This window comes from Comamonas brasiliensis (genome assembly GCF_018292285.1).
GTDB lineage: Bacteria > Pseudomonadota > Gammaproteobacteria > Burkholderiales > Burkholderiaceae_C > Comamonas > Comamonas brasiliensis.
Genome location: NZ_JAANES010000003.1, coordinates 232,805 through 460,759 on the forward strand (window position 1 = coordinate 232,805; position 227,955 = coordinate 460,759).

General features: G+C 63.1%; 202 protein-coding genes, 5 tRNA genes and 1 riboswitch (2 of these 208 only partly in view). Of the genes, 91 read left to right on the forward strand and 116 right to left on the reverse strand.

Going from position 1 to position 227,955, the window contains the following annotated elements; translation table 11 throughout:
* From DJFAAGMI_RS13735 to DJFAAGMI_RS13745, 3 genes are all read left to right on the forward strand, one after another.
* Positions 1–28: the 3' end of a hypothetical protein gene (locus tag DJFAAGMI_RS13735; protein WP_211457566.1), read on the forward strand. The gene continues 1,001 nt to the left of window position 1, outside the view; 28 of the gene's 1,029 nt are visible here — the last part of the coding sequence; the start codon falls outside the window, past its left edge; the stop codon is at positions 26–28.
* Between the two features lie 113 nt (positions 29–141).
* The gene (locus DJFAAGMI_RS13740) at positions 142–1,200 is read left to right on the forward strand and encodes a GGDEF domain-containing response regulator (RefSeq protein WP_211457567.1); all 1,059 of its coding nucleotides are present in this window, start codon (positions 142–144) and stop codon (positions 1,198–1,200) included.
* Positions 1,201–1,356: 156 nt separating this feature from the next.
* Entirely contained in the window at positions 1,357–2,013 is a 657-nt protein-coding gene (locus tag DJFAAGMI_RS13745) for a mechanosensitive ion channel family protein (protein ID WP_211457568.1), read from the forward strand.
* A 70-nt stretch (positions 2,014–2,083) separates the two neighbouring features.
* Here DJFAAGMI_RS13745 and purT read toward each other — a convergent pair whose 3' ends face one another.
* The 26 genes from purT to DJFAAGMI_RS13875 all read right to left on the reverse strand — a co-directional run bounded on the left by purT (position 2,084) and on the right by DJFAAGMI_RS13875 (position 26,797).
* On the reverse strand, positions 2,084–3,301 hold the full coding sequence (gene purT, locus DJFAAGMI_RS13750; RefSeq protein ID WP_211457569.1) for a formate-dependent phosphoribosylglycinamide formyltransferase: 1,218 nt from the start codon (positions 3,299–3,301) through the stop codon (positions 2,084–2,086).
* Positions 3,302–3,434: 133 nt separating this feature from the next.
* Positions 3,435–3,788, reverse strand: coding sequence for a hypothetical protein (locus tag DJFAAGMI_RS13755; protein WP_211457570.1), 354 nt, complete (start codon positions 3,786–3,788; stop codon positions 3,435–3,437).
* Between the two features lie 115 nt (positions 3,789–3,903).
* A complete protein-coding gene (locus tag DJFAAGMI_RS13760) occupies positions 3,904–4,374 on the reverse strand; it encodes a hypothetical protein (RefSeq protein WP_003057958.1) in 471 nt (156 codons plus the stop codon).
* Positions 4,375–4,428: 54 nt separating this feature from the next.
* On the reverse strand, positions 4,429–5,484 hold the full coding sequence (locus tag DJFAAGMI_RS13765; RefSeq protein ID WP_059439919.1) for a 6-phosphofructokinase: 1,056 nt from the start codon (positions 5,482–5,484) through the stop codon (positions 4,429–4,431).
* Between the two features lie 112 nt (positions 5,485–5,596).
* Positions 5,597–7,378: an ABC transporter ATP-binding protein/permease gene (locus DJFAAGMI_RS13770; RefSeq protein WP_211457571.1), complete on the reverse strand. Its 1,782-nt coding sequence runs from the start codon at positions 7,376–7,378 to the stop codon at positions 5,597–5,599.
* A 193-nt stretch (positions 7,379–7,571) separates the two neighbouring features.
* A complete protein-coding gene (gene nagZ / locus DJFAAGMI_RS13775; RefSeq protein ID WP_211457572.1) occupies positions 7,572–8,675 on the reverse strand; it encodes a beta-N-acetylhexosaminidase in 1,104 nt (367 codons plus the stop codon).
* A 58-nt stretch (positions 8,676–8,733) separates the two neighbouring features.
* Entirely contained in the window at positions 8,734–9,129 is a 396-nt protein-coding gene (gene acpS / locus DJFAAGMI_RS13780) for a holo-ACP synthase (RefSeq protein ID WP_211457573.1), read from the reverse strand.
* 64 nt (positions 9,130–9,193) lie between these two features.
* Positions 9,194–9,967: a pyridoxine 5'-phosphate synthase gene (locus tag DJFAAGMI_RS13785; protein ID WP_211457574.1), complete on the reverse strand. Its 774-nt coding sequence runs from the start codon at positions 9,965–9,967 to the stop codon at positions 9,194–9,196.
* A complete protein-coding gene (gene recO / locus DJFAAGMI_RS13790; protein WP_211457575.1) occupies positions 9,964–10,743 on the reverse strand; it encodes a DNA repair protein RecO in 780 nt (259 codons plus the stop codon). Before recO ends, DJFAAGMI_RS13785 begins: the two co-directional genes overlap by 4 nt.
* Positions 10,744–10,888: 145 nt before the next feature.
* Positions 10,889–11,992, reverse strand: coding sequence for a GTPase Era (gene era / locus DJFAAGMI_RS13795; protein ID WP_003057966.1), 1,104 nt, complete (start codon positions 11,990–11,992; stop codon positions 10,889–10,891).
* Positions 11,989–12,672 carry a ribonuclease III gene (gene rnc, locus DJFAAGMI_RS13800; protein ID WP_003057967.1) on the reverse strand — a complete coding sequence of 228 codons (684 nt, stop codon included), beginning with the start codon at positions 12,670–12,672 and terminating at the stop codon, positions 11,989–11,991. Before rnc ends, era begins: the two co-directional genes overlap by 4 nt.
* Before the next feature lie 9 nt (positions 12,673–12,681).
* On the reverse strand, positions 12,682–13,032 hold the full coding sequence (locus DJFAAGMI_RS13805) for a DUF4845 domain-containing protein (protein ID WP_167005760.1): 351 nt from the start codon (positions 13,030–13,032) through the stop codon (positions 12,682–12,684).
* Positions 13,033–13,104: 72 nt separating this feature from the next.
* The gene (lepB, locus tag DJFAAGMI_RS13810; protein ID WP_003057970.1) at positions 13,105–14,082 is read right to left on the reverse strand and encodes a signal peptidase I; all 978 of its coding nucleotides are present in this window, start codon (positions 14,080–14,082) and stop codon (positions 13,105–13,107) included.
* Positions 14,082–15,890, reverse strand: coding sequence for a translation elongation factor 4 (gene lepA, locus DJFAAGMI_RS13815; RefSeq protein WP_043007709.1), 1,809 nt, complete (start codon positions 15,888–15,890; stop codon positions 14,082–14,084). Before lepA ends, lepB begins: the two co-directional genes overlap by 1 nt.
* 428 nt (positions 15,891–16,318) lie before the next feature.
* Complete coding sequence (locus DJFAAGMI_RS13820) at positions 16,319–17,821, reverse strand: DegQ family serine endoprotease (protein ID WP_211457576.1); 1,503 nt, start codon at positions 17,819–17,821, stop codon at positions 16,319–16,321.
* 260 nt (positions 17,822–18,081) lie between these two features.
* On the reverse strand, positions 18,082–18,870 hold the full coding sequence (locus DJFAAGMI_RS13825; RefSeq protein ID WP_211457577.1) for a sigma-E factor negative regulatory protein: 789 nt from the start codon (positions 18,868–18,870) through the stop codon (positions 18,082–18,084).
* 27 nt (positions 18,871–18,897) lie between these two features.
* Positions 18,898–19,527 carry an RNA polymerase sigma factor RpoE gene (gene rpoE / locus DJFAAGMI_RS13830; protein ID WP_003064186.1) on the reverse strand — a complete coding sequence of 210 codons (630 nt, stop codon included), beginning with the start codon at positions 19,525–19,527 and terminating at the stop codon, positions 18,898–18,900.
* 38 nt (positions 19,528–19,565) lie between these two features.
* Positions 19,566–20,048, reverse strand: a complete 483-nt coding sequence (locus tag DJFAAGMI_RS13835; RefSeq protein WP_211457578.1) for a hypothetical protein — start codon at positions 20,046–20,048, stop codon at positions 19,566–19,568.
* A gap of 124 nt (positions 20,049–20,172) precedes the next feature.
* Positions 20,173–21,420, reverse strand: coding sequence for a beta-ketoacyl-ACP synthase II (fabF, locus tag DJFAAGMI_RS13840; protein ID WP_003057981.1), 1,248 nt, complete (start codon positions 21,418–21,420; stop codon positions 20,173–20,175).
* A gap of 36 nt (positions 21,421–21,456) precedes the next feature.
* Entirely contained in the window at positions 21,457–21,696 is a 240-nt protein-coding gene (gene acpP / locus DJFAAGMI_RS13845; protein ID WP_003058049.1) for an acyl carrier protein, read from the reverse strand.
* Between the two features lie 159 nt (positions 21,697–21,855).
* The gene (gene fabG / locus DJFAAGMI_RS13850; protein ID WP_211457579.1) at positions 21,856–22,599 is read right to left on the reverse strand and encodes a 3-oxoacyl-ACP reductase FabG; all 744 of its coding nucleotides are present in this window, start codon (positions 22,597–22,599) and stop codon (positions 21,856–21,858) included.
* On the reverse strand, positions 22,596–23,540 hold the full coding sequence (gene fabD, locus DJFAAGMI_RS13855; protein ID WP_211457580.1) for an ACP S-malonyltransferase: 945 nt from the start codon (positions 23,538–23,540) through the stop codon (positions 22,596–22,598). The genes fabG and fabD overlap by 4 nt, the downstream gene beginning before the upstream one ends.
* A gap of 51 nt (positions 23,541–23,591) precedes the next feature.
* Positions 23,592–24,572: a beta-ketoacyl-ACP synthase III gene (locus DJFAAGMI_RS13860; protein ID WP_043007685.1), complete on the reverse strand. Its 981-nt coding sequence runs from the start codon at positions 24,570–24,572 to the stop codon at positions 23,592–23,594.
* Positions 24,573–24,580: 8 nt separating this feature from the next.
* Complete coding sequence (gene plsX / locus DJFAAGMI_RS13865) at positions 24,581–25,621, reverse strand: phosphate acyltransferase PlsX (protein WP_050872210.1); 1,041 nt, start codon at positions 25,619–25,621, stop codon at positions 24,581–24,583.
* Between the two features lie 197 nt (positions 25,622–25,818).
* Entirely contained in the window at positions 25,819–26,001 is a 183-nt protein-coding gene (gene rpmF, locus DJFAAGMI_RS13870) for a 50S ribosomal protein L32 (RefSeq protein WP_003058062.1), read from the reverse strand.
* A 241-nt stretch (positions 26,002–26,242) separates the two neighbouring features.
* On the reverse strand, positions 26,243–26,797 hold the full coding sequence (locus DJFAAGMI_RS13875) for a YceD family protein (protein WP_114862969.1): 555 nt from the start codon (positions 26,795–26,797) through the stop codon (positions 26,243–26,245).
* Positions 26,798–26,822: 25 nt separating this feature from the next.
* On the opposite strand from DJFAAGMI_RS13875, the gene DJFAAGMI_RS13880 reads away from it, so the two are divergent.
* Together DJFAAGMI_RS13880 and DJFAAGMI_RS13885 are read left to right on the forward strand one after the other, a co-directional pair.
* Entirely contained in the window at positions 26,823–27,431 is a 609-nt protein-coding gene (locus tag DJFAAGMI_RS13880) for a Maf family nucleotide pyrophosphatase (protein ID WP_211457581.1), read from the forward strand.
* Positions 27,428–28,216 carry an SAM-dependent methyltransferase gene (locus DJFAAGMI_RS13885; RefSeq protein ID WP_211457582.1) on the forward strand — a complete coding sequence of 263 codons (789 nt, stop codon included), beginning with the start codon at positions 27,428–27,430 and terminating at the stop codon, positions 28,214–28,216. The genes DJFAAGMI_RS13880 and DJFAAGMI_RS13885 overlap by 4 nt, the downstream gene beginning before the upstream one ends.
* A gap of 97 nt (positions 28,217–28,313) precedes the next feature.
* Here DJFAAGMI_RS13885 and DJFAAGMI_RS13890 read toward each other — a convergent pair whose 3' ends face one another.
* From DJFAAGMI_RS13890 to DJFAAGMI_RS13905, 4 genes are read right to left on the reverse strand one after another with little or no spacing between them, the layout of a single operon-like run.
* Positions 28,314–29,360, reverse strand: coding sequence for a S49 family peptidase (locus tag DJFAAGMI_RS13890; RefSeq protein ID WP_043007675.1), 1,047 nt, complete (start codon positions 29,358–29,360; stop codon positions 28,314–28,316).
* Between the two features lies 1 nt (position 29,361).
* Positions 29,362–29,727, reverse strand: coding sequence for a Rieske (2Fe-2S) protein (locus DJFAAGMI_RS13895; RefSeq protein ID WP_211457583.1), 366 nt, complete (start codon positions 29,725–29,727; stop codon positions 29,362–29,364).
* Positions 29,728–29,735: 8 nt separating this feature from the next.
* Positions 29,736–30,419 (reverse strand): HAD family hydrolase, encoded by a 684-nt coding sequence (locus tag DJFAAGMI_RS13900; RefSeq protein WP_003058077.1) that lies wholly within the window; start codon positions 30,417–30,419, stop codon positions 29,736–29,738.
* Between the two features lie 9 nt (positions 30,420–30,428).
* Positions 30,429–31,433, reverse strand: coding sequence for an RluA family pseudouridine synthase (locus tag DJFAAGMI_RS13905; protein ID WP_349305230.1), 1,005 nt, complete (start codon positions 31,431–31,433; stop codon positions 30,429–30,431).
* Positions 31,434–32,018: 585 nt separating this feature from the next.
* Here DJFAAGMI_RS13905 and DJFAAGMI_RS13910 point away from each other — a divergent pair.
* From DJFAAGMI_RS13910 to queF, 4 genes are all read left to right on the forward strand, one after another.
* Positions 32,019–34,970 carry an Rne/Rng family ribonuclease gene (locus DJFAAGMI_RS13910; RefSeq protein WP_211457585.1) on the forward strand — a complete coding sequence of 984 codons (2,952 nt, stop codon included), beginning with the start codon at positions 32,019–32,021 and terminating at the stop codon, positions 34,968–34,970.
* A 107-nt stretch (positions 34,971–35,077) separates the two neighbouring features.
* Positions 35,078–35,857 (forward strand): peroxide stress protein YaaA, encoded by a 780-nt coding sequence (gene yaaA / locus DJFAAGMI_RS13915; RefSeq protein WP_211457586.1) that lies wholly within the window; start codon positions 35,078–35,080, stop codon positions 35,855–35,857.
* Positions 35,858–35,902: 45 nt separating this feature from the next.
* Positions 35,903–36,802, forward strand: a complete 900-nt coding sequence (locus tag DJFAAGMI_RS13920) for a 2OG-Fe(II) oxygenase (RefSeq protein ID WP_211457587.1) — start codon at positions 35,903–35,905, stop codon at positions 36,800–36,802.
* A gap of 74 nt (positions 36,803–36,876) precedes the next feature.
* Positions 36,877–37,722 (forward strand): NADPH-dependent 7-cyano-7-deazaguanine reductase QueF, encoded by an 846-nt coding sequence (gene queF, locus DJFAAGMI_RS13925; protein WP_043007657.1) that lies wholly within the window; start codon positions 36,877–36,879, stop codon positions 37,720–37,722.
* Positions 37,723–37,820: 98 nt separating this feature from the next.
* Here queF and DJFAAGMI_RS13930 read toward each other — a convergent pair whose 3' ends face one another.
* The 4 genes from DJFAAGMI_RS13930 to DJFAAGMI_RS13945 form a co-directional block, all read right to left on the reverse strand.
* Complete coding sequence (locus DJFAAGMI_RS13930) at positions 37,821–40,181, reverse strand: hypothetical protein (protein ID WP_211457588.1); 2,361 nt, start codon at positions 40,179–40,181, stop codon at positions 37,821–37,823.
* Between the two features lie 74 nt (positions 40,182–40,255).
* A complete protein-coding gene (locus DJFAAGMI_RS13935) occupies positions 40,256–41,812 on the reverse strand; it encodes a methyl-accepting chemotaxis protein (RefSeq protein WP_211457589.1) in 1,557 nt (518 codons plus the stop codon).
* A gap of 137 nt (positions 41,813–41,949) precedes the next feature.
* Positions 41,950–43,167, reverse strand: coding sequence for a DNA polymerase IV (gene dinB / locus DJFAAGMI_RS13940; RefSeq protein WP_249334395.1), 1,218 nt, complete (start codon positions 43,165–43,167; stop codon positions 41,950–41,952).
* 193 nt (positions 43,168–43,360) lie between these two features.
* A complete protein-coding gene (locus tag DJFAAGMI_RS13945; protein WP_249334313.1) occupies positions 43,361–44,881 on the reverse strand; it encodes an amino acid permease in 1,521 nt (506 codons plus the stop codon).
* 531 nt (positions 44,882–45,412) lie between these two features.
* A riboswitch (glycine riboswitch) is annotated at positions 45,413–45,512 on the forward strand.
* Positions 45,513–45,683: 171 nt separating this feature from the next.
* On the opposite strand from DJFAAGMI_RS13945, the gene DJFAAGMI_RS13950 reads away from it, so the two are divergent.
* Together DJFAAGMI_RS13950 and DJFAAGMI_RS13955 are read left to right on the forward strand one after the other, a co-directional pair.
* Complete coding sequence (locus DJFAAGMI_RS13950; protein WP_211457591.1) at positions 45,684–46,952, forward strand: D-amino acid dehydrogenase; 1,269 nt, start codon at positions 45,684–45,686, stop codon at positions 46,950–46,952.
* Between the two features lie 100 nt (positions 46,953–47,052).
* Positions 47,053–48,483: an amino acid permease gene (locus DJFAAGMI_RS13955; protein WP_211457592.1), complete on the forward strand. Its 1,431-nt coding sequence runs from the start codon at positions 47,053–47,055 to the stop codon at positions 48,481–48,483.
* A 144-nt stretch (positions 48,484–48,627) separates the two neighbouring features.
* Here DJFAAGMI_RS13955 and DJFAAGMI_RS13960 read toward each other — a convergent pair whose 3' ends face one another.
* On the reverse strand, positions 48,628–49,560 hold the full coding sequence (locus tag DJFAAGMI_RS13960) for a DMT family transporter (RefSeq protein WP_211457593.1): 933 nt from the start codon (positions 49,558–49,560) through the stop codon (positions 48,628–48,630).
* A 351-nt stretch (positions 49,561–49,911) separates the two neighbouring features.
* On the opposite strand from DJFAAGMI_RS13960, the gene nhaA reads away from it, so the two are divergent.
* From nhaA to DJFAAGMI_RS13975, 3 genes are all read left to right on the forward strand, one after another.
* Positions 49,912–51,300 carry a Na+/H+ antiporter NhaA gene (gene nhaA, locus DJFAAGMI_RS13965; RefSeq protein ID WP_211457594.1) on the forward strand — a complete coding sequence of 463 codons (1,389 nt, stop codon included), beginning with the start codon at positions 49,912–49,914 and terminating at the stop codon, positions 51,298–51,300.
* A 467-nt stretch (positions 51,301–51,767) separates the two neighbouring features.
* Positions 51,768–52,571: a tetratricopeptide repeat protein gene (locus DJFAAGMI_RS13970; RefSeq protein ID WP_211457595.1), complete on the forward strand. Its 804-nt coding sequence runs from the start codon at positions 51,768–51,770 to the stop codon at positions 52,569–52,571.
* Positions 52,572–52,671: 100 nt separating this feature from the next.
* Positions 52,672–53,373: a tetratricopeptide repeat protein gene (locus DJFAAGMI_RS13975; RefSeq protein WP_249334315.1), complete on the forward strand. Its 702-nt coding sequence runs from the start codon at positions 52,672–52,674 to the stop codon at positions 53,371–53,373.
* Positions 53,374–53,428: 55 nt separating this feature from the next.
* Here the strand turns inward: DJFAAGMI_RS13975 and DJFAAGMI_RS13980 are convergent, their stop codons facing one another.
* The gene (locus DJFAAGMI_RS13980) at positions 53,429–54,607 is read right to left on the reverse strand and encodes an alpha-hydroxy acid oxidase (RefSeq protein ID WP_211457597.1); all 1,179 of its coding nucleotides are present in this window, start codon (positions 54,605–54,607) and stop codon (positions 53,429–53,431) included.
* 198 nt (positions 54,608–54,805) lie between these two features.
* Here DJFAAGMI_RS13980 and DJFAAGMI_RS13985 point away from each other — a divergent pair, with 198 nt between their 5' ends.
* The 4 genes from DJFAAGMI_RS13985 (at position 54,806) to lldD (ending at position 60,512) form a co-directional block, all read left to right on the forward strand.
* Positions 54,806–56,464, forward strand: a complete 1,659-nt coding sequence (locus tag DJFAAGMI_RS13985) for an L-lactate permease (protein ID WP_043006410.1) — start codon at positions 54,806–54,808, stop codon at positions 56,462–56,464.
* 462 nt (positions 56,465–56,926) lie between these two features.
* On the forward strand, positions 56,927–58,591 hold the full coding sequence (lldP, locus tag DJFAAGMI_RS13990; RefSeq protein ID WP_211457598.1) for an L-lactate permease: 1,665 nt from the start codon (positions 56,927–56,929) through the stop codon (positions 58,589–58,591).
* 17 nt (positions 58,592–58,608) lie between these two features.
* Positions 58,609–59,379, forward strand: coding sequence for a transcriptional regulator LldR (gene lldR / locus DJFAAGMI_RS13995; RefSeq protein WP_003058121.1), 771 nt, complete (start codon positions 58,609–58,611; stop codon positions 59,377–59,379).
* Positions 59,376–60,512 carry an FMN-dependent L-lactate dehydrogenase LldD gene (gene lldD / locus DJFAAGMI_RS14000; RefSeq protein ID WP_211457599.1) on the forward strand — a complete coding sequence of 379 codons (1,137 nt, stop codon included), beginning with the start codon at positions 59,376–59,378 and terminating at the stop codon, positions 60,510–60,512. Before lldR ends, lldD begins: the two co-directional genes overlap by 4 nt.
* Before the next feature lie 40 nt (positions 60,513–60,552).
* Here the strand turns inward: lldD and DJFAAGMI_RS14005 are convergent, their stop codons facing one another.
* Together DJFAAGMI_RS14005 and DJFAAGMI_RS14010 are read right to left on the reverse strand one after the other, a co-directional pair.
* The gene (locus DJFAAGMI_RS14005; RefSeq protein WP_211457600.1) at positions 60,553–61,434 is read right to left on the reverse strand and encodes an EamA family transporter; all 882 of its coding nucleotides are present in this window, start codon (positions 61,432–61,434) and stop codon (positions 60,553–60,555) included.
* The gene (locus DJFAAGMI_RS14010; protein ID WP_211457601.1) at positions 61,431–62,051 is read right to left on the reverse strand and encodes a nitroreductase family protein; all 621 of its coding nucleotides are present in this window, start codon (positions 62,049–62,051) and stop codon (positions 61,431–61,433) included. Before DJFAAGMI_RS14010 ends, DJFAAGMI_RS14005 begins: the two co-directional genes overlap by 4 nt.
* A gap of 80 nt (positions 62,052–62,131) precedes the next feature.
* Between DJFAAGMI_RS14010 and DJFAAGMI_RS14015 the strand changes: the two genes are divergently transcribed.
* Positions 62,132–63,025 carry a LysR family transcriptional regulator gene (locus DJFAAGMI_RS14015; RefSeq protein WP_043006415.1) on the forward strand — a complete coding sequence of 298 codons (894 nt, stop codon included), beginning with the start codon at positions 62,132–62,134 and terminating at the stop codon, positions 63,023–63,025.
* 27 nt (positions 63,026–63,052) lie between these two features.
* On the opposite strand, the gene pbpC is transcribed toward DJFAAGMI_RS14015, so the two are convergent.
* The 11 genes from pbpC to argH all read right to left on the reverse strand — a co-directional run bounded on the left by pbpC (position 63,053) and on the right by argH (position 80,829).
* The gene (pbpC, locus tag DJFAAGMI_RS14020; protein WP_249334317.1) at positions 63,053–65,428 is read right to left on the reverse strand and encodes a penicillin-binding protein 1C; all 2,376 of its coding nucleotides are present in this window, start codon (positions 65,426–65,428) and stop codon (positions 63,053–63,055) included.
* A gap of 183 nt (positions 65,429–65,611) precedes the next feature.
* Positions 65,612–66,169 carry an HdeD family acid-resistance protein gene (locus DJFAAGMI_RS14025; RefSeq protein ID WP_211457602.1) on the reverse strand — a complete coding sequence of 186 codons (558 nt, stop codon included), beginning with the start codon at positions 66,167–66,169 and terminating at the stop codon, positions 65,612–65,614.
* Positions 66,170–66,256: 87 nt separating this feature from the next.
* A complete protein-coding gene (locus DJFAAGMI_RS14030; protein WP_211457603.1) occupies positions 66,257–67,132 on the reverse strand; it encodes an endonuclease/exonuclease/phosphatase family protein in 876 nt (291 codons plus the stop codon).
* Positions 67,133–67,213: 81 nt separating this feature from the next.
* Positions 67,214–67,600, reverse strand: a complete 387-nt coding sequence (locus DJFAAGMI_RS14035) for a VOC family protein (protein ID WP_211457604.1) — start codon at positions 67,598–67,600, stop codon at positions 67,214–67,216.
* A 34-nt stretch (positions 67,601–67,634) separates the two neighbouring features.
* Positions 67,635–68,501 (reverse strand): carbohydrate ABC transporter permease, encoded by an 867-nt coding sequence (locus DJFAAGMI_RS14040; RefSeq protein ID WP_211457605.1) that lies wholly within the window; start codon positions 68,499–68,501, stop codon positions 67,635–67,637.
* Positions 68,498–69,454 (reverse strand): carbohydrate ABC transporter permease, encoded by a 957-nt coding sequence (locus tag DJFAAGMI_RS14045; protein WP_249334319.1) that lies wholly within the window; start codon positions 69,452–69,454, stop codon positions 68,498–68,500. Before DJFAAGMI_RS14045 ends, DJFAAGMI_RS14040 begins: the two co-directional genes overlap by 4 nt.
* The gene (locus DJFAAGMI_RS14050; protein WP_211457606.1) at positions 69,454–70,743 is read right to left on the reverse strand and encodes an ABC transporter substrate-binding protein; all 1,290 of its coding nucleotides are present in this window, start codon (positions 70,741–70,743) and stop codon (positions 69,454–69,456) included. The genes DJFAAGMI_RS14045 and DJFAAGMI_RS14050 overlap by 1 nt, the downstream gene beginning before the upstream one ends.
* Positions 70,744–70,789: 46 nt before the next feature.
* Positions 70,790–71,911: an ABC transporter ATP-binding protein gene (locus DJFAAGMI_RS14055; protein ID WP_211457607.1), complete on the reverse strand. Its 1,122-nt coding sequence runs from the start codon at positions 71,909–71,911 to the stop codon at positions 70,790–70,792.
* A gap of 225 nt (positions 71,912–72,136) precedes the next feature.
* Positions 72,137–78,148: an alpha-2-macroglobulin family protein gene (locus tag DJFAAGMI_RS14060; RefSeq protein ID WP_211457608.1), complete on the reverse strand. Its 6,012-nt coding sequence runs from the start codon at positions 78,146–78,148 to the stop codon at positions 72,137–72,139.
* A gap of 154 nt (positions 78,149–78,302) precedes the next feature.
* A complete protein-coding gene (locus DJFAAGMI_RS14065; RefSeq protein WP_211457609.1) occupies positions 78,303–79,283 on the reverse strand; it encodes a Bug family tripartite tricarboxylate transporter substrate binding protein in 981 nt (326 codons plus the stop codon).
* A gap of 97 nt (positions 79,284–79,380) precedes the next feature.
* Positions 79,381–80,829: an argininosuccinate lyase gene (gene argH, locus DJFAAGMI_RS14070; protein ID WP_211457610.1), complete on the reverse strand. Its 1,449-nt coding sequence runs from the start codon at positions 80,827–80,829 to the stop codon at positions 79,381–79,383.
* Between the two features lie 340 nt (positions 80,830–81,169).
* On the opposite strand from argH, the gene DJFAAGMI_RS14075 reads away from it, so the two are divergent.
* The 3 genes from DJFAAGMI_RS14075 (at position 81,170) to DJFAAGMI_RS14085 (ending at position 84,116) form a co-directional block, all read left to right on the forward strand.
* Positions 81,170–82,135: a DMT family transporter gene (locus DJFAAGMI_RS14075; protein WP_211457947.1), complete on the forward strand. Its 966-nt coding sequence runs from the start codon at positions 81,170–81,172 to the stop codon at positions 82,133–82,135.
* A 192-nt stretch (positions 82,136–82,327) separates the two neighbouring features.
* Complete coding sequence (locus tag DJFAAGMI_RS14080) at positions 82,328–83,398, forward strand: sensor histidine kinase (protein WP_211457611.1); 1,071 nt, start codon at positions 82,328–82,330, stop codon at positions 83,396–83,398.
* Positions 83,379–84,116 carry a LytR/AlgR family response regulator transcription factor gene (locus DJFAAGMI_RS14085; RefSeq protein ID WP_211457612.1) on the forward strand — a complete coding sequence of 246 codons (738 nt, stop codon included), beginning with the start codon at positions 83,379–83,381 and terminating at the stop codon, positions 84,114–84,116. The genes DJFAAGMI_RS14080 and DJFAAGMI_RS14085 overlap by 20 nt, the downstream gene beginning before the upstream one ends.
* 47 nt (positions 84,117–84,163) lie before the next feature.
* Here the strand turns inward: DJFAAGMI_RS14085 and DJFAAGMI_RS14090 are convergent, their stop codons facing one another.
* From DJFAAGMI_RS14090 to polA, 5 genes are all read right to left on the reverse strand, one after another.
* A complete protein-coding gene (locus tag DJFAAGMI_RS14090; RefSeq protein WP_211457613.1) occupies positions 84,164–85,123 on the reverse strand; it encodes a ZIP family metal transporter in 960 nt (319 codons plus the stop codon).
* A 200-nt stretch (positions 85,124–85,323) separates the two neighbouring features.
* Positions 85,324–86,229: a dienelactone hydrolase family protein gene (locus DJFAAGMI_RS14095; protein WP_211457614.1), complete on the reverse strand. Its 906-nt coding sequence runs from the start codon at positions 86,227–86,229 to the stop codon at positions 85,324–85,326.
* Positions 86,230–86,321: 92 nt separating this feature from the next.
* Positions 86,322–86,633: an AzlD domain-containing protein gene (locus DJFAAGMI_RS14100; protein ID WP_211457615.1), complete on the reverse strand. Its 312-nt coding sequence runs from the start codon at positions 86,631–86,633 to the stop codon at positions 86,322–86,324.
* Complete coding sequence (locus tag DJFAAGMI_RS14105) at positions 86,630–87,292, reverse strand: AzlC family ABC transporter permease (protein ID WP_249334322.1); 663 nt, start codon at positions 87,290–87,292, stop codon at positions 86,630–86,632. Before DJFAAGMI_RS14105 ends, DJFAAGMI_RS14100 begins: the two co-directional genes overlap by 4 nt.
* A gap of 183 nt (positions 87,293–87,475) precedes the next feature.
* Positions 87,476–90,289: a DNA polymerase I gene (polA, locus tag DJFAAGMI_RS14110; RefSeq protein WP_211457617.1), complete on the reverse strand. Its 2,814-nt coding sequence runs from the start codon at positions 90,287–90,289 to the stop codon at positions 87,476–87,478.
* A gap of 98 nt (positions 90,290–90,387) precedes the next feature.
* Here polA and DJFAAGMI_RS14115 point away from each other — a divergent pair, with 98 nt between their 5' ends.
* The 4 genes from DJFAAGMI_RS14115 (at position 90,388) to DJFAAGMI_RS14130 (ending at position 95,019) form a co-directional block, all read left to right on the forward strand.
* On the forward strand, positions 90,388–90,750 hold the full coding sequence (locus DJFAAGMI_RS14115; RefSeq protein WP_043006431.1) for a hypothetical protein: 363 nt from the start codon (positions 90,388–90,390) through the stop codon (positions 90,748–90,750).
* Between the two features lie 118 nt (positions 90,751–90,868).
* On the forward strand, positions 90,869–91,825 hold the full coding sequence (locus DJFAAGMI_RS14120; protein ID WP_211457618.1) for a homoserine kinase: 957 nt from the start codon (positions 90,869–90,871) through the stop codon (positions 91,823–91,825).
* Positions 91,826–91,946: 121 nt separating this feature from the next.
* The gene (locus DJFAAGMI_RS14125) at positions 91,947–92,765 is read left to right on the forward strand and encodes a BPSS1780 family membrane protein (RefSeq protein WP_043006433.1); all 819 of its coding nucleotides are present in this window, start codon (positions 91,947–91,949) and stop codon (positions 92,763–92,765) included.
* 247 nt (positions 92,766–93,012) lie between these two features.
* Positions 93,013–95,019 carry a PhoX family protein gene (locus DJFAAGMI_RS14130; protein WP_003058179.1) on the forward strand — a complete coding sequence of 669 codons (2,007 nt, stop codon included), beginning with the start codon at positions 93,013–93,015 and terminating at the stop codon, positions 95,017–95,019.
* Between the two features lie 82 nt (positions 95,020–95,101).
* Here DJFAAGMI_RS14130 and DJFAAGMI_RS14135 read toward each other — a convergent pair whose 3' ends face one another.
* The 4 genes from DJFAAGMI_RS14135 to DJFAAGMI_RS14150 form a co-directional block, all read right to left on the reverse strand.
* Complete coding sequence (locus DJFAAGMI_RS14135; RefSeq protein ID WP_211457619.1) at positions 95,102–97,585, reverse strand: UvrD-helicase domain-containing protein; 2,484 nt, start codon at positions 97,583–97,585, stop codon at positions 95,102–95,104.
* A 181-nt stretch (positions 97,586–97,766) separates the two neighbouring features.
* A complete protein-coding gene (locus DJFAAGMI_RS14140) occupies positions 97,767–99,347 on the reverse strand; it encodes a DHA2 family efflux MFS transporter permease subunit (protein WP_283245771.1) in 1,581 nt (526 codons plus the stop codon).
* Positions 99,348–99,354: 7 nt separating this feature from the next.
* The gene (locus tag DJFAAGMI_RS14145) at positions 99,355–100,527 is read right to left on the reverse strand and encodes an HlyD family secretion protein (RefSeq protein WP_211457620.1); all 1,173 of its coding nucleotides are present in this window, start codon (positions 100,525–100,527) and stop codon (positions 99,355–99,357) included.
* Positions 100,528–100,651: 124 nt separating this feature from the next.
* Positions 100,652–102,148 (reverse strand): efflux transporter outer membrane subunit, encoded by a 1,497-nt coding sequence (locus DJFAAGMI_RS14150; protein WP_211457621.1) that lies wholly within the window; start codon positions 102,146–102,148, stop codon positions 100,652–100,654.
* 106 nt (positions 102,149–102,254) lie between these two features.
* On the opposite strand from DJFAAGMI_RS14150, the gene DJFAAGMI_RS14155 reads away from it, so the two are divergent.
* The 6 genes from DJFAAGMI_RS14155 (at position 102,255) to DJFAAGMI_RS14180 (ending at position 106,845) form a co-directional block, all read left to right on the forward strand.
* Entirely contained in the window at positions 102,255–102,887 is a 633-nt protein-coding gene (locus DJFAAGMI_RS14155; protein WP_211457622.1) for a TetR/AcrR family transcriptional regulator, read from the forward strand.
* A gap of 213 nt (positions 102,888–103,100) precedes the next feature.
* Entirely contained in the window at positions 103,101–104,078 is a 978-nt protein-coding gene (locus DJFAAGMI_RS14160) for a GMP reductase (RefSeq protein ID WP_043006439.1), read from the forward strand.
* 217 nt (positions 104,079–104,295) lie between these two features.
* A complete protein-coding gene (locus DJFAAGMI_RS14165) occupies positions 104,296–105,174 on the forward strand; it encodes an NAD(P)-dependent oxidoreductase (RefSeq protein WP_211457623.1) in 879 nt (292 codons plus the stop codon).
* A 79-nt stretch (positions 105,175–105,253) separates the two neighbouring features.
* Positions 105,254–105,329, forward strand: a tRNA-Lys gene (locus tag DJFAAGMI_RS14170).
* 49 nt (positions 105,330–105,378) lie between these two features.
* Positions 105,379–105,454 (forward strand) — tRNA-Lys (locus DJFAAGMI_RS14175).
* A 158-nt stretch (positions 105,455–105,612) separates the two neighbouring features.
* A complete protein-coding gene (locus DJFAAGMI_RS14180; RefSeq protein ID WP_211457624.1) occupies positions 105,613–106,845 on the forward strand; it encodes a multidrug effflux MFS transporter in 1,233 nt (410 codons plus the stop codon).
* Between the two features lie 180 nt (positions 106,846–107,025).
* Here DJFAAGMI_RS14180 and DJFAAGMI_RS14185 read toward each other — a convergent pair whose 3' ends face one another.
* Entirely contained in the window at positions 107,026–109,155 is a 2,130-nt protein-coding gene (locus tag DJFAAGMI_RS14185; RefSeq protein ID WP_211457625.1) for a DEAD/DEAH box helicase, read from the reverse strand.
* 282 nt (positions 109,156–109,437) lie between these two features.
* Positions 109,438–110,046 carry an oligoribonuclease gene (gene orn / locus DJFAAGMI_RS14190; protein WP_003067823.1) on the reverse strand — a complete coding sequence of 203 codons (609 nt, stop codon included), beginning with the start codon at positions 110,044–110,046 and terminating at the stop codon, positions 109,438–109,440.
* A gap of 30 nt (positions 110,047–110,076) precedes the next feature.
* Between orn and DJFAAGMI_RS14195 the strand changes: the two genes are divergently transcribed.
* The 4 genes from DJFAAGMI_RS14195 (at position 110,077) to DJFAAGMI_RS14210 (ending at position 113,731) form a co-directional block, all read left to right on the forward strand.
* Positions 110,077–111,378, forward strand: a complete 1,302-nt coding sequence (locus DJFAAGMI_RS14195; RefSeq protein WP_211457626.1) for a M48 family metallopeptidase — start codon at positions 110,077–110,079, stop codon at positions 111,376–111,378.
* A gap of 19 nt (positions 111,379–111,397) precedes the next feature.
* Positions 111,398–111,736: a 4a-hydroxytetrahydrobiopterin dehydratase gene (locus tag DJFAAGMI_RS14200; protein WP_167005935.1), complete on the forward strand. Its 339-nt coding sequence runs from the start codon at positions 111,398–111,400 to the stop codon at positions 111,734–111,736.
* A 5-nt stretch (positions 111,737–111,741) separates the two neighbouring features.
* Positions 111,742–112,728, forward strand: coding sequence for a ribosome small subunit-dependent GTPase A (rsgA, locus tag DJFAAGMI_RS14205; RefSeq protein WP_211457627.1), 987 nt, complete (start codon positions 111,742–111,744; stop codon positions 112,726–112,728).
* A gap of 112 nt (positions 112,729–112,840) precedes the next feature.
* Complete coding sequence (locus tag DJFAAGMI_RS14210) at positions 112,841–113,731, forward strand: lytic transglycosylase domain-containing protein (protein WP_211457628.1); 891 nt, start codon at positions 112,841–112,843, stop codon at positions 113,729–113,731.
* Between the two features lie 69 nt (positions 113,732–113,800).
* Here the strand turns inward: DJFAAGMI_RS14210 and DJFAAGMI_RS14215 are convergent, their stop codons facing one another.
* The 6 genes from DJFAAGMI_RS14215 to rpsP form a co-directional block, all read right to left on the reverse strand.
* Positions 113,801–114,787, reverse strand: coding sequence for a CobD/CbiB family protein (locus DJFAAGMI_RS14215; RefSeq protein WP_167005944.1), 987 nt, complete (start codon positions 114,785–114,787; stop codon positions 113,801–113,803).
* 47 nt (positions 114,788–114,834) lie between these two features.
* Complete coding sequence (locus DJFAAGMI_RS14220) at positions 114,835–115,533, reverse strand: CoA pyrophosphatase (RefSeq protein WP_003058204.1); 699 nt, start codon at positions 115,531–115,533, stop codon at positions 114,835–114,837.
* Positions 115,534–115,644: 111 nt separating this feature from the next.
* Complete coding sequence (rplS, locus tag DJFAAGMI_RS14225) at positions 115,645–116,031, reverse strand: 50S ribosomal protein L19 (RefSeq protein ID WP_003058206.1); 387 nt, start codon at positions 116,029–116,031, stop codon at positions 115,645–115,647.
* 137 nt (positions 116,032–116,168) lie between these two features.
* A complete protein-coding gene (gene trmD, locus DJFAAGMI_RS14230) occupies positions 116,169–116,948 on the reverse strand; it encodes a tRNA (guanosine(37)-N1)-methyltransferase TrmD (RefSeq protein ID WP_211457629.1) in 780 nt (259 codons plus the stop codon).
* 51 nt (positions 116,949–116,999) lie between these two features.
* Positions 117,000–117,569 carry a ribosome maturation factor RimM gene (gene rimM, locus DJFAAGMI_RS14235; protein ID WP_043003395.1) on the reverse strand — a complete coding sequence of 190 codons (570 nt, stop codon included), beginning with the start codon at positions 117,567–117,569 and terminating at the stop codon, positions 117,000–117,002.
* Between the two features lie 103 nt (positions 117,570–117,672).
* A complete protein-coding gene (rpsP, locus tag DJFAAGMI_RS14240) occupies positions 117,673–117,927 on the reverse strand; it encodes a 30S ribosomal protein S16 (protein ID WP_003058210.1) in 255 nt (84 codons plus the stop codon).
* A 281-nt stretch (positions 117,928–118,208) separates the two neighbouring features.
* On the opposite strand from rpsP, the gene DJFAAGMI_RS14245 reads away from it, so the two are divergent.
* Entirely contained in the window at positions 118,209–118,694 is a 486-nt protein-coding gene (locus tag DJFAAGMI_RS14245) for an NINE protein (RefSeq protein WP_211457630.1), read from the forward strand.
* 203 nt (positions 118,695–118,897) lie between these two features.
* The gene (locus DJFAAGMI_RS14250) at positions 118,898–120,679 is read left to right on the forward strand and encodes a putative bifunctional diguanylate cyclase/phosphodiesterase (protein WP_211457631.1); all 1,782 of its coding nucleotides are present in this window, start codon (positions 118,898–118,900) and stop codon (positions 120,677–120,679) included.
* A gap of 106 nt (positions 120,680–120,785) precedes the next feature.
* Here the strand turns inward: DJFAAGMI_RS14250 and DJFAAGMI_RS14255 are convergent, their stop codons facing one another.
* The 7 genes from DJFAAGMI_RS14255 to DJFAAGMI_RS14285 form a co-directional block, all read right to left on the reverse strand.
* Complete coding sequence (locus DJFAAGMI_RS14255; RefSeq protein WP_034364723.1) at positions 120,786–121,796, reverse strand: inorganic phosphate transporter; 1,011 nt, start codon at positions 121,794–121,796, stop codon at positions 120,786–120,788.
* Between the two features lie 19 nt (positions 121,797–121,815).
* Positions 121,816–122,463 carry a DUF47 domain-containing protein gene (locus DJFAAGMI_RS14260; RefSeq protein ID WP_211457632.1) on the reverse strand — a complete coding sequence of 216 codons (648 nt, stop codon included), beginning with the start codon at positions 122,461–122,463 and terminating at the stop codon, positions 121,816–121,818.
* A gap of 498 nt (positions 122,464–122,961) precedes the next feature.
* Positions 122,962–123,720 carry an ABC transporter ATP-binding protein gene (locus DJFAAGMI_RS14265; protein WP_034362735.1) on the reverse strand — a complete coding sequence of 253 codons (759 nt, stop codon included), beginning with the start codon at positions 123,718–123,720 and terminating at the stop codon, positions 122,962–122,964.
* A 2-nt stretch (positions 123,721–123,722) separates the two neighbouring features.
* Positions 123,723–124,505, reverse strand: a complete 783-nt coding sequence (locus DJFAAGMI_RS14270) for an ABC transporter ATP-binding protein (RefSeq protein ID WP_003058217.1) — start codon at positions 124,503–124,505, stop codon at positions 123,723–123,725.
* A gap of 30 nt (positions 124,506–124,535) precedes the next feature.
* Entirely contained in the window at positions 124,536–125,615 is a 1,080-nt protein-coding gene (locus tag DJFAAGMI_RS14275) for an ABC transporter permease subunit (protein WP_211457633.1), read from the reverse strand.
* Between the two features lie 10 nt (positions 125,616–125,625).
* Entirely contained in the window at positions 125,626–126,555 is a 930-nt protein-coding gene (locus tag DJFAAGMI_RS14280; RefSeq protein WP_043003398.1) for a branched-chain amino acid ABC transporter permease, read from the reverse strand.
* 350 nt (positions 126,556–126,905) lie between these two features.
* Positions 126,906–128,246: a replication-associated recombination protein A gene (locus tag DJFAAGMI_RS14285; protein ID WP_003058221.1), complete on the reverse strand. Its 1,341-nt coding sequence runs from the start codon at positions 128,244–128,246 to the stop codon at positions 126,906–126,908.
* A gap of 403 nt (positions 128,247–128,649) precedes the next feature.
* Here DJFAAGMI_RS14285 and brnQ point away from each other — a divergent pair, with 403 nt between their 5' ends.
* Positions 128,650–129,978 (forward strand): branched-chain amino acid transport system II carrier protein, encoded by a 1,329-nt coding sequence (gene brnQ / locus DJFAAGMI_RS14290; protein WP_211457634.1) that lies wholly within the window; start codon positions 128,650–128,652, stop codon positions 129,976–129,978.
* A 131-nt stretch (positions 129,979–130,109) separates the two neighbouring features.
* Here the strand turns inward: brnQ and lolA are convergent, their stop codons facing one another.
* Positions 130,110–130,745 carry an outer membrane lipoprotein periplasmic chaperone LolA gene (lolA, locus tag DJFAAGMI_RS14295; RefSeq protein WP_012837199.1) on the reverse strand — a complete coding sequence of 212 codons (636 nt, stop codon included), beginning with the start codon at positions 130,743–130,745 and terminating at the stop codon, positions 130,110–130,112.
* Positions 130,746–130,767: 22 nt separating this feature from the next.
* Positions 130,768–133,128: a DNA translocase FtsK gene (locus DJFAAGMI_RS14300; RefSeq protein WP_211457635.1), complete on the reverse strand. Its 2,361-nt coding sequence runs from the start codon at positions 133,126–133,128 to the stop codon at positions 130,768–130,770.
* 258 nt (positions 133,129–133,386) lie between these two features.
* Between DJFAAGMI_RS14300 and trxB the strand changes: the two genes are divergently transcribed.
* The 4 genes from trxB (at position 133,387) to DJFAAGMI_RS14320 (ending at position 135,943) form a co-directional block, all read left to right on the forward strand.
* The gene (gene trxB / locus DJFAAGMI_RS14305; protein WP_003058226.1) at positions 133,387–134,340 is read left to right on the forward strand and encodes a thioredoxin-disulfide reductase; all 954 of its coding nucleotides are present in this window, start codon (positions 133,387–133,389) and stop codon (positions 134,338–134,340) included.
* Between the two features lie 277 nt (positions 134,341–134,617).
* Complete coding sequence (gene rpmB, locus DJFAAGMI_RS14310; protein ID WP_003058229.1) at positions 134,618–134,851, forward strand: 50S ribosomal protein L28; 234 nt, start codon at positions 134,618–134,620, stop codon at positions 134,849–134,851.
* A 20-nt stretch (positions 134,852–134,871) separates the two neighbouring features.
* Entirely contained in the window at positions 134,872–135,042 is a 171-nt protein-coding gene (rpmG, locus tag DJFAAGMI_RS14315; protein ID WP_003058233.1) for a 50S ribosomal protein L33, read from the forward strand.
* Between the two features lie 139 nt (positions 135,043–135,181).
* The gene (locus DJFAAGMI_RS14320; RefSeq protein ID WP_249334325.1) at positions 135,182–135,943 is read left to right on the forward strand and encodes a hypothetical protein; all 762 of its coding nucleotides are present in this window, start codon (positions 135,182–135,184) and stop codon (positions 135,941–135,943) included.
* 15 nt (positions 135,944–135,958) lie between these two features.
* Here DJFAAGMI_RS14320 and DJFAAGMI_RS14325 read toward each other — a convergent pair whose 3' ends face one another.
* Positions 135,959–137,485: an aminotransferase-like domain-containing protein gene (locus DJFAAGMI_RS14325; RefSeq protein ID WP_249334327.1), complete on the reverse strand. Its 1,527-nt coding sequence runs from the start codon at positions 137,483–137,485 to the stop codon at positions 135,959–135,961.
* Positions 137,486–137,683: 198 nt separating this feature from the next.
* Between DJFAAGMI_RS14325 and DJFAAGMI_RS14330 the strand changes: the two genes are divergently transcribed.
* A complete protein-coding gene (locus DJFAAGMI_RS14330) occupies positions 137,684–138,079 on the forward strand; it encodes a hypothetical protein (protein WP_211457637.1) in 396 nt (131 codons plus the stop codon).
* Here DJFAAGMI_RS14330 and DJFAAGMI_RS14335 read toward each other — a convergent pair.
* Together DJFAAGMI_RS14335 and DJFAAGMI_RS14340 are read right to left on the reverse strand one after the other, a co-directional pair.
* Entirely contained in the window at positions 138,054–139,274 is a 1,221-nt protein-coding gene (locus tag DJFAAGMI_RS14335) for a DesA family fatty acid desaturase (RefSeq protein ID WP_211457638.1), read from the reverse strand. The two genes, DJFAAGMI_RS14330 and DJFAAGMI_RS14335, sit on opposite strands and share 26 nt — an antisense overlap.
* 123 nt (positions 139,275–139,397) lie before the next feature.
* Complete coding sequence (locus tag DJFAAGMI_RS14340; RefSeq protein ID WP_043003404.1) at positions 139,398–140,729, reverse strand: RsmB/NOP family class I SAM-dependent RNA methyltransferase; 1,332 nt, start codon at positions 140,727–140,729, stop codon at positions 139,398–139,400.
* Between the two features lie 140 nt (positions 140,730–140,869).
* Between DJFAAGMI_RS14340 and DJFAAGMI_RS14345 the strand changes: the two genes are divergently transcribed.
* The gene (locus DJFAAGMI_RS14345) at positions 140,870–141,127 is read left to right on the forward strand and encodes a DUF1653 domain-containing protein (RefSeq protein ID WP_211457639.1); all 258 of its coding nucleotides are present in this window, start codon (positions 140,870–140,872) and stop codon (positions 141,125–141,127) included.
* A 51-nt stretch (positions 141,128–141,178) separates the two neighbouring features.
* On the opposite strand, the gene purN is transcribed toward DJFAAGMI_RS14345, so the two are convergent.
* Positions 141,179–141,757, reverse strand: a complete 579-nt coding sequence (gene purN / locus DJFAAGMI_RS14350) for a phosphoribosylglycinamide formyltransferase (protein WP_043003406.1) — start codon at positions 141,755–141,757, stop codon at positions 141,179–141,181.
* An 86-nt stretch (positions 141,758–141,843) separates the two neighbouring features.
* On the opposite strand from purN, the gene DJFAAGMI_RS14355 reads away from it, so the two are divergent.
* From DJFAAGMI_RS14355 to DJFAAGMI_RS14370, 4 genes are all read left to right on the forward strand, one after another.
* On the forward strand, positions 141,844–142,530 hold the full coding sequence (locus tag DJFAAGMI_RS14355) for a YceH family protein (protein ID WP_211457640.1): 687 nt from the start codon (positions 141,844–141,846) through the stop codon (positions 142,528–142,530).
* A gap of 233 nt (positions 142,531–142,763) precedes the next feature.
* Positions 142,764–143,945 (forward strand): acyl-CoA dehydrogenase family protein, encoded by a 1,182-nt coding sequence (locus DJFAAGMI_RS14360; RefSeq protein WP_211457641.1) that lies wholly within the window; start codon positions 142,764–142,766, stop codon positions 143,943–143,945.
* 144 nt (positions 143,946–144,089) lie between these two features.
* Positions 144,090–145,205 carry an acyl-CoA dehydrogenase family protein gene (locus DJFAAGMI_RS14365; RefSeq protein WP_211457642.1) on the forward strand — a complete coding sequence of 372 codons (1,116 nt, stop codon included), beginning with the start codon at positions 144,090–144,092 and terminating at the stop codon, positions 145,203–145,205.
* Between the two features lie 163 nt (positions 145,206–145,368).
* Positions 145,369–145,863 carry a nucleoside deaminase gene (locus DJFAAGMI_RS14370; RefSeq protein WP_211457643.1) on the forward strand — a complete coding sequence of 165 codons (495 nt, stop codon included), beginning with the start codon at positions 145,369–145,371 and terminating at the stop codon, positions 145,861–145,863.
* Positions 145,864–145,938: 75 nt separating this feature from the next.
* Here DJFAAGMI_RS14370 and DJFAAGMI_RS14375 read toward each other — a convergent pair whose 3' ends face one another.
* The 3 genes from DJFAAGMI_RS14375 to DJFAAGMI_RS14385 form a co-directional block, all read right to left on the reverse strand.
* Positions 145,939–146,886, reverse strand: a complete 948-nt coding sequence (locus tag DJFAAGMI_RS14375) for a bestrophin family protein (protein WP_211457644.1) — start codon at positions 146,884–146,886, stop codon at positions 145,939–145,941.
* A gap of 221 nt (positions 146,887–147,107) precedes the next feature.
* The gene (gene uraD, locus DJFAAGMI_RS14380; RefSeq protein WP_211457645.1) at positions 147,108–147,662 is read right to left on the reverse strand and encodes a 2-oxo-4-hydroxy-4-carboxy-5-ureidoimidazoline decarboxylase; all 555 of its coding nucleotides are present in this window, start codon (positions 147,660–147,662) and stop codon (positions 147,108–147,110) included.
* A gap of 68 nt (positions 147,663–147,730) precedes the next feature.
* Positions 147,731–148,663 carry a LysR family transcriptional regulator gene (locus DJFAAGMI_RS14385; protein WP_211457646.1) on the reverse strand — a complete coding sequence of 311 codons (933 nt, stop codon included), beginning with the start codon at positions 148,661–148,663 and terminating at the stop codon, positions 147,731–147,733.
* A gap of 130 nt (positions 148,664–148,793) precedes the next feature.
* Here DJFAAGMI_RS14385 and DJFAAGMI_RS14390 point away from each other — a divergent pair, with 130 nt between their 5' ends.
* From DJFAAGMI_RS14390 to DJFAAGMI_RS14405, 4 genes are read left to right on the forward strand one after another with little or no spacing between them, the layout of a single operon-like run.
* Entirely contained in the window at positions 148,794–150,131 is a 1,338-nt protein-coding gene (locus DJFAAGMI_RS14390) for an MFS transporter (RefSeq protein WP_043003411.1), read from the forward strand.
* 14 nt (positions 150,132–150,145) lie between these two features.
* Positions 150,146–150,661, forward strand: a complete 516-nt coding sequence (locus DJFAAGMI_RS14395) for a hydroxyisourate hydrolase (RefSeq protein ID WP_211457647.1) — start codon at positions 150,146–150,148, stop codon at positions 150,659–150,661.
* A 43-nt stretch (positions 150,662–150,704) separates the two neighbouring features.
* Positions 150,705–151,040, forward strand: a complete 336-nt coding sequence (uraH, locus tag DJFAAGMI_RS14400) for a hydroxyisourate hydrolase (RefSeq protein WP_211457648.1) — start codon at positions 150,705–150,707, stop codon at positions 151,038–151,040.
* 23 nt (positions 151,041–151,063) lie between these two features.
* Entirely contained in the window at positions 151,064–151,552 is a 489-nt protein-coding gene (locus DJFAAGMI_RS14405; RefSeq protein WP_211457649.1) for a nucleoside deaminase, read from the forward strand.
* A 65-nt stretch (positions 151,553–151,617) separates the two neighbouring features.
* On the opposite strand, the gene DJFAAGMI_RS14410 is transcribed toward DJFAAGMI_RS14405, so the two are convergent.
* Positions 151,618–152,175: an HNH endonuclease gene (locus DJFAAGMI_RS14410; protein WP_167006034.1), complete on the reverse strand. Its 558-nt coding sequence runs from the start codon at positions 152,173–152,175 to the stop codon at positions 151,618–151,620.
* Between the two features lie 182 nt (positions 152,176–152,357).
* On the opposite strand from DJFAAGMI_RS14410, the gene DJFAAGMI_RS14415 reads away from it, so the two are divergent.
* The 3 genes from DJFAAGMI_RS14415 to lspA all read left to right on the forward strand — a co-directional run bounded on the left by DJFAAGMI_RS14415 (position 152,358) and on the right by lspA (position 157,012).
* Entirely contained in the window at positions 152,358–153,419 is a 1,062-nt protein-coding gene (locus tag DJFAAGMI_RS14415) for a bifunctional riboflavin kinase/FAD synthetase (protein ID WP_211457650.1), read from the forward strand.
* 105 nt (positions 153,420–153,524) lie between these two features.
* On the forward strand, positions 153,525–156,380 hold the full coding sequence (ileS, locus tag DJFAAGMI_RS14420) for an isoleucine--tRNA ligase (protein ID WP_211457651.1): 2,856 nt from the start codon (positions 153,525–153,527) through the stop codon (positions 156,378–156,380).
* A gap of 116 nt (positions 156,381–156,496) precedes the next feature.
* Positions 156,497–157,012 carry a signal peptidase II gene (gene lspA, locus DJFAAGMI_RS14425; protein WP_211457652.1) on the forward strand — a complete coding sequence of 172 codons (516 nt, stop codon included), beginning with the start codon at positions 156,497–156,499 and terminating at the stop codon, positions 157,010–157,012.
* A 58-nt stretch (positions 157,013–157,070) separates the two neighbouring features.
* Here lspA and DJFAAGMI_RS14430 read toward each other — a convergent pair whose 3' ends face one another.
* On the reverse strand, positions 157,071–157,820 hold the full coding sequence (locus DJFAAGMI_RS14430) for a hypothetical protein (protein ID WP_211457653.1): 750 nt from the start codon (positions 157,818–157,820) through the stop codon (positions 157,071–157,073).
* Between the two features lie 212 nt (positions 157,821–158,032).
* Here DJFAAGMI_RS14430 and DJFAAGMI_RS14435 point away from each other — a divergent pair, with 212 nt between their 5' ends.
* Positions 158,033–159,697 carry a Na/Pi cotransporter family protein gene (locus DJFAAGMI_RS14435; RefSeq protein WP_211457654.1) on the forward strand — a complete coding sequence of 555 codons (1,665 nt, stop codon included), beginning with the start codon at positions 158,033–158,035 and terminating at the stop codon, positions 159,695–159,697.
* 13 nt (positions 159,698–159,710) lie between these two features.
* Here the strand turns inward: DJFAAGMI_RS14435 and DJFAAGMI_RS14440 are convergent, their stop codons facing one another.
* Complete coding sequence (locus DJFAAGMI_RS14440) at positions 159,711–160,526, reverse strand: NUDIX hydrolase (protein WP_211457655.1); 816 nt, start codon at positions 160,524–160,526, stop codon at positions 159,711–159,713.
* A gap of 135 nt (positions 160,527–160,661) precedes the next feature.
* Between DJFAAGMI_RS14440 and DJFAAGMI_RS14445 the strand changes: the two genes are divergently transcribed.
* Complete coding sequence (locus DJFAAGMI_RS14445) at positions 160,662–161,561, forward strand: DMT family transporter (RefSeq protein WP_003058271.1); 900 nt, start codon at positions 160,662–160,664, stop codon at positions 161,559–161,561.
* Positions 161,562–161,624: 63 nt separating this feature from the next.
* On the opposite strand, the gene DJFAAGMI_RS14450 is transcribed toward DJFAAGMI_RS14445, so the two are convergent.
* From DJFAAGMI_RS14450 to DJFAAGMI_RS14490, 9 genes are all read right to left on the reverse strand, one after another.
* Complete coding sequence (locus DJFAAGMI_RS14450) at positions 161,625–162,422, reverse strand: SDR family oxidoreductase (protein WP_167006058.1); 798 nt, start codon at positions 162,420–162,422, stop codon at positions 161,625–161,627.
* Between the two features lie 106 nt (positions 162,423–162,528).
* The gene (locus tag DJFAAGMI_RS14455; protein WP_003058273.1) at positions 162,529–163,836 is read right to left on the reverse strand and encodes a DUF3422 family protein; all 1,308 of its coding nucleotides are present in this window, start codon (positions 163,834–163,836) and stop codon (positions 162,529–162,531) included.
* Positions 163,837–163,964: 128 nt separating this feature from the next.
* A complete protein-coding gene (locus DJFAAGMI_RS14460) occupies positions 163,965–165,476 on the reverse strand; it encodes a tripartite tricarboxylate transporter permease (RefSeq protein ID WP_003058274.1) in 1,512 nt (503 codons plus the stop codon).
* Between the two features lie 15 nt (positions 165,477–165,491).
* Entirely contained in the window at positions 165,492–165,980 is a 489-nt protein-coding gene (locus DJFAAGMI_RS14465; protein ID WP_211457656.1) for a tripartite tricarboxylate transporter TctB family protein, read from the reverse strand.
* 191 nt (positions 165,981–166,171) lie between these two features.
* Positions 166,172–167,974, reverse strand: coding sequence for a type IV pilus assembly ATPase TfpB (gene tfpB, locus DJFAAGMI_RS14470; protein ID WP_211457657.1), 1,803 nt, complete (start codon positions 167,972–167,974; stop codon positions 166,172–166,174).
* Positions 167,975–168,079: 105 nt separating this feature from the next.
* Positions 168,080–168,442, reverse strand: a complete 363-nt coding sequence (locus DJFAAGMI_RS14475; RefSeq protein ID WP_211457658.1) for a FlxA-like family protein — start codon at positions 168,440–168,442, stop codon at positions 168,080–168,082.
* A gap of 67 nt (positions 168,443–168,509) precedes the next feature.
* Positions 168,510–169,373 carry a spermine/spermidine synthase domain-containing protein gene (locus DJFAAGMI_RS14480; protein WP_211457659.1) on the reverse strand — a complete coding sequence of 288 codons (864 nt, stop codon included), beginning with the start codon at positions 169,371–169,373 and terminating at the stop codon, positions 168,510–168,512.
* A 15-nt stretch (positions 169,374–169,388) separates the two neighbouring features.
* The gene (locus tag DJFAAGMI_RS14485; protein WP_211457660.1) at positions 169,389–169,925 is read right to left on the reverse strand and encodes a DNA-deoxyinosine glycosylase; all 537 of its coding nucleotides are present in this window, start codon (positions 169,923–169,925) and stop codon (positions 169,389–169,391) included.
* 99 nt (positions 169,926–170,024) lie between these two features.
* Positions 170,025–170,846 carry a TatD family hydrolase gene (locus tag DJFAAGMI_RS14490; RefSeq protein ID WP_249334330.1) on the reverse strand — a complete coding sequence of 274 codons (822 nt, stop codon included), beginning with the start codon at positions 170,844–170,846 and terminating at the stop codon, positions 170,025–170,027.
* Between the two features lie 169 nt (positions 170,847–171,015).
* On the opposite strand from DJFAAGMI_RS14490, the gene DJFAAGMI_RS14495 reads away from it, so the two are divergent.
* Positions 171,016–172,440 carry a methyl-accepting chemotaxis protein gene (locus tag DJFAAGMI_RS14495; RefSeq protein ID WP_211457662.1) on the forward strand — a complete coding sequence of 475 codons (1,425 nt, stop codon included), beginning with the start codon at positions 171,016–171,018 and terminating at the stop codon, positions 172,438–172,440.
* A gap of 86 nt (positions 172,441–172,526) precedes the next feature.
* Here the strand turns inward: DJFAAGMI_RS14495 and lolD are convergent, their stop codons facing one another.
* From lolD to DJFAAGMI_RS14510, 3 genes are all read right to left on the reverse strand, one after another.
* Entirely contained in the window at positions 172,527–173,216 is a 690-nt protein-coding gene (gene lolD, locus DJFAAGMI_RS14500; protein WP_211457663.1) for a lipoprotein-releasing ABC transporter ATP-binding protein LolD, read from the reverse strand.
* The gene (locus tag DJFAAGMI_RS14505; RefSeq protein ID WP_167006088.1) at positions 173,209–174,462 is read right to left on the reverse strand and encodes a lipoprotein-releasing ABC transporter permease subunit; all 1,254 of its coding nucleotides are present in this window, start codon (positions 174,460–174,462) and stop codon (positions 173,209–173,211) included. Before DJFAAGMI_RS14505 ends, lolD begins: the two co-directional genes overlap by 8 nt.
* Before the next feature lie 78 nt (positions 174,463–174,540).
* Entirely contained in the window at positions 174,541–175,011 is a 471-nt protein-coding gene (locus tag DJFAAGMI_RS14510) for a MarR family winged helix-turn-helix transcriptional regulator (protein WP_211457950.1), read from the reverse strand.
* Between the two features lie 158 nt (positions 175,012–175,169).
* Here DJFAAGMI_RS14510 and DJFAAGMI_RS14515 point away from each other — a divergent pair, with 158 nt between their 5' ends.
* Genes DJFAAGMI_RS14515 through recJ form a run of 4 tightly spaced genes read left to right on the forward strand, consistent with a single transcriptional unit; the run spans position 175,170 to position 180,301 of the window.
* Positions 175,170–176,171 carry a Bug family tripartite tricarboxylate transporter substrate binding protein gene (locus DJFAAGMI_RS14515; RefSeq protein ID WP_211457664.1) on the forward strand — a complete coding sequence of 334 codons (1,002 nt, stop codon included), beginning with the start codon at positions 175,170–175,172 and terminating at the stop codon, positions 176,169–176,171.
* Between the two features lie 44 nt (positions 176,172–176,215).
* Positions 176,216–177,541: a sulfatase family protein gene (locus DJFAAGMI_RS14520; RefSeq protein WP_211457665.1), complete on the forward strand. Its 1,326-nt coding sequence runs from the start codon at positions 176,216–176,218 to the stop codon at positions 177,539–177,541.
* A 52-nt stretch (positions 177,542–177,593) separates the two neighbouring features.
* Complete coding sequence (locus DJFAAGMI_RS14525) at positions 177,594–178,565, forward strand: phosphoglycerate mutase (RefSeq protein ID WP_211457666.1); 972 nt, start codon at positions 177,594–177,596, stop codon at positions 178,563–178,565.
* Positions 178,562–180,301: a single-stranded-DNA-specific exonuclease RecJ gene (gene recJ, locus DJFAAGMI_RS14530; RefSeq protein ID WP_211457667.1), complete on the forward strand. Its 1,740-nt coding sequence runs from the start codon at positions 178,562–178,564 to the stop codon at positions 180,299–180,301. The genes DJFAAGMI_RS14525 and recJ overlap by 4 nt, the downstream gene beginning before the upstream one ends.
* Before the next feature lie 106 nt (positions 180,302–180,407).
* Here recJ and DJFAAGMI_RS14535 read toward each other — a convergent pair whose 3' ends face one another.
* Entirely contained in the window at positions 180,408–182,153 is a 1,746-nt protein-coding gene (locus DJFAAGMI_RS14535; protein WP_211457668.1) for a methyl-accepting chemotaxis protein, read from the reverse strand.
* Between the two features lie 189 nt (positions 182,154–182,342).
* Between DJFAAGMI_RS14535 and DJFAAGMI_RS14540 the strand changes: the two genes are divergently transcribed.
* Genes DJFAAGMI_RS14540 through DJFAAGMI_RS14550 form a run of 3 tightly spaced genes read left to right on the forward strand, consistent with a single transcriptional unit; the run spans position 182,343 to position 184,203 of the window.
* Positions 182,343–183,206, forward strand: a complete 864-nt coding sequence (locus tag DJFAAGMI_RS14540; protein WP_211457669.1) for a 3',5'-nucleoside bisphosphate phosphatase — start codon at positions 182,343–182,345, stop codon at positions 183,204–183,206.
* A gap of 18 nt (positions 183,207–183,224) precedes the next feature.
* A complete protein-coding gene (locus tag DJFAAGMI_RS14545) occupies positions 183,225–183,869 on the forward strand; it encodes an L-threonylcarbamoyladenylate synthase (RefSeq protein WP_211457670.1) in 645 nt (214 codons plus the stop codon).
* Between the two features lie 10 nt (positions 183,870–183,879).
* Positions 183,880–184,203 (forward strand): hypothetical protein, encoded by a 324-nt coding sequence (locus tag DJFAAGMI_RS14550; RefSeq protein WP_211457671.1) that lies wholly within the window; start codon positions 183,880–183,882, stop codon positions 184,201–184,203.
* A 1-nt stretch (position 184,204) separates the two neighbouring features.
* Here the strand turns inward: DJFAAGMI_RS14550 and DJFAAGMI_RS14555 are convergent, their stop codons facing one another.
* A complete protein-coding gene (locus DJFAAGMI_RS14555) occupies positions 184,205–185,461 on the reverse strand; it encodes a methyl-accepting chemotaxis protein (protein WP_211457672.1) in 1,257 nt (418 codons plus the stop codon).
* A 225-nt stretch (positions 185,462–185,686) separates the two neighbouring features.
* On the opposite strand from DJFAAGMI_RS14555, the gene DJFAAGMI_RS14560 reads away from it, so the two are divergent.
* The 5 genes from DJFAAGMI_RS14560 (at position 185,687) to DJFAAGMI_RS14580 (ending at position 192,752) form a co-directional block, all read left to right on the forward strand.
* Entirely contained in the window at positions 185,687–186,355 is a 669-nt protein-coding gene (locus tag DJFAAGMI_RS14560; protein ID WP_043003435.1) for a site-2 protease family protein, read from the forward strand.
* A 42-nt stretch (positions 186,356–186,397) separates the two neighbouring features.
* Positions 186,398–187,699, forward strand: a complete 1,302-nt coding sequence (locus DJFAAGMI_RS14565; protein ID WP_211457673.1) for a tryptophan--tRNA ligase — start codon at positions 186,398–186,400, stop codon at positions 187,697–187,699.
* 78 nt (positions 187,700–187,777) lie between these two features.
* Positions 187,778–188,488 (forward strand): response regulator transcription factor, encoded by a 711-nt coding sequence (locus tag DJFAAGMI_RS14570; protein ID WP_211457674.1) that lies wholly within the window; start codon positions 187,778–187,780, stop codon positions 188,486–188,488.
* Between the two features lie 74 nt (positions 188,489–188,562).
* Positions 188,563–190,269, forward strand: a complete 1,707-nt coding sequence (locus DJFAAGMI_RS14575; RefSeq protein WP_211457951.1) for a FecR family protein — start codon at positions 188,563–188,565, stop codon at positions 190,267–190,269.
* 116 nt (positions 190,270–190,385) lie between these two features.
* Positions 190,386–192,752: a CHASE2 domain-containing protein gene (locus tag DJFAAGMI_RS14580; protein ID WP_211457675.1), complete on the forward strand. Its 2,367-nt coding sequence runs from the start codon at positions 190,386–190,388 to the stop codon at positions 192,750–192,752.
* Positions 192,753–192,832: 80 nt separating this feature from the next.
* Here the strand turns inward: DJFAAGMI_RS14580 and DJFAAGMI_RS14585 are convergent.
* The 3 genes from DJFAAGMI_RS14585 to hrcA form a co-directional block, all read right to left on the reverse strand.
* Positions 192,833–192,909: transfer RNA gene (locus DJFAAGMI_RS14585), tRNA-Arg, on the reverse strand.
* Between the two features lie 1,294 nt (positions 192,910–194,203).
* Positions 194,204–194,280: transfer RNA gene (locus DJFAAGMI_RS14590), tRNA-Ile, on the reverse strand.
* A gap of 52 nt (positions 194,281–194,332) precedes the next feature.
* Entirely contained in the window at positions 194,333–195,340 is a 1,008-nt protein-coding gene (gene hrcA / locus DJFAAGMI_RS14595) for a heat-inducible transcriptional repressor HrcA (protein ID WP_043003449.1), read from the reverse strand.
* Positions 195,341–195,369: 29 nt separating this feature from the next.
* On the opposite strand from hrcA, the gene DJFAAGMI_RS14600 reads away from it, so the two are divergent.
* From DJFAAGMI_RS14600 to DJFAAGMI_RS14630, 7 genes are all read left to right on the forward strand, one after another.
* Positions 195,370–196,269, forward strand: a complete 900-nt coding sequence (locus tag DJFAAGMI_RS14600) for an NAD kinase (RefSeq protein ID WP_003058424.1) — start codon at positions 195,370–195,372, stop codon at positions 196,267–196,269.
* Between the two features lie 2 nt (positions 196,270–196,271).
* Complete coding sequence (recN, locus tag DJFAAGMI_RS14605; protein ID WP_211457676.1) at positions 196,272–198,029, forward strand: DNA repair protein RecN; 1,758 nt, start codon at positions 196,272–196,274, stop codon at positions 198,027–198,029.
* Between the two features lie 4 nt (positions 198,030–198,033).
* The gene (rapZ, locus tag DJFAAGMI_RS14610) at positions 198,034–198,957 is read left to right on the forward strand and encodes an RNase adapter RapZ (RefSeq protein ID WP_211457677.1); all 924 of its coding nucleotides are present in this window, start codon (positions 198,034–198,036) and stop codon (positions 198,955–198,957) included.
* A gap of 29 nt (positions 198,958–198,986) precedes the next feature.
* A complete protein-coding gene (locus DJFAAGMI_RS14615) occupies positions 198,987–199,670 on the forward strand; it encodes a winged helix-turn-helix domain-containing protein (RefSeq protein ID WP_211457952.1) in 684 nt (227 codons plus the stop codon).
* Positions 199,671–199,675: 5 nt separating this feature from the next.
* Positions 199,676–201,130 carry a two-component system sensor histidine kinase CreC gene (creC, locus tag DJFAAGMI_RS14620; protein WP_211457678.1) on the forward strand — a complete coding sequence of 485 codons (1,455 nt, stop codon included), beginning with the start codon at positions 199,676–199,678 and terminating at the stop codon, positions 201,128–201,130.
* Positions 201,131–201,237: 107 nt separating this feature from the next.
* Positions 201,238–202,662 (forward strand): cell envelope integrity protein CreD, encoded by a 1,425-nt coding sequence (gene creD, locus DJFAAGMI_RS14625; protein WP_211457679.1) that lies wholly within the window; start codon positions 201,238–201,240, stop codon positions 202,660–202,662.
* Positions 202,659–202,940: a hypothetical protein gene (locus DJFAAGMI_RS14630; protein WP_211457680.1), complete on the forward strand. Its 282-nt coding sequence runs from the start codon at positions 202,659–202,661 to the stop codon at positions 202,938–202,940. The genes creD and DJFAAGMI_RS14630 overlap by 4 nt, the downstream gene beginning before the upstream one ends.
* Before the next feature lie 63 nt (positions 202,941–203,003).
* Here the strand turns inward: DJFAAGMI_RS14630 and mutY are convergent, their stop codons facing one another.
* The 3 genes from mutY to mutM all read right to left on the reverse strand — a co-directional run bounded on the left by mutY (position 203,004) and on the right by mutM (position 207,179).
* Positions 203,004–204,071 carry an A/G-specific adenine glycosylase gene (gene mutY, locus DJFAAGMI_RS14635; RefSeq protein ID WP_211457681.1) on the reverse strand — a complete coding sequence of 356 codons (1,068 nt, stop codon included), beginning with the start codon at positions 204,069–204,071 and terminating at the stop codon, positions 203,004–203,006.
* 4 nt (positions 204,072–204,075) lie between these two features.
* Positions 204,076–206,073 (reverse strand): dynamin family protein, encoded by a 1,998-nt coding sequence (locus DJFAAGMI_RS14640; RefSeq protein ID WP_211457682.1) that lies wholly within the window; start codon positions 206,071–206,073, stop codon positions 204,076–204,078.
* A 266-nt stretch (positions 206,074–206,339) separates the two neighbouring features.
* Positions 206,340–207,179 (reverse strand): bifunctional DNA-formamidopyrimidine glycosylase/DNA-(apurinic or apyrimidinic site) lyase, encoded by an 840-nt coding sequence (mutM, locus tag DJFAAGMI_RS14645; protein WP_211457683.1) that lies wholly within the window; start codon positions 207,177–207,179, stop codon positions 206,340–206,342.
* Positions 207,180–207,229: 50 nt separating this feature from the next.
* On the opposite strand from mutM, the gene DJFAAGMI_RS14650 reads away from it, so the two are divergent.
* The 7 genes from DJFAAGMI_RS14650 (at position 207,230) to pth (ending at position 213,114) form a co-directional block, all read left to right on the forward strand.
* Entirely contained in the window at positions 207,230–209,017 is a 1,788-nt protein-coding gene (locus tag DJFAAGMI_RS14650) for a tetratricopeptide repeat protein (RefSeq protein ID WP_211457684.1), read from the forward strand.
* The gene (locus DJFAAGMI_RS14655; RefSeq protein WP_211457685.1) at positions 209,014–209,535 is read left to right on the forward strand and encodes a lipoprotein insertase outer membrane protein LolB; all 522 of its coding nucleotides are present in this window, start codon (positions 209,014–209,016) and stop codon (positions 209,533–209,535) included. The genes DJFAAGMI_RS14650 and DJFAAGMI_RS14655 overlap by 4 nt, the downstream gene beginning before the upstream one ends.
* 57 nt (positions 209,536–209,592) lie before the next feature.
* Complete coding sequence (gene ispE / locus DJFAAGMI_RS14660) at positions 209,593–210,456, forward strand: 4-(cytidine 5'-diphospho)-2-C-methyl-D-erythritol kinase (protein ID WP_211457686.1); 864 nt, start codon at positions 209,593–209,595, stop codon at positions 210,454–210,456.
* A 30-nt stretch (positions 210,457–210,486) separates the two neighbouring features.
* Positions 210,487–210,563: transfer RNA gene (locus tag DJFAAGMI_RS14665), tRNA-Gln, on the forward strand.
* A 44-nt stretch (positions 210,564–210,607) separates the two neighbouring features.
* Positions 210,608–211,567 (forward strand): ribose-phosphate pyrophosphokinase, encoded by a 960-nt coding sequence (locus DJFAAGMI_RS14670; protein ID WP_003058452.1) that lies wholly within the window; start codon positions 210,608–210,610, stop codon positions 211,565–211,567.
* A gap of 156 nt (positions 211,568–211,723) precedes the next feature.
* Positions 211,724–212,347: a 50S ribosomal protein L25/general stress protein Ctc gene (locus DJFAAGMI_RS14675; protein WP_003066033.1), complete on the forward strand. Its 624-nt coding sequence runs from the start codon at positions 211,724–211,726 to the stop codon at positions 212,345–212,347.
* A gap of 128 nt (positions 212,348–212,475) precedes the next feature.
* On the forward strand, positions 212,476–213,114 hold the full coding sequence (gene pth, locus DJFAAGMI_RS14680) for an aminoacyl-tRNA hydrolase (protein WP_211457687.1): 639 nt from the start codon (positions 212,476–212,478) through the stop codon (positions 213,112–213,114).
* A gap of 80 nt (positions 213,115–213,194) precedes the next feature.
* Here the strand turns inward: pth and DJFAAGMI_RS14685 are convergent, their stop codons facing one another.
* Positions 213,195–213,455, reverse strand: a complete 261-nt coding sequence (locus tag DJFAAGMI_RS14685; RefSeq protein ID WP_043003465.1) for a YfhL family 4Fe-4S dicluster ferredoxin — start codon at positions 213,453–213,455, stop codon at positions 213,195–213,197.
* Positions 213,456–213,628: 173 nt separating this feature from the next.
* On the opposite strand from DJFAAGMI_RS14685, the gene DJFAAGMI_RS14690 reads away from it, so the two are divergent.
* The 5 genes from DJFAAGMI_RS14690 to DJFAAGMI_RS14710 all read left to right on the forward strand — a co-directional run bounded on the left by DJFAAGMI_RS14690 (position 213,629) and on the right by DJFAAGMI_RS14710 (position 219,012).
* On the forward strand, positions 213,629–214,591 hold the full coding sequence (locus DJFAAGMI_RS14690) for an ABC transporter permease (protein WP_003058458.1): 963 nt from the start codon (positions 213,629–213,631) through the stop codon (positions 214,589–214,591).
* Positions 214,588–215,493: an ABC transporter permease gene (locus tag DJFAAGMI_RS14695; RefSeq protein ID WP_211457688.1), complete on the forward strand. Its 906-nt coding sequence runs from the start codon at positions 214,588–214,590 to the stop codon at positions 215,491–215,493. Before DJFAAGMI_RS14690 ends, DJFAAGMI_RS14695 begins: the two co-directional genes overlap by 4 nt.
* A gap of 6 nt (positions 215,494–215,499) precedes the next feature.
* Positions 215,500–216,528, forward strand: coding sequence for an ABC transporter ATP-binding protein (locus DJFAAGMI_RS14700; RefSeq protein WP_211457689.1), 1,029 nt, complete (start codon positions 215,500–215,502; stop codon positions 216,526–216,528).
* Entirely contained in the window at positions 216,525–217,355 is an 831-nt protein-coding gene (locus tag DJFAAGMI_RS14705) for an ATP-binding cassette domain-containing protein (RefSeq protein WP_211457690.1), read from the forward strand. Before DJFAAGMI_RS14700 ends, DJFAAGMI_RS14705 begins: the two co-directional genes overlap by 4 nt.
* A gap of 169 nt (positions 217,356–217,524) precedes the next feature.
* Positions 217,525–219,012 (forward strand): ABC transporter substrate-binding protein, encoded by a 1,488-nt coding sequence (locus tag DJFAAGMI_RS14710; RefSeq protein ID WP_211457691.1) that lies wholly within the window; start codon positions 217,525–217,527, stop codon positions 219,010–219,012.
* A 27-nt stretch (positions 219,013–219,039) separates the two neighbouring features.
* Here the strand turns inward: DJFAAGMI_RS14710 and DJFAAGMI_RS14715 are convergent, their stop codons facing one another.
* On the reverse strand, positions 219,040–219,891 hold the full coding sequence (locus DJFAAGMI_RS14715) for a LysR family transcriptional regulator (RefSeq protein ID WP_211457692.1): 852 nt from the start codon (positions 219,889–219,891) through the stop codon (positions 219,040–219,042).
* A gap of 111 nt (positions 219,892–220,002) precedes the next feature.
* Between DJFAAGMI_RS14715 and DJFAAGMI_RS14720 the strand changes: the two genes are divergently transcribed.
* The gene (locus DJFAAGMI_RS14720; RefSeq protein ID WP_211457693.1) at positions 220,003–220,395 is read left to right on the forward strand and encodes a tautomerase family protein; all 393 of its coding nucleotides are present in this window, start codon (positions 220,003–220,005) and stop codon (positions 220,393–220,395) included.
* Positions 220,396–220,408: 13 nt separating this feature from the next.
* Here the strand turns inward: DJFAAGMI_RS14720 and DJFAAGMI_RS14725 are convergent, their stop codons facing one another.
* From DJFAAGMI_RS14725 to DJFAAGMI_RS14765, 9 genes are all read right to left on the reverse strand, one after another.
* Positions 220,409–221,056: a LysE family translocator gene (locus tag DJFAAGMI_RS14725; RefSeq protein WP_211457694.1), complete on the reverse strand. Its 648-nt coding sequence runs from the start codon at positions 221,054–221,056 to the stop codon at positions 220,409–220,411.
* Between the two features lie 78 nt (positions 221,057–221,134).
* A complete protein-coding gene (locus DJFAAGMI_RS14730) occupies positions 221,135–222,025 on the reverse strand; it encodes a DMT family transporter (protein WP_211457695.1) in 891 nt (296 codons plus the stop codon).
* 195 nt (positions 222,026–222,220) lie between these two features.
* Positions 222,221–222,943 carry a GTP cyclohydrolase I gene (folE, locus tag DJFAAGMI_RS14735; protein WP_003058469.1) on the reverse strand — a complete coding sequence of 241 codons (723 nt, stop codon included), beginning with the start codon at positions 222,941–222,943 and terminating at the stop codon, positions 222,221–222,223.
* Between the two features lie 171 nt (positions 222,944–223,114).
* A complete protein-coding gene (locus DJFAAGMI_RS14740; RefSeq protein WP_211457696.1) occupies positions 223,115–223,879 on the reverse strand; it encodes an endonuclease/exonuclease/phosphatase family protein in 765 nt (254 codons plus the stop codon).
* Between the two features lie 14 nt (positions 223,880–223,893).
* Positions 223,894–224,397, reverse strand: coding sequence for a dihydroneopterin triphosphate diphosphatase (nudB, locus tag DJFAAGMI_RS14745; protein WP_211457697.1), 504 nt, complete (start codon positions 224,395–224,397; stop codon positions 223,894–223,896).
* Positions 224,398–224,641: 244 nt separating this feature from the next.
* A complete protein-coding gene (gene aspS, locus DJFAAGMI_RS14750) occupies positions 224,642–226,447 on the reverse strand; it encodes an aspartate--tRNA ligase (RefSeq protein WP_039049630.1) in 1,806 nt (601 codons plus the stop codon).
* An 18-nt stretch (positions 226,448–226,465) separates the two neighbouring features.
* On the reverse strand, positions 226,466–227,110 hold the full coding sequence (locus DJFAAGMI_RS14755) for a DUF502 domain-containing protein (protein ID WP_003058473.1): 645 nt from the start codon (positions 227,108–227,110) through the stop codon (positions 226,466–226,468).
* A 14-nt stretch (positions 227,111–227,124) separates the two neighbouring features.
* The gene (locus DJFAAGMI_RS14760; protein ID WP_003058474.1) at positions 227,125–227,397 is read right to left on the reverse strand and encodes an FmdB family zinc ribbon protein; all 273 of its coding nucleotides are present in this window, start codon (positions 227,395–227,397) and stop codon (positions 227,125–227,127) included.
* Positions 227,398–227,498: 101 nt separating this feature from the next.
* Positions 227,499–227,955, reverse strand: the final stretch of a protein-coding gene (locus DJFAAGMI_RS14765; RefSeq protein ID WP_211457698.1) for a high affinity choline transporter 1. The gene runs 995 nt beyond the window's last position; only the last 457 of its 1,452 coding nucleotides appear in the window; its start codon lies off the right edge, out of view; the stop codon is at positions 227,499–227,501.

Below are 227,955 nucleotides of genomic sequence, written 5' to 3' on the forward strand. Positions count from 1 at the left end.
GGCGCACTCCGCCCTGGCATTGGCCTGAGTGTCTGCGTGACCATTCGCAAAGCCTGTTGCTCTAAACCGGCGTATAAAGTAACAATATATTTCCCGGCACATGCCTGAACTACAGATGCGTCCGATCCTGATCTTCCTCCCATGACAGCTCTGCCATCTTCTGCATCAGCTTTGTCTGCCATCGAATCCAGCGGGGCACGGTTCTCGGCGCCCGATTCCGCGACCCCGTTCTCCGTGCTGGTTGTCGAGGATCAGGCCGTCATGCGCGCCGCCCTGGTGACCGAACTGCGCCAGGCCGGTGTGACCCATGTGCTGGAAGCCGAAAACGGCCGCACCGCACTGGCACTGTTTCGCAGCGAAAGACCCGATCTGGTGCTGCTGGACATCCGCCTTCCCGGCGAGGACGGCTACTGGGTCGCTCGTCAGCTGCGCGAGGCCGAACCCGGCGAGTGGACGCCCATCATCTTTCTCTCCGGGCTGGATAACGACCTGGACGTCTGGCGCGGCATCGAAGCGGGCGGTGACGACTATCTGGTCAAACCCGTCAAGCCCATTGTGCTGGTCGCCAAGCTGCGCGCCATGCGCCGCCTGCTGGACATGCGTCGCCGCCTGGTCTCCGTATCTGCAGAGCTGCATCTGGCGAATCAGAAACTCAACGAGATGGTGGAGCTCGATGCGCTCACGGGCCTGGTCAATCGCAGAGGGCTGGACCGCATGCTGCATGCCGAAATTGCAGCGGCAAGGCGCGAGAGCAGACCGCTGACGCTGATGCTTTGCGACCTCGATCACTTCAAGCATTTCAACGATACCTACGGCCATGTCCAGGGTGACGAATGCCTCAAGCAGGTCGGGCGTCTGCTGCGCGAAGTCTGCGTGCGCCCGCGCGACATCGCTGCGCGCTACGGCGGTGAAGAGTTTGCCCTGATCCTGCCCAACACCCCGCGCTCCGGCTCGATGACGTTCGCACGTGCGCTTGGCCAGATGCTCAAGTTCCTCAAGATTCGCCCGCCAGGAACGGTCGAGGACATTCCGCTGACCCTCTCCGGCGGCATCACCACCTGCATTCCCGACGAACACACCAGCGCCGAATCCATGCTGATGCGCGCCGACGAAGCCCTGTACGCCGCCAAGTCACAAGGACGCAACCGCTTCTTCAGCTTCGAGATGCAGATGGACACCATAGAGCAAAGGCAGATCTAGTCGTCCACGCGGCAGCGTTGCGGCTCTGGCTGCAGCTGCCTGGAGCCTGCAAGGTCGACACTTGTCAGCTCCGCTCTCAAGAGACGCTAGGATTGGTGCATTGTCCTGTCAGACCCTCCGGGTCTGACCTCTGCCGTTTTTCTCGAGTGACTGGTTATGCGTCGTCTTCAAATGCACCTGCCCGATTGGATGCAGGACTGGCTTGAAATCCTGATTCCCGGGATTCAGATCTTTCTCATCATCCTGGTGGCCTGGCTGATCAACTGGCTCATCAAGCGCATCATCTCGCGCGCAGGCAAGGCCTATGACCTGCCGCATGAGCTGCTCATGCCGTTGCGCGGCGTGTTTCGCTGGATCATCATCGCCGCCGCCGTGCTGGCGATTCTCGAGCGCCTGGGCATGTCGGCCACCGTGCTCTGGACGGCCTTCACCGGCTTTGCCACCGTGGGCGCGGTTGCCTTCTTCGCGGCCTGGAGCGTGCTCTCCAACCTGTTCTGTGCGTTGTTGATCGTCACCGTCGGCCCATTCAGGCTGGGCGACTATATCGAGGTGCTCGACACCGCCGAGAAGCCCGGAGCCAAGGGCCGCGTGATCGACCTCAATATGCTCTACATCACCTTGCAGGATGACAGCGCCCCGGCGGGCATGCCCAATCTGCTGCAGATTCCCAACTCCCTGATCTTCCAGCGCGTCATTCGCCGCTGGAAAGGCGGCATGCCGGTGGTGACGGAGAACACGCCGGCCTCCAGCCAGGAGGAGGCTTGCGCCGTGGCCATCACGACTCCTGGCGGCAGCGCCGCTGCCTCGGGCTGAGACCGGCTGATATCGGCCGATACCCGGCCTCCATGCAAAAGGGCTTCCTGAGAAGCCCTTTTTGATTCCCTCAAGGCAGGCGCGGCTTGACCTTGCTGGCGGCCAGCTTGGCATTCACGCGGGCCTGCTCCACATCACCAGCGCGTGCCAGGGCCACGCCCATGCGGCGCTTGACGAAGCTCTCGGGCTTGCCGAAGAGGCGCAGATCGGTGTCGGGCACGGCCAGGGCCTGCTCCACGCCATCAAACACCAGGCCTTCGGCGTCCTGACCGCCGTAGATCACGGCACTGGCACCGGGGTTGCGCAGGCTGGCATCCACGGGCAGACCCAGAATCGCGCGGGCATGCAACTCGAACTCGCTTTGCCATTGCGTGCACAGCGTCACCAGACCTGTGTCGTGGGGACGCGGCGAGACTTCGCTGAACCAGACCTGCTCGCCCTTGACAAACAGCTCCACGCCAAACAGGCCCAGGCCGCCCAGGTCATCGGTGACCGCCTTGGCAATCTGGCGCGATTTCTCCAGCGCAGCAGGGTGCATGGGGTGAGGCTGCCAGCTTTCCACATAATCGCCGGCCTGCTGGATATGGCCTACGGGATCGCAGAAATGGGTTTCGATCCGGCCATCCGCCCCCTTGGCGCGCACGGTCAGCTGGGTGATTTCGTAGTCGAAGTCGATAAAGCCTTCGACGATCACGCGGCCCTTGGCCACACGACCGCCGGCCATGGCGTAATCCCAGGCCTTGGCCACATCGGCTGGGCCGTCGATCTTGCTCTGTCCCTTGCCCGAGCTGCTCATCACGGGCTTGACCACACAGGGGTAGCCGATGGCGGGCTGGCCGTCGCTGCCGTCGATCGCGGCCTGCAGCTCGGCCAAAGAGTCGCAGAAACGATAGGGGCTGGTGGGCAGGCCCAGGGTTTCAGCGGCCAGACGGCGAATACCTTCACGGTCCATGGTCAGACGCGCGGCGCGGGCCGTGGGAATGCAGGTGATGACGCCTGCGGCCTCCAGCTCTTCCAGCATGGGCGTGGCAATGGCCTCTATCTCGGGCACGACCAGATCGGGCTTGACCTCTTCGATCAGTGCCTTGAGCTGGGCCGGATCGCTCATGGTGATGGTGCGCGCATGGTGGGCCACCTGCTGGCCAGGCGCGTTTTCATAGCGGTCCACGGCAATGGTTTCCACGCCCAGGCGCTGCAGGGCAATCAGCACTTCCTTGCCCAGCTCGCCGCTGCCCAGCAGCATGACTTTGGTGGCATTGGGGGAGAGAGGGGTTCCTAGGGTGGTCATGGTTGCATCCTGCATATAAGGGGGCCGAGCCCCCGATCATAGGCGAGCAGGCAAGCCTCTCTTGGTTGCTGCTTGGCAATTCGGTCGCTTTCAGCGCCGAGCTATGAAGCGCATGGCGCGGCCGATGGAAGATTCAGTGCGGCATCGGCGAGTAATGCTCGATGCGGCAGGCGCCGCGATTCTTGCATTGCCCGTCCAGATAGCGAAAGCGTACCGTCACGGCAGCACCGGGACTGGGCCATTGCTTGCGCGGCAGCTCGCTTTGATAGTCCGCCGTTTCGGGCCTGAAGCTCAGCGCCGTGCCCGGTTGCGGGCATTCGGCATCGCCGCTGGCTTTGGCTTCGAGCACGCGGGTCTGCAGCGCTCGGCCACCGCTTTGCTTTTCTCGCACCTGCACCTTGAGATCGCAGATCTGCCAGTCTGCAGCCTGGGCGGCAGCGGCGCAGGCTGCCAAGGCCGCCGCGATAAGAATTCGGAAAAGAGTCATCTGCCTACCTGCAAGTGAGTGGTGTTCATGGACCTTCATCTCTATCAAATCGATAGCTTCTATCGCTTTAAGACAAAGGGATCAAGACCGATTTCATGGAATTTTTCGATGGCTATCAGTGCGTCAGACCGACAGCCTTGCCGCCACGCTGCGGAATACTTCCCGCGTCGAACCGCATCTCGGAAGTCCAGACCGCATCGTCCCAGACCCAGGGGCTGCTGGCCTGCTCCAGACCCAGCACATGCACGCCGCTCAGGTCCTTGACGCGTTCCTTGAGCCAGTCGATCTGATCGCTGCGCACAAACACCAGGCAGGCAATCTCCCAGTCGGGCTGAGTGATGCCCAGGCCGTGCAGCTGCGACAGCAGCGGGGCATACCATTTCTCGACCCGCTCGTTGAGACGGTTGACCAGCGCCAGCGGATAGCCGGAAGCCGATACCTCGACCACATAGACCTGGCGACGCGCCGGGCGCAATGCCACGAAAGCCGGACATTGCCAGCCATCGGCCACCTCGTACTTGGGGGCCACAAAAGTCTCACCGTTGGCCGTGAGCAGCTGCATCACGGCTTCTTCATGTCGGTCCATGCTGAATTTCTCCGGCGCGCCGAAAGTGCGCGCAGGCTCACACCTTAGCGCAGCTCAGGCCTCGCCAAAGCAAATTCCGATATCGCGCGCCATGGTCAGCAGCGGGCTGTCCAGCGGCACGGTGCGCTGGGTATTGGCCACATCGGCAATCGCCACACTGCCGATGCGGCCGTTCTGCAGCGTGACCATATGGCCCAGCTGGCCGCCCAGCACCAGCTGCGCCGCATGGTGGCCGAACTGCGTGGCCAGTACCCGGTCAAACGGCGTCGGATCGCCGCCGCGCTGCACATGTCCCAGCACCGTGGTGCGCACCTCGCTCTGGAGATGAGGTTGCAGGCGCTCGCGCAGCACATGGCCGACGCCGCCCAGGCGCACGGGGTCGGGACTGTGTGCGATCCGTTCGCGCACCGTCAGGCTCTGGCCGCTTTCCTTGGCCCCCTCGCCGATGCAGATGATGGTGTAGCGCTGACGCCGCTCGCGCTCCTGGCAGACCTTGATGATGGACTGCAGGTCGTAATCGATCTCGGGCAGCAAAATGATGTCGGCAGCACCGGCGATGCCGGACTCCAGCGCCAGCCAGCCCGCGTGGCGACCCATGGTCTCCACGATCATCACCCGGTGGTGGCTCATGGCCGTGCTCTCGATGCGGCGCAGGCTTTCGGTCACCGTGGCCACGGCCGTATCGAAGCCAAAGCTGCGCTCGCAATTGGCAATGTCGTTATCGATGGTCTTGGGCACGCCCACGCATTGCAGTCCCACCTGCGCCAGGCCATGGGCCAGGCTCATGGTGCCGTCACCGCCGATGGCGACCACCACATCCAGTGCCAGCGCCTGAACGTTACGCCCCACCTGGGCCAGCGTGGCCGCATCGCGCAATGGATTGGCGCTGTTGCTGGTGCCCAGGATCGTGCCACCGATATGCAGAATGCCGCTAACCTCGTCCCAGCTCAGCGCTCTGACGCGCGGACTGGCATCCATCAGCCCTTCAAAGCCGTCGGCAATGCCCAGTACCTCGCACTGGCCATGGTTGATCAGGGACTTGGTGACCGCACGGATCACCGCATTGAGGCCGGGGCAATCGCCGCCACCGGTCAGCACACCAACGCGCATGGGCTCGCTCTCCAAAGATTCTCGAATGCACATCATCCCACGAGAAAGTCGCCGCCAAAGCCTCCCGGGCCTGCACTGCGGTTGAGACTGCCTGTCCTCGAACCCGCCTGCTTCAGCGGCTTCCGGGCAGGTCGGCCTCCCGGATCCCTTGCTGCGGCTGCAGCAGCCAGCGGGCCGTGTGGAACTCCGTCACGCTGTCGCGGTGCGCCACCGAAACCAGTGCCCCGCCTTTGCTCTGCACCAGTTGCACCAGCCGGCTGTAGATCTGGGCTTCGGCGGCATTGTCCAGCGCGCTCGTGGCCTCGTCCGCAAACACCCAGGCCGGACGCTTGAGCAGGACCCGCGCCACGGACAGCCGCTGCTGCTCGCCTCCCGACAAGCTGCTGTTCCAGGCCGCCTGGCTGTCCAGCCGCTCCTGCAGCTGCGGCAGCTGCGCTTCGCGCAAGACCTGTTTGAGCTCGGCATCGCTGTAGCTTGCCGCCGGCTCCGGATAGGCCAGGGCATCGCGCAGGCTGCCGTCGGGAAAATAGGGACGCTGAGGAATGAACATGGCGTCCAGAGGCCGCTCCACCTGGCCTCGCGCATAGGGCCAGATGCCCGCAAACGTCCGCAGCAAGGTGGACTTGCCGCTGCCCGAGGGCCCGCTGATCAACAGCCTCTGGCCCGGGCGTATCTGCAGCCCGGCGTCCGCCACGATGGGGTTTCCTGCGGGCAGTGATACATCGAGATTCCGGGTCTGCAGCTGGTTCGACGCTGCAAGCTGTACGCCAACCGGGTGCTCCTCCTGCTCGCGCAGGCTCTCGTCGAAACCGGCCAGACGCAAGGTCGTGGCCCGCCAGGCCGCGATATCGGAGTAGTTGTTGACGATCCAGCTCAGCGAGTCCTGCACCTGATTGAAGGCCGAGCCTATCTGCATCAGCTGACCCAGCTGGATGGCGCCACTGAAAAAACGCGGTGCGGCAATGATGAAGGGAAAGACCACGGCCGCCTGGCCGAAGAAATTGGTAAACCAGCCCAGGCTCTTCTGCTTCTTGATCAGGTTCAGGTAGTTGCCCAGGGCATCGCCAAAACGCAGGCCGATCTGCGTCCCCTCGACACGCTCGCCACCGTCCAGGGCGATGGCTTCGGCGTGCTCGCGCACGCGGATCAGGTGGTGGCGGAAATTGGCCTCCAGCTGCTGCTGGCGGCTGTTGAGCCAGACCTGGGGTTTGCCGATCCAGAAAGTGATCGCACTGCCGACCAGGCAATACAGCACCGCCATCCAGACCATGAAGCCGGAAACCTGCAGCTGCCCGCCGCCGAACAGGGCAGGCAGACCGATATCGACGACGGAACTCAGGCCCCACAGAATGCCGACGAAGCTCACAAAGGTGACGGCCGCATTCAGCAGCCCCATGGACAGCGACACGGTATAGGTGGTGAACAGATTCAGGTCCTCCTGAATCCGCTGGTCGGGGTTGTCGGGGGCCTTGGCATGGCCGTCCACGCCATAGCGCCCCAGCTCCAGCCGATAGAACGCCTTGGCCGACAGCCAGCGCTGCAACATGTGCTCGGTCAGCCAGCGCCGCCAGTTGAGCTGCAGCAACTGCGTCAGATAGAACTTGTAGACCGCGATGACGATATACACCAGGGCCAGCCAGAGAAAGCGCCAGAGCTGCTGCCAGAACACCTCGGCCTGCTTGTTCTGCAATGCGTCATAGAACACCCGGTTCCATTCATTGATCTGCACCAGCATGAACACCGCAGCGAGATTGAGGCCCACGATGGCGGCCAACAGCCCCCAGGCCTTCCATTTCTCCTCGGACTGAAAATAGGGCCGGGTCAGGGAAAAGGCCTGGCGCAGCACGCCTGGCCGGTGTTTGCAGGACTCAGGTCCTGGGCTCTTGGAATTCATGCGGACTTTCGGTGATTCATGAACAGCTGGCGCCGCGGCGATGCCGCTGCCAGGCTCCTGAGCTCACCCTAAGCCGGCTGGCTGAGGCCAGACTTAAATGCCGGCAGCCGCCCTGCCCGGCCTTCGAAAGACATAAAAAAATCCGCTGCCCTTGCGTCAAAGGCAGCGGATGGCGGGGCCGGCTCAGTGCCGCCTAGGGCAACAGATCCAGCGCCTGCAGATAGGCGGGCTGGCGCATCAGATCGTCCCAGGCCTGGGGCTCGGTGTCGGGCAGCAGCGAGACACGGCGCGATTCGGAGTCGATATCTGGCACCCAGCGGCCATCGCGCAGCGCGGCATCCATGCCGTCCAGCAACTCGTCCACATGCTCGCCCAGACCCAGGCTCTGGTTGCACAGCAGCACCATGTCGCAGCCCGCATTCAGGGCCGTCAACGCGGCATCGGTGTAGCTGATGAGTGCGCCATCGATGCGGCGTGCGCCCTCCATGCTGAGGTCGTCGCTGAAAATGGCTCCGTCATAACGCAAACGGGCGCGCAGGATGTCCTTGAGCCATTTCTCGCTGAAGCCTGCCGGGCGCTTGTCCACCTTGGGATAGATCACATGGGCGGGCATGACGGCGGTCAGCACGCTGGACAGCCAGGGATAGGGAGCGGCGTCTTCGTCGAGAATGGTCGTCAGGCTGCGCTTGTCGACGGGAATGTCCACATGCGAATCGGCCTTCACAAAACCATGGCCGGGGAAGTGCTTGCCGCAGTTGCCCATGCCAGCCTGCAACAGGCCGTGCATCAGGCTCCTGGCCAGAGCGGCCACCACGCGCGGGTCGCGGTGAAAGCTGCGGTCGCCGATGACCGAGGATTCTCCATAGTCCAGATCCAGCACGGGCGTGAAGCTGAAATCCACACCACAGGCGCGCAGCTCCGTACCCAGCACATAGCCGGCGGCCGTGGCGGCGTTCATGGCGCGCATGGCACCGCTGCCTTCACGGTATTTCTTGCCTTGACCGCTGCGCACGCCGTCATCCATCCACATCTCGCCAAAGGCGCGCATCGGCGGGATGTGCGTGAAGCCATCGGTGCGAAAGCGCTGCACGCGGCCGCCCTCGTGGTCCACGCTGATCAGCAGGTCGGGCTTGACGGCCTTGATATCGGCGCACATCTGGACCAGCGCGCTGCGGTCCTGCCAGTTGCGCTTGAAGAGAATGATGCCGCCCACCAGCGGATGGGCCAGGCGCGCGCGGTCCACATCGGTCAGCGATGTGCCGGCAATATCAATGATCAGAGGTGCATGCATGCTCATGAAGTACTTTGTTTTTGATAGCTGCTAGCGCTTATCCATCAAGCGCCAGTACCACATTTCATTCTTTTCTTTCGACGACACAAAAGCTGGCTGCGTAGTCGGACTCATCGGTGACGGACAGGTGCGCCGTCAGATTGTTCTTCTCAAACCACTCCTTGAGTTCGCCATGCAGACGAATCGCAGGCTGGCCGCTGGGCAGCTTGATGACTTCGCAATGGCGCCAGGTCATGGGCATGACCATGCCCATTCCCACGGCCTTGCTGAACGCTTCCTTGGCAGAAAAGCGCGTGGCCAGATAACGGATGCCGCGCTCGGGCCAGCGCTCGCTGCGCGCCTTCCAGGTCGCCAGTTCGCCATCGGCCAGAACCTTGCGGGCAAAGCGCTCGCCATGCTTTTCCAGGCTGGCGCGAATGCGGCGCACATCGCAGATATCGGTGCCGATGCCGTAAATCATCCATGACTCCTTATAGAGAAAAATGCCTCAAACGCTTATCTACAAAGCGTTAGCAGCTATCTTTTCAGGAATTCTTGCCTGCCATGCCTGAGTCGATACACGCCTGATAGGCCTTGACGGTCTCGGCATAGCCCAGCTCCAGCGCATCGGCGATCAGGGCATGGCCGATGGAGACTTCGGCCAGACCCGGCACCCGGGCCACAAAGGCGGCCAGATTGTCGCGGTTCAGGTCATGGCCGGCATTGATGCCCAGCCCGGCGTCCAGCGCGGCCTGCGCGGCCCTGGCATAGGTTTGCAGTTGCTGCTCCTGCTCGGCCTTGCCCCAGTTGGCGGCAAAGGGCTCGGTGTAGAGCTCCACGCGGTCGGCGCCGACGGCCTTGGCAGCCGCCATCTGCTCGGGGATGGGGTCCATGAACAGGCTCACGCGCACGCCCAAGGCCCTGCATTCGGCAATCAGCGGCTTGAGGCGCTCGGCATCCTGGGGAAAGCTCCAGCCATGGTCGCTGGTGAACTGGTCTTCGCTGTCGGGCACGAAGGTGGCCTGATGGGGACGCGTCTGGCGGATGAAATCCATCAGGTTCTGCGTGGGATTGCCTTCGATATTGAATTCGGCCTCAGGCCAGCTCTTGAGCAGCTCGTGCAGCTCGAACACATCCTGCGCACGGATATGGCGCTCGTCGGGACGCGGGTGGATGGTGATGCCCTGCGCTCCCGCTTCAAGGCAGATCTGCGCCGCACGCGTCACCGATGGAATGCCCAGATGGCGGGTGTTGCGCAACAGCGCCACCTTGTTGACATTGACCGAAAGCGCGGTGCGTGGGAAGGCAGAGGTATTCATAGCGATTGCAGATCCATCATCAGCTGGCGGGTGCGCAGCATGGTTGAGCCGCAATGGTATTGCAGAAGATGGCGCAATTGCGGCTTCAGGGCCTGGGCCACTTCGGGCGCGGCCAGCGCATTCAGGGTTCGCGGAAACGGCTGCTCGGCCTGCAGCGCCAGCTCTATGCCCTGCCACTGCAGGCCGGTCAGCGCCGCGCGTTCGTAGCCTGCGGCCTGGCGCAGGCCGCCATCGGCCACCAGGGTGTAGCGCAAAACACTGTTGAGCTGGCTGAGCGTGGTGCTTTCCTGCCTCAGATCGGGCAGATGGCCGAGCTCGCGCAGCAGCACCAGCTCGAAGGCGCGCAGCACGGGCTCGATGGCCTCGGTCGTGCCGCCATGCTGGCCCGCCAGCACGCGCACCACACCGGCATAGATGTCGAACAGCGCCGCATACGGGTCGTCGCGCGCCAGCAGACGCAGCAGCAGCTCGTTCAGGTACATGCCCGACCACAGCGCATCGCCCTGGGGCATGACATGGCCGCCCGCCCATTCAGCGCCCTTGAGCGTGTGAATCTCGGCATTGCCCTCCGCCCCCAGCGTGTAGCTGAGCTTGAGCGGCTGCAGCGGCAGCAGCACAGGGCGAAAGTTGGAGGTATGGCGCTTGACGCCCTTGGCCGCGAGCGCCACCCGCCCGCGATGGCGTGTGAACACCTCCAGGATCAGGCTGGATTCACTCCAGTCGTACTGGTGCAGGATGTATGCGGGTTCGTCGCCGACGCGTTTGGCGCTAGCCATGACTTGCTCCGTACCACAACAAAAATGTGAAGGAGGCGGTTTTGCCGCCGGGCCGCCCCAAGGCAAAACCCGGCCTAAGCCGGGTCAGGACCCCCTCGGGGGGCGGCGAGCACACGCAGTGAGCGAGTGTGGGGGTCAAGAAGTTTTACTCGTAGCCGAAGGATTTGACCCGGGCCTCGTCGTCGGCCCAGCCGGACTTGACCTTGACCCAGACTTCGAGGAACACCTTGGCATTGAGCAGCTTTTCCAGCTCCTGGCGGGTTTCGGTGGAGATGCGCTTGAGGCGCTCGCCGCCCTGGCCGATCACCATGGCCTTGTGGCCGTCGCGCTCGACCACGATGGTGGCGGCAACGCGCATGAAGCGGCCGAACTTGGGGCTCGGCTCCTCCTCGAACTTGTCGATGACCACCGTCGAGGTATAGGGCAGCTCGTCGCCCGTGAAGCGGAACAGCTTCTCGCGCAGGGTCTCGGAAGCCAAAAACTTCTCGCTGCGGTCGGTCAGTTCGTCCTCACCGTAGAACCAGGGCTGCTGCGGCAGGTATTTGGCGCAGATGCCATACATGCGCTCGATATCCTTTTTGTTCTTGGCCGACATGGGCACGAACTCGGCAAAAGGATGACGCTCCTGCATATCGCGCAGCCAGGGCGCGATCTCGGCGCGGCGCCCCACGGTGTCGAGCTTGTTGGCGATCAGGAGCGTGGGAATGCCGGGCTTGAAAAGGCTCAGCACCTTGGCATCGGCCAGCGTGAAGCTGCCCGCCTCCACCACGAACAGGATCAGGTCCACATCGCCGATCGCGCCCATCACGGTCTTGTTGAGCGACTTGTTCAGGGCGGTGGAATGCTTGGTCTGGAAACCGGGGGTATCCACAAAGACGAACTGGGTCTCGTCCTTGGTGCGGATGCCGGTGATGCGGTGGCGCGTGGTTTGGGCCTTGCGCGACGTGATGGAGATCTTCTGGCCTACCAGCGCGTTCATCAGCGTGGACTTGCCCACGTTGGGCTTGCCGACGATGGCGATCAGGCCGCAGCGCTGCTCTTCGGGCGCGTAGACGCGTGCCGGAGCCTCTTCCTCCTGGTCGCGGATGGCAGTCGGCGTGCTGCCGGGCTTGGCAGCGGCCAGCATGGCGCTGATGTAGTCCAGGCTGGGGTCGCTGATATCGGTAGTCACAGACTTGGGGCCTTTCTGGCCCTTGGCTTTTTCTGCACCTGCGGTGCCCGCTATCTTTTTCTTAGCAGCATCGGTCATGGATTTTTGGCTTTCACTTTTTCCAGCAAGGCAGCGGCAGCTGCCTGCTCGCCCATGCGACGGGATGCTCCCGAGCCCTGGGCGCTGATATTCCATTCGGCAATCGTGCACTCGACCTTGAAGGTCTGCTTGTGCGCCGCGCCACTGATTTCCACCACATGGTATTGCGGCAGCTTCATGCGCTTGCCCTGTAGCAATTCCTGCAGTGCGGTCTTGGGGTCTTTGTCGGCCGCACGCATATGGGGGTTGATGTCCACGCCCTCGAAGAGGTGGTGAACGACTTTCTCGCCCGCGGCAAAGCCGGCATCGAGGTATACGGCACCGATCAGCGCCTCCACGGCATCGGCCAGGATGGACGGGCGCTGCTTGCCACCGGACTTGGCCTCGCCCTCGCCCAGACGCAGCAGATCGGGCAGCTGCAGCTTCAGCGCGATCTTGTGCAGCGTGCCTTCCTTGACGAGATTGGCCCGAACACGCGAGAGATCGCCTTCGGGCATGGAGGCTAGCTTGGCATAGAGCAAGCTGGAGATGGCCAGACTGAGCACCGAGTCGCCCAGAAACTCCAGTCGCTCGTTGTTGTCGGCCGAAAAGCTGCGGTGCGTGATGGCACGCTGCAGCAGCGCCGGATTGGCAAATTGATGTTGCAGCCTTTGCTGCAGAGCGACTAGAGCAGGTTCCACCTGAAAGGTCTATTTCTTGAAACGGTAAACAAGGTAGGCAGGGCCTGCCAGATGAATCTCACGGGAATACTCGAAGCCCACGACGATCTTGTCGTTGACCTTGGTCACGTTCAGATCGTTGCCGGTGATGGACTTGAAGTCATCAATGGAGGCCGAACGATCGAAGCTGGCCTTGACTTCGGCAACGGTACTGCCTTCAGCGGCGGCCTTGTTGGCCGCCTTGGTGATGGCCTGGTACTCCAGGAAGACGGGCACCGATTGTGCGCCAATTGCGGCAACCGCCACGATGATGGCCACGAGAAACACCAGACCGATGAAGGACAGACCACGCTGCCTGGAGCGCATTGCCAGATTTTTCATGCTTTTCCCCTCTCAAGCCGGGCATGTTCCTGCCCGTGTATCCCAGAAAAATGACGAAACGATTGCCGGTGCTCAGTGGAAACGGCCGATACGGCTCAGATCACCGAAGTTCATCCAGACAAAGAATGCCTTGCCCACGATGTTCTGGTCCGGCACAAAGCCCCAGTAGCGCGAATCCAGCGAGTTGTCGCGGTTGTCGCCCATCATGAAGTAATAGCCTTCGGGTACCTTGCAGGTCACGCCTTCAACGCTGTAGCGGCAGTTTTCCTTGTACTCGAAGTTGCTCGCCCCCTGAATGAAGGCCGGCACATCGTTGTTGACGATGGCACGGTGCGGCTGCTCGCCAAGGGTTTCCTCGAACTGCTTGAAGTAACGCATCACGTCGCGGTCCAGAAAGTCCGGCAGATCGCGCACAGGCAGCTCCTTGCCGTTGATGCTCAGGCGCTTGTTGATATAGGCCACTTCATCACCGGGCACACCCACCACACGCTTGATGTAGTCCAGCGTGGGTTGGGGGGGGTAGCGGAACACCATCACATCGCCACGCTGGGGCTTGTTGCCTTCGGTGATCTTCTTGTTGATCACGGGCAGACGGATGCCATAGGTGAACTTGTTGACCAGGATCAGGTCGCCCACCATCAGCGTCGGAATCATGGAGCCCGAGGGAATCTTGAACGGCTCGAACAGGAAGGAACGCAGCACGAAGACGATGGCGATCACCGGGAACAGACCGGCAGTCCAGTCCAGCCACCAGGGTTGCATGAGAATGCGACCTTTGGCGTCTTCGGAGACTTCGATGTCAGTCTTGGCAATGCCCATGCGGTCCAGCTCGGCGCGGCGCTCAACGGCAGCCTGCTCCAGCGCGGCCGCAGCCGCCCGGCGCCGAGGCCAGAAGTAAAAGCGCTCGGCCAGCCAGTACACACCGGTCACCACGGTTGCCAGAAACAGCAGCAATGCGAAGTTGCCTTCGATGGAGCCGGTGTACCAGGCCGCGATATAGCCTACAAAGGCCGCCAGGATGGCGGCCGTGATCCACTGCATGACTTGCATCAATCCTCCACTTGCAGAATGGCCAGGAAGGCTTCCTGCGGCACTTCTACCGAACCGATCTGCTTCATACGCTTCTTGCCGGCCTTCTGCTTTTCGAGCAGCTTGCGCTTACGCGTGATGTCGCCGCCGTAGCACTTGGCCAGCACGTTCTTGCGCATGGCCTTGACGGTCTCACGCGCAATGATGTTGGCGCCGATGGCGGCCTGAATGGCCACGTCGAACATCTGGCGGCTGATGATCTCGCGCATCTTCGCCACCACGGCACGGCCGCGATAGACGGACTGCGAGCGGTGCACGATGATGGACAGGGCGTCGACCTTCTCGCCGTTGAGCAAGATATCGACCTTCACCACATCGGACGCGCGATATTCCTTGAATTCGTAGTCCATGGAGGCATAGCCGCGCGAGACGCTCTTGAGCTTGTCGAAGAAGTCCAGCACGATTTCGCCCAGCGGCATCTCGTAGGTCAGCATGACCTGACGACCGTGGTACTGCATATTCATCTGCACGCCACGCTTCTGGTTGGCCAGCGTCATCACCGGACCCACATAGTCTTGCGGCATGTACAGGTGCACGGTCACGATGGGCTCGCGGATCTCCTGGATGCGGCCGATATCGGGCATCTTGGAGGGGTTCTCCACGTCGATCAGCTCGCCATCGCCCTTGATCACCTGGTAGACCACGCTGGGGGCCGTGGTGATCAGATCCTGGTCGAATTCACGCTCCAGTCGCTCCTGCACGATTTCCATGTGCAGCAGACCCAGGAAGCCGCAGCGGAAGCCAAAGCCCAGCGCCTGCGAGACCTCGGGCTCGAACTGCAGCGCCGCATCATTGAGCTGCAGCTTTTCCAGCGCATCACGCAGCTGGTCGTATTCAGAGGCTTCGGTGGGGTACAGACCCGCGAAAACCTGGGGCTTGACCTCCTTAAAGCCCGGCAGAGGCTTCTCGGCAGGACCCAGGTTGTTGGGCAGCTTTTTTTCCAACGTGATGGTGTCACCGACCTTGGCGGCCTTCAGCTCCTTGATGCCGGCAATGATGTAGCCCACCTCGCCGGCCCTGAGCATCTCGCGCGGCTGGTTGGCCGGGGTGAACACGCCGATGTTGTTGGCTTCATAGGCAGCTCCGCTGGCCATCATCTTGAAGCGCTCATTCTTCTTGAGCTCGCCATCCACCACGCGCACCAGCATCACGACGCCCACATAGGGATCGAACCAGCTGTCCACGATCATGGCACGCAGAGGGCCATCGGGATTGCCCTTGGGAGCCGGCACCTTGGCCACGATGGCTTCCAGAATCTCGTCGATGCCCATGCCGGTCTTGGCCGAACAGGGAATGGCGTCGCTGGCATCGATACCGATCACGTCCTCGATCTCGGCCTTGGCATTCTCGGGATCGGCCTGAGGCAGGTCCATCTTGTTGAGGACGGCGAACACCTCCACGCCCAGGTCAAGCGCGGTGTAGCAATTGGCCACGGTCTGGGCTTCCACGCCCTGAGAGGCATCGACCACCAGCAGACCGCCTTCGCAGGCCGACAACGAGCGCGAGACTTCGTAGGAGAAGTCCACGTGGCCGGGGGTATCGATCAGGTTCAGGTTGTAGACCTGCCCGTCCTTGGCCTTGTATTGCAGGGCCGCGGTCTGGGCCTTGATGGTGATGCCGCGCTCTTTCTCGATGTCCATCGAGTCCAGCACCTGGGCTTCCATATCGCGGTCGGCGAGGCCTCCGCAGCGCTGGATCAGGCGGTCCGCCAGCGTGGACTTGCCATGGTCGATATGCGCAATGATGGAGAAATTACGGATGTGATTCATCAACGAGAAAGACAGCTTGGAATTGAAAAAAGTGGCCTGCAGCAGCAAGAAAAAAGGGCGCGTCCCTCAAGCGGCGCGCCCTTAACCAACAATCTCTGGCAACTGCGATAGTTGGGACTTTATTGTAGGCAAAACTGGCCGCAAACCAAGACCCAGCAAGGCTTGACAAGTTCCGGTTTGTGATTTTCAAATTCATTTATCAACAAATTATCCACAGACCGAAAAACGCCGTTTAGCCATCAGTAGCAGGAGATTGCAAAGGCTTTTGCACCGCTTGAAAACCGCTTGTCAGCGTGATTTTTTGCGTCCAACCACCATGCATTTGCGTGGGATTCTACCCAATGGCATAGGGGCACTGGCAGGCTGAGGGCTTGTTGCCATTTCAGATCGCGAAATGACAACAAGCTCTTGCCGACTTTTCATTACCCTTATTTGGCAGGGCGAATGAGCACATATTGCGCCCAGTCACCTCGGCGTACCAGCACATTCACGGGTTTGGACTTGTCGGCCTTGGCCCAGGCCGCCTCGAAGCTCTTGAGATCGGAGACTTCCACGTTGGCCAGTTGCAGGATCACATCGCCCTCGCGCAGGCCGGCACGGGCTGCAGCATCCACCGCAGCCGACACGCGCACGCCGCCCTTGATGGCCAACTCCTTCTTCTGCGCAGCCGTCAGCTCGCTCAGCGTCAGGCCCAGAGCCTTGTTCTCCAGCGTGCCGGAGGGAGGAGTCTTGCCTGCCCCGCCGCTGCCGGCCTTGGCCTTGGCAGATTCGTCGGAAGGCACCTCGGCAATCACCATGCTCAGCTCCTTGAGCTTGCCGCGGCGCAGCACGGTAATGGTGCTCTTGGTGCCGGGCTTGGTATTGCCCACGAGACGCGGCAGATCGGAGACCTTCTCGATGGCCTTGCCATCGAACTTGGTGATCACGTCACCCGCCTCCACACCGGCCTTGGCCGCAGGAGAGTCCGGCTCGACAGCCGACACCAGTGCGCCTTCGGGCTTGCCAAGGCCGATGGACTCGGCTACATCCTTGGTCACGGGGCCGATCTGCACGCCGATACGGCCGCGCGTGACCTTGCCGGTGGCACGCAGCTGATCGCTGACACGGATTGCTTCATCCACGGGAATCGCAAAGCTGATGCCCATGAAGCCGCCCGAACGGGAGTAGATCTGGCTGTTGATCCCCACCACCTCGCCTCGCATATTGATCAGCGGGCCACCCGAGTTGCCGGGGTTGATGGCCACATCGGTCTGGATAAAGGGCAGATAGTCACCGGTATCGCGCTGCTTGGCCGAGACAATGCCGGCCGTCACCGAGTTTTCGAGTCCGAAGGGCGAGCCAATCGCCATGACCCACTCGCCCACGCGCAGCTTGCTCACATCACCGATCTTGACTGCGGGAAGGCCTTTGGCATCGATCTTGACCACGGCCACATCGGTGCGCTTGTCCGCGCCGACTATCTTTGCCTTGAACTCGCGTTTGTCGGTCAGCGTGACGATGACCTCATCGGCGCCATCGACCACATGGGCATTGGTCATCACGTAGCCATCGGCTGTGAGGATGAAGCCCGAGCCCACGCCACGCGGCTGCTCTTCCTCGGACTGGCCGCCCTTGGGCGTGCGCTGGCGCGGCACATTGGGCACGGGCAGGCCGAAGCGGCGGAAGAACTCCAGCATGTCTTCATCCATGCCCAGGGCTTCGGCGCTGTTGTTGGAGACCTTCTCCAGCGTTCGGATGTTGACCACCGAAGGGCCGACCTGATCGACCAGATCCGTGAAGTCCGGAAGGCCGCGCGCCGTTGCAGCACTTTGGGCATGGGCGGCGGTGACCGGCAGCATGACTCCTGCGGCCAGGGCCGCGACTGCCATGGCGCTGGCAAGGGCTGTAGCCGAAACACGGGACTTGAACGTCATCCGGGCGGGTGTGCGCATCGTTTCTATTCCTTGTTCGAATCGTCTGACACAAGCGGTCATGAAATCAGACCCATGAGAGAAAGCGGGTAGGAGCGTCGAACGTTCATTCTGGCAAAAGCCGGCATCGGCCGAAAGTGCCCTGCCCCATCGAATTGACCGCAGATGAGACAGCATCTGCGGTCAAATGTATTGAAATCAATAGCAGCTTGCGTAGTCTGCGCAAGACTCAAGGCTGAAAAGCCATGAATCCAGACGGAGGGCCACCATACCGAGAAGCATCAATGGCGGGTAGTCGTGGCAAAGCTTGCATTGCGCAGGAAGCTGGCCGGCATCTGCAGATTCGGTGCGCTGCTTTGCTGAGGGTGCGAAGCCAGCAATTCGTCCAGGCGCGGATCACGCAGCATCACGGTCTGGCCGTTGGGGCCGGCAACTGCCACCACGGTGGACGATTGGGCTTCCGAGCTCAGCGGCATGACCGCTTCCTCAGTGCCGGAGACCGGCTGGCTCAAACCCAGCGATGCGGCGGGCGCGGCAGCCACGACGACATTCGGGCTCAGAGCCGCAAGCTGAGCGCCACCCTGGCGACCGTACAGGCCGCCAGAGCCCGCGAGCATCGCGCCCCACCCCACGGCGGCCACGGCAGCCACCGAGGCAAAGCCGGCTGCCATCTTCCAGCGAAAGACGGATGCATTGGCCGCCTGACGACCGGGCAGGCTGACCACGGTTGCGCCATTGCCCAGCGCCCGCTCGCGTTCCTCGGCAGCTGTGATCTGCTCCAGACTGCCCAGACCCAGGGAACTTGCCGCATCTGCGCTCACACCGGGCAGATGAATGCCACGGATAGGCTCGCGCTCCATATGGGCGCGCACACCGCTCAAAATATCGTGCTGACTGTGATGAGCCAGCTCGGGAGAACGCAGCACATCGCCAATCAGGTGATACATGGCCCAGGACTGCTGGCCTTCGTCGCTTTCCGCATAGGAAAGCACGGCCTGCATCTGGACCGAGGTAGCCTCGCCATCCACCAGGGCCGACAACTGTTCCTGCTTGATCAGATCGTCATTCATGAAGTTCACCTGCTCGTCTTGCCTGTACTACCAACGCTTCCCGCCCTGGCGCTCCAGCAGGGGCTTGACCCTGGCCGAGATCGCCTCGCGTGCCCGAAAGATGCGCGAGCGCACCGTGCCTATGGGACAGTCCATCGCCTGAGCGATTTCTTCATAGCTGAGCCCTTCGATTTCACGTAGGGTGACCGCCTGACGCAAATCCTCGGGCAAAGCTTCCATGGCGGCATTGACGGCTTCGGCAATTTCACGCGCCGCCAATACTGTTTCCGGGGTTTCCTGAGTCGTTAGTTCCTGTCTGTGAACAGAAGTTTCATCCTCATCATCCCCAGTGTGTAACGCGCTCTCGGTCATCACCGGCGAGCGATGCATTTCCATCAAGGCCTTCTTGGCCGTGTTGACGGCGATGCGGTACAGCCAGGTATAGAACTGGGCCTCGCCGCGAAACTGGTGCAAGGCCTTGTAGGCGCGGATGAAGGTTTCCTGCGTGATATCAGGCACCAGATCGACATCGCGCACCATGCGGCCCACCAGACGTTCGATGCGACGCTGGTATTTGATGACCAGCAGCTCAAAAGCCCGTGTGTCGCCAGCATTGGCTCGTTCGACCAGAGCCAGATCGCTGTCGGCAGAGGGAGTGGGGAAATCGGGTGGTGTCATGAAAGGCCAAGCGGCGTGCTGCCATAACCGGCGAAGGCCTAGCCTTGCTCTGCCAGCGGCACGATGGAGGAATATACCGCACGCCGCAAGTCTCCCCATTGCTCGGGGCTGTGTCGCTGAGACAGGAAAATCCATAGCACTCTGCGCCTGCCGCCCTTGGCCCTGAGCACCACGACATCCGAAACGCTGAGCCAAAGCCAGTGACCGCCATCAAGCCCCACTCCCAGCCGCACGGGCAATGACTGTGCAGTTGACAGGTTTTTGGCCTCCAGCGACCAATGCCCGCCATTCCAGAGCAGACGTCCTTGAGGCCAGTTACGCCACTGTGCGCAAAGCAGCACCGCGGCCAACGCCAGAGCCGACAGGGTCAGCAGCAGTTGTAGACCGTTTTCCCTTGCCTGCAGACACCAGGCCAGCAGGACCGTCAAAAGGCCTGCCCCAATCAACAGCAGCACCCCGACGGCCCAGACTGGCCGCTCGAAGACGTAGGCAACGGCGGGAGCATGGTAGCGAGCACTCATGGGCAGACCATGTGCGAAAACCCGGCTGCCGCAAAGCTAGGGAAAGCACGATCAGCCCGCACATGGAACAAAGCCCGCAAGGCCTGGGCCTGTGCGGGCTTGTACAGAAGCGGCTCGAAGCGACTTAGACGCGCTTGAAAACCAGCGTGCCGTTGGTGCCGCCGAAACCGAAGTTGTTCTTCACAGCCACTTCCAGCTTGGCGTCACGCGCCGTGTTGGCGCAATAGTCCAGATCACACTCGGGATCCTGGTTGATCAGGTTGATGGTCGGGGGAATCTTCTGGTCGTGCAGCGCCATCACGGTGAAAACGCTCTCGATGCCACCCGCGCCACCCAGCAGGTGACCCGTCATGGACTTGGTCGAGCTGACCACCAGATTCTTCTTCGCAAACTCGCCCATGGCCGCCTTGATGGCATTGGACTCGTTCGCATCGCCCAGCGGCGTGGACGTGCCATGCGCATTCAGGTAATTGACCTGATCCTGGTTCACACCGGCATTGCGCAAAGCATTGAGCATGGCGCGGCGGGGGCCATCCATGTTGGGAGCCGTCATGTGACCGGCATCGGCACTCATGCCAAAGCCTGCCAGCTCCGCGTAAATCTTGGCGCCACGGGCCTTGGCGTGTTCGTACTCTTCGAGCACCAGCACACCGGCACCTTCGCCGAGTACAAAGCCGTCACGGTCCTTGTCCCAGGGGCGCGAGGCAGCCTTGGGGTCGTCGTTGCGCGTGGACAGCGCACGCATGGCAGCAAAGCCGCCAACACCCAGAGGCGAGACAGTGGCTTCCGTGCCACCGGCCACGACGATGTCCGCATCGCCGTATTCGATCATGCGTCCGGCTTCGCCGATGCAGTGCAGACCTGTGGTGCAGGCTGTCACGATCGACAGATTCGGCCCCTTGAAGCCAAATCGCATGGACACATGCCCTGCCACCATATTGATGATGGAAGCAGGCACGAAGAACGGCGTGATGCGGCGAGGACCGCGGGCAGCCAGTTCTGCGTGAGTGTTCTCGATCAGCGGCAGGCCGCCAATGCCCGAGCCGATCACGCAGGCAATGCGTGTGGCTAGGTCTTCGGACAGGGCTTCGCCTGTGGGCAGGCCTGCGTCCAGAACGGCTTGCTCCGCAGCCGCGATGCCGTAATGAATGAAGGTATCCATGGAGCGCGCATCTTTGGCGCTCATGTACTTCTCCACATCAAATCCCTTGACCTCACCCGCAATCTTGCAGGAGAAGTTCGACGCATCGAACTTGGTGATGAGGTCAATACCGGACTGGCCGGCCAAAAGATTGGCCCAGGCTTCGCCCACCGTGTTACCCACGGGGGAGATGCAGCCCAGACCGGTCACGACAACGCGACGACGGCTCATGCGTTCAAACCTTTAACTGATCGCTGAAAAAAGACCTTAGGCCTTTTGGTGGGTATTGGCGTAGTCGATGGCGTTTTGCACCGTCGTGATCTTCTCTGCGTCTTCGTCAGGGATCTCGATGCCGAATTCATCTTCCAGGGCCATCACCAGTTCCACTGTGTCCAGGGAGTCAGCGCCCAGGTCAGCCACGAAGGCCTTTTCGTTGGTCACTTGGGACTCTTCAACGCCGAGTTGTTCAGCAATGATTTTTTTGACACGTGCTTCGATATCGCTCATGGTTTCCCTCAGGGGGTTGTGAATGAACCCGCGATTCTAGCCGTTTCGGGAGAAGCCCCTTGGCGGCTGGCCGTCGCGAGGAAACGGCCACTGAACTTGCAAAAATGTTCAGCCTCTGGCAGCAAGTGTGGCAAACACCACGCTAGCTGCCGAAATCTCTTACATGTACATGCCGCCGTTGACGTGCAATTCCTGCCCCGTCACATAGCCGGCACCGGCAGAGGCCAGATAGGCCACGGCATGTGCGATGTCGCTGGGTTGACCCAGGTCGCCCATGGCGATCTGCGCCTTGAGCGCAGCCTTCTGCGCCTCTGGCAGGTCTGCCGTCATGTCCGTGGCGATGAAGCCGGGAGCCACGCAGTTCACGGTGATGCCGCGGCTGCCCAGTTCCTTGGCCAGAGCACGGGTCATACCTGCCACACCGGCCTTGGCTGCCGCGTAGTTGGCCTGACCGGCATTGCCCGAGGCACCCACCACGCTGGTGATGCTGATGATGCGGCCGAAACGCTGCTTCATCATGGGGCGAATAGCCGCACGGCTGACTCGGAAAACAGCCTTCAGATTGGTGTCGGTGACGGCATCCCAGTCGTCATCCTTCATGCGCATGGCCAGGGTGTCGCGCGTGATGCCGGCATTGTTGACCAGCACATGCAGGCCGCCGTCGTTCTTGACGATGGAGTCGATCAGGGCATCCACGGCAGCGCCGTCGGTCACGTTCAGCATGACACCGCGGCCGCCGAAGGCGGACAGCGCCTGGCTGATCTTCTCGGCACCGGCATCCGAGGTGGCCGTACCGATCACTTGATAGCCCTTGGAGGCCAGCTCCTGCGCGATGGCGGCACCAATGCCACGAGTGGCTCCGGTGACCAGGGCAACCTGGGGCTTGGTCTGGTTATCAGTCATGCGAGCAATTCTTTCACGTCAGCCAGGGTGGCTGTATCAAACAGGGGAGCACCCGTCAGGTCGGCGTCAATACGCTTGACCATGCCGGCCAGCACCTTGCCGGGTCCACATTCCACGATATGGGTCACGCCGCGCGCCTTGATGGCCTGCACGCATTCCACCCAGCGCACCGGGCCAAAGGCCTGACGGTACAGGGCATCACGAATCGAATCAGCGTCCGTCTGGACGGTGACGTCGATATTGTTGATGACGGGAATCAAGGTGGTAGCCAACGTCAGTTCGGCCAGCGCGGCCTTGAGCTTTTCTGCAGCGGGCTTCATCAGGCTGGAGTGGAAAGGCGCGGAGACCGGCAGAGGCAGGGCGCGCTTGGCACCGGCCGCCTTGACCGCTTCACAGGCTTTTTCCACGGCCAACTTGCTGCCAGCGATCACGGTCTGACCGGGATCGTTGAAGTTCACGGCTTCCACCACTTCGGCGCCGCCCAGCTGGGCCGTCACCTCGGCGCAGACCGCCTTTACCTTTTCGGCATCCAGCGCCAGCACGGCCGCCATGCCGCCCGTGCCCACGGGCACAGCATCCTGCATGGCTGCGGCGCGCAGACGCACCAGGGGAGCGGCCTGAGCCAGCGTCAGTACGCCGGACGCAACCAGCGCCGAGTACTCACCCAGGGAGTGACCAGCCACTGCATCGGGCAGCGCACCGCCCTCGGCCTGCCAGACACGCCAGGCCGCCACACCGGCCACCAGCATCACGGGCTGGGTATTGGTGGTCAGAGCCAGCGCTTCCTTGGGGCCTTGCTTGATCAGCAGACCTACATCCTCACCCAGAGCTTCGGAGGCTTCGGCCACGGTCTGAGCCACGACTGGATGATCACCCCAGCCGTCCAGCATGCCTACGGACTGAGAGCCCTGGCCAGGAAATACAAACGCGAATTTCTTCATATTTCTTAGTATAAAAACTGCCTTAAACGCTCATCCAGCTTGCGTTTATAGCTACATCTTGAGGAGCACAGCACCCCAGGTGAAGCCACCGCCCACACCTTCGAGCAGCACGGTCTGGCCTTTTTTGACCTGGCCGCTGCGCACGCCATGGTCCAGCGCCAGGGGAATCGAGGCCGCCGAGGTGTTGCCATGCTGATCGACGGTCACCACCACCTTGTCCATGGACAGCTTGAGCTTGCGCGCCGTGCTTTGCATGATGCGGATATTGGCCTGGTGCGGAATCAGCCAATCAATGTCGGCATCCGTCAGGCCCGCCTTTTCCAGCGCGGAGCGAGCAGCCTTGTCCAGCACGCTCACTGCCAGCTTGAACACGGCCTGACCGTCCATCTTGAGCAAGGGGTCGCCCAGCACGTTGCCGCCGGAGACGTTGCCAGGCACGCAGAGAATGCCGACATGGCTGCCATCGGCATGCAATTCGGTGGACAGGATGCCGGGCTCATCGGAGGCCTCCAGCACCACGGCGCCGGCGCCATCGCCGAACAGCACGCAGGTCGTGCGGTCGTTGAAATCCAGGATGCGGCTGAAGACTTCGGAGCCCACCACCAGCACGCGCTTGGCAGCGCCGGACTGGATCATGGAGTCCGCCACCGTCAGGGCATAGACGAAACCGCTGCACACCGCCTGCACATCAAAGGCAGGACAGCCATTGCTGATGCCCAGCTTGTGCTGAAGGATGGCTGCCGTCGAGGGAAACACCATGTCCGGTGTGGACGTGGCGACAATGATCAGATCGATGTCCGAAGCCTCTATGCCTGCAGCCTCGATGGCCTTGCGGCTGGCTTCCAGAGCCAGATCGCTGCTGGTCACATCGGGCTCGGCAAAGTGGCGAGCACGGATACCGGTGCGCTCGACGATCCATTCGTCCGAGGTTTCCAGGCCACGCTGAGCCAGCTCGGCTGCGAGGTCGTTATTGGTCAGGCGGCGGGGCGGCAGGTAACTGCCGGTGCCGATGATGCGTGCGTAGCGTCTCATGTCTTCTATCAGGGCGCCGAAGTTCCAGATTCCGTCTGCGCTGCCAGCAACAAGGGTGCGGCAGCAGCAATACGGCTGCGGACACGGTCAAGCAGGTTGTTGCGTGCCGCATCATACGCGCGGTTCAAAGCATGCTCGAATGCCATTGCATCGGCCGAGCCATGGCTTTTGAAGACCAGCCCGCGCAGACCCAGCAAGGCAGCGCCGTTGTAACGACGGTGATCGACACGCTTCATCAGCGCAGATAGCACCGGATAGGCAATGATGGCGGCAATCTTGGTGAAGATATTGCGTTTGAACTCCTCCTTGAGAATCCCCGAGATCATCGAGGCAACCCCCTCGGTGGTCTTGAGCGCAACGTTACCAACGAAACCATCGCACACCACAATGTCCACCACGCCCTTGAAGGTGTCGTTGCCCTCGACATTGCCGTAGAAGTTGAGATTGCCCGCATCGCCTGCAGCGCGCAGCAGCTCGCCGGCGCGCTTGATGACTTCGCTGCCCTTGATCAGCTCTTCGCCAATATTGAGCAGGCCGACGCTGGGCGCCTCGGTGTTCTTGAGCGCCGACACCAGGGCCGAGCCCATGACCGCAAACTGCAGCAGATGCTCCGCCGTGCAGTCCACATTGGCTCCCAGGTCCAGCATGGTGGTGTCGCTGCCCTTGGCATTGGGCAAACCAAAGGCAATGGCAGGACGGTCAATTCCATCCAGAGTCTTGAGCAGATAGCGCGAGATCGCCATCAGCGCTCCGGTATTGCCAGCAGACACTGCAGCCTGAGCCGCACCGTTCTTGACCTGCTGCACAGCCACGCGCATGGACGAGTCCTTTTTCTTGCGCAGGGCTATTTCAACGGGGTCATCCATGCTCACCACTTCCGTGGCGGGGACAACGGTCACACGCTCGTGCTTGAAGCCAGCCAACTCATCGGCCTTGCCGACCAGCAGCAGATGCGCATCGGGGTGTAAATTCAGAAACTGACGACACGCGGCCAGCGTGACGCGGGGGCCATGATCGCCCCCCATGCAGTCAACAGCCAAAGTAATCATGGGCGACTGACAGGTCCAATCGGGTTTGGGGTAATGAACTGAATGGTCCAGGGACCACCACAGGAGTTATCTGCAAAACCAGCCCTGGAATTGTGCAGCAAGGCCAGCCAAGGCTGATTTTGCAAATATCTCCCATAAAAACAAAAGCCTGCCGCTACAAAAAATGTAGCAACAGGCTTTGCGAATGCAGTCGTCGCTTAGGCTTCGGACTTGTTCTTCAGCACTTGACGGCCACGGTACACGCCGTTGGGGCTGATGTGGTGGCGCAGATGTGTCTCGCCGGTAGTGGCTTCGACAGCAATGCCAGGCACATTCAGTGCATTGTGCGAACGGTGCATGCCGCGCTTGGAGGGAGACTTCTTGTTTTGCTGAACAGCCATGATGGCTCCTGTGTATCTTGAAAGGGTTGGTAACACGACCCACACAGCAAGACCAGGCAAAAAAAACTCTGCCTTTCGACGCACCCACCGAGAGTAAGTGCGCCCTTGTCTGTGCAAGTCCTAAAAAAACGCGATCAGCCCATTAAAGACACGAGGGGGTTTCGCGCGAAGCTCACGATTATAGCGCAAACGCTTTTCGTGGCCTACGCAAAATCAAATCCCCACCGTGCTCCGGGCTGGATCAGTCGGCAGACTTGCCTACATTGAGAGATTGCAGCACTGCAAAAGGGTTCTCCTTTTGCTCATTGGCCTGCTCGAAGGCGTCATCGCTGACCTCCAGCTTGACGGGTACCGGGCAAACCTCATGGCGAGGCACCACCGGCACTTCCATCAGCAACTCGTCCTCGATCAGCTCCAGCAGATTGAACTCGCTGCTCAATGCCAGCACATCCTCATCGCTGTCGTCATCTTCCAGTTCTGCCGTCGCCTCGTCCGGAACGAAGCGAAATGACCGATCCACATAAAGGGGAATATCGGCCTCGGTCAGGCAGCGCTGGCAGGTCAGTGGCAAATCCACCTCGGCACTCAGGTGCAGCCACACATGGCCGCTGCCGCCCTTTTGCTCGACCAGTTCGCCTTCGGCTTCCCAGCGCACCAGGGGCTGCTCGCCAGTAATCGCCAGCGCATCGGCCGCCAGACGCTTGAAGTCCGACAATGGTGCCTGACCATGCAGATGACCTGCAGCCTGCGCGAAAGCACGCACGTCCAGCCGGGTCGCAGAAAAATCCTTGCTCATGCAGCCAGTGTAAGAGAATCCCGCAATGCCCGACTTATTGATTGCCGGACGACTTGAGCGTCCATTGATTCTTGGCTCCACCTCGCGCTACCGCCGCGAGTTGCTCAGCCGCCTGCAACTGCCGTTCGAGACGGTGTCTCCCGAAGTGGATGAAACCCCGCTCAGCGGCGAAACGCCCTACGAGCTAAGCCTGCGTCTGGCCATAGCCAAGGCACAGGCCGTGGCCCAGTTGCACCCCGGCGCCATCGTGATCGGCTCCGACCAGGTGCCCGAGCTCGACGGCCAGCCCCTGTCCAAGCCAGGCACCCACGAGCGCGCCACCGAGCAGCTGCGCCAGATGAGCGGCCGCCAGATGAATTTCCACACCGGCGTCTGCGTGAGCTGCGCCGAAACCGGCTTTGTGGAATCCAGCGTGGTCACGGTGCAAGTGCGCTTTCGCGAGCTGAACGACCTTGAGATCGAGCGCTATCTGCGTGCCGAGCAGCCTTATGACTGCGCAGGCTCGGCCAAGAGCGAGGGCCTGGGCATCGCCCTGCTGGATGCCATCGTCAGCGACGACCCCACGGCACTGATAGGCCTGCCGCTGATCCGCACCTGCCAGTTGCTGCGTTCTGCAGGAGTGGTTCTGCCATGAGCGACACATCTAAAAGCAAGGCCGGCACCCTTTATCTGGTGCCCGCTCCACTCGATTTCGGCTGCGAAAGCCAGACCGCACTGACCGAGGTGCTGCCCGAAGGCACGCTGCGCCGCGCCGCCTCCCTGACTCACTGGATCAGCGAAAATGCCAAGACGGCACGCGCCTATCTCAAGCGCATCGACGCCTTGTTCCCGCTCGCTGCGCCGCTGCAGGCCCAGAACATTGCCGAGCTGCCACGCGAAGCCCACAAAAAAGGCGACCACGGCAACAAGGGCGGCGCCGTCTTCGACCCCAAGCCCCTGTTGGCACCGGCACTGGCCGGGCAGGACATGGGCTTGATCAGCGAGGCGGGCATGCCCGCCGTGGCCGACCCGGGCAGCTCCATCGTGCGTGCCGCCCATGATCTGGGCATTCGCGTCGTACCGCTGACGGGACCCGTCTCGCTGCTGCTGGGCCTGGCTGCCAGCGGCCTCAACGGCCAGAACTTCGCCTTTGTCGGCTATGTGCCTCAGGATGGCGCCGAGCGCACGACCCGCATCAAGGAGCTGGAGAGCCTGGCCCTGCGCCAAGGCCAGACCCAGCAGTTCATCGAGACGCCTTACCGCAACGCAGCCCTCTGGCAGGCACTGCTGCAAACCTTGCAACCCAATACCAGACTGGCCCTGGCCAGCGGATTGACGCTCGAGACGGCACGCATCGAAAGCCATCTGGTGCGCGAGTGGCGCCAGCGCAATACACCTCCCGACAACCGAACACCGGTGGTGTTTGCCATAGGCCGCTAAGCGCCTGAGATAAAAAAGCCTGCGGCCAATACCACAGGCTTTTTTGATAGCTACCGACGCTTACCTGGTAAAGGTTAGCGGCCTTCCTTATGCTTTATCAGCGAATGCTGGGCATCAGGCCGCGCATGGCTTTGACCGAGCCCTCGCCGATGGCGGCGCCAAAGCGCTTGGCCAGACGTTCGGCCACATTGTCGCGGCGGGTGTAGTCGATGACTTCCTCGGCCTTGACCACCTCACGCGCCACATAGTCAAGGCTGCCCAGCTTGTCGGCCAGACCCAGCTCCACGGCCTGCTGACCGGTCCAGAACAGTCCGCTGAACATTTCGGGGGTCTCATGCAGGCGGTCACCGCGACCGGCCTTGACCACGCCGATGAACTGCTGGTGAATCTGCTCCAGCATCTGCAGCGCAAATTCCTTTTGCTGTGCCGACATGGGGCTGAAGGGGTCGAGAAAGCCCTTGTTCTCACCGGCCGTCAGCAGGCGACGCTCAACGCCGACCTTGTCCATCACGCCGGTAAAGCCAAAGCCGTCCATGAGCACGCCGATGCTGCCCACGATGCTGGCCTTGTCGACGAAGATCTCGTCGGCCGCCGCCGCAATGTAGTAGGCCGCCGAGGCGCAAGACTCCTCAACCACCGCATACAGAGGCTTGTTGTACTTGGCCTTGAGACGCGTCATCTCGTCGTTGATGATGCCCGCCTGCACGGGGCTGCCACCGGGCGAGTTGATCAGCAGCACCACGGCGCGCGAGCCGGAATCCTCAAAGGCGCTGCGCATGGCCGCCACCACGAACTCGGCACTGGCGTCCGCTCCCGAGGCGATCTCGCCCTTGATCTCCACCACCGCGGTATGGGGTGAGGTGCTGGTCTTGGTGGCCGTGTCCTTGAAGAACACCGCCCACAGCACCAGGAGCACCACCACGGACCACAGCAGACGGCTGAAAAAGCGCCAGCGCCGGGCCGCCCGCTGCTCCTTGATGGAGGCGAACACCAGCTTTTCCAGCACATCGCGCTCCCAGCCCCCGTTCCCGGAGGCCTTGGCCGCAGCGGCGGGCGCCTCAGCGGACGCAGCAGGCGCCTTGGACCAGAGGTCCGCGCCCGGCGTCACATGCGACTGGGAATCATGGTTGTCAGGAGTACTCATCTCAAAACTTCAGAGGTTTCAGTTGTGGCCCAGTATGCCAGTGCACCAAGCCACCGCTTTCGCTCAAGGCGATTTTTACCAGCCCGCCGCGGCAAGGACCGCCTGTACAGGCACCGCTGTCAGGTTCGTAGGCAGCTCCGTGGGTAGAACACAACAGCCAGCGACCGGAATCGTCAAAAAACTGACCTTCCTGGTAGTCCATTTCCATGGGGATATGGCTGCAGCGATTCAGATAGGCATGAACCTGCCCCTGGTAGCGAATCGCAAAAGCGCGGCTGCTCTGACCGGCATACAGCACATCAAAGCCCACCGCCCGGCCACCGTCGACCAGATCCGCACTGGCGCACAGCTCCACGGCATCTGTCATATCTGGCTTCACGCGTTGGCCAACAGCCAGGCCCGCAGTTGCGCTGCGGAATCGGCCACGAACAGCGGATCGAACTGGGCAAAGCCGTCGGGTGCATGGGCACCATAGGACACCCCTACACAGGCACAGCCGGCATTCTGCGCCATCTGCAAGTCATGCGTGGTGTCGCCGATCATCAGCGTGCGCTCGGGCTCCACACCGAATTCGGCCATCAGCTCGTGCAACATCAGCGGACTGGGCTTGCCGGCGGTCTCGTCGGCCGTGCGCGATCCGTCGAACAATCCCTTGAGCTGCGGGTCCTGAAGCGCATGGTTGAGCCCCATGCGGCTCTTGCCCGTGGCCACGGTCAGCCAGTGGCCGCGCTCGCGCAGCTCGGCAAGCAGAGGCAGGATGCCGTCAAACACGCAGATATCGTCCTGATGCTTGAAGAAGTGAAAGCGATAGCGATTGGCCAGCTCCGGGTATTTTTCGGGCGGTACATCGGGTGCCGCGCGGGCCAGGGCCGGCATCAGCGCCATGCCGATCACATAGGCTGCCTGCTCGTCGCTGGGCACGGTGCCACCCACATCACGCACCGCTTCCTGGATGCTGCGACTGATGATGGCCGTCGAGTCCGCCACGGTCCCATCCCAGTCGAATGCGATCAGATCGAAGCGGCGTGGTCGCCGGGCGCTATGGTTTTCAGTAGTCATGAAGCCTAGTCAGTTCACAAAATCCGCCAGCTCCGGCGGCAGCTCGGCGCGCAGCTCGACACGCTCGCCGCTGGCGGGATGATTGAACTGTAGCCGCCAGGCGTGCAGAAACATGCGTTTGAGCCCCTGCTTTTGCACACGACGGTTGAGATCAAAATCACCATATTTGTCGTCGCCCACGATGGGATGACCCTGCGATGACAGATGCACGCGAATCTGGTGGGTACGACCTGTCTTGATGGTCACCTCCAGCAGACTCATGGCAGGCAGACCCTGCAAGGGGCGCGGTTCGATCAGCTTTCTGACCTTGACCAGGGTGATGGAGCGCATTCCGTCCGGGTCATCGGCCGTGGTCACGCGCACGCGGCGCTCGCCGTCGGCCTGCAGATACTTGTGCAGCGGCAGGTCGATGACCTTCTTGTTGGCCGGCCAGGCCCCCTGCACCAGTGCCAGATAGGTCTTGCCGGTCTCGCGTTCGCGAAACTGGTCCTGCAGATTGATGAGTGCGGAGCGCTTTTTGGCGACCAGCAAAATGCCCGAGGTTTCGCGATCCAGTCGGTGCACCAGCTCGAGAAACTTGGCATCGGGACGCGCCTGGCGCAGTTGCTCGATGACGCCAAAGCTCACACCCGAGCCTCCATGCACGGCCACGCCGGCAGGCTTGGACAGAGCGATCATGTGTTCGTCATCCAACAGGGCGGGAAAGTCCTTAGCCGGTGCCGGGCGTTCCGCTTTTTCAGCCACTTTGTCGGAAATCCGGACCGGGGGAAGACGCACCACATCGCCGGGCTGAACCCGGGTCTCTGCACTCACGCGCCCCTTGTTGATCCGCACTTCACCACTGCGGATGATGCGGTAGACATGGGTCTTGGGCACCCCCTTGAGATGGCGCATGAGAAAGTTGTCGAGTCGCTGTCCGGCGGAGTCTTCATCGACCTCGATCAGCCGTACCGTGGCCGTGGCCGTATTCTGGGACCGGTCCTGTGCCGGTTTGCCCTCTATAATGTGTTTCACCTGTGCCGAGCTTAGTTGTAAGTGATTGATTCGCATGGAGTTTAGTCCAAACAATCATTTCCCACCGCACAGGCAGGTCGATGCCCGCCAGTTTTGCACACGCAAATTGCAGTCAAGATGAACTGCAGCAGCCTGTGAAAGCCTGGCAAAGGCTGACGAATTGAAACACTGATACGGAATCTCATACCGTGCAGTTGACCAGGCAAAAGCAGCCTGCAACTGTCGGTTCTCTCAACGAGCATGTGGATCTTTTGGACATTGCTGATCAACCTCTGGGGCAAGGCACGGCCGGCCCCCGGGACGAGTCATGTCTCGAAGAAACCACCCACCTCCCTAGCACGCGCGTCGGCTTCTTTTGTACCCCGTCTGCATGCGCGTCCTCTCCCGCTCGTCCCCCGGCCTGTACCTCCGCTACTGACTTGAGATCAGGCCAGTAGCGCCGCCCTGTACCGCCCCAGATTCCTCATCCGTTTCAACGCGTTCGTCTGGCATCACGGCTCCTGTTGAGCCTGTCTTTGATTACCAGTCAAAGGCACGTTGGTCTGTGACCAGCGTGCCCCATAAAACGAATAAAGGAAGCGCATCATGAAACGGATGCTGATTAACGCGACGCAGTCTGAAGAACGCCGCCTGGCCATTGTGGACGGCCAGAAGCTGCTGGACTACGAGATCGAAATCGAAGGTCGCGAACAACGCAAGGGCAATATTTACAAGGCCGTCGTGACCCGCGTCGAGCCTTCCCTCGAAGCCTGCTTCGTGGACTATGGCGAAGACCGCCACGGCTTTCTGCCCTTCAAGGAAATCTCCAAGCAATACTTTGCCGAAGGCGTCTCGCCCAGCCAGGCCCGCATCAACGACGTGATCCGAGAGGGTCAGGAGCTGATCGTCCAGGTCGAAAAGGAAGAGCGCGGCAACAAGGGCGCAGCCCTGACCACCTTCATCTCGCTGGCCGGCCGCTATGTGGTGCTGATGCCCAACAACCCCCGTGGCGGTGGCGTTTCGCGCCGCATCGAGGGCGAGGACCGCGCCGAGCTCAAGGAGGCCATGGACCAGCTCGAGTACCCCAAGGGCATGTCCATCATTGCGCGCACCGCCGGCATCGGCCGCTCGGCTCCCGAGCTGCAGTGGGACCTGAACTACCTGCTCAAGCTGTGGAGCGCCATCGACGGTGCCGCCAAGGCCTCCAAGGGCGCCTTCCTGATCTATCAGGAATCCAGCCTGGTGATCCGCGCCATCCGCGACTATTTCAACAATGACATCGGCGACATCCTGATCGACACCGATGACATCTACGAACAGGCCCAGCAGTTCATGGCACATGTGATGCCCGAGCATGCTGCCCGCGTCAAGCGCTACCGCGACGATGCCCCCCTGTTCTCGCGCTTCCAGATCGAGCATCAGATCGAGTCCGCCTATTCGCGTACCGTGACCCTGCCCTCGGGCGGCGCCATCGTGATCGACCACACCGAAGCCCTGGTCTCCGTGGACGTGAACTCGGCCCGCGCCATCAAGGGCGGCGATATCGAGGAAACCGCGACCCGCACCAACCTCGAGGCAGCCGACGAAGTGGCGCGCCAGATGCGCCTGCGCGACCTGGGCGGCCTGATCGTGATCGACTTCATCGACATGGAAGAGGCCAAGAACCGCCGCGAAGTGGAAAACCGCCTGCGCGATGCCCTGCGCCAGGACCGCGCCCGCGTGCAGTTCGGCACCATCAGCAAGTTCGGCCTGATGGAAATGAGCCGCCAGCGCCTCAAGCCCGCCTTGTCCGAGGGCGCCCACATCAACTGCCCGCGCTGCGGCGGCTCCGGCCACATCCGCGACACGGAAAGCTCTGCGCTGCAGATTCTGCGCATCATCCAGGAAGAGTCCATGAAGGACAACACGGCCGCCGTGCACTGCCAGGTGCCCGTGGAAGTGGCCTCCTTCCTGCTCAATGAGAAGCGCAGCGAAATCACCAAGATCGAGCTCAAGCAGCGCGTCAACGTGATCATGGTGCCCAACAAGTCCATGGACACGCCGCACTACAAGCTCGAGCGCCTCAAGCACGACGACTCGCGCCTGGAATCCATGGAAGCCAGCTACAAGCTGGCCGACGAGCCCGAAGAGGTGACCACCGTCACCCGCCGCTCGCAGGAACCCACCAACAAGCAGACTCCCGTCATCAAGGGGGTGCTGCCCGATGCTCCCGCGCCGATTGCCGAGCCACGTCCGCCCCGCCAGCCTCGCGCTGCCGCCGCGACACCCGCTCCCGTCGCGGCCCGCCCCGTGGTGCGCGAGCAAGGCTTCTTTGCCTGGCTCAAGAATCTGTTCGGCTTTGGCGCACCGGCTCCCGTGGCAGCGCCCGCCCCCGCAGCCGAGGCTGCCGCTCCCGCCGCCCGTGAAGGCAGCCGCGACGGCCGCCGAAGCGAAGGCCGTGGCGGTGACCGCAACCGCCGTGGCGGCGACCGCAACAGCACCGAGCGCACTGGTGCCGAACGTGGAGACCGCAACAACCGCCGCAATGCCCAGGGCCGTGACGAGCAGCAACGCAACGAGCGTCCCGAGCAGCAACAGCGCCAGGACCGCCCCGAGCGCGGCAACCGCCGCGGTGGCGAACGCAACGAGCGCCGCGACGACCGCCAGCCCCAGGTGGCAGAAGCCGCGCTGAATGGCGAAGAGTTCAATACTCAGGCCGCAGCCCCCAAGCCCGAGCGCAACCGCCAGGAACGCGGTGAACGTTCGGAACGCAATGAGCGCGGCGAACGCGGTGAAGGCCGCCGCGAGCGCCAGAATCGCAACGCCGATGCCCAGCCTGCCATGCAGCAGGCCGTGGCCGACGAAGCGGCGCTGAACACTGCCCAAGTCGAGGGTTCTGACGCTCAGGTGCAGGATGGCGCACAAGGCGGCGAGGCTCGCGAGCCCCGTCAGCGCCGTTCGCGCGACCGCTATGGCCGTGACCGCCGCGACCGTGCACCGCGCGACGCCCAGGCAGAAGGCCAGGCTGCCGAGCAGACAGCCGAAGCCCAGGCCCCGGTCGAAGTGCCTGCCGCAGACGCTGGCGAGCAGCCGGCACGCCGCAGCTACTTTGATGCTGTTGCACCTCAGGCTCAGGCAGAACAAGTGCCTGTTGCTGCAGAAGTGCAGGCACCCGTGGTTGCAGAAGAAGCCGCGGTGGCTGTCGCTCCTGCGGCAGAGCCCGTGCAGCCCGTGCAGGCAGAGCCTGCCGCAGCCGCAGTCGAGCCTGTGGCTGAGACCGTGGCTCCTGCCCCCGCAGTCGCAACGCCCAAGGCACAGAGCTATGCGCTGCCGATTGCAGAGCTGCAAGCCCTGGCAGCCGCATCGGGTCTGGAATGGATCAACTCCGATGCCGAAAAGATCGCCGCCGTCCAGGCTGCGATTGCCGCCGAGCCCAAGCCTGTGCGCATTCCGCGCGAGCGCCCGCCCGTGGTGGTGCTCGACGAAGGCCCGCTGATTCTCGTCGAGACCCGCAAGGATCTGAGCCTGATGCAGCTGCCGTTCGAGAAGGAAGAACAGGCTGCAGGCGCCAACGCCTAAGCAGACTGCCTTCCGGCATCACAGGGCCAAGGGGACTGTCCACTTCCGTGGATGGGGCCTTGGCCCTTTTTCATGCGCCCTTTCTTTGATTGAGTGAACGTCAAGCCATGTTGTTTCTGATCTCTCCGGCCAAATCGCTGGACTATGAAAGCCCTATTCCCGCCGAGCTGCCACACACGCTGCCGGTATTCAAGAAGCAGCCCCTGGAACTGATCGAAGTGCTGCGCGAGAAGTCGCCCCAGCAGATTTCCGAGCTCATGAGCATCAGCGACAAGCTGGCCGTGCTCAATGTCGGCCGCTACGAAGCGTTCAGTGCCAGGTTCACCGTCAAGAACTCGCGCCAGGCCGTGCTGGCCTTCAATGGCGATGTCTACGAAGGCCTGGATGCCGCCAGCCTCAAGCCCCGGGAGCTGGACTGGGCCCAGGAGCATGTCGTGATCCTGAGCGGCCTCTATGGCGTGCTGCGCCCGCTGGACCTGCTGCAGCCTTATCGCCTGGAGATGGGCACCCGGCTGGAAAACGCCAAGGGCAGCAACCTCTATCAGTTCTGGGGAACCCAGATTGCCGATTATCTGAACGAGCGTGGTGACGCCCAGGCCGAGCCCATTGTCGTCAACCTGGCATCGCAGGAATATTTCAAGGCCGTGGATCTCAAGACGCTCAAGGCCCCCGTGGTCGAATGCGTTTTCGAGGACTTCAAGGGCGGCAAGTACAAGATCATCAGCTTCCATGCCAAGCGCGCGCGCGGGCTGATGGTGCGCTGGGCCGTACAGCACAAGGCCAGGAAGGTGGCCGACCTGCGCAAGTTCGATCTGGAAGGCTATGCGCTGGCCGAGCAGGCCAGCACGCCCGGCAAGCTGGTGTTCCGCCGCAAGCTGCAAGACTGACGCCGCGCATTGAAATCGGCATCAGTGCACACTAGCATTGTCGACATGAGCACCTCCACCCAAGACGAGTTCGTCACACCTCCCGGCCTGACACCCGAGCTGATGCAATGGGTGCGCACGCAAAGCGCCTCCGGCGTGCCGCTGCCATCGCTGCTGCAATCCATGCGCAAGGCGGGCTGGGCCGAGCATCTGGCACGCCGGGCACTGGCCCTGCCCGAAGAAGGCGAGCTGCCCCAGGCGTTCGCGGCAGCCAGGCCCGAGGCCGGGGTGAGCGTGCAGATTCACGAGTCCGGCGTGCCCGAGCCCGATCTGCACACCGATCCCTGTTGCATCAACACCGGCGATCGCGAGGTCCATGTGCTGATGAATATGCGTCACCCCAGGGTCGTGGTGTTCGGCAACCTGCTCTCCGACGAGGAGTGCGATGCCATCATCGCCGCCGCCGGCCCGCGCATGCAGCGCTCGCTGACCGTGGACAACCAGAGCGGTGGCGAGGCCGTCAACGACGATCGCACCAGCAATGGCATGTTCTTCCAGCGCGGAGAAAACGAGCTCATCGGCCGTGTGGAGCAGCGCATTGCCAAGCTGCTGAACTGGCCGCTGGAAAACGGCGAAGGCATGCAGGTGCTGCACTACCGGCCAGGTGCCGAATACAAGCCGCATTACGATTACTTCGCCCCCAACGAGCCCGGCACGCCGACCATACTCAAGCGTGGCGGCCAGCGTGTGGGAACCCTGGTCATGTATCTCAACGAGCCCGCGCGCGGCGGCGCAACCACCTTTCCCGATGTAGGGCTGCAGGTCGTGCCGCGCCGTGGCAATGCCGTATTCTTCAGCTACAACCGGCCCGACCCGGCGACCAAGACCCTGCACGGCGGCGCTCCCGTGCTGGAAGGCGAAAAATGGATTGCCACCAAGTGGCTACGCGAACGAGAGTTCAAGTAAAAACAGGCTCTAGCCCTTACCCATAAAGCGCCAGCAGCTATCTTTTTTACTGCTGGCCATTTTGTTTTTGAATCATGCACACCCCTGAACAATCGCAGCTGGGCAAAAGCTCGGCCTATGTGGACCAGTACGACGCGTCCCTGCTCTTTCCCCTGCCACGCCTGACCAAGCGCGAGGAAATCGGCGCCGCCATCAACCCGCCGTTCTTTGGCGCCGATCTGTGGACCTCATTCGAAGTTTCCTGGCTCAATCTGCGCGGCAAGCCTCAGGTGGCACTGGCGCATTTCACCATCCCCTGCGAAACGCCCAACCTGATCGAAAGCAAGTCCTTCAAGCTGTATCTGAACAGCTTCAACAACACCCGCTTTGCCGATGCCAGCGAGGTGCTGGCGCGCCTGCGCACCGATCTGTCCGAAGCCACCTGGCGCGGCAGCGAGGCCCAGGGCAGCGTGGGCGTGCGGCTGCTGGAAGTGGAGCAGTTCGATGCCCAGCAAGTGCATGAGCTGGACGGTCTGCTGCTGGACCGCCTCGATGTGGAATGCACACGGTACACGCCGGCTCCCGAGCTGCTGCGTGCCAACCACGACGAAGCCCCCGTCAGCGAGACCCTGGTCAGCAATCTGCTCAAGAGCAACTGCCTGGTCACCGGCCAGCCCGACTGGGGCAGCGTGCAGATTCAATACAGCGGTGCGCAAATCGAGCAGGAAGGTCTGCTGCAGTACCTGGTGAGCTTTCGCAACCACAACGAATTCCATGAGCAATGCGTGGAGCGCATCTTCATGGACATCTGGACCCGCTGCAAACCCATCAAGCTGGCCGTCTACGCCCGCTACACGCGCCGCGGCGGCCTGGACATCAACCCCTTCCGCACCAGCCACCCGGGCGCCCTGCCCGCCAATGTGCGCACGGCACGCCAGTAACACCGACACGACCCAATAATCAGGGGCAGCAATCAAGGGCCGCCCCGTCGCAAGGCTGCCATCCCCTCAGCGAGAAGCCGCAAAGCGGCTCAGGGAGATCAATTCTTCCAAGGGCAGTCATCCTGCCCCAGCAAAGCCTCTGCATAGCGCAGATCCTGAATGCGCAGCCACAGCCCGTTCATGCCCTGGCGCAGAGGCTCGACGGCAGCACGCTGCCAGGTCTGCGCCACCACCAGCTGACGCGCCGCTGCGGGCTCTGACGGGGGCTTGTGAACCGCACTGGCCTCGCCCTGCAGCCCCGCTTCCTCAGGCAAGGGCAGATCCTGCCAATGCAGGCCCTGAGCATCCCAGCCCTGCAGCACCGGCATGCGCGCCTTGAGCGTCAGCGTGCGCACTTCCTTTTCCACGGGGTTGAGCCAGTGCAGCTGCCATTGACCCAGCTCGCCGTAGCGTGTCTCCACCGGCTCCAGCAAGGCCCAGCCCTCGCCTGAAGGATGAGGACAGGCGCAGGGCCCGACACCGCAGAACGCCAGGCCGCTGCGCGTCATGATCACGCCGTCCTTGCGAGGTTCATCATGCTGCCAATAGTGGTTGACGCGCTCGTTCACGCCGCCCCACCACCAGACGGTGTCACCGCGCACATCGTCGCGCCAGACATAGTCACCGTCGGAGCAGGGATGCTGGATCTGCCCGACCTCGCGCCAGCGCGGCAGCAACTGCCAGCGCCCTTGCGCATCGGGCGCCAGTTCACGCTCGGAGTAAAGCGGGCGCCAGTCGGGTCTTGCCAGATGGCTGGCCGATACGGACTGCAAAGGCCAGCGCCAGGATGCCGTCGAGGGGTCCCAGTCCTTGTCCGCCAGACTGGCCGTCAGCGCCAGCACGCGCAGGCGAGCGGCCATGCCGCCCTTGACCGACGGCACAGCGGCCAGCCGCACCACGGGCCAGGGCAGGTCCACGCTTTGCAGGCGCTCCCCGTCCCAGACCTGCAGGCTGCCGCTGCCACCGCGAATCGGTGCACGGCCGTGCGGCATGAGAATCGCCCAGCGCCCCTGCACGATCACATGTTCCAGCGCCCAGGTGCCGGGCAAATGGCGTTCACCCCATTGCAGGTTGTAGGCCGCCGTTTCGCCCAGCTCCTCCCGGGCGGGCTTGGACAGGGTCCAGATCAGGCGCTGCCCCTTGAGGGGCTTGCTCTGCGCGCGCCACAGCGCGGGCTGCGCCGGATCACGCAGCCAGTCGAAGCACAAGGGAAGCGAGGGTTTGAGGATGGGCAGGCCATCGCGCTGATGGGCAGCGCAGACATCCACTTCGCTCATGGCGCAACTGATGCTGGTGCCATCGTGCAGGCGCTCGGTCTCGGGCATATCGAGCTGCACTCTCTGCAGCAGCAGTTCATTGAGCCAGCTCAGCGGCAAAACCGCTGGCGCTTGCGGCTCGCTCGGCGGCTCAAAATCCGGCAGGCCCAGGGCCCAGGGCTTGCGATCCTCGGGCATCAGCTGCGGCCATTGCTGCCAGCCTCGCTCCATGGTCCAGACGGCCAGCCGCAGGCTGGCCTGGCTGGCATCGCCCTGGGTAGGGTAGGCATAGAGCGCAAAGGCCTGGGCATCGGCACGCCAGACCATGCTGTGGCTCTCGTCCAGCACCCAGGGCTGGGCGGCCTCACCCAGCATCAGTTGCCAGTGCGGATTCTGCAGCGGAGCCATGGGGTAGCGCAGCTTGCGCAGCGAAGCCGGCCAGTGGCGCTGCAGCAGCACCGGCGGCACCGGAGTGGGCTGAGCCGGTTGCGGCAGAGTCGGCATGGGCCGGGCGACTTCGGCCGGCAGGCAGTCTGCCGGCACCCAGAGATCCACCACCTGCAGCAGAGGCTGCGGCTGCGCAGCCATATGCTCGCCCAGCCAGGCCTCGAAGCTGGCATCGGACATGATCACATGCGCATCGTCGGCAATGCCGCTTTCGTTGATGCTCTCGCCACTCCAGCGCGGCATGCGCCAATGGATGGCATCCAGCAGCTCGCCTTCAGGCTTGCTGATCACCCAGCTGCGACGTGATTTGCGGTCGACCAGATGAGCGGCCTCGCTGTCGTAAAAGCCCGTGCGCAGCCAGCGCCCGTCATAGGAGGTGTGCATGTCCATCTCCCAGACATGGGGCAGATAGACGCCGTCCGCACACAGCACGTCGCCATAGATGGGGCCTCCCATGCCGCGCTCGCCATGGGGGCGAAAATTCACATCCCGGTTGGACTCCGACGCCGTATCCGCCTGCGCCGCAAGCTCTTGATCGGAGAGCGTCTGCGCCGCAACCTCCGACGCCGTTCTGGCCTGGGCCACGGACGGCTCGGCCTCCTGCTGGGCAGTTGCAGACGACGTGGGTCTGGCGTCAGCGCGCAAACGCGATATCAGCCAGATCAGCAAACACAGGGCCAGCGCCGCAATGGCGATCAGGGTCAGCACAACACTCATGCCGCAATCCTACCGAAAGCCGATGCGAAAAAGGCAGCTCCACGGCTGCCTTTTCAGAGCAAGACCACAAAAGCCTAGAGATGGAACACGTCCACCGAACGCTCCAGTGTCTTGGCACTCTGGCGCAGCGATTGCGCTGCACTGGTCGACTGCTCCACCAGCGCCGCATTCTGTTGAGTCACGGAGTCGAGCTGGGCCACGGCCTCGTTGACCTGGGAGATGCCTATCGACTGCTCACGCGTGGCAATGCTGATCTGGTGCACCAGGGAGCCGACCTTGTCCACGGCCTGCACCATGCCGTCTATGGTCTGGCCTGCGGCACGCATGCGCGCGTTGCCGTCGTTGATGCCATCGACCGTGCGGTTGATGAGCACGCTGATCTCCTTGGCCGCCTCGGCACTGCGCTGGGCCAGTGCCCGCACCTCGCCCGCCACCACGGCAAAGCCGCGCCCCTGCTCGCCAGCCCGCGCCGCTTCCACGGCCGCGTTCAGCGCCAGCAGATTGGTCTGGAAGGCAATGCTCTCGATCACGCCAATGATTTCGCTCATGCGGGTGGAGGAGCCGCGGATATGCTCCATAGCCTGCCCCACTTCGCTGATGGCCGTGCCGCTGCGGCTGGCCACCTTGCTGCTCTCGTCGCTGGCGCCGGCCATGAACTGTGCCGTATCGGCCGTCTGCGACACGGTGCCCGAAATTTCCTCCATCGAGGCCGCCGTCTGCTGCAGGCTGGTGGCCTGCGACTCGGTACGCCCCGCCAGATCGAAACTGCTCTGGGCGATTTCATGGGCGGTCTGGGCAAAACCTTGCACCTCGGTACGCACATCGCCCACCACGGCGCGCAGATTGATCTGAATCTGCTGCAGCCTCAGCATCAGCGCCCCCATGGCGCCGCTATAGCTCTGGTTGCATTCGGTGCTCAGATTGCAGGCCGCCACATCGGCTGCAAAGCGGCTGGCTTCCTCCAGCCCCGCCACACAGCGCTGCTGAAAGCGCCACAGCACGAACGCACCGCCGACAACCAGGCTTGCAGCACGCCAGCCCCAGGCCGCCGCGCCCTGCCAGCCCAGCATATCGGGCAGCATGGCGATCAAGGCCACGATGGCCAGCAGCCAGGCCATGCGCGCCACCAGGCCCACATCCTTGCGGCCATCCCACCAGCCCATCAGCCCCAGACGGCGCACCGCACCTGCGCGCAGGCGGAAACTGGTCCGGGCCTGCTTTTCCTCGTCACGCATGCGCGCGTACAGCGCTTCGGCTGCGGCCACTTCGGCGACCGAAGGCTTGGTGCGTACCGACAGATAGCCGCTGGGTTTGCCGCCCTCCATGATGGGCGTGACATTGGCGCGCACCCAGTAGTGATCGCCGTTCTTGCGGCGGTTCTTGACCAGTGCCGTCCAGGGGTAGCCATGGGCGATGGTGCGCCACATGTCCTTGAAGGCGGCGGCCGGCATGTCGGGATGGCGGATCAGATTGTGCGGCTGGCCGATCAGCTCTTCATAGCCATAACCGCTGACGCGCACGAAGGCCGGGTTGCAATGCGTGATCTCGCCCTTGGTGTTGGTGCTGGAGACCAGCAGCTCATCGCCCGGAAAGTCGTAGTTTTGTTGAGATACCGGCAGGTTCAGGCGCATGCTTTGCACTCCTCCAATAGGCCTATGTAGTTTTTGTTCGAGAGTGAGCGATCAGGCATCCCGTCGACAGCTGGTTAACCAGATACACAAATTCACACTTGGATCATCGCACAGCGATGATTCCCGAGCCTACAGGCTCAGAACAGAGATGCGGTATAGGGATCCAAATGCTTGACCGAGGTCAAACCATGAGGCCTGAGCAGCAACTCTCGCGCCACCGGATCGTGGGCACTGGCGTGCCAGAGCGGTTCGGCTATCAGGCCCGAGACCTTGACCCCCAGCAACCTGATGCGCTTGCCAAGCGGCACGCGCTTGAGGCATTGGCCTGCGGTCAGGCGGATGGCGGCCGCATCCTGTATCGGCAGGTTCAGGGTCTGGTCCCGCGTGGCGATCCTGAAATCGTCATAGCGCAGCTTGATGCCCACCGTGCGCCCCACATAGCCCTTGCGCCGCAGATCCTCGGCCAGCCGCTCGCACAGGTCCGTGAAGATGGCACCCAGCTCGGCCTTGTCGCGCACGGCATGCAGATCGCGCTCGAAGGTGGTCTCGCGGCTCATGGACACCGGTTCGCTCTCGGTCACCACGGCGCGTTCGTCGCGCCCCCAGGCCGACTCGTGCAGCCAGTGGCCATAGCTTTTGCCAAACCAGTGCAGCAGTTGCGGCAGGCTTTGCGCGGCCAGGTCGCCGATGGTTTCGATACCCAGACCCTTGAGCTTGGCATCGGCCTTGGGCCCTATGCCGTTGACCTTGCGGCAGGCCAGCGGCCAGATCCGGCTTTGCAGATCTTCGGGCTGGACGATGGAGATGCCGTTGGGCTTGTTGAACTCGCTGGCCATCTTGGCCAGCAGCTTGTTGGGCGCCACGCCGACCGAGCAGGTCAGGCCCGTGGCGTCGAAGATGGATTTCTGGATCAGCCGGGCCAGCACGCGCCCGCCTTCGCGCTGGCCACCGGGCACGTCGGTGAAGTCGATGTAGACCTCGTCCACGCCACGGTTCTCCATGAGCGGCGCAATCGACACGATGATCTCTTTGAAGGCCCGCGAAAAGCGCCGGTACTCGCCAAAGTCCACGGGCAGAAGAATCGCCTGCGGGCACAGCCTGGCGGCCTTCATCATGCCCATGGCCGAGCCCACGCCGAACTGCCGGGCCGCATAGGTGGCCGTGGTGATCACGCCGCGCCCCGTGTAATCGCGCAGCAGCGGAAAGTCAGCCACCGGGATCTCGGACAGCGGCCGCCCCGCATGGCGCGCCAGCAGTTCCTCGTCAAAGCTGCGCCGCCCTCCACCGATCACCACCGGCAGCCCCTTGAGCTGCGGGTAGCGCAGCAGCTCCACGGAGGCGTAGAACGCATCCATGTCCAGATGCGCTATGCGCCTGGGCCTGGACTCGGGGCTGGTGGGTAGATCGCTCACAGTGCCGATTTTGCCTGCGCTGGCAAGAGACGGCAGCCATGCGTCAAACAAGCACACGGGCACCGGGAAACAGCAAGCAGCGCCAGCCCCTGCCGCTACCCCTTCCCGCCTGGAGAAGGGGAAGGCTTAAACCGCCTCAGGACGACACCTTGCCCTGCTTGATGTCTTCGAGCTCGTCAAAGCGCATATCGGCATAGCTGACCCAGGTCTTGCGCTTGACCAGCCAGTAACCCAGCCAGAACAACAGGAACAGCGGAATGCCCAGATAGGTCGAGACCACGCCGCCCCAATCGATGCGATCTTCCAGGAAGGCCTGGTAGTTCTGGCCCAGCGTCACCACCAGACACAGCACAAAGGCAAAGATGGGTCCGAAGGGGAAGGCGCCGGCCTTGTAGGGCAGCAGGCCCACATCATGACCATGCATGACATAGCCGCGACGGAAGCGATAGTGGCTGACGGCAATGCCCAGCCAGACGATGAACTCCGTCATGCCGGCCAGGTTCAGCAGCCAGATATAGACGGCCTGCGGGCTGTAGAGCGAGGAAAACAGGCACAGGCTGGCGACCAGCGTGCTGCCGATCAAGGCCACCAGCGGCACGCCGTTCTGGGTCAGCCGGGAGAAGATGCGCGGTGCATTGCCCTCGGTTGCCATGTTGTAGAGCATGCGCGTGGCCGCATACATGCCCGAGTTGCCGGCCGACAGCACTGAGGTCAGGATCACCGCATTCATCACCGTGGCCGCCGACAGCAGGCCCGCATGCTGGAACACCAGCGTGAACGGGCTCACGGCAATATCGGCCACATCGGTGCGCAGCAGCTGCGGATCGGTATAGGGAATCAGAAAGCCGATGACGATAATCGCCAGCACATAGAAGAGCAGGATGCGCCAGAACACCTGACGAATCGCACGCGGCACGTTCTCGCGCGGATTCTCGGATTCGCCCGCCGCCACGCCCACCAGCTCCGTGCCCTGGAAGGAATAGGCCACGATCATGGCCACGCCCACAAAGGTCGCGAAATTGCCGACGAATGGCGCATCGCCCGTGGTCCAGTTCTCAAAACCGGGAACATGGCCGTTGCTGATGATGCCGAACAGAATCAGCACGCCGGTGATCAGAAAGGCCACCACGGCCAGCACCTTGATCAGCGCGAACCAGTACTCGGCCTCGGCAAAGCCGCGCGCGGAAAACGCGTTCAGCCCCACCATCAGCAGCAGGAACAGGCCGCTCCAGAGGATGCCCGGCACATTGGGAAACCAGTAGGCCATGACCAGCTGCGAGGCCACCAGATCCACCGCCACCACCACGGCCCAGCTGAACCAGAAGTTCCAGCCCAGCGCAAAGCCGAAGCCTCGATCCACATAGCGCGAGGCATAGGTCGAGAAGGAACCAGCCACCGGCATGAAGGCGGCCAGCTCGCCCAGGCTGGTCATGATGTAGTAGACCATGATGCCGATGAGCAGATAGGTGAGCACGGCACCGCCCGGGCCGATCTGGGCGATGGCCGAGCCGGAGGCCACAAACAGGCCCGTGCCGATGGCGCCGCCAATGGCGATCATGCTCAGGTGGCGCTGCTTGAGCACCCGGTGCAAGCGGGGCTGGTTATCGTCACCATCGCCAGTCGGCGCGAGCTGCTGGCTTGAGTTGGGTTGGGACATAAATGTCTTGTTGTAATGGTTTGCGCCCATCCGGACAAAACACCCAACCATCCCGCAGGCGCTGCGACAGGCAACGCAAAAAGGCGACCATGACGGTCGCGGGCAACAAGGACAAAGGAACGAAGCCATGACAGCAGAACGCCATGGCGGATAGGCCAGTTGCATCCTGAATCGGCAGCCACCCCGGTCGGGCGCTTCAATGGCAAAGCGGTGATATCGCCGGGCCCATTGACAGGCAAAGACGATATTTTGCCCAAATCCACCGCAGGCCATGAGCCGTCATGTCAATGCAGGGGTTGACTCTGGGGCTGCTCAGCGGCACTTGACAGCGCCTGACGCTATGAATTCGGAAGCGTCTTACGCTTGAATAAATTCACTTTCCTTATGAAAACACATGAAAATCTTTAAAGAGCAAGCGCTAGCCGCTATCAAATAAAAGAATCGCAGCACGACCTGCCCCGGCGCAGAACCCTAGAAAACCCGAATATCCAGGCGCCGCCATTCTTCCTACATTCGCCACAGGCTCTCAGCCCGGTGATGCCGAGAGAGACTGCAGCGCAAACTTGGCGCATGCAGCGCCGAAGGAGCAACCGCCCCGGAAACTCTCAGGCCAAAGGATCGGCATCGCTTTCACACACTCTGAAGAATGTCCGGACGTCATCGTCCGCCGGGCATACCGAAGGAGCAAGCGAGCAGCGCCCCAGGGTGCTGCCTCGTGAATCTCTCAGGTCCAGAACAGAGGGGGCGTCCGCTGCGCATGTTGCGCACGGGCTCCACCCTTGACGTTTCTGGAATCTGAATCATGAAGACAATCGCCGTCATCGGCGGTGGCATCACGGGCGTGACCACCGCCTACGCCCTCGCACGCCGCGGATTTTCCGTCACCCTGTTCGAGAAGCAGCGCTATGCCGCCATGGAGACCTCGTTCGCCAATGGCGGCCAGCTCTCGGCCTCGAATGCCGAGGTCTGGACCCACTGGTCCACCATCGTCAAAGGCCTCAAGTGGATGCTCAAGAGCGATGCTCCGCTGCTGCTCAACCCCAAGCCCGGCTGGCACAAGATTTCCTGGTTCTGCCAGTTTCTCGCTGCCATCCCCCACTACCAGAAGAACACCGTGGAGACCGCCAGGCTGGCGATTGCGGCACGCGAGCACCTGTTCGAATGGGCTGCCGCCGAAGGCATTGACTTCGATCTGAAGCAAAAAGGCATCCTGCATATCTACCGCGACCGCGCCGGCTTCGAACATGCGGGAAAGGTCTCGCAGCTGCTCGCCCTGGGCGGGCTGGAGCGCCGCGCCGTCACGCCCGATGAAATGAAGGCCATCGAGCCGACCCTGTCCGGAACCTTCTATGGCGGCTACTTCACCGAGAGCGACTCCACCGGCGACATCCACAAGTTCACCAGCGGCCTGGCCGCCGCCTGCGAGCGACTGGGCGTGCAATGCCGCTACGGCCAGGAAATCGTGTCGGTGAACAGCAACGGCAAACAGGCCAGCGTGACCGTGCGCCAGGGTCTGGAGGCCGAGACCTCGACCTTCGACGCCATGGTGGTCTGCGCGGGCACGGCCAGCCGCGCGCTGGCCGCCCAGCTGGGCGACAGCGTCAACATCTACCCTGTCAAAGGCTACTCCATCACGGTCAATCTGCCGGACCAAGCCAGCCGCGCCGCAGCTCCCGTCGTGAGCCTGCTGGACGACGAGACCAAGCTGGTCACCAGCCGCCTGGGCGAGGATCGCTTCCGCGTGGCCGGCACGGCGGAGTTCAACGGCTACAACAAGGACATCCGCGCCGACCGCATCCGCCCGCTCATCGAATGGGTGCAGCAATGCTTCCCGGGCGTCAGCACGCGCAGCGTCGTGCCCTGGGCGGGCCTGCGCCCCATGATGCCGGACATGCTGCCGCGCGTGGGCCCTGGCAACAAGCCCTGCGTGTTCTACAACACCGGCCACGGCCATCTGGGCTGGACCTTGTCGGCCGTCACCGCCGACATGGTCGGCGACCTCGTGCTGCAGTCCATGGGCAGCGCCAGCAGGCAGCCCCGACCGGCCACGCTGACCACCGCCAGCGCCTGACCACGACCTGAAAACCTCATCAACAAGCCAGACACGGCAGCCGCAGCGCCCCGTGAGGGACGGCTGTTGCCGTGTGAATGGCAAAACGGAGACATACAACATGAGTCGAAATCATCCAAGCGCAGCCGGGGAGTCGCTGCAGCAGACAGGTGAGCTGGAGCGCGGCCTCAAGGACCGGCATATCCAGCTGATCGCCCTGGGCGGCGCCATTGGCGTGGGCCTGTTCCTGGGCTCGGCCAAGGCAATCCACAAGGCCGGGCCGCTGCTGCTGGTCAGCTACGCCATCGCGGGGCTGGCCATCTTCTTCATCATGCGGGCGCTGGGCGAGTTGCTGGTGCACCGCCCGGTGGCCGGCTCTTTTGCCACCTATGCCGAAACCTATGTCAGCCCCTGGGCCGGATTCGTCACCGGCTGGACCTACTGGTTCACCTGGGTGGTGACGGGCATGGCCGAGCTCACGGCCATAGGCATCTACACCCACTACTGGTTTCCGGCCATTCCGCAATGGGTTCCGGCGCTCGCCACCCTGGCCCTGCTGCTGGGCGTGAATCTGATTGCGGTCAAGGTCTTTGGCGAGCTGGAATTCTGGTTCGCGCTGATCAAGGTCGTGACCATCGTGGCCACGCTGGTGCTGGGCGTGGCCATCATCACCACGGGCTGGGGACCGCTGGGCCAGACGGCAAGCTTCGCCAATCTCTGGTCGCACGGAGGCTTCGCGCCCGTGGGCATGGTGGGCGTGGTCTTCACCTTGCAGATCGCCTGCTTTGCCTATACCGGCGTGGAGCTGATAGGCGTGACGGCGGGCGAGGCCGAGTCGCCCGAGAAAGTGCTGCCCCGTGCCACCAACAGCATCGTCTACCGGATTCTGATCTTCTATATCGGCGCCCTGGTGGTCATCATGTCGCTGGTGCCCTGGAACGAGCTAAGCCCCGACATGAGCCCCTTCGTCCATGTCTTCGACAAGCTGGGCATTCCTGCAGCCGCCGGCATCATCAACTTCGTGGTCATCACCGCCGCCGCCTCTTCATGCAACAGCGGCATCTTCAGCACGGGCCGCATGCTCTACACGCTGGCGCAATTCAAGCAGGCGCCCGCCAGGCTGGGCCGGGTCAATGCGCGCCATGTGCCTGCGGCCGGCATTGTGATCTCTGCGGCATTCATGCTGCTTGGCGTGGTGCTGAACTATCTGGTGCCCGAGGAGGCCTTCATCTACGTGACCAGCATTGCCACCATCGGCGCCGTCTGGACCTGGGGCATCATCGTCTTTGCCCATCTGCGCTATCGCCGCGCCGTCAGGCTGGGTCATGCCGCTGCCGTGGCCTATCGCATGCCCGGCGCGCCGTTCACCAACTGGTTTGTGCTGGCCTTTCTGGCCGTGGTGCTGGTCTGCCTGTCGCTGGATGCCAGCACCCGCGTGGCGCTGTATATCGCGCCCCTGTGGTTTGCCCTGCTGACGATCGGATACCGGCTCTATGCGGTCAAGCCCGAGCGCCGCCAAAGCCTGGCGCAGACACAACAGCAAGCCGCCTGAGGCGCAGTACAGCCGTACCGTGGATGCCATGGATGCCAGGGCAGAACGCTATTGATTCAGGAGCTTCTTGCGCTCTTTCTTGCTTTATTTAAAGGACTTTTTGCTTTGAAAATGAGCAGTGGAAAGCGCAGGAAGCTATTGAAATCAGAGCTGCAGACAGATCAGCACCAGGCCCAGCATCATCAGCGCCATGCCCAGCTTTTCCGTCGGCGACAGCTTCTCGCTGAACACCTTGCGCGAGACGATATAGCTGAACACCACCTCCACCATGCCCAGGGTGCGCACGGCAGCGGCCCCCTGCATGGCATAGGCGGTGAACCAGGCCAGCGAGGCTGCAGCGCCCATGCTGCCGGCCAGCAGCGAGATGCGCCAGGCCTTGAAGATGGGACGCAGGCCCTGCTCATGGGTTCTGGCAATCCAGGCGCTCATGACGACGGACTGCATGGTCTGCGCGATCAGCACGCCCCAGGCCCCGGACAGCCAGGGCGAGCTCACGCCCAGTGTTGCGATCTCGACCGCGCCGCCGCGAAAGCCCACCGTGGCCAGCGCAAAGCAGGCACCGCAGATCAGACCGTACACCGAGGATTTGCTGGTCCAGGCCGAGAGCGTGAAAAGCTGCCCGCGCGGCGGCAGCGACAGCATCAGCACGCCCACCGTGGCCAGCACCATGGCCAGCAGCGCCAGACGGGTCGGCAGCTCATGCAGGAACATGGCGGCAAACAGGGCCACCTGCAGCACCTCGGTCTTGGACAGCGTGACCGCCACGGCAAAGTTGCGCTCCTTCATGGCCATCAGCAAGGCCGCCGTGGCCGCGACCTGAAAGAAGGCTCCGAGCGCAATCCAGCCCAGATAGGCGGCACTGAACTTCGGCAGCACCAGGGACGGATCGCCCAGCGCATACAGCGCCAGCAGATAGACGGCGGCGAACGGCAGGCCGTAGAGAAAGCGCACCAGCGTGGCCGGCAGGGTGCCGACCTGTGCCGTCAGCGAGCGCTGGGCCGTGTTGCGCACCGTCTGCGCCGCCGCGGCAAACAGCACCACGCCCACCCACAAATATTCCATTCCTATGCCCGACATGACACGCCTTCTCTCTCGTTAGCGCGCCAGCATAGCGCCGGCTGCCGGACGGCGCTGACGTGATTCGTGCAGTCCACCCGCTTGAGCCAAGGCGACGCGAACCGCGAGAGGCAACCGTCCTGATGGCGAAGTCTGCTTCCCCGCAAATAAACCCCATATCCAGACCATTGCTGCATCTTTAGCTACAATTCCAGCCGGGTGCCCGTCACACAAGGTGGCGATGGCAGGTGAATGTTCATGCGCAGGTCGGGCCGCCAGCGCGCCAGTCGTTTGCAGTGCTGACTGCACCAAGAGGCATGAGCTCGGGTGCAATACACCTGTCGGCAGACGACTTCAGACACCTACCGACACATGGACCCACAAACACTTGTGCAGGCCCCTGCGCCTTCTGCATCCCAAAATTCACCCCGCATCCCCGCGCTGCAATCCGCCACCGAACGCGTGCAGGCGCAAATCTCGCACCTGCTGCATATCGAATCCTTTGCCGGCATGGTGCTCATGCTGGCCGCCGCCGTCGCCCTGATCTGGGCCAATTCGGCTGCGGCGCCAAGCTACTTTGCACTGTGGCATGCGCCCGTCGCGCTGACGCTGGGGCCGTGGAGCTTCAGCACCGATCTGCATTTCATCGTCAACGATGTGCTGATGACGGTGTTCTTCCTGGTCGTGGGCATGGAGATCCGGCGCGAGCTGCACAACGGCGCGCTGGCCAGCCTGCGCCAGGCCAGTCTGCCGCTGATCGCTGCCATCGGCGGCGTGGCCGTGCCCGCGCTCATCTACGTGGCCCTGGCGGGCAATGACAGGACGCTGCTCAACGGCTGGGCAATTCCGACGGCGACCGACATCGCGTTTGCCGTGGGCGTGCTGGCCTTGCTGGGTCGCAATATTCCGGGAGCGCTGCGCATCTTCCTGCTGGCCCTGGCCATCATCGACGACATCGTGGCCGTGCTCATCATCGCCTTCTTCTACTCGGGCGGGCTGCAGGCCATGGGCTTTGTGGTGGCCGCAGCCGGCGTACTGCTGGTGCTGCTGTTCAACCGCATGGGCATTGCCGCCGCTCCTCTGTATGTGCTGCCCGGAGCCGTTCTCTGGTTCGGCCTGCTCAAGACCGGTGCACATCCCACCCTGGCAGGCGTGGTGCTGGGCCTGATGACGCCCGTCTTTACCCGCCCTACCCCCATGCCACTGCTGATCACCGCACAGACGGCCATGCGCAAGGCCGGCGAGCAGGTGCTCAGCGGGCGGCCCGATCCGCAACACCTGCTGCAGGAGTTGCGTACCGCCCAGTTCGCACAGCGCGACCTGCTGCCGCCTGCGCTGCGCCTGCCCATGATTCTTCATCCCTGGGTGGCTTTCTGCGTCATGCCCATCTTTGCGCTGGCCAATGCCGGCGTGCAGTTCTCGGGCATAGACCTGAGCGCTGCTGCACCGCAGACCACGGCCATGGCCGTGCTGGTGGCCCTGGTGCTGGGCAAGCCCCTGGGGGTCTTCATCTGTACCTGGCTGGCCGTCAGAAGCGGGCTGTGCAGCCTGCCCGAGGGCCTGAACTGGCGCGGCGTGCTGCTGGTGGGCCTGCTGGCCGGCATCGGCTTTACCATGTCCATCTTTGTCGGCGGTCTGGCCTTTGCGGATGCCTCCCTGCTGGGTGCGGCCAAGCTGGGCATTCTGGCCGGCTCGGCCGTCGCCGCCTTGCTGGGACTGGGCTATGGCTTTGCCATGCGCAAGCGCCTGCGGTGCACATAAGCACTTCCCGATCACGATGCCCGACCGGACTCGGGGCTGACAAGCGCCCCTGATCAACGAACTGCAGCCGCCAGGCGCGATGAGCGACTGGCGGCTGCAGTTCGTTAGGTGACTAGAATGCCTCCTCGCCCTGGCCCGGCAGTCCGGACATCGGAATGCCTGTGCCATGAAGGGCGCCGACTGATGCTCCAGACGTTCCAGACCCATAACCGGCGTGAATCAGCGATGACCCGATGGTCGGCGCTCTCGCCATGCTGCTTTGCGGCACGCTCACGCTCTGCCGACTGCTGAACCGTGGGTATGCCCGAGCATTCAGGGCAAGACATCAGGGCAGTCTGAAATCAGGAGCCGCCTTGCCGTTACAGGCGGGGCACGGCCCATCTATTGCAAGAACATCAAAAGAAATGCAGAAAAAAAAGCTTCACCTTTACTCCACTGCCGCATTGTTGCTTGCCAGCACCTTGGCAATGGCTCAGCCATCGGACCTGCTGCACAAAGCGCAAGCGGGGGATGCACAGGCACAGCTGGATCTCGGCCAGATATACGTGGAAGGCCGAGGTGTGGCGCAAAGCGACGAAAGAGCCGCTCATTGGTTTGGTCTTGCGGCAGCACAAGGCAATGCATTGAGCCAGAGCAATCTCGGCTTGATGTATGACCGGGGCCGTGGCGTGAAGCAAAGCGACCAGGAGGCCGTCAGGTGGTACCGTCTTTCGGCTGCGCAGGGAGAGGCCAACGGCCAGTTCAATCTGGGCGTGATGTATGACGATGGTCGTGGCGTCGAGCAAAGCGATCAGGAGGCCGTCAAGTGGTATCGGCTCGCTGCAGCGCAAAACCATCTCGATGCCCAGTACAACCTGGGACTGATGTATGTCAGCGGCCGTGGCGTGGAACAAAGCGATCAGGAGGCCGCCAGATGGTTTGGCATAACGGCCGCAAAAGGTCATGACTCGGGCCAGGCCAACCTCGCCGTGATGTATGCCGCCGGTCGCGGCGTGCCACTCGACGAAAAGGAAGCAGCCAGACTGCTGGGCCTGGCCGCAGAACAAGGCAATGCGACGGCTCAGGTCAACCTCGGCACGATGTTCGAGGAAGGCCGTGGCGTCAGACGCAGCCTGTCTCAGGCCTATTTCTGGTACGCCCTGGCGGCCGCCCAAGACCTGGAAGACACGGTGTCGCTGCGCGATGCTGCGGCCCGCAAGCTCAAGCCCGCAGAGCGAGCTGCACAGGACTCAAGAATCAGCCGCTGGAAACCCAAGCCGCAAATGCGCTGAATCTGCACACTCGAAACCGCAACTCCCCATTGACAAGCAGGCCATGAAAAAGCCCTTCAGCCGTCTCCTTTGCGCAGCCGCCTTGCTGCTCTGCAGCACTTTGTCCATCGCACAATCGCCCGAACTGCTGCAAGCAGCCGAGGGCGGCGACGCCCAGTCACAGTTCAAACTCGCAGCCGCCTACCTCACAGGCCGTGGAGCCCCCAAAAACGATGAGGAAGCAGCCAGGTGGTTCCTGCTGGCAGCAAAGCAGGGCCACGCCGAGAGCCAGTCCAATATCTGCCTGATGTACGGCCGCGGGCGCGGCGTTCAGCAAAGCGATGAGGAAGCGGTCAAATGGTATCGCCTGGCCGCAGAACAAGGCGATGCCGACGGTCTGTTCAACCTCGCGGTGATGTACGACGACGGCCGGGGCGTGGCTGAGAACCAGGAAGAGGCCGTCAGGCTGTATCGCCTTGCCGTGGCACAAAACCATGTGTCGAGCCAGAGCAATCTCGGATACATGTACGACCATGGCCGTGGCGTGGCGCAAGACAGCAAGGAGGCCTTCAGGTGGTACATGACTGCGGCAGAACAAGGGGATGCCAACAGCCAGTTCAACGTGGGCTCCATGTATGCCCTGGGACGCGGCGTCAAGCAAAGCTGGCCTCAGGCCTACTTCTGGGCGTTGTTGGCAGCCAAGGATGGCGAGAAGGATTCGGCCAAGCAGCAGGAAATCATCGCCAAGAAATTGAAGCCGGCGCAACGGGCCAAGATCCAGCTGCAGGTTCAGGAATGGAAGCCCAAGACCGGTAACTCCTGACCTGCGGGCAGAGGTCGCGACGGCTCGCAGTACAGCAAGCCGCCGACAACGCAGATCAGATCACTGCAAACGGCTTGGGGTAGGTGCCAGGCAGCAGAATCTCCTTGCCGACCTGGTCGATATGGGTGTGACCGCAGAAGGCCATGGTCGTATCCAGCTCCTTGTGGATGATCTGCAGCGCCTTGCTCACGCCGGCCTGGCCATAGGCCCCCAGACCGTAAAGAAAGCTGCGACCTATCATCGTGCCCTGCGCGCCCAGGGCCCGGGCCTTGAGCACGTCCTGCCCGCTGCGAATGCCGCCATCCATCCAGACTTCGATGTCCTTGCCCGCGGCCTCGGCAATCGATGGCAAGGCGGCAATCGAGGACGGCGCACCGTCGAGCTGACGGCCGCCATGGTTGCTGACCACCAGCGCGTCAGCACCGCTTTGCGCCGCCAGACGCGCGTCTTCGGCATCCATCACACCCTTGAGGATGATCTTGCCGCCCCAGAGCTTCTTGATCCATTCCACATCGTTCCAGTTCAGCGAGGGGTCGAACTGATCTGTCGTCCAGGACGACAGCGAGGACACATCACCCACGCCATCCACGTGGCCGACGATATTGCCGAAGCTGCGGCGCTTGGTACCCAGCATTCCAAGGCACCAGTGCGGCTTGGTCGCCAGATTGAGCAGGTTGGCAAGCGTGGGCTTGGGAGGAGTGGACAGTCCGTTCTTGATGTCCTTGTGACGCTGGCCCAGGATCTGCAGATCCAGCGTCACCACCAGCGCCGAGCAGTTGGCCGCCTTGGCGCGGTTGATCAGACGTTCCATGAAGGCCTTGTCGCGCATCACATAGAGCTGAAACCAGAACGGATGGTGATCGGTGTGCTCGGCAATGTCCTCCAGCGAACAGATGCTCATGGTGGACAGCGTGAACGGCACACCAAAGGCCTTGGCGGCCTTGGCCCCGAGAATCTCGCCATCGGCATGCTGCATGCCGGTCAGGCCCGTGGGCGCAATCGCCACCGGCATGGCGACCTCCTCGCCGATCATGGTGGTGCGCGTGCTGCGCCCTTCCATGTTCACGGCCACACGCTGACGCAGCTTGATGGTCTGGAACTCGTCTTCGTTGGCCCGGTACGTGCCCTGGGTATAGGAGCCCGAGTCGGCGTAGTCATAAAACATGCGCGGCACACGGCGCTTGGCCACCACGCGCAGGTCTTCGATACAGGTGATTTTGGAGAGATCGCTCACGACTTCTAGCCTTGTAATGGGAGTTGAGCCCGATGGTAGCCCTCATCGCACCTATCGGCGTTGCGCTCTGGTTTGAAGTGATTTATGCCGCTTTTGAAATTTTCTTCAGCGAGGGCAAATCAAGGGCTAATGCTAGGTGTGCAAGCCTATTCGTCCAGCGACCATCCTTGTTATCACAACAAGCAGGAGAGAAGAGAGATGGTTTGGCAACAGGTCTACGACCCCCTATCGAATATGTGGCTGTCCACATTGCTTGCGGCCATTCCGGTCGTGGTGATGCTGGTGGGCCTGGGCTTTCTGCACATGAAGGCCCACCTGGCCGCAGGCGCAGGCCTGATTGCCGCGCTGCTGATTGCAGTCTTTGTCTACAACATGCCCGGCGAAATGGCGGGGCGTGCCGCCTTGTTCGGCGGCTTCACCGGCCTGCTGCCCATTGGCTGGATCGTGCTGAACATCATCTTCCTGCACCAGCTGACCGAGCAGAACGGCAGCTTCAAGGTGCTGCAGGATTCGCTTTCGGGCATCACCGAAGACCGCCGCATCCAGCTGCTGCTGATTGCCTTCTCCTTCGGCGCCTTTTTCGAAGGCGCTGCCGGCTTCGGCACGCCCGTGGCCGTGACCGCCGCCATCCTGATCGGCCTGGGCTTTTCGCCACTGGCGGCATCCGGTCTGTCGCTGATCGCCAATACCGCTCCCGTGGCCTTTGGCGCCCTGGGCACCCCCGTCATCACGCTGGCCAAGGTCCATGGCTACGACCTGATGGAAGTGACCGCCATGATCGGCCGCCAACTGCCCTTCTTCTCGGTGCTGGTGCCGTTCTGGCTGATCTGGGCCTTTGCCGGTCGCAAGGGAATGATGGAGATCTGGCCCGCGATTCTGGTCACCGGCCTGTCGTTTGCGATTCCTCAGTATCTGGTCTCCAACTTCATCGGCCCCGAGCTGGTGGACATCATCGCGGCCATTGTTTCCATGGCCAGTCTGATCCTGTTCCTGCGCGTCTGGCAGCCCAAGAAGATCTGGACCTCGGCCTCGCTGCGCGGCAAGGATGTCAGCGCCTCCGAAGTCAAGCCGCCCCAGCCCGTGGCCAAGCACAGCAAGAGCGAGCTGATCGCCGCCTGGACGCCCTGGATCATTCTCTCGGTGTTTGTCTTCATCTGGGGTCTGCCGCCGGTCAAGGCCTGGCTCAACAGCCTGTTTGCCCCCGCCTTCCCCATGACGGGCCTGCACAATCTGATCGAGAAAATGCCGCCCGTGGTGCCCCAGCCGACCAAGGAAGGCGCGGTCTACACGCTGAACCTGCTGTCGGCCACCGGAACCGCCATTCTGCTGTCGGCCATCGTCAGCGCCTTCGTCATGAAGTACAACCCGGTCACCATCGTGCGCACCTTCTTCAAGACCACCTGGCTGGTGCGCTACTCGCTGCTGACCATCGTGCTGATGCTGGCTCTGGGCACGCTGACACGCTACTCGGGCACCGATACCACCCTGGGCCTGGCCTTTGCCAATACCGGCGTGTTCTACCCCTTCTTCGGCACGCTGATGGGCTGGCTGGGCGTGGCGCTCACGGGCTCGGACACAGCGTCCAACGTGCTGTTTGGCGGCATGCAGAAGGTCGCCGCCGACCAGTTGGGCCTGTCGCCCAACCTCATGGGTGCCGCCAACAGCTCGGGCGGCGTGATGGGCAAGATGATCGATGCGCAATCCATTGTCGTGGCTTCGACCGCCACACGCTGGTTCAACCGCGAGGGCGACATCCTGCGCTATGTGTTCTTCCACTCGATCGCCCTGGCCTGCCTGATGGGCCTGTTCGTCACCATGCAGGCCTATGTCTGGCCGTTCAAGCTGATGGTGAACTGAGTCCCCGAGCCGCTTCGCGGCTCGCCTCGACGGAGCATCCCGGGGGAATCCGAGCAGGCCATCCAGGCCGCTCGGTATCTCCGGCCCGGGCCGAGGCGATTTCCCGCTTCCCCCCTTCTCAGCCCATCAAGTGGGCACCCCAGCAGCCGCAGCGCCTTCGGGCCTGCGGTTTTTTTGCGCTCTTTGAGAAGGATCGGTGGAATACCAATTCACACATTGGTATTACCAATTAATTACAAAAATCAAGGGAAAACCACTAATTTATGAATAAAACCTCATTCCTATAATCCATCCGACCCAAAACCGCCGCATATTGGTAATACCAATTCAGTAGACGGAGCCGAACCAGATTGCATGTCAGCGTCCGGCGCAGGGTGACACGGTTGTTCAAAGAATTGACGGGGAAGCTTCTGGACGCTCAGGAGGGTTGCCCTCCCCGCGCATATCCAGGAGATCAAGGCAATGCAAGAAATCTGGTCGCAGAACTACGACCCCGCAGGCAATGTGTGGGTGTCAGCGCTGGTGGCGCTGATACCCATCATCTTTTTCTTTCTCGCGCTGACCAAGCTGCGCCTCAAGGGCTATGTGGCAGGCACCATCACGGTGGCGCTGTCTCTGGCCGTGGCGCTGCTGTTCTATCGCATGCCGGTGGCCAATGCGCTGGCCGCAGGCGTCTATGGCTTCTTCTACGGCCTGTGGCCGATTGCCTGGATCATTGTCGCGGCGGTCTTTCTCTACAAGGTCTCGGTCAAGACCGGACAGTTCGACATCATCCGCTCGTCCATTCTCTCGGTCACCGAAGACCAGCGCCTGCAGCTGATCCTGGTGGGCTTTTGCTTCGGTGCCTTCCTCGAGGGAGCCGCCGGTTTCGGCGCCCCTGTCGCCATCACGGCAGCACTGCTGGTGGGCCTGGGTTTCAGGCCTCTGTATGCAGCGGGCCTATGCCTGATCGGCAATACCGCTCCCGTGGCCTTCGGCGCCATGGGCATTCCCGTCATCGTGGCCGGTCAGGTCTCGGGCGTCGATGTCATGGCCATCAGCCAGATGGCCGGCCGCCAGCTGCCGTTCATGACCATCATCGTGCTGTTCTGGCTCATGGCCATCATGGACGGCTGGCGCGGCGTGAAGGAAACCTGGCCTGCGGTGCTGGTCGGCGGCGGCAGCTTTGCACTCGGACAGTTTCTGACGGCCAACTACATCGGCCCCGAACTGCCGGACATCACTTCGGCCATCTTCGCCCTGGTGACACTGACCACCTTTCTCAAGTTCTGGCAGCCCAAGCGCATCTTCCGCTTCGACACCGAGCCGGGCGCAGCCAAGATCCAGACTACGGCCCCCATCAAGCTGACGACCGGCATGGTGATCAAGGCCTGGTCGCCCTTCATCATCCTCACCGCCATGGTTACCATCTGGAGCCTCAAGCCCTTCAAGGCGCTGTTCGCCTCGGGTGGCGCGTTGTCCGGCACGGTCTTCAGCATTCCCGTGCCCATGCTGCACAATCTGGTGCAGAAAATGGCGCCCGTCGTTGCCACGCCCACGCCTTATGGCGCGGTCTACTCCTTCAACTGGCTATCGGCCACGGGGACCGCGATCCTGATCGCTGCCGTGCTCGCCATTCTTTTGCTGCGCCTCAAGCCAGCCGTAGCAGTCCGGACCCTGGGCGAGACCTTCAGGGAACTGGCTCTGCCCATCTACTCCATCGGCATGGTGCTGGCCTTCGCCTTCATCGCCAACTACTCCGGCCTATCCACCACGCTGGCCATGGCGCTGGCCCATACAGGCAAGGCCTTTGCGTTCTTCTCGCCCTTCCTGGGTTGGGTCGGCGTGTTCCTCACGGGATCCGACACCTCGGCCAATGCGCTGTTCGGCGCCCTGCAGGCCACGACGGCAGCGCAGCTGGGGCTGCCCGAGGTTCTGGCCGTGACTGCCAACACCACCGGCGGCGTGACCGGCAAGATGATCTCGCCCCAGTCCATCGCCATTGCTTGCGCGGCCGTCGGCCTGGCCGGCAAGGAATCGGACCTGTTCCGCTTTACCGTCAAGCACAGTCTGGCCTTCCTGGTGCTGATCGGCATCATCTGCACGCTGCAGGCTTATGTGTTTCCGTGGATGATTCCCACCACCTGAAACTCCTGCCAGACCCCATGCCCGCCATCCGCCTGTCCGACCGCGTTGCCCAGCAGTTGCTGGAGCTGATCCAGAGCACCCAGCTCCAGAGCGGCGCCAAGCTGCCGACCGAGCGGGCGCTGGCCGAGCAGTTGGGGGTCTCGCGCACGGCGCTGCGCGAGGCCATACAGAAGCTTGCCAGTCGCGGCGTGCTCGAAAGCCGCGTGGGGGCCGGCACCTTTGTCGGCTCGCGCGTGCCCCTGTGGCACGAGCAGGCCGTCGCACCGCTGGAGTCCTTGCTGCGCGACGACCCCCAATACCGCTACGACGTGCTGGAAGCCAGGCAGGCACTGGAGCTCAGCACCGCCTGGTATGCGGCCCAGCGAGCCACCGACAAGGACCGGGACCGCATCCGCCACTGCTTCGACGACATGCTTCACCACCAGCAGGCGCGCGATGCTGCCAGTGCGGCCCGCTCCGATGCGCAGTTTCATCTGGCGATTGCCGAAGCCTCGCACAATGCCGTGCTGGTACAGCTCATGGGCAGCCTGTTCGAGCTGGTGCTGGGTACCGTGGCCCAGAATCGACGCCTGATGTTCGTGCATGATGATCCCTCGACGCTGGAGCATCTGACTGCGCAGCACCGCAATCTCATGCAGGCCATTGTCGACGGCGAGCCAGAGCAGGCCAGAAGCGCTATCGGCCAGCACCTGGCCTATGTTCACGAAAAGCTGTCCGAGTCGGATGCCGAGGCGGCCCGACGCAAGCGGCTGGATCGTTTCTCCTCTTCCTCCGCCATTTTTTCATGATCATCTCCTCCACCACCGACTACCGCGCGGCTGCGCAAAAGCGCCTGCCGCCCTTTCTGTTCCACTATCTTGACGGCGGCGCCTATGCCGAGAAGACGCTGGCCCGCAATGTCGACGACCTGGCCGACGTGGCCCTGCGCCAGCGCGTGCTCAAGGACATGAGCCAGCTGGACACCAGCATCGAGCTGTTCGGCGAGAAGTTCTCGATTCCCGTGGCGCTGGCTCCGGTGGGGCTGACCGGCATGTTCGCCCGCCGCGGCGAAGTGCAGGCCGCCATGGCTGCCGACAAGAAGGGGATTCCCTTCACCATGTCCAGCGTCTCGGTCTGTCCCATCGAGGAAGTTGCGCCCAGGCTGGGCCGCCCGATGTGGTTCCAGCTCTATGTGCTCAAGGACCGGGGCTTCATGAAGAACGCGCTGGAGCGTGCCCAGGCTGCTGGCGTCTCCACCCTGGTCTTCACCGTGGACATGCCCGTACCCGGCGCCCGCTACCGCGATGCGCACTCGGGCATGAGCGGCCCCAACGCCGCCATGCGCCGCTACCTGCAGGCCGTGACCCATCCACACTGGGCCCTGGACGTGGGCCTGATGGGCCGCCCGCACACGCTGGGCAATATCTCCACCTACAAGGGTCAGAACGTCTCGCTCGAAGACTATATGGGCTATCTGGGCGCGAACTTCGATCCCTCAATCTCGTGGTCGGACCTGGAGTGGATCCGTGACTTCTGGAAGGGTCCCATGCTGATCAAGGGCATTCTCGATCCCGAGGACGCCAGGGATGCCGTGCGTTTCGGGGCCGACGGCATCATCGTCTCCAACCACGGCGGGCGCCAGCTCGACGGCGTGCTCTCGTCGGCACGCGCCCTGCCTGCCATTGCCGATGCCGTCAAGGGCCAGATCAAGATCCTGGCCGACTCGGGCGTGCGCAACGGCCTGGACATCGTGCGCCTGCTGGCCCTTGGCGCAGACTGCACCATGATAGGCCGCGCCTTCGTCTATGCGCTGGCTGCAGAAGGCGAAGCCGGTGTGACCAACCTGCTGAACCTGCTCGAAAAGGAAATGCGCGTGGCCATGACGCTGACCAGCGTCAAGAACGTCTCTGAGATCACTGGCGATCTGCTGGTTCGGGACTGATCCCGCACAGGCTCCGGCCCTGGGCCGGGCCTTGCGGGGATCAGCGCGCCGCGCCCCGCTGCCCCAGCCAGATCCCGCCCATGACCAGGGCCACACCAGCCATCTGCACGGCCGTCAGCGTCTGGTCCAGGAATGCCCAGCCCAGCAAAATAGCCGTCAGCGGACTCAGAAAGCCCAGCGGCGCCACCATGTTCGGCTCCAGCCGGGCAATGCCGCGAAACCACAGCACATAGGTCAACGCCGCGCCCACCAGACCCAGCCAGGCCAGTCCGATCAGATGGCCCAGTGTGGGCGCCGGAAAATCCGGTCCGGCCCACAGCGCCACCGGCAGCAGCAACACTCCTCCGGCCGTGAGCTGCCAGGCGGTGAAGGTCAGCAGCGGTACGGGAGGACGCCACTTGCGCGTGAGCACCGTACCGCAGGCCATGGAAACCGCTCCGGCCAGGCCCGCCGCAATCCCCATCGCATCCAGCCTCACACCAGGCGTGAGCACCAGCAAGGCCACACCCACCAGACCGGCCAGGGCTCCCAGCACCGAGGCCGGCCGCAGCGCGCTGCCCAGCACCCAGGCCGCAAGAAACACCACCACCAGCGGCTGCACGGCCCCGACGGTGGCGGCGGCCCCTCCCGGCAGGCGGTAGGCCGAGACGAACAGCATGCTCCAGAACACCGAGAAATTGAGCGCTCCCAGAATGAACACCCGCAGCCACCACACGCCCTGCGGCAGGCGCCGTGCAAATGCCAGCAACAACAGGCCTGCGGGCAGCGCGCGCAGCAAGGCCACAGTCATCGCGGGCGCCTGCGGCAGCAACTGCGTGGTGACGATGTAGCTGCTGCCCCAGATGGCGGGTGCCAGCGCCGTCAGCAGCAGATCGCGTGCCTGGGTCCGCCTGGACCCAGGCGCAGATTGGCCGGCACTCATGCGAACTCCAGCACCTGATCCAGCGGCCGGCGTGGCTTCTGCGGCCAGTTGCCGGGCGCAGCACGGCCCACGGTGACGAGCATGACCGGCACCTCCTCGCTCGCCAGACCGAAGCTGGCCGCCACGCCTTCGGCGTCGAAGCCGGTCATCGCACAGGATGCCAGGCCCAGCGCCTGCGCCGCGTGCATCAGCGTCATGGCGCCGAAGCTGGCCGAACGCAGGGCCTCGTCGCGCACCGCCTGCGCGCTGGCGTACTGCTGCTGCGCGGCCTGCAGCCATCCCTGCGCCATGGCGGCAGGCATGAAGCCAGCGTCCACAGAGGGCTGCAGCCGTTCGGCAAGCGCCTCGGGGTCGGCCAGCACGCCGCAGACGATGAAGCAGACGGCCGCTTCCTGCACCTTGGCCTGGTCCTGCGCCACGGCGCGCAGCCTGGCCTTGGCCCCAGGCGTGCGCACGGCGATGAAGCGCCAGTTCTGAAGGTTGTAGGCCGTGGGTGCGCGCGTAGCCAGCTGCACCAGCCTTGATATGTCGGCATCCGCCAGATGGTGGGAGGTATCGAAGCGGTTGGCCGAGATGCGCTGCTCGATGAGGGTGAGCGTGGGATGAAGTGTTGTCATGGCACGACTGTAGATAATTCACTTCTAATTGATAATTGGCAATTATCAAAATAAACCATTCACCAACAGAGAAGAATCATATGGACCGACTGACCGCCTTGCAAGTCTTTCATCGCATCGCGCAGTGCGGCAGCTTTGCCGAGGCGGGCCGCAGCCTGGGCCTGTCGCCGGCTGCGATCAGCAAGAACATCGCCGAGCTGGAGGCCCATGTGGGCACACGCCTCATTCAGCGCACCACTCGGCGCATGGCGCTGACGGAAGAAGGCCGCCTGTATCTCGAGCATGTCACGCGGGCGCTCGATGCGCTGGCCGATGCAGACTCGGCACTATGCCCGTTCAAGGCTGCGCCCAGCGGCCTGCTCAAGGTCAGCGCGCCCATGACATTCACGCTGACGCAGATCTCTTGCGCCCTACCCGCCTTCCTGGAGCGCCACCCCGGGCTGCAGCTGGACCTGCACCTGGACGACAGGCGCGTCGATATCGTGCGCGAAGGCTTCGATCTGGCCATACGCGGCAGTGACCGGCTCGAGGACTCCTCGCTGATTGCGCGACCGCTGACCTCGATGTCGCATGTGCTGTGCGCCGCGCCCGGCTATTTCGAGAAGCGCGGCCGCCCGCACACGCCTGCCGACCTCAACGGCCTCGAGCACATACGCTTCAGCCTCTCGGGCCATGCAGATGTCTGGGAATTTGAGCAAGGCGGGCGCATGGAGCGCGTGGCGGTCAATGCGCGCTACTCGGTGTCCTCTAGCCTTGCAGTGCGCGATGCATTGCGCGCGGGCTTTGGCGTCAGCCTGATCCCGCTGCCCTATGTCGAGGAAGACCTGCGCTCAGGCCGGCTGCAGGCCGCCCTGGAAGACTGGAGCACGGTGAAGACCGCGCTCTATGCCATTTATCCGTCGCGCCAGCATATGACGCCCAAGCTGCGGGCGCTGCTGGACTTTCTGGTAGCGCAGTTCGATTCTGGTAACTGAGCGCCTGGCCGGCTGACCGGCCGGCATTCAGCGCCGGCGCTGGCCCGGGATCTGCTCCGGCCCGGCCACCAGGGCACCGGCGCCGCGCACTTCCAGCGCGATGCTGTCCAGCACCTTGCCGGATGCATCGAGCAGCTCCAGCTTGTGGCGCCCCGGCCAGGGCAGCCAGCCCAGCTGACTGCCACGCCCCAGCTCGCGCTGCACTTCCCGCATCACGGGTTGCGCATTTTTGTCGGCAGCCGCAGGCGGGCCGTACTGCCGGGTTACCAGCCGCCAGCGCAAGCTGCCGTCACGCCAGTCCTGCTCGGCCGCCATACCGGCCTGACGCGCCACCAGCTGCACGCGCTGGCTGTCGGGTGGAATATCGGGGTCCAGCGCCAGAATCGTGCCATTGGCCGGACGCGAGATACGCACAGCCGCAGCACTGCCGGACTTGCTGCCTTTTTGCCTGGCCAGGCTTTTTTGCTCTGCACTGCCCGCCACGTGATCCATGGCAAACAGCGACTGCTGCGTGCCTTCCACAAACCATTCGCCACGCGCGCTTTCGATGGGCGTGCCGCCACTGGCCAGCGCGCCAAACTGCACTTGTTGCTGCAGCACGCCAGCGGGTGGCCGGGGTGCATGGCTGGACACATTGCGATGCAGGAAGCCCATGATCTCGGCCCAGATGGGCGCTGCGCCGCTGGTGCCGCTCACGGAATGCATGGCTTCGCCACCGGCATTGCCGACCCAGACGCCCACGGTATAGCGCTCGGACCAGCCTACGGCCCAGTTGTCGCGCAAATCCTTGCTGGTGCCGGTTTTCACGGCCGTCCAGAAGCGCGTGGCCAGCACGCTGTCGGTGCCGAAGGTCGGGGCCCGCGCCATATTGTCGGAAAGAATGTCGCCGACGATGAAGGCGGCGCGCGCATCCAGTGCCTGCAGCGGCGCCTCGTTGCCCGGCGCTGCATCGCCGGATCTGCGGCCGTCTGTCCGGGGCAGGGCCCAGCTCACGGGGCGGTATTGACCACCATTGCCCAGTGCCCTGTAGGCATTGGTCAGATTGAGCAGCGCGACCTCGCTGCTGCCCAGCGCCAGGCTGAAGCCGTAGTAGCCGCCGCTTTCACGCAGCGGCAGGCCCAGCTTCTTGAGTTGCTCGAAAAACGCATCGGGCGTGACCATGACCAGCGTGCGCACTGCAGGCACATTGAGCGAGGATGCCAGCGCCGTGCGCGCCGACACCCAACCCTTGAAGCGCCGGTCGTAGTTCTGCGGAATGTAGAGGCCGTTCTGCGTGGGGATATGGGCCGACGAATCCTCGATCAGCGAGGCGGCCGTGATGCGCTTTTCGGCCATCGCCTGGGCATAGAGAAAGGGCTTGAGCGTGGAGCCGGGCTGGCGCAAAGCGGTGACGCCATCGACCTCGGATGCCTGGCTCAGCGTGCCCGAGGATCCCACCCAGGCCAGAATCTCGCCGCTGCGGTTGTCCAGCACCACGGCCGCACCATCTTCCACATTGCGGCCCTGCAGCTCACGCAGATGCTGCTGCAGGCTGGCCACGGCAAAGCGCTGCAAGGCAGCGTTCAAGGTCGAGCGCACCTGCTCGTGCCCCCGGTTCTGCGGCAGCGCCAGCCAGCGCCGCGCAAAATGCGGAGCAACACCCTCGCTGGCCAGCCATTGGCGCCGCTGCAGCACGCTGGAGGTATAGAGCTGCATGGCCGAGCAATCCTTGGCCGCCACATCGTCGGGCACCATCACCTGCAGCACGCCACAGGCACGCTGTGCGACGCGCTCCACCGACGCATTGGGCGCACGCACCAGGGCCGCGGCAATGGCCGCCTCGCGCGCATCCAGCCCATGGGCTGCCTTGCCGTACAGGCTTTGCGACAGCGCGTCGATGCCCACGATCTCGCCGCGGAACGGCACCATGTTCAGATAGGCCTCGAGAATCTGGTCCTTGCGCCAGCGCCTGTCCAGCACCTGGGCCGCCACGGCCTGCCCCACCTTCTGCACCACGCTGCGCCCACCCGGTCCCTGACGCCAGTCGCCGTCGAGCAGACCTGCGAGCTGCATGGTGATGGTGCTCGCGCCGCGCGTGCGCGTGTTCCAGAGATTGCCCCAGGCGGCGGCGGTGACGGCAGCCCAGTCCACGCCGCTGTGCTCATAGAAACGCCTATCCTCACTGAGCACCAGGGCCGTGCGCAGCGCCGGCGATACATCGGCCAATGCCACCCAGGGACCGCGGCGCACCGTGCTGTCGGTGCGCAGGCGCTGCAGCAGCTCGCCCTCTCGCGACAGCAGCAGGGTCTCCGAGGAGCGATGCTCGCTGCGCACCTCGTCGTAGCTGGGCACGGCATGGCTGCTGGAGGCAAGACCCAGCCACAAGGCGGCCGTCATGCCGACGGCCCGCCAGGACTGTTTCATTCTCGGGGGCTGGAAATACCGCTGCATGCCTTGTTCCATGTCGTTGTGCGCTGTTGGAAGTCAGCAGGCATTGTCCCAAAGATGGCCCGGCAAACAGACTGCTCAGACAAGCGGCAACAAAAAAGCGGCTTCTGCGAGCCGCTTTTTCCCGAAGTCACTGCCTCTCGGAACAAGCTTAAGTGCTCAGGCCGTGAACTTCTTGATCTTGAACGCCAGTATCACCATCAGCACACCGAAGATCACGGCATAGGTCGCCAGCACCCACAGCATGGCCATCATGCCCGCGCCGGGCTGCATCAGCACGAAGATGCCGAAGAGTACCGACAGCAGCCCGCCGAGCACCAGCAGCCATTCGCCCTGAATTTCCTTGCGCAAGCGCAGCGCCGCGACGATCTGCAGCACACCGGTCATCAGAGCCCAGACACCGATATAGATGGTCAACACCAATGCGGTGATCGCCGGGTTGACGACCGTGAGCACCCCCACCACCACCCCCGTCAGCCCCCACAGCAGAACCACCCACCAGTGACGCGACTGCTGGCGGCTCTTGATGGCGGTGTAGATGCCCAGCAAGCCATCGACAAACACATAGGCGCCGAACACCAGCACCAGTGCGGCCGCGGATGCTGCGGGCTGCATCCAGGTCAGCACGCCGAAGATGATGGCGGCGGCACCGCGCAGCAACAGCACCCACCAGCTACGGTGCAACATGATGGACATGGACGGAATTTCTACAGGCATGAAGACTCCTCTCTTTCAGGGTTCCACATCACTGCGACTGGCGCAGCAGCAGGTATCTCGAATCCAGCTCCGACCCTAACAATAAGTTCAGCCCAGCGTCAACATCACCGGCTGGTGATCGGACGCCTCTGTGGTGCTGTCCACACGCCAGGCCTGCACATGCTGGCACAGGCTGTCGCTCACCCACAGCAGATCGCAGGCTCCGGGCTCGGCGCCCCAGGTCCGGTCCACCAGCCTGAAGGTGGGCGGCTGCGGCAAGCCGGGGTGCAGCAGATCCCAGCTATTGCGCCACTGGCCGGCCTGCAGGCAGCCCTGTTCACCGGCCGCCCACGGGGCGGACAGGACGGCATATTCGGGCTCGTGCGGCTCGAAGTTGAAGTCCCCGCAAAGCACGGCATGGCGGGTATGCGGCTTGGTCTGGTAGGGCGAGCCGTCGCTGGCCGGCTGCGGCGGGGCATCGGCCAGTGCACAGGCCTGCATCTGCAGGTCGCGCAGGGCGCCGGCCTGGGCCATGCGCTGGCGCTTCGAAAAATACTCGAGGTGCGTGGTCATGATGCGTACCGGCCCCAATGCCGCGTCAGCGACCGTGACCACCGAGCACATGCGCTGCATGCAGCGCACATCGGCATCGGCCGGCATGGGCAGCGGATGGTGCTGCAGCTGCAGCAGCGGCAGGCGCGTGGCGACCAGATTGCCAAAGCGCTGATGTCCCCGGGGCGTGAACTCGTCGACCGAGGCACCAAAGACAATCTGCCAGCCCGGCAGCAGCGCCTTCAACTCGGCCGGCTGATCGCCGGGTCGGCCCTGCAGATCGGGGTAGTTGACGGCGATCTCCTGCAGGCACAGCACATCCAGTCCGCCGGACTGCTCGCCCATTTGCAGCGCGTGGCGCACGATGCGCTCCACACTGACCTGTCCATCCATGCCACAGCACCATTGCACATTCCAGCTCAGGATATTCATCTTGTCGCTTCTTTCTACATCGAAAAAGACTGCTGCGCCTGCCTGCGCAGCGCTGGCAGCGGCTATTTTCAGAGCAGCCGATCAGGCCAGGGTCTCGCGCAGCTGAAACACATTGCCTTCGCAGTCCATGGCATTGCAGACCGCAAAGCCGGGGCCTTGCCAGCGCTCGTCAAACACCTGGCCGCCCAGTGCCTGCGCGACGCTTGCGGCCTCGGCGATCGCGGGCACGGTGACGAAGAACTTGAGCGCCACATCGGCACGGCACTGCGGCGGCCTGCCGACCTGGACCCGCGCCGCGATCTCGGCAGGCAGGGCGTGAATCAGCAGTTGCAGGGCGGCGGACTCCAGCACGATGATGTGCTCATCCTCATGCAGCCGCTGCATGTCCAGCACCTGTTCGTAAAAGCGCGCCAGGGCCTGGAAGTCCTTGGCATAGATCAGCACACCAGCAGCAGCGGGACCGGGCATCGTCAGCTCCTCAAAGAGTCTGACTGTATCCCGTTCACTTGATTCCCGCGCGCATGAAGCTCTGCACGAACTGGCGCTGGAAGATGAGAAAGGCAAGCAGCAGCGGCCCCGAAGTCATCAGCGTGGCAGCGCAGATGGTCGACCATTCCACGCCCGACTCCACGCTGGAGAAAACCTGCAGGCCCACGGTGAGCGGACGCGCCTGCACGCTGTTGGTGACGATCAGCGGCCAGAGGAAATTGTTCCAGTGAAAGCTCACCGAAACCAGCGCAAACGCGGTGTAGACCGGCCTGGCCAACGGGACGTAGACGCGCCAGAGAATCTGCAGCGTGCCCGCACCTTCCACGCGCGCGGCCTCGTCCAGTTCGCGGGGTATGCCCATAAAGGTCTGGCGCAGCAAGAAGATGGCAAAGGCCGAGGCGAAATACGGCAGCCCCATGCCCACCAGGGTATCGACCGCGCCCAGCCTGGACATGGTCTGATAGTTCGCCACCAGCAGAATGTCCGGCATGATCATCAGCTGTACCAGCACCAGCGCAAACGCCACATTGCTGCCGCGAAAGCGCAAGCGCGCAAAAGCAAACGCAGCCAGCGTGGACAGCAGCAGCTGCACCGCCAGAATCATGGCCACCAACAAGATGGTGTTGAGGAAATAGCGCGCAAACGGCGCGGCTTCCCAGGCATGGCGGAAGTTCTGCAGCGTCCAGGGCGCGGACAGATCCAGGCGCGTGGACGCATCGGACGGGTGAAACGCCGTCCAGACCGCATAGGCAAGCGGCAGCAGCCACAGCAGGGCCAGCGTCCAGGCGGCCAGGGTGTCCAGCCATGAAGAGCCATAAAAGCTCAGGCCCCGGTCCGTCCCGGCGCTGCTGCGCGTTGATGGAAAGGCAGCAGCAGTCATTGATAGTGCACCTTTTTGTCGAGCACGAAGAACTGGAACAGCGCCACGGCAGCCAGCACCGTGACCAGCACCACGGTGATGGCTGCGGCATAGCCGGTGTCCCAGAATTTGAAGCCCACTTCGTAGAGGTGATAGAGCAGCAGCGTGGAGGCATTGTCCGGCCCGCCGCGCGTGAGAATGAACACATGATCCACCAGCCGGAAGGCATTGATCACGGCGTTGACCAGAATGAAAAGCGTGGTCGGCATGAGCAGTGGCCACTGCACGCGGCGCAGGAAATACCAGCGCGATGCGCCTTCGATGGCCGCCGCCTCCTTGAGGCTGGGATTGAGCGTCTGCAGCGCGGCCAGATAGAAGATCATGAAAAAGCCGGCCTCCTTCCACACGGCCACCAGCGTGATGCAGGCCAGGGCCGTGGAAGGATCGCCCAGCCAGTTGTGCGCGTCCAGGCCCAGTGCGCCGCGCACCTGCTCCAGCAGTCCGTACTGGGGGGTGTAGAAGAACAGCCAGATATTGGCCACGGCAATCATGGGCAGCACCGTGGGCGTGAAATACGCCATGCGCAGCCAGGCCCGCCCCGCGAGCCTCTCGTTGACCCACAGCGCCATCAGCAAGGCCAGTCCCATGGACAGCGGAATGGTGGCTGCGGCAAACCAGAGGTTGTTGCGCACGGCCTGCCAGAACACGGGGTCGTCGACCATGAGCGCATAGTTTTCCAATCCCACCCATTCGCCGGACTGGCCGCCACGCGCCGTGGCGTGCAGGCTGTCGATCAGCGTGGACAAGGCCGGCCAGTGCGTAAAGCCCAGCAGCAGCACCAGTGCCGGCATGAGCAGCAGCCAGGCATGCACGGCCTGCCGGCGTGCCGCGGCCTGCGCCAGCCTGCGGGCGGCCCTGGATGACAAGGGCGCCGCCATGGCGCCACTGCCGGTGTCAAGCGCCGGACTGCTCATTACTGGTAGCGACGCAGAATGCGGTCGGATTCCTTCTGCGCATCGTCCATGGCCTGGGCTGCGGTCTTGGTGCCGTTCAGGGCCGCCTGGATCGCATCGTTGAGCACCTTGGTCACGCGCTGATTCTCATGGGTGGAATACTCGGCCACCGACACGGGCAGCTGATCGCGCGCCACCAGGGCCTGGGGAAATTCCTGGCCGTACTTCTTGAGCGCAGGCGTCTCGTAAGCCGCAGGCGAAACCGCCACATAGCCGCTGTCCATGCTCCACTGCGCGGCACGCTCGGGCTGGGTCACCCATTTGGCAAACTCGAACGCAGCCTGCTGCTGCTCCCTGGGCGCGTTCTTGAAGATGTAGAAATTGCCCCCGCCCGTGGGCGAGCCCTTGCGGACATTGCCGGCGATCTGGCCGACGCCGAAGTCGAACTTGGCATTGGCGCGGATATTGGTGAGATTGCCCGTGGTCGTCACGATGATGGCGGCCTTCTTTTCCATGAAGTCCCTGGGCGTCGTGCCCCACTCCACCACGCCGGCCGGATGCACGCCGTCCTTGACCAGACTCACCCAGAAGTTCAGCGCTTCCACCACCTTGGGGTTGTTGAGGGTGACGCGGGTGCCGGACTCGTTGGCCAGCAGCACATCATTGGGCGTGGTCAGGGTCTGCAGCATCCAGTAGCCAAAGCCCGTGGACGGAATCTGGATGCCGTATTGCACGACCTTGCCGCTGGCGTCCTTCCTGGTCAGCTTGTGGGCTGCCTCCCTGAGTTCCTTCCAGTTCTGGGGTGCCTTGTCGGGGTTCAGGCCGGCCTCCTTGAAGGCCTGCTTGTTGTAGTACATCACCACGGTGGAGCGCTGAAAGGGCACGCCCCAGGTCTTGCCACCGGTCTGGCTGTTGGCCATGAAGGCCGGGTAGAAGCCCTTGAGCCAGGCCTTGTCGGCATCGGTCTTCACAAAGTCGTCGATGGGCACGATGGCGCCCTCGTCCATCAACGTGAACATATCGGTGGACAGCAGCACCGAGGTCGCAGGCGCCTTGCCCGCCTTGTGCGCCGTCAACGCCTTGACGATGGTTTCCTGATACGTGCCCGCATAGATGGGCGTGAGCTTGTACTGCGGATGCGCCTTGTTGAAGTCCGCCGCATAGCCATCGATCACCTTGGTGATGGGGCCTCCCACGGCCACGGGGTAATAGAAAGGCACTTCCAGTGGGGACTGCGCAAGAGCAGTGCCCGCCAGGCCAAGGCCGGCGGCAGCGGCGAACAGGCCGTGAACAAAGGTTTGACGACGCATGGGAATCTCTCCTCGGGATTTGCAGACAATGGAAAACGCTGGCGGCTCAGGCTGCGGCCAGCAAGGAGCGGGCGGATTCCACCGCCTGCCCGCACACATGAATGCGCCCGCCCTGCGCATCGAACCAGTGCGCAGCCTGCTGCGGCCAGCACAGGAACACGGCCTGCCCGGGCTGCAGTTCGGAATGGGCATGGCCGGGCACACGCGCCGTCAGCAGCTCGCTGCCCACCCGGCAGCGCAGCACCAGATCGGCGCCCAGATATTCAAAGCCCTGCACGGTGGCCGGAATGCGCTTGCCATCGCCCTCGACGGCGCCATCGGCATCGCGTGCCACGGCAATCACCTCGGGGCGCACGCCCAGAGCCTGCGGATAGGCGCCGCCCGCCACCAGATCCGGGGCCACAACCACATCGCTGTCGGCAATCCGGTTGCCTTGCAGGGCCACGATGTTCATGGCGGGTGTGCCGATAAAGCGCGCGGCAAACGTGGTTGCGGGCCGGGCATAGATTTCACGCGGCCCGGCGGCCTGCTCCACCAGGCCCTTGTTGAGCAGCACCACCTGATCGGCCATGCTCATGGCCTCGGCCTGATCGTGGGTCACATAGACCACTGTCAGCCCCAGACGCTGCTGCAGCTCGCGCAGCTCGGCGCGCATTTCCTGGCGCAACTGGGCATCGAGATTGGACAGCGGTTCGTCCATCAGGCAGACCCTGGCCTGCGCCACCAGCGCACGACCCAGTGCCACGCGCTGCTGCTGGCCGCCCGAGAGCTGTGCTGGCCGACGGTCCAGCAGTGCCGTCAGCCCCAGCAGCTCGGCCGTTTGCTCAAGACGCTGCCTGCGCTCGACCTTACCAACCTTGCGCACCTGCAGACCGAACTGAATGTTGTCGGCCACGCTCAGATGCGGGAACAGCGCATAGTTCTGGAACACCATGGCAATGCCGCGCTGCGCAGGCGGCAGATGGGTGACGTCGCGACCATCGATGCGCACCGCCCCCGAGGTGGGAATGTCCAGCCCGGCAATCATGCGCAAGGTGGTGGATTTGCCGCAGCCCGAAGGACCAAGCAGGACGCAGAACGAGCCTGGTTCAATGCGCAGATTCACGGCATGCAGGGCCGTGGCGTCACCCCAGGATTTGGCGACGTTCTCCAGCTCGATCAAAGACATCGCGCCAGTCTAGAAAGACTGGATGACAGCCGCGTGTCATCCCGGGTATTGTCAAAAACAGGAGCTTCTATCGCTTTCCATTCATTGATTTCAGATAGAAATGCCTTTGAATCATCCTTTTCAAAGGCGAAAGCAGCTTCTGCATCGATAGCACCAGTGCATGAAAAAGCCCCGGCTGCTGGCGCAGACCGGGGCTTGGCGTAGGGCCGAGAAACCGCCGAGGGCTTACTTGGGCATCACCACCTTGAGCTTGGCATTGGGAATCTCGCCAAACATCTCGGGCGCATACAGCGCTTCTGCACGCGTGGGTGGCAGTGCAAACTCACCGGCATTGTTCAGGCGCACGGTGTATTCGACCTTGGTCGTCCCTGCGGGCAGGTACTGGTAGTAGGCACGGTAGGACTCGAAGCTTCGCTCTTCGTAGGCCAGCCAGCCGGCACCCTCCTGCTTCTCGCCCTTGGACGCGATCTCCGAATCACGGCCCAGGCCGCCGCCCAGAATCGTCGCCCCCGTGGGTACGGGATCGGTGATCGCCACCCAGGTCATATCGGTCTTGGCCTGCACTTCCAGCGTCACGCGCAGCACATCGCCGCGCGTGTACTGGCCGCCACCAAACAGACCCTTGTCCGCCTGCTCCACGGGCGTGACGGTCTTCTTGATGGTGTAGCCGGCGCTGAACGGCGCCTTGAGAGCCACGGCCGCCACGGACTGCACGGTCAGCCAGGGCTTGCCCGTGCCTTGCTGCGTCACGCTGAGCTGACCCTTGCCGGCCTTGGCCCAGGGCATGAACATGGTGTTGTTCATCAGACCGCCGGCGCGCACGGGTTCACCGAAGACGCTGTTGGCATGGGCAGTGCCCTGCGCATCCTCGGCAGTGGCGCGCCTGACATCGGCCCAGTTCACCTTGGCCTCGTTACCGTTCATGCTGGCCACGGTGCTGCCGGCCACGGGCTCGGACTCGAACTTCTGCGAGAAGCGGCGCAGCGCCAGAGCTCCCCAGAGGTTGGCCGTGGTCGTGTTCCAGGCACCGGACTGCTGGCGCGCGATAAAGCCGCTGACCAGACGCGGCATGTCTTCGGTCCAGGTCGGATCGTTGATGGTCGCCAGAATCAGGCGTGCCAGATTCACGTCCGGGCCCTGCATCAGCCACCACCAGCTATCGTCCTGGTCGGTCGAGAAGCCGGCACGCGTGCCGTTGTAGGTCAGGCGGGCACGCAGAATCTGCATGGCCTGGGCCAGGCGCTCATCGCGCTGCGGCGCATCGCTCATGCGTTGCAGCAGCATCACCCAGTCGATGACCGTGTGCGTAGGCCACTGGTTGGGTGTGGCATTGATGCTGTCGAGCATGCGCGGCGTGGCCTTGCCCGACAGTGCCAGCGCGCTGATGGCCGCCAGCTTGCGCATTTCCAGATCCTTGCGCGGGCTCCAGAAGTTGCGCTGGATGCGGCCTTCCACGAACGCGATCAGGCCGTCCTCCATGCGCGCGCGCTCTGCGGCCGGGATCACGAAGCGCTTGTCAACGCCCTGTGCCATGGCCGACATATTGAGCAGATGCGCGGTCAGGGTGTCGCTGCCGCGGCTGGCCGAGCCGTCCTGCGGCGGGAAGTAGTTGGCCAGGCCGTCACCGTCCAGATAGTTGGGCAGCTGGGCCATGGTGCTGCCCCAAAGCTCGGCGTTGTTCATGCCAACGGCCTTGCTGGTGGTCTGCTCCAGGCAGGAGTAGGGGTAGCGGGCCCACCAGTCGCGCACGCCGGGCAGACCTTCGGTCAGCTTGGGTACCAGCGACATCTGCAGGCCGCCACGGCCTGGCAGCGCGTCAGCGGGCGGATTCACGGGCACGCTGTAGCTGCCGTTGACCTGCACCAGCGTGGCCTGCTGCACCGACAGCGGCACGGCTGGCACGATGCGCTGGCTGATCTTGAGCGCATCCTGCGCCGCGTCGGCGCCGCCAGCGGTATCGCGCGCGGAAATCTCCCAGATCAGCGCTTCGGCACGCGTGCCGGAGAGCTGGGCCGGAGCCTTCACGTCCCAGGCCACTTCACGCGCCTCGCCGGCGGGAATTTCCACGGTCTGGGCCTTGAGCTCCAGCATGGTGGCGCGCGGCGTGACCTCCACCTTCATGGCCTTGGCCGAGGTGTTGCGCAGCGTGACCTGGGCGCGGAACTGATCGTCCTCGCGCACCAGCGGCGGCAGGCCGCTGATGATCTGCAGATCCTGCGTGGTGCGAATCGCCGCCTGGCCGGTACCGAACAGGCTCACGCCCGCATCGGCCACGGCCACCACCTGGAAGGTGGTCAGGGCATCGTTGAGCGGCACCTCGATCAGGGCCATGCCGTTGCCGTCCAGCACCACATCGGGCTTCCACAGCAGCAAGGTGTCCAGCAGTTCGCGTGTGGGGCTGCGGCCTCCGCCACCGCCCGCAGGCACGGCCTTCTTGCCATAGTGGCGTCGGCCAATCACCTCCATCTGGGCGGTTGCCGTCTGCACGCCCCATTCGCGGCGTGTCAACATGGCATCGAGCAGATTCCAGCTGCTGTTGGGCATCAGCTCCAGCAAGGCCTGGTCCACGGCCGCCAGCGCCACATGGGCACCTGCAGCAGGCTTGCCATCGGGCAGCGTGGCCTTGATGGTGACCTTGGCCGTGCCGCGCACCTTGTAGCTGGACTTGTCCGAGGACACCTTCACATCCAGCGTATTGCTCTTCAGGCCCACGCGAATTTCGGACATGCCGAAACGGAAGGCGGGCTTGGAGAGGTCCACCATGGAAGTCGGGGCGATGAATTCCTTGCCATCATTCCAGAAGGCACGCCACCATTCCAGCGGCGACTTGAAGCCCCAGGTGAAGAAGCTGTACCAGGGCACTTCCATCAGGCGGCCGCGCAGCGCCAGCACGCTGACATAGGCGTTGGGACCCCAGTTGTCTTCGACCTTGACGTCCACCGTGGGGTTCTCGCCCGTCAGCTCCACCACCTGGGTGCTGACGACGCCCTCGCGCTCCACGGCCACCAGCGCCGTGGCGCGGCGGAAAGGCATGCGCACCTGGAAGCGCGCGGTCTCGCCGGGCTCATAGCTCTTGCGCTCGGACAGCACGTCCATGCGGTCATGGTCTTCGCCACCGAACCAGAGCTCGCCCTGGCCCGTGACCCACACCGAGGTCGCGGCCTGGCTGCTGCGGCCGTCCTTGTCGGCAGCCTTGACGATCAGCTCCACCTCGCCGGGCTGGGACAACTGGGCCTCGCATTGCACCAGGCCATGGCTGTCGCTGGTGCCCGAGCACACGGTGCCCAGATTCTTGAGAGTGGTCTGGTTGTCGTAGCTGTAGAAGCCACCCACCAGTCGCTTGCGGCTGGAGGTGGTGATGCGCGCCACGGCCTCGACCTTGACCGGCACGCCGGCCTGGGCCTTGCCTGCCGTATCCAGTGTCAGCGCCTGGAAGCGCAGCTTGCGATCCACCGAGATCCAGTTCTCGGAGCGCACGCCCGCCACCACGGCGGCAGGCCAGATGGTGCGCGTGCTGCGCAGGGTCTGCACCTCGCCGTTCGGGTCGGCGTAGGTCGCTTCCATCAGCAGCTCGCGCGGCTCGCCGGACTTGGGCAGCTTGTCGATGCTGACCTTGCCCAGACCGTTCTTGTCCAGCGTCACGGGCAGCTTGTCGGCCACCACCTTGGTCTCGTCGGCCGCCGTGCTTTCCTCGTCGTCGCTGCTGCCCATGTCCTGGGCACTGCGCGGCGGGTTGAAGCTGAAGCCGTCCCAGTCCGCGAAATTGAGCGACTTGGAACGCAGCAGCGCCGAAACCTTGACCGGCAGGTTGGCGGCAGCACCGCCGGAGACATAGTTGATCTGCACCTCGGCAGGCACGCTGCTGACCGCATAGAGCTGATCCTTACCGGCAGGCCCCACGCGACCTTCCATCACGGGCAGTCGGAACTCCTCGACACGGAAGATGCCGGTGCTGAAGCTGGAGCGGCGGCCGTTGCCATTGGTATAGCCCAGCTCCACCGCATATTCGCCCAGCTTGGCGGCCTTGGAGATGGGGAACTCGCTGGTCGCGCTGCCGTTGGCATTCCAGCTCAGGGCCTGGGTGAAGCGCTGGCCGCTGCCCAGATGGGTGATGGTCAGGCGGTCGGGCTTGTCCTGGGTCTGCTCAAAGCCCGTGGAGTTCTTGCCGGGCCCGGTCAGGGCACGCAGAAAGTGCTTCATGGACACGGTTTCGCCGGCACGGAACAGCATGCGGTCAAACACCGTATGCGCGACTTCGTCGCGCTTGTTGCTGGAGCTGGTCGGCACATTGAAGCGCCAGGACTCGATGCCCTTGTTCCAGTTGCTCCAGACGAAAGCCAGCTCTTCACCGGCATCGGTCTTGGCCCGCGCACTCACGAAATAGGAACTGCTGCGGTAGTAGCCGTCTTCGTTGCTGCAGGAGGGCGGATTGGGGTTGAGGCCGTTGAAGGTCACAATGCCTTGCGCGTCGCTCACGGCCGATGCAATGGCCTGGCCGTTGCAGTCCGAGACCTGCACCGTGGCGCCCGGCACCACCTTGCCCTTGTCCAGCGTCGTCACCCAGGCCACGGAGTTTTCGCGGCCCAGCTTGAAGTGCACGGCCAGATTGGTCACCAGCACCGAGGTGCGCACATACATGGTGCGGCCCGCGCCATAGCCTTCGTCGAGCAGCGACTGGCCCAGCATGGGCGAGGCAATCTCCACCACCTGGAAGCCCGGGTTCAGCGGAATGCCGACGACCTCGAAGGGACGCGGATCGTTTCTGGCAGCCTTGGGCAGCTCCAGCGTCTGGGTCTGGCTCTGACCGTCCAGCAGCGACAGCATGCGGGTCTGCACCCAGTGCTTGTCGTCGTTGATGACCGGTGGCAGCACCTTCACATCGCGCGCAGCGCGCTTGCGCTCCACGCTATAGCTGTCATAGCGCTCGACCTTTTTGAGCCAGGCGATGATGTCGGCATCCGAGCCGCCTTTCTTGGTGCGCACCACGCTGGCGTCCAGCGACTTGCCCAGGAGCTGCGGCTCCACATTGCGCAGCGTCACGGGCAGCAGCGCCGGGCCCTTGGGGCCTTCGGCAAAACGCTCGACGATGCCGAAGGGTGCGGCAGCAAACTTCACCAGCGGCGGCATATTGCCCGTGGCCGTGGCCAGCGGGAACATATTGGCATTGCTCAGCGTGCGACCCGCGGCATCCTTGAACTGCGGCGGCAGCTCCACCACATACTTGGAGTTCGGCTGCATGGTGGCGGGGAAGGTCACGCTATCCACCAGCGAATCCTCGGCCAGCTTGTCGCCGTTCTGCTCGATGATGGGTGCCACGGCCGAGGCACCGCTCTTGAGGCGTATGCCCTCGATCAGCTTGCGCGGCACCGGCGCGCTGAAGGACAGCCGCATGGGGCGGATCGGCAGACAGGCGGCATTGGCGTTCTCGCGCTCGCAGCTGAAGTCGGCGCTGAACGGCTGGCGCACCTGATACTCGTAGCGCTGCTCGTCCTTGCTGGCCAGGCCGTTGGCCATGGCCACGCCCTTGCCATAGACCAGGGTCATCTTGCTGCCCGAGGTCAGGCGGCGGTTACAGGCCAGCACCGCATAGTTCTGCGGATTCTGGGCCGCATCCTTGTCCCAGTGGCGCTGCTTGAGCACGGCCTCGCGGTCCTTGCCCTCGATCAGCTGCACGGGAATGCGCTCGCCCACGCCTTCGGAGGTACACCAGACACGCTGCTTGAGGCTGTCGACGGATGCTGCTCCCGTCAGGCGCAGCGCGAAATACTGCTGCTCGTCCACCTCTTCATAGGTGTCGGGCGCGATGCGGGCCACCTGCGGGCCGCCGGTCTGGAACTGATAGCTGGCAGCACCTGTCAGTGCCCCGCCCGAGACGCTCTTGAACTGCGGGTTGAGCTGGGCCGTGCAGCGCACGCCTGCGGGCAGGTTCTGGGCAAAGTCGAAGACCCATTCCTTTTCGCTGTTCCAGCGCCCCGTGCCCTTGGCGGCCTGGGCATTGCTGCACTGCAGATTGACCGGCGCCTCGGCCTTGGGGTCGCCAAAGCGCACGGCAGGTGCATCGAACTGCACCACCACCTGCCCCACCTTGCTCACATCGCCTTGCGGGCTGAACTGGCGCACCCCGACGGCGTGAGCCGCCGTGGCCGCCAGACCCCATAACAGGCCTGCCTTCAGCAGCCCGCGCCAAAGCGGCGCGACCTGCTCCCTCTTCCTTCCCTCTGCATAAGGCACAGTCATACAGTCACTTCCTTTTGGGGCAGGCATGCCGCCGGCCCTGGCTGTTTGAATCTGAAGTCTGGAATCAGCGACGCAGCAGTGCGGGGCGGCAGAATGCAAAAAGCCCTGCCTCACAGGTGAAGCAGGGCCTTGAGCATGTGCTGCACGCGCGAAACTACTGCGGCTGGAAACCGCTGCGCTGAATGATACCGGCCCAGACCTTGGAATAAGCAGCCTCGCGCTCCCCCAACTGGCGGGGATTCATGTATCCAACTGTAAGGCCCAGTGCCGTCAGCTGCGCGTAGACGTCACGCTGCTTGAGCACATTGCCCACCGCTGCGGAGAAGCGCTCGACAAAGGCCTGGGGCACGCCGCGGGGCGCAAAAATGCCGTAGTAAGGCATGTCTTCAAAGCCCTTGATGCCCTGCTCCAGCAAGGTCGGAACCTCGGGCATGGAAGCCTGGCGCTTGGCGCCAAGCACGCCGATCACGCGCAGCTTGCCCGCCTTCTGGTTCTCCATGAAGTCGGGCACCGAAGCAATGCCGGCCGGAATCTGATTGCCCAACATATCGGCCAGCAGCGGAGCGCTGCCGCGATATGGTGCGGCCACCAGATCGAGATGGTAATGATCGGCCAGGATCTTGACCAGAAATTCGGGGGTCGATGCCGGCGCCGGAATGCCGATGGTGCCGTTCTTGGCACTGCCTCTGGCCCAGGCTGCGTACTCGGCCAGATTCCTGGCCGGCGTGTTGCTGGGGACGGCCAGCGCATTCACGAAAGTGGCGACCCCGGCCACGGGGATGAAGTCCTGCTGCGGATCAAAGCCCGGCTTTTTCACGACCTTGGGCAGGATGGAGATGGTGTGGTCATGCGTGAGAAACAGCGTATGGCCATCGGCAGGCGAGGCCTTGAGCAGCTGCGCTGCAATCTGGCCGCCGGCTCCAGGGCGGTTCTCCACCAGCACCGTCACGCCGCCCAGCTCGTCCTTGAGCTTGTCGGCCAGCAGGCGCGCAATCGCGTCCGAGCCACCACCGGGCGGAAAGCCCACCAGAATGCGGATGGGCTGGCCCGACGAGGCCCAGGCCAGCGGCCCCAGAGCCGATGCTGCAACCGCTCCCGCACCGGCTTTCAGCAATTGACGACGAGATTGCGTCATGTGTTTTCTCCTTATCTTTTGCAGACTAACCAAAACAAAAGCGCCCGGCAAAGGGCGCTTTCAAGGCGTCAACGTTACGCCACAGTGCCGGGGCCCATCAGGCCAGGCGAGCCTGGTGCTTGGCCAGTTGCGCACGCACCTGAGCCGGGGCCGTACCGCCCAGCGTGTTGCGGGCGTTGAGCGAGCCTTCCAGGCTCAGGGCCTCGAACACATCGGCCTCGATGTTGGGATTGAAGGCCTGCAGCTCGGCCAGTGGCAGCTCGGTCAGGTCCACACCCTTCATGGTGGCCAGCTTCACGGCGTGGGCCACGGTTTCGTGGGCGTCGCGGAAGGGCAGACCCTTCTTGACCAGATAGTCGGCCAGGTCGGTGGCCGTGGCATAGCCCTTCAGGGCAGCAGCGCGCATGTTCTCGGCATTCACGGTGATGCCGCCTTCCTTGACGCCGCTGGCGGGGTTGAGCTGGCCGCCGATCATCTCGGCGAAGATGCGCAGTGTGTCCTTGAGGGTGTCCACCGTGTCGAACAGCGGCTCCTTGTCTTCCTGGTTGTCCTTGTTGTAGGCCAGGGGCTGGCCCTTCATCAGCGTGATCAGACCCATCAGATGACCGACCACGCGGCCGGTCTTGCCGCGTGCCAGTTCGGGCACATCGGGGTTCTTCTTCTGGGGCATGATGGACGAGCCGGTGGTGAAGCGGTCGGCGATCTTGATGAAGCCGAAGTTCTGGCTCATCCAGATGATCAGCTCTTCCGACAGACGGCTCACGTGCACCATGCACAGCGAGGCCGCTGCGGTGAACTCGATGGCGAAGTCGCGGTCGGACACGCCGTCCAGCGAGTTCTGGCTCACGCCTTCCATGCCCAGGGTCTTGGCCACGCGCTCGCGGTCCAGCGGGTAGGTGGTGCCGGCCAGGGCGGCAGAGCCCAGGGGCAGCACGTTGACGCGCTTGCGCACGTCCAGCATGCGCTCGGCGTCGCGCTTGAACATTTCCACATAGGCCAGCATATGGTGGCCGAAGCTCACGGGCTGGGCCACCTGCAGATGGGTGAAGCCGGGCAGGATCACGTCCACGTTCTTGGTGGCCACGTCGACCAGCGAGCGCTGCAGTTCCTTGAGCAGGCCTTCGATCAGGTCGATCTCGCTGCGCAGCCACAGACGCACGTCGGTGGCCACCTGGTCGTTGCGGCTGCGGCCTGTGTGGAGGCGCTTGCCGGCATCGCCGACCAGCTGGGTCAGGCGCGCTTCGATATTCAGGTGCACGTCTTCCAGATCCAGCTTCCACTCGAAGGTGCCGGCCTCGATTTCGGCCGTGATCTGCGCCATGCCCTTCTGGATGGAGGCGAAATCTTCGGCTGCAATGATCTTCTGGGCCGACAGCATTTCGGCATGTGCCAGAGAACCCTGGATGTCGGCCTGCCACATGCGCTTGTCAAAGAACACGCTGGAGGTGTAGCGCTTGACCAGGTCGCTCATGGGTTCGGAGAACAGGGCAGACCAGGCTTCGGCCTTGGAATCGAGCTGGTTGTGCGAAGGAGCAGATGTAGACATGTGAGGGCAACAATCCCGTAAAACCACAGGCCGCCCAATGCAGAAGTTTGGCGTGACGGCTGTGCAAAGCAGAAACAGGGATTTTATCGGCCTGACCCGGCTTGGGCGCCAGAGCGTCCCAGAGCCATTGCCGGCCACTGCGACAAAGCGCTGTTCGCGCACCACACTCTCACGATTCAATAGCACACTGCGATTGATAGATAAGGCCTGCAAGCCTTATCCCGCCAAGCTGGCAAATCCGGTGGCAGCCACCCGGTTTCTGGCCTTCGCGGACAATCATGCCGTCTTCGCTCACCCTCCCTTCACGGCCGCTGCCCAGGCGGCCGATGCGCCGCCCGGCATGCATTCCCGCTCTTCCCTGATTTCCGGCCTCGGTTTTGCGCTGGCCGCCTGCGCGCTCTGGGGCGCGATTTTTCTCGTGCCGGCCATGCTGCCGGAATTCTCGCCGCTGCAGATCACCTTTGGCCGCTTCGTGCTCTATGGCGTGGTGGCCTTATGCGTTTTTCTGCCCCGGGCCACCAGGCTGCTGCCCAGGCTGCAAGCGGCCGATATCCGGCATCTGGTATGGCTGGCCCTGACGGGCAATGTGGTGTATTTCGCCCTGGTCGCCACTGCCGTGCAATGGATAGGCATGGCCGTGACCTCGCTGATCGTGGGCCTGGTTCCCGTCACCGTGCCGCTTCTGGGCCGCAACACCCATGGCGCGCTTCCGCTGCGCCGCATGCTGGCACCCATGGCGCTGATTCTGGCCGGCATCGTGCTTGTCAACGCCCATGCGCTGACCACGGGGCCCGCAGGCAACCAGGGGCGCTATCTGCTGGGCGTGCTGATGGCCGTACTGGCCATGCTCTGCTGGAGCCGCTATGCGCTGGACAACACCCGCTATCTGGCACAAAGCCGCTTCAACGGCACGGAGTGGTCCACGCTCTGGGGTCTGGTCGTCGGGCTGATCAGCGCCTTGCTCTGGTTGCTGCTGTGGCTGATATCGCCTGAGGCCAGCGGCGCCGGCAGCCCCGACATTCCGGCCCAGCGCTGGCAGCTGTTCTGGCTGTTGAATCTGGCCGTGGCCATCCTCTCGTCCTGGCTGGGCAACTGGATGTGGAATGCCGCCAGCCAGCGCCTTCCCATCACCTTCGTGGGCCAGTTGCTGGTGTTCGAGACCCTGTTTGCCCTGGCCTACCACTTCCTCTATGAACAGCGCCTGCCCCTGCTCGCGGAACTGGCCCCCATGCTGCTGATTCTGGCGGGCGTGGTCTGGTCGCTCAGACGCTATCAGGCCGCCAGCCGGGCGGCGGCCTCGGTTTGAGTCAGCACAAAGCTGATGCATCGAACCGACAGATGCCGCGCGAATTGACGCTGCAGCGCAGCTGCTGGCCAATAATCGCAGGACTTGCACCAATTCGGACCGGGCATGCTGCCCTGTCGGCAGGAATGCCCTTGGTGCATTTTCAGCCCGCTCCAGTCTGCATCCCAAACACCGTCCTGCTCCAGACCGCCCGTGCCCATCTCACCGCTCATCGCTGCCACACCAGCCTCGGCCCGCCCGGTCCTGGTGTTCGACGCCTGCAATGCCGGCGTGGTGCTGCGCGCCGTGCTGTTTGTACAGGTGGTGGTGGGCACGGCGGCCATCTATGGTGCGGACTCGCTCTGGGAGTGGTTTACCAGCGCGGCTCTGCTCACCGGTGCCTGCCTGCCAGGCACCCTGGTCTGGCTGATCGCCGCCTGCAGCCTCAAGCACCAGTTGCAGCGTCTGGACACACGCGGCCAATATCTGGCCGGCGTGCTGCTGGGCGCGCTCGCAGGGCTTTATGCCTGCGGCATGCTGTTCTTCATCGGCATCGACAAAGCCCCCTGGCTGGCCAGCGCCGTCACGGGAGGCCTGCTGGCCGCGCTGCTCGTGACGGCGCTGGTGCTGCGCGCGCGCGGCAACACGCCGGCGCAGACTCAGGCCCGTCTCACCGAGCTGCAGTCACGCATCAGACCGCACTTTCTGTTCAACACCCTCAACAGCGCGATTGCGCTGGTGCGCGCCGAGCCGGCCAAGGCCGAGGCCTTGCTCGAGGACCTCAGCGATCTGTTTCGCTATGCGCTGGCCGAACCCCATCTGACCACCACGCTGGCGCAGGAGATAGAGCTGGCCCAGCGCTATCTGTCCATAGAGCAGGTACGCTTTGGCGAGCGTCTGCAGATGCAGTGGCAGCTCGATGAAAGCGTGCATGGCGCGCTGCTGCCGCCGCTGCTGCTGCAGCCGCTGGTGGAGAACGCCATCCGCCATGGGGTGGAGCCCAATGCGCGCGGCGGCAAGCTGCAGGTACGCACCGAAAGGCGCGGCAACGAAGCGCTGATCCAGATCATCAACACCTTGCCGCCGGCCAGTGCCGAGCATCAAAGCACCGGCCATGGCATGGCCCTGGACAACGTCAGGGCCAGGCTGTCGCTGCTGCACGACCTGCAAGGCAGTTTCAGCGCCAAGGTGCGCGACGGGCTGTATGTGGTGCGCCTGAGCGTACCTTTGCAGCAGAGCGCGCCAAAACCGGGAGAATCCCGTCATGCACATTCTGATCGTTGATGACGAAGCTCTGGCTCGCGCCAGACTGCGCACTCTGCTCGGCGACTGCGCACATGGCCCCCACCATATTCAGGAAGCCGCCGATGCCGACCAGGCCCTGCAGATGCTGCAGGCCGCGCAGCCCGCCCCCGTCCAGCTGGTGCTGCTGGACATCCACATGCCCGGCCACAACGGGCTGCAGCTGGCTGCGTCCCTGGCGGAACTGGCCAACCCGCCCGCCATCGTGTTCGTGACGGCGCATGCCAGCCATGCGGTACAGGCTTTCGAGCTGGATGCCGTGGACTATCTGACCAAGCCCGTACGCCTGGAACGCCTGCAGCAATCGCTGCAGAAGGCAGAACGTGCGCTGAGCACGCGCAGCGTCGTGGACAGCGGCCCCGTGCTACTGATTCAGGAGCGCGGCGGCACGCTGCGGCTGCCGCTGTCCGAAGTGCGTTTTCTCAAGGCCGAGCAGAAATACATCACCGTGCGCACCGTGCAGCGCAACTACATCCTCGATGGAGCGCTGGCCGATCTCGAAACCCGCCATGGCGAGCATCTGCTGCGCATACACCGCAACGCCCTGGTGCTGCGTGCGGCCCTGCGCGGCCTCGAAAAATATGACGACCCGCAGGAAGGCGAAGGCTGGGGCCTGCGCCTGCAGGGCGTGAGCGAGCTGCTGCCGGTCTCGCGCCGCCAGCTGGCGGCGGTCAAGACCGAACTGAAAGATATTTCCTGAATGAAAAAACCGGCTGAAAGCCGGTTTTTTTACGACTGCAGTTGCAATCAATGCTCGTGCTTGTGCGCCGCTTCATGGGCAGCCGCGGGCGCGGGGGCGGGCTCGTGCGAATGCCCGACCTCGGCGCCATGATCGTGGTCATGCTCGTGTCCATGGTTGTGCGCAGCACCGCTCATCACCGTCACGATGACGATGCCCAGCAGCAGCCAGAAGACCTGGGCTGCAGTTTCCTTGGCACTCAGGCGCTTTTGCAGCTGGGGAATCAGGTCGGCCAGCGCCACATAGATGAAGCTGCTCGACGCAACGACCAGGAAATACGGCAGCAGCTCGTGCAGCTGTCCGATCAGGAAATAGCCGGCCACCCCGCCCAGCGTGGTCACGGCTCCCGCCATGGACACCTTGACCAGCGCCACGCGGCGATTGCTGCTGGACTGGCGCAGCACCACGATATCGCCCATGTGGTGAGGCACCTCGTGCGCCAGCACCGACAGTGCAGCAATCAGGCCCAGGCGGATATCGGCCACGAAGGCCGATGCAATCAGCACGCCATCGCCAAAGCAATGCACGCTGTCGCCCGTCAGAATCGCCCAGCCGCCCTTGCCATGGCTGTGACCATGCGCGTGCTCGCCATGGTCATGGTGGGCGTGACCATGCTGATGGTCGTGGCCATGACTGTGAGCATGGTGCACGGCAACAGGCTGGTGGGAGTCGCCATGCGAATGCTCATGGCCGTGGTGCCAGAGTTCGGCCTTGGACAGCAGAAAGAAAAACACCAGCCCGATCAACAGCACCACGAACAGATCATGGGACTTGCCGTGGCTCTCGAACGCTTCGGGCAGCAAATGCATGAAGGCTGTGGCGAGCAAGGCTCCCGCAGCCAGGCTCAGCAGACGCTGGGGCATCAGCCCTGGCGTGCGCCCCCCTCCCAGACTCATCAACAACGCGGCCACCCAGACACTGCCGATACCAGCAGCCAGGGTGGCCAGAATAATTGCTACCAATGTCATAGCTTTATATGGCTTAACCGCAACCTTTTACAGGCGAATCTTGAGGATTTTCGCAGAATGCGCCACCCAACGCGGCCCGCTTGCGACTATCCCCATACCGTCAGCCCCGGATGCGCATGACATGCATGGCACGCCGGGACTTCTTTCACCTTAGCAAAGCTGTCAAGCCCCCCGGGCCGAAAATTTCAGCGTATGAGACATCAAGCCACGCCATACTGGTTGAACCAGGTCAGCATGCGGGTCCAGCCGTCCTGCGCGGCCTGCTCGCGGTAGCTGGGGCGGTAGTCGGCATGAAAGGCATGGGGCGCCTCGGGGAAGATCACGAACTCCGAGGCCCTGGCCGCCGCAGAGCCGGTCTTGAGCGCGGCCTTCATGGCTTCAACCGACTCCAGCGGAATGCCCGTGTCCTTGCCGCCGTACAGGCCCAGCACCGGCGCCTTGAGCTGCCCCACCAGATCCAGCGGATAGCTGGGCTGCAAATCGTTCTTGTTGCCCTGCAGACGCCCGTACCAGGCCACGCCGGCCTTGAGCGGGGCATGTGCGGCATACAGCCAGGTGATGCGCCCGCCCCAGCAAAAGCCGGTGATGGCCAGCTTCTTGACGTCGCCGCCCTGGGTGCCTGCCCATTGCACGGCAGCGTCCAGATCGCCCATGGCCTGGGCATCGGGCACCTTGGCGATCACCTCGCTCATGAGCTTGGCCATCTCGGCATAGGCCATGGGATCGCCCTGGCGCACGAACAGGTCGGGCGCTATTGCCAGATAGCCGGCACGAGCCAGGCGGCGGCAGGTATCGGCAATGTATTCATGCACGCCGAAGATTTCGGAGATCACCAGCACAACGGGCAGATTCTGCTTGCCCGCAGGCATGGCCCGGTAGGCCGGCAGCTTGAAGCCTTTGACATCGATGCTGACTTCGCCTGCCGTCAGGCCGTCGACCGGGGTCTTGATGGCCGTCTGAGCCATGACCGGGCCCGCGGCGCAGGCATAGCCCACGCCCAGGCCCGCCCCAAGGGCTGCGCGCAAGGCCGTGCGGCGGCTGGGCTGGGCATCGGCGCGAGCGCCGAGCAGCCCCTGCATATCCTGAGCGATGTCTTCGTACTTCATGGATCCTCCTTGGGTTGATGGAATTTCAGAACGTGTTGACGATCTCGAGCCTGGCTAGCCATGCAGTCTAAGGCCAGCGCGCTGCAGCCACCTCAGGCCAGCCAGCGCAGCAGCGCCGCAGCCACAGCCCCCAGAATCACCACCAGCAAGAATGGTGCCCGCAGCCACAGGGCCAGCGCCGCCACCAGCAAGGCGCCCAGGCGCGCATCCAGGCTGATGCGTGTGCCGCTGGCCAGGGTGTTCATCACCGTCAGCGAAGCCAGCAACGCCACCGTCAGACAGGCCGCGATCTGGGCCATGCGCGGGCTGCGCATCCAGCGCTCGGGCAGGCTGTAGCCCAGCAGCTTGGTCACAAAGGCCAGCGCGCAGGCCAGCAAAATCCAGTGCCACAGGGACAACGTCATTGCTCGGCCTCCGAAGGGCGCACCCAGCCCCAGAAGGCGCCCAGGGCCGCGGCCAGCAGAATCGGCACGCCTGCGGGCACCCAGGGTATGGCCAGGGCCGTGACCAGCCCGCAGGCCAGCGCCAGCGCCACCGGCTCGCGCGCGTTCAGGCGCGGCCAGAGCAAGCCGAGAAAGGCCGCCACGGCAGCCCCGTCGAGACCGAAGCGGCGCGTGTCGCCCAGCGCATTGCCCATCAGCGCGCCCAGCAATGTGAACAGATTCCAGAGCAGGAACACGCCCGCCCCGGCGACCCAGAAACCGCGCCGCTGCTCGGCCAGCTCTTCCTGCCCCGATGCCGTGGCCGCGGATTCGTCGATCGTCCAATGCGCCGCCAGCCAGCGCTGCAGCCCCTGGACGCCCAGCAGGCGACTCATCTGCATGCCGTAGATGGCATTGCGCACGCCCAGCAGCGAGGCCGCACTCACGGCCGCCATGCCGCTGCCGCCGCCCGCCACCACGCCGATAAAGGCGAACTGCGAACCGCCCGTGAACATCAGCGCGCTCAGCGCCATGGTCTGCCAGAGGTTGAGGCCGGCCGCCACGGACAGTGCGCCGAAGGAGATGCCGTACAGCCCCGTCGCCACCGAAATCGACAGCCCCATGCGTACGGCGGGCGTCATTGCAAAGCCTTTGAACAAGATATTTCCCGCAACAACCTAGAACAATTCAGGAGCTGTCAGCGCTTGTAAACAAAGCACTTCAGGTCGAAAACAACCTGAAGTGCTTTTTCAGAAAGCGCAAGCAGCTCTCTTTTTTAAGGAGCCACCTCGGCAACACCTAGGCGCCCCCGGGACGACAGCGTATCAATGCGCCTTTTCCCAGCTGCTGCCAAAGCCGATCTCGGCCAGCAGCGGCACGGACAGATCGGCCACGCCGGCCATGATGGCAGGGATCTCGGCCTGCACCCAGTCCCTGGCGGCTTCGGGCAGCTCGAACACCAGTTCGTCGTGCACCTGCATGATGACCAGCACCTCGGGCTTTTCGGCATCCAGCCTGGCCTGCACGGCCACCATGGCCTTCTTGATCAGATCGGCCGCCGTGCCCTGCATGGGGGCGTTGATGGCCGCGCGCTCGGCCGCTTTCTTGCGCGGGCCGTTGCCGCCATTGATCTCGGGCAGCACCAGGCGGCGACCGAACACGGTCTCCACATAGCCCTGGGCGTGAGCCAGTTCCACGGTCTGGTCCATATAGCGCTTCACGCCGGGATAGCGCTGGAAGTATTTGTCGATATAGGCAGCCGCAGCCTTGGTTTCGATGCCCAGGTTCTTGGCCAGGCCGAAGCTGCTCATGCCGTAGATCAGGCCGAAGTTGATCACCTTGGCATAGCGGCGCTGCTCGCTGCTGACCTCGTCCACACTCACGCCGAAGACTTCGGCGGCCGTGGCGCGGTGCACGTCCAGGCCGTTCTTGAAGGCGCTCAGCAAGGCTTCGTCGCCCGACAGGTGGGCCATGATGCGCAGCTCGATCTGCGAATAGTCGGCGCTGGCAATGAGCTTGCCTTCGGGGGCCACAAAGGCTTCGCGCACGCGGCGGCCTTCGGGCGTGCGCACGGGAATGTTCTGCAGATTGGGGTCGTTGCTGGACAGACGCCCCGTCACCGCCACGGCCTGGGCGTAGTGGGTGTGCACGCGGCCGTCGCTGGGCAAGGCCATCTGCGCCAGCTTGTCGGTGTAGGTTCCCTTGAGCTTGGAGAGGCTGCGGTGCTCGAGCAGCTTGGCGGGCAGCGGATAGTCCTCGGCCAGCTTTTCCAGCACTTCCTCGTCCGTGCTGCGCGCGCCGGTGGCGGTCTTCTTCACGACGGGCATGCCCAGCTTGTCGAAGAAGATCTCGCCCAGCTGCTTGGGCGAGGACAGATTGAAGGGCTGGCCCGCAATCTCGTAAGCCTCTTCCTCGAGCTTCAGGATGCGTGCGCCCAGATCATTGCTCTGGCGTGCCAGCTCACCCGCGTCGATGCTCACGCCATTGCGCTCGATGCGAAACAGCGCTTCGCTGGTCTGCATTTCCAGCTCGTAGATATGCAGCAGCCCGGCATGGGCCTGGATGCGCGGCCACAAGGTGTTGTGCACGTCCAGCGTCTGGTCGGAGTCCTCGCAGCTGTACGCTGCGGCCTTGTCCACGGGCACCTGGGCAAACGGAATCTGGCTCTTGCCCTTGCCGCACAGGTCTTCGTAGCTGATGCCGCTGCGATTCACATGGCGCAGCGCCAGGCTGGTCAGGTTGTGCGGGCGGTCGGCTTCGAGCACATAGGACTGCAGCATGGTGTCGTGCGCATAGCCGCGCACGGTGATGCCGTGGTTGGCAAACACATGCTGGTCATATTTGACATGCTGGCCCAGCTTCTTTCTGGACGCATCCTCGAGCCAGGGCTTGAGCCTGGCCAGCACCTTGTCCAGATCGAGCTGCTCGGGCACGTCCATGCCTTCGTGACGCAGCGGAATATAGGCGGCCTCGCCCACCGCCACGCTGAAGGAGATGCCGACGATGCGGGCCACCATCTCGTCCAGCGAATCGGTCTCGGTATCCAGCGCCGTCAGCTCGGCGGCCTCGATCTTGGCCAGCCATTCATCGAGCTGCGCCTCGCTCAGGATGGTGGTGTAGAGCACATCGCGCTGCTGGGCCACAACGGCCACCTCGGTGGCCGCTGCGTCATCGGCATCGAACAGGCCGCCCTGGGCACTGTCGACCTTGGCGGCCTTGCCTGGCTTGGCCGCCTTGGTGTCGGCCGCTGCAGCGCCCAGGGTGCGCACCAGGCCCTTGAAGCCGTATTTCTCGTAGAACGGCGCGAGTGCGGCGCTATCGGGCTCGGCCAGCGTGACGGCATCGAGCTGCGGCAGACCGCCGATGTAGGCGGACAGATCGCAGTCGGTCTTCATGGTCACCAGCTGGCGGCTCAGCGCCAGCTGGCCGCTGGCAATCGCATCGCGCAGGTTCTGGCCTGCGACGCCCTTGATGCCTGCCGCGTTGGCAATCAGATTGTCCAGCGTGCCGAACTCCTCCAGCCATTTGGCGGCGGTCTTGGGTCCGACCTTGGTCACGCCGGGCACGTTGTCCACGGTGTCGCCCACCAGGGCCTGGTAGTCGATCATCAGCGCCGGCGGCACGCCGAACTCGGCCGTCACGCCGGCCACGTCGCGCTTCTTTCCGTTCATGGTGTCGATGATGGTCACATGCTCGTTGACCAACTGGCTCAAGTCCTTGTCGCCGCTGGAGACGATGACCTGTATGCCCTGAGCCGCGGCGGTCTGCGCCAGCGTCGCGATCACGTCGTCGGCTTCCACGCCGGGCACGGCCACCACCTTCCAGCCCAGCATGGCCACCACCTCGTGGATGGGCTCGATCTGGCTGCGCAGATCGTCGGGCATGGGCGAGCGCGTGGCCTTGTACTCGGTGTACATCTCGTCGCGGAAGGTCGGCCCCGAGGCATCGAACACGCAGACGGCGTAATCGGCCTGCACGTCCTTCCTCAGCGCCTGCATCATGTTCACCATGCCGCGGATGGCACCCGTGGCCGGGCTGGCCGGGTCGCCGGGAATCGCCCTCAGATCGGGCATGGCATGGTAGGCGCGGTAGAGGTAGCTGGAGCCGTCCACCAGCACCAGGGTCTTGGAATTGCTCATACCCCGGATTGTGCACGCGAGCCCGGCTCCGCCGGTCCGCAGACCCGAGACGGATAGCGCCTGGTGGGACAATTCGAAGTCGCCCTACAATCCACACTATGCGCGCTGCACCACTTTTCATCATCCTGAGCCTGGCCGCCGGATCCGTTCTGGCCCAGTCCCCCACCCCTGCGCCGGCCGATGCCGCAGTCGCTCCTGCGCCCCAGGGCCAGCAGGACAATGCGGCGGCGACCGGCAAGCACAACCAGCGGATCGAACATATCCGCGTGGAGGACGCCGGCAGCCGTGTCGATGAAACCCGCGTGGGCGGCCAGACCCAGAGCATCACCGTGCAACCCAAGGTAGGCTCCATGCCCGAGTACGAGGTGCAGTCCAACGACGGCGCCCGCGCGGCCCGCAACCGCGACAGCAACAGCGGCGACACCACAGGCACCCGCGTCTGGAATTTCCTCAAGTTCTGAAGCGCGGCGCGCTTTTCCCCCATTCATGACAGGGCAGTGCTTCAAAGCACTGCCCTGTTGCATATAGACACCTTCTCCCTGCTAGTTCGGTCGGTCGCCCCAGACCGGCGTATTCACCATGGCTGTTTTCACCGAAGTTTCCGATAAAGATGCGCGCGACCTGCTGCGCCGCATGTCCCTAGGCTCGTTCAAGGAATTGCGCGGCATTCAAGGCGGCATCGAAAACACCAACTACTTTCTGACGACCGACCAGGGTGAGTGGGTGCTGACACTGTTCGAACGCCTGAGCGCCGAGCAGCTGCCGTTCTATCTGTACCTGATGAAGCATCTGGCACGGGCCGGCATTCCCGTGCCGGACCCGCAAAGCGAGACACGCAGCGGCGACATTCTGCTCAAGGTCTGCGGCAAGCCTGCGTCCATCGTCAACCGCCTGGCCGGCAAGAGCCAGCTGGCCCCGGCTGCCGTGCACTGCGCGGCCGTGGGCGACATGCTGGCGCGCATGCATCTGGTCGGTCAGGACTACGACCGCCAGCAGCCCAATCTGCGCGGCCTGCCCTGGTGGAATGAAACCGTGCCCGTGGTCCTGCCGCATCTGGGCGAGGAAACTGCCGCCATGTTGCGCGCCGAGCTGGCCTATCAGAACCATGTCGCGGCCTCGGCCAGCTATGCGGCCCTGCCGCGCGGCCCCGTCCATGCCGATCTGTTCCGTGACAACGTGATGTTCGACGGCGACCGGCTCACCGGTTTCTTCGACTTCTATTTCGCGGGCGTGGACACCTGGCTCTTCGATCTGGCGGTCTGCCTCAACGATTGGTGTATCGATCACGCAACAGGTGCCCATGATGCCGAGCGCGCCAAGGCCATGCTTGCGGCCTACCAGGCCGTGCGCCCGCTGGCCGCAGCCGAGCGCGAACTGCTCAACGCCCAGCTGCGTGCCGGCGCCCTGCGTTTCTGGATCTCCCGCCTCTGGGACTTCCATCTGCCGCGTGAGGCCGCCCTGCTGCAGCCCCACGACCCCACCCACTTCGAGCGCGTGCTGAGCCAGCGCATCGCCCATCCGTTGACGCTGGACTGAGCGCCAGCCCGGCGCCAAGAAGTTGGGTGCCCCGGGGCTTTTGATGGCCCCGCCCAGCCGTCTCGGGTACAGTGCAAGAGCGACTTTTGCACGCTCTCGCAAAAGTATTTCAGCCTCTTCCATGAAACTTCAAATCGTTCCACCCGGCACCGGTCTGCAATGGGTGCTGCAGGGCCTGCGCACTTTCAGAAGCCAGCCCCTGGCCCTGGCCGCCCTGTTCTTTCTGGGCATGGCCAGCATGTCGCTGATCTCGGCCCTGCCGCTGATCGGCCCTGTCATCGCGCTGGCACTGCTGCCCTGCATCTCGCTGAGCATGATGGTCGCAGCCTCCGAAGCCGCCCACGGCCGCAAGCCCACACCGGCGCTGCTGCTGGTGTCCTTTCGCTCCGGCAGCCAGCATCTGCACTCCATGCTGATCCTGGGCGGCCTCTATGCCGCCGGCTTTCTGCTCATCATCGGTGCCTCCAGCCTGGTCGATGGCGGCACGTTTGCCAGCGTCTACCTGGGCCAGACCCCCATGACCCGCGAGCTCGCCGAGGAGCCCGAGTTCCAGTCCGCCATGTGGCTGAGCATGTTTCTCTACCTGCCGCTGTCACTGGCCTTCTGGCATGCACCGGCGCTGATTCACTGGCATGGCATCAGCCCCGTCAAGTCGCTGTTCTTCAGCTTTGTCGGCTGCATTCGCAATATCGGTGCCTATCTGGTGTTCGGTGTCTGCTGGATCGGCGTGTTCATCGTCTCCGGCATGGCCCTGGCCATCGTCACCGGCATTCTGGCCATGCTCATCGGCAGCATTGCCGGGGGTCTGATGGTGGCAACAGCGCTGATGCTGGCTGCCATCTTTTTTACCTCCATCGTGTTTACCTTCCGTGACAGCTTCAGCCCTCCCGACGCCGAGCAGACGCTGATCGACAGCGCACCGCCCGCGCCGGATCTGTAAGCGCCAGCGGCAGACCTCAGCAGCCCCGCCCTCCCAGGTCGGGGCTTTTTTTATGGGCCGCACGCCGGCCCGCGCCCGGCAGCAGCGCAAACCATCATTCATGCCGATGTCATCAAGCAGCCACGCCGCTGTCATATTCGTTTCCTAGGATTCGCAGGACTGACCAGGGCATGCATCTCATGTCCTGGCATTCATCCAATTCAGCGCGGCCCCAAGTCTGCGCTTCACCCCACACTGCGAAACTCTCATGGCACAAAATCTGCTCAGCCGTCGTAAGGCCCTGCAACTCTTTTCCGGCGCTCCCCTGCTCCCCCTGGGTTCGGTCGTGTCCGCATCCAGCCTGCTGGCCGCATGTGGTGGTGGCGATGACGACACCCCGACAACGCCTACGACGCCTCCCGTCACCAAGAACTATGTCTCGGCCAGCTTCACTGCCATGGCTGCGCCTTCGCTGACCACGCCCGCCAATATGGCCACCATGTATGTGGCCTCCCAGCTCAAGGTCGCATTCGACGACAAGAGCGAGCAGGTCTACGACCTGGGCTACCAGCCCTTCTTCGTGACCGGCGACATGGTCTCCGACGGCAAGGGCGGCCAGCTGCTGGCCGGCGGCTACTACGACATCTACAACAACAAGATCATCGACAAGACCGTCTCCGGCAAGGAGCGCCACTTCTTCTCCGACTCGCCCGACGGCACCTCGCTGCTGACCGTGCCCAATGCCAAGGTCGACGGCGTCAAGGGCCAGCCCGTGTTTGCCGTGGTGCAGTTCGAATACACCACCTGGGCCCAGGACGGCACGACCGATATGTACGGCAAGCTGCCATCGCCCATTGCCGTGCTGACGCTGGACCAGGACCAGACCACAGGCAAGCTGAGCCTGGTCAAGTACCACAATGTGGACACCTCCAAGGTCCACGGCCTGTGGATCACCTGCGGCGCCAGCCTGTCGCCCTGGGGCACCCATCTGTCCTCGGAAGAGTACGAACCCGATGCCTTCAGCATCGCCAGCAACACCATGTTCCAGGCCTATAGCCAGAACCTGTACGGCGACTCCAGCAAGGCCAACCCCTACCACTACGGCCACATGCCCGAAGTGATCGTCAATGTCGACGGCACGGCCACCATCAAGAAGCACTTCTGCATGGGCCGCATCTCGCACGAGCTGGTGCAGGTCATGCCCGACCAGCGCACCGCGCTCATGGGTGACGACGCCACCAACAGCGGCTACTTCGTCTTCGTCGCCGACAAGGAAAAAGACCTGTCCTCGGGCACGCTGTACGCCGCCAAGGTCGGTGCGGGCTTCTCCATCGACCCTGCCGCCAAGAGCGCCGCGCCGCTGACCTGGATCAAGCTGGGCTCGGCCACCAGCGCCGAGATCGAAAACCTGGCCAACACGCTCAAGCCCACGGACATCATGACCGTGTCCAAGACCGACCCCAGCGACTCCAGCTACACCAAGATCGTGGCCAACGGCAAGACCGAGTGGATCAAGATCAACGCCGGCATGGACAAGGCCGCCGCCTTCCTCGAAACCCATCGCTATGCCGCCTTCAAGGGTGCCAGCCTGGGCTTCACCAAGATGGAAGGCACGACTGTCAACGCCAAGGACAAGATCGCCTACTCCGCACTGCAGAACGTGCAGTCCTCCATGGTGGCCGGCAATGCCGCCAACGTGGCAGGCAACGGCGTCTCGGTGCCCAAGCAGCTGGTGGCCGGCGTCGTGATGGCGCTGAACCTCAAGGGCGGCCAGAAGGACACGACCGGCACCGCCATCAACAGCGAATGGATGCCCGTGGACACGGCTGCCCTGCTGGCCGGCGAGGATCTGCTGGACACCGACGGCAAGACCCTCAAGGGCGACGCCCTGGGCAACACCGCCAACCCCAACAAGATCGCCAACCCCGACAACCTCAAGTTCTCGGAAAAAATGCGCACCCTGTTCATCGGCGAGGACAGCAGCCAGCACGTCAACAACTTCATGTGGGCCTACAACGTGGACACCAAGCAGCTGTCGCGCGTGCTGTCCGTGCCCGCCGGCGGCGAATCCACGGGCCTGCATGCCGTGGACGAAATCAACGGCTGGACCTACATCATGAGCAACTTCCAGCACGCCGGTGACTGGGGCGGCATCCATGCCAACGTCAAGACCCAGCTGGATCCGCTGATCAAGGCCAACTACAAGGACAAGTTCGGCTCCGCCGTGGGCTACATCACGGCCTCGCCCGCCCAGATGAAGCTCAGCGCCAAGTAAGCGCCGCCCCCGGGCCTCGACAAAAAAGCCGCGCCTTGCAAAAGGCCGCGGCTTTTTTCATGGGCCAGGGACCTCGGGCAACTCAGTCCACGATTGTCAGCTTGGCAATCGCCAGCGCCAGCCACTTGGTGCCATGGCGGCCGAAGCTGACCTGGGCGCGCGCATCGTCACCCGAGCCTTCCACCGCCAGCACCTTGCCTTCGCCGAACTTGTTGTGAAACACCGCGATACCGGCCTTGATGCCGTGCGCGGGCTCGGCCTTTTGCTGCGGCACGGGCGGGCTGGCAAAGACTTCGGTCTGCTTGCCGCCCCAGCCCGAGCCGGAGCCGAACTGGCCTGCGCCCCTGGAGCCCCAGGCGCCGCCAGCGCCCGAGGAAGGGGCGAAGCTGCCAAAGCCGCTCTGCCTGGGCGTGATCCACTTGAGCGCTTCCTCAGGCAGCTCGTCAAAGAAGCGACTCTTGACGTTGTAGCGCGTCTGACCATGCAGCATGCGCGTCTGCGAATGGCTCAGATACAGACGCTTGCGCGCACGCGTGATGGCCACATAGGCCAGGCGCCGCTCCTCCTCCAGACCGCCACGATCCATCATGGCGTTCTCGTGCGGGAACAGGCCTTCCTCCACACCGCCTATGAACACGGCATCGAACTCCAGGCCCTTGGAGGCATGCACGGTCATCAGCTGCACGGCATCCTGGCCGGCCTGGGCCTGGTTGTCGCCGGCTTCCAGCGCCGCATGCACCAGAAAGGCCTGCAGCGGCGACAGCGTCTCGCCGGTATCGGCATTGACCATGGAGGCTGCCGTACCGGCCGGCGCCCTGAGCGCCTCGTCCAGCAGCGGCTGATTCGGATCCAGCCCCTGGCTGACGGGCGACTGGCTCAGCTGCGGCGCATTCTGCTGTTCGTCCAACGGCATGGCCACGGCATCGCGGCCAAAGCCTTCCTGGGTCACAAAGCTTTCGGCAGCCGTGACCAGTTCCTGCAAGTTCTCGATGCGGTCCGCACCTTCCTTCTCGTTGCGGTAATGCTCGATCAGGCCGCTTTGCTCTTCCACGGTCTCGATGATTTCACGCAGCGTGCGCCCTTGCGTCTGCTCACGCAGCACATCGATCTGTGCCACAAAGCCCTGCAGCTTGGTGCCGGCCGCGCCACCCACGGCGGTGACGGCGTCGCTCAGCGAAGTGCCGCTGCTGCGCGCCGTGTCCTGCAGGACTTCGATCGTGCGCGCGCCGATCCCGCGTGCGGGGAAATTCACCACGCGCAGGAAACTGGTGTCGTCGTGCGGATTCTCCAGCAGGCGCAGATAGGCCAGGGCGTGCTTGATTTCGGCGCGCTCGAAAAAGCGCAGACCGCCGTACACACGGTAGGGAATTTTGGAATTGAACAGCGCCGACTCGATCACCCGGCTTTGCGCATTGCTGCGGTAGAGCACGGCAATTTCCTGGCGCGTGAAGCCATCGTTTCTGACCAGCTGCTTGATCTCGTCGACCATCCACGCAGCCTCGGCCAGATCGCTGGGCGCTTCGTAGATGCGCACCGGCTCGCCCGGGCCCTGGCTGGTGCGCAGGTTCTTGCCAAGGCGGTTGCTGTTGTGGCTGATGAGCGCGTTGGCGCAGTCGAGGATGTTGCTGTAGCTGCGGTAGTTCTGCTCCAGCTTGATCTGGTTTTTGACGTCGAACTCGCGGATGAAGTCCGCCATATTGCCCACGCGCGCTCCGCGAAAGGCATAGATGCTCTGGTCGTCGTCACCCACGGCAATCACGCTGGCAGCCGACTCGTAGCGCCCGCCCACATCGTCGCCCGCCAGTTGCTTGAGCCACTGGTACTGCAGCTTGTTGGTGTCCTGGAACTCGTCCACCAGGATGTGCTGAAAGCGGCGCTGATAGTGGTGGCGCAGATGGGCATCCTCACGCAGCAGCTCGTAGCTGCGCAGCATCAGCTCGCCAAAATCGACCACGCCTTCGCGCTGGCATTGCTCTTCGTAGAGCTGGTACAGCTCCACTTTCTTGCGAGTGTCGGGGTCGGTAGCCACCACATCGCCAGGGCGCATGCCCTCTTCCTTGCAGCCCGCAATGAAGTACATCAGCTGCTTGGGCGGAAAGCGCTCGTCATCCACATTGAACTGTTTGCACAGGCGCTTGATGGCCGAGAGCTGGTCCTGCGTATCCAGAATCTGGAACGCCTGCGGCAGCTTGGCCGCCTGATAGTGGGCGCGCAGCAGTCGGTTGCACAAGCCGTGGAACGTGCCGATCCACATGCCGCGCACGTTGTAGGGCAGCATGGCCGACAGACGCGTGAGCATCTCCTTGGCGGCCTTGTTGGTGAAGGTCACGGCCATGATGGAGCCGGGCGTGGCCTGCCCGGTCTGCAGCAGCCAGGCGATGCGCGTGGTCAGCACACGCGTCTTGCCCGAGCCGGCACCCGCCAGAATCAGCGCATGGCCCGCAGGCAGGGTCACCGCGGCCAGCTGCTCATCGTTGAGGCCGGTCAGCAGGGGCGAGTGAGAGGCGGGATTGGCGCCGGAATTTGCACCGTCTGGCGCGGAGTCAAGCAGGTCGATCGGGAACATAGCCCCCATTGTAGAAATGCTGGCGACTCCCTTCGACTTGCTGCTGCATTCGTGGCTTCATGCTCCTGAAAGAAAAGCTGCCTGCGCTTGATAAATATGGTTTTCAGATACTTCCATATCTGAAACGCACAAATATCAAGCGCAAGCAGCTATCAATTCATTCAAGCCACGGCACTCACACTCAGTGTCCGCCCGCACCGGGCTCTACCGTGCGGCTCGGCCTCGGTGCCAGCCAGATCGCGCAGGCCGCGAGCACAAAGCCGCCCGCGATGATGAACATGATCTGATTGGTGGCCAGCATCACGCTCTGGCTGGTGATGAGCTGATCGAGCGCCGACAGCGCCGCATCGGCACTCATGCCCGACTGCTGCAGTCCGTGCAGCACCTCGCCGCTGGCATCGCTCAAACCCACCAGATCCGCATGCTTGCGCGTCGTGCCGTTCTCCCAGGCCGTGTTGACCACGGAGACCGCGGCCGCGCCCGAGAGGGTGCGCAGAAAGTTCATCAGGCCGGCGGCGTTGTCCATCTCCCGCGGCTCCACGCTGGCCAGCGCCAGCCCGGTGGTCGGTATGAAGAAGAACGGCAGACCCAGCCCCATGAACATCAGCGGCAGGGCGATGTCCCAATAGCCCATGTCCGTAGTCGCAAACGCGCGCCAGCAGGTGATCACCCCCATCCAGAACACGCCGCCAAAGATCAGCCGGCGCGGGTCCACCCGGGCCGCCAGCCCGGCAGCGGCCGGCGCCACGAACAGCGCGAACAGCCCCGTCCAGGCCGTGACCAGACCCGCCAGCGTGGCCGTGTAGCCCATGAAGCTCTGCAGCCACAGCGGCGTGAGCACATTGACGGCGAAGAAGGCCGCAAACGCCAGACTGATGGTCAGCACGGCCATGGAAAAGCCGCGGTGCCTGAAGACGCGCAAATCCACGATCGGGTGCTCGGCATGCAGCTCCCAGATCATGAAGGCCGCAAAGCCCACCACGGCCACCGCAGCCAGCGCCACGATCATGGGCGAGGCAAACCAGTCCAGGTTCTTGCCTTCATCCAGCATCAGCTGCAGCGAGCCCACCCAGACGATGAGCAGAATCAGGCCCACGATGTCTATCGGGTTCTTGAGCAGCGGCTGCTCGTAGCGCCTGACCAGATGCCAGACCGCAAACGCGCAGACCAGGGCCACCGGGATGTTGATCAGAAAGATCCAGTGCCAGGTGTACTCGTCGCAGATCCAGCCGCCCACGATGGGGCCCAGCACGGGCGCGATCAGCGTGGTCATGGACCACAGGCCGATGGCCGCAGGCGCCATGCGCGGCGGAAAGATGCGCAGCAGCAGCGACTGGGACAGCGGCATCAGCGGGCCGCCGGCCAGACCCTGCAAGATGCGCGCAAACACCAGCATGCCCAGCGAATTGGCCAGGCCGCACAGCAGCGATGCCAGACCGAACAAACCCATGGCAGTGGCAAACACGCGCACCGCGCCGAAGCGCGCCGCCAGCCAGCCGGTCAGCGGCACGGTGATGGCTTCGGCCACCGCATAGCTGGTGATGACCCAGGTGCCCTGGCTGGTGGTCGCGCCCAGATTGCCGGCGATGCTGGGCACGGAGACATTGGCCACCGTCATATCCAGCACGGCCATGAAATTGGCCGCTGCCAGCACCAGGGCCGCCAGCCACAGCGTGCCTCCCGTCAGCGGCACCATGCCGGCGGCCATGGGCACGGCAGGCGCGCCGGCCGCTGCGGCCGCACTTGCGTTGTGATCGCTCATGAGGCACTCACTGCGCGGCCGTGGTCGCCACGCCGGCTGCGTCGGCAGGGCCGCTGCGGGTGTCCACCGTCACCTGCATGGACAGGCCCACGCGCAGCGGGTTCCTGTCCAGCTCGGCGGCATCCAGCTGAATGCGCACGGGCAGGCGCTGCACCACCTTGATCCAGTTGCCCGTGGCGTTCTGCGCGGGAATGGCCGCAAACGCCGAGCCGGAGCCGCCGCTGAAGCCCACCACAGTGCCGCTGTACTTCACATCGCTGCCGTACAGATCGGACTGCAGCTGCACGCGCTGGCCCACGCGCACCTTGCCCAGCTGGCCCTCTTTGAAGTTGGCATCCACATAGATCCGCTGCACCGGCACCACCGTCATCAAGGGCGCACCGGCCTGCACGCGCTGCCCGATCTGCACGCTGCGCTTGGCCACCACGCCATCGACGGGAGCGCGCACCGTGCTGCGATCCAGATCGACCTGAGCCTGATCGCGACGCGCCTGCGCCAGTTGCACCTCGGGATTGCTCTCTGCATCCGCGCCCTCGATCAAGGTGGCGTTGACCTGCTTGGCGCCAATGGCGGCTTCGCGGTTGGCCCTGGCCTGTGCCTGCGCGGCCACGGCCGATGCGAGCTGCGCCTTGGCTGCGGCAAAAGCGTTCTGCGCCTGCGTCAGCTCCTCGCCCGAGACCGAACCGCTCTTGGCCAGGGCCTGGCGGCGCTGCAAATCGATGGTGGCACGCTCCATATCGGCCTCGGCCGCCAGCAGCTGCGCGGCCGCGCGCTTTTCATCGGCCTCGCGGGCCGTCACCTGGGCCTTGAGGCCGCCATCATTGGCCACATAGCCCTTGACGCGGCGCATGGCGCGGGCCAGCTCGGCCTCGGCCTGGGCCAGTGCCAGCCTGGCGTCCGTGGGATCGATGCGCACCAGCACATCGCCTTGCTTCACGGCCTGGGTGTCCCTGACCAACACCTCCAGCACCGTGCCGCCTATGGACGGTGTGACCTGTGCCACCTCGGCCGCCGCATAGGCGTTGTCGGTGGAGACGAAGTGGGAAGCATGCAGCCACCAGTAAGCGCCGGCGGCCGCACCGGCAAGCAACACCACGCCTGCCAGCCCGGCCAGCAGCCGGTTGCGGCGCTGTTCGCGCACGGCAGGATTCGCGCTCACGGAAGAAGCGTTTTCAGTCATACAAAACCTCGGAAATATTCATGGGAGTCACGCAAACAGGACTGCAATCACGGCCTGCCTGCTGAGGCAGTCGTCTTGCCCGACCCTGTTTTGCGCAAGTCGTGATTCAGTTCTGGAAAGTGGCTCAGGCCTCTGGCACGGTCGCATCGGGGGCGCCGGCGGACTCGCTCCAGCCGCCGCCCAGTGCGCGGTGCAGACCGATATCGAGCGTCAGGGCACGCGACTGCACGTCGACCAGCTGGCGCACGCTGGCAAGCAGCTGGTCTTCCGCCGACAGCACATCGAGATAGCGCGCCAACCCGCCCTCATAGCGGTTGCGCGCCACACGATGCGCCTCGGTCGCGGCCGTCACGGCCTGCTGCATGGCCGTCAGCTGCTGCTGCAACGCCCGCTGGCTGACGGCGTTGTCCGCCACCTCCTGCAAGGCCCGGTTCAGCGTGCTGCGGTACTGGGCCACGGCCTCGTCATAACGGGCACGCGCTGCCCCCAGTTGCGAGCGCAAGCGGCCGCCATTGAAGATCGGCAGGCTGACGGCCGGGCCCACGCTGGCGATGCCGGAGCCGCTTCGGGTCAGCATGTCCAGGCCCAGCGACTGCACGCCGACAAAGGCGCTGAGATTCACATCGGGATAGAACTCGGCCTGCTGCGACGCCACGCGCGACTCCAGCGCCTGTGCCTGCAAACGGGCGGCCACCACATCGGGGCGACGGCCCAGCAGATGCGCCGGCAACTGCTCGGGCAAGGCCCATTGCTGCTGCCACGGTGATTGCAGGCGCCCGGCATCGAGCACGATGGCTGCACCACGATCGGGAGCAGCTCCCATCAGCGCAGCAATGCTGTTGCGCTGCAAGGCGACCTGTTCCTGCATCTGTGCCAGTTCGGCCTGCGCAGCGGCCAGACGCGCCCTGGCGCTGTACACGCTGCCCTGGTTTTCGAGCCCGTTGGCATAGCGCTGCTCAAACAACTCGGCCGTGGTCCGGCGCACCTGCACCGATTGCTCCAGCGTCTGCGTATTGGCAGCCAGGCGCAGCAGTTGTGCGTAGGCCAGGGCCACATTGCTGGACAGCAAGAGACGCGCCTGGGCTGCATCGGCCTCGCGCGCTGCCAGCTCGCCGGCAGCAGCGGCCACTGCGGCACGCTGCCTGCCCCACAGATCCAGCGACCAGCTCAGGTCCAGCGTGGCGCGACCATAGTCATTCATGCCGCGCGGCGCGAAGGCCTCTGGCGTCAGATGGTTGTAGCTGAGCTTGTCCTCGCTGACCGAGGCGCGGGCGGAAAGCTGCGGCGCAGAAGCCGCTTCGCTCACACCCAGCATGGCCCTGGCCTGCTGCACGCGGGCTGCGGCGGCCGCCATATCGGGAGCGCCCTCCAGAGCCTGGGCGATCAGCTGATCGAGCTGTGTATCGCCATAGCGCTGCCACCATTGCTCGGTGGGCCAGTCCATGGGCGGGGCATGGTTTGCAGCCTGCAGAGTCTCGGGCACGGGCTGCGCCAATACGGCCTTGCCCTCCCATTCGGGAACCTGGGCGCAGGCTGCCAGTAGCGCAGGCAAGCCCAGAACCCACCAGCCATGGCGCCCACGCCGAGTCCTCTGCGGCGCGGCGGCTATGCATTGAGTCATGAAATACTTTAATAATGAACTGTACGGTACAGTATATATTTTCAGGATTCGAGATCGCAAGCGCTACACTGAAAGACATCACAACCGCCCCAGGACATTTCGCCCCATGCGCACCAAAACGGAAGAAAAGCGACAAGCCATCATTGACGTTGCAGCGGCCACCTTTGGCGAACTGGGCTTCGAGCGCACTTCCATGTCCGAGATCTGCACGCGGCTGGGCGGCTCCAAGGCCACGCTCTACAACTACTTTCCGTCCAAGGAAGCGCTGTTTCTGGAGGTGATGTTCCAGGCCTCCGAAGCCGACTTCCAGAACACCATGCTGGCGCTGCAGGCCAGCAATGACGATGCGGCGCAGACGCTGCGCAACTTTGGCCAGCGTTTCCTGGGCCTGCTGTACTCGCCGGAGGTGATGGCCGTGCGCCGCCTGCTGGTCTGCGAAGGCGGGCGCGCCAATATCGGCCAGCGCTGCTGGGACATGGGACCGGCGCGCGGCAATGCCGCCATCAATGCCTTCTTGCAGCAGGGCATCGAGCTCCGCCTGCTGCGCAACGCAGACACCGAGGTCATGCGCCATCACCTGCTGGCGTTGCTGGAGGCCGAGTTGCTGCCGCGCTTCATGTTCCAGCACCTGCCCGCCCCTTCTGCGCAGGAGATTGCCCTGTGCACCGAGCGCGCTGTGGATGCCTTCATGAGGGTCTATGGCACACCCGCTAAGACGCAGGACAAGGCACCCCTATAAGAAAATCCTTATAACCCTCATAACGATGTCGGAACATACGATTTGCGTCGACGCCGTATAGAATCAATCACCGGGCCCAAGTTTTTTGAGGTCCGGTTTTTTTTGCCTGCTGCATGCCGGCACTGCCGAAAACCGGGCTCCAAGCCAAGCGCCTATCCTTGAAAATTGAGGTGGGTGAGATTCCCGCCGTGACCTTTTCCGGAGCTTGGAACCATGGAAATCTTCGACTACGACAACATTCTTCTGCTGCCCCGCATGTGCCGCGTGGAAAGCCGTTCGGAATGTGACACCAGCGTCATGCTGGGCAACCGCAGCTTCAAGCTGCCTGTGGTGCCCGCCAACATGAAGACGGTGGTGGACGAGAAGATCTGCACTTATCTGGCACAAAACGGTTTCTTCTATGTGATGCACCGTTTTGACATCGACAACGTGGCCTTCACCAAGGACATGCAGTCCAAGGGACTGTTTGCCTCGATCTCTCTGGGCGTCAAGCAGCCCGACTACGAAACGGTGGACCGTTTCGTGGCCGACGGCATCTGCCCCGAATACATCACCATCGACATTGCCCACGGCCATGCCGAGAGCGTGAAGAACATGATTGCCTACATCAAGGCCAAGATCCCTGCGGCCTTTGTGATTGCCGGCAACGTCGCCACGCCCGAAGCCGTGATCGACCTCGAAAACTGGGGTGCGGACGCCACCAAGGTCGGCGTGGGCCCCGGCAAGGTTTGCATCACCAAGCTCAAGACCGGCTTCGGCACGGGCGGCTGGCAGCTGTCGGCGCTCAAGTGGTGCGCCCGCGTGGCGACCAAGCCCATCATTGCCGACGGCGGCATCCGCAGCCACGGCGACATTGCCAAGAGCATCCGTTTCGGTGCCACCATGGTGATGATCGGCTCCCTGTTCGCGGGCCATGAAGAGTCGCCCGGCAAGACCGTGGAAGTGGACGGCCAGCTGTTCAAGGAATACTACGGCTCGGCCTCCGACTTCAACAAGGGCGAGTACAAGCATGTGGAAGGCAAGCGCATTCTGGAGCCCGTCAAGGGCCCGCTGATGAACACGCTGGTCGAGATGCAGCAGGACGTGCAGTCCTCCATCAGCTACGCAGGCGGCACCAAGCTCATGGACATCCGCAAGGTCAACTACGTCATCCTCGGCGGCGACAACGCCGGCGAGCATCTGCTGATGTAGGCCGTCAGGCGCGACTCACCAGCGCGAAGGTGAACCTCCAAAAAAAAGCATCAAGGGCAGCTCAGGCTGCCCTTGTTGTTGGTGGCCTTGCATTTTCCGCATCCCCCACGCACAACTGATCTGTGGTCATGACCGCGATTGCGGGCTGTGTAAGGGCTTAGCATGTCGTCATTCACAAGAACGTGCTGACGTTCCATAACTCCAGGGAAACAACGCCATGAACACACTGAAGATCGCCGTTCTGGGCACGGGCATGATGGGCCTGCCCATGGCCCGCCGCCTGGCCCAGGCCGGCCATAAGGTCCACGCCTGGAACCGCACCCGCGCCAAGGCCGAGCCGCTGGCTGCCGATGGCGTGAGCATCCACGACAGCGCGGCAGATGCCGTGCGCGGCGTGGACTTTGCCGTGAGCCTGCTGGAGAGCGGCGCCATCGTCGGCGAAGTGCTGTTCGACCTGGGCGTGGCCGAAGCCATGCCCAAGGGCTCGCTGTTCATCGACATGGCCTCCATCCAGCCACGCGAGGCGCGTGAACATGCCGGCAAGCTTGCCGCGCTGGGCCTGCGCCATCTGGATGCACCCGTCTCGGGCGGCACGCTGGGCGCAGAAGCCGGCACCCTGGCCATCATGGCCGGCGGCGATGCTGCGGATTTCGAACAAGCCCTGCCCGTCTTTGCGGCGCTGGGCCGTGCCACCCATGTGGGCCCGCATGGCGCAGGCCAGCTGGCGAAACTGGCCAACCAGATGATCGTGGGCATCACCATCGGTGCCGTGGCCGAAGCCCTGCTGCTGGCCGAACGCGGCGGCGCCGACCCGGCCAAGGTGCGTGAAGCCATCTCCGGCGGCTTTGCCGACAGCCGCATCCTGCAAGTGCATGGCGAACGCATGGTCAAGCACGACTTTGCGCCGCGCGGGCGCATGACGGTACAGCTCAAGGACATGCGCAACGCCACCGCCACGGCCGAGGAAATCGGCTTTGACGCACCCATCACCGGACTGCTGGAGCAGCTCTATGCCGAGGGCGTGAAAAACGGCCTGGGCGACCTGGACCAGGCGGGCCTGTTCGTGGAATTGCAACGCCGCAACGCACTGGATTAAAAAAACCCGCGGGTTTTCCTGCAAGCCCTCCAGAATTAGCGCATAATTGCGGTCTCGCTTGCAGCGCAGGCGTTGTGTGGGGCTCTTAGCTCAGNTGGTAGAGCAGCGGACTCTTAATCCGTTGGTCGAGTGTTCGAATCACTCAGGGCCCACCAAATTTNTTCNGTCTGATTCTTCAGATTGATCCTCCGGATTTACTCCGGCGGGCTCTTAGCTCAGTTGGTAGAGCAGCGGACTCTTAATCCGTTGGTCGAGTGTTCGAATCACTCAGGGCCCACCAAAATTCAAAAGCCAAAGTTCTCAGGAACTTTGGCTTTTTTCTTGGCCGCGCCCGAGCGCCGCCGAATCTGCAAAAGCATGGGCGCCGACATCAGAGCCGCGCCATATCAGGCATCATGCAGACATCCCCGGGCAGTATTTGCCCACCCAAGACTCACTATGCAAAACGACCTCTCCACGTTCTGGCGCGGACCGCGTTGGACTCTGGCCATGCTGCTTGCCATCCTCGGCATGCTGGGCCCGTTCTCGGTTGACACCTATATTCCCGCCTTCTCGGGCATTGCCAAGGCATTGGGCGCAACCCCCGTAGAAATGCAGCAGACCCTGTCTGCCTACCTGCTGGGTTTTGCCTTCATGAACCTGTTTCATGGCGCCCTGGCCGACAGCTTCGGACGCCGCCCCGTCATCCTCTGGGGATTGGTGATGTTCACCATCGCCTCGGCCGGCTGCGCGCTGTCGCAGAACATCACCCAGCTGGTGATCTTCCGCACGCTGCAGGGCCTGTCCACCGGTGCCGGCATCGTAGTCTCGCGCGCCATCGTGCGCGACATCTTTCCGCCGACCCAGGCCCAGGGCGTGATGGCGCAGATCACCATCTTCTTCGGCGTTGCGCCGGCACTGGCCCCGGTGATCGGCGGCTGGCTGTTCGTGCACCTGAGCTGGCAGGCCGTGTTCTGGTTCCTGACCATCGTGGGCGTGCTGCTCTGGCTCATCAACGTCAAGTTTCTGCCCGAATCGCTGCCGCCGCAAAAACGCCAGCCCTTCCAGTTCAGACCGCTGATGCAGGGCTATGGCATCTTGCTCACCGATCCGCGCTTTCTGCTGCTGGCCCTGGCCAGCGGCATTCCGTTCAACGGCATGTTTCTCTATCTGCTGTCGGCCCCGGCTTTTCTGGGCGATATCCTGCAGCTCGAGCCCACGCAGTTCTTCTGGTTCTTCATCGCCACCATCGGCGGCATCATGGCCGGCAGCTGGACCAGCGGCCGCCTGGCCGGACGCATTCCGCCCAAGCGCCAGATCCGCCACGGCTTTCTGGTGATGTGCGTGACCTCCATCATCAATCTGGTGGCCAATCTGATCTGGCCTGCCCATGTGAGCTGGGCCTTGATTCCCATCAGCCTGTTCGCCTACGGCTGGGCGCTGATGGTGCCCGTGGTGACGCTGCTGGTGCTGGACATCCACCCTGCGCGACGCGGCCTGGCCTCTTCGCTGCAAGCCGTGGTGGGCTCGGTGGCCAACGGCTTTGTGGCCGGTGTGATTGCGCCGCTGGTCATGCATTCGGCCGCACTGCTGGCCACGGGCTCGATTCTGATGATGCTGATCGGCCTGATCGCCTGGATCTATCTGCACCACCACTGGCCGGACATCGGCCGCCATGCCTCCGAACATTAAATAGAGGAGCAGCTACCGCACGTCATTCATAGACTTCAGATTGAAAAGTATCTGAAATCCTTGAATGACATGCGCTAGCAGCTCACTTTTCAAGAACAATCCCAGTCCTGTACGGGCAACAAAAAGCCGGCTTCAAGAGCCGGCTTTTTTCATGCTTCGGGCCGCAGCCCGAATCAGCGATCAACGCTCGTCGCGACGCGGTGCGCGGGGCTTGCGCTCGAAGCTGCGCTCGCCGCCACGTTCGCCATGGGGCTGGTAAGGCTTGCCGGCACCCTGACCAAAGGCAGGACGGCGATCGCCGCCGCCGAAGCCGCGCGATTCGCCACCACGGAAGCCGCCTTCGCGGGGAGCGCCGGCATGACCGCCTTCACGGCCACCACCAAAGCTCTTGCGGCCGAAATCGCCGCCTTCACGACGCTGGCCGCCACCGAAGCCGCCACGCGATTCGCCGCCGCCGAAGCCGCGCGATTCACCGCCGCGGAAGCCGCCGCGCTGCTCGCCACGATCGCCGCCACCGAAGCTGCCGCGGTCATCACGACGCTCGAAGCTGCGCTCCTGGCGTTGTTCGCCACCGAAGCCGGGACGACCGCCGCCGAAGCCGCGATCACCACCACGATCGCCGCCGCGATCGGCAAAGCGATCACCGCGAGGTGCACCAAAACCGGCGCGATCGCCACCGAAGCGGTCACCGCCACGGTCGCCACCGAAACCACCGCGATCATTGCCGCGGCCACCGCCGAAGCTGCCGAAGCCGGACTTGCGACCGTAGCCTTCGCCATCGCGACGACCACCGAAGCCACCACGACCACCGGCACCGCCGCCGCCACGGCGACCGTCACGCTCGCCGGAGGCAGGGAAGCGCTGCTGGGGTTCCATGCCGGGAATGGTCTCGGCCTTGAACTGCTGGCGGGTATAGCCTTCGATGTCGAACACGCGGCGACGGTCGCGGAATTCCGCAAACGTCACGGCCACGCCTTCGCGGCCGGCACGACCGGTACGGCCGATACGGTGGGTATAGTCCTCGGCCTTCATGGGCAGGCCGTAGTTGAAGACGTGGGTAATGGTGGGCACGTCGATACCGCGAGCTGCCACATCGGTGGCCACCAGGATCTGCACCTGACCGTTGCGCAGCGCCATCAGGCGGCGATTGCGCAGGCCCTGGCTCAGAGCACCGTGCAGGGCCACGGCAGAGAAGCCGTCCTGCTGCAGGTCGTTGGCCAGACCGTCGCACTCCACCTGGGTGGACGCAAACACGATGGCCTGGTTGATGCTGCTGTCACGCAGCCAGTGGTCGAGCAGCTTGCGCTTGTGCTGCATGTTGTCAGCCCAGAACAGCGCCTGCTTGATGTTGGCGTGCTTTTCCTGAGGCGTATCAACAGTCACCTTCTTCACGCCGGAGCCGTTGTCGTGCATCACACGCATGGCCAGCTGCTGCACGCGGGGAGCAAACGTGGCACTGAACATCATGGTCTGCTTGCGCTGGGCAGTCATTTGATTGACTTCAGCCAGGTCGTCGGAGAAGCCCAGGTCCAGCATGCGGTCGGCTTCGTCGACCACCAGGAACTGCACCTTGTCCAGCTTGATCTGCATGGAACGCTGCAGATCCAGCAGACGGCCGGGAGTGGCCACCACCAGATCGGCGTTCTGCAGCTTGGCGATCTGCAGCTGGTAGGGAATGCCACCCACCACGTTGGCGATGCGGATGCCGCGGCAGTGCTTGACCAGTTCGATGGCGTCATGCGCCACCTGCTGGGCCAGCTCACGCGTGGGGCACAGCACCAGGGCGCCGGGCACGGCAGCCTTGAAGTTGCGGGAGTTGGTAGGGTCCTTGCGCTTGTTGCGCTTGGGAGCCGGCTCGCCCTTGGCGGCAGCTTCGGCGCACAGGCGCTCGAATTCGGCCTTGGCTTCGGCATCGGCTTGAGCGCGCTGCTGAATCAGGGTGTGCAGCACGGGCAGCAGGAAAGCGGCGGTCTTGCCGGAGCCGGTCTGGCTGGACACCATCAGGTCGATGAAACCGCTGGCATCGGCGGCTTCACCCATGGCCAGAGGAATGGCCTTTTGCTGCACTTGTGTGGGCTGGGTGTAGCCCAGGTCGGCCACAGCCTGAACCAGCTCTGGGGCCAGGCCCAGTTCAACGAAGCCGTTAGGGACTTCTTCAGCAGCAGTTTCTTCTGCAGTGTTTTCTTCAGCAGCAGCGTCTTCTGCGTCCATATCAGCCAGCATGGCGTCCAGACGGGAATCGATTTCAGGCGAAGACAAAGCAATATCAGCAGCGGCCACTTGGCCCTGCTCCAGGGAGTTTTCTGTCATGAATAGCTCACGCAAAAAGCGACGCAGTCAGCGTGCTGCTCGCTTCTTTGACGGTTGGTTATCAACATCCACCGTCAGACTTTGACTGGCCCGTTCGCAAAACGGGGCAGATGGGCGTTATGGCTTGTCGTGTCGGCTGTATGCAGGCCGTTGCACGCAAGAAAGAACCCGGTGTGTGATGGAGATGCGCAAAAATTACCCATTGATCGGGTAAGCGGTGAATTGTCGCATGTACCGGGTTTTCCCGCAAGTAGCAGGGCTATACGACCCGCCACCGCACCATCAGACGCTGAGCAACTGCTGGCGGTAATGCTGCAGCTCGTCGATCGACTCGTGCACATCGGCCAGGGCCGTGTGCCGCTGCGCCTTCTTGAAGGAGGTATAGGCCTCGGGCTTCCAGCGCTTGGCCAGTTCCTTGAGCGTGCTCACGTCGATATTGCGATAGTGAAAGAAATTGTTGAGCTTGGGCATGTAGCGCTCCATGAAGCGCCGGTCCTGACCAATGCTGTTGCCGCACAGCGGCGTCTTGCCCTTGGGCACGTATTTGCCCAGAAAGGCAATCAGCGCGGCCTCCGCCTCGGCTTCGCTGATGGTCGAAGCCTTGACCTTGTCGATCAGACCGCTTTTGCCATGCGTGCCCTTGTTCCAGGCATCCATGCCGCCCAGCAGCTCGTCGGACTGATGAATGGCGAATACCGGGCCTTCGACGCGAATCTGCAGATCGGAGCTGCTGACCACCACGGCAATCTCGATGATGCGGTCGCGGTCGGGGTTCAGCCCCGTCATTTCGCAGTCCAGCCACACCATATTGAGGTCGGATTTGGGCAGAACCGGTGGGGTAGCAGCCACGGGTGCGGCGCTGACGGAATTCGTACAGGAAGCTTCAGACATGGCGCAAATTGTCGCCTACACTGCCAATACATGGCTTCCAGACTAGATTTCACATTGGCACTTTCGCTGCTGTTTGCGACGGCCGTGGCCTTGCAATGGCTGCTGCGCGTGTGGCTTGTTTCGCGCCAGGTGCGCCATGTGGCCGCCCATCGCGACGCTGTGCCGCCGGCATTCGCCCATCGCATCAGCCTGTCCGCCCACCAGAAGGCGGCCGACTACACGCTGGCCAAGGCCAAGGTGTCGCTGATCGACATCACGCTATCGGCCGCCGTGCTGCTGTGCTGGACGCTGCTGGGCGGGCTGGACTGGCTCAACCGCTGGCTGCTTGAGTCCATGGGCCCCGGCCTGTGGCAGCAACTGGCGCTGCTGACCGGCTTTGCCGTGATCTCAGCGCTGATCGAGCTGCCTTTGTCGCTCTATCAGACCTTCAGGCTGGAGCAGCGCTTCGGCTTCAACCAGATGACGCCAGCTCTGTGGCTGGGCGATCTGCTCAAGTCGACGCTGGTGGCTGCCATCATCGGCCTGCCGCTGGCGGCCCTGATTCTCTGGCTCATGGGATCGACCGGGCCGCTGTGGTGGCTCTGGGCCTGGGGCGCCTGGACGGCCTTCAATCTGCTGCTGATGTGGATTTTCCCCAGCTTTATCGCACCACTGTTCAACAAGTTCGAACCGCTGGCCGATGAAAGCCTCAAGAGCCGCGTGACCCGGCTGATGGAGCGCTGCGGCTTTGCGGCCAAAGGACTGTTCGTGATGGACGGAAGCCGCCGCTCGGCGCATGCCAACGCCTATTTCACGGGCTTCGGCAATTCCAAGCGCGTGGTCTTTTTTGACACCCTGCTCAAGCAGCTCAGCCCCGGCGAAGTCGAAGCCGTGCTGGCGCACGAGCTGGGTCACTTCAAGCACAAGCACATCAGCAAGCGCATGGTCCTGATGTTTGGCGTCTCGCTGCTAGGCTTTGCGCTGCTGGGCTGGCTCAGCCAGCAAATGTGGTTCTACACCGGACTCGGAGTCTCGGTGCTGCTGGGGCCGGAGATGGGCATCGCAGCCGACAACAATGCCCTGGCCCTGCTGCTGTTCATGCTGGCCGTGCCGGTGTTCAGCTTCTTCGTCACACCGCTGATGTCCGCCATGTCGCGCCGCGACGAGTTCGAGGCTGATGCCTATGCCATGCAGCAGGCCGATGGTGCACAGCTGGCTTCGGCACTGCTCAAGCTTTACGAGGACAATGCGTCCACACTCACGCCAGACCCCTGGTATGTGAGCTTTTACTATTCACATCCTCCTGCCGTGGATCGTCTGGCGCGCATGCCGGCTCCCGCAGGCAGCTTGTAACACCACAACGGTTTCAGACATGAGCACACCCACACTGCAACAGAAAGACTGGTCCCAGCTCAAGCGCAGCGCCTTGAGCACAGAGCAAGTGCAAGAGCAGCTGGCAGCCCTCGAGGGCTGGGAGCTGTCGGCCGGCCCTGCGGCCATCGGCAAGACCTTCCGTTTCGTGAACTTCTACGAAACCATGGCCTTTGTGAATGCACTGGCCCTGATTGCCCATCAGCAGGACCACCACCCCGATCTGGAAGTCGGCTACAACCGCTGCAAGGTCAGCCTCAACACCCATGATGTGGGCGGCATCTCCGAGACCGACATCGATTGCGCGCGCCGCATCGAAGCCCTGCTGAAGCCGGCCTGATCTCTATGGCAAAACAAGGACGGCGCCCAGGCGCCCAAGCAGCAGGCAGCACCCAGACAGGTCTGGTGGTCGCAAGTTATGGTCGCCACTGCGTGGTCGAAACCCCGGACGGCGAGCGCCGCATCTGCCATCCGCGCGGCAAGAAAAGCCAGGCCGTGGTGGGCGACCATGTGCAATGGCTGGCCCCCCCACCCGGCCAGGGCGATGAAGGCACGATCGAGAAAATCGTGGAGCGCCGCAACGTCTTCTACCGCCAGGATGACATTCGCACCAAGACTTTTGCAGCCAACCTGGACCAGCTCCTGATTCTGATAGCCGCCGAACCGGTATTCAGCGAAGTGCAGCTCGCCCGTGCGCTGATCGCCGCCGAGGCCGCGCACATCAAGCCCATCATTGCGCTCAACAAGATGGACCTGGAAGAGCCGTTCCTGCGCGCCTGGCAGCGGCTGGAGCCCTACCGGACCATGCGCGATGCAGCGGACGCAGCGCCGCACTACATGGTGCTGCCACTTTCGCTGGAAGATGCGGATGACGAGGATCGCGACGCCATCATCGGTCTGCTGCAAGGCAAGACAACCCTGGTTCTCGGTCCTTCGGGCGTAGGCAAAAGCACCTTGATCAACTTGCTGCTGCCCGATGCCAAGGTGGCGACCAACGAAATTTCGCAGGCGCTGAACACTGGCAAGCACACCACGACCAGCACCACCCTGTACTGGGTGGACGAGGCACGCACCACCGCCATCATTGACTCGCCGGGATTTCAGGAATTTGGCCTGTACCACATCGCCCCCACGCAGCTGGCCGCCTGCATGCCCGACATCGGTGCGCTGGCGGACCAGTGCAAGTTCTACAACTGCACCCATCTGCATGAGCCGGGCTGCGCCGTCATGGCCCAGGTAGAAGCACAGGACAGCCCCCACGCCATCCACGCCAACCGCTACCGGATCTATGGCGAGCTGTTTGATGAACTGAGTCAGGAACCACGCTACTGAGCGCAATGCCGCGCTCTTTGAGAGCTATTCAGTGTTTGCCACGCCGCCATCCCAAGCCCGATGAGCGCCCGCCGTCTGGCTTGGCTGCCGGCCACAACCCGGTGTTCACGTCATGAAGCCCAGAATTTTTCAGCCCTGCCTGCAAGCCGCCCTCGCCGTGGTGCTGTCTGCGGGCATGGGCCTGACCTGGGCCCAGGGCACGGACTCTGCCCCCAGCTGGGAGGACGAGCCGCCCACGCTGTCTCGCTGGATCGAAGAAGGCTACAAGGCCGAGCTGAGCCGGCAACCATGGCGCGCGGCGCAGCGCTATTGCGCGGCAGCACGCTATGGCAGCCTCGAGGCCCAATACCGGCTGGGCCGGCTGCTGTTGCTTGGGCGAGGCTTGACTCCCGACCCTGCCACGGGCACGACGCTGCTTGCTCTGGCCGCACAGCGCGGCCATGAGAAAGCCCGCTTGCTGCTGGCTGGCAAGCTCCCTGGCGACCGGCTGCCCGACTGCCTGACCCAGGGTGATGCGCCCGCACAGGAGTTTCTGGAGGCCAGCCAGGAGGCCGTCCCCCACGAGGTGGTGGCCAGCTATGTGAGCAGTCTGCCCAGGGAGAAGCGGCGCATGGCCGAACTCGTGCAGCGCCTCGCGCCCCGCTTCTCGATCGATCCGCGGCTGGCACTGGCCATCGTGCGCTCGGAGTCGAATTTCGAGGCGCAGGCGCTGTCGCCGCGCAATGCTCAGGGCCTCATGCAGCTCATTCCCGAGACGGCCGAGCGCTTTGGCGTGCGCGATGCCTGGAATCCCGAGCAGAACGTGCGCGGGGGCCTGGCCTATCTGCGCTGGCTGCTGGAGCGTTTCGAGGGCGACGTGGCACTGGTATCGGCCGCCTACAACGCGGGCGAGAAAACCGTGCAGCAATATGGCGGAGTGCCTCCTTATGCGGAGACGCGTGAATATGTGCGGCGCATACTGAGCTTTTATCGCGCCAGGCGCCACGAGCGCCCTGCCCACTAATCCGGGTCCAGGGAGATAGTTGGCCTCCCGACGGCAGGCTTTTCACCGCCGAAGTCCAGGCACGAAGACTCAGCCGAGCAGGCGTGCAAAGGTCAGCAAGGCCAGCAGCAGCAACCAGACCACCACCGAGCGCCAGACCAGCCCCACCACGCTGCGCAGATGGGCCATTTCCGGCTCCCGTCCCGGCGTGACATCGCTGCCCTCCGGCCACTGCGCGTCATCGCCCTCTTCGCCATAGGCCGAATCGCGGCGGCGCAAGGCCTCGCCCCCCAGACGTACATTGATGGCACCTGCGGTCGCCGCAAGAATCACGCCGTCGTTGTCATTGGGAAAGCGCTGGGCATAGACACGCCAGTTGTCTATGGCTTCCTCGAAGCTGCCCACCATGGCAAAGGAAAGCGCCGTCAGCCGCGCCGGCAGCCAGTCGATCACATACCAGGCCTTGGCGGCAGCCCAGTGCAAGCGCTCGCTGGTCGGCGCCCGCAACCCCTCTGCCCCCTTGCGTGACCAGGCCCGGGACAAATACTCGGCCATGCGGTAGAGGATGGCCCCCAGCGGCCCCAGCCCCAGGGCCGAGAGAATCGAAAACCAGAACAGCACGCCAAACACATGGCGGTGCGCGGCCAGCACCGAATACTCGATGACATGACGCACCACTTCGCTGCGCGGCACCTCGCTGGCATCGACCTGCTGCCAGTCGGCCAGGGCCTGGCGGGCAGCGAATTCATCGCCCGCATCGAGTGCATCCCGAATCCGCGTGAAGTGGTGGCTGAACTGGCGAAAGCCCAGCGTGACATAGAGCACGGCGACGTTCCACAGCATCGCGGCAGGCCAGCCTATGAACTCCATCAGCGCCCAGAATATGCCCAGCACGATAAGGCTGGGCAGCAGCACGGCCATGGCCCAGGCCAGCCAGCCGTGATGGGGTCTGCCGGCATCGAAGTTGCTGCGCACGGTCACGGTCCAGGCTCGGTAACCGGCCTGCACCAGGTTGGACCGGGCCAGCGGGCGCGCCTGCTCCAGCAGCAGCGCGATCAGGATGGCAAAAAAGCTCATTGCTTCATCATAGCGGCGCTGTTTGTCAGCTTGTTACAACTGCCCTTTCAAGCGGCCAAAAAACGGTAAAGATTGCGCAACATGCCCGCGGTTGCTCCCCAGATGTAGCGTTGCTGCTCACCATCCTGGTAGGGCATGGCAAACCATTCGCGATCCACGCCCTGCCACTGCATGGCATGACGCTCGTGATGCGCGGGATTGAGCAGATAGGATAGCGGAACCTCGAACAGATCCGCCACCTCTCCGGGATTGGGAAAGTAGCTGGCCTGAGGATGGACCAGGGCCACCACAGGGGTGATGTGAAACGCCGTGCCCGTCACATAAAGCGGCAGGCGCCCGAGCACCTCGACATTCCTGGGAGCCAGTCCGACTTCCTCGTGCGCCTCGCGCAATGCCGTCGCCTCGGCCGAGACATCCTGGGGATCACGCTTGCCGCCGGGAAAAGCCACCTGACCCGAGTGGGTGGACAGTCTGGCCGAGCGTACGGTCAGCAATACCGTGGGCTGCTCGCGCATGACGATGGGCACAAGCACGGCCGCATCGGAAGGCTGCCTGGCCGTGATGCGTTTTTCCTGCATGGCCTCGGGCAGCCACTGTGGCGGCTGGGCAAAGCGCGTGCGCAGAGCCTGCGGCGTCTGCGCATCCAGCGGAACGGCCGGCAACTGGCTATCGACACCCAGCAGGCGCGCCTGGCGAGGATCAACAATGCCCAACACGGGGAGCGGAGAATTATCAGATGCAGGCATGTAGGTGTTCAGCCAAAACCGAAAGCAAGAATCACGAAGCCAAGGCAGACATAAAAAAAGCCGCCACAGCGAACTGTAGCGGCTTTTACGGAATCGCTTCCGATACGCGTATTACTCGGCTGCAGCAGCAGTCTTGTTAACGCGTTGGGGCAGCTTTTCCTTGATACGAGCAGACTTGCCGCTGCGCTCACGCAGGTAGTACAGCTTGGCACGACGCACATCACCGCGACGCTTGACTTCGATCTTGGCGATCAGGGGAGAGTAGGTCTGGAACGTACGTTCCACGCCTTCACCGCTGGAGATCTTGCGCACTGTGAAGCCGCTGTTCAGGCCGCGATTACGCTTGGCAATCACCACGCCTTCGTAAGCCTGCACGCGCTTACGGCTACCTTCCACCACGTTCACGCTCACGATGACGGTGTCACCGGGGGCGAATTCGGGGATGGTCTTGTTCAGGCGAGCGATTTCTTCTTGCTCGAGGGTCTGGATCAGATTCATGATTTAGTCCACCTTGATCTTGTCCGCGCCAGAATTGGCAAGCACCGGGATTGGTGCTATTGCTGCATTACGAGAACCGCCAAAAGCGGCTCCGCCATTCCTTGCAGCGGCCGGATAGAGGATCAAAGAGCCTGAGATTATAGCTTGGACGCTGTTTTTGCCAAAAACCCTTCATCCTTGGCATTGAGCAGCCCTTGCTGGCGGGCCTGCTCTATCAGCTCGGGTCTATGTTCGGCAGTGATGCGCAGACGCTGATCGCGGCGCCAGCGCTCGATATTGGCATGATGGCCGGAGAGCAGCTCCGCCGGCACGTCCTGGCCATTCCAGACTTCGGGACGCGTGTAGTGAGGGCAGTCCAGCAAGCCGTCCAGCGCGGGATTGAAGCTGTCCTGCTGAAAGCTGCCTTCATCGTTGAGCACACCGGGCTGCAGACGCGCCAGGGAGTCCAGCAACACCATGGCCGCCAGCTCGCCGCCGGAAAGCACAAAGTCGCCCAGGCTGATCTGATGGCTGACATGGGCATCGATGAAGCGCTGGTCTATGCCCTCGTAGCGACCGCAGAGCAGCACCGCGCCACGGCTTTCGGCCCAGTCGGCCACCACCGCATGCCTGAGGGTGGTGCCGATGGGAGAGAACAGCACCACGGGAGCCGGCTCGGCCTGCTCCTGCACATCAGCCTCGACGCGGGCTGCACGAATCGCCTCCAGGCAATGCTGCAGCGGCTCCGCCATCATCACCATGCCGGGGCCGCCGCCAAACGGGCGGTCATCCACACGGCGGTAATTGCCCTCGGCCCAATCACGCGGATTCCACAGATGCACCGCCACCTGACCCGAGCTGTAGGCACGGCGTGTCACCCCGCTTTCAAGAAACGGCGCGAACAGTTCAGGGAACAGTGTAATGATGTCAAAACGCATGATCTAAAAGCGCTTACAGCTACGAAATCAATAGCTGCCGCGCATTCCAATTCAATAGTCGGGCTGCCAGTCGGCCACGATTTTCTTGCCGGCCAGATCCACCGAGTCCACATAGGCATCGACAAAGGGAATCAGGCGCTCCTGCTCCTTGCCATCCTGCTCATAGCCCAGAACCAGCACGGTCTGCGGGCCGGTGGCCATCAAGTCCTTGACCACGCCCAGCGCCACGCCTTCGCGGTTTACCACCTGCAGGCCCATCAGGTCCACCCAGTAGAACTCGCCATCATCGGTCTTGGGGAAATGCTCACGCGCCACAAAGATGCGGGCACCGCGCAGGGCCTCGGCGGCGTTGCGGTCGGCGACCTCCTGCGAAGTGGCTACGATGGTGTCGGCATGGAAACGGGCCTGCTTGACGGGCAGAACCACGGTGCCCGCGAAATGCTTGGCTCCTTTTTCCGCCGGCTGCAAAAACCAGTCCTTGGCGGCAAACAGGGCCTCGGGGGCGCTGCTGAAGGCATGAACCTTGAACCAGCCCTTGATGCCCCAGGCATCGGCAATGCGACCGACTTCAATGGCATCAGCAGGCAAGCTCGTGGCTTGAAGAACAGGCATGTGGCTCATGGGATCAGCAGAAAAATTGCAGAAATTCAATAAAAAACGGGTCCCGTCAGGCAAGCCAACGGAACCCGCTTTGGTAAAGGTGCCTAGAGAGCAACCGCCTAAATTAGGCAGCAACCTTCTTTGCAGCTTCCTTGATCAGGCGTTCAGCCGTATCGGAAGTTTGAGCACCAACGCTCTTCCAGTAGTTCACGCGGTCCAGAGCCAGACGCAGGCCTTCTTCGGCGCCACGAGCGCTAGGGTTGTAGAAACCCAGACGTTCGATGAAAGCACCGTCGCGACGCACGCGCTTGTCAGCTGCAACGATGTTGTAGAAAGGACGAGCCTTAGAGCCGCCGCGGGAGAGACGAATAACAACCATGATGTTTCCTTCGGGTGGTTACAGCCAGTGCCAACAAAAATTTGACCAGCTGCGCAGGTTTTCTTACAGCGTTTGAGACACGCGACATGACCACCCGGCCAGCGACACGCCGTAAAACCCGAAATTATATCGAGTTCTGCCGAAGCTGCCTATAGCTGCGGTAAATGGGCGTAATCCTCAATGAAGCTTCCCGGCATGTGAAGCGCAATTGCCCTGAGCCGCCCACGTCGGGTGCAGGGAATAATGGATGCGTTGCTTCGTTTTCTGCCTGCCCATCAGACATGAACCCATTTGCCTCCACCTCCGCCATGCCTGCTCGCCCCAAGAACAAGACGGTTGCCGCGTGGCTGGCCTTGATCGGCGGCCCCCTGGGGCTGCATCGCTTTTACCTGCACGGACTTGGGGACTGGCTTGGCTGGCTGCTGCCCATTCCCACGGCGCTCGGCATCTACGGCATCGAGCGCGTGCAGCAGCTGGGGCAGGACGACAGGCTGAGCTGGCTGCTGATCCCACTGTTCGGCTTCACCATTGCAGGCTGCGCCCTGCGCGCCATTCTCTACGGCCTGATGGAGCAGGGAAACTGGAACCGGCTCTTCAATCCCTCGATAGAGGCCGACGCGCCTGCGGGACGCACACAATGGGCCACGATTTTTGCAGTCAGCCTGTCCCTGATGCTGGGAGCCACCGTGCTGATGGCCAGTATTGCCTACAGCTTCCAGCACTACTTCGAATATCAGGTCGAAGAGGCACGCAAGATTTCGCAATAGGCCCAGCGTCTCAAGCACCGCGAAGCTGCTTCAGCCGTGCCGCTTTTGTAAGCAAAAGTCTAATTTTTCGCCTCCGGGCCCCAAAGCACCGCCTGCACATTCCACAGAACCCACAATGCCGATCTGAGGAACATCTTGCAACGACTGCATCCCAGCGGTTTTCGCAATGCGACGGCTTTGCTGCGCCAGCCTGAAGAGGTCTTATGTCTGCAACTAACGAAAAGTCTGCCAGATCCGACATGCACGGGCAAAGCGCCTTTCCCGCCGCCACCAGCCTGGTGGGCGTGTACGGAGAGCAGCTTTTCCGCATTCTCGAGCAGACCAGCAGCGGCTATGTGCTGCTGGATGCCCAGAACCGGGCTCAGCGCTGGAATGACGGTTATCTGCAGCTGTTTCCCTGGCTGGGGCCCACCCTCAAGGTAGGCACATCTCTGCAAACTGCTATACAGACAGCTGCAAGCGCAGCCCCGGCAAGCTCGGCCCCGGCTCTGAGCCAGATCGCCCAAAGCCATCAAGCACTGATTGCGCGCCAGCAGGCCAATGCCCAGTTTCAGTTGCCCAACGGACGCAGGCTCAATCTGTCGGCCCATGCCCTGTCGGCCAATTACACCGTGCTGGCATGCAAGGAGATGCTGCCTCATGCCAGCGAGGCTGAAAGCCTTTCCTTCTTCGACGTGCTGACCAACCTGCCCAACCGGCGCCTGCTGCTGGACCGGCTGTCCCAGGCCATGATCCAGTCCGAACGCACGGGCTGGCGCGGGGCCTTGCTGACCATCGATATGGAACCGGTGGCGGGCTCGCCCGCCAGCACGGGAGACAGCCAGGCCGGCCTGGCGCAGAACATCGCACAGCGTCTGCTCGGCTGCGTGCGCTCCTGCGATACCGTGGCCAGACTGGACGCCGCGCACTTTGTCATCATGGTCTCGGATCTCTCTCCGGATATCGAGATGAGCACGGTATTGGTGGAACGTCTGGGTGAGCGTCTGCAGGAAAGCCTGAACGGCAGCTACCCGCTCGGCAACAAAAGCGCGATTCTGGAAGCCAATATCGGCGCCACTTTGTTCGGCCCGCACTCCCGCTCCGCCACCGAGTTGCTGCAGCAGGCAGAGATCGCCATGTACCGCCTGCGCGACGAGGAAGCCCGCGGCCTGCACTTCTTCAGCCCCGAGCAGCGCATCCTGGCCAATGATCGCCAGCGCCTTGAGCCGGAGCTGCGCGAAGCCCTGCGTCTGGGCCAGTTCGAGCTGCATTACCAGGCCCAATACTCCGCCGGCGGCGACGTCAATGGCCTGGAAGCCCTGCTGCGCTGGCGCCACCCCAGGCGAGGACTGGTACCACCGAGCATCTTCCTGTCCGTGGCCGAGGAAACCGACATCATCGTTCCGCTGGGCCGCTGGAGCATTCAAGCCGCCTGCGAGCAATTGGCCAAATGGAAAGCCGATCCACAACTGGGCAAGCTGCCCATCTGCGTCAACATCAGCGCCAAGCAGCTCAGGCAAGCCGATCTGGCCGAGCAGGTGCAGGACATCATCAGCCGGACAGGGGCCGATCCGGCCTTGCTGCTGCTGGAGCTTTCCACCCAAGCGCTGAGCCCCTCGCACGCGGATATCGTTCCGACCCTTACCCGGCTTCGCACCATGGGGCTGCGGCTGTCACTCGACGACTTTGGCGACAGTTCCCATATACAGCAAGCGCTGCAGCAGCTTCCCCTGAACCAGCTCAAGCTCTCGCACTCCCTGGTGCAGCGCCTGGGCCCCAACAATGCCGCCGAAGCTGCCGTGCAGGCGGCCATCGCGCTGGCCGCACGCCATCAGATGACGATTGTCGGTGCAGGAGTGGAGACCCTGGAGCAGCGTGCCTTGCTGGCGCAATATGGCTGCAAGCATTTCATGGGCTATCTGCTCAGCCCCCCGGCACCGGTCGGCCAGCTCAGGTCGCTGCTGCAGCGACAGGTCGTATCCGGCCTGCAGGAAACCGTGGCCTGAGCCCATGTTTCAACCATGAAAAAAAGGCTTCGCAATGCGAAGCCTTTTTGGTATCAATCCCTTGATTGAAAAGCGTCAACAGCTATCAATCAAGGAGTACACAAGCTCAATACAGCTGCAGGCTGATCCAGTAGGCAATGGATGCCACAAAGGCGCTGGCAGGGATCGTCAGAATCCATGCCCAGACGATATTGCCTGCCACGCCCCAGCGCACCGCACTCGCGCGCTGCGTGGAACCCACGCCCACGATGGCACCGGTAATGGTGTGCGTGGTCGAGACGGGAACCCCCAGGAAGGTGGCGAAGAACAGTGTCAGTGCGCCACCGGATTCGGCGCAGAAGCCACCGACGGGCTTGAGCTTGGTGATCTTCTGGCCCATGGTCTTGACGATGCGCCAGCCACCAAACATGGTGCCCAGACCGATGGCCAGATAGCAGCTCACGATGGTCCACAAGGGAGGCTCGGCATCACCGGCATTGGCATAACCCGTGGCGATCAGCAGCAGCCAGATGATGCCGATGGTCTTTTGCGCATCGTTACCACCGTGACCCAGGCTGTAGGCACCGGCAGACACCAGTTGCAGACGGCGGAACCACTTGTCCACGCGATTCGGGCTGGCCCGGCGGAAAATCCAGGCCACCAGCACCATCATCAGCGAACCCAGCAGAAAGCCCAGCACGGGAGAGACGAAGATGAAGGCCACGGTCTTCCAGATGCCGCTGGCAATCAGCGCGCCCGCACCGGCCTTGGCAATCACCGCACCCACGATACCGCCAATCAGGGCATGCGAGGAGCTGCTGGGAATGCCGTAGATCCAGGTAATGACGTTCCAGGTGATGGCACCCACCAGAGCACCGAACACGACATGCGTGTCAACAATGCCCGGCTGAACAATACCCTTGCCCACGGTTGCCGCCACACTGAGGTGGAAGACGAAAACCGCCACAACGTTGAAGAACGCGGCAAATGCCACGGCCTGAGTAGGCTTGAGAACCCCCGTGGAAACCACGGTGGCAATCGAATTGGCAGCGTCGTGAAAGCCGTTCATGAAATCGAACAGCAAGGCGAGCACCACCAGCAAAATCACAACCCAGAGGGCTGCCTGTACCGGCTCCATGATCGGGCTCCAGCGAGAATCAGGAATTCTCGAGGACGATGCCCTCGATCAGGTTCGCCACGTCTTCGCAGCGGTCCGTGATGGTTTCCAGCAGCTCATAGATTGCCTTGAGCTTGATCACCTCACGCACATCGGGCTCCTCACGGAAAAGCTTGCTCATGGCCGCGCGCATCACGCGGTCGGCATCGCTTTCCAGGCGGTCGATCTCGTCGCAGGTCTTGCTGGCGGCATCCACGATCGTGGGGTCCGAGAGGCGGTCCAGCAGCTTGACGGCATCACGCACACGCTCGCAGCAGCGCACGCAAAGATCGGTCAGACGTGTGATTTCGTCTGTCATGTGACGCACGTCATACAGTGCCATGGTCTCGGCCGAGTCCTGAATCAGGTCGGCCACGTCGTCCATGGTGTTGATCAGCGAGTGGATATGTTCGCGATCCAGAGGCGTGATGAAGGTCTTGTGCAGCAGCTTGGTGACATCATGGGTCACACGGTCGGCTGCGCGCTCGGCGTTGTCCACATCGGCGTTGTATTTTTCGCGCAGATGGGGATCGTTGTAATTTGCAACGAGTTGCGAGAAAGCATGAGCTGCTTCAACGATGCGGTCCGCATGTTGATTGAACATCTCGAAAAAATTGCCTTCGCGCGGCAATAGCTTGCCAAACAGCATGAATGCTCCTTACCGGGGAAAAGAAACCAGGCGACTCACTGCAAAAAAAGTGCATGGTTCCCGGCTTAAACGGGGCGCAGTTTACTCTTGAGTCATTGTGCGTTTCAGCGCGTCTTCAAGACACCCCTTCAGGCACCACGAAAAATAAAATACAAGCTCCGCGCCATGCTAGGAACTGTCACAAAGCCCGTGATTCCTCCAGACAGCAGTGAAGAACAGAAATCCATCAGCCCACGCACCGACTGACGGAGGATGTCAACTTGCCACGCGAAAACGTTCCAAATACTTCTTTTTGTAATATGCAAATTCTATTCGATGACAAAAAAGAATTAAAAGGAATCGAAAAGAAATAAACAAAACAATCAACGAACCATGAAAATCGTCATTTTTTTGTCATTTTCTTGAATTTCAGGGGAATTAGGGTTCACCCTGCCTGCAGCAGAGCATCACGACTGGCCAGCGCACAGCGATCGAAGGCGCCAGCTTCCTTGTCGAGACTTACTCGCCCAGGTAGGCCGCTCGCACACGCGGATCGCTCAGCAAGGTCTGGCCCGGCCCCGTCATGGTGATGATGCCGGACTCCATGACATAGCCCCGATCGGCCAGCGCCAGCGCGCGACTGGCGTTCTGCTCCACCAGCACCATGGTCACACCCAGCGCATAGACATCGCTGACCACCTCGAAGATCTTGTCCACCATGATGGGTGACAAGCCCATGGACGGCTCGTCCAGCAGCAGCACCTTGGGCTGGCTCATGAGCGCGCGAGCCATGGCCAGCATCTGCTGCTCGCCCCCTGACATGGTGCCCGCCAGTTGATCCTTGCGCTCCTTCAGCCGCGGAAAGATGCCGAACATGCGCTCGATATCCGCCTGTATGCCGGCCTTGTCCTTGCGCGTGTAGGCACCCATGAGCAGATTTTCGGTAATCGTCATGCGGGCAAACACGCCGCGCCCCTCGGGCACCATGACCAGTCCTTCAGCCACCAGATCCCAGGCACCCTTGCCCTTGATACTTTGGCCCAGATAGAGAATTTCGCCATCGGCAATCGGCAACCCTCGCGTGACGGCCTTCATGGTCGTGGTTTTGCCCGCGCCGTTGGAGCCGATCAACGACACCAGCTCACCCTGATGCACCTGAAAGTCCACGCCCTTGACAGCCTGAATGCCGCCATAGCCCACCTTCAGGCCCTTCACCTGCAGCAATACCGGGGCCGTGGATTTGGAGGCCTGCGCCTGTTCCAGCACTTGATCCTGCATCTTCAATGGCCTCCCGTGCCCAGATAGGCTTCAATCACTTTTTCATTCTTCTGCACTTCGGCAGGCGTGCCTTCGGCAATCGGCTTGCCATAGTCCAGCACCGTCACGCGGTCGCACAGGCCCATGACCAGCTTCACATCATGCTCGATGAGCAGGATGGTGCGGTGGTCGTTGCGAATGCGGTCGATCAGCTCACGCAGCTGCACCTTCTCGGTTGCGTTCATGCCGGCAGCCGGCTCATCCAGCGCAATCAGCTGCGGGTCTGTCGCCAGTGCACGGGCAATCTCCAGGCGACGCTGGTCGCCATAGGACAAGGTGCGCGCCTTGAAGTCCGCATACTTGCCGATGCCGACATAGTCGAGCAGCTCGCGCGAGCGGGCCCGAATCGCGGCTTCCTCGGCCTTGAAGCCCTTGGTGCGAAACACCGCACCAAGCAGACCCGAATGCGTGCGCACATGGCGCCCGACCATGACGTTTTCCAGTGCCGTCATCTCGGCAAACAGGCGGATGTTCTGGAAGGTCCGGGCAATGCCGGCCCTAGCCACCTTGTGCACCGCCGTCGGCTCATAGGGCTTTCCGGCCAGCTCGAACTTGCCGGTGTCGGGCGTGTAGAGGCCGGTGATCACATTGAAAAACGTGGTCTTGCCGGCGCCATTGGGGCCGATCAGGCCATAGACCTGGCCCCTCTCAATCTTCATGCTCACACCGGACAGCGCCTGCAACCCGCCGAAGCGCTTGGAGATGTCCGAGACATGAAGGACCGCTGAAGTCGTGCTCTCTGCCATATCAGTTCACATTCCTTGTCTGTGCAGTCATCAGGACTGGCGATCCAGGCTTTTGGCATGCTCGGGCGTGGGCCAGAGGCCGCGCGGGCGCATCAGCATGATGACGATCATGGCCAGGGCAATCAGCAACTGGCGCAGGATGGAGGCATCGAGGCGTCCATCGGTCATCTGCTGCAGCGGCCCGGCCACATAGCGCAGCACCTCGGGCAGAGCCGACAGCAGCACCGCCCCCAGAATCACGCCGGGAATATGGCCCAGACCGCCGAGCACGACCATGGCCACGATCATCACGGACTCCATGAGGCTGAAGGACTCGGGCGAGACAAAGCCCTGGAAGGCAGCGAACATGGCGCCGGCCACGCCACCAAACGAAGCCCCCATGCCGAAGGCCAGCAGCTTCATATTGCGCACATTGATGCCCATGGCCTTGGCGGCGATTTCATCCTCCCGGATTGCCATCCAGGCGCGACCTATGCGCGAATCCTGCAAGCGGTAGCAGATCACGATGGTGGCCAGCACCAGCACCAGAAACAGGTAGTAGTACAGCGTGACGGAGGAGATGTCGTAGCCGAAGATCTCATGCCGCTTGGCCAGGTCGAAGCCGAAGATCTTGACCGAGTCGATCTGGCCAATGCCCTTGGGACCGTTGGTGATGTTGACGGGCTGATCCAGGTTGTTCAGGAAGATGCGGATGATCTCGCCGAAGCCCAGTGTCACGATGGCCAGATAGTCGCCGCGCAGCCGCAGCACCGGTAGCCCCAGCAACACCCCCGTACAGGCGGCCAGCAGCATGCCCAGCGGAATCACCAGCCAGATCGAGGTGTGCAGCCCGTTGGGAAACATGGCCACAAAACCTTCGAAGGTCTCAGCCAGATGCGGCGATGCCATGAGCGCAAACATATAGGCGCCCACGGCATAGAAAGCCACATAGCCCAGATCCAGCAGGCCGGCGTAACCGACCACGATGTTCAGGCCCAGCGCCAGCATCACGTAAAGCAGCGCCAAATCGGCAATACGCACCCAGGCATTGCCGAAATACTGCAGGATCAGCGGCAACACCAGCAGGCCTATGCCGCCCAGGATCCAGTGAAGTGTCTTGTTGTTCTTCATGGGCACTCCCTCAGGCACGGTCCGCCACACGCTCACCCAGCAGGCCCGAAGGACGCAGCGTCAGGATGATGATGAGCACGATGAAGGCAAAGATGTCGGTGTACTGGCTGCCCAGCACGCCGCCCGTCAGATCGCCGATATAGCCGGACCCGATGGACTCGATCAGCCCCAGCAGCAGGCCACCCACCACGGCTCCGGCCAGATTGCCGATGCCGCCGAACACGGCGGCCGTGAAGGCCTTGAGACCCGGCAGAAAGCCCATGGTGTGATGAGCTGTGCCGTAGTTGGAGGCATACATGATGCCGGCAATCGCGGCCAGCACGGCACCGATGATGAAGGTGGCGGAAATCACCATATCGGGCTTGACGCCCATCAGCGCTGCCACCCGCGGGTTCTCGGCCGTGGCCCGCATGGCGCGTCCCAGCTTGGTGTAGTTGACCAGGTACATCAGCGTTGCCAGTGCAATCGCCGTGACCGCCAGCACCAGAATCTGCGTGGGCGTGATCACCGCCGTGCCGATCTCATAGGGCGTTGACGACAGCAGCGTGGGATAAGCCTTGTAATTGGGCTTCCAGATGATCATGGCCAGGGTCTGCAGCAGGATGGAGACACCGATGGCCGTGATCAGCGGCGCAAGGCGCGGGCTGTTGCGCAGCGGCCGGTAGGCCACCTTCTCGATCACGAAGTTCAGCGATGCGGCCACCACGCAGGCGATGATGGCGGCGATCAAAAGCATGAGCCAGCCCGGCAGATAAGGCATGGCCTCCTGCATCAGGCCGATGCAGCTCCAGCTGGTCAAAGCCCCCACCATCAGCACCTCGCCATGCGCGAAGTTGATCAGCTGAATGATGCCGTACACCATGGTGTAGCCCAAGGCTATCAAGGCGTACATGCTGCCTAACACCAGACCATTGATGATCTGCTGCAGCAAGATATCCATAAGCGCGCTCCCCTTCCCTCGATCCAAGACGGAGACACTGCGAGCCTCTCATCCCGAACGACGGAGCCAGCGATGCCAAGGTTCCTCTTCTGCAGTCCGCCGCTTTGTGAGCTGCTTGCCGCAAAAGAGTGAATCGATTCTAGGGAGCTGTTTTCAGGACTCAGAACCGGGGTTTCCCGTGCGCAAGCCCAAAATGCTGCAACGCAATAATTTCATCGATAGCGCAAGCCCAATAAATACAGGCACTTAGTCACGGCTTGCCACCCGAACTAGCTAAAAACCCTAGAAACGCCGCAAAAAATGCAGCATTCAACTAGTGTCAGTGGTGCAACACCTGGGCAACTCGCGCTTTACAAGCCCGCCTGCTCATCATCTGCCGCGCGAGCGGCGTCGTTGAGCGCCTTGAGCTCTGCCAGCTTCTGGCCGATCTTGATTTCCAGCCCCCGCGCCACGGGTTGGTAGAAGCCGGGGTCTTCCATGCCTTCAGGCAGATAGCGCTCTCCGGCCGCAAAGCCGCCCTCCTCGCTGTGGGCATAGCGGTAATCCCGGCCGTAGTCCAGCTGCTTCATCAGCTTGGTGGGAGCATTGCGCAGATGCAGCGGCACAGGCCTTGTGGTGTCGCCCTTCACAAAGGCTTTGGCCTTGTTGTAGGCCATGTAACCGGCATTGCTCTTGGGCGCCACGGCCAGGTAGATCACGGCCTGGGCCAGGGCCAGTTCGCCCTCGGGACTGCCCAGGCGCTCATAGGTCGCAGCGGCATCGTTGCACATCTGCATGGCGCGCGGGTCGGCAAGCCCTATGTCCTCCCAGGCCATGCGCACGATGCGGCGCGCCAGATAGCGCGGATCGGCCCCGCCATCCAGCATGCGGCAAAACCAGTACAGCGCCGCATCGGGGTCCGAGCCGCGCACGGATTTGTGCAACGCGCTGATGGTGTCGTAGAACTGCTCGCCACCCTTGTCATAGCGGCGCATGCGCTCGCCCAGCACCTTGAGCAGCCAGCCATCGGTAATGCTTTCCACTCCGGCCTGCTCAGCCGTGATGGACAGGGTCTCCAGCGTGTTCAGCAAGCGGCGTGCATCGCCGTCAGCGTAGGCAATCAAGCGATCCAGCGCTTCATCTTCGATAGTGGGAACCGCCTTGATGACCTGGGCTTTGGCCACAATCTGCTTCAGATCGTCGGTCGTCAGACTTTGCAGCACATAGACAGCCGCCCGCGACAGCAGGGCCGAGTTGACCTCGAACGACGGGTTCTCCGTGGTCGCACCGATGAAGGTGAACAGTCCACTTTCCACATGGGGCAGAAAAGCGTCCTGCTGGCTTTTGTTGAAGCGGTGCACCTCGTCCACGAACACGATGGTGCGCTGCTGCAGCAAGCCGCTTCGCGCGGCCTGCGCCTGCTCCACGGCCTCGCGGATGTCCTTGACTCCACCCAGTACGGCGCTGATGGAAATGAACTGCGCATCAAAGGCATCGGCCATGAGCCGGGCAATCGTGGTCTTGCCCACGCCGGGCGGGCCCCAGAGTATGCAGCTGTGCGGGCGGCCCGACTCGAAAGCCAGGCGCAGCGGCATGCCCTCTCCCAGCACATGCTGCTGGCCAATGACTTCGGCCAGCGTGCGCGGCCGCAGGCGCTCAGCCAGGGGCTGATGGGGAATGGCAGAAGAGGAGGAGTTGTTGTGCGTAACCATGGCCCCTCAAGTATCCAACGCTACGGCCGCCTGTGCAGCCAAATGGGTCGGGACTGTTTTACGCACTGGATTGCAGCCACCGTCGATCACGCTTAACCCCAGCACTCTTATCAGAATTTTTCATAAGAGAAAATAGCGTTTTAACGGATTAAATCTCTCCATTAACGAGGCCACCCCTCGCCTTCATGGAGGTACTGCCCCCATCCGGCCTGCCAAAAACCAGGCCAGCCAGGCTTGGCAGCGCGTTCAGATTCATTGCGGGCCGCCTCATCTGCGCCGCGCAATGCCTGTGCCTGATAGGGCTACCGCCATCAGCCAGAAATCAATCGAAAGCATCCGCAAACTTTCCTTGGTTCCACATTGCTCCAGGGCGTGCCAGCGCTGCACGCCTGAGCCTACGCGTATGAAAAAACTCAAGACCTGGGACATTTTTGCCCTCGGTTTCATGACCTTTGCCCTGTTCCTCGGGGCAGGTAACATCATCTTTCCTCCGATGGTCGGCCTGGCCGCCGGTGAAAACCTGCTCGGCGCCTCGACCGGCTTTTTGCTGACCGGCGTCGGTCTGCCCCTGCTCGGGGTGATCGCCCTGGCCCGTGTGGGTGGCGGTCTGGACACCCTGACCAGCCCCATAGGCCGCATTGCCGGCCTGGTGCTGGCCGTGGCCATCTATCTGACCATAGGCCCTCTGTTTGCGACGCCACGCACGGCCACCGTGTCCTTCGAGATGGGCCTGGCCCCCTTCGTCGGAAACACGCCCGCCATGCTGCTGGCCTTCACCATCGCCTATTTCGTGGCCGTGGCGCTGCTGTCGCTGTTCCCCGGCAAGCTCATGGACAACGTGGGCAAGATCATCACGCCCGTGCTGATCCTGGCACTGGCCGTGCTCGGCGGCTCTGCCGTGCTGGCCCCCGTGGATGGCTACAGCGTCAGCACCGAGGCCTATGCCACTCAGGCAGCCGCCTTCTCCGAAGGCTTTCTGCAGGGCTATCAGACCATGGACGCGCTGGCCTCGCTGATCTTCGGCATCGTCATCGTCAACGCGATCAAGGCCGCCGGCGTGAGCGACAGCAGGCTTCATACGCGCTACTGCATCTATGCCGGCATCATTGCCGCGACCTGCCTGGGTCTGGTCTATGTATCGCTGATGTATCTGGGCGCCACCAACAGCCAACTGGCCGCCAACGCCTCCACCGGCGTGCAGATTCTCACGGCCTTTGTGCAGCAGACCTTTGGCCCCGCAGGTCTGTGGCTGCTGGCCACCGTCATCATGCTGGCCTGCCTAACCACCGGCGTGGGCCTGATCACGGCCTGCAGCAGCTTCTTCAGCGAACTGACCGGCATCTCCTATCGCACCATGGTCATCGGCCTGTCGATCTTCAGCACTGCCGTGGCCAACCAGGGCCTGGCCCAGCTGATTGCCGTGGCCGTGCCAGTGCTCGTGGGCCTGTATCCCGTAGCCATCGCCCTGATCGCCCTGAGCCTGCTGCATCCCTGGAACCAGCCGGCGCGCGTCTACATCCCCGTGATGAGCACTTCCCTGGTCTTCGGCCTGTTTGATGCCGCCAAGGCGGCCAAGCTCGACTTCCTGGTGCCCGCCTGGCTGGACATGCTGCCCGGTGCCGCCCTGGGCATGGGCTGGGTCACCCCGGTGGTCTGCGTGCTGGTGCTGGCAGGCCTGCTGGATTTCGCCCTCGGCAACAAGCGGGCTGCCGCAAACGCCACGCGCGCCTGATTTCAAGCTGGTGCATTGATTCCAAAAGCATAGCTATCGGCGCTTTACCCACAAGGGATTGACCCTTGTTTTACATAAAAAAGGCCTGCGGACACCATCCGCAGGCCTTTTTGCTGATGCGTGCCGCGCTTTTACTGCTTGAGCACATCGGCCCCCTTGGGCACCGTGAAGTGGAAGGTCGATGCCGGCAGCGAAGCCTGGGTTTGCAGACCCTTGAACTGCATCAGCGAGCGCTGGCCAAAGCTGTCCTCGATATCCAGCGCTGCCAGCTTGCCTTCGGGTGTGAAGCCTATGCGCACGCTCTTGAGCTGACCGCCTTTCTGCCTGGGACTGGCCAGCACCCATTCCAGACCATCGGCATCAGGCTGGTTGCCCAGCTCGAAATCGGCCTTCAAGGCCTTGAGGTCGGTGGCCGATGTCAGGATGGCCGCCGGTGTGCTGCCCAGCACCTGGGCCTGGGCGCGCTCCGTCACCTGGTTCAGGTCGGCGTCGTACAGCCACAGCGTCTTGCCGTCGGCCACGATGAGCTGCTCGAAAGGCTTGGTGTAGTTGAAGCGGAACTTGCCGGGCCGCTGGAATTCGAAGCTGCCGCTGGACACCTTGGTACGCGCTTCCTGCCCGGACTTGGGGGGCGAGGTCACGGACTGGGTGAAGTCGGCCTTGCCCGCCTGGGCGTTCTTCATGAAGGACTCAAGGCTTTTCAGACCATCAGCCATTGCAGCACTTGCGCTGCCCGCTATCAAAATTGCAGTCAAAAGACGTTTCATGACTCTCCTTCTTGTGCGCGGCTCACTCGCTGCGAGCCGGAACTAGAACATCGCGCTGCCCACTGGATGTGAGCGAGCTGACCAGGCCGGCCTTTTCCATCTGCTCGAGCAGATTGGCCGAGCGGTTGTAGCCGATGCGCAGTTTGCGCTGAACATAGGAAATGCTGGCCTTGCGGTCCTTCAGCACGATTTCGACGGCCTGATCGTACAGCTCGTCCTTTTCGCCGCCGCCCTCGCCATCGTCATCGCCACCCTCGCCGTCGACAGAACCGCCTTCCAGGATGCCTTCGATGTAGTCAGGATCGCCCTGTTCCTTGAGATAGCTGACCACACGGTGCACCTCGTCGTCGGAGACAAAAGCGCCATGCACGCGAATCGGCAGACCGGTGCCGCTGGCCATGTACAGCATGTCACCCATGCCCAGCAGGGTTTCGGCTCCCATCTGGTCCAGCACGGTGCGGCTGTCGATCTTGCTGGAGACCTGGAAGGCAATACGCGTTGGAATATTGGCCTTGATCAGGCCCGTGATCACGTCAACGCTGGGGCGCTGGGTCGCAAGAATCAGATGAATGCCGGCCGCCCGCGCCTTTTGCGCAAGGCGGGCGATGAGTTCTTCGATCTTCTTGCCCACCACCATCATCAGATCGGCCAGCTCGTCGATCACGATGACGATGTGCGGCAGGCGCTGCAGCGGCTCGGGCTCCTCGGGCGTCAGGCTGAAGGGGTTGGGAATCGACTCCTCGCGCGCCTTGGCCTCGTCGATCTTGCTGTTGTAGCCGGCCAGATTGCGCACACCGAGCTTGCTCATGAGCTTGTAGCGGCGCTCCATCTCGGCCACGCACCAGTTCAGGCCGTTGGCCGCCTGCTTCATGTCGGTAACCACAGGGCACAGCAGATGGGGAATGCCTTCATAAACCGACATTTCCAGCATCTTGGGGTCGATCATGAGCAGACGCACATCGCGCGCCTCTGCCTTGTAGAGCAGAGACAGAATCATGGCGTTGATACCCACGGACTTGCCCGAGCCGGTCGTGCCGGCAACCAGCACGTGAGGCATCTTGGCCAGATCGGCGACCACGGGATTGCCCACGATGTCCTTGCCCAGTCCCATGGTCAGCAGGCTCTTGGCATCGTGATAGACCTGCGAGCCCAGCACCTCGGACAAACGGATCGACTGGCGCTTGGCATTGGGCAGCTCCAGCGCCATGTAGTTCTTGCCGGGAATGGTCTCGATCACGCGGATCGACACCAGGGACAGCGAACGCGCCAGATCCTTGGCCAGATTGACGATCTGCGAGCCCTTGACGCCCGTGGCGGGTTCGATCTCGTAGCGCGTGATCACAGGGCCGGGCATGGCCGCAACCACACGCACTTCCACGCCAAAGTCCTTGAGGCGCTTCTCAATCAGCCGGCTGGTCATCTCCAGCGTCTCGGCAGACACCAGCTCCTGGCGCTGCTGGGCCTGGTCCAGCAGATCCACCTGAGGCAGCTTGCTGTCGAGATGATCGGTGAACAGCGGCTTCTGTCGCTCCTTGACCACCCGGGCGCTGGGCTGGCTGGCCTCCTGCAGCACGGGCTCGATGATCTGCACCGGCTGGTGCACCGGTGCCGTGATCGCGCCCTCGGTTCGGTCAAACACCACTTCCTCGCGTTCACGGGCGGCTTTCTTGCCCGCCGAGACATCCTTGGCAATTTCGCGGCGCTCACGCCCGAACTGCACCATGCCGTCCAGGCGCGCGCCCAGGCCCTCGGCCAGCTTGCCCCAGGAAAAGCCGAACACCATGGCGGCGCCCAGCACGAACAGGCAGATGCCGATCAGGCCCGAGCCGGCAAAACCCAGCCACTTGAGGGCGTTGAAGCCCATCATGTAACCAAACACGCCGCCAGCGGGGCCGGGCAGCAGGTTCTCGAAACGGTACAGGCGCGTCCATTCCAGCGCGCAGCTGGCAATCATCAGAATGGCCAGACCACCCCAGAACAGAAAGCGGCGGCGCCACAGCGGCATCAGCGCCAGAGGGCTGCCGTCCTTGTTCACCCCGCCACGCATCCAGCGCACCAGCGATGTCACCCAGGTCTGCACGGCGGCCAGCACCAGCCACCAGATGGACATGCCGAAGCCGAAGTAGCAGGCGTCGGCCAGCCAGGCCCCCACACGGCCCATCCAGTTATGTACAAACGGCCTCTGCCCGGCGCCCGAAGTGGACCAGGCTGCGTCTTGCGGCGAGTAGGTGAACATGGCCATGAGCCAGAACACCAGCGCCAGCAGGCCGATCAACAGCAAAACCTCCTGGCTGAAGCGAATCACTCCATAGCGCGGAGCGGCAGCGCGGGATTTTGATTTGCTGGAAGAAGACGCGTTCGAAGCGTTCAATGTATATGTCATACGCAGGCGCAAGCTTACCTTAGGCCCTTATCCAAGCGGTACATTCGGCCAAGACGATCGCTCAGCGTAATGCAAGCACATGCAACAAAACAGCCATACGGCAGCCCGATTCGCTTCATCACTATCATTTTTAACAATTCCGGTGATTAAAAACCGCTGCACGCGCAGACCTTGATCCGGAGCGATACTCCCACATCTTTCCAATGTTTTCATGACCGCGCGCCGGTTGTCGGCCTGCTTTTTCCAGAGTTCCGCTCCATGTCCTCTACCAAACACGCACAAGTTCTCATCCTGGGCTCCGGCCCTGCCGGCTACACCGCCGCCGTCTACGCCGCCCGTGCCAATCTCAAGCCTCTGCTGATCACCGGCATGGCCCAGGGCGGCCAGCTGATGACCACCACCGAAGTGGACAACTGGCCAGCCGACGTCATGGGCGTGCAGGGCCCCGAGCTGATGCAGCGGTTTCAGGAACATGCCGAGCGCTTCAAGACCGAAATCGTTTTCGACCACATCAACCAGGTCGACTTCTCCAAGCGTCCCTTCACCCTGACCGGCGACAGCGGCGTCTACACCTGCGACTCGCTGATCATCGCCACCGGCGCATCGGCCAAGTACCTGGGCCTGCCTTCCGAGGAAGCCTTCATGGGCCGCGGCGTTTCCGCCTGCGCCACCTGCGACGGCTTCTTCTATCGCGAGCAGCCCGTCTGCGTGATCGGCGGCGGCAACACGGCCGTGGAAGAGGCCCTGTATCTGTCCAATATCGCCAGCAAGGTCACCCTGGTGCACCGCCGCGACAAGTTCAAGGCCGAGCCCATCCTCGTGGACAAGCTGATGGACAAGGTCAAGGAAGGCAAGATCGAGCTCAAGACCCACTTCACCCTGGATGAAGTGCTGGGCGACCAGAGCGGCGTGACCGGCATCCGCATCAAGAGCACGCAGGATGGCCACACGGAAGAAGTCAAGCTGCAAGGCGCCTTCATCGCCATCGGCCACCACCCCAACACCGACATCTTCCAGGGTCAGCTGGAGCTGGAAAACGGCTACATCGTCACTCAGGGCGGCCTCAAGGGCTTTGCCACACAGACCAGCGTGCCCGGCGTTTTCGCCGCCGGCGACTGCCAGGATCATGTCTACCGCCAGGCCATCACCAGCGCCGGCACCGGCTGCATGGCGGCCCTGGACGCCCAGCGCTTCCTGGAACAGGAATCCTGATGACGCCAGGCCGCTTCGGCGTCTGAGCGACTGTTAGCGCATGTTCGGCGCAAAAGCCCTTGGGTTTGGCCAGTTTTGGCCGGCACCAGGGGCTTTTTTGCGAGAACGCTATAATCGCAGACTTTGCTGAATTCCAGGTTCGCGCTTTACCGTGCTTCGGGACTTCCGCAATCGGGCTACCGCCACCCATTACAAACTGGCGAGGTGAGGTTGTCGGCACCTCCTGCTCCTGCAGGATTCCAGAGCCGGCGGCCGATTCAACTATCGGAGTGTCCCAATGGCACGCGTATGTGAAGTTACGGGCAAGAAGCCCATGGTGGGCAACAATGTTTCCCACGCCAACAACAAGACCAAGCGTCGTTTCCTCCCCAACCTGCAATACCGCCGCTTCTGGGTGGAGAGCGAAAACCGTTGGGTGCGCCTGCGCGTTTCCAGCGCTGCTCTGCGCCTGATCGACAAGAACGGTATCGACTCCGTGCTCGCAGACATGCGCGCTCGTGGCCAAGCTTAATTTCCTGAAGGAGAAACACCATGGCTGCTAAAGGCGGACGCGAAAAGATCAAGCTGGCTTCCACTGCTGGTACCGGTCACTTCTACACAACGACCAAGAACAAGAAGACGATGCCTGAAAAGATGTCGATCATCAAGTTCGACCCCAAGGCTCGCAAGCACGTCGAGTACAAGGAAACCAAGCTGAAGTAATTCGGCCTGTTTCTTGAAAAACCGCCTCACGCAAGTGCAGGCGGTTTTTTTATGCCTTCGCCATGCCTGTCACGGTGCAAGAACCGGTGCCGCGAGCATCCCTATACTGGGCACTTTGCAACGAACAGGGATGGATCACATGAATCACAAGACGCTGAGCACATTGCTTTTTTCGCTTGCCGTGTCGCCAGCCGTCTTCGGCCAGACATTCGTCTGCCCCACGGGCCCCGGCCCCGGTCAGCGCCAGGTCGGCATGACAGGCGGCTCACCGGGTCTGGCCTCCGTGCCCGTCTGCGAACAATTCAGCAGCTCCGCGCCTGCCGCCCCCCAGCGCGCCGAACCCTCCCCTGCCGATGCCCTGGGCAGCCTGGCACGCGGCCAGCTGGAGCTGCTGCGCGAAGGCCAGGAGCTGATCAAGGAAGGACAGAGAATTGCACAAGACCCGCAGTACCAGAAGCTGCGCAAGGGCTACTGGATGTTCTCGCATGACGAGAAAAACCCGCGCTCGGGTCTTGGATGTGCGGCTATTTTTGGCAGCATGTCCGGTGCCGTTCAGCTCTCCGGCCCCACGGCCAAGCACGACGGTGCCCTGCTGACCTTTCTGGGCATGGACATTCCCCAGCCCGCCAGCCCGCGCAAGATCAGAACCACGCTGACCCAGAACCAGGACCGCCCCCAGGAGGTCGGCGCCATCAACTACACCATGTCCGGTGGCAAATGGGGAGCCATCGTCTACGCGCTGGGCGGACCCGAGGCGCTGGTCAAGGAACTGGGGGAAGAGGAGGAATCCCGCTTCAAGGTCTCCGTGGAAGGCAAGGAGGTCATCAGCACCTTCTACAAGGAGGGCAGCAAGGCCCGTGATTTCCTGCGCCAGTGCATGGCCGGTCAGCCGACGAAATAAAGACACGGGGCAGCGCTAGCTGCGCGGATTCTGCCCCAGTTGCCGGCACGCCATCTCACCCAGATCCTGCATCGCCCTCTCCATGAGTTCGTCGACCGGATGGGTGCAGGCCAGGCGCATGCAGTGCTCATACCTGCCGGAGTTGGAAAACATGCTGCCCGGCGCAATACGTATGCCGCGCGCCAGGGCTGCCGTGAACAAATCCGAGGTAGACATCTGCGCGGGGAACTCCAGCCACAGGCACAGGCCGCCGCCTGGCAGGCTCATGCGCGTGCCCAGCGGAAAATGGCGAGCCACCAGTCTGGCCATGGCCTCGCGCTGGCGCTTGAGTTGCTGCCTGAGCTTTTCCAGACTGCGCTGATGCGTGGGTGAGCCCAGCACCTCGGCCACGACCAGTTGCCCCAGCGTCTGGGTATTGCGGCTTTGCGCAAATTTCAGCATCTGGATACGGCCATGCCATTGGCCGCCATTCATCCAGCCCTGGCGCAGACCCGGCGCCAGGCTTTTGTTGAAGGCCTGGCAATAGATCACATGCCCGGAGACACTGTCCCAGGCCTTGAGCGGCTTCACCGGCAGCCCTTCGACAAACAGCCCGTAGGAGTCGTCTTCGATCAGCGCCGCCCCATGAGCTGCGCACAGGGCCACGAGTCTGGCCTTTTTTTCATCCGGCATGCGCGCGCCCAGCGGCATCTGCAGATCCGGCACCACCACCACGGCCTTCAGGCGCGGCTGGGTCTGAAAGGCCAGCTCCAGCGCCTCGATGGACATGCCGGTGCGTGGGCTGCAGGGAATCTCCAGCGTTTTCAGCTGCAGGGACTCCACCACCTGCAGCAGGCCGTAATAGGTTGGCGATTCGACGGCCACCGTATCCCCGGGGGATGCCACGGCAGCCAGCGCCAGACTCACCGCTTCGGAATTACCGGTGGTAGCCAGCACATCGGCAGGCGCCACACGGATACCGGAGGCCAGCGCCCGTCTGGCCATGGTCTGCTGAAACAGCGGGTGATTGCCCTGATTGGCCAGCAAAGAGCGCCCCTGCGAGAGCAGTGTCGGATGCTCGCGCAGCAGCCTGGTGACAGTCTTGTTCAGATAGTGATGATCGAACAAGGAAGCAGGCGGCGTGCAGCCGCCGATGTCCATATAGACCTCGGCCTGGCGGCCGCGCTCGAGCAACAGCGAAATATGCTCGTTGATGCCCACGAAATGCGCATGTGCGCCGGGAGCCAGCGGCTGGCTCAGGTCCGGCTCGCTTGTCAGAGGAATATCACCCGTCTTCGTCGCGCACACGAAGTAGCCCACACGGGGCCTGGCCTCCAGACAGCCCTGCGCTTCCAGAAAGCGCAGCACCTGCAAGGCCGTCGAGAGACTGATGTCATGCCGCACCATCAGCTCTCGCACCGACGGCATGCGCTCCCCGGGTTTCAGGCTCCCCAACTCTATGGCTGCACTGTAGTGCGCGGCCAGCCGTTGATACAGCGGCAGCAGCACAACGCTTGCCGCATCATCGACAGGCTGTGATTCGGAGATGGTGGAAGTCAGCATGATGACAAAAACGCAGGGCCGGACAGGCATCATGCCAGCAAGCTCTGTTCTGCAACAGATACAGATTGTCAGCAAACACAGCAGAACAGATGCACCGGAATCCGCGCTGCTACGCCTGCATAGAACGCTTGCTGTGCCTGTTCTGCCAAGCCGCTCTTCCCTACGCTTGAGGGCCTGAATCACAGACCTCCAGCCACCATGTCACAGCCGGACCTCACCCCGAAAACACATAGCCTCAACAGCGGCCAGGCCGCATCGCTGCTGTTTGAACCAGGCAGCGAACTGTTCTGCCAGCAGGGGCCGCTGCGTCTGGCCATAGGGCCACTGAGCTTTACCGACAATCACTTCGGCCAGCTCATGGTGCTGCAAACCGGGCAAAGCTGGCGTTGCCCCAGCCGCACCTGGGTGCAGCTGAGCACGCCGGCGGGCGCGGCCTGGATTCAATATCCGGCGGCGCAGATACAGCAAAGCCGCCCCCACCCGAACAGGGCAGCCAGGCGGCTTGAAGAGGGAAAAGGCCTGAGCCTCGCGCTTGCCAGAATCTGGCAGCAGCTAGGCAAGCTCACCCTCAGACGTGGGCAGCGCGCAGCTTGACGGAGAAATCCTTGAGTGCCGCGATGCCGCTGGCTTCGGCACGCTGGCACCAGGCCTGCAGCTGGCTTGTCAGCTGCTCGCGGCTCAGGCTGGTGTTGAGCCACAGCTGACGCAACTCTTCACGCATGACCAGCATCTGGTCAATCACCGGGTGCGCAGCGCGCGCCTGCGCCAGCTGGCCCTGGGCACGCTCGGGTACCTTGTCGGCATCGCGGTGCAGCCAGCGTTGCACGCCCTTGAGCAGGGAAACATCCGACTTCTGCGCCTGCTTCTGCTTGAGCAGATCCAGCTCGTGCTGAACCGCCGTGCGCACGCCGCGCGCATAACGGGCCATGACCTCGTAGCGATTGGCAATGACGGCTTCCAGCGTCAGCTCGTCAGCCACGGGCTTGACGGCGCCCATGCGCAGGCGCGGCGGGGTCTTCTTGACCTTGGCCCAGCCCAGCTTCTGCATCAGGCTGATATAGACCCAGCCGATATCGAACTCATAGGGCTTGACGGAGAACTTGGCCGAAGTGGGAAAGGTATGGTGGTTGTTGTGCAGCTCTTCGCCGCCGATGATGATGCCCCAGGGCACCAGATTGGTGGAGGCATCCGTCGCCTCATAGTTGCGATAGCCCCAGAAATGCCCCACGCCGTTAACCACGCCCGCAGCCCAGAATGGAATCCAGACCATCTGCACGGCCCAGATCGACAGGCCGATCGCGCCGAACAGCGCCACATTGAGGATGAGCATCAGCGAAGGGCCCATCACCGAATGGCGATAGATATTGCGCTCCATCCAGTCGTCGGGCGTGCCGTGACCGTATTTCTTGAGCGTTTCCTCGTTCTTGGCCTCGGCGCGGTAGAGTTCGGCACCTTCGCGCATCACCTTGGCCAGACCGCGCGTCTGCGGGCTGTGCGGGTCATCCGCGGTCTCGCACTTGGCGTGGTGCTTGCGGTGGATGGCCACCCACTCCTTGGTCACCATGCCCGTGCCCAGCCAGAGCCAGAACCGGAAGAAATGCGAGGGAACAGGCCCCAGATCCAGCGCCCGGTGCGCCTGGCTGCGGTGCAGAAAGATCGTGACACCCGCAATCGTGAAATGGGTGGTGATCAGGGTGTAGAGCAGCAGTTGCCACCACGACAGATCCCACAGGCCATTGGCCATCCAATCCACGACGGCATTCCAGATCGAGGCTATATCCAGCGACATAAATAACAAAGCCTTTGGCAAAAAACCGCACTCACCCGATAAGCACGGTCGTGCCATTTTAGGCGAGACGCCGATCAATCTGCTGCCGATTTCCCGGCAGCAGATACCGGATTTGCACCGAAGTTACGCCTTTTTCACCCAAACAGCGGCGAAAAATCCGTCAGTCTCGTGCTGGTGCGGCCACAGGCGCAGGTAGCGCCTGCCTTCGTCACCGCCGCTGCAGAGCTTGTCGCCGTCGGCAATCTTGAGTTGCTCCAGCACCTCGCCCGCGTCCAGCGGAACGAACTCTGGGTGAGCGGCGCTGAAGGCTTCGGCAATGGCTTCGTTTTCCTGCGGCAGGATGGAGCAGGTGGCATAGATCAGACGGCCGCCGGCCTTGACCAGACGGGCGCTGCTTTCCAGGATGGCCGCCTGTTTCTGCGTCAGCTCCTGCACGGCCTTGACGCTCTGGCGCCACTTGAGGTCGGGGTTGCGGCGCAGCGTACCCAGGCCCGAGCAGGGAGCATCGACCAGCACGCGGTCGATCTTGCCGGCCAGACGCTTGACGCGCTCATCGCGCTCATGGGCAATCGCAGCAGGGTGGACATTCGAGAGACCCGAGCGTGCCAGACGCGGCTTGAGCGCATCAAGGCGATGGCCCGAGACATCGAAGGCATACAGACGACCGGTATTGCGCATGGCCGCGCCAATGGCCAGGGTCTTGCCGCCGGCACCGGCGCAAAAGTCCACCACCATTTCGCCGCGCTTGGCGTCCAGCATCAGGGCCAGCAGCTGCGAGCCTTCGTCCTGCACCTCGATGGCACCGCGGTTGAAGGCATCGACCTTGGCCAGCGCAGGCTTGCCGTCCACACGCAGACCGATGGGCGAGAACGGTGTGGGCTCGGCCTTGATGCCGGCCTTTTCCAGTTCCTTGCGCAGATCGGAGCGCTTGTCGTTGAGCGTGTTGACGCGCAGATCCAGCGGAGCGGCCTGCTCCATGCTGGCAGCCAGTGTCCAGAACTCATCGCCCAGCTGGGCCTTGAGCGGCTCGACCAGCCATTCGGGAAGATTGTGGCGGTGCGCCTCCATCAGCTCTTCGGGCTTGACGCCGTCGCAGGCAGCCAGCCACTTGAGTTCCTGGGGCGTCAGCGCAGCCTTGATAAAGGTCTCGCTATCCTGGCCGTCCTTGTTCTTGACCTTGCCTTCCTTCTTGGCCTGCTCGCGCAGTACGGCGGCAAAGCCCAGAATGGCCAGCCGGCGCTCGCGTGCGCCGCTGCCCGAATGCGCGAGCGCTTCGAACAGCAGCTTCTTGCGCAGCACGGTGTAGACGGTTTCAGCCAGGGTGGCGCGCTCGCGCGGGCCCAGATAGCGGTTTTCGCGGAAAAAGCGGGACACCACGGCATCGGCCGGGTGTTCAAATGTCAGGGCACGCTTGACGAGTTCAGAGCAAGCGTCGAGAAGGGCTTTGGGATGCATGGGCGCAATTGTCCCACTCTCGCCCTGGCCCTGGCTGACACCAGAAATCTATGACGCCGGCCTGCCCCAAGCGATTCATAGTAAAAACAGGCTCCAGCCCTTTTCCTTCAAGCGCTGACAGCTCATATTTTAAAAGCATCATGTCCGACCACGATCTGCCTGCACTCATCACCACCGAGCCCGGTCTCTACGAACACTACAAAGGCATGCGCTATGAAGTCATAGCCACCGTGCGCCACAGCGAAACGCTGGAGCCCATGACGCTTTACCGCGCGCTCTATGGCAAGCATGGCCTGTGGGTGCGCCCTGCGGCCATGTTCAACGAAACGGTTGTGATCGACGGCGTGGAGCAGCCGCGCTTTCGCCGCCTGCCTGTCGAGCCGCAAAAATCAAGCTGAAATAAGTCTCAATCGCTTACCCGACAAGCGATTGAAGCTATCAAATCTGAATCAACCCTTGATCAGATTGAGCACAGCCTGCGGATAGATGATGTGCTCCTGCTCCAGCACGCGCGCGGCAAGCAGCTCGGCGGTGTCTCCTTGCAGCACGGGCACCACGGCCTGCTCCAGGATGGGGCCCACGTCGAGCTCGGCCGTCACGCGATGCACAGTGCAACCCGCAAACTTGCAGCCCGCATCGATGGCACGCTGATGGGTGTGCAGACCGGTGAACGCTGGCAGCAGCGAGGGATGGATGTTGATCAGCCGGCCCTCATAGTGCGCAACAAAGCCTGGCGTAAGAATGCGCATGAAACCGGCCAGCACCACCAGAGCGGGGGCATGACGGTCGATGACCTGCGCCAGCTCGGCATCAAAGGCCTCGCGGCTGTCGAACTGCTTGTGATCCAGCACCTCGGTGGCGATGCCGTTGTCCCGCGCGAACACCAGGCCTTGGGCATCGGCCTTGTTGCTCACCACGGCGCTCACGCGGGCGTTGTACTGCTTTGCCCAGTTCTGCTGCTGGGATGCACGCACAATGGCAGCCATGTTCGAGCCGCCGCCCGAGATGAGGATCACGATGTTTTTCATGGGCGGCGATTGTCGCATTGACGGACAAACCCTATCGGGTTTGCACCAGTTCCTGTGCGCTGCCCTAAGACTTTCGAGGAGATCCCATGCCGTTTGACCCACGCAACACCCCTTTGAGCGCCATCGAAGCCCGCGTTCTGGCCACGCTGATGGAAAAGGCCCGCACCGTGCCCGACAGCTATCCGCTCACGCTCAACAGCCTGGTCACGGGCTGCAACCAGAAGTCCAGCCGCGACCCGGTGATGGAGGTCAGCGAGGGCGAAGCCCAGGAGGCACTGGACAGCCTGCGCCTCAAGACCCTGTCGGTGCAGATCAGCAGCGTGCGCTCCACGCGCTGGGAGCACAACTTCCCGCGCGGCATTGGCGTCCCCGACCAGTCCGCCGTGCTGCTGTCCCTGCTGATGCTGCGTGGCCCCCAGACCGCTGGCGAGCTGCGCATCAACTCCGAGCGCTGGCACCGCTTTGCCGACATCTCCTCGGTCGAGGCCTTTCTTGACGAACTGCGCGAGCGCAGCGAAGAAAAAGGCGGTCCGCTGGTCGTGCAGCTGCCCCGCGCGCCCGGAGCCCGTGAACAGCGCTGGGCCCACCTGCTTTGCGGTCCGGTGGATGTCAACGCCCTGGCAAGCACCAGCAGCGCCAGCACAGGCGGCAATGCATCGGCCCTGCAGCAGCGAGTGGATGCACTCGAAGCCGAAGTCGCCCAGCTGCGCGCCACCGTGCAGATGCTGTGCGAATCGCTGGGCGTGGAGCCGCCTGCTGCCCCGGATGAATAAACCCAGACAAAATTTGATAGCTGCCAGCCTTTATCCAGCAAGCTCTGGCGGCCTTTTCATTACAAACGGCCCGCCGGTACCAAAAACTGGCGCACGCCAAGCAAAGGAAAGAAGGCAGGCGCAGCCGCTCAGGAGGTGCTCATCCCTGGGGTTTCCCACCATTTGTCGCAACCCGGACAGCCTGAAAAAGAACGTGCGTGCTACAAATCTCCAGCATTTGCAGGAGACAACGCATGGACTTGGCATTCACCCCTGAAGAACAGGCTTTTCGCGAAGAGATCCGCAGCTGGGTGCGGGCAAATCTGCCCGAGGATATTGCGCACAAGGTGCGCAACGATCTGCACTTGACGCGCGACGACATGCAGCGCTGGGCCAAGATTCTGGGCAAAAAAGGCTGGCTCGGCTACGGCTGGCCCAAGGAATTCGGCGGCCCCGGCTGGAGCGCCGTACAAAAGCATCTGTTCGAGGAAGAATGCGCACTTGCCGGCACGCCGCGCATCGTGCCCTTCGGCCCCGTGATGGTGGCGCCGGTGATCATGGCCTATGGCACACCGGAGCAGCACCGGCGCTTTCTACCCGGCATCGCCAGCGGCGAAGTCTGGTGGAGCCAGGGCTATTCCGAACCGGGCTCGGGCTCGGACCTCGCCAGCGTCAAGACCCGCGCCGAACGCGTGGGTGACAAATACATCGTCAACGGCCAGAAGACCTGGACCACGCTGGGCCAGTACGGCGAGTGGATCTTCTGCCTGGTGCGCACCAGCAACGAGGGCAAGCCCCAGACCGGCATCAGCTTCCTGCTGGTCGACATGAAGTCGCCCGGCGTGACCGTGCGCCCCATCAAGCTGCTGGACGGCTCGCATGAGGTCAACGAGGTCTTTTTCGACAATGTGGAAGTGCCTGCCGACCAGCTGATCGGCGAGGAAAACAAGGGCTGGACCTATGCCAAGCACCTGCTCAGCCACGAGCGCACGAACATTGCCGATGTGAACCGTGCCAAGCGCGAGCTGGAGCGCCTCAAGCGCATCGCCAAGACCGAAGGCGTCTGGGAAGACCAGCGCTTCCGTGATCAGATCGCCTTGCTGGAGATCGATGTGATCGCGCTGGAAATGCTGGTGCTGCGCGTGCTGTCGGCCATGAAATCGGGCAAGAACCCGCTGGACATCGCCGGCCTGCTCAAGATCAAGGGCAGCGAGATTCAGCAGCGCTACTCCGAGCTGATGATGCTGGCCGCCGGCCCTTATGCCCTGCCCTATATCCAGGAGGCCATGGAAGCCGGCTACCAGGGTGAGTTTCCCGGCGACGTGCTGGGCAATGCGCCGCTGGCCGCGACCTACTTCAATATGCGCAAGACCACCATCTATGGCGGCTCCAACGAGGTGCAGCGGAACATCGTCGCGCAGACGGTGCTGGGCTGATTCCGAACTGGCGGCAGCGCGGATATTTCGCTTGCGCGAACTCGCACTGCCACCCCGCGCCCCCTCCGGGAGGGGGTTCTTGCTAGAGCTTCGCTGAATGTGATTGTGCGCAAAGCGCACTCGCTTCGGCAGCAGGAGACAAATATGGATTTCGACTTTTCCGACGACCAGCAGCAACTGCGCGATGCCGTGGCCCGCTGGGTGGACAAGGGCTATACCTTCGAGCGCCGCCAGAGCATTGCCAAGCAGGGCGGCTTCTCGCGCGAGGTCTGGAACGAGCTGGCCGAACTGGGCCTGACAGCCCTCACGGTGCCCGAGCAATATGGCGGCCTGGGCCAGAGCGCGGTCGATGTGATGGTGGTCATGGAGGAGCTGGGCCGCGGTCTGGTGATGGAGCCGCTGACCCAGGCTTTCGTGGCCTCCGCCCTGCTCGGCCAATTTGGTGACGAAGCCGTCAAGCAAGCCTGGCTGCCCCGTATCGCCAGCGGTGAAAAGCTGGTGGTGCTCGCATCGCAGGAGCGCAAGGCGCGCTACCAGATTGATGTTTGCGCCGCAAAAGCCTCCAAATCCGGCGATGGCTATACGGTAGATGCCAGGAAAAACATTGTTCCTGCAGGCGACCAGGCCGACGCCTTCATCGTGCCGGCACAGCTTGACGGCAAGATTGCGCTCTTCCTCGTCGAGAACGGCCGCGAGGGCGTGAGCAGCAAACCCTATGCCACCCAGGACGAAGGGCGCGCGGCCGATCTGGTCTGCCATGGTGCATCGGCCACCCTGATCACCACCAACGGCGTGGCAGCCCTCACCCTGGCACAGGATGTGGCCAATGCCGCGCTGTGCGCCGAAGGTGTGGGCGTGATGGAGCAGACGCTCAAGCTCACCACCGAGTACATGAACCAGCGCAAGCAGTTCGGCGTGGTGATCTCCAGCTTCCAGGCCCTGCGCCACCGCGTGGCCGACATGAAGATGCAGCTGGAGCTGGCCCGCTCCATGAGCTACTACGGCACGCTCAAGCTGGTGGCGCCCGCCGAGGAGCGCCATGTCGCCATCGCTCGCGCCAAGGTGCAACTGGGTCAGTCCATGCGGTATGTGGGCCAGCAGGCCGTGCAGCTGCATGGCGGCATCGGCGTGACGGACGAATATGTGGGCAGCCACTATTTCAAACGCCTGACCCAGATGGAGATGACGGGCGGCGACACCTTGCACCACCTGGGCACGGTATCGGCCCATATGCAGGACAGCGCCGGCGTCTTTGCCTAAAAGCCTGCATCAACATTCATCAAAATCACGGCAACTGCATTCAACCCAAAACTAAAAGTCAACAGCACGCTTCGGCGTGCTGTTTTGCTTCCTGCATGCACTATGGGCCCTATGGCTCTTCCTATGATTCTTGCGCCACTCACAAGAATCAAAGGAGACATGTATGAGCAAGCAAGACAGCGAAAAGTATCTGCTGGAGTCCATCCGCCTGGCCATGGGCAATGTCAAGGGCCGCGAATCCGCGACCTGGCCCTTCGGTGCCGTGCTGGTGCGTGACGGCAAGATCCTGGCGCGCGCCGTCAACCAGGTCGATGATCTGTGCGATCCCTCGGCCCACGCCGAGATGCAGGCACTGCGCATTGCCGCCAAGGCCCTGGGCAGCACGGATCTGTCCAGGTCGGTCATGTATGCCAGCGGCTATCCCTGCTCCATGTGCCACACCGCCATGCTGCTGGCCGGCGTGAAGCAGGTGTATTTCGCCTACTCCAACGAAGACGGCGAGCCCTACGACCTGTCGGCTGCGCGCGGCTATGAGGAGCTGGCCCGACCCGAAGGCCGGCGCGAACTGCCCGTCATCGGCCACCGCGTGCGCGATGCCGGCGAGGACCTGTACCAGGCCTGGCAAAAGGCCGTGGACGAGGATCGCGCCACGGTCTAGGCGGCATTGGCGCCAGGCGCCATCAAAAAACAAAGCCCTGAATGATGAGTTCAGGGCCTTGCATTGCGGAGAGTCTCAGGTCAGCAGATAGTCCACCGGCTTGAGCGGTGCCGGCACCTGGGGGTCGCCCAGCGACTGGCTGAGGCTGATCTCGATGCTGCGGCAGATGCTGTCCAGCGCCAGATCGTTGCTTTCCATGCCGAACGGCTCCTCCAGCTCATCACCCAGCACATCGAGGCCGTAGAAGGTATAGGCCACGATGGCCACGACAAACGGCGTCATGAAGCCCGTGATGTCCACCAGACCGAACGGCAGCAAAAAGCAGTACAGATGGGCCGTACGGTGCAGCAGCAAGGTGTAGGAAAACGGAATCGGCGTGTTGCGGATGCGCTCGCAAGAGGCTGCGGCCGTCGTGAAGCCGTTGAGCGTGCGGTCCAGCTCCACGGCCAGGCAGGGGTCTATGCGTCTGTCGCGCACGCACTGCCCCAGATCCTGGCCCATGGCCAGCATCAGCGCATCGGTGCGCTGATTCAGTGGCAGCAGCTGCAGGCGCTGCCACTCGGCATGGGTCAGCCACTGCTGGGCGGCCACATCGTCCTTGAGGCCGCGCAGCTGGGCCCGCAGCACATGAGAAAAAGCCACGGCCCGGTGCACCATGCGCACCCGTACATCGTTGGCCCGCTGGCGCGGGTCCACGGGGTGATCGAGTTCGATCAGGCTCAGGCACTGGCGCGCCAGCGTGCGTGCATAGATCACGATCTCGCCCCAGAGCTTGCGCCCCTCCCAGTAGCGCGCATACGCGGTGTTGTTGCGAAAGCCCAGAAAAATCGCCAGCGGCAGACCGATCAGGGTGAACGGAATCGGTGTGATGGGAATCTTGGTGTGAAACAGCGTGCCATGCGCAACGGTGACGATGATGGCCAGCACGATATTGACGGCGAGCACGCCTTTGATGCGTTGCAGCACCGAGCCCCGGACAATCCACAGCAGCTTGAAGCCCGACGGGCGATCTCTGACGATCATGAAAACGAGAAATGAGGTCTAAACCCGAATTCAATCACAAGCATGCGGGGATTTCAGCCAGCGCAGAGAACTCCCACTGCGGCAGTAGGCAGCCTGGGCCGCGCCAGCACGATCCATGCGGCATCTGCTGCACATGGGCAGCAAACCCCGACATATGGTGCCAACCCGCCATCCAGCATAAGAAAAGCCCCGCATTGCGGGGCTTGGGCGGCGATAGGGGCTCAAGCAGCCTGCAGGCTGCTGGCACTACTCACGCGTTGCGACAGGCGCAGACGGCTGATGAAGCCGATCTGGCGCAGGGCTTCGGCAAACTCCTGCTCGGTGCCGCGCTCGGCACGCGAGGCCAGCTCGGCAAACAGGCCGGCGCGCGTGTAGTGGCGCACGCAGGCGATGAAGGGAAAGCCATGGCGCGTGCGATAGGCCTGGTTCAGCTCGGCCAGACGCTCTCCCTGCTCCTGCGCCAGATCCCCCAGGCCCGCGCTTTGCTGCTCCTGCTGGGAGTCAACGGTCAGCGTGCCGGAACGCACGGCGCTGACCGACAGCTCGGGGTGGCCACAGAGAAAGCGCAGGGTCTGCTCGCGCGGGCTGCCATGCACGGCGGCCAGCATGGCCTGGTGCAGTGCGTCCAGGCTGGCGAAGGGGCGCTGCTGCGCGGCCGCCTCGGCCACCCAGGGGGCGTATTCGAAAACCTCGCCGAGCGCGGCCGCAAAGGCCGCCTGCGTCATGGTGTTGAGCTCGTCGAGCGTGGGGATGGAGGGGGTAGTGGTGCTGGTCATGAGGCCAGTGTAGGAAGCGCGTTTGCCGCCTCACAGTGCTGGCTTGTTATAGCCCGTATAGCAGCCGGCTACGTCGTTGTCGTCAGCACCTGCGAGGCCTGATTCAGCAGGGCGCGCAGCCAGATGTGGGAGGCATCCCGGTGCCGGGACGAATGCCAGAGCTGGTAGAAGCGCATGACGCGGTTGCCCATGGGCAGAGGCACCATGGCCAGCGGCAGCCGCCTGGCGTGATAGGCCGCGAAATGGCGGCTGGTGGTCAGCAGCAGATCGGTGCCCACCAGCAGGTCCGGCGCCATCGAGAAATGCGAGCATTGCACGCGGCCGTCACGGCTCACGCGCATGGTGCCCAGACTGCTTTCCACCACGCCGCGCTGATCGGGCGAGTAAGGCGTGAACACCACATGCGCAGCCTGCAGATAGTGCTCGGCCGTGAGCCGGCCCGGCTGCGCCAGAGGATGCTTTTCATCGAGCAGGCAGACCACCTCGTCCTCGAGCAGCGTGGACATGTGCAAATGCTCAGGCGGACTCGGCCAGTTGCCGATGACGATATCCACCTCGCCGCTTTGCAGGGCCTGCTCGTAGTCGAAGTTCTGGCCCAGCGGCAGCAGGACCAGTCTCGCGCCCGGAGCCTGCGCACGCATGAGCTGGACCACGCGCGCCATGAAGGGCGGCGCCAGATAGTCGGGCATGGCGATGGTGAAGCGCAGCTGGGTGGTCTCGGCCACAAATTCCTTGCCGACGCTCAGCAGACCGTCGATCAGCCCCAGCGCCGCACGTGCCTGCTCCACCGCCTGGAGCGCACGCGCCGTCGGCACCATGCGGTTCTTGTCCCGCACCAGCAGCGGGTCGTTGAAGATGGCCCGCAAGCGCCGCAGCGCCGCGCTGATGGCCGGCTGTGACTGATTGAGGCGTATTGCCGCGCGCGACACGCTTTTCTCGCTGATCAAGGTGCACAGCACGCGCAGCAAATAGGTATCGAACGGTTCTTCGCTGCGAGACACGTGTTTTCCCTAGAGATATGCATTTTGCTATGCGGCTCATAGCAGGCGCTTAGTTTCGCATATCGCCACAAGTCGCGACCATGCAAGTGTCCGCAAACCCAACAACAAATTTCCGAGACAAGGACTTGCCATGAGTGCTCATCATGTGCCGATCAGCGGCACCGCTGCTTCCGTCGATCAGGTCGACGCCACCTATTCCAAGATTTCCTGGCGCCTGCTGCCCTTCCTGGGCGTGCTGTGGGTGCTGGCCTGGTTGGACCGCGTCAACATCGGCTTCGCCAAGCTGCAGATGCTCGACGACCTGAAGTTCAGCGAAGCCGTCTACGGCCTGGGCGCCGGCATCTTCTTCATCGGCTACTTCCTGTTCGAAGTGCCGTCCAACATGTTGCTGCAGAAGATAGGCGCCAAGAAGACGGTGATGCGCATCACCATAGGCTGGGGCCTGATCTGCATCCTCCAGGCCTGGGTGACGACACCGACCCAGTTCTACATCCTGCGCTTTCTGATGGGCGTGTTCGAGGCCGGCTTCTACCCCGGCATCATCCTCTATCTGACCTACTGGTATCCGTCCAAGCGCCGCGCCAAGGCCTTCGGCACCTTCATGTCGGCCTCGGCCATCGCCGGTGTCATCGGCGGCCCGCTGGCCGGCGGCATCATGACCTGGGCGGCAGGCGCGCACGGCATGCACGGCTGGCAATGGCTGTTCATCATCGAAGGCATCCCCTCGGTACTGGCCGGCATCTTTGCCTACTTCTACATGACCGATCGTCCAGAGGAAGCCAAATGGCTCACCGATACGGACCGCGCCGTCGTGCGCCAGCAGCTCGAGATCGACCAGAAGGCCCAGGGCGAACGCCACAGCGACTGGCGCACCCTGTTCGGCAACCCCATGGTGTGGCTGCTGATCGCGGTGTTCTTCTGCCTGCTGTGCGCCAACTCCACGTTGACCTTCTGGATTCCCACCGTGATTCGCGAAGCGGGCTTCACCTCGCCCATGCAGGTGGGCTGGATCGCCGGTGCCGCCTATCTGCTCGGCGCGGCCGGCATGATCATCAACGGTCGCCACTCCGACCACCGTGGCGAGGTGCGCTGGCACTTTGCGGGCTCTGTCCTGCTGGGCGCCGCAGGCATGCTGGCCCTGGCCGTCACCATGGGCATGGACAGCATCCCCGTGATCGTGGCGCTGACAGCCATGGTCCTGGCATTGGTGGGCACCATGAGTGCGATTCCCGTCTTCTGGCAGATGCCCAATATGCTGCTCAGCGGCGGCGCAGCCGCAGTGGGCGTGGCGCTGATCAACTCGGTGGCCAATCTGGCCGGCTTCGGCGCCCCTTATCTGATGGGCGTGATCAAGGCCTCTACCGGCAAGGTCGCCCCGGGCCTGTACCTGGTGGCCATCGTGGAAGCCCTGGCAGCGGTTCTCGCCATCGCCTTCGTCGCCCGCATCCAGCGCCGCAAGAACGCCTGAAGGAGTCATCCCGCATGCATTCCACACCCACATCAACCCCGTCGCGCCGGCAGTTCGCACTCTCGGGCCTGGCGCTCGGCGCCTCGGCCCTGACGGGCACACACGGCGCACTGGCCGCCGACAAGGCCCCGGTAGCGCCCGCCCAGGCCACCGGCCCCATCGTGCTGCATGGCGTCAGCCCGCGCCTGACCATGCATGCCGTGGACACCTTCCATGGTTCTGCGGCCACGGGCTTGCGCATCGACTTCTCGCGCTTCGACGGCGAGACCTATGTGCCGATACGCAGCTTTGTCGTGAATGCCAACGGCCGCGCCGACGAACCGCTGTTGATCGACGACAGCTACCGCAGCGGCCGCTACGAAATGCTGCTGCATGTGGACGAGTACTTTGCGGTCAAGGGCGCCAGGCTGCCGCGCCCGGCCTTTCTGTCCAAGGTGCCGGTGCGCTTCCAGATCGTGAACACGGCAGAGCGCATCCACCTGCCCATTCAGTTCGGCCCCTGGAGCTACACCTATTCGCGCGGCAGCTGAGCCGCCATACCCGCGCTCTATCGCAACCCACCGAAAGACCACCATGGCAGGCATCAGCACCCATGTACTCAACCTCACCAACGGACGTCCCATCGCCGGCATGCGGGTGGAACTCTACGACGTGGCGCAGACCCCGGCGCAGCGCCTGAGCAGCACCCGCACCAATGCCGACGGCCGCACCGACGCCCCCATGCTGCCCGCCGCCGCGGCCCGCACCGGGGACTTCGAGCTGCGCTTTTACACGGGCGAGCATTTCAAGGAGCCCACGGCGCTGTCGGAAGAAGTGCTGGTGCGCTTTTCCATCTTCGACGCGGCCCAGCACTACCACGTGCCCATGCTGTGCTCGCCGTGGTTCTTCAACACCTACCGCGGCAGCTGATTTTTACCAAGGAGAACAACTCTATGAACAACGAAAACGACAGCGGCAAATACCTGCTTGAATCCATTCGCCTGGCCATGGGCAATGTCAAGGGCCGCGAATCCGCGACCTGGCCCTTCGGCGCCGTGCTGGTCAGGGACGGCCAGGTGCTGGCCCGCGCCGTCAACCAGGTCGACGAGCTCTGCGACCCTTCGGCCCACGCTGAGATGCAGGCCCTGCGTATAGGCGCCAAGGACCAGGGCAGCACCGATCTGTCGGGAGCCATCATGTATGCCAGCGGCTACCCCTGCTCCATGTGCTACACGGCCATGCTGCTGGCCGGCGTGAAGCAGGTGTACTTCGCCTACTCCAACGAAGACGGCGAGCCCTACGATCTGTCGGCCGCGCGCGGCTATGTGGAACTGGCCAAGCCCGAAGACCAGCGCGAGATGGCCCTGATCGGCCAGCGCGTGCGCGATACGGGCGAAGATCTTTACGAAGCCTGGCAAAAAGCCGTCGCCACCACCGCCTGATCTCCTGCCTGCGTCCTCTCTTCACAGCCCCGCGCGTTCCAGCCCGGGGCTTTTTTCATGCCTTTTCAGCTGCGCCAGCGCGATCCACGCGGCACATGGGCTACGAGAAACTCCATCTGGTCGGCCAGAATGCGGCGGTTTCTCAGGATGAAATCCTCCCACAGCGTGGGCGTGTAGGGCGTGTAGAGCAGGGGCATGCGAGCCTGCTCCGGCGTTCTGGCCCCCTTGCGGTGGTTGCAGGCGCGGCAGGCCGTGACCAGATTCATCCAGCTGTGCTGTCCGCCTGTGCTCACGGGGACAATGTGCTCGCGAGTGAGATCGCCCTCGTGGAATTGCCGCCCGCAATAGGCGCAGACACAGCGGTCGCGTGCAAAAAGCTTGCCGTTCGTCAGCCCCGGCAGCAACTCGTGCGGGTTGATGTTCGGCATGCCCTTGGTGCCGATGATGGAGTTGATGTGAATGACTGACTGCTTGCCGGTCACCGCATTGTGGCCACCACGAAAACAGGCGATTTCGACACCGGCTTCCCAGCGCACCTCTTCTGCTGCGTAATGCAGCGCCGCCTGCTCCAGCGTTACCCAGGACTGCGGCAGCCCCTGGGCTGTCAGCTTCAAGACTTTCACAACCAGCCTCCATACAGTCAAACATCGACCACGGAAAACGGACAAGCGTCTTGGCGCTTTTGGGCACACTCATGCAGCCTGCACGGCTGCCTGATTTGAAGCAATATACTCTGAAACTATGTCAAATTGACGGCTTGTGTCGCATGCATCGGCGCCAGTTGCTATAAAGAACGAAGCAGTCCATGAAGATTTTCCGCGGTATCAATCATCCCGGCCTGGCCCCGGCCTGCGCTGTGACCATTGGCAATTTTGATGGTGTACACCGGGGACATCAAGCCATGCTGGGCCTGCTCAAGGCCGAGGCAGCCCAGCGCGGCATCCCCAGCTGCGCCATGACCTTCGAGCCGCACCCGCGCGACTACTTTGCCAAGAAGCTGGGCAAGCCTGAGATGGCCCCGGCCCGCGTGGGCACGCTGCGGGACAAGCTCAGCCAGCTCGAGGTCTGCGGCGTCGATCAGGTCGTGATCCTGCCCTTCAACCAGGCCCTGGCCAGCCAGAGCCCCGAAGACTTCATTCAGGATGTGCTGATCTCGGGCCTGGGCGCCAAATACGTGCTGGTGGGCGACGACTTCCGCTTCGGCGCCAGGCGCGCCGGTGATTACGCCATGCTGGACAACGCCGGTCAGGCCCTGGGCTTTGATGTGGCCCGCATGAACAGCTATGAAGTCCATGGCCTGCGCGTCTCCAGCACGGCCGTTCGCGAGGCACTGGCCGCCGGCGACATGCAGCAGGCCGCCAAGCTGCTGGGCCACCCCTATCGCATCTCCGGCCATGTGGTGCACGGTCGCAAGCTGGGCCGCAAGCTGGCCGAATCCAAAAGCGGAGCCGAGGACGGCTTTCGCACACTGAATCTGCGCTTCGACCACTGGAAGCCTGCCGCCAGCGGCATTTTTGCCGTGCTGGTGCATGGTCTGACGGACAAGCCGCTGCAGGGCGTGGCCAACCTCGGCGTGCGCCCCTCGCTGGACCCCAACGACATCAACGGCGGGCGGGTGCTGCTGGAGACCCACTGTTTCGATTGGCCCGCCCAACTGGGTGGAGAAGGTGCCTACGGTAAAATCATCCGCGTGGAACTTCTGCACAAACTGCACGACGAGCTGAAGTATGACAGTCTCGATGCCCTGACGGTCGGCATCGCCAAGGACTGCGATGACGCGCGCGCGTTTTTCGCCTCGGCCCACATACCGTCCCATACCTCGTCGCACACAGAGACCCGTCGCCAGACCACGCGCGACCGAATTTGACGCTCGCTGCTCGCACGTCCCAGGCGCAGCAGCGCACTGGCGCTCACCTCACCATTCACGCCCAGGCAGAACTGCCCGGGCATTGCATTGCTTTCAAGGTTTCCCATGTCTGATTCGAAGTCCAACAAGCCCGAAGCGTCCGCCTACCGCGCCACGCTGAATATGCCCGACACCCCCTTCCCCATGCGCGGCGACCTGCCCAAGCGCGAACCCGCCTGGGCCAAGGAATGGGACGACAACGGCATCTACAAGAAGCTGCGCGACGCCCGCAGCGGCGCGCCCAAGTTCATCCTGCACGACGGCCCTCCTTACGCCAACGGCAAGCTGCACATCGGCCATGCGGTGAACAAGATCCTCAAAGACATGATCGTCAAGAGCCGCCAGCTCGAAGGCTTCGACGCGCTCTACGCACCGGGCTGGGACTGCCATGGTCTGCCCATCGAGAACGCCATCGAAAAGCTGCATGGCCGCAATCTGCCGCGCGACGAGATGCAGGCCAAGAGCCGCGCCTTTGCCGCCGAACAGATCGAGCAGCAGATGGTGGACTTCAAGCGCCTGGGCGTGCTCGGCGACTGGGATCACCCCTACAAGACCATGAACTACGCCAACGAGGCCGCCGAGCTGCGCGCCTTGAAGAAGGTGATGGAGCGTGGCTTTGTCTACCGCGGCCTCAAGCCCGTGTACTGGTGCTTTGACTGCGCCTCCTCGCTGGCCGAGTTCGAGATCGAATACGCCGACAAGCAAAGCCAGACCCTGGACGTGATGTTCCCCGCTGCCGAGCCGGCCAAACTGGCCGCAGCATTCGGCCTGGACAAGCTCGACAAGGAGGCCTTCATCGTCATCTGGACGACGACAGCCTGGACCATCCCTGCCAACCAGGCGCTGAACGTCAACCCCGACCTGGAATACAGCCTGGTGGACACCGAGCGCGGCCTGCTGATCGTGGCCTCCGCCCTGGTCGAGAAATGCCTGACCCGCTGGAAGCTGGAAGGCCGCGTGCTCGCCACTGCCAAGGGCGAAAAGCTCGACCACATGCCCTTCAAGCACCCGCTGGCCCATGTGGACAAGGGCTTTGACCGCATCTCGCCCGTGTACCTGGCCGAATACGCCACCGCCGACGACGGTACCGGTATCGTGCACTCGGCCCCTGCCTATGGCGTGGACGACTTCAACAGCTGCATGTCCAACGGCATGGACTACAAGCAGATCCTGAACCCCGTGCAGGGCAACGGCGTGTACGCAGCCGACCTGCCCATGTTCGGCGGCCAGCATATCTGGAAGGCCGTGCCCGTCATCCTCGACGCCCTGAAGGTCGCGGGCCGCCTGATGGACACCACCACCATCAGCCACAGCTATCCGCACTGCTGGCGCCACAAGACGCCCGTCATCTACCGCGCGGCCGCCCAGTGGTTCATCCGCATGGACGAAGGCGAAGGCGTGTTCACCGATCCCGCGCAAAAGCCCGAGAAGACCCTGCGCCAGATCGCGCTGGACGCCATCGAGCAGACCAACTTCTACCCGCAAAACGGCCAGGACCGCCTGCGCGCCATGATCGCCGGCCGTCCCGACTGGTGCATCTCGCGTCAGCGCAGCTGGGGCGTGCCCATCCCCTTCTTCCTGCATGTGGACACGGGCGCCCTGCACCCGCGCACCATGGAGATCATCGACCAGGCGGCTGCCATGATCGAGCAGGGCGGCATCGAAGCCTGGAGCCGCGTCAGCACCGAAGACATCCTGGGCACCGAGGAAGCCAAGCACTACACCAAGAGCACCGACATTCTGGAAGTCTGGTTCGACTCGGGCTCCACCTTCTGGCATGTGCTGCGCGGCACCCATCCCGAACACCACCACGACAAGGGCCCCGAGGCCGACCTATACCTGGAAGGCCACGACCAGCACCGCGGCTGGTTCCACAGCTCGCTGCTGCTGGCGTCGGCCATCTTCGGCCGCGCGCCCTATCGCGGCCTGCTGACCCACGGCTTCACCGTGGACGGCCAGGGCAAGAAGATGTCCAAGTCGCTGGGCAACACCGTGGCCCCGCAAGACGTGTCCAGCAAGATGGGCGCGGAAATCATCCGTCTGTGGGTGGCCTCGACCGACTACTCGGGCGACCTGGGCATCGACGACAAGATCCTGGCCCGCGTGGTGGACGCCTATCGCCGCATCCGCAACACGCTGCGTTTCCTGCTGGCCAACACCAGCGACTTCGACGCGAGCAAGGATGCCGTGGCCTACGGCGAGATGCTGGAGATCGACCAGTTCGCGCTGGCCCGCTCGGCCCAGCTGCAGCAGGAAATCCTGGCCCACTACAAGGTCTACGAGTTCCACCCCGTGGTCGCCAAGATCCAGCTGTTCTGCTCCGAAGACCTGGGCGGCTTCTACCTGGACGTGCTCAAGGACCGCCTCTACACCAGCGCCCCCAAGAGCCTGGCACGCCGCTCGGCCCAGACCGCGCTCTACCAGATCACCCAGGCGCTGCTGCGCTGGATGTCGCCCTTCCTGTCCTTCACGGCCGAGGAAGCCTGGAAGATCGTGGGCCACAGCGAATCCATCTTCCTGGAGAAGTTCACCGAGCTGCCCGCCGGCGACGAAGGCCTGCTGGCCAAGTGGACGCGCCTGTGCGAGATCCGCAACCTGGTCAACAAGGACATCGAAGTGGTGCGCACCACCGGCGCCGTGGGTTCGTCCCTGCAGGCCGAAGTCACGCTCACGGCCGAGCCCGAAGACTTGGCCCTGCTGCAAAGCCTCAAGGACGATCTGAAGTTCGTCTTCATCACCTCGGCAGCGACTGCCGTGGCCGGCGATGCCCTGACCACCACCGTGAAGGCCAGCGAGCACGCCAAGTGCGAGCGCTGCTGGCACTACCGCGAAGACGTGGGCGTGAACCCCGAGCATCCCTCGATCTGCGGCCGCTGCGACAGCAATCTGCACGGCACGGGTGAAATCCGCACCAAGGCTTGATCCATTAAAAGTGAGCTGCCAGCGCTTGCTGGCAGCCATTTTCAGCATTGATTCATGCTGAAATCCTTTTTACTCAAGCGCTAGCCGCTATCAAAAAACCTTAGCAAAGAGCTGCCATGAGCAACACCCAGACCTCCTCCGCAGGCCTTGGCCGTATCTGGCCCTGGCTGCTGTGGGCGCTTGTCATCATCGGCGTGGATCAGATCACCAAGCAGATGATTTTGAGCCACTACCAGTATGGGGACTGGACTCCCATCACCAGCTTCTTCAACATCGTGCGCGCTCACAACACGGGCGCAGCCTTCTCCTTTCTTGCGGGCGGCAGCGGCTGGCAGCGCTGGCTGTTCGTGGCCATAGGCGTGATTGCCACCGTGCTCATCGTCTGGCAGCTGCGCAAGCACCCCGGCGAGAAGATGTTCTGCCTGTCGCTGTCCAGCATCCTGGGCGGAGCCATCGGCAATGTGGTGGACCGCCTGCAGCACGGCTATGTGGTGGACTTTCTGGACTTCTACTGGGGCAGCAGCCATTTCCCGGCCTTCAACGTGGCCGACATGGGCATCACCCTGGGGGCCATCCTGCTGATACTCGACGAGCTCTTGCGTGCAAGGCGTGCCAAGGCCCGGACCTCCTAGGCACCAGCCGCCCCCCATGCGCAAGGCCCGCTGTCTCTGAAGCAGACAGCGGGCTTTTTCATTGCGCCGTGCCCGGCCCGGATGCCGCCGACGCATAGACAGGCGCATCGGCCCAGATCAGCCTGTCGTCCTTCCAGTAGCGTACGTTGATCGGCGTGGTGATGAAGCAGGCATCAAACACCCAGTCCCTGAGCAACAGGCCGTTCAGGCGCCTGGGAAACAGGTTTTTGTCGAAGCTGCGGGGCTGCTCGCCGGCAGTCAGCTGCACCATGTTTCCGGGTTCGCAACTCACCGTCTGCCGGCCCGGCGCCGAGAATTCGTAGGGCCGGTCCAGCTCCAGCAGCACCTGGTGGTAGACGCTCAGGGCGTTGACCCAGATATCGCCCAGTTGCACAGGATGGGGAAAGCGTATCTCCTTCAGGCCTCGCAGATCGGGCTGCCCTCCCTGCTTCTCAGCGCCCTGGGGCGCTTCGCGCTGAATATGGCTGCCTGCGGGCAAGACGATGTCGCCCCAGACCACGGGCCGCTCCAGCGTGATGTGCGTGAGCCGCTGCTGCGCGGTCCTCTGCCGCTCCTGCCGGTGATCGACCCAGGCAATCTGCGCCAGCCCCACCAGCGTTGCAATGGGCAGTATGGACAGCCATACGGCCAGCTCCCACTGCCAGATACGCAGCGGCGGCCTGGGCCGGCCGCAGCGCACATGCCACTGCCGCCAGCCCCACCACAGCAGCAGGCCGACGGCCACCAGGGCCGCCAGCAGCGTCAAAAGAAAGCCCACAACAGCAGCGCTGGGCAGTGAAGGAATCATGAAACCACCTTTTTGATAGCAGCATAGGCAATGCTGACTTCAAAAAATTTCGGTTTTTTCCTATTTCGCATCCGTAGAAACGATGTTTTAAATATTTCGTTTTTGTTCTATTGTTTTCTTTATTCCGCACTTATTTGTGCGAGAAGAGGGAGGACTCCGGGCAGAACCGCCTCACTCAGGGGTATATTAGGTCGCTCCTTCGCGGGCAGAACATGAAGCATTTATTGAATCTTTTAGCAGCCATTGCCCTGTTGATCTGGGGCTCTCAGATGGTTCGCACCGGCGTTCTGCAGGTCTTCGGCGCCAACCTGCGCAATATTCTTGCCCGCAGCATGAGCAACCGTTTCTCGGCGGCGCTCTCGGGCATGGGCGTCACGGCCCTCGTGCAGTCGAGCACCGCCACCTCGCTGATGACCTCGTCCTTCGTCGGCCAGGGTCTGATCACCCTGCCCTCGGCCCTGGCCGTGATGCGCGGCGCCGATGTCGGCACGGCCCTGATGGCCGTGCTGTTCTCCACCGATCTTTCCTGGCTCTCGCCGCTGTTCATCTTTGTCGGCGTGGTGCTCTATATCTCGCGCAAGGATTCCAAGCCCGGGCGTATCGGCCGTGTGCTCATCGGCCTGGGCCTGATGCTGCTGGCCCTGCGCCTGGTGGTCGAAGCGACCGAGCCCTTGCTGCAGGCCCCGGCCGTGCGCACCCTGCTGGCTTCGGTCAGCAGCGATCTGTTCATGGAGTTGCTGCTGGGCGCGGTACTGGCCGTGCTGGCCTATTCCAGCCTGGCCGTGGTGCTGCTGATTGCGGCCATGGCCAGCTCGGGCGCCATTCCGCTGGATGTGGCACTGGGCCTGACCCTGGGCGCCAACCTGGGCAGCGGCCTGGTCGCGGCGCTCACCACCGCCAAGTCGGCGGTGGAAGAACGCCAGGTCACCGTGGGCAATCTGCTGTTCAAGATCATGGGCGTGGCCATCGTCGCGCCCTTCATCGGACTGTGGACGCAGTACGCCCAGCCCTATCTGGCCAATGCCGGCCAGAACGTGGTGATGTTCCACCTGGCCTTCAACATCTTCAACAGCCTGTGCTTCATCGGCCTGACCCAGCTCGTGGCCCGCTGGGTGACCGCCATGCTGCCCAAGCCCGAGGAAGAAAGCGCGGCCAAGCTGCTGCGCCCTCGCCACCTGGACCCGTCGGCCCTGTCCACGCCTTCGCTGGCCATCACCTGCGCCGTGCGCGAATCGCTGCACCAGGCCGACGTGGTGGAGTCCATGCTGATCGGCCTGCAGAAGGTCGCCGAGACCGACGATGCCAAGCTCTCCGAGGAAGTGCGCCACCTGGAATCCACGGTGGACGATCTGTACTCGGCCATCAAGTACTACATGACCAAGATCTCGCGCGCCGAACTCGACGAGCGCGAAGGTCAGCGCTGGACGGAAATCATCAGCTTCACCATCAATATGGAGCAGATCGGCGACATCATCGAGCGCGTGCTGCTGGATCTGGAAGACAAGAAGATCAAGAAGGGCCGTCAGTTCTCGGCCGCCGGCAAGCTGGAGATTCACGAGCTGACCCAGCATCTGCTGGACAATCTGCGCCTGGCCATGAGCGTCTTCCTCAACGGCAATGTGCGCGAGGCGCAAAAGCTGCTCGAGGAAAAAGCGCGCTTCCGCGATCTGGAGCTGGCCTACTCGGCCACCCATCTGGAGCGCCTGTCGCAGCACACGGTATCGAGCATAGAGACCAGCTCTCTGCATATCGACATGATCAGCGACCTCAAGCGCATCAACTCCCTGCTGTGCTCGGTGGCCTATCCGATTCTCGAGCAGGCCGGAGCCCTGGCGCCCAGCCGTCTCAAGTCCACCGCACTGGAGAGCCAGCGCTAGCGGCCTTGCCGCCCTACCAGCCCATGTAGGCGGCAAGCACCAGGGAGGCCTCGGGCGTGAAACAGCCCTGCAGCATCCAGCCCTGGACCTCGGCCAGATCCAGCCGCTCGAAACGCTGCACCTCGCCGTCCTGGTTCACAGGCTGCAGCGCATCGGGCACCAGGGCCGAGAACCAGTCTATGCGCTCGACCATATAGCCCTGACCCTCGGCTTCGTCGCTGGGCCTTGCGAACACCACCTCGCCACCATGCCTGAGCTCGCCCAGCTCGGCCACCCGCAGACCGGCCTCTTCCCAGGTCTCACGCGCCAGCGCCTCGGCCAGACTGTCTGCTGCCGAGACCATGCCCCCCATCAAGGTGTCCCACATGCCGGGGTTGTTGGCCTTGTCTTCTGCGCGCTGCTGCACCCAGAGCGCGCCGTCCGCGCAGACGCCCACCAGATGCACGGCCCGGGTGGCAATGCCCAGCGGCCGCACGGCACCTCGCTCGATGGTTGCCAGTTGCCGTCCCTGCGCATCGCAGACCGCCAGTTGCTCATTGCGCCAGGCACCGGCAAGACCGGCGCTGCGCATGGCCTGCGCCAGCCGGTTCAGCTTGTCCGTCGCCCCGCCCTGGCCTTCCAGCCGCCATTGCCCGGCCAGCAGCCTCAGCGCTATTCCGTGCGAAGCCAGCAGATCGCCCCCCAGCTTGCGCGCAAAGTCTTCCTCGATACTGCCGATCTGCTGCTCGTCAATGCACAGCGGCTGGCGCGGGCGCAGAGGATGCCTGCAGGCCATGGCCTGCTGTGCCTGCAGCCATTGTTGCTGCGGCGGCGTGGTTTGCTGCTTCATGAAAAATCTCCCAGGCCTGCATTGTGCTCAGCTTCGCAAAACGGGAAGGCTTGCATCACTATTGAGGAGCGCCAGCCACCGCAGCAAGGCGCAGCCGGGCTGCCCGCCAGCGACCTCGGGTTACAGTGACAATCCATGAATTCCCCCCTGAAACCTGCCACGGTCGCCATGCTCAGCCTGGCTCCGGCACTGTGGGCCGGCAATGCCATCGTGGGCCGACTCGCTCACGATCTGATCTCGCCGTTTGCACTTAACTTCTTTCGCTGGTGCATCGCCTTTGTGCTGCTGCTGCCGCTGGCGTGGCGGGTGCTGCGCAGGAACAGCCCGATCTGGCCCCTGTGGCGGCAATACATGCTGCTGGGGCTGCTGGGCATAGGCTGCTACAACGCCTTGCTGTATCTGGCGCTCAAGACCTCGACCCCGCTGAATGTGACGCTGGTGAGCTCCAGCATGCCGGTGTGGATGCTGGCCATAGGCCGGCTGTGCTGGGGCATTCGCGTCAGCCGCCGGCAGATGGGCGGGGCTTTGCTCTCGGTGCTGGGCGTGGCGGTGGTGATGTCGCGCGGCGACTGGCAGACGCTGCTCGATCTGCACTTTGTGCCCGGCGACCTGTTCATGGTGCTGGCCACCATCGCCTGGGCTTTCTACACCTGGCTGTTGTCGCGCAGCAGCGGCCCGCAGGAGGTGAAGTCGCACTGGGCCAGCTTCCTGCTCGCTCAGATCGTTTTCGGCCTGCTCTGGTCCGGTCTCTTCACGGGCGGCGAAGCCTTGCTGGGCGAATTCCGCCTGGTGCCGGGCTGGCCGCTACTGGGCAGCCTGCTGTTCATCGCCGTGGGCCCGGCCATTCTGGCCTACCGCTTCTGGGGCATGGGCGTGCAGCGCGCCACGCCCGCCATTGCAGGCTTCTTCGGCAACCTGATTCCGCTGTTCACGGCCCTGCTGTCGATTCCCGTGCTCGGCGAAACCCCGCACCTCTACCACGCGCTTGCATTTGCGCTGATCGTGACCGGCATCGTCGTGTCGTCCCGCAAATAGGCCGCCACCCCGGACAAAAGCCCCGCACTGCGGGGCTTTGTCGTTTCGGCCGTCGATCAAGGATCAGTAAGTGCCGGGGTACAGACCGCCGTCGGGCAGGATGTTCTGGCCCGTCATATAGCCAGCCTGGCGGCTGCACAGGAAGGCACAGATGGCGCCGAATTCTTCGGCCGTGCCAAAGCGCTTGGCAGGAATCTGGGCGGCCTGGGCCTGACGCACGGCATCCAGGTCCTGGCCGGTCTTGTTGGCCGCTGCCTGATGGGTTGCCACCAGACGATCGGTGTCGAACTTGCCGGGCAGGATGCTGTTGATGGTCACGCCCTTGGCGGCAATACCCGAACGCGCCAGGCCGGCCACAAAGCCCGTCAGACCGCTGCGCGCGCCGTTGGACAGACCCAGGATGTCGATAGGCGCCTTCACCGCGCTCGAGGTGATGTTGACGATGCGACCGAAGCCACGCGCGGCCATGCCGTCCACCGTGGCCTTGATCAGCTCGATGGGGGTCAGCATATTGGCGTCCACGGCCTTGATCCAGGCTTCACGATCCCAGGTGCGGAAGTCGCCAGGAGGCGGGCCGCCGGCGTTGGTCACGACGATGTCGTAGTCCTTGCCCGGGCCGCCGGCGGCTTCGAACACTGCCGTGCGACCTTCTGGCGTGGTGATGTCTGCAGCGACACCGATGACCTTGATCTGAGGAGCAATGGCTTGCAGCTTCTGCACTGCCAGCTGCAATGTCTCGGCACTTCTGGCATTGATGACCAGATTCACACCCTCTTCGGCCAGGGCCTTGGCGCAGCCAAAACCCAAACCTTTGCTGGCGCCGCAGACCAGAGCCCAGCGCCCGGAGATACCAAAGTCCATGTCAGTGTCCTTTCACACAGTTTCCAAGCCGGGCATGCTGCCCGACACTATCAAAATCCATAGCTGCCAGCGCTTTTTGTTCAAGCACCAGCAGTCAATTCAATGCTCAATGACTGCGACCATGAAACAGCTTGTGGTGCAGCCTGCGCAGCGACCACCAGACACCCAGGGCCACGACCGGAATGGCCATGGCCGCCGTCGACTCGGGCGACCAGGGCCAGCCCAGTTTCTGCCCGCCCTTGGCCAGGTAGCTGATCAGGCCGGTGATGTAGTAGGTGATGGCCGCGACCGACAGGCCTTCCACCGTGGATTGCAGCTTGAGCTGCGTGCCCTGGCGGTCGTTCATGGTGCCCAGCAGTTGCTGGCTGCTTTGCTGCTGCTCGATCTCGACGCGCGTGCGCAGCAGACTGCTGACGCGCGAGACCCGCTCGGACAGCGCATTCTGGCGGCGTGTCGCCCATTCGCAGGTCGCGCGCGCAGGCGTGAGGCGCCGGTCCATGAATTCGCGAATGGTCTGGATGCCATCCACCCGCGTCTCCTGAATTTCCTGAATGCGCCTGTCCACCAGCTCGAAATAGGCGGAGCTGGCCGAAAAGCGCGAATGCGTGGCCGCGTACTCGCTCTCCACCTGGCCGGCCAGCCGGGTCAGGCGGTCCAGCAGCGCCGGCTCGGTGTCGCGGTCGGCAGCGCGGATGGCATTGGCCAGCTCGGCCAGCTCACGCTCGGCCGTGGCCAGCACGGCGGCGGCCTTGCGCGCGGCCGGCAGGCCCAGCAGCGCCGCCATGCGATAGGTCTCGATCTCCAGCACGCGCTGCACCAGACGGCCCAGGCGGCGTGGCGACAGATCGGCGCCCGCCAGCAGCAGCATGCGCGAGAAGCCGTCGGGATGAATCGCAAAGTCGGTATAGATGGAGCCTGCGCCGCCGGAGACACGTGAGCCGACCAGGGTATCGGCATGCAGCATGTGACGCATCAGATAGTGCGGGTCCACATCCTGCTCGTTCAGCGCCCACAGGTGCAGGCTGCTCAGGCACTGCCCCGGCAGGGCGGCCAGCCAGTCGCGCGGCACGGCATCGATGGCGGTCTCGGGCTCGCGCACATCGGCCACGCCGGCCTGCGCCATGGGCGTGGTGAAGGTCCAGGCCACAAACTCGGTGTGCTGCTCCCAGCGCAGGCGAAACGCGCCCAGGTCGATCAGCACATGGGTGGTTGCCGCATCGGGCAGGGGACGGTGGTGATTGCGCAGCAGGGCCGCCACATGTTCGCGGCTGGCCTCGCGCTGGGCCGCATCGGTGAGCATCACGATATGCGTGATGGCCAGAGGGGCCTGCATGATTTCCGCAGGACGCGCGTGAATTTCGTTGTGCAGCAAGACCCGCTGGGGGTGCTGCGCGGGCAATAGAGACAAGGCCATGCAATCTTTCGAATAACTGCAGCTATTTTGCCGCCCTAATCCATGGCCCCCGAAACAAAGGTCCTCATATCAAAAAAGCGGCCCTTGCGGGCCGCTTTTGCGCTTGATTCAGCAATCAGGCAAGACCATCAGTCTTCCACGAAGGCTTCTTCACGCTTGTTCTTCACTGCAGGCATCAGCACCACGACCAGCAGCACCAGGGCAGCGGCCAGCAGGCAGGCAGAGATGGGGCGAGTCACGAAGACCGACCAGTCACCACGCGACAGCAGCAGGGCACGGCGCAGGTTTTCTTCCATCATCGGGCCCAGGATAAAGCCCAGCAGCAGAGGAGCAGGTTCGGTACCCAGCTTGTGGAACACATAGCCGATGAAACCGAAGATACCCACCATCCACACGTCCCAGGCGTTGTTGTTGGTACCGTACACGCCGATAGCACAGAACAACACGATGGACGGGAACAGCCAGCGGTAAGGCACTGTCAGCAGCTTGATCCAGACGCCGATCAGCGGCAGGTTCAAGATGATCAGCATCAGGTTACCAATCCACATGGAGGCGATCAGACCCCAGAACAGTTCCGGGTTGCTGGTCATCACCTGAGGACCGGGCTGGATGTTGTGAATCGTCATGGCACCCACCATCAGCGCCATCACGGCGTTGGGAGGAATACCCAGGGTCAGCAGAGGAATGAACGATGTCTGCGAACCGGCGTTGTTGGCCGACTCGGGAGCGCACACGCCACGGATATTGCCTTGACCGAAAGGAACTTCGCCGGGCTTCAGCTTGGTCTTCTTTTCGATGGTGTAGGCAGCAAAGGCCGACAGCATGGCACCGCCACCGGGCAAGATACCCAGGGCCGAACCCAGGGCCGTGCCGCGCAGCATGGCAGGAATCATGCGCTTGAAGTCTTCGCCTGTAGGCATCAGACCGGTCACCTTGGCGGCGAACACTTCGCGCTCGTCTTCAGGCTTGGACAGGTTGGCAATGATTTCGCCGTAACCGAACACACCCATGGCGATCACGACGAAGTCGATGCCGTCGGTCAGCTCAGGAATATCGAAGCTGTAACGGGCCACGCCGGAGTTCACGTCGGTACCGACCATGCCCAGCAGCAGACCCAGCACGATCATCGCGATCGCCTTGAGCAGCGAGCCGGAAGCCAGCACCACGGCACCGATCAGACCCAGGGTCATCAGCGAGAAGTACTCGGCAGGGCCGAACTTGAAAGCGACTTCGGTCAGGGGAGGAGCGAAGGCAGCCAGAATCACGGTACCCACGCAGCCTGCGAAGAAGGAGCCGATACCGGCTGCCGCCAACGCGGGCCCCGCCCGGCCTTTTCGGGCCATCTGGTAACCGTCGATCACGGTCACCACAGAGGACGATTCACCTGGCAGGTTCACCAGAATGGCGGTGGTGGAACCACCGTACTGGGCGCCGTAGTAAATACCGGCCAGCATGATCAGCGCCGCCACGGGAGGCAGTGCATAAGTTGCTGGCAGCAACATGGCGATGGTCGCCACAGGGCCAATGCCTGGCAGCACGCCGATCAGCGTACCGAGCAGACAGCCCACAAAGCAGTAGATCAGGTTCTGGAACGTGAAAGCCACGCCAAAACCCGTCGACAAGTTCTGAATCAGATCCATGGACGATGCTCCTGATTAGCCAGCGATGAAGCTAGGCCACACGGGGAACTGCAGATTCAGCGCCCACACGAAAGCGAAATAGCTGCCGACCGCCAAAATGGTGGCCAGAACGGCTGTTTCCTTGAGGTTGAAGGTCTGACCGGCCATGCTGGCGATAAAGACCAAAGCGTAGATCGCAATGATCAGACCGAACTGGGGGATGCCCACAGCCGGTACGCCCACCAACAGAATGCCGAAGGCAAAGTTGGCAGCCAGCACGAAGAACACAGGCTTCCAGGCCCACTTACCGATCTTGTCACCACCTTCGGGGCCCTTGGTCAGGCCGCCGACGCAGATGGCTGCACCCAGGATGGCCATGAGCACACCCAGGATCAGAGGGAAGTAACCTGGACCCATACGGGCGCCGGTGCCAATGGTGTAGTTGGACGCGCCGATCGCAAATGCGAGACCGACGGCCAAGAACATCAGACCGGAGAAAAAGTCTTTTTGGCTCTTGATTTTCACAAAACGTCTCCTTACGGAAATCACGACTTGGCGATTCTCGTTTCATAGATATGCCAAATTGATGTGGATTCCACCTACAAAGGGCATACCCTAATGCTGACGTTCTGCACCCATCTACCGTGGGCAAGCCCGATGCATGCCGGCCTTGCCTGGCTGCCCTGGCAGGACAGCAAGCACTTGCAGTCCTGCCTTCAGATTTCGCTCATCAGCGGCGTGCAGGCCAGCACCTCGGGCAAGGTGGTCAGACCTTCCGCAACCCGCAGGGCCCCTGCAAGACGCAGGGGACGCATTCCGTCCTGTACGGCCTGGCGACGCAGAACGTCCATCGACGGAGCATCGTGAATCTGCTTCTTGAGGGTCTCGGTGACCATCAGCAGCTCGTACAGTCCCATGCGGCCGCGATAGCCTGTCATGCGGCAGTCTTCGCAGCCCACGGGCTTGTAGGGCTGGTAGCTGCCGGTCAGCTTCCAGGGCCTGACCGATTCGGCCAGATCCTCGGGCTTGGCATCTTCATCGCGCACCTTGCAGCTGGGGCACAGCGTGCGCACCAGTCGCTGGGCCAGCACGCCCAGCAAGGTGGCATTGATCAGATACGAGGGCACGCCCAGCTCCATCAGGCGACTGACGGCGCTGGGTGCATCGTTGGTGTGCAGCGTGGAGAACACCAGATGGCCGGTCAGCGCGGCCTGCACCGCCATTTCGGCCGTGGCCAGATCGCGGATCTCGCCCACCATGATGATGTCCGGGTCCTGGCGCATCAGCGCGCGCAGGCCCTCGGTGAAGCCGAAGTCGAGCTGGGGTTGAACCTGGGTCTGGTTGAAGCTCGGCTCGATCATTTCGATGGGGTCTTCCACCGTGCTGACATTGACCTCCTCGGTCGCCACCCGCTTGAGCGTGGAATACAGCGTGGTGGTCTTGCCCGAGCCCGTGGGGCCGGTGACCAGGATGATGCCGTGCGGACGCTTGACCAGGTCTTCCCAGCGCTGGGCATCATGGGCGCTGAAGCCCAGCGCATCCAGATTCTTGACCGTGTTCTCGGGATCGAAGATGCGCATCACCATCTTCTCGCCAAAGGCCGTCGGCAAGGTGGACAAGCGCATTTCCACTTCTTCGCCGCGCGGATTGCGCGTCTTGATGCGCCCGTCCAGCGGGCGGCGCTTTTCGACCACGTCCATGCGCCCCAGCAGCTTGACGCGCGCCACCATCGCGTTCAGCACCCCCATGGGCATCTGATAGACCGGATGCAGCACACCGTCGATGCGAAAGCGGATCACGCCCTGCTCGCGCCGGGGCTCCAGGTGGATGTCGCTGGCGCGCTGGTCGAAGGCATATTGCCAAAGCCAGTCCACCACGCGCACCACGCCCTGGTCGTTGGCGTCGAGCTGCTTGTTGCTCTTGCCCAGCTCCACCAGTTGCTCGAAGCTCGCGCCGCCGGTCGCACCGCCGGCCTTCTCAGCGGCACGCACGGATTTGGCCAGCGCAAAGAACTCCGCCGTATAGCGCTTGATGTCCTGCGGATTGGCCACCACGCAGCGCACGCTGCGGTGCGACTGCCGCTCGACCTCGCTCACCCAGTCCTTGATGAAAGGCTCGGCCGTGGCGATCACCACCTCCTTGGCCGTGACCTGCACGGGCAGCACCTTGTGGCGCTCGGCGTAGCTGGCGCTCATGATCTCGCCCACGCGGCCCACATCCACGCGCAACGGGTCGATGCGCAGATAGGCCAGGCCGCTGCGCTGGGCCAGGTACTGGGTCAGGGTTTCCAGGTCCAGCGGCTGGTGCGTCAGGGCGCCGACAACGCCCACATTGGCCAGACGCACCAGCGGCAGTTGCGCACTCTCGGCGGCCGAGCAGCGCGCGACCGTGCGCCCTGCCTCCTGTGCCGTGATCACACCGTCTTCCTGCAGCCATTGCACGAGCGTGCGCCAGTCCAGAGGCCCGTGGTACTGGGCTGGCTTGACGGATCGAGGCAGGATGGTTTCAGTCAATGACATGGGCGGCTGCAGCAACAAAACTGCCCTGACTGTACCGCCATCGGCCCATGCTGCCGATCAGGAAGATGCATGACAGGCCGATGAAGCTCTGTTGTCTGATGCAGCTCAGGCGTATTCGTCCAGCAGACCGCCCAACCCGCCCTGACCCGGATTGCTGCGACTTCTGCTCTTCACCGCATCGTCCTGCTTTGACTGAACGGCTTCGGTGCCACGCTGAGCAGCCTGCTGGGCTTGCTGCGCCTGCTGGTTCTGCAGGGCCTCGATCTGGGCCTGCAGCATCTGGATCTTGGCCTGCAGCAGCTGCGTCTGCTGCTGCTTGGTCTTGGCATCCGCGTCGCTGTTGGCGACTTCCTTGAGCTCGTTGGTTGCATCCTTGATCTGCTTTTGCAGCTGCTGGATACGCGATGCCGCGCCGGCCCCCGAAGAGGCTGAGCTGGCAGAACTGGAGGAGATGGCACTGATCGTCATGTCTACATCATCGGCACAACACCGCTGCAATCAATGCTGCCCCCTCAGCTTTACTCAGGCTTTGCAATCATTCGGCTGCGCCCCGGCCGATTCGGGCGACCCTGGATCTGGCCGTCTTGCTGCCGGCCTCGGCATCGCGGGCCGGCACGAACACCTTGGCCCAGCGTGTGGTGTTCAGATCCCAGCGCGCCTGCACCTGGTCACAGGCCAGATCCAGCTCGGTGCCCTGCAGCACACGCGGCCTGCGCTGGGCCAGCACCACGGTATTGCCTTCGCGCGTGGGGCGGAAGGCCCAGAGCGCGTCCTCGCCAAAAGCCTGGGCCATCTGGTCCAGGCTTTTGTCAAAGCTTGAAGAGCGACCAAACAGATTGACGGTCATGATGCCGTCCTCAGTCAGCAGATTGCGGCAGTCGGTATAGAACTCGGCGCTGTCAAGAACAGGAGCCGCAGCCTCATGGTCGTAGAGATCGACCGCCAGCGCATCGACCGTGCCCTGCCATTCAGGCTTTTTGATTTCCTGGGCCGCATCGGCCAACACCACCTGAAGCGTGCTGCTGTCGGGCGGCAGCTTGAACCAGCTGCGGCACACGGCCAGCACCTGGGGATTGAGCTCGACCGCCGTGGTCTTCATGCGCAGCTTCTTGTGACAGAACTTGGTGATGGCGGCCGCCCCCAGCCCCAGTTGCATGGCGTGCATCCGGGGCACTTCGGCCGGCTCGGCAAACAGCAGCCAGCCCATCATGCGCTGCACATATTCCAGGTCGATATCAAAAGGGTCGCGAATGCGCATGGAGCCCTGCACCCAGGGCGTTCCCAGATGCAGATAGCGGATATCGCCATCGTCGGAGACGCTGACTTCGGGCAGCTCCTGCGCACTGCCCACATTCTTGTCCTGCGCGGATTTGGCACCGCCACGGGTTTTACGGATCACGTTTCACACCAATCTTCAAAGCAGGCCATGGGCCGCCAGCGCATGGTGCCAGGCCTGCAGTTTTTTATCGAAAGACCAACTGGCATTGGCCGGGCTGGTCGATGGCAGTTTGAGCGCCGTCAGCCCCAGCGCCTCGGTCTGGCGCGCATGCTTGTAGCTCTCGCCGCCGTTGTGCAATGCCAGCTGCAGATCCGGGCAACGCAGGCGCAGCCCGGCAAAGTCGTTGACCTGGGCACAGCGAATGGCGCTGTCCAGACTGCCCTCGCGCTCGCAGCTCGCATACACGTCCCACAGGCCCAGGCCACGCTCCAGCAGCCACTCGCAGCGGCCCGCGTAGTCGGCGCGCGGCGGCTGCGGATGCCGGGGCCACAAGGCCTGCAGCAAAGGCCAGAACTGGTTCTGCGGATGGGCGTAGTACTGCGCCAGCTGTAGCGACTTCAGGCCCGGAAAACTGCCCAGCACCAGTGCCCGCGTGCGCGCATCGGCCACGGCCGCCAGCCCCTGCCAGCGCGGGCCTGTCTCTGTCACTGTGGCAGAAGAATCCTCGGTCATGCCCTATTGTCGCCCAGCCATGCTAGACATGGCCCTTGGGCTGATATTCGAAAAGATGAGCAACCGCCACTTGGTCTGCAACGGCCAGATGCTGTTTTCCTACAAGAACGCCGGCAAGCCTGAGAGCGCTGCGCGTGCATTGGCCGTACTGGCCTGCGCCAGCTGCTCAATGCCCATGCCGCGCAGCTGCGCAATCTCCGCCGCAATGCGCGGCAGCTCGGCCGAGCTGTTGCGCCCCTGAGGCTGGCCGGCCGCGCGCTGCTCGGCCGTGGTGTAGAGCCAGTGCGGCGGGATATCGGGCGCGTCGGTCTCCAGCACCAAAGCCTGCAGCGGCAGGCTGGCCGCCAGCTCGCGCAGCTTGAGCGCGCGCTCATAGGTGATGGCGCCGCCAAAGCCCAGCTTGAAGCCCAGATCGATAAACGCCTGTGCCTGCTGGACGCTGCCGTTGAACGCATGGGCTATGCCACCTACCACCCGGTGCTGGCGCAAGGTCTTGAGCAAACGATCGCTGCTCTTGCGCACATGCAGGATGACGGGCAGCCCGAACTCGCGAGCCAGCCGGATCTGCTGCTCGTAAAACCAGATCTGGCGCTGCTCGTCCAGTCCGGGGACAAAAAAATCGAGGCCGATTTCGCCCACCGCCACCATATGCGGGTCGCCGCGCTGCTGGCTCAGCAACTCGCGCAGCGCCGCGATATCGGACTCCTGGGCGCCGGGCGTGTAAAGCGGATGAATGCCCAGCGCATAGCTGTCGCCATGACGATGCGCAAGTGCAATCACGTCCTGCCAGTGGCTGCGCTGCACGGCAGGAATGACCAGATGCTTGACGCCTGCGGCCTGCGCAGCGGCGCGCACGGCATCTCTGTCAGGCGCAAATTCGGGCGCATCCAGGTGGCAATGGGTATCTATCCAGGTGGGCATCTGCACATCATGCATCGGCCGGGCTGCTTGCGCAGGCTGGCCCCGGCATATGACACGTCAAGTGACTACAGACAGTTTCCAGTCTTGTCCTACGGTACACACATTGAAACAAATAAAACATTAAGCAACTTCACCCACTGCCCTGCGCTACCGGCCAAAGGAGCAAGTTATGACGGGACTTCTGCAAAGCACGCTCTGGCAACGCCTGAGTCAAAGTCATCAGCGCGCCGACATGCAGGGCAAGCTGGCTGCACTCGATCAGGTGCAGGCCGTGATCGAGTTCGATCTGCAAGGCCATGTGCTGACGGCCAATGACAACTTTCTGCGCACCATGGGCTACAGCGCCGAGCAGATCGTCGGCCAGCATCACCGCATGTTTGTGGACGAGGAAACCCGGGCCTCTGCCGAGTACGCCCAGTTCTGGCAGCGCCTGGCGGCAGGCCTGCATGACAGCGGCCGCTACCGTCGCATCAACAGCCAGGGCGAGGATGTGTGGCTGCAGGCCAGCTACAACCCGATCTTTGACAGCCAGGGGCAGCCGCGCAAAGTCATCAAGTACGCCACCGACATCACCGAACAGCAGCAGCATGAAGACGATGCCCGCGGCCAGCTCGAAGCCATTGCCAAGGTGCAGGCCATCATCGAGTTCGATCTGAACGGCAACATCCTCACGGCCAACGATCTGTTTCTGCAGACCATGGGCTACTCCCTTGCCGAAGTCGTGGGCAGACACCACAGCATGTTCGTCCAGCCGCACGAGCGCCAATCTCCGGCCTATCAGCATTTCTGGCACAAGCTGGCCCTGGGGCATCACGATGCAGGCCAGTATCTGCGCATAGGCAAGGCCGGTCGTCAGGTCTGGATCGAAGCCAGCTACAACCCCATACTCGACGCCGAAGGGCGGCCCTTCAAGGTCGTCAAGTTCGCCACCAACATCACACGCCGCGTGACCGCGGCGCAAACCCTGCGCGCCACGGTGGAAGGGCTGACCGAGAGTGCCAACCATGCACGCCAGGCCAACGAGCTGGCCCAGGACGCCTGCAGCGTGGCCGAAGCCGGCGGCCGCACCGTGCAGGATGTGGTGAGCACCATGGAATCCATCAGCGCCAGCTCGCGCAAGATCAGCGACATCATCGGCATGATGGACTCCATCGCCTTCCAGACCAATCTGCTGGCGCTCAACGCCGCCGTGGAAGCGGCCCGCGCCGGTGACCAGGGACGCGGCTTTGCCGTGGTGGCCAATGAGGTGCGCCAGTTGGCCCAGCACAGCGCCGAGGCCGCCAAAGAGATCAAGCAGTTGATCCAGACCTCGGTCACCCAGGTCACCCAGGGGGTGACCCAGGTGCGCGAAGCCGGCACCACCATGGCCGAGATCGTGAACTCCTCGCGCCAGGTCACGCAGATCATGGGCGAGGTGGTGCAGACCTCGCTGGCCCAGTCCGCCAGACTGCGCGAGGTCACCGACGATCTGACGGCGCAGGATGTTTCGGCCAAGCCGGGCTCGGCCAGGCCGCGCCCTGCCGTTCCGCTGCAGGCCTCGGCGCGTGAGCAGGCCACAATTGCTATCAGAAATGCAGCTGTCAGCGCTTACTGATCAAACGTTTGAGGCGCATTCTTCATAAAAAAGGCCCAGGTCGCTGCAGCAGCAGTGACCTGGGCCTTGCCGTCGCTTGATGACGCTCAGGCCAGTTGCCCGCGTCCCAGTCTGACCATGCGGTCACAGCGCGCCGCCAGTCCTTCATCATGGGTGACCATCACAAACGCCGTGCCATGGCTGCGCGCCAGCTCCAGCATCAGCGCAAACACCGTATCGGCCGTGCCGCGATCCAGGTTGCCCGTGGGCTCGTCGGCCAGCACACAGGCCGGGCGCGTGACCAGCGCACGTGCAATGGCCACGCGCTGACGCTCGCCGCCCGAGAGCTCTGCCGGGCGATGCGCCATGCGCTCGCACAGCCCCACGGCGCGCAGCATCTCGGCCGCGCGGTCCATGCAATCCTCCTTGACGTCGCGTCGAATGCGCAGCGGCATGGCCACATTCTCCTGGGCCGAGAACTCGGCCAGCAGGTGATGGAACTGGTAGATAAAGCCCAGATGCCGGTTGCGCAGCGCGCCCTGCTTTTGCGGGCTGAGCTGATGCAGAGGCTGACCCATGAGGCTGACGCTGCCCGTGGTGGGCGCATCCAGCCCGCCCAGCAAGTGCAGCAAGGTGGACTTGCCCGACCCCGAGGCGCCGACGATGGCCAGTGTCTCGCCCGCCTGAACCTGCAGATCCACACCCTGCAGCACGGTCACATCCAGCTTGCCTTCGGCAAAGCGCTTGGTCAGGCCGCGTGCCTCCAGCACGCTCTGGTCCATCACAACATCATTCATAACGCAGTGCCTCCGCAGGGTTCACGCGGCTGGCACGCCAGCTGGGGTAAATCGTGGCCACAAAAGAAAGAATCAGGGAAATCACGGCGATCGGCACGATGTCCGTGGACTGCGGCTCGCTGGGCATCTTGCTGATCAGGTAGATGTCCTTGGGCAGGAAGTTGGCATGCAGCGCATGCTCAATGGCAGGCACGATGACGTCGATATTGAAGGCAATCGCCAGCCCCAGCGCCAGACCGGCCAAGGTGCCGATGACGCCGACCATGGCGCCCTGCACCATGAAGATGCCCATGATGGACGAGGGCGAGGCTCCCAGGGTGCGCAGGATGGCAATGTCGGCACGCTTGTCCTGCACGCTCATCACCAGGGTAGACACCAGATTGAAAGCCGCCACGGCCACAATCAGGGTCAGGATGATGAACATCATGCGTTTTTCAAGCTGAACGGCGGCAAACCAGGTCTTGTTCTGCTGCGTCCAGTCACGGATGAATAAACGGTCCGTCAAGGTGTCAGCGAGTTCATGCGCCACGCGCGGCGCCTCGTGCAAGTCCTTGAGCTTGAGACGAATGCCGGTCGGCCCTTCCAGGCGGAAGATGCGCTGTGCATCCTCGTAATGCATCATCACCAGCGCCGAGTCATATTCGTAGTGGCCGGAATCGAAGGTCCCAGCCACCGTCATCTGCTTCATGCGCGGCAGCACGCCGGCCGGCGTGACCTGTCCACTGGGAGCGATCAGCGTGATCACATCGCCCTCGCTCACACCGAGACTGCGCGCCAGCTCGATGCCGAGCACCACCTTGAACTCGCCGGGCACCAGACGCTTGAGCACCTCGCCGCTGGTGGCCGCCAGATCGGTCACCTCGCCCTCACGCGCCGGATCGATACCGCGCACCAGGGCGCCTTTCATATCCTCGCCGCGTGCCAGCAATGCCTGAGCCGCCACAAAAGGCGCGGCCCCCACCACATCAGGGTTGGCTCTGGCCTCGCGCATGGTGCGCTCCACATCGGGCAGGGGTGCGCCCTGCGGGGCGTAGATTTCCACATGAGAGACGACGCTGAGCATGCGATCCCGCACTTCCTTCTGGAAGCCGTTCATCACGCTCAGCACAATGATCAGCGCCGCCACGCCCAGCGCAATGCCAAGCATGGAGACACCCGAGATAAAGGAGATGAAGCCATTGCGGCGTGTAGCGCGCCCTGCACGGGTATAGCGCCAGCCCACGGCCAGTTCGTAGGGAAATTGCATGTTGCCAGCATTGTGGCATTGCCGGCAATGCCCTGCCGACAGCGCCAGCCTTATGCGATCTGACTGCCCGCCGCCCCTCTACCGGGGCGGCCTGCTGCGCCCTATGCGCGGCAGATCCGCATACTGATCCTGCTGCTCCAGCGTCACCGCATGGGCCTGGAGCTTTGCCAGCAGGCCGTCAAACAAGGCCAGTTCCTCATCGCTGAGAACGGACACGATATCGGCATGAATCTTGACCATCTCGGGCAGTATCAGACCGTACATGCGCCGCCCCTCCTCGGTCAGATAGATGGCCACGTGCCGGCGGTCTCCATCCAGAGGCTTGCGCAGCACCCAGCCTTTTTCCTCCAGGCCGCTGAGCGCCCGCGAAGTGCGCGCCCTGTCCAGCTGCGCCTTCTGCGCCAGCTCGGATGACAGCAAACCCTCCTCGGTCGCCAGCGTCGCCATCACGCCCCATTCACGACGCGTGAGGCCGAAGCGGGCCTCGCACATGCGCATGGCCATGCCGCCCGCCACACCGAAGAAGCGGCTGATACGAAACAGCAGCATCTGCTGAATGGAGGTGGGCTGTCGGGTATTCACGGAGATGAGTTGATTAGATCAATTGTGGCCGACACTTCTACAGTGGGTGCTCCCAATACAGAGACAAGGGAAATGCTGGGATTTTCGCAAATGCCAGCACTTTCCTCAGACAAGAGAGTGATTCCATGGCCCGCCTGATTGCACCCCGCCGCCTTCTTCAAACCAGCCTGGCTCTGCTGCTGGGCTGCACGGCATTCGCCTCCCAGGGCCAGCCTGCCGATGGCGCCGCCGTCGCCGCCTGGCCCGGCAAGCCGGTTCGACTGATCGCCTCCTTCGCTCCCGGAGGGGCGGTGGACATATTGGCGCGCGGCGTGGGGGAAGTACTCCAACGCGAGACCAGGCAGCCGTTCGTGGTGGAAAACCGCACCGGCGCCGGCGGCAACATAGGAGCCGATTACGTAGCCAAGGCTGCCGCCGACGGATACACCATGCTGATCGGCCTGGACACCAGTCTCACGGTCAACCCGCTGATCTACAAAAGCATGCCCTTCAAGAATGGCGACCTGCGTCCCGTCATGGTGTTCGCCTCGCAAGGCATGCTGATGGCTGTCAGCCCCAAAACCAATATCAAGACGCTGGAGCAGTTCATCGCCCGCAGCAAGGACAAGGGTCTGACCCTGGGCTCCGCCGGCTATGGAACACCCGGCCATCTGGCCGCCAGCATGCTGAGCTATGCCACCGGAGCCAAGGTCAACCACGTGCCCTACAAAGGCAATGCACCTGCCACGCTGGCGATGCTCTCGGGCGAAGTGGATGGTGGCGTCATCAGCTCCACCGCAATGCTGCCCCATGTGAGCTCCGCCAAGATCACCGCGCTGGCGGTGACCACGGCCCAGCGCAACCCCTTGCTGCCGGAAGTTCCCTCGGTGGCCGAACTGGGACACAAGGAGCTGCAGCAGGAAGTGCTTTTCGCCGCCTGGGTGCCCAGCAGCACACCCGAGCCACTGGTGCAGAAAATCCAGGCCCTCTTCGAGAAGGCCATGAAGGACGGCACGCTGCGCGAGCGCATGCGTGTCAACGACATGGTCTACGAAGGACTGACAGGCGATGCAGCAGCCAAACGCATTCAGGCCCTGGCCGACCGCTACCGTGTTCTGGCCCAGGCCACCGGCATGAAGATGGAGTGAGCGCCTGCGCCAGCCATCAACCCCATGACAACGCCCCGTATTTCATGACTCGCCCCAATATCATCTTTATCGTCGCCGACGATCTCGGCTATGCCGACCTGGGCTGCTACGGCGGCCGCGATGCCGACTTCGGCCCGGTCTCCCCGGTGCTAGACCGCCTGGCCGCCAACGGCCTCAGGCTCACCCAGGGCTATGCCAATTCGCCCGTGTGCTCGCCCACGCGTTTTGCCTTGGCCACGGCCCGCTATCAATACCGCTTGCGCGGTGCGGCCGAGGAGCCCATCAACAGCAAGACGCGCGGCACGCCGCTGGGCGCCAGGCTGGGCCTGCCGCCCGAGATTCCCACGGTCGCCTCGCTGCTCAAGGGAGCGGGCTACCGCACGGCACTGATAGGCAAATGGCATCTGGGCTACCCACCCCACTTCGGCCCGCTGCGCTCGGGCTATGAGGAATACTTCGGCCCCATGTCGGGCGGCGTGGATTACTTCACCCATCTGAGCAGCTCGGGCCAGCACGATCTGTGGGTGGGCGAAGAGGAGCATCACGACGAAGGCTATCTGACCGATCTACTGTCCCAGCGCAGCGTGGACTTCGTCAACCGCATGAGCGAGGGCGATGCCCCCTTCTTCCTGAGCCTGCACTACACGGCCCCGCACTGGCCCTGGGAAACCCGTGATGACCGTGAGACCGCCGAGCAGCTGGGAGCGGGCATCACGCATCTGGCGGGAGGCAATATTCACCAGTACCGCCGCATGATTCATCACATGGATGAGGGCATAGGCTGGATCGTCGAAGCCCTGCGCAAGAACGGCCAGCTCGACAACACGCTGATCGTCTTCACCAGCGACAACGGCGGCGAGCGCTTCTCGGACAGCTGGCCTCTCGTCGGCGGTAAGATGGACCTGACCGAAGGCGGCATCCGCGTGCCCTGGATCGCCCACTGGCCTGCGGTGATCGAGGCCCATCGCAGCAGCACCCAACCATGCATGACCATGGACTGGTCGGCCACGGTCCTGGATGCAGCCGGTGTGAGCGCAGACCCGGATTACCCGCTGGATGGCGCCTCCCTGCTGCCCGTGCTGCGCACCGACGGGGCTGAGTTTGCCCGGCCGCTGTACTGGCGCATGCTCTACCGCAACCAGCGCGCGTTGCGCGAAGGCGACTGGAAATACCTGCGCGTGGAGGACAACGAATACCTGTTCAATCTGGCGCAGGACGAGCGCGAGCGTGCCAATCTGGCCGGCCAGCAACCTGAGCGCCTGCAAGCCATGCGCCAGCGCTGGGATGACTGGAATGCCGGCATGCCCGCCATCGCCGATGATGCGAGCTACAGCCTGGTCTACACCCTGAAAAATATGCCCGCGAGGTGACAAAGCCCCCCGCACCATGCCCAGGCGGCGGCCATGCCCGACAATAGCGCCCATGTCTTTGACCGCGCCTTTGCTGCCTGCCGCCCAAGCCCTGGGCACAGGCGCCTCTGAAATCATTGTTGCCTATGCCAGCGGCCCTGCCGACATTCCCCAGGCATGGGACGGTTTGCAACTCCCTCACCTGCAGGCCTTGCTAGCAACGCTGACGCCGACCTCGCTGGTGCAGGGCGACGAGATGGACTTCTCTCCTCCGCATGAGCGCGCCCTGGCCCGTGGCATGCAGCTGCCCGATACACCCGGGCTGATTCCCTGGGCTGCGCTGGCGGCTGGAGACAGCAGCCAGGCCTGCGCCTTCATCACGCCCTGCCACTGGCATATCACGCCGGACCAGGTCCATCAGACCGACCCGGCCGGCGCGCCACTGGACGAAGACGAATCCCGCCAGTTGCTGGCGCTGATCGCACCCTGGTTCAGCGACGACGGCATCACTCTGGAATATCTGCGCGCTGACCTCTGGCTGGCACGAGGCGCGGCCTTCAAGGGTCTGGCCACCGCCTCGATGGACCGCGCGCTGGGCCGTGACGTGCGCCCCTGGATGCCCGACCCGATTCAGGGAGCCATCATTCAGCGTCTGCAGACCGAGCTGCAGATGCTGCTCTACACCCATGTCTTCAACGACCGACGTGCCGAACGCGGCCTGCCGCCCATCAACTCCTTCTGGGTGCATGGCACCGGAGACCTTGCCAGCCTGCCAGCGTCGAACTCCCGGACCGTGTGCGTGGATGATCTGCGCCACACTGCGCTGCAAGGCAATGTGCAAGGCTGGCAAAAGGCCTGGCAGGCACTGGACAGCAGCCTGATCGCCGAGCTGCAGCAGCGGGCTGCCCGCGGAGAACCGGTCAAGCTCACGCTCTGCGGCGAGCGCAATGCCGTTCAATGGCAAAGCCAGCCACGCGGCCTGATGGACAGGATCAAGAGTGTTTTTGGCACGAAACGCTTGCCTGATCTGCGGGAAATGCTATGAAGATAATTCCCCGATCCATCCCCAACGACAGTGTCTCTGTACTGCTGCAGGCCAAGATTCATCCCTTGCTGGCCCAGCTCTATGCAGCGCGAGGCGTCTGCTCGGCCGATGAGCTGGACGATGCGCCGGCCCTGCTGCTGCCGCCCTCGGGCCTGCGCGGCATCGATGCTGCCGTGCAACTGCTGGCCGACGCCATAGCCGCGCAAAAGCGCCTGTGCATCGTCGCCGACTACGACTGCGATGGCGCAACCGCCTGCGCCGTGGGCCTGCGCGGCCTGCGCATGCTGGGCGCGGCCCATGCCGACTACCTCGTGCCCGACCGCGTGGTCGACGGCTACGGCCTGACCGCACCCATCTCGCGCCGCGTCAAGGAGACCGGTGCCGACATGCTGATCACCGTGGACAACGGCATTGCCAGCGTGGAAGGTGTGGCCGTGGCCAAGGAGCTGGGCATGTCGGTCGTGGTGACCGACCACCATCTGCCGGGCGACCACCTGCCGCCAGCGGACGCCATCGTCAACCCCAACCAGCCTGGCTGCGAGTTCGCCAGCAAGTCCATGGCCGGCGTGGGCGTCATGTTCTATGTGCTGCTGGCCCTGCGCACCGAGCTGCGCAACCGCGGCCGCTTTGATCGCCACAACCAGCCCAGGCTGGAGCAATTGCTGCCCCTGGTTGCACTGGGCACGGTGGCCGATGTGGTCAAGCTCGACGCCAACAACCGCCGCCTAGTGGCGCTGGGCCTCAAGCAGATTCGCAAAGGCAGCATGCAGCCCGGTATACGCGCGCTGTTCGAGGCATCGGGCCGCCGCTTTGACATGGCCTCCACCATCGACTTCGGTTTTGCCCTGGGACCGCGCATCAATGCCGCCGGTCGTCTTGCCGACATGACCATAGGCATCGAGTGCCTGACTACGGAAGATGTCAGCCGCGCCGACAATCTGGCACGCATGCTGGACAGCATCAACCGCGAGCGCCGCGAGATCGAGGTCAGCATGCGCGAGCATGCCCTGCTCATGGCCGAAGGCCTGTGCGAGGACGGCATGACACCGCCGCCTGCCATCAGCGTGTTCGACCCCGACTTTCACGAAGGCGTGGTCGGTGTGGTGGCCTCGCGCATCAAGGACAAGCTGCACCGGCCCACGTTTGTGTTTGCAGCCAGCGGCGCTCCGGGCAAGGAGCATGAGCTCAAGGGCTCGGGCCGCTCCATTCCAGGCTTTCATCTGCGCGATGCGCTGGACCTCGTCAGCAAGCGCCACCCCGGTCTGATACTGCGTTTTGGCGGCCACGCCATGGCAGCAGGCTGCACCATCACGGAAGCGCACTTTGACGAGTTCGAAAAGGCTTTTGCCCAGGTCGCCCGGGAATGGCTGGATGCTGCCACTCTGACACGCAGGCTGGAGACCGACGGGCCTCTTTCGCCCCAGTGGCTGGACACCGGCCTGATCGAACAAATGCAGCTGGCCGTCTGGGGTCAGGGCTTTGCCGCGCCGACTTTCAGCGAAGAGCTGGAAATCACCTCGCAGCGCCTGGTCGGCGAAAAGCATCTGAAGCTGGAGCTGTTGCACCACGGCTCCAAGATCGACGGCATCTGGTTCAACCACACCGACCCGCTGCCCGCGCGCACCACCCTGGCCTACCGCCTGGACATCAACGAATGGCGCGGCGAACGCAAGGTGCAGTTTCTCGTGGAAGCCGCGCAGGACTTCGAGGGCGGTGCCGGCAACATGGGCTTCTGATCTCACCAGCTATGCCACGCGGCCTGCTTGCTGGTCCCCGGTCTCCTCGCTACGTCAAGTAAGCATCAGCCTTAAAAACATGGGCCCTTCTCGGGCCCATGTTTATTTAGAACGTTTCCCAGTCCCCGTCGTCAGAGTCCGCAGCAGGCTTGGCCTTGCTGGCACTCAGTGCCGAAGGAGCCGGGCCGGCGGGCGCTTTCTTGATCGCTGGCCGAGCTGCAGCGGCAGTCTGCTTTACCGGGGCCATGGCCGGCATGGCACGGCTGGCCGGGCGCTGGGGAGCTACCGCCTTGGCATAGCCGGCCTCATGGCCAAGCTTGAAGACGGACACCACCTCTGCCAGGCGGCGCGCCTGCTCCTGCATGGACAGCGCCGCCGCGCTGGACTCCTCCACCAGCGCCGCGTTCTGCTGCGTCATCTGGTCCAGATTGCTCACTGCCTGATTGACCTGGTTGATGCCGTCGCGCTGCTCGGTGGACGAGGCCGTGATCTCGCCAATCAGGTCGCTGACGCGGCGCACGCTGGCCACGATCTCGCTCATGCTCTGTCCCGCCAGCTCCACCTGCTGCGAGCCCGACTGCACATTGTCCACGCTGGTGGTGATGAGCTGCTTGATCTCCTTGGCGGCTTCGGCACTGCGCTGTGCCAGGCTGCGCACCTCGCCAGCCACCACCGCAAAGCCACGGCCCTGCTCACCGGCACGCGCCGCTTCCACGGCCGCATTCAGGGCCAGGATATTGGTCTGGAAGGCGATGGAGTCGATCACGCCGATGATGTCGGCAATCTTGCGGCTGCTGTCGGTGATCTGGCCCATGCTCTGCACCACCTGCTGCACCACCCGACCGCCTTGCTCGGCGGCCTGGGCAGCGGTCGAGGCCAGCTGATTGGCCTGACGTGCCGTGTCGGCGGACTGGGTGACGGTGGCCGTCAGCTCTTCCATGCTGGCTGCGGTTTCCTCGAGATTGGCCGCCGTCTGCTCGGTGCGTGCCGACAGATCCTGGTTGCCCGTGGCAATCTGGCCCGAGGCCGAAGAGACGGATTCCACACCCGAACGCACCTGGCCGACGACGGAGCGCAGACGCTCGGCCATGGCGTTCAGGGACTTGAGCAGCAGGCCCAGTTCATCATGACGGTCATTGCGCACGGTCGCCGTCAAATCGCCGGCAGCGATGGAGTCGGCCAGAGCGACCGCCTCATTCAACGGAGCGATGATCGAGCGCAGGATCAGAGCCGCCATCGCCAGACCGAGCAGAACGATCATGCCGCAGACCAGACCGATAGCCACATAGGCCTGAGACTGGCGTGCTTCGCCATCGGCAATCGCACGCTGGCTGCGTTGCTCCTGCAGCTGCACAAACTTGCGCTGCGCATCCACGTAGACCTTGGCGTTGGGACGCAGCTGCTTTTCAACCAGATCGAAGGCCGCCGCAAAGTCATTGTCCTTGCGCGCGGCCTGGACGGCGGCATTGCTCTCCAGCGTCGCGCGCCTGCGCTCGGCGACTTCATCCAGCACCTTGCGCGATTCCTCGTCGGTGACCAGTTCGTTGAGCTTTTTCTGCAGCTCGGTGATATGCGCAATCCCGTCGCTCATCAGCTTGCGCTGCTGCTCCACCAGATTCTCCTCGGAAGAGATCGCTGCAACGATGGAGCGATCCACGCTTTGCTCGGTCAGGTGGCGCCACTCGCTGGCAATGTTGGCGGCCATTCGGGTGCGTGTGGCCTCCTTGGAGATGCTCACATAGACGCGATCCAGATAGATCAGGCTGCCTGCCGACACCAGCAGCAAGCCTGCCAGCAAGCCGATCACCAAAGCCCACAGCTTTTGTGACACCGAGAACTGATTCAATTTCATTTTTTATCCATCTCAATAAATCAAGCAATACCGTGGCAGCCGTAACGCTTTCTGAGTCTCACAAGCGCTGCAGCCAATCCTTCTTCGGCATGCGGGCGGCATATTTGAGCTTTGTTACAAGCGGCCGCCCCAAGCGTGCTCGCGCGATGACCCAGGTCATGATCGCCTGCAGCGGCCTACAATGAAGCCGTGCCAAAAACCTATCTCAACGCCGATCTGCACTGTCACTCCGTCGTCTCCGACGGCACCTTGACGCCCGAGCAGCTGGCTCTACGTGCTGCCGAGCGCGGAGTGGAGCTCTGGGCGCTGACCGACCACGACGAGGTCGGCGGCCAGCATCGCGCGGCAGCAGCCGCCAGATCAGCGGGACTGGACTATCTGACAGGCACGGAAATTTCCGTCAGCTTCTCGGGCCGCGGCGTGCACATCGTGGGCCTTGGCTTTGACGCCGACAATGCCGCGCTGACGCAAGGCCTCTACGACACGCGCCACGGCCGCGGCCCGCGCGCCCGCGAAATGGCCAGGCAGCTGGAACTGGCCGGCATTCCGGGGGCCTATGAAGGCGCGCTGCGCCACGCAGGCAACCCCGAGCTGATCTCGCGCACCCACTTTGCCCGTTCTCTCGTGGAGACCGGGGTCTGCGCCGACACCTATGAGGTCTTCAAACGCTATCTGACCGAAGGCAAGCCCGGCTATGTCGCCCATGTCTGGGCGAATCTGCACGACGCCGTGCGCTGGATCGTGGATGCTGGCGGCGTGGCCGTGATTGCGCATCCAGCGCGTTACGACCTGAGTCACAACGAGGAATATGCGCTGTTTTCCAAGTTCAAGGAGCTCGGCGGCCAGGGCGTGGAAGTTGTCACAGGCAGCCACCGCCCGCATGAATATGCAAGCTACGCCGATCTGGCTGTGGAATTCGGGCTGGCCGCCTCGCGCGGCAGCGACTTTCACAGCCCCGATGAATCGCAGATAGACCTGGGACAGCTGCCCTATCTGCCCAGCCAGCTCACACCCGTCTGGGAGCTGCTGGAGGAACGCATACAGCGCGCATAAAAAACAGAAAGAAGCCGCATGACCACCGTTTTTGAAGTCTATCCAGAGAACCCGCAGCCCCGCATCATCAAGCAGGCAGCGGACATGCTGCGCAAGGGCGCCATTCTTGCCGTTCCCACCGACTCCAGCTATGCCCTGGTCTGCCATCTGGACGACAAGAACGCCGTGGATCGCATGCGCCGCATCCGGCAGATCAACGACAAGCACCATCTGACGCTGCTGTGCCGCGATCTGTCCGAGCTGGCCAACTATGCCCGCGTGGACAACCGCCAGTACCGCCTGCTCAAGCTGGCCACGCCAGGCCCCTACACCTTTATTCTTGAAGCCAGCAAGGAAGTGCCCAAGCGCCTGAGCCACCCCTCGCGCAAGACCATAGGCCTGCGCGTGCCGGATCGCAAGGGCCTGCAACTGCTGCTGGAAGAACTGGGCGAGCCCTTGCTGGCCACCACCTTGATCGCGCCCGGCGAGACCGAGCCGCTCAATGATGCCGACTCCATCCTGGAGCGCTTTCCGCATGAGCTGGATGCCGTGGTCGACTCCGGTGCCTGCCCACAGCAACCCACCACGGTGCTGGACCTCACGCCCATGGCCTCGAACAATCCGCCCGTCGTGGTGCGCCAGGGCATGGGCAGCCTCAAGGACATCGGCCTGCAGCCCGAATAAGCACTGCCTCATGCAGAAAAGGCAGCCGCCGCAAGACTTGGTTCAGCGCCACTGGCCCTGGCTCATCGGCGTTCTCTGCACCTACTCGGTCATGGTGATGCTGCTGTTCTGGCAGGCATCTCTGTCATGGCTGATCTATGCCCTGGCCACCCTCTGGACGGCGTGGGCGATCCTGGCCTATGGCAAAGGCCAGTCATTCCATGTATCTCCAGGGCTGTCGGCGCAGGCGAATGATTCCATGCTGCGCCGCAGGGCCCTGCTGGCAACGGCCATCTGCCTGCACTGTGGCTTTACGGCCCTGGCCGTCTACGGCCATCTGCGCGCTTTGTCCTGAATCAGAACTCTTCGTAGGCCAGCTCTGGTGCACGAGCTGGCTGAGCCTGAGCCGCCGCAGCCCGGCGCGGTGCCGGCATGGCAGCAGGCGCCAGACCCGGTGCCTCATCATCATCGAGCTTGAAGGCACCCACGGCCTGCTGCAGATCCTGCGTGCGCGCATTGAGCGCCGCTGCGGCCTGCGTGGCCTGCATGACCAGGGCTGCGTTTTCCTGATTGGTGCTGTCCATATGGGCCACGGCCGTGTTCACATGGGCAATGCCCTCGCTTTGCTGCTGCAGCGCGCCCGAAATTTCACTCAGCAGCCCGGTGACCTGTCCCACGGACTGCATGATTTCCTTCATGGTGCTGCCGGCCTGACCCACCAGGCCCGAGCCGCTTTCGACCTGCGTCACGCTGGCCGTGATCAGTTCCTTGATCTGCTTGGCCGCCTCGGCACTGCGCTGCGCCAGCGAGCGCACCTCGCTGGCCACCACGGCGAAGCCACGTCCCTGCTCGCCGGCGCGGGCCGCTTCCACGGCCGCATTGAGCGCCAGGATATTGGTCTGGAAGGCAATGCCTTCAATCACCTGAATGATGTCCACAATCTTGCGCGAGCTGCTGCTGATGGCGTCCATGGTGTGAACCACCTGATCCACCACATCACCGCCGCGCCCGGCCGTGGCCGAAGCCGTGACGGCCAGAGAGCTGGCCGAATGGGCACGCTCGGCATTCTGGCGCACGGTGACGGTGAGCTGCTCCATGCTGGCGGCGGTTTCGGTCAGCGCGCTGACCTGCTGCTCGGTGCGGCTAGAGAGATTGGTGTTGCCGGCATCGATCTCGTAGGCCGACACCGCCAGCGAGTCGGTGGACTGCTTGATACGACCCACCAGCTCGGTCAGCGTGTCTTCCATGGTGCTCAGCGCAGTCAGCAAGCGCCCGAACTCGCCTTCGGCATTGGAAGAAAACTCCTTGCTCAGATCGCCTGCGGCCACGGTCTCGGCAATCAGGATGGCCTCCTGCAAGGGCGCCACGATGCGGCGACGCAGGCTGACCCAGGACCAGGCGCAGGAAATGCAGACCCAGCCCCCCAGTGCCAGCAGCCACCAGCGCGAGCGTTCCACCTCGGCCATCAGGCTCTGAGACTGCTGCACCGTCAGCGAGCCCGCCTTGAGCACATCCAGCACATCGGACATTGCTGACCAGGCAATTCCCATCAAAGCCAGCACAAAAACACTGATGCTGACAAACGCGATCACCAGTCGCTTGCTTACCGTCATATCGATCCCCTTGCCCTGTCCTGCCGAACGCCGTGTTATGTATTGATGTCGTCAAACCGCACAAACCTGCTCCGACATGCAAGCCGTGCCTGGGAATTTGCGCGAGTTGCATTTTGCTACATCTGGTTTACCACACAACTATGTGCAACCCGTATTTCTGCAAGCACCCACGGCTTGTCCCGGCACAACACAGCAGCTTGACGCGACGTCTGAGACAATCAGCGCGTGGAACCCACCGAACTCATACAAACCGTCCTGATCTACGCACTGCCCGTGCTGTTCGCCATCACCATTCATGAGGCGGCGCACGGCTATGCTGCGCGTCACTTTGGCGACAACACCGCAGCCATGATGGGGCGCATAACGCTCAACCCCATCAAGCATATCGACCCCATCGGCACCATCTTGATGCCGCTGCTGCTGTATTTCGCAACCTCGGGCGCATTTCTTTTCGGCTACGCCAAGCCCGTACCCGTGCGCTTCGACCATCTGCGTCACCCCAAGCGCGACATGATCTGGGTCGCGCTGGCCGGCCCTGCCTCCAATTTCGTGCAGGCCGTGTTCTGGGGCCTGCTGCTGATCGTGCTGGTAGGCACAGGTCTGCAGGAGCGCTTTTTCCTCGAGATGTGCCGCGCCGGCATCCTGGTCAATCTGGTGATGTGGGCCTTCAACCTGTTTCCGCTGCCACCTCTGGACGGCGGCCGCATCCTGGTCGGCCTGCTGCCCTGGAAGCAGGCACAAGTGCTGGCACGCGTCGAGCCCTATGGCTTCTTCATCGTCATGGCATTGGTGATCGCCGGCGTGGTCGGCAGCTTCTGGCTGCGCCCGCTGATGAGCCTGGGCTACTCGGCCATCGATCTGATCCTCTACCCCTTCATGGCCTTGCTGCGCTGAACCCAGCGCCTGGTCTGCTACTGATATCTGTTGTTGATCCCTATGAGCACCACCCGTTTTCTGACCGGCATCACCCCCAGCGGTACCCCACACCTGGGCAACTACGCAGGCATGATGCGCCCGGCCATCGAAGCCAGCCGCGACAAGAATGTGGAGAACTTCTACTTTCTGGCCGACTACCACGCCCTCATCAAGTGCCAGGACCCCGAGCGCGTGCAGCGTTCGACCATCGAGATCGCCGCCAGCTGGCTGGCCGCAGGCCTGGACCCCGAGCATGTGACCTTCTACCGCCAGTCGGACATCCCCGAGATTCCGGAGCTGACCTGGTTTCTGACCTGCGTGACCGGCAAGGGTCTGCTCAACCGCGCCCATGCCTACAAGGCGGCGGTGGACAAGAACAATGCATCCGGCACCGAACCTGACGACGGCGTGACCGCCGGCCTCTTCATGTACCCCGTGCTCATGGGTGCCGACATCCTGATCTTCAATGCCAACAAGGTCCCCGTGGGCCGCGACCAGGTCCAGCATCTGGAGATGGCGCGCGATATGGCGTCCAGCTTCAACCACATCTACGGCAACGAGTACTTCACCCTGCCCGAAGCCGTGGTGGAAGAGTCCGTCGCCACCCTGCCCGGCCTTGACGGTCGCAAGATGAGCAAGAGCTACAACAACACGATTCCGCTGTTCGCACCACGCGAGCAGCTCAGGAAGCTCATCAACAGCATCACCACCGACTCGCGCGCTCCCGGCGAAGCCAAGGAAGTCGAAGGCTCGGCCCTGTTCCAGATCTATCAGGGCTTCGCCAGCGAAGAGGAAAGTGCCGCACTGCGCCAGCAATATGCCGAAGGCATTGCCTGGGGCGATGCCAAGCAGATCCTGTTCGAGCGCATCGACCGCGAAATCTCCCCCATGCGCGAGCGCTACGAGTATCTGATTGCCCATCCCGCCGAGCTGGAAGAGATTCTTCAGGCCGGCGCGGTCAAGGCCCGCAAGCTGGCGACTCCTTTGCTGCAGCAGCTGCGCGCCGCCGTCGGCATCCGCAATCTGGCGCAGGCCAGCAAGGCCAAGACCAAGGTTGCCAAGACGGCGCTGCCCCAGTTCAAGCAGTATCGCGAGACGGACGGCCAGTTCTACTTCAAGCTGGTGGCTGCCGACGGCCAGCTGCTGCTGCAAAGCCTCGGCTTTGCAGCGCCCAAGGAAGCGGGCCAGAGCATTGCCCAGCTGCAGCGCGAAGGCGCGACGGCGCTGGCCGGCCTCAAGCCGCGCCTGCAGACGCTGGCCGACGTCAGCGACGACCAGGTGATCCAGGCTCTGGAACAACTGCGTGAGGCCGCCGAGCAATAGCTCCTCACCCCTATGGGACGCTGCCTCTGCACTCACGAGGCAGCGCGGATTTAATCCTTCGCACTAAAGGAACGACCGATGCGCATTGCTGCCCTGGACGACGATCCACTACAACTGGAACTGTTGCAACAAGTCGCGACGGAAGCTGGGCACAGCTGTCACTCTTACCTCAAGGGGGCTGCCCTTCAGCAGGCCCTGCGTCGTGAAAGCTTCGATCTGCTGCTTGTCGACTGGGAACTGCCCGATAGCAGCGGACCGGACATCGTGCGCTGGGTGCGCGAGCAGATCAGCAAGGAAGTACCGATCATCTTCGTGACCCACCGCAGCGAAGAGACCGACATCGTCGAAGGTCTGGCCAGCGGCGCCGATGACTTCATGATCAAGCCCATCCGCGCGGGCGAGCTGCGCGCACGCATCGCCGCCCTGCTGCGCCGCGCCTATCCGCTGACGGCACAAAGCGTGCTTGACTTCGGCCCCTACCGCTTTCTCACCACCACCAACGGCATCGAGATGGAAGGCAAGCCCGTGGAGGTCACGCACCGTGAATACACGCTGGCGCTGACGCTGTTCCAGAACCAGGGCCGGCTGCTCTCGCGCGATCATCTGCGCGAGGTCGTCTGGGGGCATAACGCCGAGGTGCAATCGCGCTCGCTGGACACCCATGTCTCGCGCCTGCGCAATCTGCTGAATCTGCGTGCTGGCCAGCCCTATGCCATCTCGGCCGTTTATGGCTATGGTTACCGCCTCGATGCCCCCGAAACTACGGAGCCTGCAACCCCGGCTGCTTGAGTTTGAGCAGCCCCTTCACCTCTGATCCTGAAATGCCTGATTTACGTCCAACCCTCCGCTCTGCCCGCACCCCTTTGCCCATGCTGGGCGCTGGCATGCTGTGGGTGGCGTTCGGAGGAATGACGGCGACAGGTGTCGCCCATGCCCAGATCACGCCGCGCGGCAACGATGCCATAGCCCACCGCGTGGTGAGCGGAGATACGCTGGAGGTGCTGGCGGCCCGCTATCTGGGCGACCACAAGCGCTGGACTGCGCTGCAAAGCCATAACAAGGTGCTGGACCCGCTACGTCTGCGCCCCGGCTCGGTGCTGGAAATTCCCACCCGTCTGCTGCGCGCGGCAATGGCCTCGGTGGAGTTTGTGCAGGGCGATGTGCAAAGCACGCGCTCGCTCGACCATCTCGCCGACTCGGCCAAGGCGCCGGCCCAGCCCGTGCGAAAAGGCCAGTTGCTGCAAGAGGGCGATTCGCTCCAGGTTCCCGCCAACGCCTTTGTCTCCGTGCGCCTGGCCGATGGCTCTCTGGTGCGCGTGCAGTCGGAATCCGATGTCGAGCTGCGCCAGATGCGCCGCAAAGGCCGTGCCGGCAACCTGCAGTCCGTGATTGATCTGCGCGAGGGCGCTATCGAAGCCAACGTGCCCAAGCAAGCCAATGGCGAGCGCCGTTTCGAGGTACGCACCCAGGCAGCGTCGACCAGTGTGCGCGGCACCCGGTTTCTGGTGTGGAGCGACGAGCAGGGCCGCACGGCTGCTGCCGTCGACGAAGGCTCGGTCGCCGTGCATATGGGCAAGCCCTCGGAACTGCTCAAGCCGGGTCAAGGCCTGTCGGTGTCCGCCGATGGCCAGCTCGGCAAGCCCACGGCGATGCTGGCGGCTCCCGATATCGCGGCCTGGCCCGCCTTGATCGAAGACGCCAGCTGGGTCAGCCTGCCCCTGCCCGCCATGGCAGGTGCCGTGCGCTATCAGGTGCTGCTGGCCCAGGACAAGGATTTGACGCAAATCGTGCGCGGCGGCCTGTTCACCCGGTCACCGGCACGCCTGACGGGTGTGGAAGACGGCAGCTATATTGCCGCGATTCGCGCCATCGATGCCAATGGCATTCCCGGCAGGCCCAGCCTGCAGGCGCTGCGCGTGAAGGCCCATCCGGTGCCCCCGCTCTATGAATCGCCAGCGCCCGACGCCACCGTCGGACAGGGCCAGAACGGCCTGAAGTGCACCCAGGTGGCCGAAGCCTCGGCCTACCGTATCCAGGTCATCGCTGCGAACGGCAACTTTGCCCAGCCCCTGATCGACGCCGGCGAGCTCAAGGACTGCGCCCTGCCCGCCGAGGCACTGGCCAGTCTGCCCGTCGGCGAATATCTGTGGCGCGTGGGCAGCATCCGCACGCTGGGCAACGGCCAGCCTGATGCGGGCCCCTTCGCCGCCCCGCAAAAGATGAAGCTGGCCTTGGCCCCGCAATCGCCCGAGCTGCAGATCGGCGGCGCGCCCGGCGAGGGCAGCAGCCTGATTCACTGGGCAGGCGAAGAGGGCCAGCGCTACCGCATCGTGGTGGCCAGCGACACCGGTTTTGCCGCGCCCCTGGTCGATACCTGGGTGACCCAGCCGCAGTGGAGCACGCAGGAACTGGCCCCCGGCACCTACTATCTGCAGATGCAGGTCGAGGATGCCAACGGTCTGCGCAGCAACCTCTCTGCCGCACGTCAATTCCAGACCGGCAGCTGGGTGACCTCGTCCGAAGGACAGGCGCTGACTTCCGGCGATGGCCTGCGTCTGATGCGTCAATAAAAACAATAGCTGCCAGCGCTTGAATTTCATGAAACTCCAAAGGATTCATGTCTCAAATTCATATCTACCAAGCGCTAGAAGCTATGGTTTGATGAGCGCCAAACCAGGCCATGCCCATGGTTGAAGCCCCCATCCCGCGCAAAAGCCGATTGCAGAATCTGCGCCTGAGCTGGCTGCTGCTCAGCGCCTTCCTGCTCGGCCTTACCTGGTGGCTCAGCGGCCCGGGCCAGCTACCGCGCATCAACGGCATTCTTCAGGACACCTCGGTCTGGCTGCACCAGCGTCCGGCCTCGCCCGAGGTCGTCATCGTGGCCATCGACGATGACAGCATCGACAGCATAGGCCGCTGGCCCTGGCGCCGTGCGCTGCACGCGGCCTTGCTGGATCGCATCGCGCAGGGCCAGCCTCGCGCCATCGGCATGGATGTGGTCTTCAGCGAGGAAGACCTGGACTACCCCGGCGACGATCTGCTGCTGCAGCAGGCACTGAAAAAAAGCGGCAATGTGGTGCTGCCCGTCACACGCGCCGCGCAGAACGGCGCCACCGCTCCGCTGAAGGGCCTTGCCGGCGAAGCTGCCGCACTGGGCCACACCCAGATGCCGATGGATGCCGACGGGGTGGTGCGGCGCTTTTACGCACAGGAAGGCACGCCCGCCCAGCCCTGGTGGCATATGGCACTGAGCCTGCACTGCGTGGGCCAGAACGCCGGGCCCTGCCCGCCACCTGCCCAGTCTCCAGCCGGCCCGGCGGCGGGCGACTCCTGGCAGAAACGGGAGCCCCGCTTCATCGCCTTTGCCCAGGCGGCGCAAGACCGCCAGAAAAGCCTGGGTTCGCCATTCACCACCTACTCCTATATCGACGTCCTGCGCGGCGACATTCCGGCAGCCGCCTTTCGCGGCAAATACGTGCTGATTGGAGCGACCGCAGCAGGTCTCGGCGAAAAATTCACTGCCCCCATCGGCCTGGATGCACGCCTGATCTCCAACGTGGAAATGCTGGGCCATGTGCTCAACGGCATATTGCAGGGCACGCACCTGGAAACGGCATCTGCCCTGCTCAACCGCAGCCTCAATCTGCTGCCCGTGCTGCTGGGCCTGCTGGCGCTAGCCTGGTTCGGCCCCTCTGGCGGGCTGATTTCCAGCATCCTGCTGGCCTTGCTCAGCCTGCTGATTGCCGGCCTGGCGCCGCGCTGGGGCCATATCCAGACAGAGCCCGCGGCAGCGCTACTGAGCTTGGCGCTGGCCTACCCGCTGTGGAGCTGGCTGCGCCTTCGCGCCGCGACACGCTTTCTGGCGCTGGAGCTGCGCGATCTGCAGGACCAGGGGCTGCCGACTGCCAGCCGCAGCGCTCTCAAGGGGGATGCACTGGATCAGCGCATCTCGGCCGTGGAGCAGGCCTCGCGCCAGCTGCGCTCCCTGCATCACTTCGTGAGCGAAAGCCTGCGCCAGCTGCCATCCGCCACCTTTGTCTGCGGCCGCAACGGACTGGTGCTGCTGGCCAATACCGCCGCCCACCGCTATATCGAAAGCCTGGGCCTCAACCTGCAGCAAGGCGACGACCTGGTCTTGCTGCTGGCCGAACTCCACCACGCCGCCAGTGACGAAGAACGTGCAGCCAGAGCGCCCGACGCCAACACCCCCCTGCTGAGCCGCAGCGCCATGCAAAATGCCACGCTGCCGCGTCAAAGCGAGGGGCGCGACTCCCAGGGCCGCCATCTGATGCTGCTGAGCCAGACCTTCGAGGCACCGCCCACCTCGGGCTGGCTCATCACCCTGGTCGATATCAGCGACCTGCGCAGCGCACAGGCCCAGCGCGATCAGGCCATGCAGTTCATCTCCCACGATATCCGCGCGCCCATCGGCTCCATCATCACCTTGCTGGAGATGCAGCGCACGGGCAAACGCATCGAGTCGGAGGAGGCCCTCTTCGCCCGCATAGAGGGCTACGCCCAGTCGTCGCTGCAACTGGCGGACGACTTTGTGCATCTGGCCAGAGCCCAGCGGCAGCAATACCGCAGCGAGATTGTGGACCTGGGCCTGCTGGCGGATCAAGCCGTCTCGGACTGCTGGGCCCAGGCGAGCCAGCAGAACGTGCAACTGGTGTTCGAGCTGCCGGATGCCGAAGCCTGCGTGCACGGCGACCCCGGCCTGCTGCACCGCGCCGTCATCAACTTGCTGACCAACGCCATCAAGTACGGCAAGCCGCAGGATGCAGATGCAGGCGCGGTGGTCGACATCCGCATCGTCGAGCAGGGCAACCACTGGGGCATTGCCGTGCACGATCACGGCCCGGGCATGGATGAGGAGTCACTGGCCAGACTCAGCCAGCCCTTCGAACGTCTGCAGCAGCACCAGCGCATGGACGGCGTGGGCCTGGGCCTGGCCTTCACGCGCACCGTGGCACAGCGCCACGGCGGCAGTCTGCAGATCAGCAGCCAGCCCGGCCAGGGCAGCACCTTCAGCCTGCTGATCCCCAAGGCCTGAGAGCGCCTGAAAACCGGGCAGCCTCAGGCCCGGAAACGAAAAAACCTCAGAACTTTGCAGTTCTGAGGTTTGACGTTTTGTGGTGCGGCTGGCAGGAATCGAACCCACGACCCCTTGGTTCGTAGCCAAGTACTCTATCCAGCTGAGCTACAGCCGCAACAGGGTTGTATTCTAGCAGTGCAAAAACGCCCGCCAGATCAAACCCGGCAATTTTTTCACACCCGACAAAGAAAAAAGCCTGCCATTGATGAAGACGGCAGGCTTTCGTGCGGCTTGGCAGGGCGTGGCGGACTTGAACCGACGACCAAAGGATCATGAATCCTGTCAACCCAGCGGATCGGTTTGACTACCGATATTCCAGTGTCACCACTCGGCTGGGGTGAATGGTGCCTGCTTCGGCACTTGCAGCCATCGGCGAATCTGACACGCTTACCTTGACCATGTGTTCGGTTGCAGGAGCAAGCTTACCTTCGCGCGTGAAGCAACTGGCTTGAGGTTTGGTGGGCGCTGCGGCGCCGAACTCTGTGACCTTGCAGTGTGTAGGTTCCACAATCGAGCCAACGAATCGGATGGTTCCACTGGCGGCTTGAGTCATAGATGGAACACACAGTTGAAGCGCAATAGCAATTACTGGCAGGCATATTTTCATGACCATTCCACTTTCTGAGATCGTTGAAGAAAAGGCTCTTCACATTTGTTAACGACCAATGATTCGCATACTTGAGTTTTCTGCGCCAAGGGAAGCCACCATGGCGCACCTGCCGGTTTATTCCGCGATGTTCATGGGCATCCCGGATAGGTTCTGAGTGGACGCTGCGCTCCTTGCGACGTCGAAGCGGATACCGATATCCCAGCGAAGGACTGTCACTGCGTACTCGAGGCAACGGCCGGTGCACGCCCACTCTTGTTGAGGAGCTGTGCCGCTTTGCGCTGACTAAAGTCCCTCCGTTCGCTCTGAGCCAGCCAGAAGCAGCGTATGAGGAACAGGCCGAGTTCAATCGGTCATCGCGACAGCTTCAACAACCATGAGGTGGATCGACAAAGGTGCCAGCAAACGGCTCAACGAAGCAGTAAACGATTTGAGGCCATTGCACGAAGTCCGATTTGCCAATGCTCCGGCCCTGTCTGCAGGAAGTGAGACCAAGGCGCGGGACCCGGCTTGAGACTGGCTCAGACTTAGCCAAACCGCTTCTGTGCTTGGGAAGGAACAGGCTTGTACCTTGGTAACCTGGCTGATGAAGAGAGCAATGTCCGGCTGCTGGTCCTTCGAGCACAACGCGCGTGACTGTCAGTTCTTGTACGCCTCTGACGAATAACAAAAAACGAGAGCAGGCAATGCCATCAAGCCGCTAGAAAGTACAGAACATGTACTACTGGATGCATATGGGATGCATCAACAGAAAAAGAAAAAGCCCGCTATTTTTTAGATAGCGGGCTTTCCTTGTGTAGATTGGTAGGGCGTGGCGGACTTGAACCGACGACCAAAGGATTATGAGTCCTCTGCTCTAACCAACTGAGCTAACGCCCCAACACTGACAACAGCCGTGGCTGCCACCAGAAAAACTTCGCCATTGTAGGGCCTAACGCTTGTGACTCAGAGCATTGCTCACCAGTTTGGATGTGATATCGACAATCTGGATCATCTTGTCGTAGTGCATGCGCGTGGGACCGATCACCCCCAGGGTGCCGACCACCTTGCCGTCAAGCTCATAGGGAGCGCTCACTACGGACAAGTCTTCAAACGGTACGGTCTGGCTCTCGCCGCCGATATAGATGCGCACGCCATCGGCCTGATTGGAGAAGTCCAGCAGCCGAAGAATCTGCGTTTTCTGCTCGAACAGGTCGAAAGCACGGCGCAGATTGCCCATGTCGCTGGAAAAATCGCTCACCGACAGCAGATTGCGTTCGCCGGCAATCACCACATCCTCGCGATCGTGGTGGCTCATGACTTCGGCGCCAACGTTCACCGCCGCCTGCATGAGGCTGGCAACCTGGCCCCGCAATTGCTCCACCTCGGTCTGCAGCCGCGCGCGCACCTCCTCCATTGTCAAACCGGCGTAATGGTGATTGAGGAAATTCGAGGCTTCTATCAGTTGCGAGGACTCGTAATCCACATCCGTGAAGATCACGCGGTTTTGCACATCGCCTTCGGGCGAGACGATGATGACCAGAAAGCGCCGCTCCGACAGGCGCACGAACTCGATATGCTTGAAGACGGAGCTGCGACGCGGCACCATGACCACACCCACAAACTGGGAGAGGTTGGAAAGCAGGTTGGCCGCATTGGCGATCACCTTCTGCGGCTGTTCGGGGATCAGGCCGGGCGTTACAAGATCGGAGCGGTCCACGGTCAGCATGGTATCGACAAACAGGCGGTATCCCCTGGCTGTCGGCACGCGGCCTGCCGATGTGTGAGGGCTGATGATCAGACCCATCTCTTCCAGGTCGGCCATCACGTTGCGTATGGTGGCAGGCGACAATTCAAGCCCGGACGCACGTGAAAGAGTGCGCGAGCCGACTGGTTGACCGTCAGCGATGTAACGCTCGATCAGCGCTTTGAGCAATAACTTGGCACGTTCGTCGAGCATGATTTCATTTTAATGATGTAATTTCCCAGATGACATCCACGTTCCACCATATTGCCCTGATCGGCAAGTACCACACACCGGCAGCAGGGGTTCCGTCCGACGCGGCCAGCGAAGCACTGCAACGGATTGCCGGTTATGTGCGCAGCATGGGTTGTGAGGTGATTCTGGATACCCAGTCAGCCATCTATGCGGGCCTGCCCGATTACCCGAGCATGGACGTGGACGGCCTGGGCAAGCATTGCGACCTCGGCCTGGTGGTGGGCGGCGACGGCACCATGCTGGGCGTGTGCCGCCATCTGGCGCGCTATGGCACGCCGCTGGTCGGCATCAACCAGGGCCGCCTGGGGTTTGTCACCGATATCGCCCTGGATGAATTCGAAGCCTCCATCACGCCCATCCTGCAGGGCGAGTACGAGGAAGACGAACGCACGCTGATGAATGCTCGCGTCATGCGCGACGGCCAGTGCGTGTTTGAAGCCCAGGCCATGAATGACGTGGTGGTCAACCGTGGGTCAACCTCGGGCATGGTGGAGCTGCGCATCGAGGTCGGTGGCAGCTTTGTCTCCAACCAGCGCGCCGACGGCTTGATCGTGGCCACTCCCACGGGCTCCACCGCCTATGCGCTCTCGGCCGGCGGCCCCATGCTGCACCCCTCGATTCCGGCCTGGGTGATGGTGCCCATCGCTCCGCACAACCTCTCCAACCGCCCCATCGTGCTCTCCGACGCCCAGGAGGTGACTATCGAGGTGGTGGGCGGCCGTGGCGATGCCAGCGCGAACTTTGACATGCAGTCTCTGAAATCACTGCAGCATGGCGACCGCATCCTGGTGACCCGCGCCGATCACAGCGTGCACTTTCTGCACCCCAAGGGCTGGAACTACTTCGACACCCTGCGCAAAAAGCTGGGCTGGAACGAGGGAGGCGTCTGACCATGGCGTTGAAGCGCATCGTCCTGCGGGACTTTGTGATTGTTCAGTCACTCGATCTGGACTGGCAGACCGGCTTCACGGTGCTGACCGGCGAAACCGGCGCCGGCAAATCCATCATGCTCGATGCCCTGCAGCTGGTGCTGGGCGCACGCGCCGATGCACAGGTGGTGCGCGAAGGCTGTCCCCAGGCCGATATCTGCGCCGAGTTCGATTGCCCCCCTCACCTGCACGAATGGCTGGAAGAGTCGGGTTTTGCGCAGGAGCAGGATTTGCTGCTGCGCCGCGTCATAGACAGCCTGGGCCGCAGCCGCGCCTGGATCAATGGCTCGCCCGCCACGGCCACACAGCTGCGCCATCTGGGCGATCAGCTGATCGACATTCATGGCCAGCATGCCTGGCAAAGCCTGACCCGCCCGGACGCGGCGCGCGCCATGCTGGATACCTACGGCGGTATTGAAACCGCCCAGCTCAAGTCGCTTTGGCAGGACTGGCGCCAGAGCCATCAGGCTCTGGAGCAGGCGCTTTCGGCCCAGGACAATCTGCAGCGCGAGCGAGAGCGATTGCAATGGCAGATCTCCGAGCTGGACAAGCTGTCGCCGCGCGCCGAAGAATGGGATGAGCTCAACGCCCAGCACACGCGCCTGTCGCACGCGCAGACCTTGATGGACTCGGCCCAGTCCTGCCTGCAGCTGCTGGAAGATGACGATGCGGGAGCGGCCACCCCGTTGGGCAGAGCCCACCACCTGCTGCAGGATCAGGAGCATCTGGAGCCCGAGTTTCAGAGCATTGCCGACGTGCTCGGCTCCTGTGTGGCCCAGTTGCACGATGCCCGCCACTCGCTGCAGGCCTATCTGCGCCGCGCCGACCTGGACCCCGAACTGCTGGCCGATCTCGACGAACGCCTGTCGCTGTGGATGCAGCTGGCGCGCCGCTACAAGCGCACGCCCGAAGAATTGCCCGCCCTGCTCGAAGGCTGGAAGCAGGAGCTGCACCAGCTGGATGCCGCCGTCGATGTCGAGGGCCTGCGCGCCAAAGAGCAGGCTGCCCATCTCAAATATCAGACAGAGGCGCGCAAAATTTCGCAGCAGCGCACCCTGGCTGCGCCACGCCTGTCACGCGCCATCACCCAGTCCATGCAAAGTCTGGGTATGAAGGGCGGCCGTTTCGAAGTACAGCTGGAGCATGCCGAAGCCGCCAGCCCGGCCGGCACGGACGGTATCACCTTTCTCGTGGCCGGCCATACCGGCGCCACGCCCAAGCCCGTGGCCAAGGTGGCATCAGGCGGCGAGCTGTCGCGCATCTCGCTGGCCATTGCGGTGACCACCAGCGAGCTGGGCCAGGCCGGGACCTTGATCTTTGACGAGGTGGACTCCGGCGTCGGCGGCGCCGTGGCCGAAACTGTGGGCCGCCTCATGCACTCTCTCGGCGGGTCGCGCCAGGTGCTGGCCGTCACCCACCTGCCCCAGGTCGCTGCCTACGCAGACCAGCATTACCGGGTGACCAAGCGCCCCAAGTCCAACACCACCATCAGCAGCGTGGACCCGCTGGCGGGCGAAGAGCGCGAGATGGAAATGGCCCGCATGCTGGGCGGCGAGCATCTGTCCGAAGCAACCATGGCCCATGCCAGAGAAATGCTGGCCATGGCAAGATTGCCTGCAAAGCAGGCCGCCAACAGCGCCCTGCGTTCGTCGACCACCCCGGCCCGAAGTGCCAAGGCCAGCACGGCAGCCCGCAAGAGCGGCAAAGTCAGAGGAGTTTGAAATCATGTCCATGGAGATTGTTCTGATCAGCGGCATGTCCGGATCGGGCAAATCCGTTGCGCTGCACGCGCTGGAAGATGCTGGCTACTACTGCGTCGACAACCTGCCCCCGGAATTGCTGCAGTCCTTTGTGGAGCTCAAGCTCAACCACCAGGACGAGAAAGTGGCCATTGCGATGGATGCACGCAGCGCCAAGGGCCTGCCCCAGCTGCCTGACCAGCTGCATCGCCTGAAAAAGCAGGGGCTGATGCCACGCATGATCTTTCTCGACGCCGACAGCGGCACTCTGATCAGGCGCTTTTCGGAAACCCGCAGGCGCCACCCTCTGTCCCCTGGCTCCCTGACCAACGAGCGCCAGGCACTGGAGCTCGATATCGAAAAGGAGCGGGAGCTGCTGGGCCTGCTGCGCGACCGCTCCATCGTCATCGACACCGGGGACCTCAAGTCGGCTCAGCTGCAAAGCTATATCAAGCAGATCATCGAAGCACCGGCAGGACAGATGACGCTGATGTTCCAGTCCTTTGGATTCAAGCACAGCATGCCCATCGACTCGGACTATGTGTTTGACGTGCGCATGCTGCCCAACCCCTTCTACGACAAGGAACTGCGTGCCTTGACGGGCCTGGACAAGCCGGTTTCCGACTATCTGGGAGCCCTGCCCGAGGTGCAGCAGATGCAGCTGGACATACAGCAGTTCCTCGAACGCTGGCTGCCGCTGCTGGCCAGAGACCACCGCAGCTATGTCACCGTGGGCATAGGCTGCACGGGCGGGCAGCACCGCTCGGTCTTTCTCGTCGAAGCCCTTGCCAGGCATTTCGAGAAGCAGTGGCCCACCGTGCGCCGCCACCGCTCACTGGATTTCCGCGACAAGTTCATCCAGGTCTCTCAACAGTTCCTGGCCCCGGAAGCCGTCCACCCGATCAGCTGACCCGCATGCTCAGCCCTCAGACGTCAGCCATGCATGTGCTGCTGCTCGAAGACGACCCAGCCATTGCACGAACGGTTTGCTACGCTCTGGAGCGCGAGGGCATTGCCGTCACCCACAGCCTGCTGATCGCCGATGCGCGCCAGCAATGGAGCAGGACACCGTTTGATGTCCTGCTCATGGACGTGGGCCTGCCCGACGGCAACGGCCTGGACTGGTGCCGCGAGCTGCGCTCTGCCGGCTCCATTGTTCCGGTGCTGGTGCTCAGTGCCAGAGGCGAGGAGATGGACAAGGTTCTGGGCCTGGAGCTGGGGGCGGACGACTATCTGACCAAGCCCTTCAGCCCGCGCGAGCTGCTGGCGCGCACCCGTGCCCTGCTGCGCCGTTCCAGGCAATTTCAGCCTGCAGCGCCCACCCAGCTTGCGAAGACACTTCAAATAGATGAGCAAGGCCAACGGGCGCTGATCCACAGCAGGGCACTGGATCTGACAAGGCGCGAATATCAGCTGCTGCAGAGCCTGGTCAACGCGGCCGGCCGCATCCTGAGCCGCGATGCCTTGCTGGAGCAAATCTGGGGGCTGGACAGCGAGAGCACGGACCGCACGGTGGACACCCACATCAAGACCCTGCGCGCCAAACTGCGCGAGCGTTTGCCCGATCAGGAACTCATCGTCACCCACCGCGGTCTGGGCTATAGCCTGAACCAGCCCGGATAGCCGGTATGCGTCTGGGCTTGCGTCTCTTCTTTGCCTTCTTCCTGATCAACGGCCTGGCCGCCTTTTTCGTGCTGCGCGTCTTCATGGTGGAGATCAAGCCCAGCGTGCGCAAGGTGACCGAGGACACGCTGGTGGAAACCGCCTATGCGCTGGCCACGCTGGCCAGTGCCGACATGGAAAAAGGCCGGCTGCAAGCCGGTGCGGACAGCGCCTTTGCCACCCAGCTGCAGGGCTACACGCAAAAGCCGATACAGGCCTGGATCTGGGACACACGCAAGACCACGCTGGATATGCGCATCACCGTCACCGACGCCCGGGGCATGGTACTGTTCGACTCTCAGGGCAAGGACCAGGGCGCCGACTACTCGCGCTGGCGCGATGTCTATCTGACGCTGCGTGGTGAATATGGCGCACGCACCACGCGAGCCGTCAAGGAGGACGAATCCAGCAGCGTCATGTATGTCTCCGCGCCCATCATGGTGGACGGCCAGATTGCCGGGGTGCTGACCGCCTCCAAGCCCTCCAGCTCGGTACAGAAAATCGTCGACAGCGCGGAGCAGAAGATTCTGCGCGGCGGCCTGCTGTTTGTGCTGCTGTCCGCCGCCGTGGGCTGTGCGGTGACCTGGTGGTTTGTGCTTCACGTGCGCCGGCTGCGCAACTATGCACAGCAGGTGCAGGCCCCCACGCTCAACGAGTCTGCCCACCCCGCACAGGCCTCGGCTCCTGCGGCCATACCCGACATGCCCGGCGAGCTGGGCGAGCTGGCCCAGGCCATGGACAATATGCGCAAGCGCCTGGAAGGGCGCGACTATATCGAGGGCTATGTACGCGCCCTGACCCACGAACTCAAAAGCCCGGTGGCCGCCATACGCGGCGCAGGCGAGTTGCTGCAGGAAGAGCTGCCGCCCCAGGACCGGGCCATGTTTGCCAGACAGGTGGTGGACCAGAGCCTGCGTCTGCAGAACCTGATCGACCAACTGCTCCAGCTCAGCCGTCTCGAGCAGCGCCAGCAACTGGACACCCGCCATGGCTGCAGCCTGATGGAATGTGCCCTGCAAGCCATGAACTCCTTGCAAAGCCATGCCGAGCAACGCGGCATTGCCATGCGCCTGAACGGCGTGGACAGCAGCGGCCCCTGGGAGGCCGGCCTGGTCACTCTGGCCATCAGCAATCTGCTGCAAAACGCCCTGGATTTCTCTGCAGAGAACAGCGTGATCGAGCTTGATCTGGCCCCGCACCGCATCACAGTCAGCGATCGGGGCCCGGGCGTGGCCGAGCCCTTGCTGGCCCGTCTGGGCGAGCGTTTCTTCACGACTCCCAGACCCAACGGAGAGCGCAGCGGCACCGGACTGGGCCTGTCCATCGTCACCCGCATCATGCATCTTCATGGCGGCAGGATGCAGGTGGCAAATCGACATCCCGGCCTTGCCGTGACACTGGATTTCGCTCCCGAAAGCTAGGCAGCCAGAGCTTTCAAGCAGGACTTCACACCCGCTTCACAGACTTCATTGCGTCCACACAGTCGCTGCCGACACTGCGTCCTGAAATCCCTCATTCAGGAGCACGCATGAAAAACCGACTGCTGTTCAAGACAGTCTCACTGCTGATCGTTCTGGCCTTGCTCATGGCCGGCCTGTCCATGATTCAGGATGTGGTGAAAGACCGCATCCGCAACCGCGACTATGCCGTGCAAAGCGTGGTCTCCAGCCTGGCCGGCACCCAGACGCTGATCGGCCCGGCCCTGGTGCAGAACTGCACGGAAACCACCAGCACGACCAATGGCAAGAAAATCGAATACAGCACACGGGAATTCCAGCGCATGCTGCTGCCCGACACGCTCAACCACGATGCCAATGCCAAGATGGAGGAGCGCTCGCGCGGCCTGCATCACATCAACACCTATGTGCTGCACGACCAGATATCGGCCGGCTTTGCCAATCCCGCGCAGTATGCCGAGCTGCCCAAGCCCAGCGAGCCCAATGCCGTGGTGCGCTGCAAGAAGGTCCTTGTGGCATTTGCGCTCAGCGACCCGCGCGGCATCCGCAGCGCGACGCTGCAGGCCAACGGCCAGGATCTGGCGGTCGAATCCGGCACGCCGCTGGAGCGCTACGGCAAAGGCATTCAGGCCGAGATTGATGCCAGCCTGCTGAAAAAAGGCGAAGCCCTGAACCTGGACCTCAAGCTGCAGCTGCTGGGCACGGAGCAGCTCGCCTTCAGCCCCATCGCCACAGAAAGCAAGGTCACGCTGACTGCCGACTGGCCTCATCCCTCTTTTGGCGGCAGCTTTCTACCCAGTCGACGCGAGGTGACGGACAGTGGCTTTACCGCCAGCTGGGAGCTGTCCTCGCTGGCCACCTCTGCCAGCACGGCCTTCACCCGCCAGCAACGTCTTTGCAGCCCCGGCTACTGGGGCAGCTCGGAAACCTATGCAGCCTCGGCAGCCCGCGGCCATGGCGACAGCGGCCCCTGCCTCGAAACCATGGACACGGAGTTCGTCAACCCGGTCAATGTCTACTCGCTGAGCGAGCGCGCTACCAAGTACGGCATTCTTTTTGTGATCCTGACCTTTGTCGCGGTCGGTCTGTTCGAAGTCATGAAAAAGCTGCGCGTTCACCCCGTGCAGTACCTGCTGGTCGGCTCTGCCTTGTGCAGCTTCTTCCTGTTGCTCATCAGCCTGTCCGAACACCTGGGCTTTGCCACGGCCTATGCGATTGCTGCCAGCTCCTGCGTGGCTCTGCTGGCCTTCTATGCCAGCCATATTCTGGGCAGCATCAGACGCGGCCTGCCGTTCGCGATTGCCATCTCGGCCCTGTACGGCCTGCTGTATGTACTGCTGCAGCTGGAGCAGACTGCTCTGGTCGTCGGCTCCATCGCCCTGTTCGGCGTGCTGGCCCTGGTCATGATCTGCACCCGCCATGTGGACTGGTACGCGTTTGGACGCAGCGAGAGCGACGTGCCGGACAAGTCTTCGAAACAGGAGGAGGCTGCATGAGCCAGTCACGACACACCCCACAGGCTCAGGCCTTGCTGAACGTTTCGTCGCGCCATCTGCTCGGCAAGCCTTGCCAGCTCAGCGTGCAGCAATACCAGCAACTCTGGCTGAACGCACAGAGCCAAGGCGACCGCAGGGCGCAGCAAGCCCTGCGCCAGCAGGTGGTGGCCGCGGGCCGGCAATTGCAGGCGCAGCGCAGCAACCCGCAGGCCAGGGCCCTGTGGCTGGCCTTGATGGGGCTTCGCTGCTCCATGCTGATGCCCAGATTGCGCTTCTGAAACCTGCAGCCATGAAAAAAGGTGACGCCGGCCGTCACCTTTTTTCATTCATGCGGCAGGCGCTCAGGCCAGCTCGGCGTCAAGCAGCTTGCGGATCGGAGCCGGCAGACCCAGCTCGGCCCACGCCGCTGCATCCGCCCAGCAGGATTCATCGGACTCTGACACCAGAGCGGCATGGGCCTGATCGACGGGCACCAGAACCGGATGCAGGTGCAGGTCCTTGTGGGTCAGCACATGCAGAAAGCCTGGAAGATCCTGCCAGCTCCGGGTCCCGTCCTGAGACCAGGCAGCCTGCGCATGGCTTTGCAGTGCCGCATAGTCTTCAAAGACCGGTGGGCTGTAAAGCCCGGCCCAGATACCGGCTTGCGGACGCTTTTGCAGCCATACGCGGCGCTGCGCATCCACCGCCAGCAGGAGCCACCAGGACTCGGAGCTGCGCTTGATCTTGCGCGTGCGCACAGGATAGTTCTCCGGGTTGCCGGCGCGGGCCGCCCGGCATTCGGAATGCAGGGGGCACACCAGGCAAGTGGGCTTGCGCGATGTGCAGACGCTGGCGCCCAGATCCATCATGCCCTGGGTGTAGCGCGGCATGGCTTCGTGCAGATTCTCGGTGGGGCACAGTTGCTGTGCATATTCCCACAGCTGCTTTTCATTTCTGGACTGCGCCAGATCCGCATCAAACGCCAGCACCCGCGTGAGAACACGGCGCACGTTGGCATCCAGAATCGGCACCCGCTCTGAAAAGCAGAATGATGAAATGGCACCGGCCGTGGAACGGCCAATGCCTGGCAGGGTCGCCAGCTCTTCGGCCGTTTGCGGAAAGGCCCCGCCCCATTGCTGCATCACGGTCTGTGCGCATTTGTGCAGATTACGCGCGCGGCTGTAGTAGCCCAGGCCGCTCCAGAGTGCCAGCACGGCATCCTGAGGGGCGGCAGCCAGGCTGGCCACATCGGGAAAGGCATCCAGAAAACGCTGGTAGTAGCCCAGCACGGTGCTGACCTGGGTCTGCTGCAGCATGATTTCGGACAGCCAGACGCGGTAAGGATCACGGGTCTGCTGCCAGGGCAGATGATTGCGGCCATGACTGGCCTGCCACTGCACGACGGCGGTGGCAATCGAAGGGAGAGTCAAGATTTCAGGCTACCAGGTTGATGTCCAGCGGCATGGAAGCGACTGCCGGCCGCCCTGCACCGAGCGGATCCAGCAACTGCGCCGATGCGCTGGTCAGCTGTGTCTGCAGCGCTGCGAGGCGGGTTTGCGCATTCTCCATGTCGGCAATGCGCTCCTCCAGCTCCGTGGCAGCGCCGCTGATGCGGTCCACCGCTTCCAGGCGGCGCGTGTAACTGCGTTTACGTTCGCGCAATTGTGCATCGACCGGCGCAGTCAGTGATTTGCTCCACATCTCCACATCGTTCGATGCCGCTTCGAACACCGTGCGCAGACGCAGCGCCAGCGCCTTGATCAGGCGCTGCGAAAAATCGGCGCTGCTGAGCTTGAGAGCGCTGCTCAACCCAAGGTACTGGGTGTAGCTGCCCTCGATGCCGCGCAAGTCGTCCCTGAACTCGGACAGCACCAGTTGCGGCGGCGTCTGCAGGGAGAAACCGAACTCCGCATTGAGCTCCTTGAACGAGGCACTCATCATGGTCTGGATTTCATCGGCCTGGACCTGCACCCTGGCAGCCACGGCATGCAGACGCCCGAAGGTCTGCTCATAGACATTGCGCAGGCCCAGTTTGAGCCCGCGCTGATCCAGGGTCTCTTTGAGCTCCGACAGCTCGGCCTTCAACGTGGTCGAACTCAACAGCTGGAAAAGCTCCTTGAGCATGCGCATATGGATGTTGCGCATGGCCTGGATGCGGCTGGCGCTCTGGTCGAACTCCCTGTGCTCGGCCTCGATGCGGGAGCGCATGCTGGCGATCACCGTCGCATTCTTGCCGCGCAGACCGCAAAGTTCGGCCAGCTGATCATCGAGATCGCCGCGGCGCATATTGATGACGCGCTCCACCTGCGACTGCAGCTGCTGCACATTGGTGCGCATGGCGGTCTGCAGCACTTTCTGGCGCTGCCCCATGATGCCGTTGGCCAGCAGATCCTCGAAGGCGGGCAGGCCGCTGGCCTGAAGCAGGCTGTCGTTGTGCCCCACCTTGGCCACCAGCCCCTTCTGGGCCGAGACGGGCAGCACGCGCTCCAGCGCCACCCCCAGCAACTGGGCCGAGTCCTGCTGCTGGCGGCGCAGCTGAGCCTGCACCTGGGCACCGGAGCTCAGGCTGTCCCACAGCGTATCCACCTTGTTGAGCACCACCAGACGCGACGCAGCCAGCGCTTCGTCGTCCCCGACCTTGCCTGCCCCTGCCGGCAGCACATGGTCGCGCCAGATGGCCAGATCGGACTTGGTCACGCCGGTATCGGCCCCAAGCACAAAGACCACGGCATGCGCCTGGGGTATCAGATTGACCGTCAGCTCCGGCTCGGCCCCCACGGCATTCAGCCCGGGGGTGTCGAGAATCACCAGCCCCTGCTTGAGCAGAGGGTGAGGCATATTGATCAGGGCATGGCGCCACATGGGCACTTCGACCCAGCCGTCGGCATCGACCATGGGGTTGTCGGCAGTCTCGTCGTCATGCCAGAAGCCCCAGGCCCTGGCCTGGTCGATGGAGACCTTGCGCACCTCGGCAACCTTGGCCAGGGTGTCCGCAATCTGCTGCGCATTGGCGATATCCAGCGGGTGCTGCACCCAGGCATCGGCGCGCATGCGCCACTGGCCCAGACTCTCCGGCGACTCTCTGGTATCGATGGGCAACAGACGCAGGCAGGGCGGCAGCTCGGGCTCCCAGCCCAGCTCCGCCGGACACATGGTGGTGCGACCAGCGCTGGCCGGCATCAGCCGGCGGCCGTAATGGGCGAAGAAGACGGCATTGATCAGCTCGGACTTGCCACGCGAGAACTCGGCCACAAAGGCCACCATGACCTTGTCCGAGCGCATCTGCTCTTCCAGCCTCTGCAAGCGCTCCTGCACCGAGGCGTCCAGCAGATCCTGGGCAATCAACCATTCACGCAAATCCTGCAGCTGGGTGGCAAAGCCTCGTCGCCACGCGCCATACTGACCGAACTGCTCGTTGAATGAAGCTGACACATCTACCCCTCTTGTTTGTCTGAGTCGGCAAGCCAGACAAGGCTGGCCGCCTGATCAATATATAGCATTGCCCCTTGACGGCATCTACGGCTCTTCCAGAGTCCGGCCTGATATTTATCACTGTGAAGTATCTGCGCTCGGCGGCACGGAACAGCGCCCGTCCCGATGCATTGACGACAGCTCCGAGACATATCAGGTCCGGCCTGGAATTGTGACGTCAAAACGGGGTGTAACGCATACTCAAGCTAAGGTATTTGCTATCAAATTCAGAGAGTTTTCGCGGCCTTCTGGCAGCTGGCGCAGTAAAACGTACTGCGCTGCCCCTGGCGCATGAGCCGTATGGCTGCGCCGCAATGCGTGCAGGGCAGGCCATCGCGGCCATAGACCTGGGCCTGCAGCTGGAAATGTCCTTCCATGCCGTTGGCAGCGGAAAAGTCGCGCAAGGTGGTGCCGCCTTTTTCCACAGCCATGGCCAGCACGGCGCGAATGGCCTCATACAAAGCCCTGACCTTGCGCGCCCCCACATCGCGCGCCGGGGTTGCCGGGTGAATACGCGACAGAAACAGCACCTCGGAGGCATAGATATTGCCGACACCCACAACCACGCTGCCGCTGAGCAGCAACTGCTTGATGGGAGAACGGCTGGCGGCCAGCCCGGCCTTGAAGGCCGCCAGCGTGAACCCCTCGCTCAACGGCTCCATGCCGAGATGGTCAAGCAGCTTGCGCGCCAGGGCATCGCTCTCGCCCGGAACATAGACCACGGCACCGAAGCGGCGCGGATCATGCAGGCGCAGCAAGCCGCGCGATGTCTGCAGGTCGAAGTGATCATGCGGCCCGCCATCGCCCAACGGTTCCTCGTCACGGCCCACGAAGCGCAGACTGCCCGACATCCCCAGGTGCATGAGCAGCAGGCCTTCACTCAGGTCCACCAGCAGATACTTGCCGCGTCTGCGCACCCCCAGCACCACTCTGCCAGCAAGCGCCTGCGGCTGCAGGCCCAGAGGCCAGCGCAGGGGCTTTCCCAAGGTGGCGGCTTCAATCTGCGCGCCCGCAATACGGTCTGCAAAAGAGCGGCGCGTGACCTCGACTTCGGGTAACTCAGGCATGCAATCTCTTCTTCGCCAAGTGTTCAACAAGCTTGGATTATTATGAGCCGATGGTTCATCCTCTACGTTTTCAGGGACTCGCCGTGGCTGCCGTTGTGGCCATGGGATCGGCAATCGCATCCGCCCAGCCTGCCGACCCGCCGCCCCAGCAGGACAAGATCGAGCAAAGCACCGATCTCGAACGGGCCGCCGAGCGTGAGAATGAGCAAGCGGCCCTGTCTGCCGAGCTGTTCTACGAGATTCTGGTGGGAGAGATGGCCGCCCAGGAAGGCGCCCTCACCGACGCCCAGGCCCTGATGATGGAAGCGGCGCGCAGCAGCAACAACGAAAACCTCTATCGCCGCGCCACCGAGCTTGCCGTCCAGTCCCGCTCGGGTGACCGCGCCCTGCGCAATGCCCGCGCCTGGCTGGAGGCCTACCCCGAGTCACGCGCCGCCAATCGCGCCGTGCTGCGCATCCTGGTGGTGATGAACCGCATCGCAGACTCGGCCAGCTATCTGCGCCGCGAGGTCGAGCTGACCCCGCAAGCCAATCGCAGCGCCACCTTCCTGGCCATCACCCAGCTCTACAACAATGCCTCGGACAAGCCCCTGGCCGCCGATGTGGTCGAGCAGGCGCTGGAGATCGACCTCAAGGACCCGCAGAATGGCCCCATGGCCTGGGCGACCATAGGTCATATGCGCCTGATTGCCGGCCAGAAGCCTGCCGCACTGCAAGCCTTGCAGAACGGCGCCAAGCTGAGCCCCGAATCAGGCGCCATCGCCTTGCTGGCAATGGAGCTACTGGAATCGGGCTCGGCCGAAGTGGAGCCGCTGGTCAAGCGCTATCTGGAAAAGAATCACTCGCCGCAGTTGCGCCTGACCTATACCCGCGTGCTGCTGGGACAAAAGCGCAATGCCGATGCCAAGAACCAGTTGCAGCTCATCACCCGCGAAGCGCCCGAGTTCCCCGAAGCCTGGGCCATGCTCGCCAATCTGCAACTGCAGGACAACGAGCTGGATGCTGCCGACACATCCCTGACACAGTTCAGCTCCCTGCTGCCCAAACTGCCTGAAGGCGTGGGCCGCTCCGCCGGCGAATCCCAGCTCTATCTGCTCAGGGCCGATCTGGCAGAAAAACGCCAGCGCTACGATGAAGCCGACATCTATCTGCAGCGCATCCCCAACTCCGCCAACCTGCTCAGCGTGCAGGCCCGCCGCGCCGATCTGCTGGCCCGCCAGGGCAAGGTGAAGGAAGCTCGCGCTCTGATCCAGGCCATTCCGGCCAACGGTCCCAACCAGAAGCGCCTCAAGCAGATTGCCGAGGTGCAGTTGCTGCGCGATGCCGGTCTGAACAAGGAAGCCTATGCACTGCAGGCCCAGTTGCTGAGCCAGTTCCCCGATGATGTGGAACTGGCCTACGACACTGCCATGCTGGCAGAAAGAGCCGGCAATTTCAGCGAGATGGAGCGCCTGCTGCGCGACATCATCAAGCGCGCTCCCGACTTCAAGCATGCATACAACGCACTGGGCTACTCCTATGCGGATCGCAATATCAAGCTGGAAGAAGCCCAGACCCTGATACAGACTGCTCTGGACATGGAACCCGGCGACCCATTCATCACCGACAGCCTGGGCTGGGTGAATTTCCGCCGAGGCAATCTGAACGAAGCCGAGAAGCTGCTGGAGCAGGCCTATGCCAAGCGCCAGGATGCAGAGATTGCCGCCCACCTGGGAGAAGTCCTGTGGGCCCTGGGCAAGCAGGACCGCGCCCAGCTCGTATGGCGCCAGGGCCTGAAGGCGGACAGCAGCAATGACACGCTGCTGGAAACACTCAAACGCCTCAAAGTGACGCCATGAAGCGCCGCCCGACCTTCTTGAAGATGCTTCCGGCCCTCGGGCTGGCTCTGGGAGCGGTCATGCTCGGCGGCTGCGCCCAGCCCGTGCGGCAGCTGCAGCTCGATGCGACGGCCAGCCACCACTGGTCCGGCCGCATGGCGCTACAGGTTCAGGATGCTCAGCAACAATCCTTCAGCGCCGGCTTCGAGTTGCAAGGTCAGCCCGAAAGCGGCACCTTGCTGGTCTTCAACCCCCTGGGCTCCATCATGGCCCGGCTCCAATGGACACGTGCCGGAGCCACCTTGCAGCAGGGCGATCAGATCACCCAGTCCGACTCCCTGCCCGAACTCATCAGCCGGATGACCGGCAGCGAAATCCCCGTTGCAGCCCTGTTCGACTGGCTGCAAGGCAGAAACACTGCCGTCAGCGGCTGGCAAACCGATCTTTCCCGCATCGGTGAAGGCCGCCTGCGCGCCGACCGCACCAGCCCGCCCCCCGAGGCTTCCTTGCGCATTGTTCTCGACCAGGACGCCCGCTGACCCGCCAGCAGCCCGGCACCATCGCCGCACCGTTTTTTTGACTGACACATACACGCCATGCACTCGCTCTATGACGTGCCGGCCCCGGCCAAGCTCAACCTCTTTTTGCACATCACCGGCCGCAGGCCTGATGGCTATCACCTGCTGGAATCCGTCTTCATGCTCATCGACTGGCATGATGTGCTGCATTTCGAGCGCACGGCCTGCGGCCAGATCAGCCGCGAGGACCTCAACGGCATCGCCCTGCCCGCCGACGATCTGATCACCCGCGCGGCCCGCGCCCTGCAGCAGGCCACAGGTTGCACCCAAGGCGTGCGCATAGGCATTGAAAAGCAGCTGCCGGCCCAGGCCGGCATGGGCGGCGGCTCATCCGATGCAGCCAGCACGCTGATAGCGCTGAACCGTCTCTGGAATCTGAAGCTCTCGCGCCAGGAACTGCAAAGCATTGGCCTGAAGCTCGGCGCCGACGTCCCCTTCTTTCTTTGCGGCCACTCAGCCTGGGTCAGCGGTATCGGTGAAGTCATCACCCCTCTGACAGACGGCGACGCCCTGCCGCAGCAGCAGTTTCTGGTAATCAAACCCGAACAGGGCCTGGAGACCGCAGGAATTTTTTCCAGCGAGTCACTGAAGCGCGATACAAAGCCTGCTACAATCTTCGACTTCGCTGCAAATCACTTCGGTTTTGGCCGAAACGACTTGCAGCCCGTCGCTGAAGGTCTGCAGCCTGAAGTGAAGAAAGTCAGAGAATGGCTCGAATCACTGAAATTGCATGCTAGAATGACGGGCTCGGGAAGTGCAGTATTTGCACCGATCACGCAAAACATTGATCTGAGCACTGCTCCAAGTAGCTGGCAGATCAGGGTTTGCAAAAATCTGGAAAAACACCCACTTCACAGCTGGATTCCAGAGAACAAGTTATAAGGCTGTTTGTCTTCGACAAAAGGCCTGTGTAGGGGAGTCGCCAAGTTGGTTAAGGCACCGGATTTTGATTCCGGCATGCGAAGGTTCGAATCCTTCTTCCCCTGCCAAACATCTTCTTGCGTCATAGCAACCCACAGCACTGGGACGCACAATGCATTCACATCACTCTGATTTCATGGTCTTCACGGGCAATGCCAATCCTGGCATGGCCGAAGAGATTGTTAAGCACCTCGGCACCACTCTGGGTGCTGCCGACGTTGGCCGTTTCTCCGATGGGGAAGTCGCGGTCGAGATCAAGCAGAACGTTCGCGCCCGTGACGTTTTCGTGGTTCAGTCCACCTGCGCACCGACCAACGACAACCTGATGGAGTTGCTGGTCATGGTCGATGCCCTCAAGCGCGCATCGGCCGAGCGCATCTGCGCCGTGATCCCCTACTTCGGCTATGCCCGCCAGGATCGCCGCCCCCGTTCCAGCCGCGTGCCCATCACCGCCAAGGTGGTGGCCAATATGCTGCAGGCAGTTGGCGTCGAGCGCGTTCTGACCATGGACCTGCACGCCGACCAGATCCAGGGCTTCTTCGACATTCCCGTGGACAACATCTACGCCACCCCTGTGCTGCTGGGTGATCTGCGTCAGAAGAACTACGAAGACCTGATCGTCGTCTCCCCCGACGTTGGCGGCGTGGTGCGTGCTCGCGCCCTGGCCAAGGAACTGGGTTGCGATCTGGCCATCATCGACAAGCGTCGCCCCAAGGCGAACGTGTCCGAAGTCATGCACGTGATCGGCGATATCGACGGCCGCAACTGCGTGATCATGGACGACATGATCGACACCGCCGGCACGCTGGTGAAGGCTGCCGAAGTGCTCAAGCAGCGCGGCGCCAAGAACGTGTACGCCTACTGCTCGCACCCCATCTTCTCGGGCCCGGCCCTGGAACGCATCGGCAACGGCAGCGCTCTGGACGAAGTGGTTGTGACCAACACCATTCCTCTGAGCCCCGCAGCCCAGCAGTGCGGCAAGATTCGCCAGCTGTCCGTGGCCGGCCTGTTTGCCGAGACAATTCACCGCATTTCCACAGGTGATTCGGTGAGCAGTCTGTTTACCGCTTAAAATCTCTGGTTTTTCGGCTTCGAGCCCAAGCAAACCTCCTTCGGGAGGTTTGACCGTTTCGAGGCCACCGCAAGAATCCACGGCCTTGCTGCAAGGTGCAGATTCTTTTATCAATCGGGCGAGACTGGTCGCGGTCCGTCCATCTAGGAGTTAGTTATGCAATTCGTCGCTACTGAGCGCGCCAAGCAAGGTACGGGTGCGAGCCGCCGTCTGCGTCTGTCGGGCAAGACCCCCGGTATCGTCTACGGTGCTGGTGAAGCCCAACTGATCGAAATCGATCACAACGCCCTGTGGCACGCTGTGCACAAGGAAGCTTTCCACTCCAGCATCCTGGACATGGAAATCAACGGTCAAGTGACCAAGGTCGTGCTGCGCGACGTGCAATTCCACCCCTACAAGAAGCTGGTGCAACACATCGACTTCCAGCGCGTGGACGGCAACACCAAGCTGCACATGAACGTGCCCCTGCACTTCGAAGGCGCTGCTGAATCCCCCGCCGTGAAGGTCGAGAACTGCACCGTGACTCCTCTGATGCACGAACTGCAAGTGATCTGCGAACCCGCAAACCTGCCCGAGTTCATCAAGGTGGACCTGAGCGCCCTGACTTCCAAGTCCGTGCTGGGCCTGCAAGCTCTGAAGCTGCCCAACGGCGTGAAGGCTGTGGTGCGTGGCGCCAACAAGAACCCTTCGCTGATCTCCATCAAGCTGCCCGAAGTGGCTCCTGCCGAAGGCGCCGCACCTGCTCCCGCAGCTGCTCCCGCCAAGAAGGGCAAGAAGTAATTCTTGTGTCTTCGGTACGGCGCCTGCCGCTGTACTCCAAGAAAAGGCCCACCTCGGTGGGCTTTTTCTTTGGGCCACGCAGAACCAGCGTGCCAGCCCAGCTTTGCTAGCAAGAAGATAATCCAGCAATGATCAAACTGTTTGTCGGCCTCGGCAATCCCGGCCCTGAATATGAAGACACCCGGCACAATGCCGGCTTCTGGTGGATTGATGCGCTGGCGCGCGAACTCAAGGTCAGTCTGGTTCCCGAACGCAGCTACTGGGGACTGATGGCCCGCACCAGCATCCACGGCCAGACCGTCTGGCTGCTGGAGCCGCAGACCTTCATGAATCTTTCGGGCAAGTCGGTAGGCACGCTGGCGCGCTTCTTCAAGATCCAGCCCGAGGAAATCCTGGTCGTGCATGACGAGCTGGACTTCGAACCCGGCGTGGTAAAGCTCAAGCTCGGCGGCAGCCATGGCGGCCACAACGGCTTGCGCGATATCCATGCCCAACTGGGCTCGCCCAATTACTGGCGTCTGCGCGTGGGCATAGGCCATCCCGGCCACAAGGGCGAGGTCGCCAGCTGGGTGCTCAAAAAACCGGCGCCCGACCAGCTCAAGCTGATCGAAGACGCCATCGCGCATTCGCTCAAGGCCTGGCCCGAGATGGTGGCAGGCCAGATGGACAAGGCCACTCTGGCCATCCACACCACCAAGGCGCCCCGCCCCAAGCCTGCCCGCAAGCCGGCGCCCGATGCCGTCCAGCCTGCAGGTGGCGAAGCCTGAACCTGGGGCAGAATGAAAAATAGCTCCTGAATCAGGAGCTATTTGCGCTTGATATAAAAAGAATTCAGCCCCGAAAAGCCTTAACTTTCTTTCTTGGCTTGCGTAAGCTGCTCATATTTTTTGAACAGCACTTCATGGCTTTCGATGTATTCGGGGTTCACCGGTATGCAGGCCACAGGGCAGATCTGCACGCACTGCGGCTCGTCAAAATGGCCTACGCACTCGGTGCACTTGTGCGGGTCGATTTCGTAGAACTCCTCACCCATGTAGATGGCATCGTTAGGGCACTCGGGCTCGCACACATCACAGTTGATGCATTCATCGGTAATCATCAATGCCATGTGCCAGCTCCTGTGCAGTTCTCGGTATCGGCCCACATTATCCCAAGCTCCCCAAGACATGGCTGCATCCGGGACAAAGCCTGCACCTCCAGGAAACGGCACAATGGCCGCTATGCTGCGCAGCACGCACACGCCGCCTGCGCCCACTTCACGATGAAACAACGCCTCACGCCATGAGCATCTTCTTGCTCAAACGCCTGCTCACGCTGATTGCCACATTGATAGGCGCCTCCATCGTGGTGTTTGCCGTGCTGGAAGTCCTGCCCGGCAATGCCGCCCAGATGCTCATGGGCCCCGATGCCGAGCCCGAGGCCGTGGCCGCCATGACGCAGCAACTGGGCCTGGACCAACCTGCGCTGACGCGCTACTGGCAGTGGATCAGCGGCCTGCTGCAGGGCGATATGGGCAACAGCTATGCCTATGGCTCCGCCGTGACCGAGCTGGTCTGGGAGCGCCTTGCGGTGACCGTGCCGCTGGCCGTCATGGCCATGTGCATCACCGCCGTGCTGGCCATTGCGGCGGGCGTGCTGGCCGCCGCCAACCACAAACGCTGGGGCGATGTGGGCCTGATGGGCCTGGCCCAGATCGGCATTGCCATTCCCAATTTCTGGTTTGCGATTCTTCTGATCCTGCTGTTTTCGGTCAAGCTGCAATGGTTCTCGGCCGGCGGCTTTCCGGGCTGGAGCGAGGAAGCCGGCGGCGGCCTGCTGCCCGCGCTGCAGGCGCTGCTGCTGCCCGCCGTGTCGCTGGCCGTGGTGCAATCGGCCATCCTGGCGCGCATCACTCGCTCTGCGGTGCTGGAAGTGCTGCGCGAGGACTTTGTGCGCACCGCCCGCGCCAAGGGACTGTCACGCGGCGCGGCGCTCTGGCGCCATGTGCTGCGCAACGCCATGATTCCCGTCGTCACCGTCATGGGCCTTCAGTTCGCCAATCTGCTTGCCGGCACCATCGTGGTGGAGAACGTGTTCTATCTGCCGGGCCTGGGCCGGCTGATCTTCCAATCCATCTCCAACCGCGACGTGATCGTGGTGCGCAACTGCGTGCTGCTGCTGGCAGCCATGGTGGTGGTGGTGAATTTTGTCGTCGATGTGCTCTATGCCGCCATCGACCCCCGCCTCAAAGCCAGCGACCTATGAGCAGGCAGACCGACACCCGCTTTCGCGTGCCCGACTACCCGACACGCGCCTTCTCGCGCACAAAGCCGCTCGGCCTTGGCCAGCGCGCCAGGCAGCACCGCAGCTTTGTGCTCGGAGCCTTGCTCACGGCCTTGCTGATTGCCGCCGCACTGCTGTCTTTTGTCTGGACGCCGGGCTCGGCCTACGAGATGGACATGGATGCCGCCCTGCAGACCAGCAGCAGCCGGCACTGGCTGGGCACCGACGCCTTCGGGCGCGACCTGGCCTCGCAGATTCTGGTCGGCGCGCGCGCCTCGATTGCGGTGGGCCTGATTGCCGTGGGCATAGGACTGGCGCTGGGCGTGCTGCTGGGTCTGATCGCTGCCGCCCGCCGCGGCTGGGTCGAGGAAATCATCATGCGGCTGGCGGACTTCACCTTTGCCTTCCCTGCCCTGCTGTCGGCCATCATGCTCACGGCCGTCTACGGGCCGGGCATGGTCAATGCCATCATCGCCATCGGCATCTTCAACATCCCCACGTTTGCGCGCATCACCCGCGCCTCGGCCAATGCCGTCTGGTCGCGCGACTATGTGATGGCGGCACGCGCCTGCGGGCAAAGCCGCACGGCCATCACCTTGCGCCATGTGCTGCCCAATATTGCCTCGGTACTGGTCGTGCAGGCCACCATTCAGTTCGCACTGGCTATTCTGGCCGAGGCTGCCCTGTCCTATCTGGGCCTGGGCACGCAGCCGCCCGAGCCCTCCTGGGGGCGCATGCTCAGCGAAGCCCAGACCCTGATGTTCCAGGCACCGCTGCTGGCCGTCTGGCCCGGCGTGGCGATAGCGCTGTCGGTGCTGGGCCTGAACCTACTGGGCGACGGTCTGCGCGACCTGCTGGACCCCCGACTGACACGCGAGCGCTGAATCAACATGGCTTTGCTTGAAGTCTCCAACCTCACCATCAATCTGCAAACTCATCGTGGCCGTGCCCAGGCCGTGCGCGATGTGAGCTTCACGCTGGAGCGCGGTGCCACGCTGGGCCTGATCGGCGAATCGGGCTGCGGCAAATCGCTGACGGCACTGGCGCTGCTGGGCCTGCTGCCCGAACATGCCCAGGTGGACGGCAGCATCCAACTGGACGGCCAGGAGCTGCTGGGCCTGAGCGAGCGCCGGCTCTGTGCGCTGCGCGGCAACCGCATGGCCATGGTGTTTCAGGAACCCATGAGCGCCCTCAACCCCGTGCACGGCATCGGCCGCCAGGTGGCAGAGCCGCTGCGCCTGCATCTGGGAATGAGCCGCGCCCAGGCCCGCGCCCGCGCCACCGAGCTGCTGGAGCGCGTGGGTATTGCACAGGCCGCACAGCGGCTGGACGACTACCCACACCAGTTCTCCGGCGGCCAGCGCCAGCGCATCATGATTGCCATGGCCCTGGCCTGCGGACCCGATCTGCTGGTGGCCGACGAGCCCACCACCGCCCTGGATGTGACGGTGCAGCAGCGCATTCTGGATCTGCTGCAGGAGCTGGTGGCCGAGCATTCCATGGCGCTGGTGCTCATCAGCCACGACCTGGGCGTGATTGCCCAGAATGTGGAGCAGCTGCTGGTCATGTATGGCGGCACCGTGGTCGAGTCCGGCATGACGGAAGCCGTGTTCGCCAGGCGCGCCCACCCTTATACGCGCGGCCTGTTTGCAGCCCGGCCGCAGCTCCAGGCCGCGCCAGCTGCGGGGCATCTGCCCACCATCGCAGGCGCCGTGCCGGAGCTCGTGGACCTGCCCGCAGGCTGCCCGTTTGCGGGCCGCTGCCCCCACACCCGGGACGACTGCTATGTGCAGCCGCCCCCGGCCCGCACCCTGCACCAGCCCAGCATGGCGGCTCCGGCCTCTCTGGCCTTCTGGCGCCAGCCCCATGTGGCGCGCTGCCTGTATGAGCAGGTACTCACGCAAGGAGCCCAGGCATGAACGGGCCGGCCGCTACCGGCGCGACAGGAGCCGCCAGCGAAATGCTGCTGAAGGCCAGCGGCCTGAAACGAGCCTATTCGCGCCCGCGCACATCGCTGTGGCACAAGCCCGAGCCGCTGCAGGCGCTGCGCGGCGTGAGCTTTGAATTGCAGGCGGGACAGAGCCTGGGCGTGGTCGGCGAATCGGGCTCGGGTAAATCCACGCTGGCGCGCCTGGTCATGGCACTGGATCGCCCCAGCGAGGGCACGGTGGAGCTGCTGGGCCGCAATCTGCATCAGCTTGGTGAACAGGCGCTGCGCGCGGCACGGCGCGACTTCCAGATGGTGTTTCAGGACCCCTATGGGTCGCTGGACCCGCGCATGACGGTGGAGCGCATCGTCAGCGAGCCGCTGGCAACCCTGAACGAGAAACCCGGCCGCGAGGCGCGGCGTCTCCAGGTACTGGAGGTGCTGGAACAGGTGGGTCTGCGCGCGCAGGATGCCGACAAATATCCGCACGAGTTCTCCGGCGGCCAGCGCCAGCGCATCGCGATTGCCCGCGCCCTGATCACCCGGCCCCGCCTGATCGTGGCCGACGAGCCGGTCAGTGCGCTCGATGTCTCCGTGCAGGCCCAGGTGCTCAATCTCATGCAGGACTTGCAGCGCGAGCTGGGCCTGTCCTATCTGTTCATCAGCCATGATCTGGCCGTGGTGCAGCATGTCTGCGATCAGGTTCTGGTGCTCCATCAGGGCCTGGTGGTGGAGCGCGGCACGCCGCGCCAGCTGTTTTCCGCCCCAGCTCACCCCTACACCCAGGCCCTGGTCCGGGCTGCGCCGCGAGTCCTCTGAAGCCGCGCGGCGAACAGTTGTTCACACTCGCGGCAGCGATATACCGGCAGCCCCCGCAAAGACGGTTGCGACTGGTGTAAAAACGCATAGGAAACAAGTCCGCTCCCCGCGATGACTTGCAGCGCTTTTGCGGGCCGCTTGCGGCCTGCCCCCATCGGAGACTTTGTTGATGTTCAATCGTCGCTCCTTGCTGGCCAGCTCGGCTGCCAGCTTGCCCTTGTTCGCCACCTGGCCAGCTCTCGCCCAGGCCAGAAAAGACAGTGTCACGCTGGCCATGACCCTGGAGCCACCAGGACTCGACCCCACGGCCGGAGCCGCCTCTTCGATTGCTGAAGTCGTGCTCTACAACGTGTTCGAAACCCTGACCAAAATCAACGCTGACGGCAGCGTTTCGCCACTGCTGGCCGAGAGCTGGGAGGTCTCCTCCGACCTCAAGACCTATACCTTCCGCCTGCGCAAGGACGTGAAGTTCCAGAACGGCGAACCCTTCAACGCCGCAGCCGTCAAGTTCTCGTTCGACCGTGCGGCGGCTGACAAGAGCACCAACAAGGACAAGCGCACCTTTGCCAATCTGAGCACCAAGGTCGTCGACGAGCACACGGTGGTGCTGAGCAATCAGGAGATAGACCCCGACTTTCTGTTCATGATGGGACAGGCCACGTCCATCATCGTCGAGCCCAAGAGTGCCGCAACCAATGCCGCCAAGCCCGTGGGCACCGGCCCCTACCAGCTGTCGGCCTGGGCCAGGGGCGCATCGGTCACGCTGAGCGCCTGGCCCGGCTACCGCTCGGCCACGGGCATTCGCATCAAGCGTGCCGTGTTCCGCTTCATTCCCGACCCCGCGGCGCAGGTTGCCGCCCTGCTGGCCGGCGATGTCGATGCCTTCCCGCGCGTCTCGCCGCGCAGCGTGCCTCAGTTCAAGGCCAATGCCCGCTTTCAGGTGGTGGTGAGCAACTCGCGCGCCAAGACCATTCTGGCCATCAACAATGCACGCAAGCCCTTGAACGACATCCGCGTGCGCCGCGCCATTGCCGCCGCCATCGACCGCAAGGCCGTGATTGCCGGCGCAGCAGACGGCTATGGCGTGCCCATCGGCAGCTACTACGTGCCCACGGCCTTTGGCTATGTGGACACCACGGGCGTGAACCCTTTCGATCTGGAAAAAGCCAAGGCACTGATGGCCGAAACCGGCATCAAGACGCCGCTGACGCTGACCATGACGCTGCCGCCTGCGCCCTATGCGCGTCAGGGCGGCGAGCTGATTGCGGCCCAGCTGGCCAAGATCGGCATCCAGCTCAAGCTGCAGAACGTGGAGTGGGCGCAATGGCTGTCTGGCACCTACACCAACAAGAACTACGACCTGACCATCATTTCGCATGTCGAGCCGTTTGATCTGGGCAACTTCGCCAAGCCCGACTACTACTGGGGCTACCAGTCCAAGGAGTTCAACGAGCTGTTCGACAAGATCAAGAGCACACCGCGCCCTGCCGATCGCGCACGCCTGCTTGGCGATGCCCAGCGACTGCTGGCCCACGACTCGGTGCATGGCTTTCTCTACACCCCGCAATGGGTGACTGTGGCGAACAAGAAGCTGCGCGGGCTGTGGAAGGACATGCCGGTGTTTGTGAACGATCTCTCGGCGCTGTCCTGGGGCTAGCACCGGCCTGCCCGGAGGAGCCCTGGCTCAGAACGACCACTGCTGCAGCAGCAGCGCGCGCACCTGCCCCAGCAGTTCCGGCTCCTCGCCTTTCGCCGGCAGCAAACCAAACCAGACCCGGGGCAGGCCGGGCAGGTTCAGCCCCGCCGGGACCTGCACCACACCCTCTCCCAGCGCCGAGGCATTGATGCAGGCCACCCCCAGGCCTGCAGCGATGGCCGATTGCAGGCCTGCAACGCCCGAGGCCTGATGCGCAATCTCATACGCAATGGCCCGCTTTTCCAGCTCCCGGATTGCCAGCTGATGCAAGGCGCAACTCTGCGGCAACACCAGCAGCGGCAGCGGCCCTGCCTGCTGCCAGCCCGGCGCACTGGCCCACACCAGCGCCTCGCTGGAGCCCATGGGCTGCAGCTGCGTCTGTGCGCTGTCCAGCGACATCACCAGGCCAAGATCGCTCAGGCCTGAAGACACGGCTGCGTGCACCTCGACGCTGCGCAACACGCTCACCTCCATGCGCACGCCAGGATGGATATGCGCCAGCTGCTTCAGCATCCGGGCCAGCAGGCCGGGCTTGAAGTAGTCCGTCACCGCCAGGCGGATCCGTCCGCGCAGGGACTCTCCACGCAAGTCCAGGAGCGCCTCGTCGGCCATGGCCGTGATGCGGCGTGCATGCTCGAGCAACTGCAGACCGCTGGCGGTCGGCGTCACCCCGGCCTTGCTGCGCAGCAGCAGCTGCTGACCCACGCAGTCCTCCAGTTTCTTGATCTGCTCGCTGACCGCAGATTGGGACAGAAACAACCGGGGTGCGGCCGCTGTCAGGCTGCCGGCCTCGCTCACCGCAATCAGGGTTCTCAACGGGGAAATTTCGAGAGAGGCCATGTTCTATCCATCGGAAAAACCGGATATATCAATCATATCTTTCCGTTTTTCAAATGGATAGAGAGTCCACAGAATGAGGCTGTCTTCACCAACCCATACAGGGACAATGCCATGCCACATATCGACATCCAGCTATCGGGACAAGCCAATGCCCAGCTCGGCCGCGAAGTCATCTCGCAGATTGCGCGCCTGACCCGGGACATCCTGCACAAGCAGCCCGAGCTCATCGCCATTTCCATTCGGTATGTGCCTGCCGATGCATGGTGGATCGACGGCCGGACCCTGGCCGAAACCGGCCATAGCTCGTTCTACCTGGGCATCAGCATCACCGACGAAACCAATACCAAGGCGGAAAAAGCGCTCTATCTGGAAGCCGTTCACCAGGCCATGGCGGGCTTGCTGCCCAGGCTGCACGAGGTCTCCTATGTGCATCTGATCGATGCGCGTGCCGCAGCCTATGGATACGGCGGAAAAACGCAGGAGTTTCGCCACCAGCATCGCTAGGCCCTGTCCCCCGCTACCGCTGCACCATCACCAGGCGCAGCGCCAGCGCGCCGAAGACGGTGGCGGCAATGCGGTTGAGCCAGCGCTGGGCGCTGGCCGAGCGCTGCAGCAGCTGACCGAACAGACCCGAAAAGCAGGCGATGGAGCCGAACACCAGCCAGGCCGCCAGCATGAACACGCAGCCCAGCACCATGACCTGAAGCGCGACGCTGCCGCGTGACGGGTCGGTGAACTGGGGCAGAAAGGCCAGAAAGAAGATCAGCACCTTGGGATTGGTGAGGTTCATGACCACACCGCGGCCCATCCAGCGCATGGCGACTCTCAAGCTCAGCACATCGCGCTCGGTCTGCGCCCTGGCAGTTTCCTCAACATGCACGGGCGCACGCCAGGCTCCCCAGGCCAGATAGGCCAGATAGGCAGCACCGCAGAGCTTGAGCACCGTGAACAGCATGGGCGATGCGGCCACCACGGCCGCCAGGCCCAGTGCCACCGCCGCCGTGTGACCGACAATGCCCAGGCACAGGCCCGCCACCACGCACAACCCCACGCGCCAGCCGCGCTGGGCCGACTGCACCAGCACAAACAGATTGTCGGGGCCGGGGCTCAGGCCCAGCAGCAGGGCCACGCCAAAGAATGTGATCAGGACTTCCCAGGTCGGCATTGTCAGGTCTCTTCAAAAAAACAGCGGCTTGCGATCCATCGGCAACGGCCGCCAGCCTATGCGATACATCCGCCCATTTCAACCCAGCCCCAGAGCAGTCACGCCCAGGGCGATCATGATGGCCCCGGCGATGCGCAGGGCTCGGTCGCCCTCGCCCAGCAGCCTGCCGCCGATCAGGGCCGCGAACAGCATGGACACCTCGCGCGCTGGCGCGACATGGGAGATGGGCGCGCTTTGCACCGCATACAGCACCAGCACATAGGCAATGGGGCTGAAAAACGCCACCACGGCCGCATAGCGCCACTGCAGATGCCACAGGCGCTTGGTCTCGGGCCAGTCCCGGGCGGCCAGCGGCGCCAGAATCACCAGCCGGATCAGATTGCCCATATAGTCCACCAGAATCGGCGACATCATCAGCATCTTGACGGCATAGCTGTCCACCACCGTGTAGCTGGCAATGAACAAGCCCGTCAGCAGACCGTAGTAGAGACCGGACAGCACGCGCTGGCGTGCCTCCAGATCCTGCCCCTCGCGGATGGCCACAATCATGCGCGGGCCGCCCGCGATCAGAAACACGCCCAGCACCACGCCCGCAATGCCGGCAGCCCCCAGCGTGGAGATCTGCTCACCGAGAAAGATCACCGCCACCAGCGAGGAGATCAGCGGCCCGCTGCCGCGCGCCAGCGGATAGACCACCGTCAGGTCGGCCACGCGATAGCCGCGCAGCAGCACGATGAAATAAGCCACATGCAGCACGGCGCTGGCAGTAACGAAGGCCCACTCCATCCAGCCCCAGTCCGGCACCACATCCTTGCCCAGCCACCAGCCCAGCGGCAGCCAGATGACGGCGTTGCAGATGGCGGTGTAGAGCGAAAAACGTGCATCTCCACCCGCCTTCTTGGCCACGATGTTCCAGCCCGAATGAATCAGGCCGGCCAGAATGATGAGAGTGAACGCTTGCAGGGACATGGGAGCCAAAAATGCAAAAGGCCGCGCGACGCGCAGCCTTTTGAAAAGAAAAGTTCAGTTGCTCACCTGGCCAGCTATGGCCAAAACCTCATAAAACTGGCACCAGCCGTCAGAGGGATGCCGAGCAAGAGCCGCCTCGCAGCTAGGGCATCGTCCCCCTTGGGGGAAGGCGCGCAGCGACTCAGGGGGGATCATTTACTTACGGGCTGCTATGAGCGAGAGGAATTCGCGGCGCAGTTCGGAGTTGGTGAGGAAGGCACCGCGCATGACGGAGTTCAGCATCTTGGAGTCCATCTCGCGCACGCCGCGCCAGGACATGCAGAAATGCGAGGCTTCCATGACCACGGCCAGTCCGTCGGGACGGGTCTTGTCCATGATCAGATCGGCCAGCTGGATGATGGCTTCTTCCTGAATCTGCGGACGGCCCATGATCCAGTCGACCAGACGCGCGTACTTGGACAGGCCGATCACATTGGTGTTCTTGTTGGGCAGCACGCCGATCCAGATCTTGCCGATCACGGGGCACAGGTGGTGGCTGCAGGCACTGCGCACGGTGATCGGGCCGACGATCATCAGCTCGTTCAGGTGCTCGGCATTGGGGAATTCGGTGATCGCGGGCTGGGCCACATAGCGGCCACGGAAGACCTCGTTCAAATACATCTTGGCCACGCGGCGGGCCGTGGCACGGGTGTTGTGGTCGTGTACGGTGTCGATGACCATGGAGTCGAGCACGCCCTGCATCTTCTCCTGCACCTCGTCCAGCATTTTCTCCAGCTCGCCGGGCTCGATGAATTCGGAAATATTGTCGTTGGCGTGGAAACGCTTGTTCGCCGCCTGCAGCCGCTCGCGGATCTTGACCGAGACGGGCGTACCTTCGGCCTGGTTGTCTTTTTTCATATCGGCGAGATCTCTGAACATCCAAGGATGGTACCAGTGAATCAACTTCCCGAAGCTACAAAGGATTTGGCATCCAGAAGCAGATTCACAAGGCGTCGGAAGCTATTGTTTCAGGAGCAATCCCTCAATCGGCCTGCACCCGGAGCCAGAGATGGCGAGAAAGGGGAAGGCACAGGGCCGGGCCCAGGGCTGCTACAGCTTGAACTCCGCGATCAGCGGCAGATGGTCCGACATGCGCCACCAGATGCGCCCCTTGGGCACCTGCAGCCCCAGCGGCGTCAGGCCGCGCACATAGATATGGTCGAGCTGTGCAATCGGCAGCCGCGAGGGATAGGTCAGAATGCCCTGCGTCTCCTCGTACTCGAACAGGCCGAAGCCCGCCAGCATGCGCTTGATCTGGTTGCCCCAGTCGTTGAAGTCGCCCGCCACCACCAGCGGCGCATTGGGCGGCACCTCGCGCTCGATGAAGCGCTGCAGCAGTGCAATCTGGCGAATGCGGCTGCCCGGAATCAGGCCCAGGTGCACGACGATGGAATGCACGCGCTTGCCGTGGATGTCCAGCTCCACATGCAGCAGGCCGCGCTGCTCGAAGCGGTGATCCGAGATGTCCTCGTGCTGGTAGCCGATCACGGGCCAGCGGCTGAGCAGCGCATTGCCGTGCTCGCCATCCCTGGTGTAGGCATTGGTCAGATAGACAGACTCGTAGCCTTCGGGAGCCAGGTACTCGGCCTGCGGCACATCGGGCCAGCGGTCGAAGTACTGCTCTTCCTTGCGGTTCATCTTGCGCACTTCCTGCAGGCAGACGATGTCCGCATCGAGCTGCTCCACCGCGAGTCCCAGATTGTGAATCTCCAAGCGCCTGGCAGGGCCCAGGCCCTGCACACCCTTGTGAATGTTGTAGGTGGCCACGCGCAGGATCTGCGGCTCTGGCGGTGTAGACAACTGAACTTCAGACATAGGCACTGATGGTTTCAAGGCTGCTGCCTGCACCGGCGTTCGGCCAGCGCCGGCTCGAAGCGCGGCAACAGCAAAATAGCTTCTGCGTTGGAAGAAGAAAAGCAGCGCTGGGCTGCCTCACGCCAATCATGCCAATCATGTGCGGTGTGCTCCCTGGGATTCAAGTGCACGCTCATGCGCTGCGGCACACGAAGGCCGAAGACACGCTCCTGGTTATAGCTGACGCCCGGCGCGTAACGATGCAGCCACTGTGGATAGATGGCGTAGACGTTCTCGAGTTCCCAGTCGGTCAGGCAACAGTCCGGCGCCAGCGCGTCGATGCCGGTTTCCTCCTGCACCTCGCGCACGGCGGTTTCATGCCAGTCCTCGTCCAGGCTGTCCTTGCTGCCCGTGACGGATTGCCAGAAAGGCTCGCCCTCGGGCGCCGCAATGCTGCGGCGCAGCAGCAACACCTGCCCGTCTTCACGGTAGATCACGACCAGCACGGACTGCGGAATCTTGTAGGGCCTGACTTCCATCGCAGCATATTAGCGCGGCCAGGATGACAGCAGGCTGAGTCGCCCTGCTGCTTGATAGCCATCAATACTCATAGCTGCAACCGCTTTTCATTCATTGAATTCAGATTGAAAACCATCTGAATTTCAAGATTCAAAGGCGCAAGCAGCTCCTGATTTCAAAGCCACAAAAAAGCGCCAGCCGCTTTCGCGAACTGGCGCCCGGCGGTGAACAGCGACCAGGCGCTGTTCACGGGGAGCTTGGCAATCAAGCCTCGGTGGTGACCACCATGGGGTTGCGCAGCTTGATGTGCAGCTCGCGCAGCTGCTTCTCGTCCACGGGCGAGGGAGCCTGGGTCAGCAGATCCTGGGCGCGCTGTGTCTTGGGGAAGGCAATCACGTCGCGGATGGAGTCGGAGCCGGTCATCAGCGTGATCAGACGATCCAGGCCGAAGGCCAGGCCGCCGTGGGGAGGCGCACCGTACTGCAGCGCGTCCAGCAGATAGCCGAACTTGGCGCGCTGCTGCTCGGGCGTGATGTTCAGGGCTTCGAACACCTTGGCCTGCACGTCGGCGCGGTGGATACGCACCGAGCCGCCGCCCAGTTCCCAGCCGTTCAAGACCATGTCGTAGGCCTTGGCAATGCACTTGCCGGGATCGGTGTCCATCAGGTCTTCGTGACCGTCCTTGGGCGAGGTGAAGGGGTGGTGCACGGCCACCCAGCGGCCGGATTCCTCGTCATGCTCGAACATGGGGAAGTCCACCACCCACAGCGGCGCCCACTTGTCTTCGAACAGGCCGCTCTTCTTGCCGAATTCGCTGTGGCCGACCTTCAGGCGCAGGGCGCCGATGGAGTCGTTGACGATCTTTTCCTTGTCTGCACCGAAGAACAGCAGGTCGCCATCCTGGGCGCCGGTGCGCTTGAGGATTTCGGTCAGGGCAGCATCATGCAGGTTCTTGACGATGGGCGACTGCAGGCCTTCGCGGCCCTTGGCCACTTCGTTGACCTTGATCCAGGCCAGGCCCTTGGCACCGTAGATCTTGACGAACTCGGTGTAGCCGTCGATCTCGCCACGCGAGATGGCAGCGCCGCCGGGCACGCGCAGGGCCACGACACGGCCGCCCTTGGTGGTGGCGGGGGTGGAGAAGACCTTGAAGTCCACGTCGCCCATGATGTCGGTCAGCTCGGTGAACTCGAGCTTGACGCGCAGGTCGGGCTTGTCCGAACCGAAGCGGAAGGCCGCGTCCTGGTAGGTCATGATGGGGAACTCGCCCAGATCCACGTTCAGCTGGGTCTGGAACACTTCCTTGATCATGCGCTGGAAGATGGCACGGATTTCCTCTTCGTTCAGGAAGGAGGTTTCGCAGTCGATCTGCGTGAATTCGGGCTGACGGTCAGCGCGCAGGTCTTCGTCGCGGAAGCACTTGGTGATCTGGTAGTAGCGGTCGAAACCCGAGACCATTAGCATCTGCTTGTACAGCTGGGGCGACTGGGGCAGCGCGAAGAATTCGCCGTCATGCACGCGCGAGGGCACGAGATAGTCGCGGGCGCCTTCGGGCGTGGACTTGCCCAGCATGGGAGTCTCGATGTCGATGAAGCCTTCCTTGTCGAGGAAGTTGCGCACCTGGATGGCGGTCTTGTAGCGCAGCATCATGTTGCGCTGCATCACGGGACGGCGCAGATCCATCACGCGGTTGGTCAGACGCACGGTTTCCGACAGATTGTCGTCGTCCAGCTGGAAAGGAGGTGTGACGGAGGCGTTGAGCACATTCAGCTCATGGCACAGCACTTCGATCTGGCCGCTCTTGAGCTTGTCGTTGGTAGTACCGGCGGGACGCGCACGCACCACACCCTTGACCTGCACGCAGAACTCGTTGCGCACGTCTTCGGCCACCTTGAACATCTCGGCGCGGTCGGGATCGCAGACCACTTGCACATAGCCTTCGCGGTCGCGCAGGTCGATGAAGATCACGCCACCATGGTCACGGCGGCGATTCACCCAGCCGCACAAGGTCACGGTTTCGCCCATTTGGGCTTCGGTCACCAGACCGCAGTATTGAGAACGCATTGCCATGAAAATTCTTCCTGCACCTTAGGGGTGCGACAAGGTTGTTTGTTTGGATTCTTCGATCAGTGCGAGGTCTGGCGGAGCCACCACGCCCATCGAAACAATGTATTTGAGCGCCGCATCCACACTCATTTCCAGCTCGATGCATTCGCTCTTGCGCACCAGCACGAAATAACCCCCTGTGGGGTTGGGCGTGGTGGGCACAAAGACGCTCACATATTCGTCGCGCAACAGGGCAGCCACCTCACCGCTGGGCTGGCCTGTGACGAAAGCCACGGTCCATACGCCCTCGCGCGGCCACTGCACCAGCACTGCCGTGCGAAAAGCGTTGCCGCTGTCGGAGAACACGGTGTCCGAGACCTGCTTGACGCTGGAATAGATGGAGCGCACCACGGGAATGCGGCGCACCAGCGCATCACCCCAACCCACCAGCTTGCGGCCGATGAAATTGCTGGCAATGCCGCCCACGAGCAGCAGAATCAGCAAGGTCAGAATAACGCCAAAGCCCGGAATATGCATGCCCAGCAATCTGTCGGGCTGCCAGGCCTCGGGAAGAATGGCCAGCGTCTGATCCAGCGTTCCGATGATCCAGTTGAGCACGCCCAGCGTGATCACCAGGGGAACGATGACCAGCAAACCGGCAATCAGCCACTTGCGCAATGCAGACATAGTGTGGGTAAGCCTCAGGAATTGGCGGGGGCAGGAGCTGCAGCTGCTGCAGGTGCAGCGGCACTGTCACTGGATGAAGAGGTGCTTGCAGCCGGCTTGCTGCCGCTGTTCTTGAAGTCCGTGGCATACCAGCCAGAACCCTTGAGCTGAAAGCCCGGAGCGGTGAGCTGCTTGGAAAAGGCCTCGGCCCCGCAAGCTGGGCACACGGTCAGCGGCGCGTCCGAGATTTTCTGCAGCACATCCTTGGCGTGGCCGCAGGAACCACACTTGTATGCATAGATAGGCATAGCGCTAAAAACGGGGGAAGTGCAAAAACCCTCAATTATAGGCGCCGCCCCTGGTTTTGCTGCGCTGCGCAAGCAAGCCCCGGCGGCGCCGGTTTGCGCCCTCAAGCCTTGATCTCGGCAAAGGACTCTATTTCACGGTGATGGTTGCTGATCCACTGGGGCAGCAGCGAGCCTGCCACCATGCCGACGACCGCAGCCAAAAGACCAGCCAGTTGCTGTGGAAAAGCCTGGTTGAGCGCGGGCGTGACCATGAAGATCAGCCACACACCGATGCCCAGCGCCACGGCGCTGATGGCGCCCTGGGTGGTGGCGCGCTTCCAGTACAGGCCGAACACCAGCGGCACGAAGGCCCCCACCAGCGGCACCTGATAAGCGCTGGCGACCAGCTCATAGATGGGCGTGCCTTCCATGACGATCGAATAGGCCAGCACACAGGCCGCGAACACCAGCACGCTGATGCGCATGGTCCTGAGATTGTCCTTGTCCGAGGTGTAGGGCCGGAACTGACGCCAGATGTTCTCGGTGAAGGTCACGCTGGGGGCCAGCAAGGTGGCGGAG

Bases quoted from the DNA above. Each gene is read 5' to 3' on its own strand.
- DJFAAGMI_RS13740 (WP_211457567.1), top strand. From the start codon at position 142: ATGACAGCTCTGCCATCTTCTGCATCAGCTTTGTCTGCCATCGAATCC.
- DJFAAGMI_RS13745 (WP_211457568.1), top strand. From the start codon at position 1,357: ATGCGTCGTCTTCAAATGCACCTGCCCGATTGGATGCAGGACTGGCTT.
- purT (WP_211457569.1), bottom strand. From the start codon at position 3,301: ATGACCACCCTAGGAACCCCTCTCTCCCCCAATGCCACCAAAGTCATG.
- DJFAAGMI_RS13755 (WP_211457570.1), bottom strand. From the start codon at position 3,788: ATGACTCTTTTCCGAATTCTTATCGCGGCGGCCTTGGCAGCCTGCGCC.
- DJFAAGMI_RS13760 (WP_003057958.1), bottom strand. From the start codon at position 4,374: ATGGACCGACATGAAGAAGCCGTGATGCAGCTGCTCACGGCCAACGGT.
- DJFAAGMI_RS13765 (WP_059439919.1), bottom strand. From the start codon at position 5,484: ATGCGCGTTGGTGTGCTGACCGGTGGCGGCGATTGCCCCGGCCTCAAT.
- DJFAAGMI_RS13770 (WP_211457571.1), bottom strand. From the start codon at position 7,378: ATGAATTCCAAGAGCCCAGGACCTGAGTCCTGCAAACACCGGCCAGGC.
- nagZ (WP_211457572.1), bottom strand. From the start codon at position 8,675: ATGAGCATGCATGCACCTCTGATCATTGATATTGCCGGCACATCGCTG.
- acpS (WP_211457573.1), bottom strand. From the start codon at position 9,129: ATGATTTACGGCATCGGCACCGATATCTGCGATGTGCGCCGCATTCGC.
- DJFAAGMI_RS13785 (WP_211457574.1), bottom strand. From the start codon at position 9,967: ATGAATACCTCTGCCTTCCCACGCACCGCGCTTTCGGTCAATGTCAAC.
- recO (WP_211457575.1), bottom strand. From the start codon at position 10,743: ATGGCTAGCGCCAAACGCGTCGGCGACGAACCCGCATACATCCTGCAC.
- era (WP_003057966.1), bottom strand. From the start codon at position 11,992: ATGACCGATGCTGCTAAGAAAAAGATAGCGGGCACCGCAGGTGCAGAA.
- DJFAAGMI_RS13805 (WP_167005760.1), bottom strand. From the start codon at position 13,032: ATGAAAAATCTGGCAATGCGCTCCAGGCAGCGTGGTCTGTCCTTCATC.
- lepB (WP_003057970.1), bottom strand. From the start codon at position 14,082: ATGCAAGTCATGCAGTGGATCACGGCCGCCATCCTGGCGGCCTTTGTA.
- lepA (WP_043007709.1), bottom strand. From the start codon at position 15,890: ATGAATCACATCCGTAATTTCTCCATCATTGCGCATATCGACCATGGC.
- DJFAAGMI_RS13820 (WP_211457576.1), bottom strand. From the start codon at position 17,821: ATGCGCACACCCGCCCGGATGACGTTCAAGTCCCGTGTTTCGGCTACA.
- DJFAAGMI_RS13825 (WP_211457577.1), bottom strand. From the start codon at position 18,870: ATGAATGACGATCTGATCAAGCAGGAACAGTTGTCGGCCCTGGTGGAT.
- rpoE (WP_003064186.1), bottom strand. From the start codon at position 19,527: ATGACACCACCCGATTTCCCCACTCCCTCTGCCGACAGCGATCTGGCT.
- DJFAAGMI_RS13835 (WP_211457578.1), bottom strand. From the start codon at position 20,048: ATGAGTGCTCGCTACCATGCTCCCGCCGTTGCCTACGTCTTCGAGCGG.
- fabF (WP_003057981.1), bottom strand. From the start codon at position 21,420: ATGAGCCGTCGTCGCGTTGTCGTGACCGGTCTGGGCTGCATCTCCCCC.
- acpP (WP_003058049.1), bottom strand. From the start codon at position 21,696: ATGAGCGATATCGAAGCACGTGTCAAAAAAATCATTGCTGAACAACTC.
- fabG (WP_211457579.1), bottom strand. From the start codon at position 22,599: ATGACTGATAACCAGACCAAGCCCCAGGTTGCCCTGGTCACCGGAGCC.
- fabD (WP_211457580.1), bottom strand. From the start codon at position 23,540: ATGAAGAAATTCGCGTTTGTATTTCCTGGCCAGGGCTCTCAGTCCGTA.
- DJFAAGMI_RS13860 (WP_043007685.1), bottom strand. From the start codon at position 24,572: ATGAGACGCTACGCACGCATCATCGGCACCGGCAGTTACCTGCCGCCC.
- plsX (WP_050872210.1), bottom strand. From the start codon at position 25,621: ATGATTACTTTGGCTGTTGACTGCATGGGGGGCGATCATGGCCCCCGC.
- rpmF (WP_003058062.1), bottom strand. From the start codon at position 26,001: ATGGCTGTTCAGCAAAACAAGAAGTCTCCCTCCAAGCGCGGCATGCAC.
- DJFAAGMI_RS13875 (WP_114862969.1), bottom strand. From the start codon at position 26,797: ATGAGCAAGGATTTTTCTGCGACCCGGCTGGACGTGCGTGCTTTCGCG.
- DJFAAGMI_RS13880 (WP_211457581.1), top strand. From the start codon at position 26,823: ATGCCCGACTTATTGATTGCCGGACGACTTGAGCGTCCATTGATTCTT.
- DJFAAGMI_RS13885 (WP_211457582.1), top strand. From the start codon at position 27,428: ATGAGCGACACATCTAAAAGCAAGGCCGGCACCCTTTATCTGGTGCCC.
- DJFAAGMI_RS13890 (WP_043007675.1), bottom strand. From the start codon at position 29,360: ATGAGTACTCCTGACAACCATGATTCCCAGTCGCATGTGACGCCGGGC.
- DJFAAGMI_RS13895 (WP_211457583.1), bottom strand. From the start codon at position 29,727: ATGACAGATGCCGTGGAGCTGTGCGCCAGTGCGGATCTGGTCGACGGT.
- DJFAAGMI_RS13900 (WP_003058077.1), bottom strand. From the start codon at position 30,419: ATGACTACTGAAAACCATAGCGCCCGGCGACCACGCCGCTTCGATCTG.
- DJFAAGMI_RS13910 (WP_211457585.1), top strand. From the start codon at position 32,019: ATGAAACGGATGCTGATTAACGCGACGCAGTCTGAAGAACGCCGCCTG.
- yaaA (WP_211457586.1), top strand. From the start codon at position 35,078: ATGTTGTTTCTGATCTCTCCGGCCAAATCGCTGGACTATGAAAGCCCT.
- DJFAAGMI_RS13920 (WP_211457587.1), top strand. From the start codon at position 35,903: ATGAGCACCTCCACCCAAGACGAGTTCGTCACACCTCCCGGCCTGACA.
- queF (WP_043007657.1), top strand. From the start codon at position 36,877: ATGCACACCCCTGAACAATCGCAGCTGGGCAAAAGCTCGGCCTATGTG.
- DJFAAGMI_RS13930 (WP_211457588.1), bottom strand. From the start codon at position 40,181: ATGAGTGTTGTGCTGACCCTGATCGCCATTGCGGCGCTGGCCCTGTGT.
- DJFAAGMI_RS13935 (WP_211457589.1), bottom strand. From the start codon at position 41,812: ATGCGCCTGAACCTGCCGGTATCTCAACAAAACTACGACTTTCCGGGC.
- dinB (WP_249334395.1), bottom strand. From the start codon at position 43,167: ATGGATGCGTTCTACGCCTCCGTGGAGCTGCTGCGCTACCCGCAGCTC.
- DJFAAGMI_RS13945 (WP_249334313.1), bottom strand. From the start codon at position 44,881: ATGTCCCAACCCAACTCAAGCCAGCAGCTCGCGCCGACTGGCGATGGT.
- DJFAAGMI_RS13950 (WP_211457591.1), top strand. From the start codon at position 45,684: ATGAAGACAATCGCCGTCATCGGCGGTGGCATCACGGGCGTGACCACC.
- DJFAAGMI_RS13955 (WP_211457592.1), top strand. From the start codon at position 47,053: ATGAGTCGAAATCATCCAAGCGCAGCCGGGGAGTCGCTGCAGCAGACA.
- DJFAAGMI_RS13960 (WP_211457593.1), bottom strand. From the start codon at position 49,560: ATGTCGGGCATAGGAATGGAATATTTGTGGGTGGGCGTGGTGCTGTTT.
- nhaA (WP_211457594.1), top strand. From the start codon at position 49,912: ATGGACCCACAAACACTTGTGCAGGCCCCTGCGCCTTCTGCATCCCAA.
- DJFAAGMI_RS13970 (WP_211457595.1), top strand. From the start codon at position 51,768: ATGGCTCAGCCATCGGACCTGCTGCACAAAGCGCAAGCGGGGGATGCA.
- DJFAAGMI_RS13985 (WP_043006410.1), top strand. From the start codon at position 54,806: ATGGTTTGGCAACAGGTCTACGACCCCCTATCGAATATGTGGCTGTCC.
- lldP (WP_211457598.1), top strand. From the start codon at position 56,927: ATGCAAGAAATCTGGTCGCAGAACTACGACCCCGCAGGCAATGTGTGG.
- lldR (WP_003058121.1), top strand. From the start codon at position 58,609: ATGCCCGCCATCCGCCTGTCCGACCGCGTTGCCCAGCAGTTGCTGGAG.
- lldD (WP_211457599.1), top strand. From the start codon at position 59,376: ATGATCATCTCCTCCACCACCGACTACCGCGCGGCTGCGCAAAAGCGC.
- DJFAAGMI_RS14005 (WP_211457600.1), bottom strand. From the start codon at position 61,434: ATGAGTGCCGGCCAATCTGCGCCTGGGTCCAGGCGGACCCAGGCACGC.
- DJFAAGMI_RS14010 (WP_211457601.1), bottom strand. From the start codon at position 62,051: ATGACAACACTTCATCCCACGCTCACCCTCATCGAGCAGCGCATCTCG.
- DJFAAGMI_RS14015 (WP_043006415.1), top strand. From the start codon at position 62,132: ATGGACCGACTGACCGCCTTGCAAGTCTTTCATCGCATCGCGCAGTGC.
- pbpC (WP_249334317.1), bottom strand. From the start codon at position 65,428: ATGAAACAGTCCTGGCGGGCCGTCGGCATGACGGCCGCCTTGTGGCTG.
- DJFAAGMI_RS14025 (WP_211457602.1), bottom strand. From the start codon at position 66,169: ATGCCTGTAGAAATTCCGTCCATGTCCATCATGTTGCACCGTAGCTGG.
- DJFAAGMI_RS14030 (WP_211457603.1), bottom strand. From the start codon at position 67,132: ATGAATATCCTGAGCTGGAATGTGCAATGGTGCTGTGGCATGGATGGA.
- DJFAAGMI_RS14035 (WP_211457604.1), bottom strand. From the start codon at position 67,600: ATGCCCGGTCCCGCTGCTGCTGGTGTGCTGATCTATGCCAAGGACTTC.
- DJFAAGMI_RS14040 (WP_211457605.1), bottom strand. From the start codon at position 68,501: ATGACTGCTGCTGCCTTTCCATCAACGCGCAGCAGCGCCGGGACGGAC.
- DJFAAGMI_RS14045 (WP_249334319.1), bottom strand. From the start codon at position 69,454: ATGAGCAGTCCGGCGCTTGACACCGGCAGTGGCGCCATGGCGGCGCCC.
- DJFAAGMI_RS14050 (WP_211457606.1), bottom strand. From the start codon at position 70,743: ATGCGTCGTCAAACCTTTGTTCACGGCCTGTTCGCCGCTGCCGCCGGC.
- DJFAAGMI_RS14055 (WP_211457607.1), bottom strand. From the start codon at position 71,911: ATGTCTTTGATCGAGCTGGAGAACGTCGCCAAATCCTGGGGTGACGCC.
- DJFAAGMI_RS14060 (WP_211457608.1), bottom strand. From the start codon at position 78,148: ATGACTGTGCCTTATGCAGAGGGAAGGAAGAGGGAGCAGGTCGCGCCG.
- DJFAAGMI_RS14065 (WP_211457609.1), bottom strand. From the start codon at position 79,283: ATGACGCAATCTCGTCGTCAATTGCTGAAAGCCGGTGCGGGAGCGGTT.
- argH (WP_211457610.1), bottom strand. From the start codon at position 80,829: ATGTCTACATCTGCTCCTTCGCACAACCAGCTCGATTCCAAGGCCGAA.
- DJFAAGMI_RS14075 (WP_211457947.1), top strand. From the start codon at position 81,170: ATGCATTCCCGCTCTTCCCTGATTTCCGGCCTCGGTTTTGCGCTGGCC.
- DJFAAGMI_RS14085 (WP_211457612.1), top strand. From the start codon at position 83,379: ATGCACATTCTGATCGTTGATGACGAAGCTCTGGCTCGCGCCAGACTG.
- DJFAAGMI_RS14090 (WP_211457613.1), bottom strand. From the start codon at position 85,123: ATGACATTGGTAGCAATTATTCTGGCCACCCTGGCTGCTGGTATCGGC.
- DJFAAGMI_RS14095 (WP_211457614.1), bottom strand. From the start codon at position 86,229: ATGAAGTACGAAGACATCGCTCAGGATATGCAGGGGCTGCTCGGCGCT.
- DJFAAGMI_RS14100 (WP_211457615.1), bottom strand. From the start codon at position 86,633: ATGACGTTGTCCCTGTGGCACTGGATTTTGCTGGCCTGCGCGCTGGCC.
- DJFAAGMI_RS14105 (WP_249334322.1), bottom strand. From the start codon at position 87,292: ATGACGCCCGCCGTACGCATGGGGCTGTCGATTTCGGTGGCGACGGGG.
- polA (WP_211457617.1), bottom strand. From the start codon at position 90,289: ATGAGCAATTCCAAGACCCTGGTGCTGGTGGACGGCTCCAGCTACCTC.
- DJFAAGMI_RS14115 (WP_043006431.1), top strand. From the start codon at position 90,388: ATGCGCGCTGCACCACTTTTCATCATCCTGAGCCTGGCCGCCGGATCC.
- DJFAAGMI_RS14120 (WP_211457618.1), top strand. From the start codon at position 90,869: ATGGCTGTTTTCACCGAAGTTTCCGATAAAGATGCGCGCGACCTGCTG.
- DJFAAGMI_RS14125 (WP_043006433.1), top strand. From the start codon at position 91,947: ATGAAACTTCAAATCGTTCCACCCGGCACCGGTCTGCAATGGGTGCTG.
- DJFAAGMI_RS14130 (WP_003058179.1), top strand. From the start codon at position 93,013: ATGGCACAAAATCTGCTCAGCCGTCGTAAGGCCCTGCAACTCTTTTCC.
- DJFAAGMI_RS14135 (WP_211457619.1), bottom strand. From the start codon at position 97,585: ATGTTCCCGATCGACCTGCTTGACTCCGCGCCAGACGGTGCAAATTCC.
- DJFAAGMI_RS14140 (WP_283245771.1), bottom strand. From the start codon at position 99,347: ATGAGCGATCACAACGCAAGTGCGGCCGCAGCGGCCGGCGCGCCTGCC.
- DJFAAGMI_RS14145 (WP_211457620.1), bottom strand. From the start codon at position 100,527: ATGACTGAAAACGCTTCTTCCGTGAGCGCGAATCCTGCCGTGCGCGAA.
- DJFAAGMI_RS14150 (WP_211457621.1), bottom strand. From the start codon at position 102,148: ATGACTCAATGCATAGCCGCCGCGCCGCAGAGGACTCGGCGTGGGCGC.
- DJFAAGMI_RS14155 (WP_211457622.1), top strand. From the start codon at position 102,255: ATGCGCACCAAAACGGAAGAAAAGCGACAAGCCATCATTGACGTTGCA.
- DJFAAGMI_RS14160 (WP_043006439.1), top strand. From the start codon at position 103,101: ATGGAAATCTTCGACTACGACAACATTCTTCTGCTGCCCCGCATGTGC.
- DJFAAGMI_RS14165 (WP_211457623.1), top strand. From the start codon at position 104,296: ATGAACACACTGAAGATCGCCGTTCTGGGCACGGGCATGATGGGCCTG.
- DJFAAGMI_RS14180 (WP_211457624.1), top strand. From the start codon at position 105,613: ATGCAAAACGACCTCTCCACGTTCTGGCGCGGACCGCGTTGGACTCTG.
- DJFAAGMI_RS14185 (WP_211457625.1), bottom strand. From the start codon at position 109,155: ATGACAGAAAACTCCCTGGAGCAGGGCCAAGTGGCCGCTGCTGATATT.
- orn (WP_003067823.1), bottom strand. From the start codon at position 110,046: ATGTCTGAAGCTTCCTGTACGAATTCCGTCAGCGCCGCACCCGTGGCT.
- DJFAAGMI_RS14195 (WP_211457626.1), top strand. From the start codon at position 110,077: ATGGCTTCCAGACTAGATTTCACATTGGCACTTTCGCTGCTGTTTGCG.
- DJFAAGMI_RS14200 (WP_167005935.1), top strand. From the start codon at position 111,398: ATGAGCACACCCACACTGCAACAGAAAGACTGGTCCCAGCTCAAGCGC.
- rsgA (WP_211457627.1), top strand. From the start codon at position 111,742: ATGGCAAAACAAGGACGGCGCCCAGGCGCCCAAGCAGCAGGCAGCACC.
- DJFAAGMI_RS14210 (WP_211457628.1), top strand. From the start codon at position 112,841: ATGAAGCCCAGAATTTTTCAGCCCTGCCTGCAAGCCGCCCTCGCCGTG.
- DJFAAGMI_RS14215 (WP_167005944.1), bottom strand. From the start codon at position 114,787: ATGAGCTTTTTTGCCATCCTGATCGCGCTGCTGCTGGAGCAGGCGCGC.
- DJFAAGMI_RS14220 (WP_003058204.1), bottom strand. From the start codon at position 115,533: ATGCCTGCATCTGATAATTCTCCGCTCCCCGTGTTGGGCATTGTTGAT.
- rplS (WP_003058206.1), bottom strand. From the start codon at position 116,031: ATGAATCTGATCCAGACCCTCGAGCAAGAAGAAATCGCTCGCCTGAAC.
- trmD (WP_211457629.1), bottom strand. From the start codon at position 116,948: ATGCGTTTTGACATCATTACACTGTTCCCTGAACTGTTCGCGCCGTTT.
- rimM (WP_043003395.1), bottom strand. From the start codon at position 117,569: ATGAGCCACATGCCTGTTCTTCAAGCCACGAGCTTGCCTGCTGATGCC.
- rpsP (WP_003058210.1), bottom strand. From the start codon at position 117,927: ATGGTTGTTATTCGTCTCTCCCGCGGCGGCTCTAAGGCTCGTCCTTTC.
- DJFAAGMI_RS14245 (WP_211457630.1), top strand. From the start codon at position 118,209: ATGAACCCATTTGCCTCCACCTCCGCCATGCCTGCTCGCCCCAAGAAC.
- DJFAAGMI_RS14250 (WP_211457631.1), top strand. From the start codon at position 118,898: ATGTCTGCAACTAACGAAAAGTCTGCCAGATCCGACATGCACGGGCAA.
- DJFAAGMI_RS14255 (WP_034364723.1), bottom strand. From the start codon at position 121,796: ATGGAGCCGGTACAGGCAGCCCTCTGGGTTGTGATTTTGCTGGTGGTG.
- DJFAAGMI_RS14260 (WP_211457632.1), bottom strand. From the start codon at position 122,463: ATGCTGTTTGGCAAGCTATTGCCGCGCGAAGGCAATTTTTTCGAGATG.
- DJFAAGMI_RS14265 (WP_034362735.1), bottom strand. From the start codon at position 123,720: ATGCAGGATCAAGTGCTGGAACAGGCGCAGGCCTCCAAATCCACGGCC.
- DJFAAGMI_RS14270 (WP_003058217.1), bottom strand. From the start codon at position 124,505: ATGGCAGAGAGCACGACTTCAGCGGTCCTTCATGTCTCGGACATCTCC.
- DJFAAGMI_RS14275 (WP_211457633.1), bottom strand. From the start codon at position 125,615: ATGAAGAACAACAAGACACTTCACTGGATCCTGGGCGGCATAGGCCTG.
- DJFAAGMI_RS14280 (WP_043003398.1), bottom strand. From the start codon at position 126,555: ATGGATATCTTGCTGCAGCAGATCATCAATGGTCTGGTGTTAGGCAGC.
- DJFAAGMI_RS14285 (WP_003058221.1), bottom strand. From the start codon at position 128,246: ATGGTTACGCACAACAACTCCTCCTCTTCTGCCATTCCCCATCAGCCC.
- brnQ (WP_211457634.1), top strand. From the start codon at position 128,650: ATGAAAAAACTCAAGACCTGGGACATTTTTGCCCTCGGTTTCATGACC.
- lolA (WP_012837199.1), bottom strand. From the start codon at position 130,745: ATGAAACGTCTTTTGACTGCAATTTTGATAGCGGGCAGCGCAAGTGCT.
- DJFAAGMI_RS14300 (WP_211457635.1), bottom strand. From the start codon at position 133,128: ATGACATATACATTGAACGCTTCGAACGCGTCTTCTTCCAGCAAATCA.
- trxB (WP_003058226.1), top strand. From the start codon at position 133,387: ATGTCCTCTACCAAACACGCACAAGTTCTCATCCTGGGCTCCGGCCCT.
- rpmB (WP_003058229.1), top strand. From the start codon at position 134,618: ATGGCACGCGTATGTGAAGTTACGGGCAAGAAGCCCATGGTGGGCAAC.
- rpmG (WP_003058233.1), top strand. From the start codon at position 134,872: ATGGCTGCTAAAGGCGGACGCGAAAAGATCAAGCTGGCTTCCACTGCT.
- DJFAAGMI_RS14320 (WP_249334325.1), top strand. From the start codon at position 135,182: ATGAATCACAAGACGCTGAGCACATTGCTTTTTTCGCTTGCCGTGTCG.
- DJFAAGMI_RS14325 (WP_249334327.1), bottom strand. From the start codon at position 137,485: ATGCTGACTTCCACCATCTCCGAATCACAGCCTGTCGATGATGCGGCA.
- DJFAAGMI_RS14330 (WP_211457637.1), top strand. From the start codon at position 137,684: ATGTCACAGCCGGACCTCACCCCGAAAACACATAGCCTCAACAGCGGC.
- DJFAAGMI_RS14335 (WP_211457638.1), bottom strand. From the start codon at position 139,274: ATGTCGCTGGATATAGCCTCGATCTGGAATGCCGTCGTGGATTGGATG.
- DJFAAGMI_RS14340 (WP_043003404.1), bottom strand. From the start codon at position 140,729: ATGCATCCCAAAGCCCTTCTCGACGCTTGCTCTGAACTCGTCAAGCGT.
- DJFAAGMI_RS14345 (WP_211457639.1), top strand. From the start codon at position 140,870: ATGTCCGACCACGATCTGCCTGCACTCATCACCACCGAGCCCGGTCTC.
- purN (WP_043003406.1), bottom strand. From the start codon at position 141,757: ATGAAAAACATCGTGATCCTCATCTCGGGCGGCGGCTCGAACATGGCT.
- DJFAAGMI_RS14355 (WP_211457640.1), top strand. From the start codon at position 141,844: ATGCCGTTTGACCCACGCAACACCCCTTTGAGCGCCATCGAAGCCCGC.
- DJFAAGMI_RS14360 (WP_211457641.1), top strand. From the start codon at position 142,764: ATGGACTTGGCATTCACCCCTGAAGAACAGGCTTTTCGCGAAGAGATC.
- DJFAAGMI_RS14365 (WP_211457642.1), top strand. From the start codon at position 144,090: ATGGATTTCGACTTTTCCGACGACCAGCAGCAACTGCGCGATGCCGTG.
- DJFAAGMI_RS14370 (WP_211457643.1), top strand. From the start codon at position 145,369: ATGAGCAAGCAAGACAGCGAAAAGTATCTGCTGGAGTCCATCCGCCTG.
- DJFAAGMI_RS14375 (WP_211457644.1), bottom strand. From the start codon at position 146,886: ATGATCGTCAGAGATCGCCCGTCGGGCTTCAAGCTGCTGTGGATTGTC.
- uraD (WP_211457645.1), bottom strand. From the start codon at position 147,662: ATGACCAGCACCACTACCCCCTCCATCCCCACGCTCGACGAGCTCAAC.
- DJFAAGMI_RS14390 (WP_043003411.1), top strand. From the start codon at position 148,794: ATGAGTGCTCATCATGTGCCGATCAGCGGCACCGCTGCTTCCGTCGAT.
- DJFAAGMI_RS14395 (WP_211457647.1), top strand. From the start codon at position 150,146: ATGCATTCCACACCCACATCAACCCCGTCGCGCCGGCAGTTCGCACTC.
- uraH (WP_211457648.1), top strand. From the start codon at position 150,705: ATGGCAGGCATCAGCACCCATGTACTCAACCTCACCAACGGACGTCCC.
- DJFAAGMI_RS14405 (WP_211457649.1), top strand. From the start codon at position 151,064: ATGAACAACGAAAACGACAGCGGCAAATACCTGCTTGAATCCATTCGC.
- DJFAAGMI_RS14415 (WP_211457650.1), top strand. From the start codon at position 152,358: ATGAAGATTTTCCGCGGTATCAATCATCCCGGCCTGGCCCCGGCCTGC.
- ileS (WP_211457651.1), top strand. From the start codon at position 153,525: ATGTCTGATTCGAAGTCCAACAAGCCCGAAGCGTCCGCCTACCGCGCC.
- lspA (WP_211457652.1), top strand. From the start codon at position 156,497: ATGAGCAACACCCAGACCTCCTCCGCAGGCCTTGGCCGTATCTGGCCC.
- DJFAAGMI_RS14430 (WP_211457653.1), bottom strand. From the start codon at position 157,820: ATGATTCCTTCACTGCCCAGCGCTGCTGTTGTGGGCTTTCTTTTGACG.
- DJFAAGMI_RS14435 (WP_211457654.1), top strand. From the start codon at position 158,033: ATGAAGCATTTATTGAATCTTTTAGCAGCCATTGCCCTGTTGATCTGG.
- DJFAAGMI_RS14440 (WP_211457655.1), bottom strand. From the start codon at position 160,526: ATGAAGCAGCAAACCACGCCGCCGCAGCAACAATGGCTGCAGGCACAG.
- DJFAAGMI_RS14445 (WP_003058271.1), top strand. From the start codon at position 160,662: ATGAATTCCCCCCTGAAACCTGCCACGGTCGCCATGCTCAGCCTGGCT.
- DJFAAGMI_RS14450 (WP_167006058.1), bottom strand. From the start codon at position 162,422: ATGGACTTTGGTATCTCCGGGCGCTGGGCTCTGGTCTGCGGCGCCAGC.
- DJFAAGMI_RS14455 (WP_003058273.1), bottom strand. From the start codon at position 163,836: ATGGCCTTGTCTCTATTGCCCGCGCAGCACCCCCAGCGGGTCTTGCTG.
- DJFAAGMI_RS14460 (WP_003058274.1), bottom strand. From the start codon at position 165,476: ATGGATCTGATTCAGAACTTGTCGACGGGTTTTGGCGTGGCTTTCACG.
- tfpB (WP_211457657.1), bottom strand. From the start codon at position 167,974: ATGTCATTGACTGAAACCATCCTGCCTCGATCCGTCAAGCCAGCCCAG.
- DJFAAGMI_RS14475 (WP_211457658.1), bottom strand. From the start codon at position 168,442: ATGACGATCAGTGCCATCTCCTCCAGTTCTGCCAGCTCAGCCTCTTCG.
- DJFAAGMI_RS14485 (WP_211457660.1), bottom strand. From the start codon at position 169,925: ATGACCGAGGATTCTTCTGCCACAGTGACAGAGACAGGCCCGCGCTGG.
- DJFAAGMI_RS14490 (WP_249334330.1), bottom strand. From the start codon at position 170,846: ATGCCCACCTGGATAGATACCCATTGCCACCTGGATGCGCCCGAATTT.
- DJFAAGMI_RS14495 (WP_211457662.1), top strand. From the start codon at position 171,016: ATGACGGGACTTCTGCAAAGCACGCTCTGGCAACGCCTGAGTCAAAGT.
- lolD (WP_211457663.1), bottom strand. From the start codon at position 173,216: ATGAATGATGTTGTGATGGACCAGAGCGTGCTGGAGGCACGCGGCCTG.
- DJFAAGMI_RS14505 (WP_167006088.1), bottom strand. From the start codon at position 174,462: ATGCAATTTCCCTACGAACTGGCCGTGGGCTGGCGCTATACCCGTGCA.
- DJFAAGMI_RS14510 (WP_211457950.1), bottom strand. From the start codon at position 175,011: ATGCTGCTGTTTCGTATCAGCCGCTTCTTCGGTGTGGCGGGCGGCATG.
- DJFAAGMI_RS14515 (WP_211457664.1), top strand. From the start codon at position 175,170: ATGGCCCGCCTGATTGCACCCCGCCGCCTTCTTCAAACCAGCCTGGCT.
- DJFAAGMI_RS14520 (WP_211457665.1), top strand. From the start codon at position 176,216: ATGACTCGCCCCAATATCATCTTTATCGTCGCCGACGATCTCGGCTAT.
- DJFAAGMI_RS14525 (WP_211457666.1), top strand. From the start codon at position 177,594: ATGTCTTTGACCGCGCCTTTGCTGCCTGCCGCCCAAGCCCTGGGCACA.
- recJ (WP_211457667.1), top strand. From the start codon at position 178,562: ATGAAGATAATTCCCCGATCCATCCCCAACGACAGTGTCTCTGTACTG.
- DJFAAGMI_RS14535 (WP_211457668.1), bottom strand. From the start codon at position 182,153: ATGAAATTGAATCAGTTCTCGGTGTCACAAAAGCTGTGGGCTTTGGTG.
- DJFAAGMI_RS14545 (WP_211457670.1), top strand. From the start codon at position 183,225: ATGACCACCGTTTTTGAAGTCTATCCAGAGAACCCGCAGCCCCGCATC.
- DJFAAGMI_RS14550 (WP_211457671.1), top strand. From the start codon at position 183,880: ATGCAGAAAAGGCAGCCGCCGCAAGACTTGGTTCAGCGCCACTGGCCC.
- DJFAAGMI_RS14555 (WP_211457672.1), bottom strand. From the start codon at position 185,461: ATGACGGTAAGCAAGCGACTGGTGATCGCGTTTGTCAGCATCAGTGTT.
- DJFAAGMI_RS14565 (WP_211457673.1), top strand. From the start codon at position 186,398: ATGAGCACCACCCGTTTTCTGACCGGCATCACCCCCAGCGGTACCCCA.
- DJFAAGMI_RS14570 (WP_211457674.1), top strand. From the start codon at position 187,778: ATGCGCATTGCTGCCCTGGACGACGATCCACTACAACTGGAACTGTTG.
- DJFAAGMI_RS14580 (WP_211457675.1), top strand. From the start codon at position 190,386: ATGGTTGAAGCCCCCATCCCGCGCAAAAGCCGATTGCAGAATCTGCGC.
- hrcA (WP_043003449.1), bottom strand. From the start codon at position 195,340: ATGCTCGACGAACGTGCCAAGTTATTGCTCAAAGCGCTGATCGAGCGT.
- DJFAAGMI_RS14600 (WP_003058424.1), top strand. From the start codon at position 195,370: ATGACATCCACGTTCCACCATATTGCCCTGATCGGCAAGTACCACACA.
- recN (WP_211457676.1), top strand. From the start codon at position 196,272: ATGGCGTTGAAGCGCATCGTCCTGCGGGACTTTGTGATTGTTCAGTCA.
- rapZ (WP_211457677.1), top strand. From the start codon at position 198,034: ATGTCCATGGAGATTGTTCTGATCAGCGGCATGTCCGGATCGGGCAAA.
- DJFAAGMI_RS14615 (WP_211457952.1), top strand. From the start codon at position 198,987: ATGCATGTGCTGCTGCTCGAAGACGACCCAGCCATTGCACGAACGGTT.
- creC (WP_211457678.1), top strand. From the start codon at position 199,676: ATGCGTCTGGGCTTGCGTCTCTTCTTTGCCTTCTTCCTGATCAACGGC.
- creD (WP_211457679.1), top strand. From the start codon at position 201,238: ATGAAAAACCGACTGCTGTTCAAGACAGTCTCACTGCTGATCGTTCTG.
- DJFAAGMI_RS14630 (WP_211457680.1), top strand. From the start codon at position 202,659: ATGAGCCAGTCACGACACACCCCACAGGCTCAGGCCTTGCTGAACGTT.
- mutM (WP_211457683.1), bottom strand. From the start codon at position 207,179: ATGCCTGAGTTACCCGAAGTCGAGGTCACGCGCCGCTCTTTTGCAGAC.
- DJFAAGMI_RS14650 (WP_211457684.1), top strand. From the start codon at position 207,230: ATGGTTCATCCTCTACGTTTTCAGGGACTCGCCGTGGCTGCCGTTGTG.
- DJFAAGMI_RS14655 (WP_211457685.1), top strand. From the start codon at position 209,014: ATGAAGCGCCGCCCGACCTTCTTGAAGATGCTTCCGGCCCTCGGGCTG.
- ispE (WP_211457686.1), top strand. From the start codon at position 209,593: ATGCACTCGCTCTATGACGTGCCGGCCCCGGCCAAGCTCAACCTCTTT.
- DJFAAGMI_RS14670 (WP_003058452.1), top strand. From the start codon at position 210,608: ATGCATTCACATCACTCTGATTTCATGGTCTTCACGGGCAATGCCAAT.
- DJFAAGMI_RS14675 (WP_003066033.1), top strand. From the start codon at position 211,724: ATGCAATTCGTCGCTACTGAGCGCGCCAAGCAAGGTACGGGTGCGAGC.
- pth (WP_211457687.1), top strand. From the start codon at position 212,476: ATGATCAAACTGTTTGTCGGCCTCGGCAATCCCGGCCCTGAATATGAA.
- DJFAAGMI_RS14685 (WP_043003465.1), bottom strand. From the start codon at position 213,455: ATGGCATTGATGATTACCGATGAATGCATCAACTGTGATGTGTGCGAG.
- DJFAAGMI_RS14690 (WP_003058458.1), top strand. From the start codon at position 213,629: ATGAGCATCTTCTTGCTCAAACGCCTGCTCACGCTGATTGCCACATTG.
- DJFAAGMI_RS14695 (WP_211457688.1), top strand. From the start codon at position 214,588: ATGAGCAGGCAGACCGACACCCGCTTTCGCGTGCCCGACTACCCGACA.
- DJFAAGMI_RS14700 (WP_211457689.1), top strand. From the start codon at position 215,500: ATGGCTTTGCTTGAAGTCTCCAACCTCACCATCAATCTGCAAACTCAT.
- DJFAAGMI_RS14705 (WP_211457690.1), top strand. From the start codon at position 216,525: ATGAACGGGCCGGCCGCTACCGGCGCGACAGGAGCCGCCAGCGAAATG.
- DJFAAGMI_RS14710 (WP_211457691.1), top strand. From the start codon at position 217,525: ATGTTCAATCGTCGCTCCTTGCTGGCCAGCTCGGCTGCCAGCTTGCCC.
- DJFAAGMI_RS14715 (WP_211457692.1), bottom strand. From the start codon at position 219,891: ATGGCCTCTCTCGAAATTTCCCCGTTGAGAACCCTGATTGCGGTGAGC.
- DJFAAGMI_RS14720 (WP_211457693.1), top strand. From the start codon at position 220,003: ATGCCACATATCGACATCCAGCTATCGGGACAAGCCAATGCCCAGCTC.
- DJFAAGMI_RS14725 (WP_211457694.1), bottom strand. From the start codon at position 221,056: ATGCCGACCTGGGAAGTCCTGATCACATTCTTTGGCGTGGCCCTGCTG.
- DJFAAGMI_RS14730 (WP_211457695.1), bottom strand. From the start codon at position 222,025: ATGTCCCTGCAAGCGTTCACTCTCATCATTCTGGCCGGCCTGATTCAT.
- folE (WP_003058469.1), bottom strand. From the start codon at position 222,943: ATGTTCAGAGATCTCGCCGATATGAAAAAAGACAACCAGGCCGAAGGT.
- DJFAAGMI_RS14740 (WP_211457696.1), bottom strand. From the start codon at position 223,879: ATGTCTGAAGTTCAGTTGTCTACACCGCCAGAGCCGCAGATCCTGCGC.
- nudB (WP_211457697.1), bottom strand. From the start codon at position 224,397: ATGGAAGTCAGGCCCTACAAGATTCCGCAGTCCGTGCTGGTCGTGATC.
- aspS (WP_039049630.1), bottom strand. From the start codon at position 226,447: ATGGCAATGCGTTCTCAATACTGCGGTCTGGTGACCGAAGCCCAAATG.
- DJFAAGMI_RS14755 (WP_003058473.1), bottom strand. From the start codon at position 227,110: ATGTCTGCATTGCGCAAGTGGCTGATTGCCGGTTTGCTGGTCATCGTT.
- DJFAAGMI_RS14760 (WP_003058474.1), bottom strand. From the start codon at position 227,397: ATGCCTATCTATGCATACAAGTGTGGTTCCTGCGGCCACGCCAAGGAT.